General features: G+C 63.9%; 196 protein-coding genes, 4 tRNA genes, 2 pseudogenes and 2 riboswitches (2 of these 204 running past the window's edge). Of the genes and pseudogenes, 103 read left to right on the top strand and 99 right to left on the bottom strand.

The features are described from left to right. The 6 genes from fadA to ACPRTJ_RS18845 all read left to right on the top strand — a co-directional run. A protein-coding gene (fadA, locus tag ACPRTJ_RS18820) for an acetyl-CoA C-acyltransferase FadA (protein ID WP_043864569.1) crosses the window boundary here: on the top strand, positions 1–713 show its 3' portion. The gene continues 463 nt to the left of window position 1, outside the view; 713 of the gene's 1,176 nt are visible here — the last part of the coding sequence; the start codon falls outside the window, past its left edge; it ends in the stop codon at positions 711–713. Positions 714–792: 79 nt separating this feature from the next. Further along, positions 793–1,044 carry a DUF1653 domain-containing protein gene (locus ACPRTJ_RS18825; RefSeq protein ID WP_043864568.1) on the top strand — a complete coding sequence of 84 codons (252 nt, stop codon included), beginning with the start codon at positions 793–795 and terminating at the stop codon, positions 1,042–1,044. 100 nt (positions 1,045–1,144) lie between these two features. Next, a complete protein-coding gene (topA, locus tag ACPRTJ_RS18830) occupies positions 1,145–3,751 on the top strand; it encodes a type I DNA topoisomerase (protein WP_426427174.1) in 2,607 nt (868 codons plus the stop codon). A gap of 139 nt (positions 3,752–3,890) precedes the next feature. After that, positions 3,891–4,643 carry an HAD-IB family hydrolase gene (locus tag ACPRTJ_RS18835; protein ID WP_426429141.1) on the top strand — a complete coding sequence of 251 codons (753 nt, stop codon included), beginning with the start codon at positions 3,891–3,893 and terminating at the stop codon, positions 4,641–4,643. An 89-nt stretch (positions 4,644–4,732) separates the two neighbouring features. Next, entirely contained in the window at positions 4,733–5,254 is a 522-nt protein-coding gene (locus ACPRTJ_RS18840; protein ID WP_196932505.1) for a DUF6586 family protein, read from the top strand. Between the two features lie 50 nt (positions 5,255–5,304). After that, positions 5,305–5,541 carry a hypothetical protein gene (locus tag ACPRTJ_RS18845; protein ID WP_043864565.1) on the top strand — a complete coding sequence of 79 codons (237 nt, stop codon included), beginning with the start codon at positions 5,305–5,307 and terminating at the stop codon, positions 5,539–5,541. Positions 5,542–5,607: 66 nt separating this feature from the next. Here ACPRTJ_RS18845 and sulA read toward each other — a convergent pair whose 3' ends face one another. Both sulA and lexA read right to left on the bottom strand, forming a co-directional pair. Then, positions 5,608–6,090 (bottom strand): SOS-induced cell division inhibitor SulA, encoded by a 483-nt coding sequence (sulA, locus tag ACPRTJ_RS18850; protein WP_054916190.1) that lies wholly within the window; start codon positions 6,088–6,090, stop codon positions 5,608–5,610. 12 nt (positions 6,091–6,102) lie between these two features. Next, positions 6,103–6,711, bottom strand: coding sequence for a transcriptional repressor LexA (gene lexA, locus ACPRTJ_RS18855; RefSeq protein WP_043864563.1), 609 nt, complete (start codon positions 6,709–6,711; stop codon positions 6,103–6,105). A 228-nt stretch (positions 6,712–6,939) separates the two neighbouring features. On the opposite strand from lexA, the gene ACPRTJ_RS18860 reads away from it, so the two are divergent. The 3 genes from ACPRTJ_RS18860 to nagZ are packed head-to-tail and all read left to right on the top strand — an operon-like array spanning position 6,940 to position 9,244. Then, entirely contained in the window at positions 6,940–7,653 is a 714-nt protein-coding gene (locus ACPRTJ_RS18860; RefSeq protein WP_043864562.1) for a TetR/AcrR family transcriptional regulator, read from the top strand. Positions 7,654–7,698: 45 nt separating this feature from the next. After that, entirely contained in the window at positions 7,699–8,223 is a 525-nt protein-coding gene (locus tag ACPRTJ_RS18865) for a L,D-transpeptidase (protein WP_177333000.1), read from the top strand. 22 nt (positions 8,224–8,245) lie between these two features. Next, positions 8,246–9,244, top strand: a complete 999-nt coding sequence (gene nagZ, locus ACPRTJ_RS18870; protein WP_173925092.1) for a beta-N-acetylhexosaminidase — start codon at positions 8,246–8,248, stop codon at positions 9,242–9,244. A 73-nt stretch (positions 9,245–9,317) separates the two neighbouring features. Here nagZ and ACPRTJ_RS18875 read toward each other — a convergent pair whose 3' ends face one another. The 3 genes from ACPRTJ_RS18875 to mfd are packed head-to-tail and all read right to left on the bottom strand — an operon-like array spanning position 9,318 to position 16,009. After that, positions 9,318–11,972, bottom strand: a complete 2,655-nt coding sequence (locus ACPRTJ_RS18875; RefSeq protein WP_054916189.1) for a DEAD/DEAH box helicase — start codon at positions 11,970–11,972, stop codon at positions 9,318–9,320. A gap of 4 nt (positions 11,973–11,976) precedes the next feature. Next, positions 11,977–12,549 (bottom strand): CsiV family protein, encoded by a 573-nt coding sequence (locus tag ACPRTJ_RS18880; protein WP_043864559.1) that lies wholly within the window; start codon positions 12,547–12,549, stop codon positions 11,977–11,979. Positions 12,550–12,559: 10 nt separating this feature from the next. Then, the gene (gene mfd / locus ACPRTJ_RS18885; protein WP_043864558.1) at positions 12,560–16,009 is read right to left on the bottom strand and encodes a transcription-repair coupling factor; all 3,450 of its coding nucleotides are present in this window, start codon (positions 16,007–16,009) and stop codon (positions 12,560–12,562) included. Positions 16,010–16,189: 180 nt separating this feature from the next. On the opposite strand from mfd, the gene ACPRTJ_RS18890 reads away from it, so the two are divergent. From ACPRTJ_RS18890 to sthA, 3 genes are all read left to right on the top strand, one after another. Continuing rightward, positions 16,190–17,653 (top strand): glyceraldehyde-3-phosphate dehydrogenase, encoded by a 1,464-nt coding sequence (locus ACPRTJ_RS18890; RefSeq protein WP_043864557.1) that lies wholly within the window; start codon positions 16,190–16,192, stop codon positions 17,651–17,653. Positions 17,654–17,819: 166 nt separating this feature from the next. Then, the gene (locus ACPRTJ_RS18895) at positions 17,820–18,731 is read left to right on the top strand and encodes an FAD:protein FMN transferase (protein WP_116055418.1); all 912 of its coding nucleotides are present in this window, start codon (positions 17,820–17,822) and stop codon (positions 18,729–18,731) included. Between the two features lie 187 nt (positions 18,732–18,918). Then, a complete protein-coding gene (gene sthA, locus ACPRTJ_RS18900; RefSeq protein ID WP_043864555.1) occupies positions 18,919–20,313 on the top strand; it encodes a Si-specific NAD(P)(+) transhydrogenase in 1,395 nt (464 codons plus the stop codon). Between the two features lie 42 nt (positions 20,314–20,355). Here the strand turns inward: sthA and ACPRTJ_RS18905 are convergent, their stop codons facing one another. Further along, complete coding sequence (locus tag ACPRTJ_RS18905) at positions 20,356–21,078, bottom strand: glycerophosphodiester phosphodiesterase (protein WP_043864554.1); 723 nt, start codon at positions 21,076–21,078, stop codon at positions 20,356–20,358. Positions 21,079–21,105: 27 nt separating this feature from the next. Further along, on the bottom strand, positions 21,106–21,693 hold the full coding sequence (locus ACPRTJ_RS18910) for a PilZ domain-containing protein (protein WP_043864553.1): 588 nt from the start codon (positions 21,691–21,693) through the stop codon (positions 21,106–21,108). A 94-nt stretch (positions 21,694–21,787) separates the two neighbouring features. Between ACPRTJ_RS18910 and ACPRTJ_RS18915 the strand changes: the two genes are divergently transcribed. From ACPRTJ_RS18915 to ACPRTJ_RS18925, 3 genes are all read left to right on the top strand, one after another. After that, positions 21,788–23,038: a lipoprotein-releasing ABC transporter permease subunit gene (locus ACPRTJ_RS18915; protein ID WP_054916186.1), complete on the top strand. Its 1,251-nt coding sequence runs from the start codon at positions 21,788–21,790 to the stop codon at positions 23,036–23,038. Between the two features lie 7 nt (positions 23,039–23,045). Next, a complete protein-coding gene (gene lolD, locus ACPRTJ_RS18920; RefSeq protein ID WP_173925058.1) occupies positions 23,046–23,729 on the top strand; it encodes a lipoprotein-releasing ABC transporter ATP-binding protein LolD in 684 nt (227 codons plus the stop codon). 72 nt (positions 23,730–23,801) lie between these two features. Continuing rightward, positions 23,802–25,046: a lipoprotein-releasing ABC transporter permease subunit gene (locus ACPRTJ_RS18925; protein WP_043864660.1), complete on the top strand. Its 1,245-nt coding sequence runs from the start codon at positions 23,802–23,804 to the stop codon at positions 25,044–25,046. A gap of 102 nt (positions 25,047–25,148) precedes the next feature. On the opposite strand, the gene ACPRTJ_RS18930 is transcribed toward ACPRTJ_RS18925, so the two are convergent. Further along, complete coding sequence (locus tag ACPRTJ_RS18930) at positions 25,149–26,507, bottom strand: heavy metal sensor histidine kinase (RefSeq protein ID WP_078479607.1); 1,359 nt, start codon at positions 26,505–26,507, stop codon at positions 25,149–25,151. Beyond that, on the bottom strand, positions 26,504–27,184 hold the full coding sequence (locus tag ACPRTJ_RS18935) for a heavy metal response regulator transcription factor (RefSeq protein ID WP_043864549.1): 681 nt from the start codon (positions 27,182–27,184) through the stop codon (positions 26,504–26,506). Before ACPRTJ_RS18935 ends, ACPRTJ_RS18930 begins: the two co-directional genes overlap by 4 nt. A gap of 152 nt (positions 27,185–27,336) precedes the next feature. Here ACPRTJ_RS18935 and ACPRTJ_RS18940 point away from each other — a divergent pair, with 152 nt between their 5' ends. Together ACPRTJ_RS18940 and queF are read left to right on the top strand one after the other, a co-directional pair. Then, on the top strand, positions 27,337–27,858 hold the full coding sequence (locus ACPRTJ_RS18940) for a cupredoxin domain-containing protein (protein WP_043864548.1): 522 nt from the start codon (positions 27,337–27,339) through the stop codon (positions 27,856–27,858). A gap of 57 nt (positions 27,859–27,915) precedes the next feature. After that, positions 27,916–28,746, top strand: a complete 831-nt coding sequence (gene queF / locus ACPRTJ_RS18945) for an NADPH-dependent 7-cyano-7-deazaguanine reductase QueF (RefSeq protein ID WP_054916181.1) — start codon at positions 27,916–27,918, stop codon at positions 28,744–28,746. Positions 28,747–28,795: 49 nt separating this feature from the next. Here queF and ACPRTJ_RS18950 read toward each other — a convergent pair whose 3' ends face one another. Together ACPRTJ_RS18950 and ACPRTJ_RS18955 are read right to left on the bottom strand one after the other, a co-directional pair. Beyond that, a complete protein-coding gene (locus ACPRTJ_RS18950) occupies positions 28,796–29,059 on the bottom strand; it encodes a DUF4404 family protein (RefSeq protein ID WP_043864546.1) in 264 nt (87 codons plus the stop codon). Between the two features lie 124 nt (positions 29,060–29,183). Further along, entirely contained in the window at positions 29,184–29,771 is a 588-nt protein-coding gene (locus tag ACPRTJ_RS18955; RefSeq protein ID WP_054916180.1) for a hypothetical protein, read from the bottom strand. 206 nt (positions 29,772–29,977) lie between these two features. On the opposite strand from ACPRTJ_RS18955, the gene ACPRTJ_RS18960 reads away from it, so the two are divergent. Then, positions 29,978–30,682 (top strand): MlaA family lipoprotein, encoded by a 705-nt coding sequence (locus tag ACPRTJ_RS18960; RefSeq protein ID WP_043864544.1) that lies wholly within the window; start codon positions 29,978–29,980, stop codon positions 30,680–30,682. A 50-nt stretch (positions 30,683–30,732) separates the two neighbouring features. Here the strand turns inward: ACPRTJ_RS18960 and ACPRTJ_RS18965 are convergent, their stop codons facing one another. Then, the gene (locus ACPRTJ_RS18965; protein ID WP_043864543.1) at positions 30,733–31,032 is read right to left on the bottom strand and encodes a PilZ domain-containing protein; all 300 of its coding nucleotides are present in this window, start codon (positions 31,030–31,032) and stop codon (positions 30,733–30,735) included. Between the two features lie 270 nt (positions 31,033–31,302). Between ACPRTJ_RS18965 and rssB the strand changes: the two genes are divergently transcribed. Continuing rightward, entirely contained in the window at positions 31,303–32,487 is a 1,185-nt protein-coding gene (gene rssB / locus ACPRTJ_RS18970) for a two-component system response regulator RssB (RefSeq protein WP_043864542.1), read from the top strand. Continuing rightward, complete coding sequence (rssC, locus tag ACPRTJ_RS18975; RefSeq protein ID WP_043864541.1) at positions 32,484–32,966, top strand: anti-sigma factor antagonist RssC; 483 nt, start codon at positions 32,484–32,486, stop codon at positions 32,964–32,966. Before rssB ends, rssC begins: the two co-directional genes overlap by 4 nt. A 40-nt stretch (positions 32,967–33,006) precedes the next feature. Here rssC and ACPRTJ_RS18980 read toward each other — a convergent pair whose 3' ends face one another. The 3 genes from ACPRTJ_RS18980 to dusA form a co-directional block, all read right to left on the bottom strand. Then, the gene (locus tag ACPRTJ_RS18980) at positions 33,007–34,893 is read right to left on the bottom strand and encodes an alkaline phosphatase D family protein (protein ID WP_058541326.1); all 1,887 of its coding nucleotides are present in this window, start codon (positions 34,891–34,893) and stop codon (positions 33,007–33,009) included. Between the two features lie 174 nt (positions 34,894–35,067). Then, entirely contained in the window at positions 35,068–35,994 is a 927-nt protein-coding gene (gene tal, locus ACPRTJ_RS18985) for a transaldolase (RefSeq protein WP_043864539.1), read from the bottom strand. Between the two features lie 120 nt (positions 35,995–36,114). Further along, positions 36,115–37,125, bottom strand: coding sequence for a tRNA dihydrouridine(20/20a) synthase DusA (gene dusA / locus ACPRTJ_RS18990; protein ID WP_123752349.1), 1,011 nt, complete (start codon positions 37,123–37,125; stop codon positions 36,115–36,117). 259 nt (positions 37,126–37,384) lie between these two features. Here dusA and ACPRTJ_RS18995 point away from each other — a divergent pair, with 259 nt between their 5' ends. Next, the gene (locus tag ACPRTJ_RS18995; protein ID WP_426427175.1) at positions 37,385–37,624 is read left to right on the top strand and encodes a divalent metal cation transporter; all 240 of its coding nucleotides are present in this window, start codon (positions 37,385–37,387) and stop codon (positions 37,622–37,624) included. On the opposite strand, the gene ACPRTJ_RS19000 is transcribed toward ACPRTJ_RS18995, so the two are convergent. Beyond that, positions 37,621–38,262: an HD domain-containing protein gene (locus tag ACPRTJ_RS19000; RefSeq protein ID WP_043864536.1), complete on the bottom strand. Its 642-nt coding sequence runs from the start codon at positions 38,260–38,262 to the stop codon at positions 37,621–37,623. The genes ACPRTJ_RS18995 and ACPRTJ_RS19000 overlap by 4 nt on opposite strands. 127 nt (positions 38,263–38,389) lie before the next feature. On the opposite strand from ACPRTJ_RS19000, the gene ACPRTJ_RS19005 reads away from it, so the two are divergent. Continuing rightward, positions 38,390–39,355 (top strand): GlxA family transcriptional regulator, encoded by a 966-nt coding sequence (locus tag ACPRTJ_RS19005; RefSeq protein WP_100633170.1) that lies wholly within the window; start codon positions 38,390–38,392, stop codon positions 39,353–39,355. Positions 39,356–39,361: 6 nt separating this feature from the next. On the opposite strand, the gene ACPRTJ_RS19010 is transcribed toward ACPRTJ_RS19005, so the two are convergent. After that, positions 39,362–39,709 (bottom strand): hypothetical protein, encoded by a 348-nt coding sequence (locus ACPRTJ_RS19010; protein ID WP_058541323.1) that lies wholly within the window; start codon positions 39,707–39,709, stop codon positions 39,362–39,364. Positions 39,710–39,912: 203 nt separating this feature from the next. Between ACPRTJ_RS19010 and ACPRTJ_RS19015 the strand changes: the two genes are divergently transcribed. Beyond that, positions 39,913–41,583 (top strand): BCCT family transporter, encoded by a 1,671-nt coding sequence (locus ACPRTJ_RS19015; protein WP_054915306.1) that lies wholly within the window; start codon positions 39,913–39,915, stop codon positions 41,581–41,583. A 139-nt stretch (positions 41,584–41,722) separates the two neighbouring features. On the opposite strand, the gene ACPRTJ_RS19020 is transcribed toward ACPRTJ_RS19015, so the two are convergent. The 11 genes from ACPRTJ_RS19020 to ACPRTJ_RS19070 all read right to left on the bottom strand — a co-directional run bounded on the left by ACPRTJ_RS19020 (position 41,723) and on the right by ACPRTJ_RS19070 (position 53,588). Then, on the bottom strand, positions 41,723–42,433 hold the full coding sequence (locus tag ACPRTJ_RS19020) for a 3'-5' exonuclease (protein ID WP_043864532.1): 711 nt from the start codon (positions 42,431–42,433) through the stop codon (positions 41,723–41,725). Then, on the bottom strand, positions 42,430–44,307 hold the full coding sequence (locus ACPRTJ_RS19025) for a DUF294 nucleotidyltransferase-like domain-containing protein (protein WP_043864531.1): 1,878 nt from the start codon (positions 44,305–44,307) through the stop codon (positions 42,430–42,432). The genes ACPRTJ_RS19020 and ACPRTJ_RS19025 overlap by 4 nt, the downstream gene beginning before the upstream one ends. A 38-nt stretch (positions 44,308–44,345) precedes the next feature. Beyond that, positions 44,346–45,050: a hypothetical protein gene (locus tag ACPRTJ_RS19030; RefSeq protein WP_315405682.1), complete on the bottom strand. Its 705-nt coding sequence runs from the start codon at positions 45,048–45,050 to the stop codon at positions 44,346–44,348. A 37-nt stretch (positions 45,051–45,087) separates the two neighbouring features. Continuing rightward, positions 45,088–45,477 (bottom strand): helix-turn-helix domain-containing protein, encoded by a 390-nt coding sequence (locus ACPRTJ_RS19035; RefSeq protein ID WP_054915304.1) that lies wholly within the window; start codon positions 45,475–45,477, stop codon positions 45,088–45,090. 4 nt (positions 45,478–45,481) lie between these two features. After that, positions 45,482–45,784 (bottom strand): type II toxin-antitoxin system HigB family toxin, encoded by a 303-nt coding sequence (locus tag ACPRTJ_RS19040; protein ID WP_054915303.1) that lies wholly within the window; start codon positions 45,782–45,784, stop codon positions 45,482–45,484. A gap of 134 nt (positions 45,785–45,918) precedes the next feature. Further along, on the bottom strand, positions 45,919–47,187 hold the full coding sequence (locus tag ACPRTJ_RS19045; RefSeq protein ID WP_426427176.1) for an OprD family porin: 1,269 nt from the start codon (positions 47,185–47,187) through the stop codon (positions 45,919–45,921). Between the two features lie 84 nt (positions 47,188–47,271). Further along, entirely contained in the window at positions 47,272–48,930 is a 1,659-nt protein-coding gene (locus tag ACPRTJ_RS19050; RefSeq protein ID WP_058541320.1) for a cation acetate symporter, read from the bottom strand. Next, complete coding sequence (locus ACPRTJ_RS19055) at positions 48,927–49,253, bottom strand: DUF485 domain-containing protein (RefSeq protein ID WP_104572749.1); 327 nt, start codon at positions 49,251–49,253, stop codon at positions 48,927–48,929. Before ACPRTJ_RS19055 ends, ACPRTJ_RS19050 begins: the two co-directional genes overlap by 4 nt. Positions 49,254–49,731: 478 nt before the next feature. Continuing rightward, complete coding sequence (locus ACPRTJ_RS19060; protein WP_043864524.1) at positions 49,732–50,517, bottom strand: sulfite exporter TauE/SafE family protein; 786 nt, start codon at positions 50,515–50,517, stop codon at positions 49,732–49,734. A 155-nt stretch (positions 50,518–50,672) separates the two neighbouring features. Next, positions 50,673–52,553 carry a methyl-accepting chemotaxis protein gene (locus ACPRTJ_RS19065; protein WP_426427177.1) on the bottom strand — a complete coding sequence of 627 codons (1,881 nt, stop codon included), beginning with the start codon at positions 52,551–52,553 and terminating at the stop codon, positions 50,673–50,675. Positions 52,554–52,697: 144 nt separating this feature from the next. Further along, positions 52,698–53,588: a LysR family transcriptional regulator gene (locus ACPRTJ_RS19070; RefSeq protein WP_196932495.1), complete on the bottom strand. Its 891-nt coding sequence runs from the start codon at positions 53,586–53,588 to the stop codon at positions 52,698–52,700. Between the two features lie 99 nt (positions 53,589–53,687). On the opposite strand from ACPRTJ_RS19070, the gene ACPRTJ_RS19075 reads away from it, so the two are divergent. The 4 genes from ACPRTJ_RS19075 to ACPRTJ_RS19090 all read left to right on the top strand — a co-directional run bounded on the left by ACPRTJ_RS19075 (position 53,688) and on the right by ACPRTJ_RS19090 (position 58,246). After that, positions 53,688–54,128, top strand: coding sequence for a PACE efflux transporter (locus tag ACPRTJ_RS19075; RefSeq protein ID WP_426427178.1), 441 nt, complete (start codon positions 53,688–53,690; stop codon positions 54,126–54,128). A gap of 83 nt (positions 54,129–54,211) precedes the next feature. After that, positions 54,212–54,742, top strand: a complete 531-nt coding sequence (locus ACPRTJ_RS19080; protein WP_043864521.1) for a sigma-70 family RNA polymerase sigma factor — start codon at positions 54,212–54,214, stop codon at positions 54,740–54,742. Between the two features lie 4 nt (positions 54,743–54,746). Next, positions 54,747–55,721 carry a FecR domain-containing protein gene (locus ACPRTJ_RS19085; RefSeq protein ID WP_043864520.1) on the top strand — a complete coding sequence of 325 codons (975 nt, stop codon included), beginning with the start codon at positions 54,747–54,749 and terminating at the stop codon, positions 55,719–55,721. A gap of 98 nt (positions 55,722–55,819) precedes the next feature. After that, positions 55,820–58,246: a TonB-dependent siderophore receptor gene (locus ACPRTJ_RS19090; RefSeq protein WP_167400205.1), complete on the top strand. Its 2,427-nt coding sequence runs from the start codon at positions 55,820–55,822 to the stop codon at positions 58,244–58,246. 18 nt (positions 58,247–58,264) lie between these two features. On the opposite strand, the gene ACPRTJ_RS19095 is transcribed toward ACPRTJ_RS19090, so the two are convergent. The 5 genes from ACPRTJ_RS19095 to ACPRTJ_RS19115 form a co-directional block, all read right to left on the bottom strand. Further along, entirely contained in the window at positions 58,265–58,630 is a 366-nt protein-coding gene (locus ACPRTJ_RS19095; RefSeq protein WP_415378089.1) for a DUF7079 family protein, read from the bottom strand. Between the two features lie 146 nt (positions 58,631–58,776). Further along, positions 58,777–59,463 carry a GntR family transcriptional regulator gene (locus ACPRTJ_RS19100; RefSeq protein ID WP_043864518.1) on the bottom strand — a complete coding sequence of 229 codons (687 nt, stop codon included), beginning with the start codon at positions 59,461–59,463 and terminating at the stop codon, positions 58,777–58,779. A 14-nt stretch (positions 59,464–59,477) separates the two neighbouring features. Continuing rightward, positions 59,478–60,182 carry a FadR/GntR family transcriptional regulator gene (locus ACPRTJ_RS19105; protein ID WP_043864517.1) on the bottom strand — a complete coding sequence of 235 codons (705 nt, stop codon included), beginning with the start codon at positions 60,180–60,182 and terminating at the stop codon, positions 59,478–59,480. A 36-nt stretch (positions 60,183–60,218) separates the two neighbouring features. Further along, the gene (locus ACPRTJ_RS19110; protein WP_043864516.1) at positions 60,219–61,532 is read right to left on the bottom strand and encodes a C4-dicarboxylate transporter DctA; all 1,314 of its coding nucleotides are present in this window, start codon (positions 61,530–61,532) and stop codon (positions 60,219–60,221) included. A 251-nt stretch (positions 61,533–61,783) separates the two neighbouring features. Continuing rightward, a complete protein-coding gene (locus ACPRTJ_RS19115) occupies positions 61,784–62,098 on the bottom strand; it encodes a helix-turn-helix domain-containing protein (RefSeq protein ID WP_043864657.1) in 315 nt (104 codons plus the stop codon). A gap of 186 nt (positions 62,099–62,284) precedes the next feature. On the opposite strand from ACPRTJ_RS19115, the gene ACPRTJ_RS19120 reads away from it, so the two are divergent. Both ACPRTJ_RS19120 and ACPRTJ_RS19125 read left to right on the top strand, forming a co-directional pair. Then, positions 62,285–63,850: a methyl-accepting chemotaxis protein gene (locus ACPRTJ_RS19120; protein WP_043864515.1), complete on the top strand. Its 1,566-nt coding sequence runs from the start codon at positions 62,285–62,287 to the stop codon at positions 63,848–63,850. Positions 63,851–63,871: 21 nt separating this feature from the next. After that, positions 63,872–65,569 (top strand): putative bifunctional diguanylate cyclase/phosphodiesterase, encoded by a 1,698-nt coding sequence (locus tag ACPRTJ_RS19125; protein WP_043864514.1) that lies wholly within the window; start codon positions 63,872–63,874, stop codon positions 65,567–65,569. 49 nt (positions 65,570–65,618) lie between these two features. Here the strand turns inward: ACPRTJ_RS19125 and ACPRTJ_RS19130 are convergent, their stop codons facing one another. The 11 genes from ACPRTJ_RS19130 to folD all read right to left on the bottom strand — a co-directional run bounded on the left by ACPRTJ_RS19130 (position 65,619) and on the right by folD (position 76,270). Beyond that, positions 65,619–66,113: an Lrp/AsnC family transcriptional regulator gene (locus ACPRTJ_RS19130; protein ID WP_043864513.1), complete on the bottom strand. Its 495-nt coding sequence runs from the start codon at positions 66,111–66,113 to the stop codon at positions 65,619–65,621. A gap of 12 nt (positions 66,114–66,125) precedes the next feature. After that, positions 66,126–66,968, bottom strand: a complete 843-nt coding sequence (locus ACPRTJ_RS19135; RefSeq protein WP_229589384.1) for an ABC transporter ATP-binding protein — start codon at positions 66,966–66,968, stop codon at positions 66,126–66,128. 3 nt (positions 66,969–66,971) lie between these two features. Continuing rightward, the gene (locus ACPRTJ_RS19140; RefSeq protein ID WP_043864512.1) at positions 66,972–67,685 is read right to left on the bottom strand and encodes an ABC transporter permease; all 714 of its coding nucleotides are present in this window, start codon (positions 67,683–67,685) and stop codon (positions 66,972–66,974) included. Further along, positions 67,682–68,407, bottom strand: coding sequence for an ABC transporter permease (locus ACPRTJ_RS19145; protein WP_043864511.1), 726 nt, complete (start codon positions 68,405–68,407; stop codon positions 67,682–67,684). The genes ACPRTJ_RS19140 and ACPRTJ_RS19145 overlap by 4 nt, the downstream gene beginning before the upstream one ends. Before the next feature lie 74 nt (positions 68,408–68,481). Beyond that, positions 68,482–69,261, bottom strand: coding sequence for an ABC transporter substrate-binding protein (locus tag ACPRTJ_RS19150; protein ID WP_088515235.1), 780 nt, complete (start codon positions 69,259–69,261; stop codon positions 68,482–68,484). 274 nt (positions 69,262–69,535) lie between these two features. After that, positions 69,536–70,582 carry an ornithine cyclodeaminase gene (locus ACPRTJ_RS19155; RefSeq protein WP_043864509.1) on the bottom strand — a complete coding sequence of 349 codons (1,047 nt, stop codon included), beginning with the start codon at positions 70,580–70,582 and terminating at the stop codon, positions 69,536–69,538. Between the two features lie 23 nt (positions 70,583–70,605). After that, positions 70,606–71,523, bottom strand: coding sequence for a citrulline utilization hydrolase CtlX (gene ctlX, locus ACPRTJ_RS19160; RefSeq protein WP_426427179.1), 918 nt, complete (start codon positions 71,521–71,523; stop codon positions 70,606–70,608). Between the two features lie 133 nt (positions 71,524–71,656). After that, positions 71,657–72,583, bottom strand: a complete 927-nt coding sequence (locus ACPRTJ_RS19165) for an ABC transporter substrate-binding protein (RefSeq protein WP_088515234.1) — start codon at positions 72,581–72,583, stop codon at positions 71,657–71,659. Beyond that, complete coding sequence (locus ACPRTJ_RS19170; protein WP_043864507.1) at positions 72,580–72,921, bottom strand: (2Fe-2S) ferredoxin domain-containing protein; 342 nt, start codon at positions 72,919–72,921, stop codon at positions 72,580–72,582. The genes ACPRTJ_RS19165 and ACPRTJ_RS19170 overlap by 4 nt, the downstream gene beginning before the upstream one ends. A gap of 98 nt (positions 72,922–73,019) precedes the next feature. Further along, complete coding sequence (locus ACPRTJ_RS19175; RefSeq protein ID WP_054915293.1) at positions 73,020–74,954, bottom strand: TonB-dependent receptor plug domain-containing protein; 1,935 nt, start codon at positions 74,952–74,954, stop codon at positions 73,020–73,022. Between the two features lie 121 nt (positions 74,955–75,075). Next, positions 75,076–75,278, bottom strand: a riboswitch (cobalamin riboswitch). Between the two features lie 137 nt (positions 75,279–75,415). Further along, positions 75,416–76,270: a bifunctional methylenetetrahydrofolate dehydrogenase/methenyltetrahydrofolate cyclohydrolase FolD gene (gene folD / locus ACPRTJ_RS19180; RefSeq protein WP_054915292.1), complete on the bottom strand. Its 855-nt coding sequence runs from the start codon at positions 76,268–76,270 to the stop codon at positions 75,416–75,418. A 285-nt stretch (positions 76,271–76,555) separates the two neighbouring features. Between folD and ACPRTJ_RS19185 the strand changes: the two genes are divergently transcribed. The 3 genes from ACPRTJ_RS19185 (at position 76,556) to ACPRTJ_RS19195 (ending at position 76,887) form a co-directional block, all read left to right on the top strand. Beyond that, a tRNA-Arg gene (locus ACPRTJ_RS19185) sits at positions 76,556–76,632 on the top strand. Positions 76,633–76,673: 41 nt separating this feature from the next. Continuing rightward, positions 76,674–76,749, top strand: a tRNA-His gene (locus tag ACPRTJ_RS19190). 53 nt (positions 76,750–76,802) lie between these two features. Then, positions 76,803–76,887 (top strand) — tRNA-Leu (locus tag ACPRTJ_RS19195). A gap of 99 nt (positions 76,888–76,986) precedes the next feature. Here the strand turns inward: ACPRTJ_RS19195 and ACPRTJ_RS19200 are convergent. Both ACPRTJ_RS19200 and ACPRTJ_RS19205 read right to left on the bottom strand, forming a co-directional pair. Next, positions 76,987–77,379 carry a RidA family protein gene (locus tag ACPRTJ_RS19200; RefSeq protein WP_313326023.1) on the bottom strand — a complete coding sequence of 131 codons (393 nt, stop codon included), beginning with the start codon at positions 77,377–77,379 and terminating at the stop codon, positions 76,987–76,989. A gap of 100 nt (positions 77,380–77,479) precedes the next feature. Then, positions 77,480–77,665, bottom strand: a complete 186-nt coding sequence (locus ACPRTJ_RS19205; RefSeq protein ID WP_054915290.1) for a hypothetical protein — start codon at positions 77,663–77,665, stop codon at positions 77,480–77,482. 268 nt (positions 77,666–77,933) lie between these two features. Between ACPRTJ_RS19205 and ACPRTJ_RS19210 the strand changes: the two genes are divergently transcribed. The 6 genes from ACPRTJ_RS19210 to ACPRTJ_RS19235 are packed head-to-tail and all read left to right on the top strand — an operon-like array spanning position 77,934 to position 84,870. Then, positions 77,934–80,342 (top strand): TonB-dependent receptor domain-containing protein, encoded by a 2,409-nt coding sequence (locus ACPRTJ_RS19210; protein ID WP_426427180.1) that lies wholly within the window; start codon positions 77,934–77,936, stop codon positions 80,340–80,342. Positions 80,343–80,359: 17 nt separating this feature from the next. Continuing rightward, positions 80,360–81,292: a ChaN family lipoprotein gene (locus ACPRTJ_RS19215; RefSeq protein WP_054915289.1), complete on the top strand. Its 933-nt coding sequence runs from the start codon at positions 80,360–80,362 to the stop codon at positions 81,290–81,292. Positions 81,293–81,320: 28 nt separating this feature from the next. Further along, positions 81,321–82,265: a ChuX/HutX family heme-like substrate-binding protein gene (locus ACPRTJ_RS19220; protein ID WP_088515232.1), complete on the top strand. Its 945-nt coding sequence runs from the start codon at positions 81,321–81,323 to the stop codon at positions 82,263–82,265. A 50-nt stretch (positions 82,266–82,315) separates the two neighbouring features. After that, on the top strand, positions 82,316–83,098 hold the full coding sequence (locus ACPRTJ_RS19225) for a heme/hemin ABC transporter substrate-binding protein (RefSeq protein ID WP_054915287.1): 783 nt from the start codon (positions 82,316–82,318) through the stop codon (positions 83,096–83,098). Beyond that, on the top strand, positions 83,095–84,105 hold the full coding sequence (locus ACPRTJ_RS19230; RefSeq protein ID WP_054915286.1) for a FecCD family ABC transporter permease: 1,011 nt from the start codon (positions 83,095–83,097) through the stop codon (positions 84,103–84,105). The genes ACPRTJ_RS19225 and ACPRTJ_RS19230 overlap by 4 nt, the downstream gene beginning before the upstream one ends. Beyond that, complete coding sequence (locus ACPRTJ_RS19235) at positions 84,106–84,870, top strand: ATP-binding cassette domain-containing protein (protein ID WP_058541308.1); 765 nt, start codon at positions 84,106–84,108, stop codon at positions 84,868–84,870. Between the two features lie 13 nt (positions 84,871–84,883). On the opposite strand, the gene ACPRTJ_RS19240 is transcribed toward ACPRTJ_RS19235, so the two are convergent. From ACPRTJ_RS19240 to ACPRTJ_RS19250, 3 genes are all read right to left on the bottom strand, one after another. Continuing rightward, positions 84,884–85,831, bottom strand: a complete 948-nt coding sequence (locus ACPRTJ_RS19240; RefSeq protein ID WP_426427181.1) for a FecR domain-containing protein — start codon at positions 85,829–85,831, stop codon at positions 84,884–84,886. Then, entirely contained in the window at positions 85,828–86,346 is a 519-nt protein-coding gene (locus ACPRTJ_RS19245) for a sigma-70 family RNA polymerase sigma factor (RefSeq protein WP_426427182.1), read from the bottom strand. Before ACPRTJ_RS19245 ends, ACPRTJ_RS19240 begins: the two co-directional genes overlap by 4 nt. Before the next feature lie 143 nt (positions 86,347–86,489). Further along, complete coding sequence (locus tag ACPRTJ_RS19250; RefSeq protein WP_282361303.1) at positions 86,490–88,319, bottom strand: SLC13 family permease; 1,830 nt, start codon at positions 88,317–88,319, stop codon at positions 86,490–86,492. 226 nt (positions 88,320–88,545) lie between these two features. Between ACPRTJ_RS19250 and ACPRTJ_RS19255 the strand changes: the two genes are divergently transcribed. The 7 genes from ACPRTJ_RS19255 (at position 88,546) to ACPRTJ_RS19285 (ending at position 97,577) form a co-directional block, all read left to right on the top strand. Next, positions 88,546–88,851 (top strand): DUF6388 family protein, encoded by a 306-nt coding sequence (locus ACPRTJ_RS19255; protein WP_229589432.1) that lies wholly within the window; start codon positions 88,546–88,548, stop codon positions 88,849–88,851. A 263-nt stretch (positions 88,852–89,114) separates the two neighbouring features. Beyond that, the gene (gene tig / locus ACPRTJ_RS19260; protein ID WP_043864494.1) at positions 89,115–90,425 is read left to right on the top strand and encodes a trigger factor; all 1,311 of its coding nucleotides are present in this window, start codon (positions 89,115–89,117) and stop codon (positions 90,423–90,425) included. Between the two features lie 91 nt (positions 90,426–90,516). Then, a complete protein-coding gene (gene clpP / locus ACPRTJ_RS19265; protein WP_043864493.1) occupies positions 90,517–91,152 on the top strand; it encodes an ATP-dependent Clp endopeptidase proteolytic subunit ClpP in 636 nt (211 codons plus the stop codon). A gap of 105 nt (positions 91,153–91,257) precedes the next feature. Beyond that, positions 91,258–92,541, top strand: coding sequence for an ATP-dependent Clp protease ATP-binding subunit ClpX (clpX, locus tag ACPRTJ_RS19270; protein ID WP_043864492.1), 1,284 nt, complete (start codon positions 91,258–91,260; stop codon positions 92,539–92,541). 152 nt (positions 92,542–92,693) lie between these two features. Beyond that, on the top strand, positions 92,694–95,090 hold the full coding sequence (gene lon, locus ACPRTJ_RS19275) for an endopeptidase La (protein ID WP_043864491.1): 2,397 nt from the start codon (positions 92,694–92,696) through the stop codon (positions 95,088–95,090). 146 nt (positions 95,091–95,236) lie between these two features. Beyond that, complete coding sequence (locus ACPRTJ_RS19280) at positions 95,237–95,509, top strand: HU family DNA-binding protein (protein ID WP_003183171.1); 273 nt, start codon at positions 95,237–95,239, stop codon at positions 95,507–95,509. Positions 95,510–95,705: 196 nt separating this feature from the next. Then, complete coding sequence (locus tag ACPRTJ_RS19285; RefSeq protein WP_054915281.1) at positions 95,706–97,577, top strand: SurA N-terminal domain-containing protein; 1,872 nt, start codon at positions 95,706–95,708, stop codon at positions 97,575–97,577. 200 nt (positions 97,578–97,777) lie between these two features. Here ACPRTJ_RS19285 and fabI read toward each other — a convergent pair whose 3' ends face one another. From fabI to gloB, 8 genes are all read right to left on the bottom strand, one after another. Continuing rightward, the gene (fabI, locus tag ACPRTJ_RS19290) at positions 97,778–98,572 is read right to left on the bottom strand and encodes an enoyl-ACP reductase FabI (RefSeq protein WP_043864489.1); all 795 of its coding nucleotides are present in this window, start codon (positions 98,570–98,572) and stop codon (positions 97,778–97,780) included. Between the two features lie 18 nt (positions 98,573–98,590). Then, positions 98,591–100,201 carry an ABC transporter ATP-binding protein gene (locus ACPRTJ_RS19295; protein ID WP_043864488.1) on the bottom strand — a complete coding sequence of 537 codons (1,611 nt, stop codon included), beginning with the start codon at positions 100,199–100,201 and terminating at the stop codon, positions 98,591–98,593. A gap of 1 nt (position 100,202) precedes the next feature. Next, positions 100,203–101,222 carry an ABC transporter permease gene (locus ACPRTJ_RS19300; RefSeq protein WP_043864487.1) on the bottom strand — a complete coding sequence of 340 codons (1,020 nt, stop codon included), beginning with the start codon at positions 101,220–101,222 and terminating at the stop codon, positions 100,203–100,205. A 1-nt stretch (position 101,223) separates the two neighbouring features. Beyond that, positions 101,224–102,297 (bottom strand): microcin C ABC transporter permease YejB, encoded by a 1,074-nt coding sequence (locus ACPRTJ_RS19305; protein WP_043864486.1) that lies wholly within the window; start codon positions 102,295–102,297, stop codon positions 101,224–101,226. Between the two features lies 1 nt (position 102,298). Beyond that, positions 102,299–104,161, bottom strand: a complete 1,863-nt coding sequence (locus ACPRTJ_RS19310) for an extracellular solute-binding protein (protein ID WP_088515226.1) — start codon at positions 104,159–104,161, stop codon at positions 102,299–102,301. Beyond that, positions 104,158–105,990: an extracellular solute-binding protein gene (locus ACPRTJ_RS19315; RefSeq protein WP_426427183.1), complete on the bottom strand. Its 1,833-nt coding sequence runs from the start codon at positions 105,988–105,990 to the stop codon at positions 104,158–104,160. Before ACPRTJ_RS19315 ends, ACPRTJ_RS19310 begins: the two co-directional genes overlap by 4 nt. A gap of 119 nt (positions 105,991–106,109) precedes the next feature. Then, the gene (locus tag ACPRTJ_RS19320; RefSeq protein WP_210015100.1) at positions 106,110–107,531 is read right to left on the bottom strand and encodes a LysM peptidoglycan-binding domain-containing protein; all 1,422 of its coding nucleotides are present in this window, start codon (positions 107,529–107,531) and stop codon (positions 106,110–106,112) included. Between the two features lie 99 nt (positions 107,532–107,630). After that, the gene (gene gloB, locus ACPRTJ_RS19325; RefSeq protein ID WP_236176629.1) at positions 107,631–108,410 is read right to left on the bottom strand and encodes a hydroxyacylglutathione hydrolase; all 780 of its coding nucleotides are present in this window, start codon (positions 108,408–108,410) and stop codon (positions 107,631–107,633) included. Positions 108,411–108,490: 80 nt separating this feature from the next. On the opposite strand from gloB, the gene ACPRTJ_RS19330 reads away from it, so the two are divergent. The 4 genes from ACPRTJ_RS19330 (at position 108,491) to ACPRTJ_RS19345 (ending at position 112,910) form a co-directional block, all read left to right on the top strand. Next, positions 108,491–109,273 (top strand): class I SAM-dependent methyltransferase, encoded by a 783-nt coding sequence (locus ACPRTJ_RS19330; protein ID WP_043859727.1) that lies wholly within the window; start codon positions 108,491–108,493, stop codon positions 109,271–109,273. Between the two features lie 9 nt (positions 109,274–109,282). Next, positions 109,283–109,738, top strand: a complete 456-nt coding sequence (rnhA, locus tag ACPRTJ_RS19335) for a ribonuclease HI (protein WP_043859728.1) — start codon at positions 109,283–109,285, stop codon at positions 109,736–109,738. Positions 109,739–109,824: 86 nt separating this feature from the next. Beyond that, positions 109,825–110,577, top strand: coding sequence for a DNA polymerase III subunit epsilon (gene dnaQ, locus ACPRTJ_RS19340; protein WP_229589435.1), 753 nt, complete (start codon positions 109,825–109,827; stop codon positions 110,575–110,577). Positions 110,578–110,663: 86 nt separating this feature from the next. Next, positions 110,664–112,910 (top strand): Orn/Lys/Arg decarboxylase N-terminal domain-containing protein, encoded by a 2,247-nt coding sequence (locus ACPRTJ_RS19345; protein ID WP_043859729.1) that lies wholly within the window; start codon positions 110,664–110,666, stop codon positions 112,908–112,910. A gap of 46 nt (positions 112,911–112,956) precedes the next feature. Here the strand turns inward: ACPRTJ_RS19345 and ACPRTJ_RS19350 are convergent, their stop codons facing one another. Further along, entirely contained in the window at positions 112,957–113,421 is a 465-nt protein-coding gene (locus tag ACPRTJ_RS19350) for a cysteine hydrolase family protein (protein WP_043859730.1), read from the bottom strand. 93 nt (positions 113,422–113,514) lie between these two features. On the opposite strand from ACPRTJ_RS19350, the gene ACPRTJ_RS19355 reads away from it, so the two are divergent. Genes ACPRTJ_RS19355 through ACPRTJ_RS19365 form a run of 3 tightly spaced genes read left to right on the top strand, consistent with a single transcriptional unit; the run spans position 113,515 to position 115,093 of the window. Continuing rightward, entirely contained in the window at positions 113,515–114,084 is a 570-nt protein-coding gene (locus ACPRTJ_RS19355; RefSeq protein ID WP_054915273.1) for an SPOR domain-containing protein, read from the top strand. Positions 114,085–114,139: 55 nt separating this feature from the next. Beyond that, positions 114,140–114,655 (top strand): GNAT family N-acetyltransferase, encoded by a 516-nt coding sequence (locus tag ACPRTJ_RS19360; protein ID WP_043860822.1) that lies wholly within the window; start codon positions 114,140–114,142, stop codon positions 114,653–114,655. A 12-nt stretch (positions 114,656–114,667) separates the two neighbouring features. Beyond that, entirely contained in the window at positions 114,668–115,093 is a 426-nt protein-coding gene (locus ACPRTJ_RS19365) for an HD domain-containing protein (protein ID WP_043860821.1), read from the top strand. Here the strand turns inward: ACPRTJ_RS19365 and ACPRTJ_RS19370 are convergent. Beyond that, a complete protein-coding gene (locus tag ACPRTJ_RS19370; RefSeq protein WP_116054992.1) occupies positions 115,072–116,565 on the bottom strand; it encodes a PLP-dependent aminotransferase family protein in 1,494 nt (497 codons plus the stop codon). The genes ACPRTJ_RS19365 and ACPRTJ_RS19370 overlap by 22 nt on opposite strands. 98 nt (positions 116,566–116,663) lie before the next feature. Here ACPRTJ_RS19370 and ACPRTJ_RS19375 point away from each other — a divergent pair, with 98 nt between their 5' ends. Further along, the gene (locus ACPRTJ_RS19375; protein ID WP_116054990.1) at positions 116,664–117,332 is read left to right on the top strand and encodes an FMN-binding negative transcriptional regulator; all 669 of its coding nucleotides are present in this window, start codon (positions 116,664–116,666) and stop codon (positions 117,330–117,332) included. 145 nt (positions 117,333–117,477) lie between these two features. Continuing rightward, on the top strand, positions 117,478–118,443 hold the full coding sequence (locus ACPRTJ_RS19380) for a DUF559 domain-containing protein (RefSeq protein ID WP_116054988.1): 966 nt from the start codon (positions 117,478–117,480) through the stop codon (positions 118,441–118,443). A 43-nt stretch (positions 118,444–118,486) separates the two neighbouring features. On the opposite strand, the gene ACPRTJ_RS19385 is transcribed toward ACPRTJ_RS19380, so the two are convergent. The 3 genes from ACPRTJ_RS19385 to ACPRTJ_RS19395 form a co-directional block, all read right to left on the bottom strand. Continuing rightward, complete coding sequence (locus ACPRTJ_RS19385; RefSeq protein WP_054915269.1) at positions 118,487–119,554, bottom strand: endonuclease/exonuclease/phosphatase family protein; 1,068 nt, start codon at positions 119,552–119,554, stop codon at positions 118,487–118,489. Positions 119,555–119,641: 87 nt separating this feature from the next. Next, entirely contained in the window at positions 119,642–119,920 is a 279-nt protein-coding gene (locus tag ACPRTJ_RS19390; RefSeq protein WP_116054984.1) for a DUF1654 domain-containing protein, read from the bottom strand. Positions 119,921–120,083: 163 nt separating this feature from the next. After that, positions 120,084–121,172, bottom strand: a complete 1,089-nt coding sequence (locus ACPRTJ_RS19395) for an asparaginase (RefSeq protein WP_043860815.1) — start codon at positions 121,170–121,172, stop codon at positions 120,084–120,086. 335 nt (positions 121,173–121,507) lie between these two features. On the opposite strand from ACPRTJ_RS19395, the gene ACPRTJ_RS19400 reads away from it, so the two are divergent. Genes ACPRTJ_RS19400 through ACPRTJ_RS19430 form a run of 7 tightly spaced genes read left to right on the top strand, consistent with a single transcriptional unit; the run spans position 121,508 to position 128,466 of the window. Continuing rightward, positions 121,508–122,464, top strand: a complete 957-nt coding sequence (locus ACPRTJ_RS19400; RefSeq protein ID WP_043860814.1) for a sugar ABC transporter substrate-binding protein — start codon at positions 121,508–121,510, stop codon at positions 122,462–122,464. 46 nt (positions 122,465–122,510) lie between these two features. Then, on the top strand, positions 122,511–124,061 hold the full coding sequence (locus ACPRTJ_RS19405; RefSeq protein WP_088515220.1) for a sugar ABC transporter ATP-binding protein: 1,551 nt from the start codon (positions 122,511–122,513) through the stop codon (positions 124,059–124,061). Beyond that, positions 124,058–125,053: an ABC transporter permease gene (locus ACPRTJ_RS19410; protein ID WP_054915267.1), complete on the top strand. Its 996-nt coding sequence runs from the start codon at positions 124,058–124,060 to the stop codon at positions 125,051–125,053. The genes ACPRTJ_RS19405 and ACPRTJ_RS19410 overlap by 4 nt, the downstream gene beginning before the upstream one ends. Positions 125,054–125,056: 3 nt before the next feature. Beyond that, positions 125,057–126,079 carry a LacI family DNA-binding transcriptional regulator gene (locus ACPRTJ_RS19415; protein ID WP_043860811.1) on the top strand — a complete coding sequence of 341 codons (1,023 nt, stop codon included), beginning with the start codon at positions 125,057–125,059 and terminating at the stop codon, positions 126,077–126,079. A 12-nt stretch (positions 126,080–126,091) separates the two neighbouring features. Beyond that, positions 126,092–127,009: a ribokinase gene (rbsK, locus tag ACPRTJ_RS19420; RefSeq protein WP_054915266.1), complete on the top strand. Its 918-nt coding sequence runs from the start codon at positions 126,092–126,094 to the stop codon at positions 127,007–127,009. Then, on the top strand, positions 127,006–127,410 hold the full coding sequence (rbsD, locus tag ACPRTJ_RS19425; RefSeq protein WP_043860809.1) for a D-ribose pyranase: 405 nt from the start codon (positions 127,006–127,008) through the stop codon (positions 127,408–127,410). The genes rbsK and rbsD overlap by 4 nt, the downstream gene beginning before the upstream one ends. 30 nt (positions 127,411–127,440) lie before the next feature. Further along, a complete protein-coding gene (locus ACPRTJ_RS19430) occupies positions 127,441–128,466 on the top strand; it encodes a nucleoside hydrolase (protein ID WP_426427184.1) in 1,026 nt (341 codons plus the stop codon). On the opposite strand, the gene ACPRTJ_RS19435 is transcribed toward ACPRTJ_RS19430, so the two are convergent. Beyond that, a complete protein-coding gene (locus tag ACPRTJ_RS19435; RefSeq protein WP_043860807.1) occupies positions 128,438–128,668 on the bottom strand; it encodes a hypothetical protein in 231 nt (76 codons plus the stop codon). The genes ACPRTJ_RS19430 and ACPRTJ_RS19435 overlap by 29 nt on opposite strands. A gap of 324 nt (positions 128,669–128,992) precedes the next feature. On the opposite strand from ACPRTJ_RS19435, the gene ACPRTJ_RS19440 reads away from it, so the two are divergent. Together ACPRTJ_RS19440 and ACPRTJ_RS19445 are read left to right on the top strand one after the other, a co-directional pair. After that, complete coding sequence (locus tag ACPRTJ_RS19440; protein ID WP_054915264.1) at positions 128,993–129,295, top strand: hypothetical protein; 303 nt, start codon at positions 128,993–128,995, stop codon at positions 129,293–129,295. 140 nt (positions 129,296–129,435) lie between these two features. Beyond that, entirely contained in the window at positions 129,436–129,756 is a 321-nt protein-coding gene (locus tag ACPRTJ_RS19445; RefSeq protein WP_043860805.1) for an I78 family peptidase inhibitor, read from the top strand. Between the two features lie 81 nt (positions 129,757–129,837). Here ACPRTJ_RS19445 and ACPRTJ_RS19450 read toward each other — a convergent pair whose 3' ends face one another. Beyond that, entirely contained in the window at positions 129,838–130,050 is a 213-nt protein-coding gene (locus ACPRTJ_RS19450) for a cold-shock protein (protein WP_003179963.1), read from the bottom strand. A gap of 163 nt (positions 130,051–130,213) precedes the next feature. Beyond that, a complete protein-coding gene (locus ACPRTJ_RS19455) occupies positions 130,214–130,510 on the bottom strand; it encodes a hypothetical protein (RefSeq protein WP_043860804.1) in 297 nt (98 codons plus the stop codon). Between the two features lie 370 nt (positions 130,511–130,880). On the opposite strand from ACPRTJ_RS19455, the gene thrS reads away from it, so the two are divergent. The 9 genes from thrS (at position 130,881) to ACPRTJ_RS19500 (ending at position 138,356) form a co-directional block, all read left to right on the top strand. Next, on the top strand, positions 130,881–132,803 hold the full coding sequence (gene thrS, locus ACPRTJ_RS19460; RefSeq protein ID WP_043860803.1) for a threonine--tRNA ligase: 1,923 nt from the start codon (positions 130,881–130,883) through the stop codon (positions 132,801–132,803). After that, positions 132,803–133,354, top strand: coding sequence for a translation initiation factor IF-3 (infC, locus tag ACPRTJ_RS19465; protein ID WP_173925091.1), 552 nt, complete (start codon positions 132,803–132,805; stop codon positions 133,352–133,354). Before thrS ends, infC begins: the two co-directional genes overlap by 1 nt. 60 nt (positions 133,355–133,414) lie before the next feature. Then, a complete protein-coding gene (rpmI, locus tag ACPRTJ_RS19470; RefSeq protein ID WP_027620572.1) occupies positions 133,415–133,609 on the top strand; it encodes a 50S ribosomal protein L35 in 195 nt (64 codons plus the stop codon). Between the two features lie 29 nt (positions 133,610–133,638). After that, positions 133,639–133,995 carry a 50S ribosomal protein L20 gene (rplT, locus tag ACPRTJ_RS19475; protein ID WP_043860801.1) on the top strand — a complete coding sequence of 119 codons (357 nt, stop codon included), beginning with the start codon at positions 133,639–133,641 and terminating at the stop codon, positions 133,993–133,995. 107 nt (positions 133,996–134,102) lie between these two features. Further along, entirely contained in the window at positions 134,103–135,119 is a 1,017-nt protein-coding gene (gene pheS, locus ACPRTJ_RS19480) for a phenylalanine--tRNA ligase subunit alpha (protein WP_054915262.1), read from the top strand. Between the two features lie 35 nt (positions 135,120–135,154). Beyond that, on the top strand, positions 135,155–137,530 hold the full coding sequence (pheT, locus tag ACPRTJ_RS19485; RefSeq protein WP_078479649.1) for a phenylalanine--tRNA ligase subunit beta: 2,376 nt from the start codon (positions 135,155–135,157) through the stop codon (positions 137,528–137,530). A gap of 3 nt (positions 137,531–137,533) precedes the next feature. Next, entirely contained in the window at positions 137,534–137,836 is a 303-nt protein-coding gene (gene ihfA / locus ACPRTJ_RS19490) for an integration host factor subunit alpha (RefSeq protein WP_002553164.1), read from the top strand. After that, complete coding sequence (locus tag ACPRTJ_RS19495) at positions 137,817–138,173, top strand: MerR family transcriptional regulator (protein WP_043860798.1); 357 nt, start codon at positions 137,817–137,819, stop codon at positions 138,171–138,173. The genes ihfA and ACPRTJ_RS19495 overlap by 20 nt, the downstream gene beginning before the upstream one ends. Before the next feature lie 106 nt (positions 138,174–138,279). Beyond that, positions 138,280–138,356: transfer RNA gene (locus ACPRTJ_RS19500), tRNA-Pro, on the top strand. Positions 138,357–138,425: 69 nt separating this feature from the next. Here ACPRTJ_RS19500 and ACPRTJ_RS19505 read toward each other — a convergent pair. Together ACPRTJ_RS19505 and ACPRTJ_RS19510 are read right to left on the bottom strand one after the other, a co-directional pair. Next, positions 138,426–139,624: pseudogene (locus ACPRTJ_RS19505) on the bottom strand (tyrosine-type recombinase/integrase). 67 nt (positions 139,625–139,691) lie between these two features. Further along, positions 139,692–139,904 (bottom strand): hypothetical protein, encoded by a 213-nt coding sequence (locus tag ACPRTJ_RS19510; RefSeq protein WP_426427185.1) that lies wholly within the window; start codon positions 139,902–139,904, stop codon positions 139,692–139,694. Between the two features lie 1,625 nt (positions 139,905–141,529). On the opposite strand from ACPRTJ_RS19510, the gene ACPRTJ_RS19515 reads away from it, so the two are divergent. Genes ACPRTJ_RS19515 through ACPRTJ_RS19530 form a run of 4 tightly spaced genes read left to right on the top strand, consistent with a single transcriptional unit; the run spans position 141,530 to position 150,140 of the window. After that, the gene (locus ACPRTJ_RS19515; RefSeq protein ID WP_426427186.1) at positions 141,530–143,407 is read left to right on the top strand and encodes a UvrD-helicase domain-containing protein; all 1,878 of its coding nucleotides are present in this window, start codon (positions 141,530–141,532) and stop codon (positions 143,405–143,407) included. A 4-nt stretch (positions 143,408–143,411) separates the two neighbouring features. Beyond that, complete coding sequence (locus ACPRTJ_RS19520; RefSeq protein WP_426427187.1) at positions 143,412–146,603, top strand: helicase-related protein; 3,192 nt, start codon at positions 143,412–143,414, stop codon at positions 146,601–146,603. Then, positions 146,593–148,452 (top strand): DrmB family protein, encoded by a 1,860-nt coding sequence (gene drmB / locus ACPRTJ_RS19525; protein WP_426427188.1) that lies wholly within the window; start codon positions 146,593–146,595, stop codon positions 148,450–148,452. Before ACPRTJ_RS19520 ends, drmB begins: the two co-directional genes overlap by 11 nt. Continuing rightward, a complete protein-coding gene (locus tag ACPRTJ_RS19530; RefSeq protein WP_426427189.1) occupies positions 148,452–150,140 on the top strand; it encodes an NERD domain-containing protein in 1,689 nt (562 codons plus the stop codon). Before drmB ends, ACPRTJ_RS19530 begins: the two co-directional genes overlap by 1 nt. A gap of 63 nt (positions 150,141–150,203) precedes the next feature. Here ACPRTJ_RS19530 and ACPRTJ_RS19535 read toward each other — a convergent pair whose 3' ends face one another. Together ACPRTJ_RS19535 and ACPRTJ_RS19540 are read right to left on the bottom strand one after the other, a co-directional pair. Further along, positions 150,204–151,367, bottom strand: coding sequence for an IS3 family transposase (locus ACPRTJ_RS19535; RefSeq protein WP_426427190.1), 1,164 nt, complete (start codon positions 151,365–151,367; stop codon positions 150,204–150,206). Positions 151,368–151,443: 76 nt separating this feature from the next. Continuing rightward, entirely contained in the window at positions 151,444–151,902 is a 459-nt protein-coding gene (locus ACPRTJ_RS19540) for a very short patch repair endonuclease (RefSeq protein ID WP_426427191.1), read from the bottom strand. A 185-nt stretch (positions 151,903–152,087) separates the two neighbouring features. Between ACPRTJ_RS19540 and ACPRTJ_RS19545 the strand changes: the two genes are divergently transcribed. The 4 genes from ACPRTJ_RS19545 (at position 152,088) to ACPRTJ_RS19560 (ending at position 155,438) form a co-directional block, all read left to right on the top strand. Beyond that, positions 152,088–153,734, top strand: a complete 1,647-nt coding sequence (locus ACPRTJ_RS19545; RefSeq protein WP_426427192.1) for a DNA cytosine methyltransferase — start codon at positions 152,088–152,090, stop codon at positions 153,732–153,734. 270 nt (positions 153,735–154,004) lie between these two features. After that, the gene (locus tag ACPRTJ_RS19550) at positions 154,005–154,370 is read left to right on the top strand and encodes a DUF2388 domain-containing protein (RefSeq protein ID WP_302100203.1); all 366 of its coding nucleotides are present in this window, start codon (positions 154,005–154,007) and stop codon (positions 154,368–154,370) included. Between the two features lie 349 nt (positions 154,371–154,719). After that, positions 154,720–154,947 (top strand): hypothetical protein, encoded by a 228-nt coding sequence (locus tag ACPRTJ_RS19555; RefSeq protein WP_426427193.1) that lies wholly within the window; start codon positions 154,720–154,722, stop codon positions 154,945–154,947. Positions 154,948–155,147: 200 nt separating this feature from the next. After that, positions 155,148–155,438, top strand: coding sequence for a DUF3077 domain-containing protein (locus ACPRTJ_RS19560; RefSeq protein WP_052504224.1), 291 nt, complete (start codon positions 155,148–155,150; stop codon positions 155,436–155,438). On the opposite strand, the gene ACPRTJ_RS19565 is transcribed toward ACPRTJ_RS19560, so the two are convergent. The 10 genes from ACPRTJ_RS19565 to ACPRTJ_RS19610 form a co-directional block, all read right to left on the bottom strand. Continuing rightward, positions 155,435–156,232, bottom strand: a complete 798-nt coding sequence (locus ACPRTJ_RS19565; protein ID WP_426427194.1) for a thioesterase II family protein — start codon at positions 156,230–156,232, stop codon at positions 155,435–155,437. The genes ACPRTJ_RS19560 and ACPRTJ_RS19565 overlap by 4 nt on opposite strands. Continuing rightward, positions 156,219–157,949, bottom strand: coding sequence for a fatty acyl-AMP ligase (locus ACPRTJ_RS19570; protein ID WP_426427195.1), 1,731 nt, complete (start codon positions 157,947–157,949; stop codon positions 156,219–156,221). Before ACPRTJ_RS19570 ends, ACPRTJ_RS19565 begins: the two co-directional genes overlap by 14 nt. After that, the gene (locus ACPRTJ_RS19575; RefSeq protein WP_043860793.1) at positions 157,942–158,205 is read right to left on the bottom strand and encodes an acyl carrier protein; all 264 of its coding nucleotides are present in this window, start codon (positions 158,203–158,205) and stop codon (positions 157,942–157,944) included. Before ACPRTJ_RS19575 ends, ACPRTJ_RS19570 begins: the two co-directional genes overlap by 8 nt. Further along, positions 158,202–160,019, bottom strand: a complete 1,818-nt coding sequence (locus ACPRTJ_RS19580; protein WP_426427197.1) for an acyltransferase domain-containing protein — start codon at positions 160,017–160,019, stop codon at positions 158,202–158,204. Before ACPRTJ_RS19580 ends, ACPRTJ_RS19575 begins: the two co-directional genes overlap by 4 nt. After that, complete coding sequence (locus ACPRTJ_RS19585; RefSeq protein WP_426427199.1) at positions 160,016–162,676, bottom strand: beta-ketoacyl synthase N-terminal-like domain-containing protein; 2,661 nt, start codon at positions 162,674–162,676, stop codon at positions 160,016–160,018. The genes ACPRTJ_RS19580 and ACPRTJ_RS19585 overlap by 4 nt, the downstream gene beginning before the upstream one ends. Then, complete coding sequence (locus tag ACPRTJ_RS19590) at positions 162,664–164,154, bottom strand: flavin-containing monooxygenase (protein WP_426427200.1); 1,491 nt, start codon at positions 164,152–164,154, stop codon at positions 162,664–162,666. Before ACPRTJ_RS19590 ends, ACPRTJ_RS19585 begins: the two co-directional genes overlap by 13 nt. Further along, positions 164,151–167,687 carry an alpha/beta fold hydrolase gene (locus tag ACPRTJ_RS19595; RefSeq protein WP_210015254.1) on the bottom strand — a complete coding sequence of 1,179 codons (3,537 nt, stop codon included), beginning with the start codon at positions 167,685–167,687 and terminating at the stop codon, positions 164,151–164,153. Before ACPRTJ_RS19595 ends, ACPRTJ_RS19590 begins: the two co-directional genes overlap by 4 nt. A 28-nt stretch (positions 167,688–167,715) precedes the next feature. Next, the gene (locus ACPRTJ_RS19600) at positions 167,716–169,032 is read right to left on the bottom strand and encodes a flavin-containing monooxygenase (protein WP_088515204.1); all 1,317 of its coding nucleotides are present in this window, start codon (positions 169,030–169,032) and stop codon (positions 167,716–167,718) included. 34 nt (positions 169,033–169,066) lie between these two features. Next, complete coding sequence (locus ACPRTJ_RS19605; RefSeq protein ID WP_426427202.1) at positions 169,067–175,648, bottom strand: SDR family NAD(P)-dependent oxidoreductase; 6,582 nt, start codon at positions 175,646–175,648, stop codon at positions 169,067–169,069. Positions 175,649–175,741: 93 nt separating this feature from the next. After that, a complete protein-coding gene (locus ACPRTJ_RS19610; protein WP_043861149.1) occupies positions 175,742–176,146 on the bottom strand; it encodes a hypothetical protein in 405 nt (134 codons plus the stop codon). A 531-nt stretch (positions 176,147–176,677) separates the two neighbouring features. Here ACPRTJ_RS19610 and ACPRTJ_RS19615 point away from each other — a divergent pair. Continuing rightward, a complete protein-coding gene (locus ACPRTJ_RS19615; protein ID WP_043861150.1) occupies positions 176,678–178,057 on the top strand; it encodes an amino acid permease in 1,380 nt (459 codons plus the stop codon). Between the two features lie 106 nt (positions 178,058–178,163). Here ACPRTJ_RS19615 and ACPRTJ_RS19620 read toward each other — a convergent pair whose 3' ends face one another. The 3 genes and pseudogenes from ACPRTJ_RS19620 to ACPRTJ_RS19630 form a co-directional block, all read right to left on the bottom strand. Next, positions 178,164–179,315 (bottom strand): cysteine desulfurase family protein, encoded by a 1,152-nt coding sequence (locus ACPRTJ_RS19620; protein WP_088515202.1) that lies wholly within the window; start codon positions 179,313–179,315, stop codon positions 178,164–178,166. A gap of 198 nt (positions 179,316–179,513) precedes the next feature. After that, positions 179,514–180,269, bottom strand: coding sequence for a methyl-accepting chemotaxis protein (locus tag ACPRTJ_RS19625; RefSeq protein WP_370409154.1), 756 nt, complete (start codon positions 180,267–180,269; stop codon positions 179,514–179,516). Between the two features lie 150 nt (positions 180,270–180,419). Continuing rightward, a pseudogene (locus tag ACPRTJ_RS19630) lies at positions 180,420–181,703 on the bottom strand (chemotaxis protein); the annotation flags it as partial. A gap of 333 nt (positions 181,704–182,036) precedes the next feature. Here ACPRTJ_RS19630 and ACPRTJ_RS19635 point away from each other — a divergent pair. From ACPRTJ_RS19635 to ACPRTJ_RS19675, 9 genes are all read left to right on the top strand, one after another. Continuing rightward, positions 182,037–184,253, top strand: a complete 2,217-nt coding sequence (locus ACPRTJ_RS19635) for a TonB-dependent siderophore receptor (RefSeq protein ID WP_426427203.1) — start codon at positions 182,037–182,039, stop codon at positions 184,251–184,253. A gap of 105 nt (positions 184,254–184,358) precedes the next feature. After that, on the top strand, positions 184,359–185,069 hold the full coding sequence (locus tag ACPRTJ_RS19640) for a response regulator transcription factor (protein WP_043861154.1): 711 nt from the start codon (positions 184,359–184,361) through the stop codon (positions 185,067–185,069). Further along, complete coding sequence (locus ACPRTJ_RS19645; RefSeq protein ID WP_426427204.1) at positions 185,066–186,427, top strand: sensor histidine kinase; 1,362 nt, start codon at positions 185,066–185,068, stop codon at positions 186,425–186,427. Before ACPRTJ_RS19640 ends, ACPRTJ_RS19645 begins: the two co-directional genes overlap by 4 nt. Further along, positions 186,427–186,711: an iron transporter gene (locus ACPRTJ_RS19650; RefSeq protein ID WP_426427205.1), complete on the top strand. Its 285-nt coding sequence runs from the start codon at positions 186,427–186,429 to the stop codon at positions 186,709–186,711. Before ACPRTJ_RS19645 ends, ACPRTJ_RS19650 begins: the two co-directional genes overlap by 1 nt. A gap of 1 nt (position 186,712) precedes the next feature. Then, complete coding sequence (locus ACPRTJ_RS19655; RefSeq protein WP_426427207.1) at positions 186,713–188,236, top strand: PepSY-associated TM helix domain-containing protein; 1,524 nt, start codon at positions 186,713–186,715, stop codon at positions 188,234–188,236. A gap of 1 nt (position 188,237) precedes the next feature. Further along, positions 188,238–188,564: a DUF3325 domain-containing protein gene (locus ACPRTJ_RS19660; RefSeq protein ID WP_278929723.1), complete on the top strand. Its 327-nt coding sequence runs from the start codon at positions 188,238–188,240 to the stop codon at positions 188,562–188,564. A gap of 237 nt (positions 188,565–188,801) precedes the next feature. Further along, positions 188,802–189,749, top strand: a complete 948-nt coding sequence (locus ACPRTJ_RS19665; protein ID WP_235593703.1) for a LysR family transcriptional regulator — start codon at positions 188,802–188,804, stop codon at positions 189,747–189,749. Between the two features lie 158 nt (positions 189,750–189,907). Further along, positions 189,908–190,618: a sulfite exporter TauE/SafE family protein gene (locus tag ACPRTJ_RS19670; protein WP_426427209.1), complete on the top strand. Its 711-nt coding sequence runs from the start codon at positions 189,908–189,910 to the stop codon at positions 190,616–190,618. Positions 190,619–190,660: 42 nt separating this feature from the next. Next, a complete protein-coding gene (locus ACPRTJ_RS19675) occupies positions 190,661–190,912 on the top strand; it encodes a response regulator transcription factor (RefSeq protein WP_058541278.1) in 252 nt (83 codons plus the stop codon). 8 nt (positions 190,913–190,920) lie between these two features. Here the strand turns inward: ACPRTJ_RS19675 and ACPRTJ_RS19680 are convergent, their stop codons facing one another. Together ACPRTJ_RS19680 and ACPRTJ_RS19685 are read right to left on the bottom strand one after the other, a co-directional pair. Continuing rightward, on the bottom strand, positions 190,921–192,354 hold the full coding sequence (locus ACPRTJ_RS19680; protein ID WP_426427211.1) for an FAD/NAD(P)-binding protein: 1,434 nt from the start codon (positions 192,352–192,354) through the stop codon (positions 190,921–190,923). Between the two features lie 12 nt (positions 192,355–192,366). Beyond that, positions 192,367–195,534, bottom strand: coding sequence for a 3-keto-5-aminohexanoate cleavage protein (locus ACPRTJ_RS19685; protein ID WP_426427212.1), 3,168 nt, complete (start codon positions 195,532–195,534; stop codon positions 192,367–192,369). Positions 195,535–195,803: 269 nt separating this feature from the next. Here ACPRTJ_RS19685 and ACPRTJ_RS19690 point away from each other — a divergent pair, with 269 nt between their 5' ends. Then, positions 195,804–196,685: a LysR substrate-binding domain-containing protein gene (locus tag ACPRTJ_RS19690; RefSeq protein ID WP_426427213.1), complete on the top strand. Its 882-nt coding sequence runs from the start codon at positions 195,804–195,806 to the stop codon at positions 196,683–196,685. A gap of 66 nt (positions 196,686–196,751) precedes the next feature. On the opposite strand, the gene ACPRTJ_RS19695 is transcribed toward ACPRTJ_RS19690, so the two are convergent. Then, a complete protein-coding gene (locus tag ACPRTJ_RS19695; protein WP_043861160.1) occupies positions 196,752–197,588 on the bottom strand; it encodes a bifunctional allantoicase/(S)-ureidoglycine aminohydrolase in 837 nt (278 codons plus the stop codon). A gap of 364 nt (positions 197,589–197,952) precedes the next feature. On the opposite strand from ACPRTJ_RS19695, the gene ACPRTJ_RS19700 reads away from it, so the two are divergent. Both ACPRTJ_RS19700 and aldA read left to right on the top strand, forming a co-directional pair. Beyond that, positions 197,953–200,109, top strand: coding sequence for a PQQ-dependent dehydrogenase, methanol/ethanol family (locus ACPRTJ_RS19700; protein ID WP_426427214.1), 2,157 nt, complete (start codon positions 197,953–197,955; stop codon positions 200,107–200,109). A gap of 17 nt (positions 200,110–200,126) precedes the next feature. Then, the gene (gene aldA / locus ACPRTJ_RS19705) at positions 200,127–201,560 is read left to right on the top strand and encodes an aldehyde dehydrogenase (protein ID WP_426427215.1); all 1,434 of its coding nucleotides are present in this window, start codon (positions 200,127–200,129) and stop codon (positions 201,558–201,560) included. A 59-nt stretch (positions 201,561–201,619) separates the two neighbouring features. Here aldA and ACPRTJ_RS19710 read toward each other — a convergent pair whose 3' ends face one another. Together ACPRTJ_RS19710 and ACPRTJ_RS19715 are read right to left on the bottom strand one after the other, a co-directional pair. Continuing rightward, positions 201,620–203,515, bottom strand: coding sequence for a sigma-54-dependent Fis family transcriptional regulator (locus ACPRTJ_RS19710; protein WP_426427216.1), 1,896 nt, complete (start codon positions 203,513–203,515; stop codon positions 201,620–201,622). Positions 203,516–203,651: 136 nt separating this feature from the next. Continuing rightward, positions 203,652–204,365, bottom strand: a complete 714-nt coding sequence (locus ACPRTJ_RS19715) for a LuxR family transcriptional regulator (protein WP_043861163.1) — start codon at positions 204,363–204,365, stop codon at positions 203,652–203,654. A 222-nt stretch (positions 204,366–204,587) separates the two neighbouring features. Between ACPRTJ_RS19715 and ACPRTJ_RS19720 the strand changes: the two genes are divergently transcribed. Together ACPRTJ_RS19720 and ACPRTJ_RS19725 are read left to right on the top strand one after the other, a co-directional pair. After that, complete coding sequence (locus ACPRTJ_RS19720) at positions 204,588–205,172, top strand: acyl-homoserine-lactone synthase (RefSeq protein ID WP_043861164.1); 585 nt, start codon at positions 204,588–204,590, stop codon at positions 205,170–205,172. Positions 205,173–205,217: 45 nt separating this feature from the next. Continuing rightward, positions 205,218–205,904, top strand: a complete 687-nt coding sequence (locus ACPRTJ_RS19725; RefSeq protein WP_177332951.1) for a lysophospholipid acyltransferase family protein — start codon at positions 205,218–205,220, stop codon at positions 205,902–205,904. Between the two features lie 65 nt (positions 205,905–205,969). On the opposite strand, the gene ACPRTJ_RS19730 is transcribed toward ACPRTJ_RS19725, so the two are convergent. From ACPRTJ_RS19730 to glcD, 5 genes are read right to left on the bottom strand one after another with little or no spacing between them, the layout of a single operon-like run. Next, positions 205,970–208,147 carry a malate synthase G gene (locus ACPRTJ_RS19730; RefSeq protein ID WP_274096715.1) on the bottom strand — a complete coding sequence of 726 codons (2,178 nt, stop codon included), beginning with the start codon at positions 208,145–208,147 and terminating at the stop codon, positions 205,970–205,972. A 16-nt stretch (positions 208,148–208,163) separates the two neighbouring features. Further along, complete coding sequence (locus ACPRTJ_RS19735; protein WP_043861167.1) at positions 208,164–208,571, bottom strand: heme-binding protein; 408 nt, start codon at positions 208,569–208,571, stop codon at positions 208,164–208,166. Positions 208,572–208,575: 4 nt separating this feature from the next. Next, positions 208,576–209,802 (bottom strand): glycolate oxidase subunit GlcF, encoded by a 1,227-nt coding sequence (gene glcF / locus ACPRTJ_RS19740; RefSeq protein WP_043861168.1) that lies wholly within the window; start codon positions 209,800–209,802, stop codon positions 208,576–208,578. 13 nt (positions 209,803–209,815) lie between these two features. Continuing rightward, positions 209,816–210,895, bottom strand: a complete 1,080-nt coding sequence (gene glcE, locus ACPRTJ_RS19745) for a glycolate oxidase subunit GlcE (RefSeq protein WP_274096716.1) — start codon at positions 210,893–210,895, stop codon at positions 209,816–209,818. Beyond that, positions 210,895–212,394 (bottom strand): glycolate oxidase subunit GlcD, encoded by a 1,500-nt coding sequence (gene glcD, locus ACPRTJ_RS19750; protein ID WP_043861170.1) that lies wholly within the window; start codon positions 212,392–212,394, stop codon positions 210,895–210,897. Before glcD ends, glcE begins: the two co-directional genes overlap by 1 nt. A gap of 233 nt (positions 212,395–212,627) precedes the next feature. On the opposite strand from glcD, the gene glcC reads away from it, so the two are divergent. The 4 genes from glcC to ACPRTJ_RS19770 all read left to right on the top strand — a co-directional run bounded on the left by glcC (position 212,628) and on the right by ACPRTJ_RS19770 (position 216,748). After that, complete coding sequence (gene glcC, locus ACPRTJ_RS19755; protein WP_078481750.1) at positions 212,628–213,386, top strand: transcriptional regulator GlcC; 759 nt, start codon at positions 212,628–212,630, stop codon at positions 213,384–213,386. 147 nt (positions 213,387–213,533) lie between these two features. After that, positions 213,534–215,600: a maltose alpha-D-glucosyltransferase gene (gene treS / locus ACPRTJ_RS19760; RefSeq protein ID WP_043861177.1), complete on the top strand. Its 2,067-nt coding sequence runs from the start codon at positions 213,534–213,536 to the stop codon at positions 215,598–215,600. A gap of 187 nt (positions 215,601–215,787) precedes the next feature. Beyond that, entirely contained in the window at positions 215,788–216,249 is a 462-nt protein-coding gene (locus tag ACPRTJ_RS19765; protein WP_043861187.1) for an Lrp/AsnC family transcriptional regulator, read from the top strand. After that, positions 216,239–216,748 carry a GNAT family N-acetyltransferase gene (locus ACPRTJ_RS19770; RefSeq protein ID WP_043861188.1) on the top strand — a complete coding sequence of 170 codons (510 nt, stop codon included), beginning with the start codon at positions 216,239–216,241 and terminating at the stop codon, positions 216,746–216,748. The genes ACPRTJ_RS19765 and ACPRTJ_RS19770 overlap by 11 nt, the downstream gene beginning before the upstream one ends. A 3-nt stretch (positions 216,749–216,751) precedes the next feature. Here the strand turns inward: ACPRTJ_RS19770 and ACPRTJ_RS19775 are convergent, their stop codons facing one another. The 6 genes from ACPRTJ_RS19775 to ACPRTJ_RS19800 form a co-directional block, all read right to left on the bottom strand. Continuing rightward, positions 216,752–218,101 (bottom strand): OprD family porin, encoded by a 1,350-nt coding sequence (locus tag ACPRTJ_RS19775; RefSeq protein ID WP_058541266.1) that lies wholly within the window; start codon positions 218,099–218,101, stop codon positions 216,752–216,754. After that, positions 218,098–218,535: a pseudoazurin gene (locus ACPRTJ_RS19780; RefSeq protein ID WP_058541265.1), complete on the bottom strand. Its 438-nt coding sequence runs from the start codon at positions 218,533–218,535 to the stop codon at positions 218,098–218,100. Before ACPRTJ_RS19780 ends, ACPRTJ_RS19775 begins: the two co-directional genes overlap by 4 nt. Positions 218,536–218,556: 21 nt before the next feature. Continuing rightward, on the bottom strand, positions 218,557–219,348 hold the full coding sequence (locus ACPRTJ_RS19785) for an ABC transporter ATP-binding protein (RefSeq protein WP_058541264.1): 792 nt from the start codon (positions 219,346–219,348) through the stop codon (positions 218,557–218,559). Then, positions 219,345–220,361 carry a FecCD family ABC transporter permease gene (locus ACPRTJ_RS19790; protein ID WP_043861192.1) on the bottom strand — a complete coding sequence of 339 codons (1,017 nt, stop codon included), beginning with the start codon at positions 220,359–220,361 and terminating at the stop codon, positions 219,345–219,347. Before ACPRTJ_RS19790 ends, ACPRTJ_RS19785 begins: the two co-directional genes overlap by 4 nt. After that, positions 220,358–221,371 (bottom strand): ABC transporter substrate-binding protein, encoded by a 1,014-nt coding sequence (locus tag ACPRTJ_RS19795; RefSeq protein ID WP_043861193.1) that lies wholly within the window; start codon positions 221,369–221,371, stop codon positions 220,358–220,360. Before ACPRTJ_RS19795 ends, ACPRTJ_RS19790 begins: the two co-directional genes overlap by 4 nt. 146 nt (positions 221,372–221,517) lie before the next feature. Further along, positions 221,518–221,712, bottom strand: a riboswitch (cobalamin riboswitch). 40 nt (positions 221,713–221,752) lie between these two features. Further along, positions 221,753–222,925 carry a DUF1624 domain-containing protein gene (locus ACPRTJ_RS19800; RefSeq protein WP_043861194.1) on the bottom strand — a complete coding sequence of 391 codons (1,173 nt, stop codon included), beginning with the start codon at positions 222,923–222,925 and terminating at the stop codon, positions 221,753–221,755. Positions 222,926–223,153: 228 nt separating this feature from the next. On the opposite strand from ACPRTJ_RS19800, the gene ACPRTJ_RS19805 reads away from it, so the two are divergent. After that, positions 223,154–223,759: an SCO family protein gene (locus ACPRTJ_RS19805; RefSeq protein ID WP_054915148.1), complete on the top strand. Its 606-nt coding sequence runs from the start codon at positions 223,154–223,156 to the stop codon at positions 223,757–223,759. Beyond that, positions 223,759–224,253, top strand: coding sequence for a copper chaperone PCu(A)C (locus tag ACPRTJ_RS19810; RefSeq protein WP_058541260.1), 495 nt, complete (start codon positions 223,759–223,761; stop codon positions 224,251–224,253). The genes ACPRTJ_RS19805 and ACPRTJ_RS19810 overlap by 1 nt, the downstream gene beginning before the upstream one ends. Positions 224,254–224,321: 68 nt before the next feature. Here the strand turns inward: ACPRTJ_RS19810 and ACPRTJ_RS19815 are convergent, their stop codons facing one another. Beyond that, the gene (locus ACPRTJ_RS19815; RefSeq protein WP_104572655.1) at positions 224,322–224,744 is read right to left on the bottom strand and encodes an NUDIX hydrolase; all 423 of its coding nucleotides are present in this window, start codon (positions 224,742–224,744) and stop codon (positions 224,322–224,324) included. Between the two features lie 199 nt (positions 224,745–224,943). Here ACPRTJ_RS19815 and ACPRTJ_RS19820 point away from each other — a divergent pair, with 199 nt between their 5' ends. Together ACPRTJ_RS19820 and ACPRTJ_RS19825 are read left to right on the top strand one after the other, a co-directional pair. Next, entirely contained in the window at positions 224,944–225,828 is an 885-nt protein-coding gene (locus ACPRTJ_RS19820) for an EamA family transporter (RefSeq protein ID WP_054915147.1), read from the top strand. Between the two features lie 76 nt (positions 225,829–225,904). Continuing rightward, positions 225,905–227,576, top strand: the 5' portion of a protein-coding gene (locus tag ACPRTJ_RS19825; RefSeq protein ID WP_196932455.1) for an excinuclease ABC subunit UvrA. Its footprint extends 968 nt past the window's final position; 1,672 of the gene's 2,640 nt are visible here — the first part of the coding sequence; it begins with the start codon at positions 225,905–225,907; its stop codon lies beyond the right edge, outside the window.

The following is a 227,576-nucleotide window of genomic DNA, read 5'->3' on the forward strand; positions in this document are numbered from 1 at the left end:
CCGAGATGCTGGGCAAGATGCATGGCATCAGCCGTGAGCAGCAGGACGCCTTCGGTCTGCGTTCGCACCAGCTCGCCCACAAGGCGACGGTCGAAGGCAAGTTCAAGGACGAAATCATCCCGATGCAGGGCTATGACGAGAACGGCTTCCTCAAGGTCTTCGACTACGACGAAACCATTCGCCCGGACACCACCCTGGAAAGCCTGGCGGCTTTGAAGCCGGCGTTCAACCCCAAGGGCGGCACCGTGACAGCGGGTACCTCCTCGCAGATCACCGACGGCGCCTCGTGCATGATCGTGATGTCGGCCCAGCGTGCCCAGGACCTGGGCATCCAGCCGCTGGCGGTGATCCGCTCGATGGCGGTGGCCGGCGTGGACCCTGCGATCATGGGCTACGGCCCGGTGCCGGCAACCCAGAAAGCCCTCAAGCGTGCGGGCCTGAGCATTGCCGATATCGACTTCTTCGAGCTCAACGAAGCCTTCGCTGCACAGGCCCTGCCGGTGCTCAAGGATCTGAAAGTGCTCGACAAGATGGATGAGAAGGTTAACCTGCACGGCGGCGCAATCGCCCTGGGTCACCCTTTCGGTTGCTCCGGTGCGCGGATTTCCGGCACTCTGCTCAATGTCATGAAGCAGAATGGCGGTACCCTGGGTGTTTCGACCATGTGCGTCGGCCTTGGTCAGGGGATCACCACCGTCTTCGAACGCATCTAAGCGTTTCGTTGTCGGAAGCCGGGGCCTTGTGCCCCGGTTTTTTGCTTTTTGCAGATTTTTTTTCAAGAGGGTTGGCAGCATGCAGATACAACCAGGCGTATACCGGCATTACAAAGGGCCTGAGTATCGTGTATTCGGTGCCGCGCGCCATTCCGAGACCGAGGAGTGGGTGGTGTTCTACCAGGCCCTGTACGGCGATTTCGGCCTGTGGGTACGCCCGCTTTCGATGTTCACCGAGTCGGTCGAGGTTGACGGCGAGCACGTGCCGCGCTTTGCTTTGGTCGAGGCCGAACCCGAGCGGTTTTCGCGTGCCGATGCGCAAGTGGGCTAACCTTCGGCGCTTGACCTCACTCTGTTGCCACTATATATAGCGGTGCCACGTCAGGTACCTGCCGTGTTTTTATTTTCGTTATTCAGGAATTTTCCGATCCATGGGCAAATCGCTGGTCATTGTGGAATCCCCGGCTAAGGCCAAGACCATCAACAAGTACCTGGGCAACCAGTACGTGGTGAAGTCGAGTATCGGCCATATCCGAGACCTGCCCACCAGCGGTTCCGCCAGCAAGGAGCCTGCTGCCAAGCGCGGCAAGGCTGCTGCCGGCGAGGCACCCGCGCTGTCGCCGAAAGAAAAGGCGCGCAAGCAACTGGTGGCGCGCATGGGCGTCGACCCGGACCACGGCTGGAAGGCCAAGTACGAGATCCTTCCGGGCAAGGAAAAGGTCATCGAGGAGTTGCGCCGCCTGGCCAAGGATGCCGACACCATCTATCTCGCAACCGACTTGGATCGCGAGGGGGAAGCCATTGCCTGGCACCTGCGCGAAGCCATCGGTGGGGATGACAGCCGCTACAAGCGCGTGGTGTTCAACGAAATCACCAAGAAGGCCATCCAGGAGGCCTTCTCCCAGCCGGGCGAGCTGGACATCGACCGTGTCAATGCACAGCAGGCGCGTCGCTTCCTCGACCGCGTGGTGGGCTACATGGTCTCGCCACTGCTGTGGCAGAAGATCGCCCGTGGCCTGTCGGCCGGCCGGGTGCAGTCGGTGGCCGTGAAGCTGGTGGTGGAGCGTGAGCGCGAGATTCGCGCGTTCATCCCCGAAGAGTACTGGGAAGTGCACGCCGACCTGGGTACTGCCAAGGACGCCAAGGTGCGCTTCGAGGTGGCTCGCCAGAACGGCGAGGTCTTCAAGCCGCTCAACGAAGCCCAGGCCATGGCCGCGCTGGAGAAGCTCAAGGCTTCCAGCTACACCATTGCCAAGCGTGAAGACCGCCCGACCAGCAGCAAGCCCTCGGCGCCGTTCATCACCTCGACCCTGCAGCAGGCGGCGAGCAATCGCCTCGGCTTCGGCGTGAAGAAGACCATGATGATGGCCCAGCGTCTGTACGAAGCCGGCTACATCACCTACATGCGTACCGACTCGACCAACCTTTCGGTCGATGCGGTGGAAATGGCGCGCAGCTACATCGAAAGCGAGTTCGGCAAGAAGTACCTGCCAGAAGCGCCGATCGTCTACGGCAGCAAGGAAGGCGCACAGGAAGCGCACGAAGCGATCCGACCTTCGGACGTGGCCACGCACCCGACCAAGCTCAGCGGCATGGAGCGTGATGCCGAGCGCCTGTACGAGCTGATCTGGCGCCAGTTCCTGGCCTGCCAGATGCCGCCGGCGCAGTACCTGTCGACCACCGTCAGCGTCACGGCGGGCGAGTTCGAGTTGCGTGCCAAGGGCCGTATCCTCAAGTTCGACGGTTACACCCGTGTGTTGCCGCAGCAGAGCAAGCCGGGCGATGACGATGTACTGCCGGAAATGAACCAGGGCGAAGTGCTCAAGCTCATCAAGCTCGACCCGAGCCAGCACTTCACCAAGCCGCCGGCACGTTTCTCGGAAGCGAGCCTGGTCAAGGAAATGGAAAAACGCGGTATCGGTCGCCCATCGACCTACGCGGCGATCATCTCCACCATCCAGGACCGTGGCTATGTGACCCTGCACAACCGCCGCTTCTACTCCGAGAAGATGGGCGACATCGTGACCGAGCGTCTGTCCGAGAGCTTTTCCAACCTGATGGACTACGGCTTCACCGCCGGCATGGAAGAGAACCTCGACGATGTGGCCCAGGGCGAGCGCGACTGGAAAAACGTGCTGGACGAGTTCTACGGCGACTTCAGCAAGAAGCTGCAACTGGCTGAAGATGCCGAAAAGGGCATGCGTGCCAACCAGCCGACCCCGACCAACATTGCCTGCAAGGAATGCGGCAGGCACATGATGATCCGCACAGCCTCCACGGGCGTGTTCCTCGGTTGCTCGGGCTACAGCCTGCCGCCCAAAGAGCGTTGCAAGGCCACCGTGAACCTGGTGCCAGGTGACGAGATTGCCGCCGACGACGAGGGCGAGTCCGAGTCGCGCGTGCTGTTGGGCAAGCACCGCTGCCCGATCTGCGCCACGGCGATGGACGCCTACCTGCTCGATGAGAAACACAAGCTGCACATCTGCGGCAACAACCCCGATTGCACGGGTTACGAGATCGAGGAAGGCAGCTACCGCATCAAGGGCTACGAGGGCCCGAGCCTTGAGTGTGACAAGTGCGGTAGCGAGATGCAGCTCAAGACCGGTCGTTTCGGCAAGTTCTTCGGCTGTACCAACCCGGAGTGCAAGAACACCCGCAAGCTGCTCAAGAGCGGCGAGGCGGCGCCGCCGAAGATGGACGCGGTGAAGATGCCGGAGCTCAAGTGCGAGAAGGTCAACGACACCTATGTGCTGCGTGACGGGGCTTCGGGCCTGTTCCTGGCCGCCAGCCAGTTCCCGAAGAACCGCGAGACCCGCGCCCCCCTGGTGATGGAGATCGTGCCGCACAAGGACGAGATCGATCCGAAGTATCACTTCCTCTGTGAGGCGCCGAAGAAGGACCCGGACGGTCGCCCTACGGTGATCCGCTACAGCCGCAAGACCAAGGAGCAGTATGTGCAGACCGAGGTCGATGGCAAGCCGACCGGCTGGCGAGCGTTCTATGACGGCAAGGCGTGGAAGGTGGAAGACAAGCGCTAAGCGATAGAATCGGCTACAAGAGGCTGCATCTGGTGATCCTGGACGCAGCCTTTTTTTTAGTCAGGTCAGCGAACGGTTGTGAGGTTTGATCGGGACGTTTCTCCGCCAGGGCTGTACACCATCGAGCAGAGGCAAGCAGATGAGTCAGGAAATGTTGGAAGCAGGGCCGCAGTCGGCCAGAATCCTGTCGGTGTTCGATTTCGATGGCACGCTGACCCGCCGTGACAGCTTTGTACCTTTTTTGAGGTTCGCTTTCGGCAACGGCTTTTTTGCTCGCCGCATGCTGCGGATGATCTGGCCAAGCCTGCGCTATATGGGGCGGCGGATCAGCCGCGATGAACTCAAGGCCCAGTTGATCCAGACGTTTCTTGCGGGTGTGAAAGAGCAATGGGTCGCGCAGAAGGCGGTGGCGTTCAAGTCGCAGGCGTGGGCCCGGCTGATGCGCCCGCAGGGCGTGATTTCGGTGAAACAGGAACTGGCCTCTGGTGCTGAGGTGACGATCTGTTCGGCATCGCCGGCGCTGGTGCTCAAGCCCTTTGCCGAACAGTTGGGCATCAAGCTGATCGGCACCGAGCTGGAGGTGATCGATGGCGTGCTGACCGGCAGGATCAGTGGCGACAACTGCCGCTGCGAAGCCAAGGTTCTGCGCCTGGAGGCGGTTTACGGGGTGCTGACGCAGTACCGCATGCGCGCCTGGGGCGACACGCGGGGCGACCATGAGCTGCTGGCCGCGGCTCAGGACGCACACTGGCGGCACTTTCATCCCGCGTGGCAGCGTGGCCGCCTGCGCATCGAAAAGATCTACGGCCCGGTCACCCCGGCCACGTCGAAAAAGTCGGCTGCAACCACGGTTGGCGGTTTGCCGCGCAACGATGACCGCAAGGGCGGTTGAGCCTCACGCCTGCGGTGATTCAGCTTGCGTGCCTGCGATCCATCACAGAAACTGAGCCCCCGCCTCACACTCCCTCGGAGCGCGCCTCGATGGCCCAGGAACTCTATACCCGTACCAACCAGAAGATCTATTTCGCCGGTCTGGCCCTGGAGGCACTGGGCAAGGCGCAGGACAGTCGCGCCATGAACGCCCAGGCGCAGACCCAGGCCGAGCGGGAGTCTGCGCTGTTTCACCTGTATGGTGCGCTGTTGGGGCTGTGTCATGAGATCGGTGGCTATTATCGCTTGCCCCAGGCAACCGCGCTGCGTGCCGAGCAACTGCTGAGCCGTGAAGTACTGGCGACCATTGCCATTCCCGAGCTGGCTGAACTGGTCGAACTCGCCGAGCAGCCTGAAACCTGGCTGGCGCAACTGCTCAGGGCTTATGCCGATTTGTTCCGACCACCTGTCGCGACCAAGGCGCCCAAAGGTGATGTGACCCAACCGTTGATTCAGGCCGTGAGCCTGGATGAACCCGAGGCGCCAGCGCTGTCGCGCGAAGAACTGGAGAGCTGGCGGCAGAATCTCAAACGCCTCGTGGTGCGTTTTCGCGAAGGTCTGAGTGAGTGCTGATCCTGCCAGTGGCTGGTACAATGCCGGCCTTTCCTGGAGAACAGTCTTTTATGCCCACGTCCTTTCTAGAAATTGTAGAGTTGCCTGACGGTCGCATCGAGTTGCGCCGCGCCGAGGACGAGGGGTCGTTGGTAACCCTGGATTTTTCGGAAGATGCCAAGGCGTTCCTGCAGGGCCAACACGTCGAGGTGGCCAAGGCCATGCTCAGCGTTGGTGTGCAGATGGCCGGCAAGTTGGTTGAAGGCGAGATCGAACAGGAACATGCAGGCCCACGGGTTCTGCACTGACCGTCAGTATCCGGCTTCCTCGTCCTGAGGAAGCCTGCTGCATACCCTTCGAGCGTTCAGCGAGTATCAGCCCAGGCGGATATTCAGGCTTTGTGCGTCACCCGCACGGGCAGCATTGGTCAGTTGCAGGCGGGCGCCGTTGCTGACCGGATTGAACCAGGTGACCACCGTATGGCTGCGCCCCAGGCGCAGGGCGTCACAGGCCAGTTGCAGCGCACTCTGGTTGCCGCGAGGCTGCAGCAGCAGTATGCGTTCGCGGTTGAGCCCTGCGTCCCTCAGCCAGGCCTGGGTAAGGCTGCCGGGCGGGGCGATCAGGGTAAGCCAGCGGGCGTCATGCTCTTCACTCAGTTCGCTCAGGTCGCGTAGCACCGGTGCCAGCAGGCTTTGGCAGTGCTCCAGCGCGCCACGCAAGGACAGCTCGCTGAATGCCTGCGGCTTGTTGCTTTGCCGGGCGGGCTGCCTGGTTTTGACCCGCGGCAGTACCGGCTGGGCCAGGAATGCTTCGAACAAGGGCAACTGTGCTTGCTGTGGTACGTGGGGGAACTGCATGACGCCTCCTTATTAGCGGCGGATAACGCCGACGCTCAAGCCCTCGATGACCAGGTCCTGCTCTTTCAGGTTGACTTCGATAGGGGCGAATTCGGGGTTCTCGGCGATCAGCCAGACCTTGTTGCCTTCCCGTTTGAAGCGCTTGACCGTGACTTCGTCACCCAGGCGGGCTACGACGATCTGACCATTGCGCGCTTCGCGGCAGGTGTGTACGGCCAGCAGGTCGCCGTCGACGATGCCGACGTCCTTCATGCTCATGCCGTGCACACGCAGCAGGTAGTCGGCGCGGGGATGGAAGAAGGCCGGGTTGATGGCGCAGGATTCCTCGATGTGCTGCTGGGCGAGGATAGGGGCACCCGCGGCCACGCGGCCAATGATGGGTAGGGCGTTTTCATCGGGCTTGCTCTCGAGCCCCGGAATGCGGATGCCGCGCGAGGCACCAGGGGTCATCTCGATTGCACCCTTGCGGGCCAGTGCCTTCAGATGCTCTTCGGCGGCGTTGGGGGATTTGAACCCCAGTTCCTGGGCGATTTCCGCGCGGGTGGGCGGGAAGCCGTTGTCTTCGAGGCAGCGCTTGATGAAAGCCAGAATCTCAGCTTGGCGTGGCGTCAGTTTTAGCATGTCGATCGCTCTGTCTTTTTATACAGTGACTGGGATTATATACAGTGATAGCGGCAAGCTACAAGCGGCAAGCTCCAAGCGTGCCCGCAGTTGCCTGCCGCTTCCGGCTTGTGGCTTGTCGCTGCCTTCAATACCATGACCGGCCGGGCACAAAACGCCCGTGCGTACTTGACAGAACCCTGCCTTGAAACGTATGTTTCAAACAAGTGTTTGTCTCGCGGAGTAGTCATGGCCCAGTCGGAAACCGTTGAACGCATTCTCGATGCTGCCGAGCAGCTGTTCGCGGAAAAAGGTTTTGCCGAAACCTCATTGCGGCTGATCACCAGCAAGGCCGGCGTCAACCTGGCGGCGGTGAACTACCATTTCGGTTCGAAGAAGGCGCTCATCCAGGCGGTCTTCTCGCGTTTTCTAGGGCCGTTCTGCCAGAGCCTGGAGCGTGAGCTCGAGCGGCGCCAGGCGCGCCCCGAGCACAAGCCCAGCCTTGAAGAACTGCTGGAGATGCTGGTCGAGCAGGCGCTGGTGGTGCAGCCGCGCAGCGGCAATGACCTGTCGATCTTCATGCGCCTGCTGGGCCTGGCCTTCAGCCAGAGCCAGGGCCACCTGCGTCGTTACCTCGAAGACATGTACGGCAAGGTGTTCCGCCGCTACATGCTGCTGGTCAACGAGGCCGCGCCACAGATTCCTCCCCTTGAACTGTTCTGGCGCGTGCATTTCATGCTCGGCGCTGCAGCGTTCAGCATGTCGGGCATCAAGGCCCTGCGCGCGATTGCCGAGACCGATTTCGGGGTCAATACCTCGATCGAGCAGGTCATGCGCCTGATGGTGCCGTTCCTGGCCGCCGGCATGCGTGCCGACAGCGGGGTCACGGACGAGGCGATGGCGGCGGCGCAGTTGCGTCCGCGCAGCAAGACCAGCCACGCCCCGGTGCCGGCAAAGGCCTGATTCCCCGGCTGGGCGGCACAGCCGGCTTCGGCTAAGCTAGCGCCCATGCCTATTCTCGATTTGCTGCACATTTCCATCGCCGACCAGTGCCTTTATGGGTTCGCCCAGGGGCGACTGGCGGTGCGTCTTGCGGTGTCCACCGCACTCAATGGCCCGGGCGAGCACAACGGCTCCGGTTGTACACCGCGCGGGCTGCATCAGGTGCGTGCGAAGATCGGCGCGGGCTTGCCCCAGGGCGCGGTGCTGCGCGGGCGTCGCTGGACCGGCGAGGTCTGGACGCCCGACCTGCACGCGCAGTTCCCTGGGCGCGACTGGATTCTCTCGCGCATTCTCTGGCTCAGCGGCCGCGAGCCGGGGCGCAACCGCCTCGGGCCCGTGGATACGTTCCGCCGCTATATCTACCTGCACGGCACGCCCGACAGCGAACCCATGGGTGTGCCGTTGTCCCACGGCTGCATACGCCTGCGCAACGCCGACCTGGTAGCGCTGTTCGACCGGGTGCCTGTGCATTGCCCGGTACAGATCGAAGAAGCCGCCTGCCCCCAGTGGGCGAGCGCGCCCCTCAACTGAAGGATCATTTATGAGTACCTGCCTGCAAGGCTCCCTGATGGTCGACGTGGCCGGCACCTGGCTGACTGCCGAAGACCGCCACCTGCTGCGTCAGCCCGAAGTGGCCGGCCTGATCATCTTTGCCCGCAACATCGAATGCCCGCGCCAGGTGCGCGAACTGAGTGCGTCGATCCGTGCCGTGCGCCCGGACCTGATCCTGGCCGTGGACCAGGAGGGTGGTCGCGTACAGCGCCTGCGCCAGGGCTTCGTGCGCTTGCCCGCGATGCGTGCGATTGCCGACAACCCCAATGCCGAGCGCCTGGCCGAACACTGCGGCTGGCTGATGGCAACCGAAGTGCTGGCGGTAGGGCTCGACTTGAGCTTTGCCCCGGTGCTGGACCTTGACCACCAGCGCAGCGCGGTGGTTGGCAGTCGCGCCTTCGAGGGTGACCCGCAGCGCGCCACCTTGCTTGCCGGTGCCTTCATTCGCGGCATGAACGCGGCGGGCATGGCGGCCTGCGGCAAGCACTTCCCGGGGCATGGCTGGGCCGAGGCGGATTCGCATGTGGCGATACCCACCGACGAGCGCAGCCTGGAGCAGATCCGCGCAGCCGACCTGGTGCCGTTCACGCGCCTGAGCGGGCAGCTGGCGGCGGTTATGCCGGCGCATGTGATCTATCCACAGGTCGATAACCAGCCGGCCGGCTTCTCGCGGCGCTGGCTGCAGGAGATTCTGCGTGGCGAGCTGGGCTTTGACGGGGTGATCTTCAGCGATGACCTGTCGATGGCCGGTGCGCATGTGGTGGGGGACGCCGCCAGCCGTATCGAGGCGGCGCTGAGTGCCGGTTGCGACATGGGCCTGGTGTGCAATGATCGGGCGGCAGCCGAGCTTGCTTTGTCGGCGGCGCAGCGGTTGAGGGTGAGGCCGTCGCCGCGGATCGCGCAGATGCGCGGGCAGGGTTTTGCGCGTACCGACTACCGCCAGCAGCCCCGCTGGCTGGAGGCACTTGGCGCGCTGAAGGATGCGCAACTGATCGACTGAGGTCCTGCGCCGGCAAGGCTGGCTCCTGCAGGTGCTGCGATACCTGTAGGAGCCGGCCTTGCCGGCGAAAGGCTCAACTAATTTTCGCGGCCTGCCGCTTCCCGGGCAACGGCGCAAACAGCGCATCAATGTCTTCATCCGCCAGCTTCCAGTCCCCCGCCTGACGCCCCTCCAGCAAGCCTGCAGCCAGCGCTGCCTTCTCCTGTTGCAACTTCTGGATCTTCTCTTCCACCGTGCCCCGTGTAATCAGCTTGTAGACGAACACCGGCTTGTCCTGGCCGATGCGGTAGGCGCGGTCGGTGGCCTGGTTTTCGGTGGCCGGGTTCCACCACGGGTCATAGTGGATCACCGTGTCGGCCGCGGTGAGGTTGAGGCCGGTGCCGCCCGCTTTGAGGCTGATCAGAAACAGTGGCGTCTGCAGGCTCTGGAACTGCTGCACCGGGGTGCGCCGGTCGCGGGTTTCACCGGTCAGCAGGCTGTAGCGGACGCCACGCTTGTGCAGCTCCTGCTCGATCAGTTCGAGCATCGAGGTGAACTGCGAGAACAGCAGGATGCGTCGCCCTTCGCTGAGCAGTTCGTCGAGCATCTGCATCAGGCTGCCCAGCTTGCCCTTGTCCGAATGGGTGGTTCTTGGCGCAATGCTTTTGACCAGGCGCAGATCGCAGCACACCTGACGCAGCTTGAGCAACGCATCCAGAATCACGATCTGGCTGCGTGCCGCGCCGTTGCGGGTGATTTCCTCGCGGACCTTCCTGTCCATCGCCACCCGCACCGTTTCGTAGGTGTCGCGCTGCGCGTCGCTCAGCTCCACCCAATGCACGATCTCGGTCTTGGCCGGCAGTTCGCGGGCCACCTGTTCCTTGGTGCGGCGCAGCAGGAATGGCTTGATGCGCGCGGCAAGATGCGCCATGCGCTCGACGTCGCCATGGCGTTCGACAGGGGTGCGGTAATCGCGGCTGAAGGCCTTGCTGTCGCCCAGCCAGCCGGGTAGCAGGAAGTGGAAGATCGACCACAGTTCGCCCAGGTTGTTTTCCATCGGTGTGCCGGTCAGGCACAGGCGCTGGTTGGCCTGGATCTCGCGCGCCGCTTCGGCGGCCTTGCTGTTGGCGTTCTTGATGTTCTGCGCTTCATCCAGAATCAGCAGGTGCCAGGGCTGCGCGGTGAAGTGAGCCAGGTCGCGGGGCAGCAGGGCGTAGGTGGTCAGTACCAGGTCGTACTGGTCAAGGTCGGCGAAGTGTCGGGTGCGGCCGGGGCCATGCAGGGCCAGCACGCGCAGCTGCGGGGTGAAGTGCTGCGCTTCGTCGAGCCAGTTGGGGATCAGGCTGGTCGGCATCACGGCCAGGGCAGGGCGCTGCAGGCGCCCCGCGTTCTTTTCGGTGAGCAGGTGCGCCAGGGTCTGCAGGGTCTTGCCCAGGCCCATGTCGTCGCCCAGGATCCCGCCGACCTCCAGTTCGCGCAGGGTCTGCAACCAGTTCAGGCCTTCGAGCTGGTAGGGTCGCAGCGTGGCGTTCAGGCCCTCGGGGGCGGCGATGTCGGTACGCCTGGACTCGCGCAGGCGGCGGGCAAAGTCGCGTACCCGGTCGCCGCCGCGCCAGGTCAGCGCCATGTCGTCGATGCTGCTCAGGCGCGCGGCATCCGGCGCTGCCAGGCGCAGCGAAGGCCCGCTGTCATTGCCCAGGTACAGCTCGCCCAGGGTGGCCATCAGCGGCTTGATGCGTGCGTAGGGCAAGGCCACGCGCAGCGCCGGGCTGTCATGGCGGGCGCGGTTCAGGTCGATCAGCAGGTGCTCGTCGTCGCTGCGCCGGGCCAGTTCGCTGGGGCGCAGCAGTTCGGGGTTGCTGCGCAGCAGGTGCAGCACGATCGGCAGCAGGCTGTGGCGCTGGCCGTTGACCACGATGCCCAGCTCCAGGTCGAACCATTCGCGCCCCGGCGCTTCCTCGACATCGGCGTACCAGTCGTCGATGTCATGCAGGTTGAAGGCGAAGTCGGGCCTCACTTCCACCTCCCAGCCGGCTGCACGCAGGGTATCGATGCCGGTGCGGGCGAACTGCAGCCAGGCCTGGTCGTCGGCCATCTGCAGCATTTCGCCGGCGCTGTCGGGCAATGCCTTGCTCTGGCGCGTGGCAACGCTGAAGCCCATTTTCTTCAAGGTCTGGCGCAGCGCCTTTTCGGCGTCTGGCTGACGCTGGATACGCTGGCGGACGTTGCCGTCGATACGGATGACTTCGCTGCTGCTCTTGTCGCTGGTGCGCTGCCCGTCATAGGTGAACGCCAGTGCCGCACGGTGTTGCAACTGGCGCTGCATCTTGCCGGTCTTGGGCATGTAGGCGGTGAATTCGTAGCTGCCCAGGGTGAGGTGCGCAACAGCCGGTACATTTTCGATGACCTGGTTCTGGTAGGTCGCCGTGGCTGGAGGCGGCGGAAAGTCGTTGGCCGTCAGCCGCTCCGTCAGGGTGTACAGCGCCGCTGCGCAATGCTTGCAGTTCTGGCGGACAGGGCAGCTGCAGGTGGCGATCAGGAGGGGGTGAACGTCGCCTTCGATCAGCAGGGTCTGCCGGTAGAGGTTGCCGCCGGACCCGTGACACAGGGTGGTCGCGCCCTTGTCGTCAACCGAAACGAGCCTGACGCGCTTGTTGTCTGCATAGTCAAGCCCTCGGGTGAGGGTCTTGGGGCCGAATTGTTCGCGCCAGAGCTTGCTCTTGAGCGCGCGCTGCAGTGTGGTCGACATGGCTCTACTGTTCCATCATCTCCGCTTCAGCAGGAGAGGTGGTGCGTGTGCCGGCGGCGATCACTTTGAACAGGACCGCCAGGTGCCCGCCATCGAGGAAGGTCAGTTCGTTGTTCTTCACCGTGCTGTTGACCTGCCTGAGCTGTTCGCTCTGGATCACACTGCCATTGCCATCGAGCTGGTTGACCCAGAAGTTGGCCTGCACTTCGATGAAACGGCCCTGCCTGAGGCTGACATTGCCTTCGACCGGGAAGTGGCCGAACTGCTCCTGGCCCTCGCTGATGGCAACCCGCGACGGCTCGCTGCCTACCTGCTGCTGCCAGGCCTTGTGCAGCAGCACGGTGTAGTTGCTGTCGGCGGCCAGCTTTTCGGCCTGTGCGGTCAGCACCGGCTTGCGCACGTCGTAGTCGCTGGGGGCCTTGGCGCCCTGGCGCCAGTCTTCCGGGGCGAACTGGCTGGTGATCGCGGGCACCGCATTCTGGCGCAGCAGGAACATCTCGACCTGGTACTGGCTGTCGGCAAAGGCGGCCGGCGCAATCAGCGCCAGCAGCAGGGTCAAGCTACGAATTGCACGCATGGATCATCCTTCAAGCGGGTTTCGGGGCGAGTCGTTCGAACAGCGCCTCCACTGTAGTAAAGCGTTCATCGGCGCGTTCCATGGGCACCATGAACTTGAACATCGTCGCGCCTTCGAACTTGTAGCGCTTGGGCTGGCCCTGGATCAGCTTGATCAGCACCAGCGGGTCGACCGGGGTCTCGGCCTCGAATTCCACCCGTCCGCCTTGCGGGCCGGCGTCGACCTTCTTGATGCCCAGCTTCTCGGCCTGCAGCTTGAGCAGGGTCAGGCGCACCAGGTTCTTGGTCGGCTCGGGCAGCAGCCCGAAACGGTCGATCATCTCCACCTGCAGATCCTTCAGGCCATCTTCGTCCACCGCCGAGGCGATGCGCTTGTACAGGATCAGGCGCGCATGCACGTCGGGCAGGTAGTCCTCGGGGATCAGTGCCGGTACGCGCAGGTTGATCTCCGGGCCGCCGCCCAGGGGCTGGTCGAGGTTGGGCTGAGTGCCCTTGCGAATCGCCTTGACGGCGCGTTCGAGCATTTCCATGTAGAGGGTGAAGCCCACCGCCTGGATCTGCCCGCTCTGGCCTTCACCCAGCAGTTCGCCGGCGCCGCGGATCTCCAGGTCGTTGGTGGCCAGCACGAAGCCTGCGCCCAGGTCCTGGGTATTGGCGATGGCCTCCAGGCGCTTTTCGGCGTCGGGGGTGATCTGCTGGCGTGGGGGCGTCAGCAGGTAGGCATACGCCTGGTGGTGGCTGCGCCCCACGCGGCCGCGCAACTGGTGCAACTGGGCCAGGCCGAACTTGTCGGCACGCTCGATGATGATGGTGTTGGCGCTGGGCACGTCGATGCCGGTCTCGATGATGGTCGAGGCGATCAGCACGTTGAAGCGCTTGTGGTAGAAGTCGCTCATCACCTGTTCGAGTTCGCGTTCGCGCATCTGCCCGTGGCCGATACCGATGCGCGCCTCGGGTACCAGCTCGGCGAGGTCGGCGGCGCACTTCTCGATGCTCTTCACGTCGTTGTGCAGGTAGTACACCTGGCCGCCACGCAGCAGTTCGCGCAGCAGCGCCTCCTTGATGGTGCTCTTGTTCTGCTCCATCACGAAGGTGCGCACCGACAGCCGGCGTGCCGGCGGGGTGGCGATGATCGACAGGTCGCGCATGCCCGCCACCGCCATGTTCAGCGTGCGCGGGATCGGCGTGGCGGTCAGGGTCAGGATGTCGACTTCGCTGCGCAGCGCCTTGAGCTGCTCTTTCTGGCGCACGCCGAACCGGTGTTCCTCGTCGATGATGACCAGGCCCAGGTCCTTGAACTTGACGTCGTCCTGCAGCAGCTTGTGGGTGCCGATGACGATGTCGATCTTGCCTTCGGCGAGGTCCGCCACGGCGGCACCGACTTCCTTGGCCGACTTGAAGCGGCTCATCACTTCGACGGTTACCGGCCAGTCGGCAAAGCGGTCGCGGAAACTGTTGTAGTGCTGCTGGGCGAGCAGGGTGGTGGGCACCAGGATCGCTACCTGGCGCCCGCCGTGCACGGCGATGAAGGCGGCACGCATGGCCACTTCGGTCTTGCCGAAGCCGACATCGCCGCACACCAGGCGGTCCATCGGCTTGGCGGCGAGCATGTCCTCGCGTACCGCTTCGATGGCCGACTGCTGGTCCGGGGTTTCCTCGAACGGGAAGCCGGCACTGAAGGTGGCGTAGTCCACCGACGGGTCGGCAAACGCATAGCCCTTGCGCGCGGCGCGCCGGGCATAGATGTCGAGCAGCTCGGCAGCCACGTCGCGCACTTGTTCGGCTGCCTTGCGCTTGGCCTTCTGCCAGGTCTCGGAGCCCAGACGGTGCAGCGGTGCCAGCGCATCGTCGCTGCCGGTGTAGCGCGCGATCAGGTGCAGGTTGGCCACCGGCACGTACAGCTTGGCGCCTTCGGCGTATTCAAGGGTGAGAAACTCGGCGGCCTGGCCGTCGATCTCCAGTGTCGCCAGGCCCAGGTAGCGGCCCACGCCATGGTCGATATGCACCACCGGGGCGCCTTCGCGCAGCTCGGTAAGGTTCTTGATCACAGCGTCGTTGTTGACGTCGCTGCGCTTTTCGCGGCGCCGACGCTGCATCACGCGCTGGCCGAACAGCGGGCTCTCGGCAACCAGAGCCAGGGCCGGATCGTCCAGCAGCAGGCCGTCGTCCAGTGGTGCGATGGTGATTGCCAGGCGCTGCTTGCTGGCGACGAACTCGTGCCAGCCATCGACGGTTTGCGGGCGCAGTTTCAGGCGTTCGAGCAGTTCCAGCAGCACTTCGCGGCGCCCGGCCGATTCGGCGGTGAACAGCACGCGGCCGGGGAATTGCTCGAGAAACCCCGACAGCGCCGCCAGGGGCTGGTTGGCCTTGGCTTCGATGGCGAGGTTGGGCAGCGTCTGCGCGGCAAAGCGCTCGCGGCCGGGGCCGGCGTCGATGTCGTCCTGGCTGACCACCACCCGTGGCCAGCCCTTGAGCCGGGCGAAGCAGTCTTCCACCGGCATGAACAGCTCGGCAGGCGGCAGCAGAGGGCGGTTAGGGTCGATGCGCCGCTCTTCATAGCGGTTGCGTACATCGCTCCAGAAGTGCTCGGCGGCCTGTTCCACACCGGGCAGGGAGAACACCTGGGTGTTTTCCGGCAAGTAGTCGAACAGGGTCGAGGTTTCCTCGAAAAACAGCGGCAGGTAGTACTCGATGCCGGCCGGCACGATACCGCTGCTCAGGTCCTGGAAGATCGGGCTGCGGCGAAAATCCACGTCGAAGCGTTCGCGAAAGCGCGCTTTGAAGCGGGTGACTTCGTCTTTTTGCAGCGGGAACTCGCGGGCCGGCAGCAGGCGTACCGAGTCGACCTTGTCGATCGAGCGCTGGCTCTCCGGGTCGAAGGTGCGCAGGGTCTCGATCTCGTCATCGAACAGGTCGATGCGGTACGGCAGCTTGCTGCCCATCGGGAACAGGTCGATCAGGGCACCGCGCACGGCGAACTCGCCATGCTCGTACACGGTGTCGACGCAGCGGTAGCCGCTGGCCTCCAGGCGCGTGCGCATCTGTTCAACATCCAGCTTCTGGCCGATGTCCAGCACCAGGCTGCTGCCCAGCAGAAAGCGCGTGGGCGCCAGGCGGTGCAGTGCGGTGGTGATCGGCACCACGAGGATGCCGTGGTCCAGCTCCGGCAACCGGTACAGGCTGGCGATCCGCTGCGAAATGATGTCCTGGTGCGGCGAGAACAGGTCGTAGGGCAGGGTTTCCCAGTCGGGGAACGGCAGCACGGCCAGTTCCGGGGCGAAGAAACGCAGCTCCTGCTCCAGCCGGTCGGCGCTCTGGCTGTCGGCGGTCAGCAGCAGGGTGAAGCGCTTCGCGGCGCTGGCGGCCTCGGCGATGGCCAGGCTCAGGGCGGCACCGGGCAGGTTGCCCCAGGTGTGTTTGCCGGCACTGGCCGGCAGGTGAGGTAGACGCAGAACAGGCACGGGAGGTCGAGCTCCAAGCGTTGCGACAAAACGCCGATTGTACCGGGCGCGGGGCATTGCTGTCAGGTTTCAGCCGCCTGAATGTGGGGCCCGGATCATGCCGTGCGGCGCCGGCGACAGGCGCTCATTGCTCGAAGCGACGCGGGGCGTCATAATGTAGCCCCTTTTTTCTGTCCCTACATGTGGAAGGTTCCCGTGACTCAGAAGCCCGACCAGTGTCTTGGTGAGTGGATCGATCGTGAAGCGCTTGCAGAAGCGATGATCCCGCTTATCGGTCAGCTCTACCGCAATAATAATGTGGTGAGCTCGATCTATGGCCGTAGCCTGATCAACCGTTCGGTGATCGCGATCCTCAAAGCCCACCGCTTTGCCCGTCATCGCCAGACCGACGAAACCGAACTGTCTGTCCACGAGACATTCCCGCTGCTCAAGGCCATGAGCGAGCTCAAGCTGGGCGCCGCTTCGGTCGACCTGGGCAAGCTGGCCAACAAGTTCAAGCAAGAAGGCAACGGCCGCAGCGCCGAGCAGTTCGTGCGTGAAGAAATGGCCGACGTGGTTGGCCAGCAGAACGCCTCCGCACGCAAGGGCACCGACGTGGTCCTGTACGGCTTCGGTCGTATCGGCCGTCTGCTGGCGCGTATCCTGATCGAGAAGACCGGTGGTGGCGACGGCCTGCGCCTGCGTGCCATCGTTGTGCGCAAGGGCGCCGAGAACGACCTGATCAAGCGCGCCAGCCTGCTGCGTCGCGACTCGGTGCACGGTCCGTTCGATGGCACCATCACCATCGACGAAGAAAACAACACCATCACCGCCAACGGCAACCTGATCCAGGTTATCTACGCGAAGAACCCGAGCGAAGTCGACTATACCCAGTACGGTATCGAGAACGCCCTGGTGGTCGACAACACCGGCGTCTGGCGCGATGCCGACGGCCTGGGCCAGCACCTGGCCTGCCCGGGTGCCGCACGCGTTATCCTCACCGCACCGGGCAAGGGCGCGCTGAAGAACATCGTGCACGGCATCAACCACGCCGACATCAGCCCTGACGACAAGATCATCTCGGCGGCTTCCTGCACCACCAACGCCATCGTGCCGGTGCTCAAGGCAGTCAACGACAAGTTCGGCATCGTCAACGGTCACGTCGAAACCGTTCACTCGTACACCAACGACCAGAACCTGATCGACAACTTCCACAAGGGCAGCCGCCGTGGTCGTTCCGCTGCGCTGAACATGGTCATCACCGAGACCGGCGCCGCCACTGCCGCTGCCAAGGCGCTGCCAGTGCTCAAGGGCAAGCTGACCGGTAACGCGATCCGCGTTCCGACGCCGAACGTCTCGATGGCGATCCTGAACCTGAACCTGGAAAAGGCCACCAGCCGCGACGAGATCAACGAGTACCTGCGCCAGATGGCCATGCACTCGGACCTGCACAAGCAGATCGACTTCGTCAGCTCGCAGGAAGTGGTTTCCAGCGACTTCGTCGGCTCGCGTCACGCCGGTGTGGTCGATGCCGAGGCCACCATCTGCAACGACAACCGCGTTGTACTGTACGTTTGGTACGACAACGAGTTCGGTTACAGCTGTCAGGTAGTGCGCGTGATGGAAGACATGGCCGGGGTCAACCCGCCAGCGTTCCCACGCTAAGCATTACGTTGCGTTGAAAGAACGGGAGCCTGCGGGTTCCCGTTTTTTTTGGCTTCAGAAAAGGAGGCGTCGTGTGAAAAAGGGATGGGCTGCGCTGCCTGCCCTGGTGGCATTGCTGGCCGGTTGCGAGCACAGGGATTCGATCGAGCGCATCAGTGGCCCGACCATGGGCAGCAGCTACACCGTGCAGTACGTGCGCAAGGCCGGCGGCCCGACGCCTGGGCAGGTGCAGCAGGAGGTCGAGGCGATCCTGCAGGGCATCGACCAGCGCTTCTCCACCTACCGCAGCGATTCACTGGTGGGGCAGTTCAACCAGTTGCCCGCCAACCGCTGCCAGGCGATGCCGGCCGACGTGCTGCAGCTTGTGCGGGTAGGTGAGCAGCTCTCGCGCCAGAGTGACGGGGCCTTCGATCTCACGGTGGAGCCGCTGCTCGACCTGTGGGGCTTCGGGCCCCAGGCGCGTGAAGAGAAGGTGCCCGATGCCCGGCGGCTGGCGCAGGTGCGCGAGCGAGTGGGGTATACCCACTTGCGTATCGATGGCCAGCAACTGTGCAAGGACGCTGGCGTCGAGGTCGACTTCAACAGCATCGCCGCCGGGCATGCGGTCGACCTGATCGTGGCACGGATGCAAGCTCTGGGGGTCGAAAGCTTTCTGGTGGAAGCTACCGGTGAGCTCAAGGCAATGGGGCGCAAACCCGATGGCAGTGCCTGGCGCATTGCACTCGAACTGCCGCGCGACGATCTTCAGATAGCCCAGCAGGTGTTGCCGCTGGAGGGGTACGGGGTGTCCACGTCGGGTGACTACCGCAATTATTTCGAGGAGAATGGCCAGCGTTATTCGCATACCTTCGATGCGCGCCTGGGCACCCCGGTTGCCCATGCGTTGGCGGCGGTGACGGTGCTGGCGCCCACTGCGCTGATGGCTGACGGGTACTCGACCCTGTTGCTGATCCTGGGCCCGGAGCAGGGTTGGCGCTTCGCGGTCGAGCATCGGATTGCGGCAGTGTTCGTGAATCGGGTCGAGGGTGGGTTCGTTTCACGGGCCACGCCAGCATTCAACAGCATTGCGGGGAAATGAAAGGCTTCGCCAGCAAGGCGGCCTACATGTAGTGCAGAGAAAAATAGCCTACGACGCGACCAAGGGTTAATGTGCGCGGCGTTCAAGCTTGATTAGACTGCACCCGAATTTTTGCATGGCGCCGATGGCGGCATGATGTAGCCCCGGAGGTCAATCTGGCGTCCGGGCCTGTTCTGAAGGAGTACGCATGGCTGTCTACAACTACGACGTAGTGGTGCTGGGTTCCGGCCCGGCAGGAGAAGGGGCGGCAATGAACGCCGCCAAAGCAGGACGCAAGGTAGCGATGGTCGATAGCCGTCGCCAGGTCGGCGGTAACTGCACCCATCTGGGCACCATCCCGTCCAAGGCCCTGCGTCACTCGGTGCGCCAGATCATGCAGTTCAACACCAACCCGATGTTCCGGGCCATCGGTGAGCCGCGCTGGTTCTCCTTCCCCGACGTGCTCAAAAGCGCCGAGAAGGTCATCTCCAAGCAGGTCGCCTCGCGCACTGGCTACTACGCCCGCAACCGCGTTGACGTGTTCTTCGGCACCGGCAGCTTCGCCGACGAGCAGACCATCGAAGTGGTCTGCGCCAACGGTGTGGTCGAGAAGCTGGTAGCCAAGCACATCATCATCGCCACCGGTTCGCGCCCGTATCGCCCGGCCGATATCGATTTCCATCACCCGCGCATCTACGATAGCGACACCATCCTGAGCCTGGGCCACACCCCGCGCAAACTGATCGTGTACGGCGCCGGCGTCATCGGCTGCGAGTACGCCTCGATCTTCAGTGGCCTGGGTGTGCTGGTGGAACTGGTGGACAACCGCGGCCAGTTGCTGAGCTTCCTGGACTCGGAAATCTCCCAGGCCCTGAGCTATCACTTCAGCAACAACAACATCACCGTGCGCCACAACGAAGAGTACGAGCGCGTCGAAGGCCTGGACAACGGTGTGATCCTGCACCTGAAGTCGGGCAAGAAGATCAAGGCCGACGCCTTGCTGTGGTGCAACGGGCGTACCGGCAACACCGACCGCCTGGGCCTGGAAAACATCGGCGTGAAGGTCAACAGCCGTGGCCAGATCGAAGTGGACGAGGCCTACCGCACCTGCGTGCCGAACATCTATGGTGCCGGTGACGTGATCGGCTGGCCAAGCCTGGCCAGTGCCGCCCACGACCAGGGCCGCTCGGCCGCCGGCAGCATCGTCGACAATGGCAGCTGGCGCTTCGTCAACGACGTGCCGACCGGCATCTACACCATTCCGGAGATCAGCTCGATCGGCAAGAACGAGCAGGAGCTGACCCAGGCCAAGGTGCCGTACGAAGTGGGCAAGGCGTTCTTCAAGGGCATGGCCCGGGCGCAAATCGCCGGCGAGCCGCAAGGCATGCTCAAGATCCTGTTCCACCGCGAGACGCTGCAGATTCTCGGCGTGCACTGCTTCGGCTACCAGGCCTCGGAGATCGTGCACATCGGTCAGGCGATCATGGGCCAGCCGGGCGAGCAGAACACGTTGAAGTACTTCGTCAACACCACCTTCAATTACCCGACCATGGCCGAAGCCTATCGGGTTGCCGCCTACGACGGTCTCAACCGGCTTTTTTGAGCGGCTCCGGCCGGTGGCCTGAGCCGGCCGGGGAGACCGATTTCAGCGATTCTCGAGGGTGGCGCTGGCCAAACCGGGAAAGTCTGTAATCAGGCTGTCTACGCCGAAGTCGGCGAGTCGGAGCATCAGCGCCGGCTCGTTGACTGTCCACACCGACACATGCAACCCCTGGCGCTGGGCCTTGGCCAGGCGCTCGGGGGTGCAGTGCGTCCAGTTCAGCGCCAGCAGTTCGCAACCGTAGTTCTGCGCGACCTTCAACGGGTCGAGCCAGGTGTATTCCGCGACCAGCCCGCGGGACACGTCCGGGGTCAGCTCCAGGGCGGCGCCCAGCACCTCCCGCGAGCTTGAGGTGATGGTGACCTTGTCCAGCAGGCCGAAGCGCTGGGCCATTTCGCGAATCGCCAGCACCGTGGTGGCAGCGCGGGTGCGCGAGGCACTCTTGACCTCCAGCTGCCAGTGGTCGAAATCACATTTCTCGAACAGCTCTTCCAGGCGTGGAATCGGGCAGGGGTTGACCCAGCCCGGGCCGCCCTTGCGCGCATCGTAGGTCACCAGGTCGGCGGCGCTGTGCTCCACCACCTTGCCGCCACGGCCGGTGGTGCGCTTGAGGCTGGGGTCATGAATGACCATCAGCTCGTTGTCGGAGGACAGGTGCAGGTCCAGCTCGCAACGGCGAACGCCGTGGCTCAGGCATTGCTGGAAACTGGTCAGGGTATTCTCGGGGGCTTCGCCCTTGGCGCCGCGGTGGCCGTAAATCAGGGTCACGTTCGTTCCTTCAAGCAAGACGGAAAATCAGGAGGCAGGCGGGGTGTTCTGTTCCAGTGCCTGGCGGCGTTGCAGTGCCTGTTTCTGCAGGATATAGCGCGCCAGCAACTGGCGCTGGGCGTCGGTCATCTCGACGAATTCGGCGCCGATGTCGAACAGGCCATCAGCGGCCTTGTCGCAGTGGGTCACCTTGGCCCGCAGCAGCAGGCCCAGGGCCTGGGGCATCAGCACCATCTTCACCGAGACGCGGCTGCCGGCGGTGATGGCCTGGGCCTGGTGCACCTCGACGCCACCTTCGGAGAGAGTCACCGGGCGCGCCTCGCCGATCTGCCCCAGCAGGGTTTGCGCAACCACGGCGCTGAGCAGGTCGATGCGTTTGTTCTGGGCCTTGAGAAAAGCTGCCAGGGTGCGGTCCTTGTCACTGAGCTGGCGCAGCAGGTGCTGGGACTCGAACTCGCTCAGGTGCAGTTCGCTGAGCAGGTTGAAGAGTGGTGAAGCATCTTGCAACAACTCGCCGCCCAAGGCCTCGGCGGCGCTCAGAGGGGTAATTTCCAGTGCGATCCTGTCCTCGATACGGTAGTATTCGCGGCGATCTTCTTCATCTAATGTCGACATGGCGAACCCATGGTAGCGGCGGTGGTCTGAGTGTAAAGCTGCTATTCAAGCCCCGCCACAAGGACGTTCCTCTTTCCTCCGAACAAGCCCCGACATGTTCAGACCTCTTTTCGTATTTATCGGTACGCGTTACACCCGTGCCAAACGTCGCAATCACTTCGTCTCGTTCATTTCGCTGACCTCGATGATCGGCCTCGCCCTGGGCGTGGTGGTGATGATCGTGGTGCTGTCGGTGATGAATGGCTTCGATCATGAAATGCGTACCCGCGTATTGGGCATGGTGCCCCATGCCACCCTCGAGACCGGACAGCCGATCAGCGACTGGCCAGCCCTTGCCGATACAGTAAAGCAGAACCCGGCGGTGCTGGCGGTGGCGCCGTTCACCCAGATGCAGGGCCTGCTGACCCATGACGGCAAGGTACAGAAGGTGCTGCTCAACGGTATTGACCCGGCGCAAGAGCGCAAGGTGTCGATCATCGACGACTTCGTGCGCGAGGGTAAGCTCGACGCGCTGGCGCCGGGCAGCTTCGGCATCATGATCGGCGACAAGGCCGCAGCCAAGCTGGGCGTGGGCATCGGCGACAAGCTGACCTTCGTCGCCCCCGAGGTTACCGTGACCCCGGCCGGCATGTTCCCGCGCATGAAGCGCTTCACCGTGGTCGGCATCTTCCACGTGGGCGCCGGCGAGATCGACGGCTACCTGGGCCTGACCAACCTGTCGGACCTGTCGCGCCTGCACCGCTGGAAGGCCGACCAGGTGCAGGGCCTGCGCCTGAAGTTCGACGACCTGTTCCAGGCACCCCGCGAGGCCTGGAACATCGCCCAGAAGCTGGGCGAGCACGAGTTCTACGCCCGTGACTGGACCCGCAGCCACGGCAACCTGTACCAGGCCATCCGCATGGAAAAAGCCATGATCGGCCTGCTGTTGCTGCTGATTGTCGCGGTGGCGGCGTTCAACATCATTTCCACCCTGGTGATGGTGGTCAACGACAAGAAGGGCGACATCGCCATCCTGCGCACGCTGGGCTCCACGCCGGGTCAGATCATGGCCATCTTCATGGTGCAGGGCACCGTGATCGGCGTGGTCGGCACCCTGATCGGCGCCGTGGTCGGCATCGCTGCCGCGCTCAACGTGAGTGCAGCGATTGCAGGCCTCGAGCGGTTGATGGGGCACAAGTTCCTCAACGCCGACGTGTACTTCATCGACTACCTGCCGTCCCAGGTCATGGCCGAAGACGTGTGGATGGTCTGCGGTGCGGCGCTGGTCCTGAGTTTCCTCGCCACCCTGTATCCGGCCTGGCGTGCGGCGCGCACCCAGCCTGCGGAGGCGCTACGTTATGAGTGAGTTGGGCATGAGTGATAAAGCAGTGCTGAGTTGCCGCAACCTGGGCAAGTCCTACGAGGAAGGCCCGGAGTCGGTGCAAGTGTTGTCGGGCCTGCAGCTGGAGCTGCACCCGGGTGAGCGTGTGGCGATCGTCGGCAGTTCAGGGTCGGGCAAGAGTACCTTGCTCAACCTGCTGGGTGGCCTCGATACCCCGACCCAGGGCAGCGTATGGCTGGCCGGTGAAGAGCTGTCGGCGCTGGGCGAGCGTGCACGTGGCCTGCTGCGCAATCGCGCACTGGGCTTCGTCTACCAGTTCCACCACCTGCTGCCGGAGTTCACCGCGCTGGAGAACGTGTGCATGCCGCTGCTGATCGGCCGCACGCCGATCCCCGAGGCGCGCGAACGTGCCGAGGCGCTGCTCACGCGTGTCGGCCTGGGCCATCGCCTGACGCACAAGCCATCCGAGCTGTCCGGCGGCGAGCGTCAGCGCGTGGCGATTGCCCGGGCGCTGGTCAACCGGCCCGGGCTGGTGATGCTCGACGAGCCTACCGGCAACCTCGACCACCACACCGCACAGGGCATCCAGGACCTGATGCAGGAGCTGAGCAGCTCCTCGCAGACTGCGTTCCTGGTGGTGACCCACGACCTCAACCTGGCGCGGCAGATGGACCGTGTGCTGCGCCTGGAAGACGGGCGTCTGGTTTCGATTTGACCTGGCAGTACAGGTGGCCCGCCGTGCATGGCGGGCCCCTTGTCTCTTTTCTTTACCTGGGTGCTTCAGTTCATGTTCAGACCCTTGTCAATTTTCATCGGTGCGCGTTACACCCGTGCCAAGCGCCGCAACCATTTCATCTCGTTCATCTCGATGACCTCGATGATCGGCCTGTCCCTGGGCGTGCTGGCGATGATCGTGGTGCTGTCGGTGATGAACGGCTTCCAGCGTGAAATGAGTGCGCGGATCCTGGGCATGGTGCCGCATGCCGCCGTGCTGGGCGCCCAGCCGCTGGACAACTGGCAGGCGGTGGCCGATGCCGCGTTGAAGAACCCCGAAGTGCTGGCCGCTGCGCCGCTGACCGAGATGGAAGGCATGCTCTCCTACAAGGGCGCGATGCAGCCGATCCAGATCAGCGGCATCGACCCTGCGCAGGAAGGCAAGGTCTCGATCGTGGCCGACCACATCGTTCAGGGCCGGCTCGACGACCTAAAGCCGGGCGAGTTCGGCGTGGTGGTAGGCGAGATGACGGCGCGTCGGTTTGGCCTCAGGGTCGGTGACAAGCTGACCCTGATCGTGCCCGAGGTGAGCACCGCGCCCGGCGGCATCACCCCGCGCATGCAGCGCCTCAACGTGGTCGGCGTGTTCAAGGTGGGCGCCGAGCTGGATGGCTCCATGGGCCTGATCCACATGGCCGATGCGGCGAGTATGCAGCGCTGGGCGCCGAACCAGGTGCAGGGCGTGCGGCTCAAGGTCAAGGACCTGTATGCCGCGCCGCAGGTGTCCAGGGCGATAGTGGGCGAACTGGGCGAGCAGTACCGTGCCGATGACTGGACCCACACCCAGGGCAGCCTGTTCAGTGCCATGAAGATGGAAAAGACCATGATCGGCCTGCTGCTGATGATGATCATTGCGGTGGCGGCGTTCAACATCATCGCCACCCTGATCATGGTGGTGAACGACAAGGGCGCGGACATCGCCATCCTGCGTACCATCGGCGCGACGCCGGCGCAGATAATGGGCACGTTCATGGTGCAGGGCAGCCTGATCGGTGTGGTGGGCACCTTGATCGGTGGTGTGCTCGGCGTGATCGCGGCGCTCAATGTGAGCCAGATCGTCGGCTGGCTGGAGCGGGTCAGCGGGCAGCATATCTTTACCTCGGACGTGTACTTCATCAGTACGCTGCCATCGGAACTGCAATGGGGCGATGTGGCGTTGATCTGCACGGCGGGGTTGGTGATGAGCTTTCTGGCCACCCTGTATCCGGCGTGGCGTGCTTCGCAGGTCGAGCCGGCGTACGCCTTGCGGTACGAGTGATGCCACCGCTCTTGTAGGAGCCGGCGTTGCCGGCGAATCGGACACACTGCCTGGCCATGTTCAGGCATGCCGCATGCGCCGATTGGCCGGCAACGCCGGCTCCTACAGGGCTGCGTTGTGTTCCGGCAAGTCGATCAGGAACCGCGTCCACCCCTGCGCCGATTCGGCACTGATCACCCCACCGTGCGCCTGCACGATCGAACGGGTGATCGCCAGCCCCAGCCCCGCATGTTCGCTGCTGCCTTCCCGGCGTGCCGGGTCGGCCCGGTAGAACCGGTCGAACAGCCGCGGCAATAGCGCTGCATCGATCGGCGCCCCGCGATTGGCCACCACCAGGCGAACCCTGCCATCACCCTGCGCAATCTCGACCCGTATCTCGCCCTGTGCCGGGGTAAAGCGCAGCGCGTTGTCCAGCAGGTTGGACAGGGCCCGTCGCAGCATGTTGCGGTCTCCCGTCAGCTCGGCCAGCCCTTCGCGGCTCAGGCTGATCTGTGCATCCTCGGCCAATGGCGCGTAGTACTCGATCAAGGCATCGGCCTCCTGGTCCAGCGCCAGGGGCTCGCGATTGGGCATCAGCAGGCCATGGTCGGCCTTGGCCAGGTACAGCATGTCGTTGACCAGTTGCGCCATCCATTGCAGTTCCTCGAGGTTGCCGTGCAATGCCTCGCGATACTCCTCCAGGCTGCGCGGGCGGGTGAGGGTGACCTGGGTGTGGGTCAGCAGGTTGGACAGCGGCGTGCGCAGCTCGTGGGCAATGTCGGCCGAGAAGGCCGACAGGCGCTGGAAGGCATCGTCCAGACGTTCGAGCATGGCATTCATGGTGCCGGCCAGTTGCGCCAGCTCTGGCGGCATCTGGGCCTGGGGCAGGCGTGTGGTCAGCGAGCGTGCCGAAACGCCGGCTGCCACCTCGCCCATCCGGCGCAGCGGACGCAAGCCACGGCGCACGGCCCAGGCACCGAGCAGCGCGGTGGCCAGAGCCGAAAGGCCCATCGTCAGCCAGATCAGGCGCTGCATGCGTTGCAGAAAGTGCTGGTGGTGGGTGATATCCAGAAACAGGGTGAGCCGGCTGCCGCCTTCAAGCACCACGCACAGGCTGCGAAAATCCATGCCCTCGCTGCGCAGGGTGCTCAGGCCCGGTGTGTCGGGTGCGTCAGGCAGGCCGGGGCGGCTGGCAAACCACTGCGCCCCGTCGCTGCCACGAATGCGCAGTGCAAGGTCGGCCTGGTGGCTCAGCTCGCCGCGCAGCAGCGGTAGCCGCGCTGCCAGGCTCGGGCGGTCGTGCACGCCAACGAGCGCCTGGCGCAGTACCGACAGGCGACTGTCGAGCAACTGCTGATCGAGCTCGATGAAGTGGGCCTCGCTGGCCCGGCTGAACAGGAGCCCCGCCGTCAGTGACACCGCCGCCGTGCAGGCGGCGAACAACAGCGCCAGGCGTGCGCCCAGGGACAATCTGCGCATCACGCCGGGCGCTCCTCGAGCACGTAGCCCATGCCGCGCACGGTGTGGATCAGCTTGTTGTCGTGGCCATCGTCGACCTTCAGGCGCAGGCGCCGGATCGCCACTTCGATCACGTTGGTGTCGCTGTCGAAGTTCATGTCCCACACCTGCGAAGCGATCAGCGATTTGGGCAGCACCTCGCCCTGGCGGCGCAGCAACAGTTCGAGCAGGGCGAACTCCTTGGCGGTGAGGTCGATGCGTGCCCCGGCGCGTTCCACCCGGCGGCGAATCAGGTCCAGGCGCAGGTCGGCCAGGTTCAGGGTGGTTTCCTGGGGCGGGCTGGCGCCGCGGCGCAGCAGGGTGCGGACCCGCGCCAGCAGTTCGGAGAACGCAAAGGGTTTGATCAGGTAGTCGTCGGCGCCCAGTTCCAGGCCATGCACGCGGTCCTCTACCGCATCGCGGGCCGTGAGGAACAGCACCGGGGTGTCGAAGCCGGCCTCGCGCACGGCCTGCAGAATCTGCCAGCCGTCACGCCCGGGGAGCATCACGTCGAGAATCAGCAGGTCGTAGTCGCCGCTCAGGGCCAGGTGCTGACCGGTATCGCCGTCGGTGGCCAGTTCGGTGCTGAAGCCGGCTTCGTTGAGGCCCTGGCGTAGGTAGAGGCCGGTCTTGGGCTGGTCTTCGACGATCAACAGTTTCATGGGCTTCTCGGCAGCGTTGGGGGCTGGGTTTATACCCTGTGGCAGGGTGCGCGGGGCAAAGCTGACAAAGTTGTAATGTTTTCGTCAGGTGGTTGCCAGCGGCAGTTTTCTACAGTGCGGGGCATGAGCTTGCACATGATAGAGGATGCACGATGAAACGCTTGATGATCGCGAGCGCCCTGGCGCTGTGGAGCCTGCCGCTGCTGGCGGCACCCGGGCACGAGTACGCCTTCGGCAAGCCGGCTGCGGCGGCGCAGGCCACGCGCACGGTGGAGGTCGTGATGGGCGACATGTACTTCGAGCCGCGCGCGCTGCAGGTCAAGGCCGGCGAAACGGTGCGTTTCGTGCTGGTGAACAACGGCCAGGTGCCCCACGAGTTCAACCTGGGGGATGCGGCCATGCACGCCCGGCACCAGCAGGAGATGCTCGCCATGCAGGGGCAGATGGATCATTCGGCAATGGGACATGGCGGCATGAATCATGGCGGTGATGATCATGGTGCGATGGGTAGCGGCGGCATGCAGCATGACGACCCGAACATGGTGATGGTGGCGCCGGGCAAGCGCGCCGAACTGACCTGGACCTTCAGCCAGAGCACGCCGATCGAGTTCGCCTGCAACGTGCCGGGGCATTACCAGGCCGGCATGGTGGGCAAGCTGACTATCGCCAAATGACCAATGCAGCGCGCAAACCCGATAAACTAGACCAATTTCGTCCTTCAGGTTTGAGCCATGCATCCCGCCGCCGAACATTCGCCACTGGGCAAGTCCAGTGAATACATCAGCACCTACACGCCGTCGCTGCTGTTCCCCATCCCGCGTGCAGCCAAATGGGCCGAGCTTGGGGTCACCGCGCAAACGTTGCCGTGGTCGGGTGTGGATTACTGGAACTGCTTCGAGCTGTCCTGGCTGCTGCCTTCGGGCAAGCCGGTGGTGGCCATCGGCGAGTTCGCCATCCCGGCCGATTCGCCGGCCATCATCGAGTCCAAGTCGTTCAAGCTGTACCTGAACTCGCTGAACCAGACCGAGTTCGCCTCGGCGCAGGCGGTGCAGGCCTGTCTGGTCAAGGACCTGTCTGCGGCAGCCGGCAAGCCGGTAGGGGTGCGTATCCGCAGCCTGGCCGAGGTTCAGCGCGAGGGTGTGATGGCGCTGCCGGGCACCTGCATCGATGACCTGGAGGTCAGCATCAGCAACTACGAGCAGCCGCAACCGGAGCTGCTGCGCTGCGATGCCGAGCGTGTGGTGGAAGAGACCCTGCACAGCCATCTGCTCAAATCCAACTGCCCGGTGACCGGGCAGCCGGACTGGGGCAGCGTGACCGTCCATTACCGCGGCGCGGCGCTGGACCATGCCAGCCTGCTGACCTACCTGATCAGCTTCCGTCAGCATGCCGACTTCCACGAGCAATGTGTGGAACGTATCTACCTGGACCTCAAGCGCCTGCTCAACCCCGAAACCCTCACGGTGTATGCGCGCTACGTGCGCCGGGGCGGGCTGGACATCAACCCGTACCGCAGCACCGGGCCGGTCACCCTGAAGAACCTGCGCCTGGTTCGCCAGTAACGAAAAAGCCCCGTCCAGTGTGACGAGGCTTTCGTTTTTGCCGCGGGGTTCAGATGCCCATGCTTTGCAGGCTCTGAACGATGTTGCGCAGGGTGGCGGTCAGGCCCGGGTGCTCGACTTCGAAACGTTCGACGGCGAGGTTGACGCCGTCGACCAGGTTGTTGTCCGGGGTTACGGCCTCCAGTTCGATTTTTGCTTGGATCTGCGCCATCAGTTCGTGCAGCTCGACACGCTCCTGTTCCGAGAGCGGTGGGTTTTGCTCCAGTTGCTCGCGCAGGGCGTCGAGTTGCGCTTGAAGTTCGCGGGCAGGCATGGGTGTTCTCCCTCTATGAATAGGCTCAGACATGGACCCCGCGCGCGGGCGAAAGGTCCGTGCCTCGCTGTTCAGGTTAATCCACCCGGCGCCGCTTTGCATGACCCTGATCAATGTGCCTGTATCAGGGTTTTTCGCCCTTGAGGCGGCGCAGGCCGATATCGGCCAGGCAATCGGCCAGTTGTTCCAGCTGGTCGATCACCGAATGCACCCCCAGCCCGAACAGGTGAACGGTAGCCTTGCCTCGCTTGAGTTCGCGCTCGCGTTCCTCCAGTGCCTGCCAGGTAGCCTCGTCCAGCCCGCACAGCGAGCCGCACGAGGCCAGGCCCACGGTCCACAGCCCGGCGTTGAGCCCGGCCTGCAGCAGGCGCGGCTCGCCGCTGACCAGCACGCAGCCATCGAGCCGGTCGGCCTTGAGCTGCATCAGGGCGTGCCAGCAGGCATCCGGCGCGGGCCAGGGCGCGTGGCCGGTGGTATCCGGTCGGCGCACCCAGGCGGGCAGCGCCTGGCTCAGGTGCTGGCCCAGGGCAGCCGGCAGTTCGTCGAGCCAGGCACAGGGCACGCCGTGTTCCCGCAGCCAGTGCAGGGCGGGCAGGGCGCCTGGTGTAGGCCTGGCCGGTGCGTTGCCGGGCGCCTGGCATCGTGCGCCGAAGTCGACCAGGCAGCCGCGCAGGCCGAACAGCACGGCGGTGAAGGCGGGGGAATGGGGCATGGCAACGTCCCTGAAATAACCAGCAAGGCTAACGTCGGGGTGTGACCGTGGCGTGACGCTTTGATGACCTTCAGGCGGCTTTCACAAAATATCGACGCAGGTTGGAGGAAGCTGCCTAATCTGCCAGAGAGGCTTTATACTTGTTTCCTTTTGGCTGTCGACGGCCTGATGCCGGCGCAGTGCAATGTTTGCCTAGGAGAAATTTTATGCGTGGGATCGGTGCTGGCGTGATCGATCGTATGACCCGTGCCTGTGTCTGCGCGAGCCTGCTGCTGGCGCCGGTACTGGCCCAGGCGGCGACCGAGGAAGACCCGTGGGAGAGCATCAACCGGCCGATCTTCCGGTTCAACGACACGATCGATACCTACGCGCTCAAGCCGCTGGCCCAGGGCTACCAGTGGGTGACGCCGCAGTTTCTCGAGGACGGCATCCACAACATGTTCCGCAACCTTGGTGACGTGACCAACCTTGCCAACAACGTGTTGCAGCTCAAGCCCCACGCAGCCGGCGTGGATACCGCGCGGTTGATCGTCAACACCACCTTCGGCCTGGCCGGCTTCTTCGATGTGGGTACCAAGATGGGCCTGCAGCGCAGCGACGAGGACTTCGGCCAGACCCTCGGCTATTGGGGTGTAGGCAGTGGCCCGTACGTGATGCTGCCGCTGCTTGGGCCGAGCACCGTGCGCGATGCGATCGCCAAGTACCCGGATACCTACACCGAACCCTACCGTTACATGGACCATGTGCCCACCCGCAATACCGCAATCGCGGTGGACGTGGTGGACACCCGTGCCAGCCTGCTGTCGGCCGAGAAGATGATCCGTGGCGACAAGTACAGCTTCATCCGCAACGCCTACCTGCAGAACCGCGAGTTCAAGGTCAAGGACGGGGATGTAAAAGACGATTTCTGATCGTGATGCATGAAAAAGGCGGCCATGGCCGCCTTTTTCATGCCTGCTGTTCAGCTCATCGCAAGGATCTTGAGGCCCAGCTTCTGCTGGCCCTGGGGCTGATCGGCAATCCACACCACTTGCGTTGTGGCGTGCAGGCCCTTGAGTGAAGGGTGGTCCGAATCGATGCTGACGCTGAGGTTGTCTCCAACCTGAAAGGTTTTCGCTGCCTGTACCTGCATGCCGCTGCTCGAGAGGTCCAGGCACACCGCCGCAATCACTTGTTCGGCATGTATCAGGGTAACGTCGGTATCTACCCGCATCCTGATGAAATCACGCTTCTCGCTATAGTCGGCGTGGTTCTGGCTCATGCCTGCATCCTTCCATTGGGTTGCGATAGAAGGGGTTTTTATAACTCCCGGTGATTTGTGCTGTAAAGAGCACAGGCGACCATCGGTGCATGCTTGAAACCCCCGGCGGATGGGAGTACCGTCTGCGCCTTACAGGGCACCTCTGACATTTGCCGGGCAGGCCTTTTGTCCTACACCTGAAATGCAAGAGTGGCTAGAAGTGAATCCAGTAAGCGGGCCTCGTTTTGCCTGGCCGCCTACCCCAACCTATTTCTGGCGCCGTTTGCCCACATGCAGAAAAACAGTGCAACGCTGCTGATAATCGATGATGACGATGTAGTGCGTGCGAGCCTCGCCGCCTACCTGGAAGACAGCGGCTTCAGCGTCCTGCAGGCAAGCAACGGCCAGCAGGGTCTCCAGGTCTTCGAGCAGGAACAGCCTGATCTGGTGATCTGCGATCTGCGCATGCCGCAAATGGGCGGCCTGGAGCTGATTCGCCAGGTTACCGAGCGTGCCCCCGACCTGCCGGTGATCGTGGTGTCGGGCGCGGGCGTGATGAACGATGCCGTCGAAGCGTTGCGCCTGGGTGCTGCCGACTACCTGATCAAGCCCCTGGAAGACCTGGCAGTGCTGGAGCACTCGGTTCGCCGGGCGTTGGATCGGGCGCATCTGGTACTGGAAAACCAGCGTTACCGCGACAAGCTCGAAACCGCCAACCGTGAGCTGGAGGCCAGCCTGCACCTGCTGCAGGAAGACCAGACTGCCGGGCGCCAGGTGCAGATGAACATGCTGCCGGAGAACCCCTGGAAGGCCGGAGACCTGCGTTTCGAACACCAGATCATTCCGTCTCTGTACCTGTCTGGCGATTTCACCGATTACTTTCGTGTCGACGAGCGACGCGTGGCGTTCTACCTGGCCGACGTGTCCGGCCATGGTGCCTCCTCGGCGTTCGTGACTGTGCTGCTCAAGTTCATGACCACGCGCCTGCTGTTCGAATTCAAGCGCGCCGGCACCTTGCCCGAGTTCAAGCCGTCCGAGGTGCTCGGGCATATCAACCGCGGCCTGATCAATTGCAGGTTGGGCAAGCACGTGACCATGGTGGGCGGCGTGATCGACGAGCACACCGGCCTGATGACCTACAGCATCGGCGGCCATCTGCCGTTGCCGGTGCTGTACACCCCGGACGACACCCGCTACCTCGAAGGGCGCGGCCTGCCGGTGGGGCTGTTCGACGAGGCCACCTACCAGGATCACGTTCTGGAGTTGCCGCCGCAGTTCAGCCTCACATTGCTGTCTGATGGCATTCTGGACCTTTTGCCTGGCGACACACTCAAAGATAAGGAGGCTGCCTTGCCTGAAATCATCAAGGCAGCAGGTGGCAGCCTGGATGGGCTGCGCCAACGATTCGAATTGGCTACGCTTGGGGAGATGCCGGATGATATCGCCCTAATGGTGTTGAGCAGGAACCTTCAATGAGTACTGGAAGAATCCAGTTTGCCGAGCAGAATGGCACCTTTGTTCTGAAGTTCGTCGGTGAAGTGCGTCTGACCCTGTGTTCGGCGCTGGATGCAACGATTGAAAAGATCTTCACGGCGCTGAATTTCTCGGCGATCGTCATCGATCTTACCGAAACCAACAGTATCGACAGCACCACTCTGGGCCTGCTGGCCAAGTTGTCGATCCTGTCGCGGCAGAAGGTCGGCCTGCTGCCCACGGTGGTGACTACCCATGCCGATATCACCCGGCTTCTGCAGTCGATGGGCTTCGATCAGGTGTTCAACATCGTCGATCGTCCAATCCCGTGCCCTGAGTGCCTGACCGATCTGCCGTCCCAGGACCAGAACGAAGAGGTAGTGCGCGCCAAGGTGCTGGAAGCGCACAAGATCCTCATGGGCCTGAACGACTCCAACCGCGAAGCCTTCCACGACCTGGTCAACGCCCTGGAGCGGACCTGATCGATCCTGGCGCCCTGTAGCGGGCGCCGAACTCACCTTTTCATTCAGCCTCGCGGGGAAACTCCGTGGGCGGCGCGCCGTTGGCGTTGAGCTGGAAGATGCGCTCGGGCTGCCCCTGCGCGTTGAAGAACACCTGGCCCAGCCCGGCGCTGTTCCACAGGCGCTCGCCGGCCTTGCTGTGCGCGGGTGTACGCGGCACCACCTGCATCAGGCGGCGCTTGGTGAACCAGTTCAACGGTGATCGTGGGGCATAGAGCCAGCGATTGAGTCGGTCGAACACATCGAGCAGTCGGCGCGGGAATTCGTTCTTGATGCCGCTGCTGGTGATCTGCCACAGGTGCGGGGCGCCGCGTTTGTGACGAATCATTACCTCGTACACGAAGGAATAGTGCACGTCGCCCGAGAGGATCACGTAATGCCCTGGCGTGCGCGAGTGACGGAAGATATTCAGGATCACCTGCGCCGCCCCCCGGTGCGCCATCCAGTTCTCGGCGTCCACCAGCAGCGGATAGCCGCACCAACTGAACACGCGCTGGATGGTTTCGATCAGCTTCACTCCAAACAGCGGGGCGGGGGAGACGATGATGGCCGAGGGGTGGTCCAGCAAGGCCTGCTGTAGTTCGCACAGCGCTTCCCAGTCCAGCAGCCCGGAGGGCTTTTGCAGCTTGCTCTCGCTGCGCCAGCGACGTGTGCGGGTATCGAGTACCAGCAGCGCAGGCTGGGTGGGCAGCACGAAGTGCCATTCCTGAAAGCGCAGCAGCTGTTTGATCAGGCCATCTTGCGCAGCGCGGTCGAAATAGCCGTCGTCATCGGCGCTGTGGCTCAGGGCCTGGCAGCTTTGCAGCAGCTCGCCAAACACGTCCGGGTTGTTGCCCCAGCCCTGGCAGAGCATGTAGCCGATCAGCGCGTTGCCGATGATGCGCCGCGAGAAGGCGTGCCCGTAGGCGGTTTCTTCCCATTGGGCCGAGAGGTTCCAGTCGTCGGTGATGTCGTGGTCATCGAAGATCATCAGGCTGGGCAGGTGCGCCAGTACCCGCGCCACGCCATCCAGCCCTTCGACGAAGCCCTTCAGGCAGTGCTGTTCGCGCTGGTAGCGGGCCTGGCGCTGGGTGGTCAGGCCTGATGGCATGGGGGTGTCGACCAAGGTCCAGGGCACAGGCGACCAGACCAGCAGGTACATGGCCATGATCTCGGCCAGGGTTACCAGGTGGTTGTCGGCGTTGCTGCTGGTGAAGATGGGTTTGCGCGTGCCGCCGAAAAAGCGCTCGCGCAGGGTTTCGTTGCTCTCCAGGGCTGGCAGCAGGTCGGCACGGTGATAGTAGCTGGCCGGGTGGCGGTACAGCTCGGCGCTGTTCTGCACCACGGCGCCTTCCAGGTGCTCGTGGTACAGGCCCAGCCGTTCGATCAGCCCGTGGATGGCCCGCAGCATGGGGCCGGCGACATCGTCGGCGTACACCTGGTCGCCGCTCATCATCAGCAGCGCCGGGCGCTCGGCGGGTGCGTGGGGCGCGGCCAGCAGGCGGTCGGCGCACAACAGGCCATCGGCGGCGGGGTGGTGCGGCTTGCGGCACGAGCCATGCAACAACTGGTCGAGGCGCTCGCGTATCACGAAGTTGGGCAGGCGGGCGCCTTCATACAGCAGGTGTGGGGCCCAGGTGGCGATGCCCTGGCCGCCGACCAGCACGTCGTAGTCGATCTGCACGTCGGTGGGCAGTGGGGTGTGCAGCTGGATATCGAGCAGGTGCACGAAGGCGTGCTGGCCGATGGGGATGACCTGACAGCTCAGGGTGTATTCGGTGGAGTGTTGCAGGTGCAGTTCGGGCTGCAACGGCTGTGAGCCGACCAGCCACAGGACCATGCGCGCAGGCTCCAGGCGGCGCAGCAACGGGCCGGCCAGTACCAGGGGCAGCGGGGTGTTTTCGGGCATTGATTACTCGAAGATGGATGGGTGCGCCTTCGGCGCTTCGCCGGCAATGCCGGCTCCTACAGTATCGTGCAGCCCTGTAGGAGTCGGCGTTGCCGGCGAAGAGGTCTGCAAGATCCAGCGTGCAAAACCGTTAATGCTCCGCCTTCACACCTTGCCTGGCAAACCGTATTTGTATCAGGCCTTTGCAGCCAACAACGCCTCGAGTTTCTCCTGATCCCGCGCAAACTGGCGGATGCCCTCGGCGAGTTTCTCGGTGGCCATGGCATCTTCGTTGGAGAGCCAGCGGAACTGGCTTTCGTCGAGTGTCAGGCGTGGCTCGCCAGCCTTGCCCGGGGTGAGCTTGCGCGCCAGGGTGCCCTGGTCATCGCTGAGCTGCTGCAGCAACTCAGGGCTGATGGTCAGGCGGTCGCAGCCGGCCAACTGCTCGATCTGGCCGATGTTGCGGAAGCTGGCGCCCATGACCACGGTGTCGTAGCCGTTGGCCTTGTAGTAATCGTAAATACGCGTGACCGACTTCACGCCCGGGTCTTCGGCCCCGACATACTCCTTGCCGGTCGATTTCTTGTACCAGTCGTAGATACGGCCCACGAACGGCGAAATCAGGAACACCCCGGCATCGGCACAGGCAGCCGCCTGGGCGAAGGAAAACAGCAGGGTCAGGTTGGTCTGGATGCCTTCCTTTTCCAGCACCTCGGCGGCGCGGATGCCCTCCCAGGTGGAGGCCAGCTTGATCAGCACGCGGTCGCGGCCGATGCCGGCCTTGTCGTACAACTCGATCAATTGGCGCGCCTTGGACAGCAGGGCAGGTTGGTCGAAGGACAGTCGGGCGTCCACTTCCGTGGAAATACGGCCCGGGATCACCTTGAGAATTCCGCTGCCCACCGATACCGCGAATGCATCGCAGGCAAGGCCCAGGTCGCCCTTGCTGTGCTTGAGCGCGTCATCGAGCAGCTCGGCATAGCCGGGCATGGCGGCGGCCTTGAGCAACAGGGACGGGTTGGTGGTGGCGTCGACCGGCTTGAGCCGGCTGATCGCATCGATATCGCCGGTGTCGGCGACGACCGTGGTGAACTGCTTGAGTTGTTCCAGCTTGGAAGTCATGAGCGTGCTCTGTCCTGTGCGGTTGGACGACATTACCCGAGCGCTGCCGGCCGCTCAAGGGCTGTGCGGCAGGCTATCGGGGGAGGGTAACGATTGGAGTGTCCAGCCGCGCGCAGGTTCCTAGCGTCCTTCCAGCAGCAGCCCCGCCTGGTCGAGCAGGCCCAGGGGGTCGGTGCTCTTGTGGATGTCCACCGACAGTAGTTGGCGGAACTTGCGAGCGCCGGGGAAGCCCTGGCCCAGGCCGAGGATATGCCGGGTGACATGGTGCATGGCGCCGCCGTTCTGCAGGTGCTGGGCGATGTACGGGCGCAGCCTGGCCAGCGCTTCGCTGCGGCTGATCACCGGGGCGTCGCTGCCGAACAGCTGCTGGTCGACTTCGGCCAGTACATAAGGGTTGTGGTACGCCTCGCGGCCGAGCATCACGCCGTCGAAGGTCTGCAGGTGTTGCTGGCATTCGGCGAGGGTCTTGATGCCGCCATTGAGAATGAACTCCAGGTCCGGGAAGTCGGCCTTGAGCTGCGCGGCGACGTCATAGCGCAGTGGCGGGATCTCGCGGTTCTCCTTGGGCGAGAGGCCCTCGAGGATGGCGATGCGCGCGTGTACGGTGAAGCTGCGGCAGCCTGCGTCGCGTACCTGGCCGACGAAGTCGCAGAGCTCGGCGTAGCTGTCGCGGCCGTTGATGCCGATGCGGTGTTTGACCGTGACCGGGATCTGCACTGCGTCGAGCATGGCCTTGACACAATCGCCCACCAACCCCGGATGGCCCATCAGGCAGGCGCCGATCATGTTGTTCTGCACGCGGTCGCTGGGGCAGCCGACGTTGAGGTTCACTTCGTTGTAGCCGGCGTTTTGCGCGAGTACGGCGCAGGCGGCCAAGTCCGCCGGCACGCTGCCACCCAGTTGCAGGGCCAGCGGGTACTCGGCTTCGTCATGGCGCAGAAAACGCTCGGCGTCGCCATGCAGCAGGGCGCCGGTGGTGACCATTTCGGTGTAGAGCAAGGCATTGCGCGACAGCAGGCGCAGGAAGAAGCGGCAGTGGCGGTCGGTCCAGTCCATCATGGGTGCAACGCTGAACCGGCGGGACGGCTCGGGCCGCGTATCTACAGGAGTTGTAACAGGTTCTGAGAGCATGTTCGTCTACGTGTGGTGCAGCCAATTCGGGGTGTTTCGGGCGATGGGCGTTCTGCGCTGACACCGCGTCACACCGGCCAGCCCCAAAAACACAAGTGCGCCAGTTTACCAAGAGTCTGCAACCTTCGCCTGCAAGCCCGTCATGCCGGCGCCCAAACGGCCGTGGGCGGGCTAGTCTGTTGCTGTCCCCTGCGCAATGTTCGGCCCACCCCCGCAGGTGAATCGAGGCGCGGCCATGAAGCCTGTCAGGAAAATCGGATTGCGCCGCAGCCTGCGACGGCTTGGGCCCGGGTTGATCACCGGCGCCGCCGACGACGATCCGAGCGGTATCGCCACCTATTTTCAAGCCGGCGCACAGTTTGGTTTCTCCATGCTGTGGACCGTGGTGCTGACCCTGCCCCTGATGATCGCGATTCAACTGGTGAGCGCACGCATCGGCTACATCACCCGTCGCGGCCTGGCCGCCACTATCAAGCACCACGGGCCAGCAGGTGCCTAGCTCGCCCACTTCGAGCCGCGAATCACCGCACAGAAATTCCCGGGCTTGAAGGCGGGGTCCTTGTCGGCCAGCACATCCGCCTTGACGTTGCCGAATGTGGTCTGTGGCTTGTGGCGGATGCCGTCGTAGAAGGCCTGGATGATGTCTTCCTTGAAATGCTCGCCCCGCGGGTGGGCGCTGACGATGGCTTCGCGCTCGGCAGCGCCGTACTGGCCGTGGGTCAGCCCCAGCACGTCCATCTCGACCCCTGCCGTCACCAGCGCCACCACCGGGTGCATGTGCTCGGGTATGCCTGGGGTGGTGTGCAGAGCGATGGCGGTCCATACCGTATCGATGTCCTGCTGGGCGATGCCGTGGCCGCACAGGAAGTCGCGTGCGGCATTGGCGCCATCCACTTCGAAACGCTCGCAGGCGCTGCTGTGCTGATGGGTCAGGCCCATGTCGTGGAACATGCAGCCGCAGTACAGCAGCTCGGCGTCGAACTTCAGGCCGCGCTTCTGGCCCGCCAGGGCGGCGAAGTAGAACACGCGGCTGGAATGGTGGAACAGCAGGGGCGAGGCCGTATCGCGTACCACCTCGGTGATTTCGCGGGCGAGCTGGCTGTCGGGGATCTTGATGCCGTGGATGTCGAGTGTCATGGGGCAGGCTCCGGGTTGCGGTTCGCCTCCATTGTCAGCCTCGACACTGCTGTCCTCAAATGGCGTGATACGCCATATACTGCCATTTCACGTGAAATCACGACGCCTTGAGGTTCGCCCCTTCGCCATGACCAGAACCATTGCCGTACTCGCGCTGCCCGGTGTTCAACTGCTCGATGTGTCGGGCCCGCTGGATGTGTTCGCCCAGGCCAATGTCGAGGCGGGTCGGCAGGTCTACACGTTGCAGGTGGTGGCGTGCGAGGCAGGGCCCATTCACAGCTCGTCCGGTGCGCGGCTGTTGCCCGACCTAGTGGCAGGTGAGCCCGGGCAGCGCTTCGACACCTTGCTGGTGGCCGGGGCGCCGGATGCGGCGCGGATGCAACTGAACAACACGCTGCTGGCCTGGATCCGCGATTGCGCGGGCCAGTCGCGCCGCTTCGGCTCGGTGTGCACCGGCGCCTTCGCGCTGGCGGCCAGCGGGTTGCTGGATGGGCGGCGGGTGACCACGCACTGGGCCGCGGCACAGGCCCTGGCACAGCGTTACCCGAGCCTGAGCGTGGAAGAGGATGCGCTGTATGTGCGCGACGGCAAGCTGCGCACAGCCGCCGGGGTCACTGCCGGGCTGGACCTGGCGCTGATGCTGGTGGAGGAAGACCTGGGCCGTGAAATCGCGCTGCGGGTAGCGGCGCAACTGGTGATGTTCTTCAAGCGCCCGGGCGGGCAGTTGCAGTTCAGCCGCAAGGGCGAGGCGCAGCCAGCCGGGCGTTCGGTGTTGCAGCAAGTGCAGCGCTGGGTGGCCGCCAACCCGCAGCTGGCGCTGACAGTCGAGGCACTGGCCGAACATGCCGGCCTCAGCCCCCGGCATTTTGCCCGGCTGTTTCATGCCGAGGTGGGCGTCACGCCCGCAGCCTGGGTGGAGTCGGCGCGGGTGGCCGCTGCACGCGCCCTGCTGGAGGCCGGTGGTGATGCGCCCAAGCAGGTCGCCGCCAAATGCGGCTTCGCCAACGCCGACACCTTGCGCCGCGCGTTCTTCAAGCACGTGGGGGTGACACCTGCCGAGTACCGCAAGCGTTACGGGCACGGCGGGGCGTAGCAACGCTCAGTCGTGCTCCTGGCCCAGGTAGAGCAGCTCGCTTTCGAACAGGTTCTCCAGCATCTCACGCGTCAGCGGCTCCACCAGCGTGCCTGCATGGTGGGTGATGCGCAGGCTGGCGCCGGCCTGCTCCAGCGCATCGATGATTGCCAGCAGCGTTTGCTGCTGCGTCACCGTGCCTTGCTCGCTGGGCACCTCCAGGGCGAAGTCCGTGGTATCGAACAGCACGACCGGCGTTTGCGTGCCCACCTTGCGCATCAGCTCGCCGATGCTGTCGGCAGACCACTGGCGCAGCAGCTTGACGATCCCTGGCTTGTGGTCGGCGGCGGTGACGGCGATGGCGTATCGGGACATGGGGGCTCGCTTGAGTCGTGCAATAAAGGGCCGGCAAGGTGAATGCAAATAATGGCAAAAAGCCTTGAACCGATGACGGGTGCGGCGGTCCGACCTCAGGCCTGCTACCCTGTGGCCTTCACATTTCTCGTTTTGCCATAGGAACAGCGGGGCTATCAGATCACTGCACGTCGAAGCGTGCCAGCAATTCAAGGAGCTATTTCGTGGGAAGAACCCCCTCCAACGACACACCCGGGCATTCTCAGCCGCCGACCGTCGACGGCATTCCAGCTCCCAGCGGTGAAGTAAACCTGATCGATACCGACTACGTCGTCGGCCAGGACAATTTCAAGGGCGAGTTTTCCTTCTCGCTGGACATCCACGGCAAGGTGTTCCTCATCTCTGCCGCCACCATCTTCCTGTTCGTCATCCTCACCCTGGCCTTGCAGAACGAAGTCGAGCCGGTGTTCAGCGCCATGCGCAGCTGGTTGACCGCCAACCTGGCGTGGTTCTTCATGAGCACCGCGAACATCTTCGTACTGCTGTGCCTGGGCCTGATCGTCTCGCCGTTGGGCAAGGTGCGCCTGGGCGGGCGCGAAGCGGTGCCGGACCATTCCTATGTGGGCTGGTTCTCGATGCTGTTCGCCGCCGGCATGGGTATCGGCCTGATGTTCTATGGCGTGGCCGAACCGATGTCGCATTTCTCGGCCGCCATGGGCGGGGTCACCCTCGACGCCAACGGCGTGCGTACCGACTGGGCGCCGCTGGGCGGTGCAGGCGGTGATGCCAAGGTGGCGGCCGACATGGCGATGGCGGCCACCATCTATCACTGGGGCCTGCACCCGTGGGCGATCTACGCGATCGTTGCGTTGTCGCTGGCGCTGTTCACCTACAACAAGGGCTTGCCGCTGTCGATCCGCTCGGTGTTCTACCCGTTGCTGGGTGAGCGCGTGTGGGGCTGGCCGGGGCATGTGATCGATATCCTGGCGGTGTTCGCCACGCTGTTCGGCCTGGCCACTTCCCTCGGGATCGGTGCCGAGCAGGCGGCAGCCGGGCTCGAATACCTGTTCGCGATCCCCTCGACCAATGTCAGCAAGGTGCTGCTGATCATCGGCATCAGCATCATCGCACTGGGCTCGGTGCTGGCCGGCATGGACAAGGGCGTGAAGATGCTGTCCCAGGTGAACATGGGCCTGGCGTTGCTGCTGCTGGTGTTCATCATCGTGGTCGGGCCGACCCTGGCGATCTTCACCGGCTTCTTCAGAAACCTCACGGCCTACATCGAGTACCTGCCGGCGTTGTCCAACCCGGTGGGGCGCGAGGATGCCGAGTTCACCCAGGGCTGGACTGCGTTCTACTGGGCCTGGTGGATCAGCTGGTCGCCGTTCGTGGGCATGTTCATCGCCCGTGTCAGCCGTGGCCGCACGGTGCGCGAGTTTCTCATCGCCGTGTTGCTGGTGCCCTCGCTGGTGTCGGTGCTGTGGATGACCACTTTCGGCGGCACCGCCATCGATCAGACCGTGAACCAGCACTTTGCCGGCGTGACCGATGCGGTGCTGGAGCTCAAGCTGTTCGCGATGCTCAGCGGCCTGCCGCTCAAGGAGATCACCTCGTTCATCGGCATCGTGCTGGTGGCGGTGTTCTTCATCACCTCGTCCGACTCCGGCTCGCTGGTGATCGATACCATCACTGCCGGTGGCAAGGTGGATGCACCGGTGCCGCAGCGGGTGTTCTGGGCGGTGATGCAGGGCGTGATCGCGATTGCGCTGTTGCTCGGTGGCGGCTTGATTGCGCTGCAGGCGATGGCGGTGTCGACCGGCCTGCCGTTCGCCATCGTGTTGCTGCTCGGCTGTGTGTCGCTGGTCAAGGGACTGATGTCGGAGCCGCGCGGTTAAAGCCCGCCCGGCGCAGCAACTTTATTGTGGGGGCGTAGCAGCCGGCCTTGCCGGCGATGGCGTGCATGGCGCCCCTGGCCCGGCGTAGCCGGGCATCGCCAGCAAGGCTGGCTCCTGCACAAAGCCAGTTTGCTGGCGTTCAATCCCACAGCCGCCCGATTTCCATTCCCGCTTCGAACCGATGTGCCACCTGTGCCTGCAACAGCTCGGCCGTGGCCAACGCATCGGTCAGGGCATGGTGCGCGTGATAGGGCGGCAGGTGATAGCGCGCGCGGCTGTCGGCCAGGCGTATCGAGGCTGGCGGCCGACGCAGCAGGCGGTCCCGCCAACTGCGTTTGCCACGGTGCAGCAGCGCTTCCAGCTGCATGGTGTCGATCACCGGAAACTCCAGCCCCTCACCCAGGTGCCGTCGCACCGCATTGTCGAGAAACCCGCGTTCCAGGTTGCGGTAATGCACCACCATCACATGCCCGGCCATGGCTCCCAGCAACGCGTTGAGCACATGGGGCAGGGTGGGCGCATGGCGGATGTCGCTGTGGGTGATGTGGTGGAAGGTCACCGACTCGTCGCTCAGTTCGGTGCGCGGTTTCACCACCCAGTAGCGCGCCTCGGCGCAGCGGATGCGCTGCAGGGTGAAGGGCATCAGGCCAATGCTGACAATGGCATCCTTCTGCGCATCCAGCCCGGTGGTTTCCACATCCAGCGCCAGCAACGGCACCTGCTCCAGGGGAGTGCCAGCCGGCACCACGCCGGCGGCATAGAAGTTCTTCAGCAGCGGGTTGCGCGCCTGGGCTGCCAATGCCTGAAAGCGCGTTGCCCAGTCGATACGGTCGATACCACGCGGCTTCATCGCGAGTGCCGCACGATGCCAGGGTAGCGAAAGCGCAGGAACTTCTGCGCATGGCTCAGCACCTGGAACGCTTCCTTGAGGTTGTGTCGCTCGCTGCTGGAGAAGCGCTCGGGCTCGATGTAGTTGTCCGGCTGCTGGCCGTTTTCGAGGGCGTCCACCTGGTGCCGAATGCGCACCATCGACAGGAACTCCAGCGCATAACGCAGGTGCTCGATGGCCGCCGGCTGCATCAGCTTGGTGGCGCTGATGGCTTCCAGGCGCTCGACCGAGTTCTGCGCGGTACTGGCGCAGGCCAGGGCATGTACGCGAATCAGGTCGGTGAGCGGTGCGGTGCCGCGGCCCTTGAGGTTGATGATCTGTTTCTGGCGGCCGTCGGTTTCCATCACGAAGGTCCGGAAGAACCCCAGCGGCGGCGTACGGTTTAGTGCATTGCGCGCCATGGCGGTAAGAAAGGCGGGGCTGGCGCTGGACTTCTGCGCGCACAGGGTCTTGAGGGTTTCCACCAGTTCCAGCTGGCCATACACCCCGTCGAGGTCGAAGAAGATGCTGCTGTTGAGCAGGGTGGCCGCGTTGGGTTTGTCGATCCACTGGGTGAAGTAGCCCTTCCATACCCGCAGCGGCTGGCGCCACTGGTCGTTGGTGGCCATGATCCCGCCCTTGCAGTAGCTGTAGCCGCACGCGGCCAGGCCGTCGCTGACGAAGGTGGCGAGTTTGAGGAAGTAGGCGTCGTGCTGCACCGGGTCGAAGCTGTCGTCCAGCACCAGGGCGTTGTCCTGGTCGGTGACCAGCAACTGTTCGTCCCGCGCCATCGAGCCCAGCGCCATGAAGCAGTACGGCACCGGCGGCGGGCCCAGGTCGCGTTCGGCCAGTTCCAGCAGGCGCTGGGTGAAGGCGCGACCGATGCCGGAAATCGCGCTGCCGATCATGTGCGCGGTGGCGCCATCGCGCACCATGCGCACATAGGTGCCGCGCAGGTCGCGCAGCAGCGAGCGCAGGCCGGCCACGCTGTTCTGGTTGGAGATGCTGTTGACCAGGTGCAGGCTGCTCTGGGACTCGTGGCGGATGATGTCCGACAGGTTGATCAGCCCAAGCGTGCGGCCCTTGTGCACCACCGGCAGGTGGTGGATGTTGCGCCGCAGCATGCACAGCATGGCTTCGAACACCGAGTCGTTGGCCTGGATCACCACCGGATCGCTCGACATCACCGTGCTGATGGGCAGGCTGCTGCTGAGGTCGGCGGCCAGCACGCGGGTGCGCAGGTCCCGGTCGGTGACCAGCCCCAGCAGTTTGTCGGGGGCATCCGGTACCGGTTCGACCACTGCCACGCACGACACGCTTTCGGCGGCCATCAGGCGCGCCGCGTCCAGAATCGAAGTGTCCTGGCTCACCCACACCAGGCTGCGCGAGAGCAGGGTGCGTGCCTTGAGCTGGATCAGCTCGCTGGCGCGGCCCTGGCCTTCGACAGCGGACTTGAGGCGCGAATGCCCTTCGGCCTCGACGAACTCGGCAAAGCTGTCGTGCTGCTCGCACAGTTCGGCAAACAGGTCTGCCGGAATGAAGTAGATCAGGCTGTCTTCCAGCGCCTTGGCCGGAAAGCGCACCTTGTTGCTGCGCAGCAACCCGGCCTGGCCGAAGATGTCGCCTTCGCCCAGGCGGTTGTAGAGCTCGCCGTTGCGCCGGTAGATCTCCACCGCACCGCTGCGCACGTAGTGCAGGTCCTGGATGCTGGCGCCTGCTTCCAGGATGGTGCTGCCGGCCTTGAAATAGCTCACCTGGATACGTGGCGCAATGCCGTTGAGGGTTTCTTCGGGCAGGGCGTCGAAAGGGGCGAAACGGTGGAGGTGATCGCGAACCTCCAGAAGCTCGATCTGCATGCAACCTCGCTGAATGTGGGCGTGAAGTGGACCGGGGCTCAGGGCCGCATCAACGGCTCGACGCCGATCCAGGATTTTTTCGGGTGGTGGCACAGTTGCAGTGGCGCCACAGTAACCGACTGCCCGTCGATTTCCAACGTGCCCAGGTTGATCGTCCACTTGGCGTCGGCGTTGAAGTCCGGGGTGTTGAACGCGACGTAGACCGAGCCATAGCGGCTGTTGTTGGTGAGCTTGGGAATGCGCCGGTGCACCTCGTCACTGTTGATGTCGAACGGTGAGGGGCGCACGTAGTCCTTGCCCGAAAGCGGGAAGTCGTTGTTCAACGCGCCCAGGTAAAGGTCCGGGCGGGCCGCCAGGCGCTGGCCATTCTCGAAGGTCAGGTAGGCCTTGCGGCTGTCGTACAGCATGGGGATGGGCGCTTCGCCCGACCCTGCCTTGAGAGGCTGCTGGCGATTCTTGTTGAAGCCGATCACCTGCACGTAGAACTCGCGCTGTGGCGAGCCATGGGGCACGCTGAAGTAACCCTGCGTGTAGGGTCGATCTCTCCACATCAGCGCATGGTCGTAGAGGTAGGTGTACAGGTAGAAAGTCTTGACCCCGTGCGCGGTCGGCACCTCGAACACCTGGCGCGACTCGCACAGGTCGGCATAGGCCGGGCGCTCTCGCGGGTAGGGCACGCAGGCGACGAGCAGGGCGCTCAGGGCAAGGGCAAGAGAAAAACGGTGGAACAGAACGTGCAACATGCCGGGCCTCCCTGGCTCGATAGCGCTGCGCAAGCAGTCAACGTGTAGTGTCGACGCCCTGCACTTGTCGAGGTTTTATCAGGCTTTGCGCCGGAATTCCGAACATTTCGTGCAACCGCCATATCATCGGCAGTGTCAGCGCTCTCGTTCCATTGAGTACTTCGTAGACCCGGTTCTTCCGGCCGATTGCCGGTACCAGGTCGGCGGCGCTCAGGCCGGACTGCTCCATTCTGAAGCGAATAGCCTCGATGGGGTCGGGCAGGTCGAGCGGAAACTGCTTGGTCTCATACGCCTCTATCAGCGTGACCATGACATCGAAGTAATCACCTTCGGGCGTGCCGGGTTCCGGCTCGTTGTCGAACAGCTCGGACACTGCGTCCAACGCGGCCTTGTAGTCCTGCTCGGTATGAATTGGGTGAATGTTCACAGGATCACTCCATCTCAACGGTGTCGGCGTCAATGCCATCGTATTGTTCGTGAGTACCGACAAACTTGATGTAGATGGCTTCGAAGCGATAGGCCACGGCAGCCACGATCCGATAGTCATTGCCTTTGATATTGAACACCACTCTGCGACTTTTGAGGATGCTGGCATTGCCGAACTGCGCCTTGATATCCGCAGGCGTGGACCATCTTGCCTGCCTGGCTTCGTCAATCCATGAGAGCAAGGGTTGCTTGGATGCAGGATGCTTCTCGGAAAATGCTTTCAGGTGACTGATGGCAATGATTCTCATAAGGCCCCATTCTGGTCCCAAGGTGGGACTTTTTCAAGCGAGACTTCCAGTTGTTCGTCGCTTGATGACGTCAGACGTTGCCCTCTGGACCACGAGCAACGCCTGAGTGTTATCGGCGAATGGCCAATGTTCAATTACCAGAGTGCAACGGTGTACGACAGGATCAGCCGGTTCTCGTCCAGGTCGTTGCCGAAATGCGTGGAGCGTACCGTGGCGTTGCGCCACTTCACGCCGACGTTTTTCAGCGGGCCGCTTTGCACCACGTAGCCGATATCGGTGTCGCGCTCCCACTCCTTGCCATCAGGCCGCCCCGCACCCAGGTCGATGCCGTCGCCGCGCAGGTAGCGGGTCATTAAGGTCAGCCCCGGCAGGCCCACGCTGGCGAAGTTGAAGTCGTAGCGGGCCTGCCACGAGGTTTCGTCCTTGTTGGCGAAGTCGCCGATCTGCACGAAGTTCACCAGGTAGGCATCGGCGCCGTTGAGGTAGGCAAAGCCGGTGTCGCCGCGCATGCGCTGGTAGCCCACACCGAAGGCGTGGCCCTGTATGCCGTAGGTGAACATCGCCCCCAGCGCCTTGTTGTCGACGTTGCTGGCGCCGTCGTCGCTGGAGCGGGCGAACCGGATATCGCTTTTGAGCGACTGCCCCTCGCCCAGCGCCCAGGTGTGGTTCAGGCCCACGAAGTGCTGGCGGTAGAGGTTGTCGAGCGCACCGTAGCTGTAGCTGGTAGTCAGGCTGTCGGTCCACTTGTAGCTAAGGCTGGCGAAGTCGAAGCGATCGCTGTCGCTGCGCCGGGCCACGATGTTTTTTGCCGCGCCCGTGGTCACGCCCATGTCCTCGTAGTCGGTGGAGTCGCGCTGGTTGACCTGGCGCAGCCGGCCGATGTCGAGGTTCAGGTTCTCCAGCTCCTGCACGTTCAACTGCCCGCCGGAAAAGGTCTGCGGCAACAGGCGCGAGTCGTTGGGCATCAGCACCGGCAGCCTGGGTATCAGGGTGCCGACCTTCAACACGCTGTGACTGGCGCGCACCTTGGCGGTCAGGCCCAGCTCGCTGTACTCGCCCTGGGCACGGCGCGGTGCCTCGCGGTCACGCTGCAGCAGGCCGCTACCACTGCGTTCGGGGCTGGAATCGAGCTTGAGCCCGAGCAGGCCGATGGCGTCCACCCCAACGCCCAGGGTGCCCTCGGTAAAGCCGGACTCGTAGCGCAGCACAAAGCCCTGGGCCCATTCCTCGGCCTTGGACTGCGGGGCCTCGTGCTGGCGAAAGTCGCGGTTGAAGTAGAAGTTGCGCAGTTCCACGCTGGCCTTGCTGTCATCGACAAAGGCCGCGTTGGCCGTGCTGCAAACGCCGGCGAGTGTTGCCGTGGCCAGCAGGCCAAGGCTGAACGGTGGGAAAGTGCGGTGCATGGTAAATCCTCTTTTTTGTTTTTATGAGGTGCAGCGATGCCCGCACGGGCCGCCGTAGCGGCCCGTGACAGGGGTTGCAGTGGTTCAGTGGCTGACGGCGGTGGCGGCGCCCAGGCCAGTCTGTGCGCGCACGAACTGGTCGTCGAAGGCGGCACGTTCGCGGGCTGCGCGGGCGCTGCGGTCGAGCCTGGACACAATCACCGTGACCAGGAACGCCAGCGGCATGGAAAACAGTGCCGGATGGTCATAGGGGTAGATCGCCTGGGCGTTGCCCAGCACCGACACCCACACCGCCGGCGACAGGATCACCAGCCCCAGCGCGGTGATCAGCCCGGCAAAGCCGCCGGCCAGCGCGCCGCGGGTGGTCAGGCCTTTCCAGTACATGGCCATGATCAGCACCGGGAAGTTGGTGGAGGCGGCGATACCGAAGGTCAGGCCCACCAGGAAGGCCACGTTCTGCTTCTCGAACAGGATGCCCAGCAGAATCGCGATGATGCCCAGGCCGACGGTGGCGATACGGGTCACGCGCATCTCGTCCTTTTCGCTGGCGGTGCCCTTTTTCCACACGGTGGCGTAGAGGTCATGGGAGATGGCCGACGCACCGGCCAGTGCCAGGCCCGACACCACCGCAAGAATGGTGGCGAAGGCCACCGCCGACAGGAAGCCCAGGAACAGGTTGCCGCCCACTGCCTTTGCAAGGTGCATGGCGACCATGTTGCCGCCACCGATCAGCGCGCCCTTGAGGTCGCCGTCCACGTAGAACTGCGGGTCGGTGCCGACGATGACGATGGCCGCGTAGCCCAGCACCATCACCACCAGAAAGAAGAAACCGATGAAGCCGGTGGCGTAGAACACCGACTTGCGTGCTTCCTTGGCGTTGGGCACGGTGAAAAAGCGCATCAGGATATGCGGCAGCCCGGCGATGCCGAACACCAGCCCCAGCGACAGCGACGCGGCGTTGATCGGGTCGGCCAGCATCGAGCCGGGGCCCATGATGCTCCAGCCTGTGCTGTGTACGTTCACTGCGCGACTGGCCAGGGTTTCCAGGCTGAAGCCGAACTCGGCCATGGCCAGCAGCGCCAGGGTGGTGCCACCGGCCAGCAACAGCACGGCCTTGATGATCTGCACCCAGGTGGTGGCGATCATGCCGCCGAAGATCACGTACACCAGCATCAGGGCGCCCACCACCATCACGGCGGTGCTGTAGTCCAGGCCGAACAGCAGCTTGATCAGTTGCCCGGCACCCACCATTTGCACCACCAGGTAGCAGCACACCACGGTCAGCGAGCCGAAGGCGGCGAAGGTGCGGATGCGGGTCTGGTCCAGGCGGTACGACACGATGTCGGCAAAGGTGTAGCGCCCCAGGTTGCGCAGGCGCTCGGCCATCAGGAAGGTGATGATCGGCCAGCCGACGAAGAACGCCACGGTGTAGATGAAGCCGTCGTAGCCCTTGGCGAACACCAGGCTCGACAGGCCCAGCAGGGTGGCCGCCGACATGTAGTCGCCGGCAATCGCCAGGCCGTTCTGAAAACCGCTGATGCCGCCGCCGGCGGTGTAGAAGTCGGAGGTGGAGCGGGTCTGGCGCGCGGCCCACCAGGTGATCGCCAGGGTGCCCAGCACGAACACGAAGAACATCGCGATGGCGTGCAGGTTGACCGGTTGTTTGTCGGCCACCAGCGGCGCCGCGAAAGCCGCCGGGGTCAGCAGCAGGCTGCTCAGCACTAGCAGTGCGGTGCGGTTCATTTCGACTCCTCCAGTACCTGTGCGCTGAGGCTGTCGAAGCGGGTATTGGCGCTGCGCACGTACCAGCCGGTCAGCAGCCACGACAGCACGATCAGTGCCGAGGCCACGGGAATGCCGAGGGTCAGTTGGCGACCGTCCCCCAGCGGTGTGTGCAGCACCTGCGGGTAGAACGCCACCACCAGCATGAACAGGTAGTAGGCACCCAGCACTGCGGCGCTGAGCGACCAGGCCAGGCGCGATCGGGTGCGCACCAGTTGCTGGAATTTGGGGTTGGCGCGGATGCGGTCGCAACTCTGCGCGTGATCGGTTCGGGCGTGCGTCATGGGTGGGGCTCCTTTGTTGTTTTTATTGCCTGGGGCGGGCCATCGACTTTGTTGCGGGTGTGGGGCGTCAGGGCGGCGGGCAGGGCTCGCAGCCAGACGGTAAATGCTGTGGGGCAGGCGCCGGCGCGCCGCGATCAGGTCGCGGGGCGAGGTAACGTGCGCGGGGGTGAGCCGAGGTTGAGCAGGCTCGTACAGGCAGGGGCGAGGCCCTGGTGAGAATTCGACATGTGTGGCACCCGTTGGCTGATTGTTAGCTCTTGATGTCAGCTGCCCCCTTGTCGGTGGCGGCAGCGCAGATGGCTCCGGGCATCTTATATAACAATGTCGGGTTGTTATGGAAGTACTACCTGTGATGTATGGTATAAGTACTATACTTGGTTCCGCAAAAATCTTCGCCGGCAAGGCCGGCTCCTACATGATCACGGTAGGAGCCGGCCTTGCCGGCGAATGGCGTCGACGCGCTGTCGGAAAGATGCGCTCAGAACGCGAGCTTGTACCCGATCAGCAACAGCATCCCCGCCAGGCAAGGGCGCAGTACGTTGTCGGAAATGCGCCCGGTCAGGTGGCTGCCCAGGTAGATCCCCGGCAACGAGCCCAGCAGCAGGTAGCCCAGCAACGACCAGTCCATGTTGCCCATGCTCGCATGGCCCAGGCCGGCGACCAGGGTCAGAGGTACGGCGTGGGCGATCTCGGTGCCCACCAGGCGCCGGGTGACCAGGTACGGGTACAGCAGAAACAGCGCGACAGTGCCCAGGGCGCCCGCGCCAATCGAGGTCAGTGACACCATCACGCCCAGCACCACGCCAGTGACCACGGTAAGGGCGTTGAGGCTGCGTTCGCTGAGGTGGTAGCGGTCACCGGCGTGCTTGCTGGCAAACGCCTGCAACCGCGACTTGAACAGGATGGCCAGCGCCGTGAGGATCAGCACCACCGCCAGGCCCTGCTTGATCACGCCGTTGAGCGTCTGGGTGTCGGTATGCAGGGTGCTCAGAAACCACAGGGTCAAGGCCGCCGCTGGCACGCTGCCCATGGCCAGCAGCCCGGTGATCTTCCAGTCGATGTTCTTTTGCTTGCTGTGCACCCAGACGCCACTGGCCTTGGTGATGGCCGCATACAACAGGTCGGTGCCCACTGCAGTGGCCGGGTTGATGCCGAACCAGAGCAGGATCGGGGTCATCAACGAACCACCGCCAACGCCGGTCATGCCGACAATGAACCCAACAACCAGGCCTGCGATGGTGAAACCAAAAGAACCTACATCCATAAATACCTAAACACCCAGCGAGCCCGTGATCGGATGGCGCCAGCATAAAGGTTTTTTTATAGCCAAATAGACTTGTTCGTTATTAGTTTATAACCGTAACGCAGCAGGCGAGGGTGCCATCGACCGCCTGGGCGGCCGATGGGCGAGGGCGGGGGTCAGATCTTGAAGCTGTCTACCAGTTGCTTGAGGCGCCCGGCCTGACGCGCCAGGTCATCGCAGTGCTTGAGGGTGTCGTTGAGGTTGGCCACACCCTGCTGGTTGAGCACGTTGATCTGGGTGATGTCCAGGTTCAGGCTCTCGACCACGGCGGTCTGTTCCTCGGTGGCGGCTGCTACCGACTGGTTCATGCCGTCGATCTCGCCAATGCGCAGGGTCACGCTGGTCAGGCGTTCGCCGGCCTGGTTGGCGACCTGCACGCTCTGCTCGCTGGACACCTGGCTGGCGTTCATGTTGTGCACTGCCTCGCGCGACCCCACCTGCAGGGTGGTGATCATCTTGTGGATCTCTTCGGCCGATTCCTGGGTACGGTGCGCCAGGTTGCGCACTTCGTCGGCCACCACGGCAAAGCCGCGACCGGCTTCACCGGCCCGTGCTGCCTCGATGGCGGCGTTGAGTGCCAGCAGGTTGGTCTGCTGCGAGATGCCCTTGATCACGTCGAGGATCTGGCCGATGTCATCGGTGCTGGCGTTGAGGGTTTCGATCTGCTCGCACGACTCGCTGATCTTCTGCGACAGCGCCGTCATCGCGCTGATGGTCTCCTGCATCACCTGGCGACCATCGTTGGCCTGGTCGCTGGCACCGCTGGCATGTTGCGAGGCATCGGCGGCGTTGCGCGCGATCTCCTGGGTGGCGGCGCCCAGTTCGTTGATTGCAGCGGCCACGCTGTTGGTGCGCAGGCTCTGTTCCTCGGAGCCGATGATCGAGGCGTTGGAGGCGCTTATCACGCGTTCCGACAGGTCGTGCACCTGGCGGGTGGCCGAGGCCACTTCGGAAATCGATGCATGGATGCGCTCCACGAACTGGTTGAAGGCACCGGCCAGTTCGCCGAATTCATCCTTGTTTTCCACGGTCAGGCGCCGGGTCAGGTCGCCTTCGCCCTGGGCGATGTCCTGCATGGCGCGGCCCATGGTGGTGAGGGGGCGCATCAGCACCGGAATCAGCAGGCTCAGCAGGCCGGCGATGGCGGCCACGGCGATCAGCATGGCGATGATGGCCGAGGTGCGGAACTGGCTCAGCGGGGCGTAGGCCTTTGCCTTGTCGATGGACAGGCCGATGTACCAGTCGGCCGACGGCAGGCCGCTGACCGGGGCGAACGAGATGATCCGCTGTTCGCCGTTGAGGGTCACGTCGTGCAGGCCGGCGGCGACCTGCAGGTTGCTGCCGGGGTAGATGTCCTTGAGGTTCTTCATGGCCTGGTCGCTGTCCGGGCTGACGATCATCTGCCCGTCGCGGTCGACCAGGAAGGCGTGGCCGATACCGCCGAAGTCCACGGCATTGATGATGTCCACCAGGGTGGCCAGGCTCAGGTCGCCGCCCACCACGCCGACCAGTTCGCCGTTGCTCTTGACCGGCATCGCAATGGTCACCACCAGCCCGCCGACAGCCGCCAGGTAGGGTGGGGTGAGCATGGGTTTGCCGGCGGCGACAGCAGCTGTGTACCAGGGACGTTGGCGCGGGTCGTAGCCGTCGGGCATTTTCGCGTCCGGGCGCTGGGTGAACACGCCGTTGGTCTGGCCCACATAGGTGAACTGGAAGTTCGATGTGAAGGCGGGCTGGTCGACCAGCCCGGGGAAGTCGGCATTGGCGCCCTGGTGGGCGATGTTCTGGGCCAGGTTTTCCAGCACCAGGATGCGCCCGCTCATCCAGTTCTGCACACTGCTGGCTGTCAGCGCGCCGGCCTGGTTGACCGACGATTCGATGTTCTGGCGGATGGTGTTGCGTTGCAGGTAATCGTTGTAGAGGGTGAACAGTGCAAAGGCCAGCACGACGACTGCGCTGGCGCTGAGCAGGATCTTGTGGCGAAATTTCAGGTTCATGTTTCGAGACCTTTAGCCAGATAGGGGAAGTGACGGCGTCACGGGTCGGAGCCTTGTGAGCACCGCCATCGTGAATTGCACGCGACTGACCTTTCAGGTATCGGCTGAAACCACGAAATATTTACGTACCATTTTGACGCGGGGTCAGTCGGCCAGGGCTGCGGTCTGTCTCAGCAACCTCACCAGCTCCTGGGCAGCGCGTTGCAGCGGCTGCTGCTTGAGCCAGAAGGCATGCACCGGCAGGCGCAGTTCATTGCGGGTGTTGCGAAAATCCAGTTGCACCAGTCGCCCGGCCTTGAGCAGCGGGGCAATGCGCGACAGCGGGAAGTCGCCCCAGCCAAGCCCGGCCTCGACCATCTCGATGGCCATGCTCAGGCTGTCGGTGCGCCAGTGCGAGGCACCGATCAGCACGCGGGGGTCGAGCATCGGCAAATCGCGGCTGGCCACCACGATCTGGCGCACGTTGACCAGGTCTTCGAGGTAGCGCACCTGCTCGCCCAGCGCGGGGTGATGGGGCGAGAGGGTGGCGGTCAGCGACTCCATGCCGACCTGTTCGAAGCGCTGGCGCGGGTCGACCGTCAGCCCGGCAAACGCCAGGCACAGTTGCACGCGACCCTCGTGCAGCAGGTGCAGCGCATCTTCCTGCGGGGCGCTGAGCACCTCCACCTGCAGCAGCGGGTGGCGCTGGCTGATCTGGCCGATGGCCTGGAGCAGCGGCTGGTGATCGATGTCGGGCACCACGCCGATGGCCAGGGTGCTTTCCAGGCCCTGGGAAAGCTCGATGGCGTGCACCTGAAGCTGCGTCAGCTGGTCGGCGATCAGCCGGGCATGGGGCTCCAGCGCCAGGGCCAGCGGGGTGGGGCGGGTTTCACGGTGGGTACGCTCGAACAGGGCAAAGCCTAGCTCCGCCTCCAGGTTGGCGATGGCCATGCTGACTGCCGAGGGTACCCGCCCCAATACCCGGGCGGCAGCCGAGAACGAGCCGCGGTCGAGCACCGCAAGAAACAGTTCGATAGTGTCGCTGGAAAAATTCATCAGCCTCTCCTTTCAGTAGATCTGATAGCTGCTGACTTTTTCTGTCAAGAAAATTGACGCATCCTGCCGGCCGAATTTGATTTGCCGAGGGGTGAAAAGGTGCAAGGTCTGAAACGCAAGCTGGTGTATGTAACGGCCTATGAAGGTATCGGGCTGTGCCTGTCGACACTCGGGCTGGCGCTGCTGTCCGGCACCGCGCCCAGCAACACCGGGCCGCTGGCCGTGATGATCACCACCATCGCGATGGTGTGGAATTTCATCTACAACACCCTGTTCGAGTACTGGGAGAGCCGCCAGGCCACACGGGGGCGCAGCGTGGCCCGGCGCGCGGCGCACGCGATCGGGTTCCAGCTTACCCTGGTGGTGTACCTGATCCCGCTGATTGCCTGGTGGCTGGGGATTTCGCTGTGGGAGGCCTTCTTGGTGGACCTGGCGTTCATCATCCTGATCCCGTGCTACACGTTCCTCTACAACTGGCTGTTCGATCGGGTGTTCGGGCTGCCGAGTTCGGCATCGGCACAGGTATCGCCCGCCGTGTAGGGCGTGCAGGCCCGCGATGCTTTGCTTCTGAGCGTCGGCTAGGCATAGAATGATAGGAATTCTCATTCGTACCCCGGTCGCCCATGTCCACTCCCGATCCCGCGTTGCGCGAACAGGTCAGCCGTATCTATCAGGACCACCACCGCTGGTTACAGGGCTGGCTGCGTCCGCGGGTGGCCTGTCGGCACCTGGCGGCCGACCTGATGCAGGACGTGTTCGTGCGGGTGCTCAGCGCCCCGGACGCCAGCGACCGGCTAGGCGCGGTACGCGAGCCACGCGGCTACCTGGCCACCATCGCGCGGCGTTTGATGATCGACTACTTTCGCCGTGCCCGCCTCGAGCGGGCCTGGTTGCAGGCACTGGCCGAGCAGCCCGAAGCGGTGGAGATATCCGAGCAGGAGCGGCTGATCCTGCTGCAGACCCTGTGCGAGCTGGATGCCATGCTGGCGGGGCTCGGCCCGCGCATACGCCGGGCCTTTCTGCTGTCGCAGCTCGATGGCATGACCTACAGGCTGATCGGCGAGGAGCTGGGGGTTTCCGAGGTGACGGTCACCCGCTATATCGCCAAGGCCTTTCACCACTGTACGCTGTACAGCCTGCAAGCCGACTCGTGACCCCATGGCTACTCTCGACCCTCTCCAGCGCGCCGCGCTGGAACAGGCTGCGCTTTGGCGCGCCCGCCTCAATGCTGATGCCGTGGATGATACCGACCGGCAAGCGTGGCAGACCTGGCTGGACGCCCACGACCAGCATCGCTGGGCCTGGCAACAGGTCGTCCAGGTTCAGCAGCGGCTTGGCCAGCTATCTGGCGGGCTGGCCGGGCGTACCCTGGACATCGCCGGGCAGCCTGCCGCGATCCCGCGGCGCGGCGTGCTCAAGGGCATACTGGTGCTGGCCGGCACCAGCGGCCTGGGCTGGGCCGGCTACCGAGAGCTGAGCAGCGGGCCGTGGACGGCGGACTACCATACCCGCGTCGGCAAGCGTCAGGCATTGACCCTGGCCGATGGCACCCGGCTCGAACTCAACACCGACACTGCCCTGGATGTGCGCTACGACAACCAGCAGCGCCTGCTGGTACTGCGCCAGGGCGAGGTGATGATCACCAGCGCCGCCGACAAGGCCGGGCGCCCGTTGCGGGTGCAGACCGTCAACGGCACCGTCGAGGCGCTGGGCACGCGCTTTCTGGTGCGCCGCGACAGCGACGCCAGCAGCACGCAACTGGCGGTGTACCAGGGCCAGGTGGGCGTGATGCCGCGCGATGGCATGGGGGGGGCGGTGGTCGATGCCGGGGATCAGGTGCGGTTTTCACACCCCAAGTTCGTGCTTGGCTCGCCACTGGAGCCCGACCGCGATGCCTGGCGCAGGGGGCTGCTGATTGCCAACGACCAGATGCTGGGGGTATTCATCGCCGAGCTGCGGCGTTATCGCCCCGGTTGGCTCAACTGTGCCAACGAGGTTTCCAGCCTGCGTATCAGCGGTACCTTCAAGCTCGACGACACCGAGCAGATTCTGCGCGCCATCGGCAAGACCCTGCCGGTGCGGGTCGAGCGGCGCACAAAATACTGGGTAAGCATCGAACCCCTCACCACCTGAAAAATATTTTTCGTAAATGATAGGTATTCGCTCCTTCGTTCGACTTCTAGGCATGCAGGCGTGATGGCCTGACTGCCAACCAGAAGAGAAAAGAACCGATGAATACCCGATCACCGGTCGCGGCAAGGCTGCGTACCACGCTGTTGTGTTCCACCCTGCTGTGGCCGCTGGCGATGCCGGGCATGGCGCACGCCGACAGCACCACACCGACCGAATACAACCTCGACCAGGGCGACCTGGGTCAGGTTCTGAACCGCTTCGCCGCCCAGGCCGGCGTGGTGCTGTCGTTCGCACCGAGCCTGACCGCGGGCAAGACCAGCGCCGGCCTGCACGGGCGTTACAGTGTCGATCAGGGCCTGCAGGCGTTGCTCGAGGGCAATGGCCTGATGGCCGTGCGTGAAGACGACGGGCGCTACAGCCTGGCCCCGCTGCCGCAAACTGCCGGGGCGCTGAACCTGGGCGTGACCGAAGTCACCAGCAACCAGTTGGGTACCATCACCGAAGACAGCGGCTCCTACACGCCAGGCACCATCGCCACCGCCACACGGCTGGTGCTGACACCGCGCGAAACGCCACAGACCATCACCGTGGTCACCCGTCAGCACATGGACGATTTCGGGCTCAACAACATCGACGATGTGATGCGCCATACCCCGGGCATCACCGTGTCGGCCTTCGACAGCGACCGCACCAGCTACTATGCCCGCGGCTTCTCGATCAACAACTTCCAGTACGACGGCATCCCCTCGACGGCGCGCAACGTCGGCTATTCGGCCGGCAACACCTTGAGCGACATGGCCATCTATGACCGCGTGGAAGTGCTCAAGGGTGCTACCGGCCTGCTCACCGGCGCGGGGTCGCTGGGGGCCACGATCAACCTGGTGCGCAAGAAGCCGACTGCCGATTTCAAGGGGCATTTCACTCTGGGCGCCGGCAGCTGGGACAACTACCGCAGCGAACTCGACGTGGGCGGCCCGCTGACCGACAGCGGCAACGTGCGCGGCCGTGCGGTGGCGGCCTACCAGGACAAGCACTCGTTCATGGACCACTACCAGCGCAAGACCAACGTCTACTACGGCATCCTCGAATTCGACCTGAGCCCGGACACCCTGCTCACCGTGGGCGGTGACTACCAGGACAACAAGCCGGAAGGCTCGAGCTGGTCGGGCAGCATTCCGCTGTTCGATGCCCAGGGCAACCGCAACGACCTGCCACGCCACTTCAACAACGGCGCCAAGTGGAGCCACTGGAACCAGTACACCCGCACCGTGTTTGCCAGCCTGGAGCATCACCTGGCCAACGGCTGGGTTGCCAAGGCGCAGCTGGACCACAAGATCAACGGCTATGACGCGCCGCTGGGCTCGATCCAGGGTTACTACCCGCGCGCCGACGGCACCGCCAGCCTCTATTCGGCCAAATACACGGGCGAGACGGTGAGCAATTCGGCCGACCTCTACGCCAGCGGGCCGTTCGAGCTGCTGGGGCGTGAGCACGAACTGGTGATCGGTACCTCGTTTGCCCAGTCTCACTGGGAAGGCAAGGGCTGGTGGAGCGCCAGATACCCCAATGGCAACTCCGTCGACTACGGCAGCTGGAACGGCAACACCCCCGAACCGGACTGGGGGGAGCAGACCCAGACCGTGGATGACCGCGTGCGTCAGACCGGCACCTACGTGACCACCCGCCTGCACCCCACCGACGATCTGACGCTGCTGCTCGGTGCACGCCTGGCCAACTACCGCATCAACGGCGTGACCGCCAACGGCCGCGAGGACGATCGCCTGCTGCCCTACCTGGGGGCGGTGTACGACCTCAATGACTACCTGTCGCTGTATGCCAGCTACACCGATATCTTCATGCCGCAGGATGCCTGGTACCGCGACCGCAACAACCGCCTGCTCGACCCGGATGAAGGGCAGAACTACGAGGTGGGCCTGAAGGGTGAGTTCCTGGACGGGCGCCTGAATGCGAGCCTGGCGTATTTCGAGATTCACCAGAGCAGCCGGGGCGAAGAGGACCGGGCCTACAACGGCAACCCGACCAACCCGGCGGTCGAGTACGCCTACGAAGGCATCAAGGCCAAGACCAAGGGTTATGAGGCAGAGATCTCCGGCGAACTGGCCGAGGGCTGGCAACTGCAGGGGGGTTACACCCACAAGGTGATCCGCGATGACCAGGGCAAGAAGGTGTCGACCTGGGAGCCCGAGGACCAGGTCAGTTTCTACACCAGCTACAAGCTCAAGGGGGCGCTCGACCGCTTGACCATCGGTGGCGGTGCGCGTTGGCAGGGCAAGGGCTGGCAGGTGTTGTCGAACAACGTCAAGAAGCGCGACGAAGAGTTTGCCCAAGACCCTTACTGGCTGGTGGACCTGATGGCGCGTTACCAGATCAGCGAGCAGCTGTCGGCCACGCTGAACGTCAACAACGTGTTCGACAAGGCCTACTTCACCAATATCGGCTTCTACAACTCGGCCTCTTATGGCGACCCGCGCAACGTGATGGTGACCACTCGCTGGGACTTCTGAGGCCAGCGTGCCGAGGTATCAGGCCTGCCGTTGGGCGAGGCAGGCCTGGTGGATCGCGTCCCAGCATTCCTGGCTCCACAGGCGGATCCAGGTGGCGGCCCACAGGCGGTCCCAATGCCGGCGCAACGGGTTGCGTCGGCGCGCCTCCAGCAGCTCTTCGATTTCTTCGTTGAGCGATACCGGCTCGAAACCGGTCCATACCGGTGGTACCGGCGCCACGATGTTGTAGTAGCAGACCGGCGCGACTTCCTCGTAGAAGATGCGCTTGAGCTCGGCCAGGTCGAAGGGTTCGAGTTCGCGGGCGATCCAGGCGTAGTCCACCCAGCTGTCGACGAACGACTCGGAGAGCAGGGCGCGGACGTTGTGGCGTTGGTCTGGGGTCACGGGGCGGGCTCTTGTGGGGATGCCCGATGCTGCGCGGTTTGTCGTTGGCAGGTCAAGCGCAGCAAGACCCTTCGCCGGCAAGGTCGGCTCCTGCACAACACCTCCTGCAGGAGCCGGCCTTGCCGGCGAAAGGCGCACCGCCATTCTCAATCCAGGCTCAGCTTGGCCTCGATGCGGTCCAGGTGCTGGTGCATCAACTGCAGCGCCGCCTCGCTGTCGCCGTCCTCCAGTGCGTCCACCAGGGCTGCATGTTCCTGCCAGGCGCAGTGTTCGCAAGGCTGGGTCTCGTACTGGGCAATGATCAGCGACGTCATGGGCACCAGCCCGTTGAGAAACCGCGTCAACGGGGCATTGTCGGCCATCTCCGCCAGCTTCAGGTGAAACTCGCCCCCCAGACGAATCGCCGTGCACCGATGGCCCTGCTCGTGGTGCTTGCGCTCGCGGGCAATCAGCTCGCGCAACTGGCGGATGCGTGGGGCACTGGTGCGCCGCGCCGCCAGCCCGATCAGCGTGGTTTCAGCCAGGCGCCGGGCACTGAGCACCTGGCGCGCCTGCTGCGGGTCGGGTGCGGCCAGCCGGGCGGTGTGCGCCGGGCGTTGCACCACCACCTGCTGGTCGGACAGGCGCCCCAGCACGCGGCGGATCACCGTGCGGCTCACACCGAAGGCCTGGCCCAGCGCCTGCTCGGTCAGCGCGGTACCTGGCGCCAGGCGCTGTTCGAGGATCGCATCGAACAGTCGCGGGTAGATCTCGTCAGCGCTCAGGCGCTGCTCGCCGGCCGCCAGCAGCGCGGGCAGGGCGATCGCGGACGGGGTAGCAGGGCAGGCGTTCATGGTCGCTCTCCTGGTCAGTTGCCCGGGTGTTCATCCGGAATGGTCAATTCGATGCCCATGCGCAGGCCTTCCTGCAGAATGTGCCGGCGCATCTGCGCACTGGCCTGGGCGCTGTCCTTGTTGCGGATGGCGCGCACCACCGCCTCGTTCTCTTCCAGGCGCGCGGCCAGGTGCTCGGGCGAGTTGTGCAGCACCTGGGCGCTCTGCTTGAGGGCATTGCTGGTCTGCTGCACCACACTCTGGAAAATCGGGTTGGCGGTCAGTGCGAACAGCTCTTCGTGAAATGCCAGGTAGGCGCGCACCCCGGCTTCGCTGTCGCAGGCCTCCAGGGCCTCGCGCATGTCCATCAGGGTCAGGCGCAACTGGCCGATTTCCTTGCTGCTGACCGACTGCGCCACCAGCCCGACAATGAACGGCTCCAGCGTGTAACGCAGCTGCAGCACGTCCTCCAGGCTGGCTCCGGCCACGGCCGCGGGGGCCTGTACCAGCTCCTGGGTACCGGGGTCGAGCACCAGCACTCCCTTGCCTGGCATGGAACGCACCAGGCCGAGGGTCTCCAGCACCGTGACCGCCTCGCGCAGGCTTGGCCGGCTGATGCCCAGTTGCTCGGCCAGTTCTCGCTGACCCGGGAGCATCTCGCCCGAGCGCCACTGGCCACGGGCCAGTGCCTGGCGCAGTTTCTCCACTACCGCATTCACTACCGTCGATGAGGTAATCACTGTTTGCTCCCTGAAAACACATGCATACGTCGTTGCCTAGAATTCCTGTTGATGGGCAGGGGTGGGCAGCTTGCGCGTCTGGAAGCTGAAGCCCTGCTTGCCGTTGAGTACGTTGTTGGCGCGTTCCAGATCAATGTCCTTTTCCCAGCGGGCGATGGCCACGGTGGCCACGCAGTTGCCGATCAGGTTGGTCAGCGCGCGGCCGATGCCCATGAACCAGTCCACCGCCAGCACCAGCACCAGGCCCACTACCGGGATGGCCGGTACTGCCGTGAGGGTGGCGGCCAGAATCACCAGCGCCGACCCCGGAATGCCGTGGGCGCCCTTGGAGGTGATCAGCGACACCAGCAGGATGGTCAGCAGGTCGGTCATGGCCAGCGGTGTGCCGGTGGCGTTGGCGATGAACACGATGGCCAGGGTGAGGTAGATGGAGAAGCCGTCCAGGTTGAAGGAGTAGCCCGTGGGGATCACCAGGCCGACGGTGGAGCTGCCGATGCCCAGGTGTTCGAGCTTGCGCATGATCTGCGGCAGGACCGCATCGGACGAAGCAGTACCCAGCACGATGCCCAGTTCTTCGCGCATGTACTTGAGGAACGGGAACAGCTTCAGGCCCGAGACGCGCATCACTGTCCCCAGGATCACCAGCACGAAGCCTGCACAGGTCACGTAGAACAGCGCCACCAGGCCGCCCAGGTGTTGCAGCGAGTCCAGGCCGTACTGGCTGGTGGTGAAGGCGATGGCGCCGAACACGCCGATCGGCGCCAGGCGCACGATCATGCCCATGATGCGAAAGATCACATGGCTCAGTTCGTTTATCAGCCGGGTGATGCCCGACGCGGCCTCGCCCACCAGGTTCAGGGCGCTGCCGAACAGCACCGAGAACAGCAGCACCTGGAGGATGTTGTTGTCGGCGAAGGCGCCGAGCACCGAATTGGGTATCAGGCCCATGAGGAACGCTGCCGTGCCCTGGATATGCTGGCCACGCTCGGCCAGCGCGCCGGCATCGGCGGTCGACAACTGGTCGAGGTGGATGTTGGCACCGGTACCGATGCCTGAGGTGAATGCCAGTACCAGCCCCAGCACCAGCGCAATGGTGGTCAGCACTTCGAAGTAGATCACCGACTTGAGGCCGATACGGCCAACCTTCTTGAGGTCGCCGGCACCGGAAATGCCGCTGACCACCACGCAGAACACAATCAGCCCGATGAGCATCTTGATCAGCTTGATGAAGCCGTCACCGAGGGGTTTGAGTTGCAGGGAAACTTCAGGAAAGCTCAGGCCGCAGGCGATGCCGAGCATCAGGCCGAGCACCACTTGGAGGAAGATCGAACGCGAGCACCATTTGAGCATGGGGAGGGATCTCTGGTCGGTGTCCGTGCTTCTGGCAACAAGCGCCGAGCGACAGACTTAATTATTGTGGTCTTACCGGTATGTCCAGTGCAGGCGCAGTGTAGGCGGGGTTTTCGCGGGTTTGCAAGTATTTCGCGAATCCAGGGCATCAGATCGGTTTTACCGGTCTGACCAGTTGCAGTACTTATCGACGACAAAAGCGCTTCAAGCAACAGTGGCAGGCGCCTGTCACGCTTTTGCGAGGGCAGTGATCAAGGCTTGGAAAGGGCCAGGTCTACCGCTGCAATCAGCTTTCCCAGGTCCTTGGGTGGAGCTTTGTGAATAACACCGAACAAGTAGGCACGTTGCTCGTCCGCATCTTCCAGGTCGGCGAAAAAGGCATTGAGCTTGACGCCCAGCACGTCGGCAAAGGTGAACAGCGCTTCGACACTGGGGGTGTAGGTGCCGGTTTCAAAGCGGCTTATGGTTTTGGGGTCAAAACCGGTTTTTTCGCCAAGTTCAGCCTGAGTAAGCCCGGCTACCTTGCGATAGCGTCTGATGGCTGGACCCAAACTAGATAATTCCATCGCTCGATTCCCATTTAGAATCAAGAACTTAACGATAAATATTGGCATTGCACAACGCCACGTTTCATCACCTTTCCTTGCAAAATGTGATGTATTTCGTAGAATCGTTCACTTGGACCGACATTTACGCTGCAGGTTTCAGGGCCGCTGGACAAGGCTTTAGCGTGCGCTTCAGGGAGTTTTAACGTGCGTCTCAATCTGCCGGTCACGGCTGTCGAACAGACCTTTCCGGACCATCAGCGGCTGATTTCCGCCACCGATACCGACAGTAACATCACCTATTGCAATGCCGAATTCGCCGCCATGAGTGGCTTCAGCCAGGCGGAACTGATCGGCAGCACGCACAACCTGGTGCGCCACCCGGACATGCCGCCTGCCGTATTTGCCCTGATGTGGCAGTACCTCAAGGCCGGCCAGAGCTGGATGGGCATCGTCAAGAACCGCTGCAAGAACGGCAACTTCTACTGGGTCAGCGCCTACGTCACACCGGTGCTCGAGGACGGCCGCCTGGTCGGCTACGAATCGGTACGGGTCAAGCCCACTCGCGATCAGGTGCAGCGCGCCGAAGCGCTGTATGCCCGTCTGCGTGAAGGCAAGCCCCCCGTGCCCTTCGGGCGTCGCCTGGCCCTGCAGGGCCGCGTGCTTGCGCTGCCGTTGCTGGCAGCCGCTTTGGCCATGGGCGCCAACCGGCTGTTGCCGGGCTGGGGCGGGCAGGGCATCACGCTGGCGCTATTCGTGGCGGTGGGCCTGTGGGGGCACAATCGCCTGCGCCATGAAGTGCGCCAGATCGTGCGCAGCACCCCCAACACGTTCTCCGACCCGATCAGTGCGCTGGCCTACAGCGAAGCGCTGGGGCCGACCGCGCAACTGCAGATGGTGTTGATCAGTGAAGAGGCGCGCCTGAAAACCGCGCTGACGCGCCTGAGCGACCTGGCCAACCAGATGGCCGTGGCCGCCAGCGATTCCAGCCGGCTGTCCAATGCCACCGAGCTGGCGCTGCTCGACCAGCGCGCCGAAACCGACATGACCGCGGCGGCGATGACCGAGATGGCGGCATCTATCGCCGAAGTGGCGGTGCATGTACAGCAGACCGCCAGCGAGGCCGGCACCGCCAACCAGCTGGCCGAACAGGGCAGCCAGGTGGCCGGTACCTCGCGCGAGGCGATCCAGCTGCTGGCCAGCACCGTCACCCAGATCAACCAGGCGGTCGGCCACCTGGCCGGGCAGACCCAGGACATCATGCTGGCTGCCAGCGTGATCCAGGCGATTGCCGACCAGACCAACCTGCTGGCGCTCAACGCTGCCATCGAAGCGGCGCGTGCTGGCGAGCAGGGCCGCGGATTTGCCGTGGTGGCCGATGAGGTGCGCGCCCTGGCGGGCAAGACCCGCCAGTCGACCCAGCAGATCCAGGGCATCATCGAGACCCTGCGCAGCGGCGCCGATGACGCGGTGAGCATCGCCAACCTGGGCATCCAGGAGGCCGAGCAGGGCGTGGCGCAGGTGGTCGAGGCGCAGCGCGCACTGCAAGGCATTCGCGAGGCGGTGGCACGCATCACCGATATGACCCAGCAGATGGCGGCCGCCTCGCAGGAGCAGTCCTACGTGGCGGAGGACGTGTCGCAGCAGATCAATCGGGTAGCCGGCACGGTGCAGAAGACTGCCGACAACGCCAATGCCGCCGCCACCCGTGGTGGCGAGCTTGAGCATATTTCCAGCGGCCTGCGTGCCTTGGTTGAACGCTTCAACCGATAGCCGCCAGGCGAGTGAACGAGCATGGATGACAACTACCGCGCGGCCGTCGACGCGGCCGCGATCTTTTCCGAAACCGACCTCGCCGGACGCATCACCTACGTCAACCAGCAGTTCTGCAGCATCTCCGGCTACAGCCGTGAAGAGCTGCTGGGGGCCAACCACCGCATCCTCAATTCCGGCCTGCACGGCAGTGACTTCTTCGAGAGCATGTGGGCATCGCTGGTAGCCGGCAAGGTCTGGAAGGGCGAGATCTGCAACCGCGCCAAGAACGGCTCGTTGTACTGGGTCGACAGCACCATGGTGCCACTGCTGGACCCGGCCACCGGCAAGGTCCGCAAGTATGTGTCGATCCGCTTCGACGTCAGCGAGAAACGCCAGCTGGTGCACACCCTGCAATGGCGCGTGGGGCATGACGTGCTCACCGGGCTGCCCAACCGCGCATTCCTTTCGGACCTGCTGAACCAGGCCCTGGAATTCTCGCGCACCGAGCAGTTCCCGCTGGCGGTGTGCATGCTCGATCTGGACGGCTTCAAGGCGGTCAACGACGGCTATGGGCATGCCTGCGGCGACCTGCTGCTGGTCGAGGTGGCGGCGCGGCTCAAGGGCATACTGCGTGGCGGCGATGCGGTTGCGCGGTTGTCTGGTGACGAGTTCGTGCTGATTCTGCGCCATGTCGAGGGCCAGGCGCAGTTGCGCACGGTGCTGGGGCGGGTGCTGTCGGCGGTGGCGGCGCCGTATTCGATTCGCGGCCAGCAGATCAGTGTCAGCGCCAGTATCGGCGTGACCCTGTACCCGGCCGACAACGATGATGCCGACACCCTGCTGCGCCATGCCGACCAGGCGATGTACGTGGCCAAGCAGAGCGGACGCAACCGCTTCCACCTGTTCGACGTATCGCTGGACCAGGAAGTGAAGGCCACGCACCAGACGGTTGAGCGGGTCCGCCGCGCCATGAAGAATGGCGAGCTGCGCCTGTTCTACCAGCCCAAGGTGAACATGCGCAGTGGCGAGGTGCTGGGCTTCGAGGCCTTGCTGCGCTGGCAGCACCCGGTCAAGGGGCTGGTGCCGCCAGCGGAGTTCCTGCCGTTGATCGAGCAGACCGACCTGATCGTGGACATCGGCGAGTGGGTGATCGACCGCGCGATGGCGCAGATGCAGCATTGGCAGGACGCCGGGTATCGCTGGTCGGTGAGCGTGAACATCGCGGCGCGCCACTTTCAACGGTCTGACTTCGTCGAGCGCCTGCGCCTGTTGCTTGCGCGTCATGACGGGGTTGCGCCGCGCATGCTCGACCTTGAGATCGTCGAGTCGGTGGCAATCGAGAACATCAAGCGGGTCAGCGAATGCCTGGAGGCGTGTCAGCAGTTGGGGGTGCAGTTTTCACTGGATGACTTTGGCACCGGCTATTCGTCGCTGAGCTATCTCAAGCGCCTGCCCACCCAGGCGATCAAGATCGACAAGTCGTTCGTGCGCGACATCCTGCATGACCAGGATGACCTGGCCCTGACCCGCGCGGTGATCGGCCTGGCACGGGCCTTCGGGCGCCAGGTGATCGCCGAGGGGGTAGAGACGGTGGAGCATGGCGAGGTGCTGATGGGGCTTGGCTGCGATGTGGCGCAGGGCTACGGCATCGCCCGGCCGATGCCGGCGGCGGAGGTGGTGGGATGGGTGCGCGAGTATGTGCAGCCGCATGAGTGGGTGGTGTTGCGCCAGGCGTGATACCGCGTCGGGCCCTTGGCCGGCAAGGCCGGCTCCTGCAGGGCCGGCGCTACAACTGCGGCGCCGTGTTCTTCACCACCGCCAGTTCCGGGTGCGCCACCAGCTTGTCGATGTGCAGCTCGTCGTTGTTCATCCAGGTTTCGCTCAGCACCCGGTAATGCTCCATGTCCCGGCAGCGCATGCGCAGGCTGTAGTCGAAATGCCCGCTGATAAGCTGGCACTCGAACACCTGCGGGCAGGCCTTCATGCAGGCCTCGAAGGCCCGCTGGGCCGAGCGCCCGCTCTGGTTGGACAACGCCACCAGCACCAGCAGCGACAACCCTGGCGACACCCGCTGCACATCGATGATCGCGCCATAACCACGTATCACCCCGCGTCGCTCCAGCTTGCGCACCCGCTCCAGGCAAGGCCTGGGCGTCAGGTGCACCAGCGAAGACAGCTTTTCGTAGGTGATGCGCCCGTTGTGGCGCAGTACGTCGATGATCGCCTCGTCGATCCGATCCAGAGGCGGCGTGTCATGCAAGCGGTTGGCCTTGGTGTCCATGGTGGCGTCGGTTCACTTCAAACGGTTGGAAAGAAATTGCTGCAGGCGTTCGCTCTGCGGTTGGTCGAGCATCTGCGGGCCGCCCTGTTCCTCGACCCGGCCCTGGTGCAGGAACAGTACCTGGCTCGACACCTGGCGGGCAAAACCCATCTCGTGGGTGACCATCAGCATGGTACGGCCTTCCTCGGCCAGCGTCTGTATCACCTTGAGCACTTCGCCAACCAGTTCCGGGTCCAGTGCCGAGGTCGGTTCGTCGAACAGGATGATCTCCGGTTCCATCGCCAGCGCCCGCGCAATGGCCACGCGCTGCTGTTGCCCGCCAGACAGGAATGCCGGGTACTGATCGGCCGCGCGCCCTGGCAAGCCGACCTTGTCCAGGTAGGCGCGGGCGCGGGCCTCGGCCTCGCGCGGGCTCACCCCAAGCACGCGGCGCGGCGCCAGGCAGATGTTCTCCAGCACGGTCATGTGGCTCCACAGGTTGAAGTGCTGGAACACCATGGCCAGGCGCGTGCGCAGGTTCTGCAACTGGGCCGGGTTCGGCGCGCGGGTGCCGGCGCGGCCCTGATGCATCTCGATGCTCTGGTCGTCGAGGGTGATCACGCCCGAGTCCGGCTGTTCGAGAAAGTTGATGCACCGCAGCATGGTGCTCTTGCCCGAGCCGCTGGCGCCGATCAGGCTGATCACGTCGCCCTTGCGCGCCTGCAGCGAGACGCCCTTGAGTACCTGGTGATCGCCATAGCTCTTGTGCAGGGCATCCACGCTCAGTTTGATGGCGGCGCTGCTGACGCGCGGGGCGGTGGGGGTTTCGTACAGGGCCTGGCCATGGGCCGGCAGGGGGTGTGCGCAAAGGGTCATGGGTCAGCCTCGGGCAGGAACAAGGAAACGCATCCAGCGGCGTTCGGCCAGGCGAAACAGCCCGACCAGCGCGAAGGACAGCAGCATGTACAGAATGGCCGCGATGCCGAAGGCCTGGAACGTCAGAAAGGTCGCGGCGTTGGCGTCGCGGGCCACTTTGAGGACGTCGGCGACGGTGGCGGTGAACGCCAGCGAGGTGGCATGCAGCATCAGGATCAGCTCGTTGCTGTACACCGGCAGCGCACGGCGCAGGGCTGCCGGCAGCACCACGAACAGGTTCAGGCGCCAGCCATGCAGGCCGTAGGCCTGGGCGGCCTCGATCTCGCCATGGGGAATGTTGCGAATGGCCCCGGCGAAGATCTCCACGGTGTAGGCGCAGGTGTTGAGCACAAAGGCCAGCAGCGTGCAGTTGAGCGCATTGCGCAAGAACTGGTCGAGCAGCGCGTTGTCACGCACCACCTCCAGCCCGTACAGCCCGGTGTAGCAGATCAACAACTGGATATACAGCGGGGTGCCGCGAAACACGAAGGTGTACAGCTCTACCGGCCAGCGCAGCCAGCGCTTGCGCGACACCCGCGCCAGCGCCAGTGGCAACGACAGCACCAAACCCAGCACCATGGTCACGATGAACAGCCACAGCGTCATCGCCAGCCCCGACATGCCCGCGCCATCGCTGTACAGGTAGGCCCGGCCGTATTCCTGAAGCAGTTCGATCATGATGCCAACCCCTTGATGCCGGTGTTGTAGCGCCGTTCCAGCACCTTGAACAGGCGATTGGAAAGGGTGGTGATAAGCAGGTAGACCAGCCCCGCGAACAGCAGAAAGTACAACGGCTCATTGGTGGTCTTGCCGGCGTTCTGCGCAGCCTTTACCAGGTCGGAGAGGCCGATGATCGACACCAGCGCGGTGGACTTGAGCAGCACCAGCCAGTTGTTGCCCAGCCCCGGCAGGGCGAAGCGCATCAGTTGCGGGAACAGCACCAGCTGGAAGCGCTGCACGCGGCTCAGCCCGTAGGCGGTAGCCGCTTCCAGCTGGCCATGGGGCACGCTGAGGATCGCTGCGCGAAAGTTCTCGGTGAAGTAGGCGCCATAGATGAAGCCCAGGGTGATCACGCCGGCCATGAACGGGTTGATCTCGACGTAATCCCAGCCAAGCAGCTCGGTCAGGTCGTTGAGCCACAGCTGCAGGGTGTAGAAGATCAGCAGGATCAGCACCAGGTCGGGCACGCTGCGAATCAGCGTGGTGTAGAGGGTGGCGGGAATGCGCAGCAGGCGCAGCGAGGACAGCTTGGCGCTGGCGCCGATCAGGCCCAGCAGCAGGCTCAGGCCCAGTGACAGAAAGGCCAGTTGCAGGGTCATCCAGGTTCCTTGCAGCAACAGCGGGCCGAAGCCCTGCAGGCTCAGCGCCTGCAAGCCGGTGGAGGTGAGGAAGTCGTTCACGGGAAAACTCTCGGTAGGACCAAAGGCGGGTGCGACAGCGCACCGGGCCGTGCAGGCCCGGGCTCTGCAGGCGATTACTCGTTGTAGATATCGAGGTCGCCGACGTACTTCTGCTGGATCCTGGCGAAGGTGCCATCGGCCAGCACCGCGGCGATGCCCTTGTCGATCAGCGCCTTGAGCTCGGCGTCGTTCTTGCGCAGGCCCATGGCGATGTCCAGGGGCAGGGTGGGGTCCTTGATTGCCGGGCCGCTCTTGAAGTCGGCGCCTTCGGGGGTGTTGAGGAAGTTCAGCTGCGCTTCGAGCTTGTCGGTGAGGGTGGCGTCCAGGCGCCCGTTCATGAGGTCGGCATAGTTCTGGTTCTGGGCCTGGTAGGCTTTGACCCGGGCGCCCAGCGGCGCCAGCTTGGCGCGGGCGTAGGCCTCTTGCAGCGAGCCTTGCAACACGCCAACGGTCTTGCCCTCGAGCGATTCGGGGGTGTCGCCGAAGTCGGCGCCCTTGCGCACGATCACCGAGGTGGGGCTGAGGAACAGGCGATCGGAAAACTCGATCTGCTTCTGACGGGCCGGCGTCACCGCCATGGACGACATGATTGCGTCGAACTTGCGTGCACGCAGGGCCGGGATCATGCCGTCGAATTCGTTGTGCACCCAGGTGCACTTGACCTGCAGCTTTTCACAGATGGCATTGCCCAGCTCGATGTCGAGACCTTGCAGGCTGCCATCGGCGGCGACGGATTCGAAGGGCGGGTATTCGGGGAACACGCCGAAACGGATTTCTTTCCATTCCTGGGCCTGGACTGTGCTCGCGCACATGGGCAGGAGCAGCACGCTGAGCAGCTTTCGCAGCGAGGTCATAAAGGTATCCCTGTGTCTTGTAGTTGATGTAGGGCAGTGAACGCTTCGTTGGCCTGAGCCTTGGTCTGTGTGTGACTCTTCGGTCTGGCGTCAGAATGCGTGAAGGCAGCATTTTTTTTGTGTCGTTTGGGCCGGCGCTGGCTGCCGGATTCTGCTGTTGGCGATTCGGTGTCAGCCGAATCGGCTGCATGACCTCCTGTTTTGGCTTCGGGGCAGCTTGCTGTGTACGGCCGTGCAAGGTGCACGGCCGCCTGGATTGACGTGCAGGCCCGGTCTAGGCGCGTTTCTTGTGCACCGCCTGAACCTTGGGCAGCAGCCGTGCAAACAGGTCCTTGGGGTTTTCCAGGGCCGGCACCAGGTCGATTTCATGGCCGATATCCAGGGCCTTGGCCACATCCAGCACATAGCGCAGGGCCGAGTAGTCTTCGATGGCAAAGCCCACCGAGTCGAACAGGGTGACCTGGGTGTCGTTCTCGCGGCCGAGCACCTGGCCGTTGACCACTTGCCAGAACTCGGTGATCGGCGAGTCGGCTGGCATCTGCTGGATCTCGCCCTCGATGCGGCTCTGCGGTTCGTACTCGACGATCACCCGTGCGGCGTCGACGATGTCGCGGTGCAGCTCGGTCTTGCCCGGACAGTCGCCACCCACCGCGTTCAGGTGCATGCCCGGCTCGATCATGTCGGCGGTCAGGATGGTGGCGTAGGCCTTGTCGGCGGTGACCGTGGTGACGATGTCGGCGCCGCGTACCGCATCGGCCACGGAGCTGGCCAGTACCACCTTGATCGCCGGGAAGGCGCGAAGGTTCGCGGCCAGTTTGGCCGTGGCTTGTGGGTCCAGGTCGTACAGGCGGATTTCCTCGATGCCCACCAGCGCGTGGAAGGCGATGGCCTGGAACTCGCTCTGCGAACCGTTGCCGATCAGCGCCATGCTGCGGCTGTCGGGGCGCGCCAGGTAGCGTGCGGCCAGGGCCGAGGTGGCGGCGGTGCGGATCGCGGTGGTCAGGGTCATTTCGCTGAGCAGCAATGGCGCGCCGGTGTCGACATCGCCCAGCGCACCGAACGCCATCACGGTGAGCATGCCGCGCTGGGTGTTCTTCGGGTGGCCGTTGACGTACTTGAAGGCGTAGAGGTTGGCGTCGGAGGCCGGCATCAGCTCGATCACCCCGTCTGGCGAGTGGTTGGCCAGGCGCGCGCACTTTTCGAAGTCGTGCCAGCGCAGGTAGTCCTGGCGGATGTACTCGGCCATTTCTTCCAGGCAGGTGGTGAGGCCCTTGCGGGCGACCAGTTGGCTGAGGTCGTTGACGTCGATGTAACGGGTCATGGGGAGCTCCTTCTTGTGGTCGGTCAATTGCGCACCGGCAGGTGCACTTCGGCGAGCATGCAGCGCGCGCTGCCGCCGCCGATGCGTTCGATGTTGTCGATGTTCACCACCACCGGGTGGGTGTGCCGCTCGACCTGGCGGCGCTGCTCGGGGTGCAGCGAGCGCCAGGCACTGCGCGACATCACCAGCAGCGGCTGGCCTTGCTTGTCGTGCACTTCGAGCATGTTGCCGGCGAAGCCTTCGAGCTGGTCGAAGTCCAGGGCCAGGATGTCCTTGCCGGTGGCGCGCAGGCTGTGTTCCAGGGTACGGCGCTCGTCGGCATCGGGCAGTGCCTTGAGGCACACCACCGACAGCCCGCGGCCCACGCTCATCATCACGTTGCAGTGGTAGATGGGCGCCCGGTGCCGGTCGACGGCGTGAAACAGGCACAGGCGGTAGTCGAGCCTGTCGGCGAACTGGCGCAGTGCTTCGGTGTGGGTGCGCCCGGAGTGGCAGGCGTAGCTGATGCGGTGTTCGCGGTCGAGCACCATGCTGCCGGTGCCTTCCAGGAACATGCTCTGTTGCTCCAGCGGGCTCAGGTCGATGGTGTTGTTAATGCTGAAACGGTCGGCGAGCACCTGCAGCACGCCCTTGTCGCGTTCCAGCCGGCGGTTGTGGCCCTCCATCGGGTAGAGCACCAGGCTGCCGTCGGCGTGGCTGCTCCACCAGTTGTTGGGGAAGATCGAGTCGGGCGTGTGCGGGGCCGGCGTGTCCTGCACCACCAGCACCTCGACGCCATGCTGGCGCAGGGTGTCCACATAGCCGTCGAACTCTTCCAGCGCTTTATGCTGTGCCTGGTCGGGGTCCAGTGCAGGCTGCTGGAAGCGGTTGTTGAGTGCGGTGTCCGGGTTGAAGGCGAACCGCGCGGGGCGGATCATCAAGACTGTATTGGTGGTTTGCATCGAGGCACGCATCCGGGGTTGGCAGTGCGTCTATTGTCGATGCAGTGGCGCTGCAATCCCGGCTGAAGCGCGCGGGGCGCTCAGCGGGGAAAGCTGAAAAGCGGGGTATTGCAGCGTAATCGGCTGTGCCGGTTCAGGGCAGGTGCTCGGCCATGTCACGCAACTGGTTGGCCAGCGCGACGGCAGCACGGGCGCTGTGTTCGCCTGCCACCAGGTGCGTGAAGGGCAGGTCGATCAGCCGGCCCTCGCGCACCGCACGCAACTTCGAAAGGGCCGGGTGGTTGTGCAGGTACTCGCGCTTGCGCCGGGCCGGCGACCAGACGGCGTCGGCCAGGATGATCACGTCCGGGTCGCGTTGCAGCAGGGTTTCGGGGTCGACGGTCACGCGGTGCAGGTCGACGTCGGCGAACAGGTTGCGCCCACCGGCAACCTGGATCAGTTGGGTGATGAAGCCGCGGCTGCCCTCGCTGTCGAGGCCCTGGTGCTCGCTGTCCAGGTAGAACACCGAAAGCGGGGCATGCTGCGCGGCGAGCTGGCGGGCGCGGTCCAGGTCTGCTCGTTGCTGCGCGATCAGCCGAGCGGCCTGGGATTCGCGCTGCAGCAGCTTGCCCAGGCTGCGCAGGTCGTCTTCGATGGCCGCGAAACCGGAGGCCGGGCGCGGGTCGCAGGCGTTCTCCAGCAGATAGCTGCCGATGCCATTGCGGGTCAGGTGGGTACGGGCGCCCACGCCATCGCGAAAGGCGCTGGCGAAACCGCCGACCACCAGGTCGTAGCGCTGGGCATAGAACACCTCCGGCGAGGGATACAGCCGCGACAGCAGGGGCACGCCGCGGTAGCGCCGGGAGGCCAGCGCCTCGGGGTCGTCATCGATGTAGCTCACCGCAACCAGCGACGGGCCGACCTGCAGGGCCAGCAGCAGGTCGGCGGCATGCTGGTTGAGCGCCAGGATGCGCTGCGGCGGGGCGTGCGGCAGGGTCCAGTCCTGGCCGCAGTTACGGTAGGTCTGGGCGTGGGCCGTGGTGCCGAGCAGGCACAACAGCAGGCAGAGCAGGCGCGTCATGGGGTATCACCATTGAGCAGCAGTGCGCTGACCGGGGTACCTGCGACCAGGTGCTCGCGCACCAGGCGGCGGGCATCGTCGGCGCTGGCGATGCGGTACCAGCAGCGCTCGGGGTAGACGGTGGCGACCGGGCCCAGGTTGCACGGGAACTGGCAGTGGGTACGGGTCAGCAGCACGCCGTCGGCGGTTTCCATGCGCTGGGCGGCGAGCAGTTCGTTGCGCACCACTTTCCACACCTGCTGCGCGCCGCGCTGGGTGCAGCGCGGGCCGGTGCACAGCATCACGTGGCGGGCGTGGGCGGGAATGTGCGACCACTCGGGTTTGCTGGGGATGGGCATGGGCTTGTCCTTGAGTCCGTGGTGCGGCTTTCGCGGGTCAAGCCCGCTCCCACAGGTGACGGATGAGCCTGTGGGAGCGGGCTTGACCCGCGCTGCTTCTAGAAGCTGTAGGTGTAACGCACTTCGCTGGTGAACGGCCTTCCCAGGTTCTGCACCTTGCGTGCGCCGCTGTCCATGCTGGTGGTGTAGTCGCGGTCCAGCAGGTTCTCCAGCAGCAGGCTCAGGCGATGCTGGCGGGCGCCGTCCAGGTAGCGGTAGGCATCGGCGTCCACCACGGTGTAATGCCCGTAGTCCACATCCCGCGGGCTTTTTACCGTGCCGATGTAGCGCACCGCCGCGCCTGCGCCCCACATCCGGTCACCCGACTCGTACCCCAGCCGGCTGCGTGCAAAGAACCCGGGAATGTTGTTGAGGGTGGCGCCGTTGCGCGACTCGCTCAGGTTGCGCGTCATGTCTGCCGCCAGCTGCCAGCGGTCACTGAGCTGGAACTGCCCGTTGACCTCGACGCCGCGCACCTGGATCTCGCCATCGCCGTTGACCCATTGTGCATCCACGATGGTGATCAGGTCCTCGATGCGCCGGGTGAACAGCGTACCGCTCAGGCTGTAAGGCTGGCCCTGGATCAGGCCGGTGTAGTCCAGGCCCAGTTCGGCATTGCGGCTCTTCTCCGGCTTGAGGTTGGGGTTGCCCATCTCGTCGCCCGGTTCGTTGACGTACAGTTGCTCGGCGTTGGGCAGCTTGTAGGCGGTGCCGAACTGGCCGCGCAGCTTGAGCTGGTCGGTCAGGTCGTAGAGCGAGGTGAGCATGCCCACCGTGGCACTGTCACCGCCGCTCAGGTGCTCGCGGCGCACGCCGATGCTGGGGTGCCAGTCAGGCAGGGCGTCGATGACAGGGCGCAGCTGCACATACAGCGCATGGGCCTCGGCCTGGTTGTTATCGATCTTGAGCACGTCGTCCTTGCCCTTGAACCACTGGTTGTCGGTACCGAACACCAGGGTGTGCTCGCCGGGGAGCACGGCCTTGCCTTCGGCCTGCATGCCCCAGTCGCTGAAGCCCCAGTAGTCATCGTGGTTGAGGGTGCGGGTGCTGCCGTCGGTGTTGTTGTAGATGCGGGTGTAGCGCGTATCCCAATCGTTCATGTGGCCTTTGACGAAGTAGCTGAAGTCGGGGTTCAGGCGCTGCTCGAAGGTGGCCGTGGCGATCTGCTGCACGCGGTCGTTGGTGGTACGGCGGTTGGCGTCCGGGCGCAGGAAGTCCAGGTTGGCGGCGCTGTACTGGTAGAACAGCTCCAGGCGGCTGTCATCGCCCAGGCTTTGTGCGGCCTTGGCGCCGAAGGTGTTGACCTCGTAGCTGCGCTTCTTGTCGCTGACCGTCGAGGTGATCTGGCTGCTGTGGTAGGGCTGGTAGCCCTCGGACACGTTGTGGCTGACGTAGGCCAGCAGCCCCAGGTCGCCCAGGCCGTTGCTGAAGATGCGCTCGATACGGGCATCGCCGTTGCGCCCCATGAAGCTGTCGACGCCCAGGTTGACCTGGCCCGAGGGGTCGCGGCTATGGGCCGAACGGGTGACGATGTTGATGACCCCGGCCACGGCCTGGGTGCCGAACAGCAGGCTCTGGCCGCCCTTGAGTACCTCGATGCGCTCGATGGCGGCGGCGGGCAGGGTGTCTATATAGATGCCGCCGTAGAGGCGGTTGTTCAGGCGCACCCCGTCGAGCATGATCAGCGTGTCGTCGTTGCGCCCGCCCAGCAGCGAATAGGTGCCATAGTCGAACGGCCCCTGCTTGGGCGCCACATACAGGCCGGGGACGAACATCTGCAGCACGCGGGTGATGTCGGCGCTGGGGCCGGCGCGCTCGATCTGCTCGCGGTCCACGACCTCCACCTTGCTGCCATAGCGCGCCATCTCGGCCACCGTGGTGGACTCCACCGAGGGTGCGGAGACGATCTGCTGGTCGAGGGTCAGGGGTTCGCTGGCCGCCAGGGCCGGGCTGCCGATCAGGCAACCGATCAGGGTAAAACGACGTGTCTTCATCTACTTCTCGAAAAAGGATTTTTCGGGAAGCGCACAGGAGGGTTCCGGCGAACGCGCGCCAGAATACCGGCTCGTGCCCGCCCACCGCAGGTTTGCCAAAATGACTGAACGCATCCTTTCAACAGTCGTGGGTTTGCAGGCCGGTCTCCGGGCTTGCGAGGCTCGAAGTCATCCGCCTTCCCATGCGTTGCGCACAGTGGCCTGTTGGATGCTTCACTCGCTTACCGTTGCGGGGGCAGCGCCGGACTAGTCATGCAAGACGCACCGGCTTCCCGTTTCACCTGCTGCACGGCGGCAGCAGGCACCTGAAACTGGGCCGCATCTGACCATTGTCATGACCGTTCGTCAACCTGACGGCCTTTGCTGACGAGCGTGCGTTTGTTCCAGGCCAAAAAAAACGGCACCTTCTCAGGTGCCGTTCCTTTAGTGGCTAGCGCCGCTGGAACTTAAATCCAGCGGGGTCAACCGTGCAGCTCTTCGGCCGCATACAAGGTGTTCTCCAGCAGGCACGCCCGGGTCATCGGCCCGACGCCGCCTGGCACCGGAGTGATCCAGCCGGCGCGGGGCAGGGCGGTCTCGTAGACCACGTCGCCCACCAGCTTGCCGTCTTCCTGGCGGTTGATGCCCACGTCGATGACGATGGCGCCTTCCTTGATCCATTCACCCTTGACCAGCCCCGGCTTGCCGGCAGCCACCACCACCAGGTCGGCGCGGCCGACGTGGCCGGCCAGGTCCTTGGTGAAGCGGTGGGTCACGGTCACGGTGCAGCCGGCCAGCAGCAGCTCCATGGCCATGGGGCGGCCGACGATGTTCGAGGCGCCCACTACCACCGCATTCATGCCGTACAGGTCCTGGCCGGTGCTGTGCAGCAGGGTCATGATGCCTTTGGGGGTGCACGGGCGCAGCAGCGGGATGCGCTGGGCCAGGCGGCCTACGTTATAAGGGTGGAAACCGTCCACGTCCTTGTCGGGGCGAATGCGCTCGAGCAGCAGCGAGGCATCCAGGTGCGCCGGCAGTGGCAGCTGCAGCAGGATGCCGTCGATGTCGGCGTCTTCATTTAGGCGGTCGATCAGGTCGGTCAGCGCCTGCTGGGTGGTGTCGCTGGGCAGGTCATAGGCCTGGGAGTTGAAGCCGACCTCTTCACAGTCTTTACGCTTGTGCGAAACATAGACTTGGGAGGCGGGGTCGCTGCCTACCAGGATCACTGCCAGGCCGGGGGTGCGCAGGCCTTGCTCGCGACGTTGCGCGACACGTTGGGCGATCTGCTGGCGCAGGCTGGCGGCGATCGCCTTGCCGTCGATAAGTTGTGCAGTCATGACGCGTGATTAACCATCGAGAGGGAATAAAAAGAGCGCGCATTCTCGCATGACCGGGGCGCAGGGCAAAGGCGCTTGGTCTGGCAATTCCCCTAACCCCTTAAATAAAATGAATTTTTTTCAAAAAGGTGTTGACGACTTTGCCGCTCGTCTATAACATTCATCGCACTTGTCGGGCAGAGCCTAGCACTGGTTAGCAAGGTCAGGCAGAATAAGTGGTTTTGATAGCTTGTTCGGTATGACTAAAAGTTAATTTGTAATCCTAACAGAAAGCAGATTAAATATGCGCCCGTAGCTCAGCTGGATAGAGCATCCGCCTTCTAAGCGGATGGTCGCAGGTTCGAGTCCTGCCGGGTGCGCCAATACAGGCAGCTGGCACAAGTAAAAGCAGTAAAGCAATATGGTGGGCGTAGCTCAGTTGGTAGAGCACAGGATTGTGACTCCTGTTGTCGTGGGTTCGATCCCCATCGTCCACCCCATATTCTAAAAGGCGCCCGATGAAAATCCGGCGCCTTTGCTTTAAAAGCTTCACGCGGACGTGGTGAAATTGGTAGACACACTGGATTTAGGTTCCAGCGGCGCAAGCTGTAAGAGTTCGAGTCTCTTCGTCCGCACCATAGATGCTTTCACCGCCCTTCGCTGAAGTGCGTTGAAGCCCGGAACAAGCCGCCTTGAGCGGCTTTTTTCGTTTCTGGGCTTCTACTCCTTACCCGCACCTACCGCTGCACCGCAATGCACTTGATCTCCACCAGCAACCCTGGTCGGGCGAGTTCGCTGACGCCTATGCAGGTCCATGCACAGGTGCCCCTTGGAAAGACCTTGTCCTTCATGCTCCTGAACAGCGGCATATGGCGTTGCATGTCGATGTGATAGGTCGTCATTTCGACCACGTCGTCAAACCCGCAACCGCCCGCCGCGAGCACGAGGCGAAGGTTTTCCCAGGCCGCCAGAAACTGCTGCTCCGGGTCTTCAATCACCTCCAGCTCCGGCGTTCGACCCACCTGCCCGGCGCAGTACAGGGTTCTGCCCACCTTTACCGCGGGGGCATAACCAGCACGCTCGCAAAGCAATTTCATCTCGTCGGGGACGATAATCTGGCGATCAGTCATGGGGCAGGGTCCAGGGGAGTAGGGCTATCAAGCGACGCGCCACTCTATAGAACAGAAAAGCCACCTATCAAGGTGGCTTTCGCGTTTCAGTGCCCTCGCGTCAATGCCTGGTCGCTTTGGGCCCACCTACCGGTGACAGCTCAAGCTCCAGTCGAACGATGTTGAGGATTCTGGTGAGTGGAGCGGCTTGCTCCGCCTCCCCCAGGGCGAGGAGGTGATCGCGTTGTTCGCGAATTCTGCTGAGGCTCTCGTCGAGCTGCGCAGCGGCCAATCGGTATTTTTCCATGTGCGGTTCCTTTATCACGGCCTCCCTGCCACTCGAGTCGGCCGTTCCGTGTGTGGGTGCTGTGGCACCGTTCGTCAACGGAAGGCCCTGCAAGCATAGCGTCCTTTGCGCCGTAGGCGCGTGAACACCACGGGCAGAACTGTTCCAACATTTATCCGCGCGCATGCCGATGAATGATTTTAAAAATAATACTGATTTTCATTTCCCCTTTTGACTGCCTTACGTGACCTCTATTGCAAGACCATTGCAACGTTCCAGGGAGCTTCACGTGAAACGCATCGCGCCGACCGTAAATCCAGGCCAGCAGCCCGACAGGCACCGTGTTTTCAAGGCGGCGCAGGGCGCGCTTACTGTGCTGGCGCTTGCCGTCAGTGGTGCCAGCGTTGCAATGGCGGCGCCCATGGAGGCGCCCACCGCTCAGCACGCAGCTGTACGCAAGCATTACCAGATTGCGGCAGGCCCGCTGGCGCCCGCACTCAATCAGTTGGCGGGCGCCACCGGCGTGATGCTGACCTTTGCCCCGGAGCTGACCGACAAGCGCCAGACCCAGGGCCTGGATGGCGAGTACAACCGCAAGGAAGCCTTCGACCTGCTGCTGATGGGTACCGGGCTGCGCATCGTGCAGCTCAAGGACAAGAGCTTCGTGCTGCGCGCCGAGGAACAGAGCCGCAGCGCGCTGGAGGTGGGCCCCACGCTGGTCAACGCACTGGGCGAGCGCCCGGGCGTGATCCGCAGCAGCCGCGAAGTGCACGCCGAACGCCAGGACCTCAACAGCCTGGTGCGTTCCATGCCCGGTACCTACACCCTGCATTCGCGCAGCCAGCCCGGGGTTTCGGTGAACATCCGCGGGCTGTCGGGCCTGGGGCGGGTCAACACCATGATCGACGGCGTGACCCAGACCTTCCGCAACAACGCCGGTCACGGTTCAGGCGGGCCGATGGCCTTCGTCGACCCCAACCTGCTGGCCGGTGTCGATGTGCAGCGCGGCGCGGTGGACGGCGCCGAAGGTGCCAATACCCTGGGGGGCACCGCCAACTTCCGCACCTTCGATATCGACGACATCGTCAAGCCCGATCACCGCGTGGGTGTGCGCAGCACCTACCGCACCGGCAACAACGGTTACGGCAACACGCGCATGCTCGCCGCCGGCGCACGAACCCGTCCCGAGGATAGCGAAGGCGTGTACGGCATCGTCGCCGCCGCCAGTAGTTCGCAAACCGGCGAATACAAGACCAGCTCCGGCCAGGAAAACCACTACGACACCACCAAGCAGAGCCCGCGCTCGGGCCTGCTCAAGGTGCGCCTGCAGCCCAACGACCTGCACCGCCTGGACCTCAGCGGCGTGCAGTACCGCAACGAGTTCTACCACAACTACCCATGGGAACTGCGCAACGAAACCTACCGCGCCAAGTACGCCTACACGCCCTACAACGAATGGGTGAACCTGACGGTAAACGCCTACCAGAACAAGACCCAGCTCGATTACCCGCCGGTGGAGGAATCCACCTTCATCGGCCGCAAGACCCACGACGATGCCCACGGTTTCGACTTCACCAACCTCAGCCGTTTCAACTTCGGCCCGGTGGAAGCGAGCTGGAGCAACGGCATGCGCTACTACACCGACGACTTCGTTGCCGACACGCCGGAAAAACGCGGGGCCAACCCCGAAGGCAAGCAGCAGACCGAAAGCCTGTTCAGTACCCTTGAGCTGGACTACGACATCTATGCCATGACCCTGGGCATGCACTACGACGGCTACAAGGTCAGCGGCCACGTGCCCAAGTGCTCGATTTTGCGCGAGTGCACGGGTATCGGCGGGGGCGATGTGGACATCACCCGCCGCGAGCACAGCTTCAACCCGCGTATCGGCTTTGCCGTAAAGCCCTATGACTGGATGCAGCTCTACACCAGCTGGTCGCGCAGCTCGCGTGCACCGCGGGTGCAGGAGATGTTCTTCGAGAAGGTGCCGATGACCGCCGATGCCAGCGATGCCGACGGCGTGGGGGCCAACCCGTACCTGCGCCAGGAGCGCTCCACCAACTACGAGTTAGGCTTCAATCTCAGTCGCGCCGGGCTGTTCAGCAGCAACGACTACGCCCAGCTCAAGGTCAACCGCTTCATCAGCAAGATCGACGGCTATATCACCCCGCAGTCGTTCGACATCGTCGATGACGACGGCGAATACTCGGCCAAGGCCAACTGGGTCAACTGGCCCGAGCAGGTGCGCATGAGCGGCTACGAGATCGAGGGCCGCTACGACGCAGGCTTCGTCTACGCCAACCTCTCCTGGACCCGCGCCACCACCAAGGCGCCGACCACCTCGGGCATCGAACTCGAAGACATCAACAGCCAGCCCGACCGCTACTGGACCCTCGACCTGGGCACGCGCTGGTTCGACGAGCGCGTGGTGCTCGGCGCCCGCGGCGAGTACTCCGGCCCTGCCGAAGAAAGCTGGGACTGGTACGAAACCAGGAAAACACAGTCCACCGGCGTGATCTGGGACCTTTACGGCAGCTGGCAGGTGCAGCAGAACGTCAGCCTGTTCTTCAACGTCGAGAACGTGGAGAACAAGACCTACAGCTACAACGCCTCGGTGGACTCGATCATGTCCGCCTCACTGGACCGCGGTACCGGGCGTGGGCGTACCACCTCGTTCGGCGTCACGTTCGAATACTGACCCCACAGGACCCTCTCATGTACACGAACTGCCTGCTTGGGGCGTGCCTTGCCCTGCTCGTCGGCTGCGCCACGGTCAATGCGCCGCCGGCCCAGACCGCCTATGCCCGTGTCGAAGCCAACATCCCCGGCTGGGGCGCGATCGTTGATGTGCGCAGCGGCCAGCAGATCGATGCCGGGCAATTGCTCGACGTACTGGCGCAAGCCCCCACGGTGATGGTGGGGGAGACCCACGACAACGTGGCTCATCACCTGATCGAGCAGTGGCTGGCCACCGGCCTGGCCGAGCGGCGCCAGCAAGGCGCCGTGGTGCTCGAGATGCTCGATAGCGATCAGCAGCGCCCGGTTGGCGATGTGCAGGCGTGGCTGGGCGCAGGCAACCGCGTGCGGCTGGCGCGTCTGCGCAAGATCATGCAGTGGGATGAGCGCTGGAGCTGGGAGCAATACGGCCCGTTGATGCAGGCACTGATGCAGGCCCCGGCACCGGTGCTGGCCGGCAACCTGTCTCCCCGCGAACGCAAGCAGGTGGCAGCCGACGCGCCTGCGGATGCGGCCAGCCTGTTTCCGCAAGCGGCAATCGCCGAGGTGCAACGTCAGCGCATCGTGCAGATGCACTGTGGCGAGATCGACCTGCCGCGACTGAACGCCATGCTCGCCATTCAGCACGGTCGCGACCGGCGCATGGCCCAGGTGCTCGACGCCGCGCCGGCCCCGCGCCTGTTGTTCGCCGGTGTGCTGCACACCCTCAAGTCCCAGGGCGCGCCCCAGTACCTCAGGCATGGCGCGCGCGATCCCGGTTTGAAGGTGCTGGTGCTGGGGGAGGAGGGCCAGGCCCCAGCCGCTCAGGATGCCGACTTCGTGTGGCTGCTGCCCAGCCAGGACGGCGACGGCGTTGCGCTTGCCCCGGTGGCTGCCAGCTGCGACGCACCCTTGCAGCCACCCCTTCACTGAACCTTTTCTGCTCACAAGGAATCCCCACATGCCTGCTATTACTGCCAGCGACCTCCGCCAACGCCTTGGGCAAGACTGCCTCAGCCTCGCCCTGCCTGCCGCCGAAGTGGCGGCCCGGCTGTATCACCTTGGCCCGCTGAGGGTCATGACCCAGGCCAGTCATGCATTCCTCGACCAGGTGGGGCGCTTCCCACGGTCGGACGATGTTGCCCAGGTCGGTCTGGTGCTTGGCGAAGATGGCCTGGACCTGCGCCTGAACCTGCGCGCCTGGCACTGGCTGTGCCTCACCCGTGGCCAGGCCGCTGGTGATTTCGAGCTGAGGGTGTTCGACCGGCATGCCGCGCCGCTGTTGCGCCTGGCGTCGCTACCCGGCTCGAACCTGCAGGCGTGGGCCGAGCTGTATGCCCAGGGCAGCCTGGAGCAGCCGCACTTCACACCGCGCGAGGCGCTGGTCAAACAAGATGTACAGGTCGCCGGGCTGGTCGACGACTGGGCAGCGATGGGGGATGTGCATGACCACTTCGCGCTGCTCAAGCGTCATGGCCTGACCCGCTATCAGGGCAACCAGGGCGTGGCCCCGCAGTTTGCCCGGCGTATCGGCAGCGCGGGCACTGCGGCGCTGCTCGGGCAACTGGCCGACAGCGGGCTGGAACTGATGGTCTTCATCTATAGCCCCGGCTCCACGCAGATCTACACCGGCAAGCTCGACAGCGCCACGCGGCAGGGCGACAGCCTGGTGTTCGACATGCCGGGTGACGGTGACGCCGCACCAACCCGTTTCGGCATACGTGACACCGTCGAAGCCGAAGCCTGGCGCGTGTACAAACCCAATGCCGTAGGCGGGGTCAACAGCCTGGAGATCTTCGATGCCGAGCAGCGCCTGATCGTGCAACTGTTCGGGCGTCGCCCTGCCGGGCAGCCCGAACAGCCAGCCTGGCGCGAGTTGCTCGATCGGTTGGAGGCGGGGCAATGAGCGCTCGGCTGCTGAGTGTGTGCCTGCTTCTTTTAATAGGTACAGCGCCCGTGCATGCCGATCAGGCCGACACATTGGTCATCGGCAACGACCTGGCCGAGATTGCCGCGCAGTTGCAGGCCACTTCGCGGTTGGTGGGGCGTGACGATTCCAGTCACTACCCACCCGAAGTGGCTCGCCTGCCGTCGGTGGGCTATCTGCGCCAGTTGTCGTCCGAAGGCATCCTGAGCCTGCATCCGCGGCGGGTGGTGCTCAGCGATGCGGCGCGTCCGGCCGTGGTGCTGCGCCAGCTGGATACCGTGGGCGTCGAGGTCATCGAAGTGCCCAGGGGCAAGCGCATCGCCGATATCCCACGCAAGATAGAACAGGTGGCCAAGGCCTTCGACCGTGAAGCCCTGAGCCCGCCGCTGGTTGCAGAGCAGCAACGTCTGGCCGCCGAGCTGGCTGCACTGGCGCCGCTCAAGGGCCCCAGGGCGCTGTTCATCTTCAATCGAGCGGGCATGATCCCGCTGATCATGGGGCGCGGCACCGAAGCCCATGCCGCACTGGAGCAGGCGGGCATCGAGAACTGCGCGCCGTTCAGTGCCTACAAGCAGGTGGCGGCCGAAGCGATGGTGTCGCTTGCACCGGATTTCGTGATCATCAGCCGCGCCGGGTTGCAGGCCCTTGGCGGCGAGGACAACCTGTGGAAGCTCGGCGGCCTGGCGCTGACCCCGGCCGGTCAGCACCGGCGCCTGGTGCAGGTGGACGATCAGGCGCTGCTCAACCTGGGCCCACGCACCGTGGCGGCCATGCTGCAACTGCGCCGTGATGCCGGGGCGCTGTTCCCATGACGCGCTCGCACACCCGCTCATTGCCGACGCTGTTGCTGATGCTGGCCGGCCTGTGCGCCTTGCTGGCGCTGTGTTCGCTGGTGGGCAGCATCGGCCTGTCGCCGCGCATCCTGCTGGGCCATCTGCCCGCGCCGCTGGAATGGCAAGTGTGGAGCGAGGTACGCCTGCCGCGGCTGCTGCTGGCGGTGCTGGTGGGCTCGACCCTGGCAGCAGGCGGCACCGCCATGCAGGGGCTGTTTCGCAACCCGCTGGCCGACCCCACGCTGCTGGGCCAGGCCAGCGGTGCGGGGTTGGCGGTGTCGATCTGGATCGTGCTGTTCAATGGGCGTTTTGCCGGCCTGGAGCTGTATGGGCAGTTTCTGGCCGGGTTTGTCGGGGCGTTGCTGGTAACGCTGGTGATCTTCCGCATCGGGCGCGGCTACAAAGGTCGTGAATCGACCATCACCCTGCTGTTGGCCGGCCTGGTGATCAATACCCTGACCGGCGCGGTGGGCGGCATGCTGACCTTCATGGCCAGCGAAGAACAGTTGCGCCAATTGAGCCTGTGGGGCATGGGCAGCCTGGGCAGTGCCGAGTGGTCGACCCTGAGCGTAGCGCTGGTGGTGTTGCCGTTGACCTTGCTGGTGCTGGTGCGCAGCGCCGCCGACCTGGACCTGTTCCAGTTGGGTGAGGTGTCTGCCCATGCGGCGGGGCTCAATGCCGAGCGCCTGAAAAATCGCATTGTGCTGGCCTCCTCGCTGGGCGTGGGCCTGTGCGTCGCACTCACCGGCATCATCGGCTTCATCGGCCTGCTGGTGCCGCACTGCCTGCGCCTGTACTTCGGGCCGGGCCACCGTCTGCTGATTCCGGCCTCGATGCTGTGCGGGGCGATTCTGCTGCTGCTTGCCGACACCCTGGCGCGCAGCCTGGTCAGCCCTGCCGAGATTCCGGTCGGCCTGGTCACCAGCGTGATCGGCGGGCCGTACTTTCTCTGGTTGTTGCTGGGCCGCAAGGTCCGGGAGTTCTGAATGCTCGATCTTCTCGCTGTCGGCCTGCATCGGCCATTTGCCCTCAGCCCGGTCACCGAGGCCATACAGGGCGGCCAGCTACTGGGGCTGATCGGCCCCAACGGCGCAGGCAAAAGCACATTGTTGTCGCTGATCTCCGGCTATATCACGCCCGACTGCGGCGAAGTGCGGCTGCTCGATCAGCCGTTGAGCGCCTATTCGCCGCGCCAGCTGGCGCGCAACCGCGCCCTGGTCACCCAGCACATGGACAGTGCGTTCGACTGGCAGGTCGGCGAATTCATCCAGCTGGGCCAGGGGCATGCCGGGTTGCCGTGCGCCGGCATCGTCGAGGCCATGGACATCACTCATCTGCTCGACCGCGGCGTGCTGTCGCTGTCGGGCGGCGAGTTGCAGCGGGTGACCATCGCCCGCGCGCTGAACCAGTTGGCCATCAGCCCTGCGGGCCCCACCGAGGGCCAGGCGCCGCGCCTGCTGCTGCTCGACGAGCCCACCAGCGCGCTGGATATCGGCCAGCAGCAGAATCTGATGCGCCTGTTGCGCCGGCTGGCCCGCGTGCCACATATCGCGGTGGTGTGCGTGCTGCATGACCTCAACCTGGCGGCGCGCTACTGCGACCGGCTGTGGCTGATGGAAAAGGGCCGGTTGTGCGCCAGCGGGACCCCCGCACAGGTACTGAATGCACATACCATCGAGACGGTGTTCGGGGCTCAGGTCAGTGTAACGGCGGGGCCCGGCCACGCGGTGGGCATCGAGTTGGCGTGCTGAATGGCCAGTTCCCTCAGCGGGCGCTGACCGTGACCCAGTAGCGCGAGCGCCGGTTGATGCTGACCGGCAGCGACTGGGTCAGCGCGTCGAGTACCGCATCGCTGTCGGCCAGCGGGTAGACCCCCGAGATGCGCAAGTCGGCCACTTCACTGGCGCAGCGCAACAGGCCGGGGCGATAGCGCGACAGTTCGGCGATGAAGTGTCCCAGGCGCATGTCGTCGGCCTCCAGTGCACCTACGCCCCATGAAGGCTCGCGGCCCACCCGGGTGCTGTCGTCGATGCGCATGGCAGTAAAGCGTGTGCGCTCACCGGCACTGAGCCGCTGTGGCGTGGTGTGCAGCGGGCTGAGTTTCAGCGCGCCTTCGAACAGTTGCACATCGGTGCGCTCGGGCTGCACCTGCACCACGAACCGGGTGCCCAGCGCGAGGACGCTGCCCTGGGCGGTCTTCACGCTGAAGGGGCGTTGCGCGTCATCATGCCCGGTACTGATCAGCAGCCGCCCACTGCGCAGGTGCAGGGTGCGCTGGGTGGGGGTGAAGTCCACCTCCACCGTGCTGTCGGCATCCAGGGTCAGTTGGCTGCCATCGGCCAGGGTGATGTGTCGAGGGGCGCTGGCGCCATTGTGGTAGGCCAGGGCCGCACCGCTGCGCCAGGGCTCGCGGTAGGCCAGGCCGCCGGTGCCGCCGGCCAGGGCAAGCAGCAGCAATGCCTTGACCACCCGCCGACGACTGCTGCCGCCGTGACTGAGGCTGCGGTAGCCGGCGGTGGGCTCCAGCCCGGCCAGGCGACCGCGCAGGCTTTCTATATGCAGCCAGGCGCGTTCGTTGTCCGGGTCGGCGGCGCGCCAGCGTGCAAAGGCCTGGGCCTGCTCGGGCGGCAGGTCGCCGTCCATCCACAGGGTCAGCCAGTGGGCAGCCTCACGGGTGGTGCGGGGCTTGAAGGCCGGTTGCGGTGTGCTCATGGCAGTTGCGCAAAAAAACAGTGCTGGTTGGCGCGCACCAGGTACAGCTTCACCGAGCGAGTGCTGACTTGCAGGCGCTCGGCGATCTCGGCGATTTTCAGACCCTGCAGGTGCGACAGCAGAAACGCTTCGCGGACCTTGGCCGGCAGTTCGTCGAGCAGCCTGTCCAGCAGGGTCAGGGCTTCAAGGGCCAGGGTGCGCACCTCGGGCGAGGGCTCCACGGCTTCGGGCAGGTTGGCCAGCGCTTCGAGATAGGCCTGCTCCACCAGTCGGCGCCGGTGTACGTTCGCCATCAGGCGCCGCGCCACGGTGGACAGGAACGAGCGCGGCTCGCGGATGCTGAACAGGTCCTTGGAGGCCAGGATGCTCAGGAACGTGTCCTGGGCCAGGTCAGCCGCCGACTCCGGGCAACCCGTACGGTTGCGCAGCCATTGGCGTAGCCAGCGATGGTGATCGGTGTACAGCGTCTGCAGGTACGCATGGGCGCTGGCAGGGGCGTGTGGGCTGGATTCCATCGAGTGCGATCGGTGCAGGGCTGATGAGGCTGCGGAGTATAACGAGATTATTTCTCAAATGATAATTGTTATTGTTAGTGGGTTGTGGCCGCCAAACCGGCTCCTGCAGGAGCCGGCATGGCCGGCGAAGGCAGCACCGCCGTCTACAGAGCAAAAATCCACGGCACCATCACCACGCTCACAATCATCACCAGGATCGTGAACGGTACCCCCACCTTCACAAAGTCGGCGAAGCGATACTGCCCCGGCCCCAGCACCAGGGTGTTCACCGGCGACGACACCGGCGTCATGAACGCGGCGGATGCGGCCAGCGCCACGATCATGGCGAACGGGTAGGGCGATGCGCCCAGTTGCTGTGCGGTGGTGATCGCAACCGGCGCCATCAGTACCGCTGTTGCGGTGTTGGAAATGAACAGCCCGATCAGCGCCGTGATCGCAAACAGCGTGGCGAGGATCACGTAGGGCCCGGCACCGCCCAGCACGCCCACCAGGCCGTCCACCGCCAGGGCGATGCCTCCGGTTTTCTGCAACGCCAGGGCAAAGGGCAGCATGCCCACGATCAGTATCAGGCTCTGCCAGTGGATCGCCCGGTAGGCGCTCTCCATGTCGATGCAGCGGCTGGCGCCCATCAGCAGGCAGCCGATCAGCGCGGCGATCACGTTGGGCACCAGGCCGCTGATCATCAGGCCCACCATCACCGCCAGGCTGATCAGCGCATAAGGCGCCTGATTCAGGGCCGGGGCCACGTTGTCCACTTCCGCCGGCAGGCTCAGCACCAGAAAGTCCCGCGGTTGCGTCTGCAGCTGGCGAATCGCCTTCCAGGTGCCGATCACCAGCAGGGTGTCGCCCAGCTTGAGCTTTTCTTCCACCAGTTGCTCGTCGATGGCCGCCTGGTCGCGACGCAGGCCCACCACGTTCAGCCCCCAGCGGCTGCGGAACGTCAGCTCCAGCAGGTTCTTGCCGATCAACTGCGAGCCCGGTGGCAGCGCCACTTCGGCCATGCCCACTTCGCGCGACTGGTCGATGAAGTAGGCGGCCTTGAAGTGCAGAGGCTCCAGGCGCATGGTCTGGCACAGGTTGCGCAGGTCGTCCTTGGGCGAGAACAGGTCAAGCAGCAGCACGTCGCCCTCGTGCACCAGGGTACTGGAGTCGGGGCTGATCACGCGGGTGCTGAACTTGTGCTGGCGCTCGATGCCGACCACGTTGGCACCGTGCTCGGTGCGCAGCTTCAGCTCGCTCAGGCTGTGGCCGATCAGCGGCGAATGGGGCCTGACCCGCAGGCGTCGTTCACGCCCGGCCAGCTTGTAGTCGATGATCAGGTCGAGCAGGGTGCGGCGGGTTTCGGTGCTGCCGTCCTTGCGCGTCGCGCTGCCCAGCCAGTTGCGCGTCAGCAGCATGTAGCCCACCCCCAGCACCAGGATCACCAGGCCGAAAGGGGTGAAGCTGAAAAAGCTGAAACCGGTTTCACCGTGGCGTACCAGCTCGCTGTGCACCACCACGTTGGGAGGCGTGGCCACCAGGCTGAGCATGCCGCTGATCAGCCCGGCGAAGGCCAGTGGCATCATCAGGCGGCTGGGCGACACCTTCATGCGTGCGGCGATGCTCAGCACTACCGGGATGAAGATCGCCACCACGCCGGTCGAACTCATCACCGAGCCCAGGCCTGCCACCGACACCATCAGCAGCACGATCAGGCGAGTTTCGCTGTTGCCGGCGCGTTCGGCCATCCACTCGCCGATGCGGTAGGCGATACCGGTGCGCACCAGCCCTTCGCCGATCACGAACAGCGCGGCAATCAGCACCACGTTGGGGTCGCTGAAGCCGGCCAGGGCTTCCTGCACGCTCAGGATGCCGAGCAGGGGCAGGGCGACGATCACCAGCAGCGCCACCACGTCCATGCGCGGGCGATTGATGACAAACAGCGCGACGGCGCTGAACAGCAGGCCAAGGACCCAGAACAATTCGTGATTCATGCAGGTATCCGAAAAGAAGACGCCGGTGAGTCTGGCAGAAACCGGGCGGCCGTTTGTTGATTTGCTGCAGCGCTTGGGTGGCACAGGGCCAGATGTTAAGGTGCGCGGCATTCTGCTGTTCACCTGTCGCCGATGTCACCCTGGCTAGTGACAAATAAGCCAAAGCTGATAGATTTCAGGCGGTTGAAGCAGTGGCCGGGTTATCGGCCGCAGGAAGGAATGCACCATGATTGCAAAAGAATCACGCCAGGCGGTCGCGCTAGAGCGGTTTGCCCAGGCAAACCCGCAGTTGCTCGAAGAGATAGCCGGGCTCAATGCCCACGAGCAACAGCAGCAGATCCAGTGGGCGTTCGATGACCAGGCGCAGGAGCGTGGCCTTCAATCCTGGGAATTGACCCTGGAGTTGATTGCCGAGTCGCCCGAACAACTGCGCGAGATGCGTCTTGAAGTGCACCGCGAAGTGGCCGAGACATTGGGCCTGAGCTGGCAGGAATACTGCGAGTTCAACGAAATTGAAGATGCTGCGCCCTGAGGCGCGGTAGTGTGTTGAAAAGTTTCTGTTCCATAGCCTCCTCTGGGCATCGGGATGCCCGCCGGTCAGGCCGCAACGCCTTCAACGGCGGGTTCCGGCGCCCAGGTAAGAGGCTTCGGGGCAGTTGTGCGAAATTCAAATGTGCCGCGGCCTGTTCTCCTTGATTTGAACGGGGTGACTTCTGGTGTTTGAGTCACTAGAATGCTTGCCCTTGATTCTGGAGTCGGTATCGCCGGCTAACGTCTGTGCAACGAGGAATATCCATGCAAGTTTCTGTTGAAAATACTTCCGCTCTCGAGCGCCGCATGAGCGTCACCGTGCCGGCTGAGCGTATCGAGAGCCAGGTCAACAAGCGTCTGCAGCAGACCGCCCAAAAGGCCAAGATCGCTGGCTTCCGTCCAGGCAAAGTTCCAATGAGCGAAATCAAGCGCCGTTTCGGTGCTGACGCTCGCCAGGAAGCAGTAGGCGATGTGATCCAGTCCTCCTTCTACGAAGCCGTGGTCGAGCAGAAGCTGAACCCGGCCGGTTCGCCGTCGATCGAGCCGAAGTCGCTCGAAGCGGGCAAGGACCTGGAATACGTTGCCGTCTTCGAAGTGTTCCCTGAGTTCACCGTTGCCGGTTTCGAGTCGATCAACGTCGAGCGCCTGAGCGCCGAAGTGGCTGACGCCGACCTGGACAACATGCTGGAAGTGCTGCGCAAGCAGAACGTTCGCTTTGAAGCGACCGACCGTGCTGCCCAGAACGAAGACCAGCTGAACATCGATTTCGTCGGCAAGGTCGACGGTGAAGTGTTCGCCGGTGGTTCGGCCCAGGGCACCCAGCTGGTGCTGGGGTCCGGCCGCATGATCCCAGGCTTCGAAGAAGGTCTGGTCGGCGCCAAGGCCGGTGAAGAGCGCGTTCTGAACCTGACCTTCCCCGAGGACTATCAGAACCTGGACCTGGCTGGCAAAGCCGCCGAGTTCACCGTTACCGTCAACAGCGTTTCCGAGCCAAAACTGCCTGAGCTGACCGAAGAGTTCTTCGCCCAGTTCGGCATCAAGGAAACCGGCATCGAAGGCTTCCGCACCGAAGTTCGCAAGAACATGGAGCGTGAACTGCGCCAGGCCATCAAGACCAAGGTCAAGAACCAGGTAATGGACGGCCTGCTGGCTGCCAACCCGATCGAAGTGCCAAAGGCCCTGCTGGAAAACGAAGTGAACCGTCTGCGCGTGCAGGCCGTTCAGCAGTTCGGTGGCAACATCAAGCCTGAGCAACTGCCGGCCGAGCTGTTCGAAGAGCAAGCCAAGCGCCGCGTCGTGCTGGGCCTGATCGTCGCCGAAGTGGTCAAGCAGTTCGACCTCAAGCCAGACGAAGACCGCGTTCGCGAAATGATCCAGGAAATGGCCTCGGCCTACCAGGAGCCTGAGCAAGTCGTGGCGTGGTACTACAAGAACGACCAGCAGCTGAACGAAGTCCGTTCGGTTGTGCTGGAAGAACAAGTTGTGGATACTGTTCTGCAGAAAGCGACTGTGACCGACAAATCGGTCTCTTACGAAGAAGCTGTCAAGCCGGTGCAGGCACCTGCCGCTGACTGATTTCCTTCTCTTGTAGGAAAACACCACAAGCCAGCCTTCGAGCTGGCTTGTGCGTATTCAAGACATGACTATTTGGGAGTGAGTGCAGGACATGTCCCGCAATTCTTATTATCAGCAGAGCTCTGACATCCAGGCCGCAGGCGGCCTGGTCCCGATGGTTATCGAGCAATCCGCTCGTGGCGAACGCGCCTATGACATCTACTCGCGCCTGTTGAAGGAGCGGGTGATCTTTCTGGTCGGCCCGGTAGAGGACTACATGGCCAACCTGATCGCAGCGCAATTGCTGTTCCTTGAAGCGGAAAACCCGGACAAGGACATCCATCTCTACATCAACTCGCCGGGTGGTTCGGTGACAGCAGGCATGTCGATCTACGACACCATGCAGTTCATCAAGCCCGACGTTTCCACCACCTGCATCGGCCAGGCGTGCTCCATGGGCGCGTTCCTGCTGGCTGCCGGTGCCCATGGCAAGCGTTTCTGCCTGCCGAACTCGCGGGTGATGATTCACCAGCCGCTGGGTGGCTTCCAGGGTCAGGCCTCGGATATCGAGATCCACGCCAAGGAAATCCTGCAGATCCGTTCGCGTCTGAACGAGCTGCTGGCCCATCACACCGGGCAGGACCTCGAAACCATCGAGCGTGACACCAACCGCGACAACTTCATGAGCGCCGAGCGTGCTGCCGAATACGGCCTGATCGACTCGGTGCTCCACAAGCGGCCTGTTTGATAGGCAGCCAAGCGGGTGGGCGGGCCCTCCCGCCACCTGTGGACTTGAAAAAGCCCGCAATTGCCTTCATCTTGTGTTGCAAGCCTACCGGATTGGATCGATCGAATGACTGACACCCGTAACGGCGAGGACAACGGCAAATTGCTCTATTGCTCCTTCTGCGGCAAAAGCCAGCATGAAGTACGCAAGTTGATTGCCGGCCCCTCGGTCTTTATCTGCGACGAGTGCGTCGACCTGTGCAACGACATCATCCGTGAGGAGGTGCAGGAAGCCCAGGCCGAGAGCAGCGCGCATAAATTGCCTTCGCCGAAAGAAATCAGCGGCATCCTGGACCAGTACGTCATTGGTCAGGAGCGCGCGAAAAAAGTCTTGGCCGTAGCGGTGTACAACCACTACAAGCGCCTGAACCAACGTGACAAGAAGAACGACGATGTCGAGCTCGGCAAGAGCAACATCCTGCTGATCGGACCGACGGGCTCGGGTAAGACCCTGCTCGCCGAAACCCTCGCGCGTCTGTTGAATGTGCCGTTCACCATTGCCGATGCCACCACGCTGACCGAAGCGGGTTATGTCGGTGAAGATGTCGAGAACATCATTCAGAAACTGCTGCAGAAGTGCGACTACGACGTGGAAAAGGCCCAGATGGGCATTGTCTACATCGACGAAATCGACAAGATCTCGCGCAAGTCGGACAACCCGTCCATCACCCGTGACGTTTCGGGCGAAGGCGTGCAGCAGGCATTGCTCAAGCTGATCGAGGGCACGGTTGCCTCGGTACCGCCGCAAGGTGGCCGCAAGCACCCGCAGCAGGAGTTCCTGCAGGTCGATACGCGCAACATCCTGTTCATTTGCGGCGGTGCGTTCTCGGGCCTCGAAAAGGTCATCCAGAACCGTTCCACCCGCGGTGGCATCGGCTTTGGTGCGGAAGTTCGCAGCAAGGAAGAAGGCAAGAAGGTTGGCGAGTCGCTGCGTGAAGTCGAGCCGGACGATCTGGTCAAGTTTGGCCTGATTCCCGAGTTCGTCGGCCGCCTGCCGGTACTGGCAACCCTCGACGAGCTCGACGAGGCTGCACTGATGCAGATCCTCACCGAGCCGAAGAACGCCTTGACCAAGCAATACGGCAAGCTGTTCGAGATGGAAGGCGTCGACCTGGAGTTCCGCAGCGATGCGCTCAAGTCGGTGGCCCGCAAGGCACTGGAGCGCAAGACCGGTGCCCGTGGCCTGCGTTCGATTCTCGAAGGCATCCTGCTCGACACCATGTACGAGATTCCTTCGCAGAAGGATGTCAGCAAGGTGGTGATCGACGAGAGCGTCATCGATGGCTCGTCCAAGCCGCTGTTGATCTACGAGAACAGCGAGCCGCAAGCCAAGGCTGCACCCGACGCCTGAGTCGGGTGACGGCAGCAAACCAGCAAGGGGCCTACGGGCCCCTTTGCTTTTCCTGTCGCAGAGCTTGTTTTTTTGCGGGCCTGCCCCCACATTAACTCCATGCTCAAATTTCCATCGGATTACGGCCATAAGGCCGCTGTAGAGGCGAAATCATGAAGACAACCCTCGACTTGCCTCTTTTGCCATTGCGCGATGTCGTCGTTTACCCGCACATGGTCATCCCGCTGTTCGTGGGGCGTGAAAAGTCCATCGAGGCCCTCGAGGCCGCGATGACGGGCGAGAAGCAGATCCTCCTGCTGGCCCAGAAGAATCCAGCTGATGACGATCCAGGTGAAGATGCCCTGTACCGTGTCGGCACCATCGCAACCGTACTGCAACTGCTCAAACTGCCCGATGGCACCGTCAAGGTGCTGGTCGAGGGCGAGCAGCGCGGTGCGGTTGAGCGCTTTGTCGAAGTCGACGGGCATATTCGCGCCGATGTGGCGCTGATCGACGAAGTCGAGGCCGCCGATCGCGAGTCCGAAGTCTTCGTGCGCAGCCTGCTGTCGCAATTCGAACAGTATGTGCAGCTGGGCAAGAAGGTCCCCGCTGAAGTCCTCTCGTCGCTCAACAGCATCGACGAGCCGGGGCGCCTGGTCGACACCATGGCCGCCCACATGGCCCTGAAGATCGAGCAGAAGCAGGAAATTCTCGAAATCATCGACCTGGGCGCCCGGGTCGAGCACGTCCTGGCCTTGCTGGATGCCGAAATCGACCTGTTGCAGGTCGAGAAGCGCATCCGTGGTCGGGTCAAGAAGCAGATGGAGCGCAGCCAGCGCGAGTACTACCTGAATGAGCAGATGAAGGCCATTCAGAAAGAGCTCGGCGACAGCGACGAAGGCCACAACGAAGTCGAAGAGCTGAAAAAGCGCCTCGACGCTGCCGGCCTGCCCAAGGATGCCTACGCCAAGGCCCAGGCCGAGCTGAACAAGCTCAAGCAGATGTCGCCGATGTCGGCTGAAGCCACCGTGGTGCGCTCGTACCTCGACTGGCTGGTGCAGGTGCCGTGGAAGGCGCAGAGCAAGGTGCGCCTTGACCTGGCCAAGGCCGAAGAGATCCTGGATGCCGACCACTATGGCCTGGACGAGGTCAAGGAACGCATCCTCGAATACCTCGCCGTGCAAAAGCGCGTGAAGAAGATCCGCGGCCCGGTACTGTGCCTGGTCGGCCCGCCGGGTGTGGGCAAGACCTCCCTGGCCGAATCCATTGCCAGCGCCACCAATCGCAAGTTCGTGCGCATGGCCCTGGGTGGCGTGCGTGACGAGGCAGAAATTCGCGGTCACCGCCGTACCTACATCGGTTCGATGCCAGGTCGCCTGATCCAGAAGATGACCAAGGTGGGTGTGCGCAACCCGCTGTTCCTGCTCGATGAAATCGACAAGATGGGCAGCGACATGCGTGGCGACCCGGCCTCGGCACTGCTCGAAGTGCTCGACCCCGAGCAGAACCACAACTTCAACGATCACTATCTGGAGGTCGATTACGACCTGTCGGACGTGATGTTCCTGTGCACCTCCAACTCGATGAATATCCCGCCGGCGCTGCTCGACCGGATGGAAGTGATTCGTCTGCCGGGGTACACCGAAGACGAGAAGATCAACATTGCGGTCAAGTACCTCTCGCCCAAGCAGATCAAGGCCAACGGCCTGAAGAAGGGCGAGCTGGAGATCGACACTGCCGCCATCCGCGACATCATCCGCTACTACACTCGCGAAGCCGGTGTGCGGGGCCTGGAGCGCCAGATCGCCAAGATCTGCCGCAAGGTCGTCAAGGAACATGCCGGGCTCAAGCAGGTGGCCGTCAAGGTCGATGGTGACAACCTCGAGCATTACCTGGGCGTTCGCAAGTTCCGCTACGGCCTGGCCGAGCAGCAGGACCAGGTAGGGCAGGTAACCGGCCTGGCGTGGACCCAGGTGGGCGGCGAGCTGCTGACCATCGAGGCCGCGGTGATTCCGGGCAAGGGTCAACTGATCAAGACCGGTTCGCTGGGCGATGTGATGGTCGAGTCGATCACTGCCGCGCAGACCGTGGTGCGCAGCCGTGCACGCAGCCTGGGGATCCCGGCCGACTTCCACGAGAAGCGCGACACCCACATTCACATGCCGGAAGGGGCTACCCCCAAGGACGGCCCGAGCGCTGGCATCGGCATGTGCACTGCACTGGTGTCGGCCCTGACCGGGATTCCGGTGCGCGCCGATGTGGCCATGACCGGGGAAATCACCCTGCGTGGCCAGGTGCTGGCCATTGGCGGTTTGAAGGAAAAACTGCTGGCAGCACACCGCGGCGGGATCAAGACCGTGATCATTCCAGAAGAGAATGTGCGCGACCTGAAGGAAATTCCTGACAATATTAAACAGGATCTTCAGATTAAACCTGTCAAATGGATTGACGAAGTCCTCCAAATTGCGCTGCAATACGCCCCGGAGCCCTTGCCAGATGTGGCTCCCGAGATTGTCGCCAAGGATGAAAAGCGCGACAGCGATTCCAAGGAACGAATCAGTACCCATTAGTACGTATTTGGCTGGGGGGCCTCCACGACGTTAATTCGGGCCCTTGTTATAAAGCGGCGCCCACTTGTCGGTGGGCCACCCGGCAATCGTTTTGCTTTTCATTACATACTTAGAAACAAACTCAAATAGAGATAAGGGGACTTAGAGTGAACAAGTCGGAACTGATTGACGCTATTGCCGCATCTGCTGATATCCCGAAAGCTGCTGCCGGCCGTGCGCTGGACGCAGTCATCGAATCCGTCACCGGCGCCCTGAAAGCCGGTGATTCCGTGGTGCTGGTCGGTTTCGGTACCTTCTCGGTAACCGATCGTCCTGCCCGTACCGGTCGCAACCCGCAAACCGGCAAGACTCTGGAAATTCCTGCTGCCAAGAAGCCAGGCTTCAAGGCCGGCAAAGCACTGAAAGAAGCCGTCAACTAAGGCGTCTCTTTCAGGCTTCGCCTAACCGGGTCGGGTTTCGCCTGGCCTGGTAGCGCAGCACGGGGAATCGCAAAAACAGATTCCCGTGTGCTTCGCCAGTTACGAGAAGGCGCATCCTCGGATGCGCCTTTCTTCTATCAGGACTCTACCCACGCTCCGCGGTTGTTTATTTAGTACGGCCGTTTCTGGGGGACGCATGCTTCAAAATATCAGGGACAATTCACAAGGTTGGATTGCCAAGACCATCATCGGTGTCATCGTGGCCTTGATGGCGCTGACCGGCTTCGATGCCATCTTCCAGGCCACCACCCATAGCCAGGACGCTGCCAAGGTCAATGGCGACACCATCAGCCAGAATGAGCTGAGCCAGGCTGTCGACATGCAACGTCGGCAACTGATGCAACAGCTGGGCAAGGATTTCGACGCCTCCCTGCTGGATGAAAAAATGCTGCGTGAAGCAGCACTCAAGGGCCTCATCGAGCGCAAGCTGCTGCTCCAGGGCGCCAAGGATGCCAAGTTCAGCTTCTCCGAAGCCGCGCTTGACCAGGTCATCCTGCAAACGCCGGAGTTCCAGGTTGACGGCAAGTTCAGCCCCGAGCGTTTCGACCAGGTGATTCGTCAGCTGGGCTACGGTCGCCTGCAGTTCCGCGACATGCTGGCGCAGGAAATGCTGATCGGCCAACTGCGTGCTGGCCTGGCCGGCAGCGGTTTTGTTACCGATTCGCAGGTCGAGGCATTTGCCCGCCTGGAGAAGCAGACCCGTGATTTCGCTTCGCTGACCTTCAAGGCCGACCCGGCCGCGGTCAAGGTCACCGACGAAGAGATCAAGGCGCACTACGACGAGCACGCCAAGGAGTTCATGAGCCCCGATCAGGTGGTCATCGACTACATTGAGCTGAAGAAGGCCGCGTTCTTCGACCAGGTCAAGGTCGACGACGAGGCGCTCCAGGCGCTGTACCAGAAGGAAATCGCCAACCTGGCCGAGCAGCGTCATGCCGCGCACATCCTTATCGAAGTCAACGACAAGCTTGACGATGCCCAGGCCAAGGCCCGCATCGAAGAGATCAAGCAGCGTCTGGACAAAGGCGAAGACTTTGCCAAGCTGGCCAAGGAGTTCTCCCAGGACCCGGGCTCTGCCGCCACGGGTGGTGACCTGGGCTATGCCGGCCAGGGCGTCTACGACCCGGCCTTCGAAGAGGCGCTGTATGCGCTGAACAAGGGCCAGGTATCGGCGCCGGTGCGTACCGACTTCGGTTGGCACCTGATCAAGCTGCTGGATGTGCAGGCACCTGAAGTGCCGACCTTCGCCAGCCTGAAAGACAAGCTGACCCGCGAGCTCAAGACCCAGCAGGTCGAACAGCGCTTCGTCGAAGTGACCAAGCAGCTGGAGGACTCGGCGTTCGAAGCCTCCGACCTGGCCCAGCCGGCCCAGGAGCTTGGCCTGAAGCTGAACACTTCGGCGCCGTTCGGCCGTGAAGGTGGCGATGGCATCACGGCCAACCGTGCGGTGATCCAGGCGGCGTTCAGCCCGGAAGTGCTGGAAGAGGGTGCCAACAGCACCGCCATCGAGCTGGACCCGGAGACGGTCGTGGTCATCCGTGTCAAGGAGCACCGCAAGCCTGAGCAACTGCCGCTGGAAGTGGTGAGCGACAGCATTCGCAAGCACCTGGCCAGGGAGCACGCCAGTGCGGCGGCCAAGGCCAAGGGCGAGGCGCTGATCGCCGGCCTGCGCGACGGCAAGGTCGAACTGGCAGCCAGCCAGGAAGGGCAGAGCTGGAAGGTCCAGGAAGCGGTCACACGCAACCAGGAGGCCATCGACCCGGCCGAGCTGCAGGCGGTGTTCCGCATGAGCAAGCCGCAAGCCAAGGACAAGCCGACCTTCGGTAGCGTCACCTTGAACGACGGCAGCTTTGTGGTCCTGCGCCTGAACGGCGTCAACGAAGGTGCTGCGGCAAGTGACGAAGAGAAGGCGGCCTACCGTCGCTTCCTGGCGTCGCGTGCTGGCCAGCAGGACTTCGCTGCGTACCGCAAGCAGTTGGAAGAGAAGGCGGACATCACCCGTTACTGAGTGATGCTGCTGTAAACGGAAAGGGCCGCTGATGCGGCCCTTTCTGTTTTTGTGTTGGTTGTACGGGGGGGGGGCGTTCGCCGGCAAGGCCGGCTGCTACAGGGATCGCAACCTCTTCAGGAGCCGGCCTTGCCGGCGAATAGCCAGATCCCGGACAAAAGAAAAGGCCGCATCAGCGGCCTTTTCCCATCCTGCCAACCTTATTCGGTAAGGTCGCCCATGGCGGTAGTGTTGAAGCCACCGTCCACGTACATGATTTCACCGCTCACGCCCGACGCCAGGTCCGAGCAGAGGAACGCGCCGGCGTTGCCGACTTCGTCGATGGTGACGTTGCGACGCAGCGGGGTCTGCGCTTCGTTGGCGTCCAGCATCTTGCGGAAGTTCTTGATACCCGAGGCTGCCAGGGTACGGATCGGGCCGGCCGAAACGGCGTTCACACGAGTGCCTTCCGGGCCCAGGCTGCGCGCCAGGTAGCGCACGCCGGCTTCCAGGCTGGCCTTGGCCATGCCCATCACGTTGTAGTTGGGCATGGTGCGCTCGGCGCCCAGGTACGACAGGGTCAGCAGGCTGCCATTGCGGCCCTTCATCATGTCGCGACCGGCCTTGGCCAGGGCCACGAAGCTGTAGGCGCTGATGTCGTGGGCAATGCGGAAGCCATCACGGGTGGTGGCCTGGGTGAAGTCGCCGTCGAGCTGGTCGCCCGGCGCGAAGCCTACGGAGTGCACGATGCAGTCCAGGCCGTCCCACTTCTTGCTCAGTTCTTCGAAGACCTTGGCGATTTCTTCATCGCTGGCAACGTCACAGGGGAAGCACAGCTCAGGGCTGGAGCCCCAGCCAGCGGCAAACTCTTCGACGCGGCCCTTGAGCTTTTCGTTCTGGTAGGTGAAGGCAAGTTCTGCACCCTCGCGATGCATGGCGGCAGCGATGCCGGATGCGATGGACAGTTTGCTTGCGACACCGACGATCAGTACGCGCTTACCGGCGAGAAAACCCATGTGTTGTTCCTCTTCAGGTTAATCGACAGCTGTGGGGGCCAAAAAGGCGGCTTCCAGCAGCTGCTGTGTATAGGGATGTTGCGGGGCGCTGAAAATACCCGTAGCCGGACCTTGTTCCACCACCTTGCCCTGCTTGACCACCATCAACTGGTGGCTGAGCGCCTTGACCACCGCCAGGTCATGGCTGATGAACAAGTAGGTCAGGTTGTACTTGGTCTGCAGCGTACGCAGCAGTTCCACCACCTGGCGCTGAACGGTCCGGTCGAGCGCCGAAGTGGGCTCGTCCAGCAGTATCAGCGCCGGTTTCAATACCAGTGCCCGGGCAATGGCAATACGTTGTCGCTGGCCACCGGAGAACTCGTGAGGGTAGCGGTGCCGGGTTTGCGGATCCAGTCCTACTTCCTCTAGCGCCTCCATGATCGCCTGTTCCTGCTCTGCCTCCGTGCCAATCCGATGAATGCGCAGGCCCTCTCCGACGATATCGCTCACGCTCATGCGCGGGCTCAGGCTGCCGAAGGGGTCCTGGAACACCACCTGCATCTGGCGGCGCAACGGCCGCACCTGTTGCTGGGTCAGGCCGTCCAGCGCCTGGCCTTCAAAGCGTATCGCGCCCTGGCTGCCGATCAACCGCAGGATCGCCAGGCCCAGGGTAGACTTGCCGGAACCACTCTCGCCCACGATGCCCAGGGTCTGGCCCTGGGGCAGGCTGAAGTTGATGCCGTCCACCGCCTTGACGTGGTCCACGGTCTTGCGCAGCAGGCCCTTCTTGATCGGGAACCACACGCGCAGGTCCTCGACCTCGAGCAGCGGCGGGCCCACCGGGTTGTCGGCAGGCTTGCCGCTGGGCTCGGCACCGAGCAGCATTTGCGTGTACGGATGCTGCGGGGCACGGAACAATTCGTCACACGACGCCTGTTCGACGATGCAACCGCGCTGCATGACACATACGCGGTGGGCAATTCTTTTCACCAGGTTCAAATCGTGACTGATCAGTAGCAGCGCCATGCCCAGGCGCGCCTGCAGATCCTTGAGCAATTCGAGGATTTTCAGCTGCACGGTGACGTCCAGCGCGGTGGTCGGTTCGTCGGCGATCAGCAGCTCCGGCTCGTTGGCCAGGGCCATGGCGATCATCACCCGCTGGCGTTGACCGCCCGACAGCTCGTGGGGCAGGGCCTTGAGGCGCTTGACCGGGTCGGGAATGCCCACCAGTTCCAGCAGCTCCAGGGTGCGCTCGGTGGCCGCCTTCCCGCGCAGGCCCTTGTGCAGCATGAGAATCTCGTTGATCTGCTTCTCGATGTTGTGCAGCGGGTTGAGCGAGGTCATCGGCTCCTGGAAGATCATCGCGATGCGGTTGCCGCGAATGCGCCGCATCTGTTTTTCTTCCAGCTTGAGCAGGTCCTGGCCTTCGTAGGTGATGCTGCCGCTGGGGTGGCGGGCCAGCGGGTAGGGCAGCAGGCGCAGGATGGAGTGCGCGGTCACCGACTTGCCCGAGCCGCTTTCGCCCACCAGTGCCAATGTCTCGCCACGACGGATGTCGAAGCTGATGCCTTCGACCACGCGTTGCTGCTGCGCCCCGGTGACGAACTCCACCGACAGGTCGCGCACTTCGATCAAGGTGTCGTTGCTCATCTCATTTCCTCGGGTCGAAGGCATCGCGGGCGGACTCGCCGATGAACACCAGCAGGCTGAGCATCAGTGCCAGTACCGCGAAGGCGCTCATGCCCAGCCACGGCGCCTGCAGGTTGGACTTGCCCTGGGCCACCAGCTCGCCCAGCGACGGCGCGCCCGGTGGCAGGCCGAAGCCGAGAAAATCCAGCGCCGTGAGGGTGCCGATGGCGCCGGTCAGGATGAACGGCAAAAAGGTCATGGTCGAGACCATCGCGTTGGGCAGGATGTGCCGGTACATGATCGCGCCGTTCTGCATGCCCAGCGCCCGCGCAGCGCGCACGTATTCCAGGTTGCGCCCGCGCAGGAACTCGGCGCGCACCACGTCCACCAGGCTCATCCACGAGAACAGCAGCATGATGCCCAGCAGCCACCAGAAGTTGGGCTGCACGAAACTGGCCAGGATGATCAGCAGGTACAGCACCGGCAACCCCGACCAGATCTCCAGAAAGCGCTGCCCGGCCAGGTCGACCCAGCCGCCATAGAAGCCCTGCAGGGCGCCTGCGATCACCCCGATGATGGAGCTGAACACCGTCAGCGTCAGGGCGAACAGCACCGAGATGCGAAAACCGTAGATCACCCGCGCCAGCACGTCGCGGCCCTGGTCGTCGGTGCCCAGCAGGTTCTGCGCCGAGGGCGGAGCCGGGGCGGGCACCTTCAGGTCGTAGTTGATGCTCTGGTAGCTGAACGGGATCGGTGCCCACAGCACCCAGCTGTCCTTGGCTGCCAGCAACTCGCGGATGTACGGGCTCTTGTAGTTGGCCTCCAGCGGGAACTCGCCGCCGAAGGTGGTCTCGGGGTAGCGCTTGAGGGCGGGGAAGTACCATTCGCCGTCGTAACGCACCGCCAGCGGCTTGTCGTTGGCGATCAGCTCGGCGCCCAGGCTCAGCCCGAACAGGATCAGGAACAGCCACAGCGACCACCAGCCACGGCGGTTGGCCTTGAAGCGTTCGAAGCGGCGGCGGTTGAGAGGGGATAGGGTCATCTCAGTGCTCCCGGCTGTCGAAGTCGATCCGCGGATCGACCAGGGTGTAGGTCAGGTCACCGATCAGCTTCACCACCAGGCCCAGCAGGGTGAAGATGAACAGCGTGCCGAACACCACCGGGTAGTCGCGGTTGATGGCCGCCTCGAAGCTCATCAGGCCCAGGCCGTCGAGGGAGAAGATCACCTCCACCAGCAGCGAGCCGGTGAAGAAGATGCCGATGAATGCCGAGGGGAAGCCCGCGATCACCAGCAGCATCGCGTTGCGAAACACGTGCCCGTAGAGCACCCGGTTGGGGCTCAGGCCCTTGGCCTTGGCGGTGATCACATACTGCTTGTTGATCTCGTCGAGGAAGCTGTTCTTGGTCAGCAGGGTCATGGTGGCGAAGTTGCCGATCACCAGCGCGGTCACCGGCAGGGTCAGGTGCCAGAAGTAATCGAGGATCTTGCCCGTGGTGCTCAGTTCATCGAAGTTGTTCGAGGTGAGCCCGCGCAAGGGGAACCAGTCCAGGTAGCTGCCGCCGGCAAACAGCACGATCAGCAGAATGGCGAACAGGAATGCCGGGATCGCATAGCCGACGATGATGGCCGAGCTGGTCCACACGTCGAAGTGGCTGCCGTGCCGGGTAGCCTTGGCGATGCCCAGGGGGATCGACACCAGGTACATGATCAGCGTGCTCCACAGCCCCAGCGAGATCGACACCGGCATCTTCTCGGCAATCAGGTCGATGACCTTGGCGTCGCGGAAGAAGCTGTCGCCGAAATCCAGCCGGGCGTAGTTCTTGATCATGATCCACAGGCGTTCCGGCGCCGGCTTGTCGAAGCCGTACATGCGCTCGATTTCCTTGACCAGGGCAGGGTCCAGGCCCTGGGCGCCACGGTAGTTGGAGCCGGCCACGGATACTTCCGAGCCGCCACCGGCGATGCGGCTGGTGGCGCCGTCGAAGCCCTCGAGCTTGGCGATCATCTGTTCCACCGGGCCGCCGGGCGCGGCCTGGATGATCACGAAGTTGATGATCAGGATACCCAGCAGGGTGGGGATGATCAGCAACAGGCGGCGAAAGATATAGGCCAGCATGTCAAGGTGCCTCGCCCGCTGGGGCAGCATCGGCTGGGGCGGCGTCTGCGGCCCCCGGCACCACCGGTTTCACGTCCGGCTTGATCCACCAGGTGTTGATGCCGATGTCGTACTTGGGCGGCGTGGCCGGGTGGCCGATATGGTTCCAGTACGCCACGCGCCAGGTCTTGATGTGCCAGTTGGGCACCACGTAGTAGCCCCATTGCAGCACGCGGTCCAGGGCACGGGTGTGTTCGATCAGGCTCTGGCGCGAGTCGGCATTGATCAGGCCGTCCACCAGGGTGTCCACGGCCGGGTCCTTGAGGCCCATGAAATTGCGGCTGCCGGGCTTGTCGGCGCTGGCGCTCTGCCAGAACTCGCGTTGCTCGTTGCCCGGCGAGTTGGATTGCGGGAAGCCGCCCACGATCATGTCGAAGTCGCGCGAGCGCAGGCGGTTGATGTACTCCGATACGTCCACCCGGCGAATGTTCAGCTCGATGCCCAGGTCGGCCAGGTTGCGCTTGTAGGGCAGCAGGATGCGCTCGAACTCGGTCTGGGCGAGCAGAAACTCGATCACCACCGGCTTGCCCTGGGCATCCACCATCTTGTCGTCCTGGATGCGCCAGCCGGCTTCCTGCAGCAGCTTGTAGGCCTGGCGTTGCTGCTCGCGGATCATGCCGCTGCCATCGGTGACCGGGTTCTTGAACGCTTCGGTGAACACCTTGTCGGGGATCTGCCCGCGCAGCGGTTCCAGCAGTTTCAGTTCGGCCGCATCCGGCAGGCCGCTGGCCGCCATGTCGGAGTTTTCGAAGTAGCTGGTGGTGCGGGTGTAGGCGCCATTGAACAGCTGCTTGTTGGTCCACTCGAAGTCCAGCAGCAGGCTCAGTGCCTCACGCACGCGCACGTCCTGGAAGATCGGGCGGCGCAGGTTGAACACGAAGCCCTGCATGCCGGTCGGGTTGCCGTTGGCGATCTCTTCGCGGATCAGGCGGTTCTGGCGAACTGCCGGGATGTTGTAGGCGGTGGCCCAGTTCTTGGCGCTGACCTCCAGCCAGTAGTCGAACTGGCCGGCCTTGAGCGCCTCGAGCGCCACGGTATTGTCGCGGTAGTAGTCGACGCGAATAGTGTCGAAGTTGTAGAAGCCGCGGTTGATCGGCAGGTCCTTGCCCCAGTAGTCGGGGTCGCGCACGTAGCGGACCGAGCGCCCGGCCTTGACCTCGGCGACCTTGTACGGCCCGCTGCCCAGGGGGATCTCCAGGTTGCCTTTGGTGAAGTCGCGGTTGGCCCACCAGTGCTTGGGCAGCACCGGCAACTGGCCGAGGATCAGAGGCAGTTCACGGTTGCCCTTGTGCTTGAACTTGAACAGCACACGCAGCGGGTCTTCGGCGATCACTTCGTCGACGTCGGCATAGTAGGCGCGGTAAAGCGGTGCGCCGCTGGTGACCAGGGTGTTGAAGGTGAACACGACGTCTTCGGCACGAACCGGATGGCCATCCTGAAAGCGCGCCTCGGGGCGCAGGTAGAAGCGCACCCAGCTGTTGTCGGGGGCTTTTTCGATCTGCCTGGCCAGCAGCCCGTATTCGGTGAATGGCTCATCGAGGCTGTTGCGCGCCAGGGTGTCGTATACCAGATCGATGTTGTCGGCCGGCACGCCCTTGTTGATGAAGGGGTTGAGGCTGTCGAAGCTGCCGGAGCCGTTGACGCGAAAGGTGCCGCCCTTGGGCGCGTCGGGGTTCACATAGTCGAAATGCTTGAAGTTGGCCGGGTACTTGGGCGCTTCGTCGTAGAGGGTCACTGCATGTTGCGGGGCGGCCAGGGCCTGAAGGCTCAGGCTGGCCAGCAGCAGGCCGCCTGCGATCAGGCGCAGGCACGGCAATGGCATCATTGGGCGTTCTCCGTGGGCTTGAGCCACCAGCTGTTCAGCCCCAGGGTGTAGGGCGGCGTGGCGACAAAGGCAAACCGGTTGCGGTAGGCCAGGCGGTGATAGTCGAGATACCAGTTGGGAACCATGTAGTGCTGCCATAGCAGCACTCGATCGAGGGCGCGCGCCGCAGCCACCTGGTCGTCGCGGCTCTGTGCATTGAGCAGGGACTCTAGCAGGTGGTCGACCACCGGGTTCTTCACGCCCGCGTAATTCTTGCTGCCTTTGGTGGCGGCCTGGCTGGAATGAAAATACAGCCACTGCTCAAGGCCCGGGCTCAGGGTCTGGTTCAGGGTCATCAGAATCATGTCGAAATCAAATTGGTCCAGCCGTTGTTTGTACTGGGCCCGGTCTACCGTGCGCAAGCGCGCGTCGATACCGATGCTGGCAAGATTTTCGACATAAGGTTGCAGGATCCGCTCCAGGTTCGGGTTCACCAGCAGAATTTCCAGCTTCAGCGGCTGCCCGTTGCTGTTGAGCAGGCGCTGGCCGCTGAGCTTCCAGCCTGCCTGGCCGAGCAGGCTGAGGGCCTGGCGCAGGGTATCGCGGTCGATACCGCGCCCGTTGGTCTTGCCCACGCTGTAGGGCTGGGTGAACAGGGCGGCAGGCAGTTGGTCGCGGTACGGCGCCAGCAGCAGCCACTCCTTGCCCACCGGCAGGCCGGTGGCGCTGAACTCGCTGTTGGGGTAGTAGCTGCTGGCGCGCTTATAGGCGCTGCTGAACAGGGTGCGGTTGGTCCATTCGAAGTCCAGCATCAGGCCCAGCGCCTGGCGCACGCGGTCGTCGCTGAAGGCGGCGCGCCGGCTGTTCATGAACAACCCCTGGGTCTGGGTCGGGATCTGGTGGGCGATCTGCGCCTGGATCACCTGGCCACGACGCACAGCGGGGAAGTTGTAGCCGGTGGCCCAGTTCTTGGCCTGGTGCTCGATGTAGACATCGAATTCACCCGCCTTGAATGCCTCGAAGGCCACATCGCTGTCGCGGTAGAACTCGAACTCGACGCGGTCGAAGTTGTACTTGCCGCGGTTGACTGCCAGGTCCTTGCCCCAGTAGTCCTTGACCCGCTCGAACACCAGGCTTCGACCTGGCTGTACCTGGGTGATGCGGTACGGGCCGCTGCCCAGTGGCGGTTCGAAGGTAGTGGCCTTGAAGTCGCGGCCTTTCCAGTAATGCTGGGGCAGCACCGGCATTTCGCCCAGGCGCAAGATCAGCAGCGGGTTGCCGGCACGCTTGAACACGAAGCGGATGCGCTTGGGGTTGAGGATGTCGACCCGCTGCACTTCCTGCAGGTTGGTGCGGTAGAGCGGGTGGCCTTCCTTGAGCAGGGTGCGGTAGGAGAACGCCACGTCGGCGGCGGTGATCGGCCGGCCATCGTGAAAGCGTGCCTCGGGACGCAGGTTGAACACCACCCAGCTGCGGTCTTCGCTGTACTCCACCGAACGGGCGATCAGCCCGTAGCTGGAGGTGGCTTCATCGCCCGAGGGGTCGCGCTGGCCGGTGCCCACCATCAGGGTCTCGTTCAGCTCGTTCACCCCGTACTGCAGGAAGTTGGGCGTGGTGACCGGGCTTGAGCCCTTGAAGGTATAGGGGTTGAGGGTATCGAACGTGCCGAATGCCATGGCGCGCAAGGTGCCGCCTTTGGGCGCTTGCGGGTTTACCCAATCGAAATGGGTGAATTTGGCTGGGTACTTGAGCGTGCCGAACTGGGCGTAACCGTGACTTTCGCTGATGGTCGCGCCCGCGGGAAAGCTCAAGGCCAGGCTGAATGACAGCAACAGGAGGGGACGTATCAAGTCGGCGATCCGATCCGGGCTTGGGCTTTATTGCGGCTACAGTAACAGCTTGTATCGGCAGGAAAAAGAGCAGCCCCGGAGATCGCCGGGGCCGCGGCCAGGCAGGCCTGGCCCGGGTCTCAGTGCGGCAGGTAGACGGTGAGGGTCTGGCCGGGCTTGAGGGCGTGGCCGCTGCGCGGATTCCAGCGCTTGAGATGCTGCATTTCAACGTTGAAACGCTTGGCCACCATGTACAGCGAATCGCCTTTGCGCACCTTGTACTGGGTAGGCTTCTTCTGGTTGGCGGCCGCGCTGGCAGGCTGCGCACCTTGCATCACCAGGGTCTGGCCGACCTTGAGGTTGTTGCCGCGCAGCTTGTTCCAGCGCTGCAGGTCCTTGACGCTGACCTTGTTGGCCCGGGCGATGCTGCCCAGGTTGTCGCCACGCTTGACCCGGTAGCGGCTGTTGCGCACCGGCGTCGAGGCTTCGGCCAGGGCTGCCTCGAATACCGCCTTTTTCGGCTGCAGGCTGAGCAGCTCTTCGGGCTTCATGTTCGACAGGCTGGTGGTCAGCAGTTGCGCCTTGGCGGTGGGTACCAGCAATTGCTGCGGGCCGTCCACGGTCATGCGTTTCTTGAAGGCCGGGTTGAGCTGGAACAGTTCGTCTTCGTCGATCTCGGCCAGTGCGGCGACCCGCGACAGGTCGAGCCGGTCCTTGATCGCCACGGCTTCGAAGTAGGGTTCGTTGGCAATCGGGTTGAGGTTCACGCCATACGCCTGCGGGGTCAGCACCACCTGCGACAGGGCCAGCAGCTTTGGCACGTAGTCGCGGGTTTCCTTGGGCAGCGGCAGGTTCCAGTAGTCGGTTGGCAGGCCGAGCTTCTCGTTGCGCTCGATGGCGCGGCTGACCGTGCCTTCACCGGCGTTGTAGGCCGCCAGGGCCAGCAGCCAGTCGCCGTTGAACATGTCGTGCAGGCGGGTCAGGTAGTCCAGCGCCGCGTTGGTCGAGGCGGTGATGTCGCGACGGCCATCGTAGAAGCGCGTCTGGCGCAGGTTGAAGTATCGCCCGGTCGACGGGATGAACTGCCACAGGCCCACCGCGTGAGCGCGGGAATAGGCCATCGGGTTGTAGGCACTTTCGATTGCCGGCAGCAGGGCCAGCTCCAGCGGCATGTCGCGCTCTTCAAGACGCTCGACGATGTAGTGGATGTACAGGCTGCCGCGGTCGCCGGCGCCTTCCAGGAACGAAGGGTTGCTGGCGAACCACAGGCGCTGCTGCTCGATGCGCGGGTTCACCGCAATGCCGTCCTGCAACTGGAAGCCCTGGCGCATGCGTTCCCAGACGTCCTGGGCCACGGCTGGCTCGACCGGCTTCTTGTCATGCACGAAGATCGGTTTCTGCTTGATCCGCGCCTGGAAGTTGTGCGCGCGAACGCTATCGGATTCATCGACCTGGCGCGTGCTCTGGCAGCCCACGAGGGTGGCGGCCAGGGCCAGCGCACTGGCTTGGGCCAGGCGCGTCAGGGCAACGGAATTGAAGGTTCTGCGGCTAGGGGACGACATTGGCTGGGGGAAAGTTCCGGGCAAAAATGTCGGGCGATTCTAGAAAGGCACCCCCCATCGGTCAACCTTTGAGAATTTTCCGACCTTCACAGCGCCTGTTTAGAACGTGTCTTTCCAGGCCCGCAACCCCGCAAAAACAGCACTGGGCGTAGGGTTTATGCGGCCCACCCGTTCGTCTATTTTTTGTTTAACGGATGTTTCTGCTACCCGCAAAAACGGGTTGGTCAGCTTCTCCAGCGCGATGGTGGAGGGCAAAGTGATGCGATCTTGCGCGCGCAGTGCGGTAACGTCTTCGAAGCGTTGGATAACGTGCGGGTTCTGCGGCTCGACCGCACAGGCAAAGCGCAGGTTGCTCAGGGTGTATTCGTGGGCGCAATACACCTGGGTGGCCGCCGGCAGCGCTGCCAGGCACTCCAGCGAGTGGTGCATCTGCTCCGGCGTGCCCTCGAACAGGCGCCCGCAGCCGGCGGCGAACAGCGTGTCGCCACAGAACAGCATCGGCAACTGCGGCTGGGCACAGTAATAGGCGATGTGCCCCAGGGTGTGGCCGGGTACGGCGAACACCTGGAACTCAAGCCCCAGCACCTCGAGGCGGTCATTGTCGTTCAGGGCCTGGTCGCGGGCGGGTATGCGTTCGTTGGCCGGGCCGCTGACGCGGGCGCCGGTGTGCGCCTTGAGCTGCTCAACGCCACCCACATGGTCGTGGTGGTGATGGGTGATCAGAATGTCGGTCAGTTGCCAGTCGGCATGCGCCTGCAGCCAGGCCAGCACGGGGGCTGCATCGCCCGGGTCGACCACCGCACAGCGCTGGTTCACGGCATCTTGTAACAACCAGATGTAGTTATCACTGAAAGCGGGCAGGGCCTGTATCTGTATCATCGTGCGATTCGCCAAACGGTGGACATGGGTGCATCTTAGTAGCTATGTGCGTTGTCGAGAACCTTCCAAGGGAGACAGCAATGACCGATCAAGCCTTTGCCCAGGCCGACCCGCAGTGGCTCGAGCTGATCAGCCAGGCGCGCGAGTGGTTCGCCGGCCCGCTGGGCCAGCAGCTGCTCGCCGGGGAGCAGCGCCTGCTCGAAGAGGAGCTGGGGCGCTTCTTCGGTGGCTACCTGGTGCATTACGGCCCCTGCGCCGAGGCACCGCCCAATGCCCCGCAGGTGCAACGCAACGTGCGCCTGGGGGCGCCGCTGCCGGGCGTCGAGATCGTGTGCGAAGAGCAGGCCTGGCCCCTGAGCGAGCACGCCGCCGACGTGGTGGTGCTGCAGCACGGGCTGGACTTCAGCCTCTCGCCCCACGGCCTGCTGCGCGAGGCGGCCAGCAGCGTGCGCCCTGGCGGGCACCTGCTGATCGTCGGGATCAACCCCTGGAGCACCTGGGGCCTGCGCCGGGTGTTTGCCCATGATGCGTTGCGCAAGGCGCGCTGCATCTCGCCGTCGCGGGTGGGCGACTGGCTCAACCTGCTGGGCTTCGCGCTGGAGAAACGCCGCTTCGGGTGCTATCGTCCGCCGCTTGCCTCGCCGGCCTGGCAGGCACGGTTGTCTGGCTGGGAGCGTGCTGCCGGGCGCTGGCAGATATCCGGTGGCGGTGTGTACGTGCTGGTGGCGCGCAAGATGGTGGTGGGCCTGCGCCCGCTGCGCCAGGTGCGCCGCGAGCCGATGGGCAAGCTGCTGCCGTTGCCGATGGCCAAGGTCAACCGGCGCACGCCTCACCCCGAGGGCCGCACCTTCAATGATGAATAAAGGCTGTACATGAGCGAAAGCGTCGAAAGCGTCGAGATCTACACCGATGGTGCCTGCAAGGGCAATCCTGGCCTGGGCGGCTGGGGCGCGCTGCTGGTCTGCAAGGGCGTCGAAAAGGAGCTGTGGGGCGGCGAGCGCGAAACCACCAACAACCGCATGGAACTGATGGCCGCCATCAAGGGCCTCGAGGCGCTCAAGCGCCAGTGTGATGTGCTGCTGGTGACCGACTCGCAGTACGTGATGAAAGGCATCACCGAGTGGATGGTCAACTGGAAGAAGCGTGGCTGGAAGACCGCCGCCAAGGAGCCGGTCAAGAACGCCGACCTGTGGCAGCAGCTCGACGAACAGGTCAACCGCCACAACGTGAAATGGCAGTGGGTGCGCGGGCACGTCGGCCACGCCGGCAACGAGCGTGCCGACCAGTTGGCCAACCGTGGCGTCGACGATCTGCGCAAGCAACGCTGAACCCTCCCTTTAGCGAATTCGCCACATCCTGCCCTGGGTGAGGTAAAATTCGCCGCTTTCAATATTCAGGCAGTACGCGGCAGGAGATGACCGACGTGGAGATGCAGAACAACAGGTCGGTAGTGCTCGACACCGAAACCACCGGTATGCCGGTGGCCGATGGTCACCGCATCATCGAGATCGGCTGTATCGAGCTGGTCGGCCGGCGCATGACCGGACGCAATTTCCACGTGTACCTGCAGCCCGACCGCGAAAGCGACGAGGGTGCGATCGGGGTGCACGGCATCACCGACGAATTCCTGGTGGGCAAGCCGCGTTTCGCCGAAATCGCCGACGAGTTCTTCGAGTACATCAAGGGCGCGCGGCTGATCATCCACAACGCGGCGTTCGACGTTGGTTTCATCAACAACGAATTCGCCATGCTCGGCCAGCACGATCGCGCCGATATCGCACAGCACTGCGAGGTGCTCGACACCCTGCTGATGGCCCGCGAGCGTCACCCGGGCCAGCGCAACAGCCTCGATGCCTTGTGCAAACGCTATGGCGTAGACAACTCCGGCCGCGAACTGCACGGCGCGTTGCTCGACTCCGAGTTGCTGGCGGACGTGTTCCTGGCCATGACCGGCGGCCAGACCAGCCTGTCACTGGCCGGCAGCGACAGCGAGGGCGAAGGCCAGTCCAGCCAGGGCAGCGAGATCCGTCGGCTGGTGGGGCGTCAGCCGGGGCGCATCATCCCGGCCACCGAGGCAGAGCTGCAAGCGCACATGGCGCGCCTTGAAGCAGTGGCAAAATCCACCGGTGGCCCGGCCTTGTGGCAGCAACTGCTCGAGGCCCGCTGAAGCAAATCCCGCCGCGTACCTGGCGCCGACCTTCTACCCTGAAATGAACGGCCTCACGGCCTGTCGCTCAGAAGGTGCCGGCGCCCATGTACAAGGACCTCAAGTTTCCGATACTCATCGTGCACCGCGATATCAAGGCCGACAGTGTGGCCGGTGATCGCGTGCGCGGCATTGCCCAGGAACTGGCCCAGGACGGCTTTACCATTCTGCCGGCGGTGGACTACGCCGAGGGCCGCCTGGTAGCGGCCACCCACCACGGCCTGGCCTGCATGCTGATTGCGGCCGAAGGCGCGGGGGAAAACACCCACCTGCTGCAGAACATGGTCGAGCTGATCCGCCTGGCGCGGGTGCGCGCACCGCACTTGCCGATCTTCGCACTGGGCGAGCAAGTGACCCTGGAGAACGCCCCGGCCGACGCCATGAGCGAACTGAACCAGTTGCGCGGCATCCTTTACCTGTTCGAAGACACCGTGCCGTTTCTGGCCCGGCAAGTGGCGCGGGCGGCGCACAACTACCTGGACGGCCTGCTGCCGCCGTTCTTCAAGGCCCTGGTGCAGCACACCGCGCAATCGAACTACTCCTGGCACACGCCGGGCCATGGCGGTGGCGTGGCGTATCGCAAGAGCCCGGTGGGCCAGGCGTTTCACCAGTTCTTCGGCGAGAACACCCTGCGTTCGGACCTGTCGGTGTCGGTGCCGGAGCTGGGGTCGCTGCTCGACCATACCGGCCCCCTGGCGGCGGCCGAAGCGCGTGCGGCGCGCAACTTCGGCGCCGACCACACCTTCTTCGTGATCAACGGCACCTCCACCGCCAACAAGATCGTCTGGCACTCGATGGTCGGGCGTGACGACCTGGTGCTGGTGGATCGCAACTGTCACAAGTCGGTGTTGCACGCAATCATCATGACCGGCGCAATCCCCCTGTACCTGTGTCCGGAGCGCAACGAGCTGGGCATCATCGGCCCCATCCCGCTGAGCGAGTTCAGCCGCGAGGCGATCCAGGCCAAGATCGAAGCCAACCCGCTGGCCGCAGGGCGCGAGCCGCGGGTGAAGATGGCGGTGGTGACCAACTCCACCTATGACGGGCTGTGCTACAACGCCGAGATGATCAAGCAGGTGCTGGGCAACAGTGTCGAGGTGCTGCATTTCGACGAGGCCTGGTACGCCTACGCGGCGTTTCACGAATTCTTTGCCGGGCGTTACGCCATGGGTACTTCGCGCAGTGCCGACAGCCCGTTGGTGTTCAGCACCCACTCCACCCACAAGCTGCTGGCCGCGTTCAGCCAGGCCTCGATGATCCACGTGCAGGACGGCGGTGCACGCCAGCTCGACCGTGATCGATTCAACGAGGCGTTCATGATGCATATCTCCACCTCGCCGCAGTACAGCATCCTGGCCTCGCTGGACGTGTCGTCGGCGATGATGGAAGGCCCGGCTGGGCGCTCGCTGCTGCAGGAAATGTTCGACGAGGCGCTGAGCTTCCGGCGTGCGCTGGCCAACCTGCGCGAGCACCTGGCCGACGACGACTGGTGGTTCAGTATCTGGCAACCGCCGCAGGTGGGTGGCATTCACCGCGTGGCGACCGAGGACTGGCTGCTGCAACCCCAGGCCGAATGGCACGGCTTTGGCGATGTGAGCGAAGACTACGTGCTGCTCGACCCGATCAAGGTCACGCTGGTGATGCCGGGGCTGGATGCGGGCGGCAGCCTGGGTGAGCATGGTATTCCTGCGGCAGTGGTCAGCAAGTTCCTGTGGGAGCGCGGGCTGGTGGTGGAGAAGACCGGCCTGTATTCGTTTCTGGTGCTGTTCTCGATGGGGATCACCAAGGGCAAGTGGAGCACCTTGCTCACCGAACTGCTGGAGTTCAAGCGCAACTACGACGCCAATACCGCGCTGCTGCAGAGCCTGCCGTGCGTGGCGCAACTGGACCCGTTGCGCTACCACGGCATGGGCCTGCGCGACCTGTGCGAGCAGTTGCACGAATGCTACCGCGCCAACGCCACGGCCAAGCAGCTCAAGCGCTTGTACACGCGTTTGCCCGAGGTGGTGATGAAGCCGGGGGATGCGTATGACAAGCTGGTGCGCGGCGAGGTCGAGGCGGTGCCGATCGAGCGCCTGATCGGGCGGGTGGCGGCGGTGATGCTGGTGCCGTACCCGCCGGGGATTCCGTTGATCATGCCCGGGGAGCGCTTTACCGAGTCGACGCGCTCGATCATCGACTACCTGGGCTTTGCACGGGCGTTCGACCGTGGGTTCCCCGGGTTTGTGGCCGATGTGCACGGGCTGCAGCATGAGGTGGGGGACGTGTATACGGTGGATTGCATCCGCGAATGAGGGATCGCTTGTGCTGGCCGCTTCGCCGCCAATGCCGGCGAAGCCTTCACCGCAACTGTTGCGTGCTCACCACGTGCCCGAAATGATGCCGCCACAGGCTCACCCCCAACTGCCCCGACCGATCCAGCGACGACCCTACCGTGAGGTCGCTGATCAGGGTCGGCTGCAGCCCCGCATCAAACAGCGCGAACCCCGCCGCCAGCACGCAGGTGTCGGTCTGTATGCCGCACACCAGCACGCGCTCGGGGTTCAATTGCCTGAGGTAATCCAGCATCTCGGCCGTCGGGGCGTAGCCATGCTTGATGAAGATACGATCTGCCGCCACCAGGCTCTGGTCGTGCGCCGCCGGTTGCCAGCCCAGCTGACGTTGAAACGGGGTCACCGATTCATCATGGCGCTCCACGCTCGCCACCGACGGCATGCGGCCGATCAGTGATGCTATGCCGTCTACCAGCCATTGCGGCGGGTTGAACGAGGGTTGTACGTCGATAATCAGCAGTACCTGGCGCATGGAATGCCCTATGGAAGTTCAAGGCCGGGCGATTGTAACCCCCGGCCTTGCACAGATGCTAAAATCCGCCGCTTGAAACCTGGAGATAGACGCGTGCGCAAAGTGGCGGTGGTAATGGCAGTGCTGGCCCTGGCCGGCTGTGACAACGATGCCGAACGGGTACACAAGCAGGTTGCCGAGCATCTGGATAACCCGAAGACGGCCAAGTTCGCCAACGTGCGATTCAACAAGCAGGGCGATATCTGCGGCCAGTTCCGTGGCAAGGACGCGGCCGGTGTGTTCCAGCCTTACCGCAGCTACGTGGCCATCAAGCAGGGCGACGACTACCAGATCATCATCGACGAAACCGGCGGCGACCTGCGCATCCGCGAAATCTGCGGTGGTGCCGACCTGCAGCGCCGTGCCGATGCCCTGGCCGACCAGCCCGCGCCCGAAGGCTGGGACGTCGAGATCATCCAGGGCCCGAACATGGGCGCCCTCAGCGACATGACCGCGCGCCTGATCGAAAAACAGATTCCATCCTCGGTGGTGTACCGCGACGGCAAGCCGGTGGTACTGCTGGGCCCTTACCCGACCAAAGAGGAGGCCCTGGCCAGCAAGAACGATGTGATGGCGCGCCTGGGTACCGATTCGGTGGTCATCCAGCACGGCGCCGAGCGCTAGCCAGCACGCGGCGGCGCCTCTTACACTCACGGCTTGTCTTCAAGGATGAGCCGTCATGAGTGATTCGCCCTTCGCCATTACCCTTCAACGTTGTACCGAACAGCACGTCGAGGGGCTCACGGCCCTGTACAACCACCCGCAGGTGGCGCGGCAGGTGCTGCAGATGCCGTATCAGAGCGCCGACCTGTGGCGCAAACGCATCGCCACCGACAACGAACGAATGGTGTTTCTGGTGGCCTTACATCAAGGCGAGGTGATCGGCAGCTGTACGCTCGAGCAGTTCATTCGTGTACGTCGCGGTCATTGCGGCGGCATCGGCATGGGTGTCGCCCCGGCCTGGCAAGGGCAGGGGGTGGGCACACGGCTGTTGTCGGCGGTGCTCGAGGTGGCGGACAACTGGATGGGCCTGCAGCGCGTCGAACTCACTGTTTACGCCGATAACCAGCCGGCACTGGCGCTGTACCGGCGCCACGGCTTCGAGGTGGAAGGGCATTTGCGCGACTATGCTTTACGTGACGGTGTGTTCACCGATGCCTGCAGCATGGCGCGCCTGCGACGGCGCGAGGGTTAGAGGAGGGGGCTTATGTCCACACTGGAGCGAGCCATTGCGGTTGCCGCCAGGGCCCATGAAGGGCAGCAGGACAAGGGCGGCACTGCGTATATCCTGCACCCGTTGCGGGTGATGCTGAGGGTGCAGACCACCGAGCAGCGCATCGTCGCGGTGCTGCACGACGTGCTCGAAGATACCAGCATGAGCTTGTCGGACCTGGCCCGCGAAGGCTTCGCCCTGAAGATACTGGCGGCGGTGCAGGCGCTGAGCCGGCGCGATGACGAAAGCTACGAGGCCTTCGTCGCGCGGCTGGGCAGCGACCCGCTGGCACGGGTGGTAAAGCTTGCCGACCTTGCCGACAACAGCGACCTTTCGCGCATCGCCATGCCCGGCCCCGAAGACATCGCACGCCTGCAGCGCTATCAACAGGCCAGCGCCTACCTGCAGGCGCTAGCCTGAACGCTGGCGCTTTCGATCACCCGTGCCAGGCGCTGCATCGCCGCATCGATGGCTTCGCCACTGAACCCACCCAGGCCGAGCACCAGCCCGGGCCTGCCGTGCGGCCCCGCATACATGGGGGATACCGCGCGCACCACCACGCCGGCCTCTGCGGCCTGGTCCGCTACCTGCCTGTCGTCGATACCGGCTGCCAGCCACAGCACCAGGTGCATGCCCTGGTCGGTCGGTTGCAGCCAGGCCAGCTCAGGCTCCAGCCAGCGCGCCACCGCTTCGTTCACCTGGCGGTGGATGGTGGCGTACACACCGCGGATGCGGCGGATGTGCCGGTCCAGATGGCCTTCGTTGATGAAGGCCGCCAGTACCTGCTGGTCGGCGTTGGCCGGATGACGGTCCATCAGCACGCGGGCACCGCAGAAGGCGTCTACCAGGTCCGGCGGCACGATCGCATAGCCCAGGCGCAGTGACGGGAACAGGATCTTGCTGAAGGTGCCCAGGTAGATCACCCGTTCAGGGCCCAGCCCCTGCAACGAGGGGAACGGGTGCCCTGCATAGCGCAACTCGCCGTCGTAGTCGTCCTCGATCACCCATGCATTGTGGGTTCTGGCCCAGCTCAGCAGTGCCTCGCGCCGGGTCATGCTCATCGGCATGCCCAGCGGGTACTGGTGCGAAGAGGTGACGAAGGCGGCGCGGGCGTGGGGGCAGGTGGCGACGGCGTGTTCCACGTCCATGCCCTCGGCGTCCACCGGCACGCGCACCATCTGCCCGCTGTGCCCGGCGCTTTCGAGAATGGCGGTGATACCGCGGTAGGCCGGGTCTTCGACCCAGGCGAAGTCGCCGATGTCCAGCAGCACCTGGCAGGCCAGATACAGGCCCTGCTGGGTGCCGGAGGTGATGATCACCTGGCTGGCCTCGCAGCGTACCGAGCGGGATTTGCGCACATAGTCCACCACCGCCTCGCGCAGCTCGATTTCCCCCAGCGGGTCGCCATAGCCGGCAGGGGCACCCGGGCCGCGGGCGCGCACCCGGTTGCCAAGGCGCCGCCAGATATCATCCGGTGCGGCCTTGCCCAGCGGTACCGAGACGGCGAACGGTACCTGGGGTACCTCGCCGAAGCGGCGGGCAAGTTGTGCAAAGCGTTCGATGCGTGCCGAGCTGGCGGCGGGCCGCGCCACACCTGTCGTGTGCGCGGCAGGTGGCTCTTCAAGGCTGTGCGCGACCCGCGTGCCGGCACGGCCGCGGGACTCCAGAAACCCCTCGGCCGTCAGTTGCTCGAACGCCTCGATGGCCGTGCCCCGCGCGATCATCAGCGATCTGGCCAGCATGCGGGTCGAGGGCAGCGCCTCGCCGGGCTTGAGGTCGCCGCGCCGGATCGCCGCACGCAGCGCCTGGGCCAGTTGGCGCCCCAGTTGGCCGCTGCTGCGGTCCAGCGTGCCCAGCGAAGGAATATCCACCACGTTGGCTTTGCGCGCCATGTTTTCTGGTCCAGTCATTTTGTTCGATAGTGGATCTATACCATGGGCCAGTTGCGCCACACAATTTGCCATCGCCCTGTGCCGGATGGATGCAAACCATGTACGTACCGCAGTATTTCAACGAGTCGCGCCCCGAGGTGCTGCATCAGCTGATCATGCAGAACCCGCTGGGTGTATTGGTCAGCCACGGCGAGGGTGGGCTGGATGCCAACCATCTGCCGTTCCACTTCAAGCCGCAGGAGGGCAAGCAGGGGGTGCTGCATGCTCACGTATCGCGGGCCAACCCGCTGTGGCGCGAACTCAAGGATGGCGATGAAGTGCTGGTGATCTTTCGCGGCGCCGATGCCTACATCTCGCCCAACTGGTATCCCAGCAAGCACGAGACCCACAAACAGGTGCCCACCTGGAACTATCAGGTGGTGCACGCCCATGGCCGCGTGACCTTGCACGATGACGAGCACTACGTGCGTGGCCTGGTGGCCCTGCTCACGCGCACCCACGAAGCATCCCAGCCCGTGCCGTGGAAGATGTCCGACGCGCCGAAGGACTACATCCGCGACATGCTCAAGGCCATCGTCGGGCTCGAGATCGAGATCACCCGTCTGGTCGGCAAGTTCAAGCTGGGCCAGAACAAGGAGGCGCGGGATATCCAGGGCGCCGCCCAGGGGTTGAAGGCGTCGGGCAAACCAGCAGTGGGCGAAGCCATGTTGAGCGCCATCGGTCACCCGCTGCACGGGCCGGCCTTGCCGGCGAAGTTGCCCGAATGACCACCGCCTTATCCCACCTGAAAATCGACTTTTCCTACAGAGTCGGCCAGAATCGGCGGCTCGGCTGCGTTATGGCTTTTTGACTGCATCGGTCGAGAGTGGGTGCTTTTGCACCGGCCCGACTTTCCAGCGCAGACGACAGGACATGACCCAGGACGAGTGGTTGAAGGCCAATGCGGCGCGGTTCGGCAGTGACTACGAACGATTGTTCGCCAGCAACGTGCTCAGCCTCGTGGCGGGCATCCGTTACGAGTCGCTGAGTGCGCAATACCCCTTCAAGGACAATGACGGCAAGCAACGCTACTGCGACCTTGTCATCAATGAAGAGGGAGACGTGCGCATCGCCATCGAAATCGATGGCTATGACAAAAGCGGTACGGGTACCGGAATGTCGCACCCCGAGTTCATCGACTGGCAGCGGCGACAGTCTGCACTCACTTCCCAGGGCTGGCGGGTGCTGCGCTTTGCCAACCGCGACGTCAGGGATCATCCGCAGCGTTGTGCTCGGGATATCAGCGTACTGCTCGATGCCGAGCGAAAAAAAGCCCACGACCTGCTGTCGAGCACGCGCCAGAGCGCCAGCGTGCAGCAGTTGGCGCAGGCGCAGGGCAGCCGGATCAAAGGGCTCAACAAGGAGGTTTCGGTCATGAAGTACACGATCATGTCATTCACTGCGCTGATCGGGGTTCTGATCGTGGTGTTTGCGTTCAAGGGCACCGAGTCGGTTGCAGGCTCGGTCGTGGTCAGCCAGGCAGTGGCGGCGCCGGCGTCACCCGCCACCTTGCAGGGCGCCACCTGCGACAACCCGCTGGACTGGCGTCAGGCCGCCGACCATATCGGGCAGAGCGCTGCGGTGCTGGGCCCGATCATGAAGGTGACCTACAAACCGTCGTCCAGGGGCCAGCCGACCTGGATCGACCTGGGTGCCAGCTTCCCCAGCAAGCGACGGTTGGGGCTGGTGGTATGGGGCGAGCATCGCCCGGCGTTCGCCTCGTTGCTGGCGCAGCCGCTGGAGGGGCGCACGGTGTGCGTGATAGGGCGTATCGAGCAGTACAAGGGCGTGCCGCGTCTGGAGTTGCAGGGCGCCAGTCAGTTCCAGCTGGTCAAGTGACCTTCAGGTGCAGCCTTGGCGTCAAGGCTGCACCGTTATCCCCTCAGCCGGCCTTCTGGCAGTTGCCGGCGATGCTGTAGCCCTCTGCCTGGGCGGCAGATTCGCTGCTGAACTCGACCCGATTCTTTTCGGCAATGCTGTTGTACGACGGGCAGTCCGGGCGGTGGTAGCGCTTCTTGGCCCGGTTGCCGCGCACTTGCCCGGTGGCGTCGGCCACGGTTGCAGCCTTGGTTTTTGCGGGTGCAGCGGGCCTTGCCGGTGACGCGGCGGTCGTGGCCGTGCCCTTGCCTTGCCCAAGCTCTGCACGCAGGAATATCGGCGCGTGATCGGAGATGTTCGCCCGGCCTTGCTGGTGAGTCATGCCCAGGTGTTTCGGGTAGTCGTACACGCCCACGCTGTTGACCTTCAGCGGCGAGGAATGGCTGACGAAGATATTGTCGTAAAGGTTGGCGAATTTGCCGTCGGTTGTTGACAGCGTGCTGGCGCCTGCGACCACCAGTGGTCTGGCGGCGGCATTGAGCGACTTCCAGGCAGGTGAAGTGGGTGGCATGTTGAAGTCGCCCATCAGCAGGATGTGATTGTTGCCGGGGTAGACTTCCTTCAGCCAGGTCCAGTAGCTCGACAGCGCATCGATTTCCGCGACCCGGTCAGACGGCTTTTTCCCGTACACGATATGCACCGTGGCCACCACGAAATAGGCATTGTCGGTGAGTGACTTGAAGCGCGCGGAGTAGGGCTCGCGCTCGAAGATCTTCTTGCGGTCCAGGTAGGACACCGCACCGTCTTCATAGGCGACCTTGCTGTCCTTCCACACGAAACCATACATTTCCTTGTACGAAGACCTGCCTACCGCATCGGAGGCCATGTGGCTCCAGGGCTCGCCGCTCTGGCGGCTGAGTTCCCTGGCCAGCTTGTCCAGGGCCGCTTCGCTCATCAGCTCCTGCACAGCCAGAAAATCCACATTTTTGGCGACCTTGGCAATGGCCTTGAAGTCCTTGTTGGGGCGGTCGCTCAGGTGTTCCAGGTTCCAGGTGCCGATACGCGTTTCAGCAAACACCTGGCCACACAACAACATCAGCAGCATCACTGCAGCTGCAAGATTCTTGAACATCATTACTTCCAGATTCTACGGATAACACCATCGCCCAGAAGGGCGACAAGTCGGAGCAGGGTGGGCGGGCAGCGCCTGGCGACGGCTTCAGTCTTCCTTGGGCACAACCCAGAAAATCTGCACGCCGCCGTCATCCCGGTAGGCCAGGGTGACGTTGTCGTTTTCGGCGATTTCCTCGAGCAGGGTCTCCCAGTCGGCAGGCGACTCGTGCTCCAGGCGAAAGATCAGCGCCGCGCGGGACTTCTGCGCGGTTGGCGAGTTGATGATTTTCTGAATGCGGATGCCCAGTTGCTCGTAGCTGCTGACGGGCTTGGCGGCAGAGGAGGTGGCCACAGGTACAGGTTCCTTTTTTTGCTGTATGCGCATACAGTATTTTACTGTAAGGCTTTTCGCAACTGCGTGTCGCTCAAAGAACCCATGTGACCACACGGCGCAGGCTTTGCTGCACCGTGGGCAAAATAAAAATGGCGAGGTTACAAGAGGTTAGGCCGCCCCGCTGTAGGAAGGGCGGCCTGCCGGGCTACTGCACTCAGTATTCCCAGAAGATGCGCTGCAGCTCTTTGCTGTCCTGGGTCTTGGTCAGGGCGACCATAGCCAGGATGCGCGCTTTTTGCGGGTTCAGGTCGTGCGCCACTACCCAGTCGTTCTTGTCGTCAGGCTGCTCGGCGTTGCGCAGCACGAACCCGCCCTGGTTGACGTGGGACGAACGGATGATCTGCACGCCGTTCTTGCGCAGTTCCTGCAGGGCCGGCACTACGCGCGAGGACACCGAACCGTTGCCGGTACCGGCATGGATGATGGCCTTGGCGCCATTTTGCGCCAGGGCCTTGTAGGCGGTGTCGCTGACGTTGCCGTAGCTGTAGGCGATGTCCACGGCAGGCAGGCTGCTGATGGTCTTGATGTCGAATTCCGAATCCATCGTGTGGCGCTTGGCCGGCAGGCGGAACCAGTACGACTTGCCTTCCACGACCATGCCCATCGGGCCCCAGGCGCTCTTGAACGCTTCGGTCTTGATGTTGATCGACTTGCTCACGTCGCGACCGGACTGGATCTCGTCGTTCATGGTCACCAGCACGCCCTTGCCGCGCGATTGCTTGTCGCTGGCCACGGCCACGGCGTTGTACAGGTTGAGCATGCCGTCGGCCGACATTGCGGTACCGGGGCGCATGGAGCCCACGACCACGATCGGCTTGTCGGTCTTTTCCACCAGGTTGAGGAAGTAGGCGGTCTCTTCGAGGGTGTCGGTACCGTGGGTGATCACGATGCCGTCCACGTCCTTGCTGTCGGCCAGCTCGGCAACGCGCTTGCCCAGTTGCAGCAGGTTTTCGTTGGTGATGCTTTCGGAGGCGATCTGCATCACCTGCTCGCCGCGCACGTTGGCCAGGTTGGCCAGCTCCGGAACACCGGCAATCAGCTTGTCGACGCCCACCTTGGCGGCTTGATAGGTAGCGCTGTTGGCGGCGCTGGCACCAGCACCGGCAATGGTGCCGCCGGTGGCGAGGATAACCACGTTGGCGAGTTTCTGTTGGGTTTCGGCTTCCTTGGCGTAGGCGCCAGCAGGGAAGAACATGAACAGGGCCAGGGCGGCCGGAGCGAAGGAGTGAAGCGCAGCTTTCATCGTTATTGTTCCTTATGAGTGAAATTGCTGTGTTGCCCACACAAGTTCAGCAGAAAGCGTACCAGTTGCCCAATTAACTGACCGTTTACGTCAATTCATTGATTTATAAGAAATTTATTTAGGTTTATGCCCCGTGCTGCCCGGCACTGTTTTCGGAAACCCGAATTATTGCGGTGCCGGATGTTCGGTTTTCCGAAGATTTTAAGGATAATTCCCGGCACTATTGGGGCCATGAAGGGCGGTCGGCAGATTTGACAAAACCCGGTAGCGTTTCCATAGTTGTTAACCGCAAACGTTTGCGACCCGACAAAAATCATAAGATTCGGAGTGAACCCATGACGCTGCCCTTCGCTGGACGCCTGCTGGCCGTTGCCATGCTGGCCACCCTCGCCACCGCCGTACCCTTCAGCCACGCCCATGCCGACACCGCCAAGCCCAAGGTGGCCCTGGTGATGAAGTCGCTGGCCAACGAGTTCTTCCTCACCATGGAAGACGGCGCCAAGGCCTACCAGAGAGACCACGCAGGCGAGTTCGACCTGGTGTCCAATGGCATCAAGGACGAGTCCGATACCAGCAACCAGATCCGCATCGTCGAGCAGATGATCGTCTCCGGCGTCAACGCGCTGGTGATTGCCCCGGCCGATTCCAAGGCCCTGGTGCCAGTGGTCAAGAAGGCCATGGACGCGGGGATTACCGTGGTCAACATCGACAACCGCCTCGACCCGGATGTACTCAAGAGCAAGAACCTCAGCGTGCCCTTCGTGGGCCCCGACAACCGCAAGGGCGCGCGCCTGGTGGGCGAGTACCTGGCCACGCGCCTGAGCGTGGGCGATCAGGTCGGCATCATCGAGGGCGTGCCGACCACCACCAACGCCCAGCAGCGTACTGCCGGTTTCAAGGACGCCATGGAGGCAGCCAAGATCAAGATCGTCTCGGTGCAATCGGGCAACTGGGAGATCGACAAGGGCAATGCCGTGGCCTCGGCCATGCTCAACGAATACCCCGACCTCAAGGCGCTGCTGGCCGGCAACGACAGCATGGCGCTCGGCGCGGTGTCGGCGGTGCGCGCGGCAGGCAAGGTCGGCGCGGTGCAGGTGGTGGGCTACGACAACATCAAGGCGATCCAGCCGATGCTGCGCGACGGTCGCGTGCTGGCCACGGCCGATCAATACGCCGCCAAACAGGCGGTGTTCGGTATTGAGGCGGCCCTGAAGATGCTGCGCGGCGAGAAGCCGGACGTGGATGCCGACAACGTCATCCAGACCCCGGTCGAGCTGGTCAAGCAGCCCTAGCCCGCTGACGGTGCCTGCCGTGGTGCGGGCGCCAGGAGAACACCTTATGTCGGCGACTGCGGATGTCGTGTTGTCGGTCAGTGCAATCGGCAAGACCTACGCCCAGCCCGTGCTGGGCGATATCGAACTGTCCCTGCTGCGCGGCGAAGTGCTGGCCCTGACTGGCGAGAACGGTGCGGGCAAGAGCACCCTGTCGAAGATCATCGGCGGGCTCGAAACCCCCACCACCGGGCAGATGTTCTACCAGGGCCAGGTGTATCAGCCCGCCAGCCGCACCGCGGCCGAGCGCCAGGGCGTGCGCATGGTGATGCAGGAGCTCAACCTGCTGCCCACCCTGAGCGTGGCCGAGAACCTGTTTCTGCACAACCTGCCCAGCCGCGCCGGCTGGGTCAATCGCACGCGCCTGCGCCAACTGGCGACCGCGGCAATGGCGCAGGTGGGGCTCGAAGCGATCGACCCCGATACGCTGGTCGGCGAGCTGGGCATCGGCCATCAGCAGATGGTGGAGATCGCCCGCAACCTGATCGGCGACTGCCATGTGCTGATTCTCGACGAGCCCACCGCGATGCTCACCGCACGCGAGGTGGAGCTGCTGTTCCGCCAGATCGAGCGCCTGCAGCAACGGGGTGTGTCGATCATCTACATTTCCCACCGCCTCGAAGAGCTCAAGCGCATCGCCCAGCGCATTGCCGTGCTGCGCGACGGCAAGCTGGTGTGCGTGGAACCGATGCAGCGCTACAGCAGCGAGCAACTGGTCAACCTGATGGTGGGGCGCGAGCTGGGCGAGCATATCGACCTGGGGCGCCGCACGATCGGCGAGCCGGTACTGCGTGTCAGCGGCCTGGGCCGGGGCGACAAGGTGCAGGACGTCTCGTTCGAGGTGCGCAGCGGCGAAATCTTCGGCATCTCCGGGCTTATCGGTGCCGGGCGTACCGAGCTGCTGCGCCTGATCTTCGGTGCAGACACGGCCGACAGTGGCAGCATCGAGCTGGGCAGCCCGCTGCGCCCGGTGCACATCGACTCGCCCATGGCTGCAGTGCGCCACGGCGTGGCCCTGATTACCGAAGACCGCAAGGGCGAAGGCCTGCTGTTGTCGCAGTCGGTCAGTGCCAACCTGGCGTTGGGCAACATGCCGGCGATCTCACGCGCGGGCCTGGTGGATGGTGCTGCCGAGCGTGCTCTGGCCGAGCGCCAGATCCAAGCCATGCGCATCCGCAGCGCCGGGCCCGCACAAACAGTGGGCGAGCTGTCGGGTGGCAACCAGCAGAAGGTGGTGATCGGCCGCTGGCTGGAGCGCGACTGCGCCGTGCTGCTGTTCGACGAGCCCACGCGCGGTATCGATGTGGGCGCCAAGTTCGACATCTATGGGCTGCTCGCCGAGCTGACCCGCCAGGGCAAGGCGCTGGTGGTGGTGTCCAGCGACCTGCGCGAACTGATGCTGATCTGCGATCGCATCGGCGTGCTTTCGGCAGGGCGCCTGATTGAAACCTTCGAGCGTGAGCACTGGAGCCAGGACCAGCTACTGGCCGCTGCCTTTGCCGGCTATCAGAAACGTGACGCGCTGCTGCAAGACGCAGTGCCCAGGAACCCCGCATGAACACCTCCCCGATAGACACACCGCCTGGCCCACCGGCCCGGCGCAGCGGTACCTACCTCGGCCTGGGGACCTACCTGGGCCTGGCCGGTGCGCTGCTGGCGATGGTGGTGCTGTTCTCGTTGCTGAGCAGCCACTTTCTGTCGTACGGCACCTTCAGCACCCTGGCCAACCAGATCCCCGACCTGATGGTGCTGGCGGTGGGCATGACCTTCGTACTGATCATCGGCGGCATCGACCTGTCGGTGGGATCGGTACTGGCCCTGGCCGCGTCGGCGGTCAGTGTGGCGATTCTGGGCTGGGGCTGGAGCGTGCTGCCGGCGGCACTGCTCGGCATGGGGTGCGCGGCACTGGCCGGGACCCTTACCGGCTCGATCACCGTGGCCTGGCGCATCCCTTCGTTCATCGTCTCGCTGGGTGTGCTGGAAATGGCGCGTGGCGTGGCCTACCAGCTCACCGACTCGCGCACCGCGTACATCGGTGATGCCTTTGCCTGGCTGTCGGAGCCGGTGGCCTTCGGCATTTCGCCGGCCTTCATCATCGCCTTGCTGGTGATTGTGGTGGCGCAACTGGTACTGACCCGCACCGTGTTCGGCCGTTACCTGATCGGCATCGGCACCAACGAAGAGGCCGTGCGCCTGGCCGGCATCGATCCGCGCCCGTACAAGATTCTGGTGTTCTCGCTGATGGGCCTGCTGGCCGGCCTGGCGGCGCTGTTCCAGATCTCGCGGCTGGAGGCCGCCGACCCCAATGCCGGCTCCGGGTTGGAGCTGCAGGTGATTGCCGCCGTGGTGATCGGCGGCACCAGCCTGATGGGCGGTCGCGGTTCGGTCATCAGCACCTTCTTCGGTGTGCTGATCATTTCGGTGCTGGCCGCAGGGCTGGCGCAGATCGGCGCCAGCGAGCCGACCAAACGCATCATCACCGGGGCGGTCATCGTGATCGCCGTGGTTCTCGACACTTACCGCAGCCGGCGCGCGCGCCGGCGGACCTGAACAATGGCAACCATCAAAGATGTAGCGGCGCTGGCGGGTATTTCCTATACCACCGTTTCCCACGTGCTGAACAAGACCCGCCCGGTGAGCGAACCGGTGCGGCGCAAGGTAGAAGCGGCGATTGCCGAGCTGGACTACGTGCCCAGTGCGGTGGCGCGCTCGCTCAAGGCGCGCTGCACGGCCACCATCGGCCTGCTGGTGCCCAACAGCGTCAACCCGTATTTCGCCGAACTGGCGCGGGGCATCGAGGATGGCTGCGAGCGCAATGGCTACTGCGTGATCCTGTGCAACTCCGACGACGACCCGCGCAAGCAGCGCAGCTACCTGCGCGTGCTGCTGGAGAAACGCATCGACGGTCTGATCGTGGCCTCGGTGGGCGAGGAGGCCGACCTGCTCGACAGCCTGGCCAGCGTGCGCACGCCCATGGTGATCGTCGACCGCGCGCTGGCGGGCGTCGACGCCGACCTGGTGCGCATCGACCACGAGCAGGGGGCCTACCTGGCCACCCGACACCTGCTGGAGCTGGGGCACCAGGACATCGCCTGCATCAACGGCCCGGCACACACCAGCGTGGCCAAGATGCGCCTGGCCGGCTTTCACCGGGCACTGGCCCAGGCCGGGGTGCCCCTGCGCGAGGGCCGCGTGGTGGACAGCGACTTCACCAGCCTGGGCGGCTATGGCGCCGCAGCGCAACTGCTGGGCCACGACCGCCCGACCGCGATCTTCGCGGCCAACGACATGATCGGCATGGGCGTGCTGCGTGCCGCGGCCGAGCGCAACATCTGCGTGCCGAGCGAACTGTCGGTGATCGGTTTCGACGATATCCAGATGAGCCAGTACGTCTACCCTGCGCTGACCACGGTAGGGCAGTCGATCCGCGAGCTGGGCGAGATGGCGTCCGAACTGTTGCTGCGGCGTATCGGTGAGCCGCAGCGCAGTGGGGTAGAGCAGCGCATCGTCGCGCCGAGCATCGTGCTGCGCGAGTCCACCGGGCCGCGTCCCGACCTCTTCAATGATTACCGCTAGGACCGACATGCCATGCAAGCGAATGTAGTGGTGGTAGGCAGCCTGAACATGGACCTGGTGACCCGCGCCGAGCGCCTGCCGCAGGCGGGGGAAACCCTGGCCGGCGAGTGGTTCGGCACCGTGCCGGGCGGCAAGGGCGCCAACCAGGCGGTAGCAGCTGCGCGGTTGGGGGCGGCGGTGGCGATGATCGGCTGTGTGGGGGAGGACGCCTACGGTGCGCAGTTGCGTCAGGCGCTGCTCGACGAGGGCATCGATTGCCAGGGCGTGGACACGGCGGCGGGTGTTTCCAGTGGTGTGGCACTGATTGTGGTGGATGCCAGCAGCCAGAACGCCATCGTCATCGTGGCCGGTGGCAATGGGCACTTGCTGCCGGCATCGGTACAGCGCCTGGACCGCCTGCTGCAGGCTGCCGATGTGATCATCTGCCAGCTCGAAGTACCGCAGGCCACCGTGGCACATACCCTGGCCCGTGGCCGGGCGCTGGGCAAGACCGTGATCCTCAACCCGGCACCGGCCACCGGGCCGCTGCCGGCTGACTGGTTTGCCAACATCGACTACCTGATCCCCAACGAGAGCGAGGCCAGCGCTCTGACCGGGCTGCCGGTGGCTTCGCTGCAGGAGGCGCAGGCAGCCGCCAGCCGACTGCTGGCGTTGGGGGTGGGCAAGGTGATCGTCACCCTGGGCGCGCAAGGCGCTCTGTTCGCCGATGGCCAGGGTTTTGCGCATTTTCCGGCGACGCGGGTGCAGCCACTGGACACCACGGCGGCCGGGGATACCTTCGTCGGTGGCTTTGCCGCTGCGTTGGCCGCTGGCAGGTCGGAGCGCGAGGCCATTGCCTTTGGCCAGCAGGCCGCCGCCATTTCGGTCACCCGCGCCGGTGCCCAGCCCTCCATTCCGTATCTGAGTGAACTGCAGGGGAGCACGCCATGAAGAAGACTCCGTTGCTCAATATCGCCCTGTCGCGCCTGATCGCGTCGCTGGGGCATGGCGATGTGGTGCTGATCGGCGACGCCGGCCTGCCCGTGCCTGCCGGTGTCGAGCTGATCGACCTTGCACTGACGCCCGGCATACCGGATTTCATCAGTACCTTGCACACGGTGCTGGCCGAAATGCAGGTCGAAAGCCACGTGCTGGCCGACGAGACCCTGCAACACAGGCCGCCGGCCCTGGCAGGCATCGAGCTGCTGCATGCCCGCGGCGAGCTGGGCGCGCGCCATTTGATGAGCCATGCGGCGTTCAAGCAGCTCGGTGCGCAGGCCAGGGCCATCGTACGCACCGGCGAATGCCAGCCCTATACCAACATCGCGCTGGTGGCGGGCGTGACCTTTTGACTGTTGTCCCCTGAGCACAAGGAGTGCCCAATGCCTGAACGTGTCCAAAAAGCCAAACGTTTGCTACGAGGTTTAGTGCTTATGTCTGCCCTGTCGAGTACTGCCGTGCTGGCCGCGCCCCGCGACCTGATCATCGATACCGACCCCGGCGCGGATGACGTGGTGGCGTTGTTGTTCGCCCTGGCGTCGCCAGAGGAACTGAAGGTGCGCGCCATTACCACCGTGGCCGGTAATGTGCGACTCGACAAGGCCTCGCGCAACGCACGGCTGGCCCGGGAGTGGGCGGGGCGCGAAGAGGTGCCGGTGTACGCCGGCGCGCCCACGCCGCTGGTGCGCACGCCGATCTATGCCGAGAACATCCATGGCGAGGAGGGCTTGCCTGGCGTGGCGGTGCACGAGCCGAAAAAGGGCCTGGCCCAGGGCAGCGCGGTGCAGTACCTGATCGACACCCTCGGTGGCGCTGAACCCAACAGCATCACCCTTGCCATGCTCGGCCCGCAGACCAACCTGGCACTGGCGCTGATTCAGGCCCCGCAGATCGTCAAGGGCATCAAGGAAGTGGTGGTGATGGGCGGTGCCCACTTCAATGGCGGCAATATCACCCCGGTGGCCGAGTTCAACCTGTACGCCGACCCACAGGCGGCAGAGGTCGTGTTGCGCAGCGGGGTCAAGCTCACCTACCTGCCGCTGGACGTGACCCACAAGGTACTCACCAGCGAGGCGCGCCTGAAGCAGATTCGCGGGTTGAACAACCACGCCAGCAAGCTGGTGGGCGATATTCTGGATGCTTACGTCAAGGGGGACATGGCGCACTACGGCCTGCCGGGTGGGCCGGTGCACGATGCCAGCGTGATTGCCTACTTGCTCAAGCCCGAGCTGTTCAGTGGCCGGCAGATTCACATGAGCGTGGATAGCCGCGAAGGCCCGACCTTTGGTCAGACCATTGCGGACTGGTACGGCACGCTCGAGCTACCGGCCAATGTGATGTGGATCGAGAGCGGCGATGCCCAGGGCTTTTTCGATTTGCTCAGCGAGCGTCTTGCTCGATTGCAGTAATGGGTGTGGGCTGGTGTTCGGTCGCGGGCCAGTGGCGTTCGAACACCTGGTCGACGAAGGTGCGGGCAGCTTCGTGGCCGAGGTCTTGAAGCAGCAGGTCGGCGGCGATGATGAACAGCTCTTCGGTGGTGCCGGGGCTGTAGGAACGATGGCCGTCAGGCCATGTGACCTTGATGTTGGTGTCCAGGGTGGGGCTATTCATGGGGGTCTCGATCGAAAATACGCGTGCTGTTTGGTGCAGATGCCGGGCCCTGGCGTCTACAGCGGGGGCATGATTGCGCTCCGCCAACAGGTACAAGTTAAACATGTTGCAACAGGGCCGGCACTGCTACTTATGCATAAGCAGCGGGGCTAGGCAAACTAATTGGTGGTTGGGTTCGCCTATTCGTGACGTCTGTACCGATTCGTCGTTGGCGCTTGGGTCGGCGCGGTAGCCGTGGAGCTGGCTTGCCTGCGAAGAGGGCGTACAGAGTCCGCCTGATGTACCCTGCACCCCACAGCCACCGCGCACGCCCGAGGACACCCCGTGCAGATCGACTTGAACACCCCCGAGCAGCTCACCCCCCAGCAGGTGCGCCAGCTGCTGGCCGAAGGCAACGACCGAATCCACAACCAGTTGCGCGTCACCCGCGGCGGCATTGCCTACCTGTCGCAGATTACCGGCGGGCGCGAGCTCGATGGCCTGCTGTTTCGCCTCGAGACCTGGGCCGCCGGCTCGGGCTGCGTGGGCCCTGTTGCCGCCGACGACGAACGCTGGGTCATGCAGGTGTACAACGTGCTGGCCAGCAACTGGCCCAAGCCCGCCAGCGACTACATCGATATCTACTGAACCGCTGCGCTCAGGCAAAATCCGGTCACGATTGAGGTTTCCCTGACGAGCACGTCTCAGGCAGACTGGGACGTTTTTGCAACCAAAAGTGCTTAAAACTGTCGTATCAGACAGCATTCCAGTATTTGAAAGGAGGATTCATGTTCCGCACGCGTGCAACATTGGCGAGCCTGTTGGCAGCCGTGGTTCTGGCAGGTTGCAGTACCGATGGCTCATCGTCCAAGGCGCCAGAGGTAGCGGCAGCACCGAACCTCGATGGTCGCTGCGATGCCAGCAACGCCGCATTCACCGTCGGCAAGCCGGCAACCCCCGAGCTGCTGGAGCAGGCGCGCAAGGCGAGCGGGGCGCAGATCGCCCGCGTGCTCAAGCCGACCGACATGATCACCCTGGAGTACCGTTCCGAGCGCTTGAACCTCAACGCCGACGACAAGGGCGTGGTCACCCGGGTCAACTGCGGCTGATTCCGCCCCGGGCCTGCCGTTGCATAAACGGCAGGCACAAAAAAACCCGTCCAAGGACGGGTTTTTTTAATTCGTCAGAACTTACTCTGGACGAACTTGTGCAGCCTGCATGCCCTTCTGGCCTTTTTCGGCAACGAAGGAGACGGTCTGGCCTTCTTTCAGGCTCTTGAAGCCGTCAGACTCGATGGCCTTGAAGTGTACGAACAGGTCGTCGCCGCCACCTTGTGGAGTGATGAAGCCGAAGCCTTTTTCATCGTTGAACCATTTGACGGTGCCGGTTTGGCGATTGGACATGGGTGTATCTCCAGGAAACATGATGTTTTTCAGTAGTGCGGTGTCGCCGAGGCCAACAAGGTGCACAGAGGCATCATAGTCTAATTTTGCGCTTGTGGTGACTTTTACGTGTGCCGAATGCTGATCTGGCGCAAATTAACTGAGTTTTGTATGGCCTGCGCCCTTATTTCTGGGGCTTGCAGGCCTTCGTAACCAGCTGGGTTGCCTTGTCTATGAGCTTCTGGTCTACGCCGTCAGTGCTGTTGAGCTCTTTGATCTCTGCGTCCGAAAAGTTTTTTTCGATCACATTCACGCTGCAGCTGCAGTGCTTTTCGGCGGATTGTTTCGTCATGCCCGGCTGGGCAGAGGCGGTGGCCACGCAGGACGTCAGGTAGCCTGGTGGAACAGTGCCTGCGTTGGCGCCAAGCGGCAGCAGCAGGGCACCAGTGGCCGCCAAGGCCAGAAGAGAATGAAGTCGCATACCGGTCACTCCTTTATTAGGTCGGGTGTATCTAGAGTAGGTCGCTTCCTAATCTCTGAGCGGAAAAAAACCGCTCAAGTTCACCGCATCGGTCTAATTTCAGAATATTTCTGCATATCCCTGGCCCATGGCCCTACGCGCCGAAAGCTTTGTGCTAGCATGCCTGGCTCAGGATTTGGCCGATTCGTCTTGCCGCTCAAATCTTTCTATATATATGTATCCAGTCACTCTGGTTCGTACCCTGGCAGGCCCTTGGGCTTCTGCCACTGTGAGGCAGGCTTTGCATTGCAAAGACAGGGTCGAATCGCGTACTGGCTCATCCCAACCCACGTGACCTTTGGTAGGGGTCACCACTAGGAGAGGAGGCGCCATGCCCACTATTACTCTTCCCGATGGCAGTCAACGTTCGTTCGACAAGGCCGTAACCGTAGCCGAGGTCGCCGCATCCATTGGTGCAGGCCTGGCCAAGGCCACCGTGGCCGGCAAGGTCGACGGCAAGCTGGTCGACGCGTGCGACCTGATCGAGCAGGACGCCAGCCTGCAAATCATCACGCCCAAGGACGAAGAGGGGCTGGAGATCATCCGTCACTCCTGCGCTCACCTGGTCGGTCATGCCGTCAAGCAGCTGTACCCGACCGCCAAGATGGTGATCGGCCCGGTCATCGACGAGGGCTTCTACTACGACATCGCGTATGAGCGTCCCTTCACCCCGGAAGACCTGGCGGCGATCGAGCAGCGCATGCAGCAGCTGATCGAGAAGGACTACGACGTCATCAAGAAGGTCACCCCGCGCGCCGAGGTGATCGAGCTGTTCAAGGCCCGTGGCGAAGACTACAAGCTGCGCCTGGTCGAAGACATGCCGAACGAACAGGCCATGGGCCTGTACTTCCATGAAGAATACGTCGACATGTGCCGCGGCCCGCACGTGCCCAATACGCGCTTTCTCAAGTCGTTCAAGCTGACCAAGCTGTCCGGTGCCTACTGGCGCGGCGACGCCAAGAACGAGCAACTGCAACGTGTGTACGGCACGGCCTGGGCTGACAAGAAGCAGCTGGCCGCCTACATCCAGCGCATCGAAGAGGCCGAGAAACGCGACCACCGCAAGATCGGCAAGCGCCTGAACCTGTTCCACCTCCAGGAAGAAGCGCCGGGCATGGTGTTCTGGCACCCCAATGGCTGGACCCTGTACCAGGTGCTCGAGCAGTACATGCGCAAGGTGCAGCGCGACAACGGCTACCTGGAAATCAAGACCCCGCAAGTGGTCGACCGCACGCTGTGGGAGAAGTCCGGGCACTGGGCCAACTACGGTGACAACATGTTCACCACCCAGTCCGAGAACCGCGACTACGCCATCAAGCCGATGAACTGCCCGTGCCACGTACAGGTGTTCAACCAGGGCCTGAAGAGCTACCGCGAGCTGCCGCTGCGTCTGGCCGAGTTCGGCGCTTGCCATCGCAACGAGCCTTCGGGCGCCCTGCACGGCATCATGCGTGTGCGCGGCTTCGTGCAGGACGATGCGCACATCTTCTGCACCGAAGAACAGATGCAGTCCGAGTCCGCCGCGTTCATCAAGCTGACCCTGGATGTGTACAAGGACTTCGGCTTCAAGGACATCGAGCTCAAGCTCTCGACGCGCCCTGAAAAGCGCGTGGGTTCCGACGACCTGTGGGACCGTGCCGAAGGCGCACTGGCCGCCGCGCTCGACAGCGCCGGCCTGCCGTACGACCTGCAGCCGGGTGAAGGGGCGTTCTACGGCCCGAAAATCGAATTCTCGCTGAAGGATTGCCTTGGCCGTGTGTGGCAGTGTGGTACCCTGCAGCTCGACTTCAACCTGCCGATCCGTCTGGGCGCCGAATACGTCTCCGAAGACAACGGCCGCAAGCATCCGGTGATGCTGCACCGTGCCATCCTCGGTTCGTTCGAGCGTTTCGTCGGAATTCTCATCGAGCACTACGAAGGTGCATTCCCAGCCTGGCTGGCGCCTACGCAGGCGGTGATCATGAATATCACCGACAAACAAGCGGATTTCGCCCAGAAAGTGGAAAAAACTCTGGCCGAAAGCGGCTTCCGTGCCAAGTCCGACTTGAGAAATGAGAAAATCGGCTTTAAAATCCGCGAGCATACCTTGCTCAAGGTTCCCTATCTCCTGGTTATCGGGGATCGGGAAGTCGAAACGCAAACTGTCGCTGTGCGTACCCGCGAAGGTGCTGACCTGGGCTCCATGCCCGTCGCCCAATTTGCGGACCTGCTCGCGCAAGCGGTTTCCCGGCGTGGTCGCCAAGATTCGGAGTAATTACTATTAAGCGTGATATGAGACAAGATAAACGAGCTGCACCGAAAGCCCCGATCAACGAGAATATCTCGGCACGTGAGGTTCGGTTAATTGGCGCTGACGGCGAGCAGTTGGGCATCGTCTCGATTGAAGAAGCGCTTCGTATCGCTGAAGAAGCGAAACTGGACCTGGTAGAAATTTCTGCTGACGCCGTTCCGCCTGTCTGCAAAGTCCTCGACTACGGCAAAAGCCTGTTCGAGAAGAAAAAGCAGCAGGCTGCGGCGAAGAAGAACCAGAAGATCATCCAGATCAAAGAAATCAAGTTTCGTCCAGGGACGGAGGAAGGGGATTACCAGGTAAAACTACGCAACCTGGTACGTTTCCTTACTGATGGGGACAAGACCAAAATCTCTCTGAGATTCCGTGGTCGTGAGATGGCCCACCAGGAGCTGGGTATGGAACTGTTGAAGCGGATCGAAGCTGATCTTGCCGAATACGGGACCGTCGAACAGCATCCTAAGATGGAAGGACGCCAGCTTTTGATGGTCATCGCCCCCAAGAAAAAGAAATAACCACCAGGGCACGGCAGGCCTTGCGGTTATGTTTATCAACTGAATGCGGAGTATCCGAACATGCCAAAAATGAAAACCAAAAGCGGTGCAGCCAAGCGTTTCTTGAAAACGGCTAACGGCATCAAGCACAAACACGCTTTCAAGAGCCACATCCTGACCAAAATGTCGACCAAGCGTAAGCGTCAACTTCGCGGTAGCAGCCTGCTGCACGCGTCGGACGTTGCAAAAGTCGAGCGCATGCTGCGCCTTCGTTAATTTTTGGTTATAGATAGAGGAAATTACTCATGGCTCGTGTAAAGCGTGGCGTCATCGCTCGTAAGCGTCACAAGAAAATTCTGAAACTGGCTAAAGGTTACTACGGCGCTCGCTCGCGCGTATTCCGTGTTGCCAAGCAAGCGGTCATCAAGGCAGGCCAATACGCCTACCGCGACCGTCGCCAGAAAAAACGTCAGTTCCGCGCTCTGTGGATCGCTCGTATCAACGCTGGTGCTCGCGTCAACGGTCTGTCCTACAGCCGCCTGATCGCTGGCCTGAAAAAAGCGTCGATCGAAATCGACCGCAAAGTTCTGGCTGATCTGGCAGTGAACGAAAAAGCGGCGTTTGCTGCGATTGTCGAAAAGGCTAAAGCCGTTCTGGCTTAAGTACCCACGACAATCATTCGCCGTCGATGTCGGCGGCGGATGTTAAACGTCATAGATAGGGGAAGAGCCTGTAAGCTCTTCCCCTATTTTGTATCTGGAGTCTGTACATGGAAAACCTGGATGCGTTGGTCTCCCAAGCCCTCGAGGCTGTGGAGCGCGCTGAAGACATCAATGCCCTGGAGCAGATCCGGGTTCAATTCCTTGGCAAGAAAGGCGAACTGACTCAGGTGATGAAGACCCTGGGCAACCTGCCGGCTGAAGAGCGGCCCAAAGTCGGCGCGCTGATCAACGAAGCCAAGGAACGCGTTACCGAGGTGCTCAACGCCCGCAAAGCCGCCTATGAAGAAGCCGAGCTCAGCGCTCGCCTGGCTGCCGAGTGCATTGACGTCACCTTGCCTGGCCGTGGCCAGACCTCCGGTGGTTTGCACCCTGTCACCCGTACCCTCGAACGCATCGAGCAGTTCTTCACCCATATCGGCTACGGCATCGCCGAAGGCCCGGAAGTCGAAGACGACTACCACAACTTCGAAGCGCTCAACATTCCCGGCCACCACCCGGCCCGGGCAATGCATGACACCTTCTACTTCAATGCCAACATGCTGCTGCGCACCCACACCTCGCCGGTGCAAGTGCGGACCATGGAGTCCACCCAGCCGCCGATTCGCATTGTCTGCCCGGGTCGCGTGTACCGCAACGACTCGGATATTACCCACTCGCCGATGTTTCACCAGGTCGAAGGCCTGCTGATCGATCGCGACATCAATTTTGCCGACCTCAAAGGCACCATCGAAGAATTCCTGCGCGTGTTCTTCGAAAAAGAGCTGGCGGTACGTTTCCGTCCGTCGTTCTTCCCCTTCACCGAGCCTTCGGCTGAAGTCGATATCCAGTGCGTGATGTGCAGCGGCAAGGGCTGCCGTGTGTGCAAGCAGACCGGTTGGCTCGAAGTCATGGGCTGCGGCATGGTGCACCCGAACGTGCTGCGCATGTCCGGTATCGACCCCGAAGAGTTCTCGGGCTTTGCATTTGGCATGGGGGCCGAGCGCCTGGCCATGCTGCGTTACGGCGTCAACGATTTGCGCCTGTTCTTCGACAACGACTTGCGGTTCCTTGCGCAATTTCGCTAGGTCGCGCACCCGTAACGAATCTTTAGGAGAGCAGGATGAAATTCAGTGAAAAGTGGCTGCGCGGTTGGGTCAACCCGCAGGTATCCCGTGACGAGCTGGTGGCACGTCTGTCCATGGCCGGTCTTGAGGTCGACAGCGTAACCCCGGCCGCCGGTCAATTCAGCGGCATCGTGGTGGGCGAGGTGCTGAGCACCGAGCAGCACCCCGACGCCGACAAGCTGCGTGTGTGCCAGGTCAGCAATGGCAGCGAGACCTTCCAGGTAGTGTGCGGCGCGCCGAATGTGCGCCCTGGCCTGAAGATCCCGTTCGCCATGATCGGCGCCGAACTGCCAGGCGACTTCAAGATCAAGAAGGCCAAGCTGCGTGGCGTCGAGTCCAACGGCATGCTGTGCTCGGCCGCCGAGCTGCAGATCAGCGAAGAGAACGACGGCCTGCTGGAACTGGCGGCAGACGCCCCGGTTGGCCAGGACATTCGCGGGTATCTGGACCTGGACGATGCCAGCATCGAGGTCGACCTGACCCCGAACCGCGGCGACTGCCTGTCCCTGGCCGGCCTCGCCCGTGAAGTCGGTGCCCTGTACGGCGCCCCGGTCACCCGCCCGACCGTGCCGGCCATTGCGCCAGGCATCGACGACGTGCGCCCGGTAGACGTGCTGGCGCCGGCCGCGTGCCCGCGTTACCTGGGCCGCGTTATCCGTAACGTCGACCTGTCACGCCCGACCCCGCTGTGGATGGTCGAGCGTCTGCGCCGCAGTGACGTGCGCAGCATCGATGCTGCCGTCGACATCACCAACTACGTGATGATCGAGCTGGGCCAGCCGCTGCACGCCTTCGACCTGGCTGAAATCAACGGTGGCATCCGGGTGCGCATGGCCGAGGAGGGCGAGAAGCTCGTCCTGCTCGATGGCCAGGAAGTTGCCCTGCGTGCCGACACGCTGGTCATCGCCGACCACGATCGCGCCCTGGCCATTGCCGGCGTGATGGGTGGCGAGCACAGCGGCGTTGCGGCCACCACCAAGGATATCTTCCTTGAAAGCGCCTTCTTCGAGCCGATCTCGGTGGCTGGCAAGGCCCGTTCCTACGGCCTGCACACCGATGCCTCGCACCGCTACGAGCGTGGCGTCGACTCGCAACTGGCCCGCGAAGCCATGGAGCGCGCCACTGGCCTGCTGCTGGATATCGTAGGCGGCGAAGCCGGCCCGATCATCGAGACCGTCAGCCCAGAGCACCTGCCCAACATCGCCCCGGTCACCCTGCGTGCCGAGCGCATCACCCAGATGCTGGGCATGGAGATGGACAGCGCCGAAGTCGAGCAACTGCTCAACGGCCTGGGCCTGAAAACCAGCGGTGAGGCCGGGCAGTGGCAGGTCGAAGTGCCCAGCCATCGCTTCGACATCAGCCTGGAAGTGGACCTGATCGAAGAGCTGGCCCGTCTGTACGGCTACAACCGCCTGCCGGTCCGTTACCCGCAAGCGCGCCTGGCCCCGCAGGCCAGGTCTGAAGTGCGTGGCGAACTGCCTGCGCTGCGTCGCCTGCTGGTTGCCCGTGGCTACCAGGAAGCGATCACCTACAGCTTCATCGACCCCAAGCAGTTCGAGCTGTTCAACCCTGGCGTAGAGCCGCTGCTGCTGGCCAACCCGATTTCCAGCGACATGGCGGCCATGCGCGTCAGCCTGTGGCCGGGCCTGGTCAAGGCACTGCAGCACAACCTCAACCGCCAGCAAGACCGCGTGCGCCTGTTCGAGAGCGGCCAGCGCTTCGTCGGCCAGCTGGGCGACCTCAAGCAACAGCCGATGCTGGCTGGTGTGGTCTGCGGCAGCCGCCTGCCGGAAGGCTGGGCCAACGGCCGCGACACCATCGACTTCTTCGATGTGAAGGCCGACGTTGAAGCGGTACTGGGCTTCTCCGGTTCGCTCGACGACTTCACCTTCGTGCCCGGCAAACACCCGGCGCTGCACCCAGGCCAGACCGCGCGCATCGAGCGTGACGGCGTCGAAGTCGGCTACCTGGGCGCCTTGCACCCCGAGCTGGTCAAGACCCTGGGCCTGGACCGCACCGTGTATGTGTTCGAGCTGGTGCTGGCGGATGTAGTGGAAGGGCGCCTGCCGAAGTTCCACGAACTGTCGCGCTTCCCCGAAGTACGCCGTGACCTGGCGTTGATCGCAGGGCGTGATGTGGCGGCCAGCGCGGTGCTGGATGTAATCCGTGAAAACGCAGGCGAGTGGCTCACCGACCTCAGGCTGTTTGATGTGTATCAGGGTAAAGGTATTGATCCTGATAGAAAAAGCCTGGCCGTCGGCTTGACCTGGCAGCATCCATCGCGCACTCTTAACGACGATGAGGTGAACGCCACCACGCAAAACATTCTCACCTCGCTTGAACAAAGGTTGAACACCACGTTAAGGAAATAGCGTATGGGTGCTCTGACGAAAGCTGAGATGGCCGAACGGCTGTACGAGGAGCTGGGCCTGAACAAGCGCGAGGCCAAGGAATTGGTCGAGCTGTTTTTTGAAGAGATCAGGCACGCTCTTGAAGACAACGAGCAGGTCAAATTGTCGGGTTTCGGCAACTTTGACTTGCGTGACAAGCGCCAGCGGCCGGGCCGCAACCCGAAAACGGGTGAAGAGATCCCGATCACGGCGCGTCGAGTCGTCACCTTTCGTCCAGGGCAGAAGTTGAAAGCCCGAGTTGAGGCCTATGCTGGAACCAAGTCATAACGACGAGCTTCCGCCGATTCCAGGCAAACGCTACTTCACCATTGGTGAAGTGAGCGAGCTTTGTGCGGTAAAACCGCACGTGCTCCGTTACTGGGAGCAGGAGTTTCCCCAGCTTAACCCGGTGAAGCGCCGCGGTAACCGCCGGTATTATCAGCGCCAGGACGTGCTGATGATCCGGCAGATCCGGGCGCTGTTGTACGACCAGGGCTTCACCATCGGCGGTGCGCGGTTGCGCCTGTCGGGGGATGAAGCCAAGGATGACACGACCCAGTACAAACAGATGATTCGGCAGATGATTGTCGAGTTGGAGGATGTGCTGGTGGTGTTGAAGAAGTGACCGAAGCCGTTTCACGAATTTTGGAAAAAAAGCTTCCATAATTCAAAAGGTTAAGGTAAATTCTTCATCGTTCTCAGCAACAAGGGGAACAAGCTTCAAGCCCAGTCGGGGCGTAGCGCAGCCCGGTAGCGCACTTGCATGGGGTGCAAGGGGTCGAGTGTTCGAATCACTCCGTCCCGACCATATATTTCAATGACTTAGCCACCTTCGGGTGGCTTTTTCGTTTTTGCATGTGGGGAGTTTTTCGGGACTTCATCCGATTTTCCTCTTCAAGATCGTCAACACCGGCCCGCGAGAGTCAGTTGTTGATACCATGTTCGCAGCCTCAATCAGCTTGCCCAGCTCAGCGCCGGAGTAGTGACTGGTGATACTGCCGTTCTTGTGGCCCAGCAGGGCCCGCTGGTCTTCCTCGGTGACACTTGCTACTCGAAGCCTTCTCCCGAAGGTGTGTTTCAGGTAGTGAATGCGGATCGAGGCAAATCCCTCCGGCGCCGGACGCAGGAAGCGTTCTTTGTCCTTCTTCGCCGCCCGGATCCGGGCCTTCTTCCAGGCGGAATCGTTGATCCGGTGAGCCGGTGTCGCCTTGCCATTCCTGTTGGGCATCCCATACGGAAATACCCAAACCGGATCCAGGCCACGCTGCCCTCGATGACCGATTTGGCCACCGTATTTAGCACGACCAGCCGCTCCTCTCCGTTCTTCACCCCCGATCCCTTGTCCCTGCCTCCAAAATCCGAAGAAGTCAGAAACACGCTGGTGTCGAGCTCCGGGACCGGGATCTCCCAGTCCCACCTCAGCTTGACCACTTCCTGTTCCCGAGAGCCGCAGTTGACCTTGTAGAACGCCATTCGCTGCAGGTGGTCCGGCAGTTCCGAGAACAGCAGCGACTGCTCTTCCCGCGAAAGCGGGTAGGGCGTTCGCCTCGATCGCTTCTCGTCCAGCTTGCTGATCATCGGTACCGTGTCCAGCCAGGGTCGTTTCTCTTCGTCACGCCATTTCCGGGCGCACAGGTTGAGAGTGCGGATGACCTTCTCCAGGGCGATATTCACCGTCCTTGGGGTTACTCCAGGCTTCACCTTGCCGATCGACGTCCTACCGGGCATCTGCTTGTCCTTGATGTAGGGGGCAAGCGACTCGTCATCGACATGCGTGAGCGGTAGGTCGCCGATGTAGGGATCCAACTGGTCGAGGTAGATGGGGGCCAAGCTGATCGACGGCATGTCCTTGTACTCCATCAGGTAGCGGGTCGCGGCTTCGCGCCAGCTCCTGACTCGGCGAATACCGTAGACCTTCTCCTGTCTGAGCTTCTCGAGCCGGTGTATCAGGTACTGTTCTGCTTCCTCCCGGTTGCTTGTGCCAGTGCTTTCTTGAAGTCGCTGAATTCTGACGACCTTGTCGATGTGCCAGATTCCGTTTCTCTCGTAGAGGCCAGTTATAGTTTTTCGCGCCATGGTTTTTCTCCTTGACGCTCGCTGCGGAATTAATCTTGTTCCTGTGCACTGTTCTTTCAATAACCGCTCATTCGATGTAGTCGTCTGCCCAAGCGTCCAGCTCCTCGCGATCAAAGCCGATGCCTTGCCGGCCTATGCGAAATTCGCGGACATAGGGACGGACGGTCTTGGTGAACTCATCCCGGTACATCCCGAGATAAGCGGGCGTCGCTCCGGCCCGGATCACGCGTGATGGGCAAGAAAGCCGGTTGGGCAGGGGTTGCCTGCTAGCGTCTAACATGGCATCTGCCTCCTGGCATGACGGTGTCATGTTCGAGGCAGACCAGATGAAGGGGCAGCCCGCTGCGGCGGGCTGTTGCGTGCCTAGGCAAAGGTACAGTCTCATGCGTCCAGTCGGCGCGCGCGTTGTCGGCATGAAAATATGGAGTTACAGGAGGATGGTGGGTGAATTCAGTTCCGTCGGAAGCTACGGATCGCGACGATCCGCCCGGGCAGGTGTCCTGGGAGGCGCTCTACGATGAGGTATGGCGTCAGCCGATGCTCAGGGTGGTCGAGTGCTATGGGGTTTCGCCGTGCTTCATGGCGAGGGTCTGCACTTCCATGAGCGTGCCGCGCCCGCCGCGCGGCCACTGGGCCAAGCTCGAGCATGGCAAGCCAAGTCCCCAGGTACCCTTGCCGGATGCGCGCCCGGGTGACCATTTGATATGGCGAAGAGGCCCCCAGGGCTAGCCAGGAATCCGCTTCCCAAGGCACCGGAGCGCCAGGTTGCCCGTCCACGGTCACGTATTTCGCGCTCAACCCGCCATCTCTTGGTCAGCGGTGTACGTGACCTTTTTAGCAAGGGAAAGGTGATCGGCAGTGGCTACCTGAGGCCGTCGCAGAGGCGCCTGGTTGATGTGGTGGTGTCGGAGCCGATGCTCGACGATGCGCTGGATATGGCCAATGCCCTGTTCCTCAGACTGGAGGCCGCTGGATATCGGGTCATGCTTGCGCCGAGCGATTGCACCTATTCCCGCGCCTCTGTTGAGGAGAGAGACCCGGGAAGATAGCCAGCCATCGTTATCCGAGCCTTTGGCATCCCTCCAAGGCGACTGTAGTCTTCGTGGGCTCCGTCGCCATCGGCCTGGCGCTTTTCGAGATGCCCGAGGAGCTGGAAGCGTGGTACGTCGACGGGGAATACATCCCTCTTGGCAAGCTGCCAGTTACCGAGCGGCGTCGGCCGATGCCCAGTTGGAGCTGGACCACGCACAAGCACTTTGCTACCGGGCGTCTGCGCCTCCAGGCATTCAGTCCTTATCCAGTTGCGGATTGGGTGCATCGCTGGCCGGAGACTAAGGCGCGCGAACTTCGGGGGTAACTGGACGAAATAGTCGACTACCTGGCAAAGGCGGCGGCCACTATTGCTGGTCTGGTCGAGGAGGGTTAGCGCCAGGAAAAGGCCAGGGCCGAAGCCCGGCAAGAGCTGTTTGAGGCCATCCGTGCTTGGGATGACGTGCGGCGGATACAGGCATTCTTTCGCGAGGCGGAAGACGAAGACTTGTCGCGAACGAGCGAGGAGAGGGAGGTGCTGTTGAAGCGTCTGGCGATCGCCAGAGAGCTTGTCGGAGAGGTGGATACGCTCGGTATGTTGATGAAATGGCGGGGGCCAGAAGAACGATGATCACGTGAGGGCTCGTGCGTCCTGCCAGTGCGTTTTATAGCTTTAGCTTGGTTTTCTCTCAAGCGCTATCCATAAGCATTATTCTGATGCAGGCTTTTTGCCTGCATATGCCATAAGATATTACTTCCAAGGCCGTTGTGAGCTGATCTCGCAGCGGCCAAAAAAATTGAGTGCTGCTGGAGCGTAAGAGGCTGCTCTTGCTCCTCGCAACAAGAGATTTGGCTGAATAAAGGAATTTCTTAGCCATGGATACTGCTGGAAATACTTTGCTGGAGTCTGGCTGGGATGCAGATCAACTCCGAGTGATCGAGGAGGATGCAAATTCACGGCTGATCGTTGAGGCAGGCCCAGGAACCGGAAAGACGGCCGTCGCGTGCGCCCGCCTGGCCTATCTGATCAATGAAGAGGACATCGAGCCCAGCAATACATGGATGATCAGTTTCACGAGGACCGCAGTAGCAGAAATCCGTGCACGACTACATTCGTACGTCGGTGATGCATCTTTTGCTATCCGGATTGCGACCATCGATTCGCATGCATGGTCCATCCACTCCGGGCATGATCCGAATGCCAGTCTGACCGGCTCGTACGAAGAGAATATTACGCGAGTCATTGAGCTGTTGAAGAACGACGAGGATGTAGCAGATGAGCTGCTGCAGATCGAGCACATCGTTATTGATGAAGCGCAGGATCTCGTCGGACAGCGAGCGGGCCTGATCGAGGCTCTAGTGGAGCGGCTGCCGTCGGACTGTGGTATCACGGTGTTCGCCGATGAGGCCCAGGCAATCTATGGCTTCTCTGACAACAGTATCGGGTGTCGCAGAAAAGAGGAAGGATGCAAATCTGATTTGCCCTTGCTTGATCGTTTGCAGGCTGGAGAAAAATGGGGGTTCACTACGCTGGCCCTGAAGGAGATCTATCGCACGTCCTCTCCCGGTCTTAAGAAGATCTTTTCGGAGTTGCGGCAGGACATTCTCGACAAACAAAAGCACGGCAGCGGATTGCACGCCGAGACAGCGCAAAGAGTTCGAGAGCTGGCCGACGAGAGCGGATTGAAATGGACTGACATGAAGGTTGCTAACTTTACCAGCGACGACCTTCTGCTTTTCAGAACACGTGCCGAAGTGCTCATGGCGTCTCAGTTCTGTGATCTTCCCCATCGGTTGCGCGTGTCAGGGTATGGCGCAACACTGCCCGCATGGCTGGCGATCTGTTTCTCGGACTTTGTCGAACCCTTCCTCGTAGCGCGGCACTTTTTCGACCTCTGGGCGGCGCGTATAGAAAACAAGGTTTCGCCCCCGTATGGGCCTGCTGAGGCTTGGCAGCATCTCATGCGTGTTGCAGGGCGCCAGGATGGTTCCATCGATATGCAGAGGCTCAGGCGGCGGTTGGGTCAGACTCGCCCCCCGGTCGAGCTGACTCTCCCAGAATATGGTCTGAATGGACCGATAGTTGGGACTATTCACGCGAGCAAAGGACGCGAGGCGAGCAACGTTGTTCTCATCCTGCCGAGCGTTTCGGAATTCGAGAGCGTCGAGGATGAGATTGAAGAGGCTCGCGTACTCTTTGTCGGCGCCACGCGCGCACGCGCATCTCTAATCGTCGGAGAGCGTAGCCCCTTTAGAGCATCAACCTTGGCATCAGGTCGGGCTCATCGCTCAACCAAGAAAGGCCAATCAACGATGGTCGAGATTGGTCGTAGCGGTGATATCACAGCACGTGGTCTTGTAGGTCAAAGCGAGTTTCGCGAAGCCGATGCTTTGGCAGGACAGGCTTTTCTGACAAAAGTCGTCGATGTAGTCACCACCTACAAGCTGGAAGCCGATCCCGACTTGGATTGGCGCTACAGGATATATACCGGCAACGAGAGGCTCTGCGTTGGTGTGCTATCGCGCAAACTCACGTACGACCTCTGGGAGATACTCGAGAACAAGAACCAGAAGCGCAGCCACAAGCCTCCAACCTACGTGAATCATGTGAGAGGTCAGGGGTGTGCAACGATCGTACTAAGCCCGGATGACAATGAGCTTGAGACACTTAATGAGCCCTGGGCTTCTTCCGGTTTCGTCCTGTCACCTAGAGTTGCGGCGTTCCCTCCCTTCACCTTTTTCGGCCGGAGATAGTCTCATGCAGGATAAATCACTCGAGAGGGATATCGTCGCCTGTCGGCTCTTTGAGGACCTAATCGGACCACGTGTAGAGAATGAGGAGCTGACCGCGCGCCCATCCGATGTCTATCTCACCGGCATCCTTTGGCCCCAGCGTATGGTGATGGCGGGGGAGGACGATGATCGCCTCGGAACCGCGGGGGCGAGTTCGGTAGAGGGCAGCGACAGTGAGAGCGATGCAGTCAGAACCGGATCGATCCAGAAACCGTCTGTAGCAGGCATATCGTTCAGTGCTACATCCTCCGCCGTACCGCAAGTACAGGTTGTCTGCAGCTTTGCTACGTACCGGATGGAACAACGTGACGGTTGCGACATCTGGATTCGCCAGCCGCACAGAATAGAAATCCCGGTCCTTGACCTGTCAGTCGGACCGCCTCGCCAGATTGCGCTTGCGGTACACGGTAAAGGACTCCCCAACGTTTCACTTAGTGTCCGATGCATCAATGCTGGCGGGGCCGTGCTGGTCACTCTTTCGCTCGTGAATTCGATAGTTCCAGAGCAGAGCCGAAACGAGATTGAGGCCGCGTCGCTTTTCCAGACATCGCTTCGCGTCCAGCCTTGCAAAGGCACATTGCTGGTTCCGAAACCTCCCCGCCGTGGGTTGTCGAGACACCAAGATGAAGCCAATGGGAGCGCCACGATCAGCGATGAGGAAAGCGGGGCACTGCTGTATAGAAATGTGGCAGAGTTTGCTGTTGGGCATGTCTGCTCCGCCGAATGGGAATCCTCCGAACAGGTGGCAGGGGCTCTCTCCACTGCGCGTTGGGTCGGGATGACATGGCTGCCATCAGCCATTGTTGAGGGCGTTGACCCGAATGGTCATGTTTTTTTCTCTGAGCTGGGCAATGAGAGCGGCGCGCTCGATCCTCTATCGGCTGAGGCATTGGCCTTGGCCGATACAGCGTCTCTCCAACAGGCACTGCAGCTTTTCTGCGACGCCTACGATCGCTGGGTACAGTTGCAGCTGAAGCGGCTTGATGACATGGCAGACGTGAGCCGTGAGCTTAAGTACATTGCTGAGATGCACCTGGTCCGCTGCGAAGAGGCGCTCGGACGTATGCGGACATCAGTCCTTGAGCTTCCCACGAATCCGCGGCTCCGGCGTGCCTTTCAGCTGGCGAACTTCGCCATGCACCTGCAGCACTCATGGGACAGTTCCAAGAGCCGCCACGGTCCTCTGCGTTGGAGACCGTTCCAACTGGGATTCCTGCTGCTGAGCGCTCCGTCATCAGTGGCGCGTGACCACGAGCATAGAGAGGTCATGGACCTCCTATGGTTCCCCACTGGTGGAGGCAAGACCGAAGCATACCTTGCGCTGATCGCATGCATCGCCGTCTATCGCCGCCTCTCCGATGATCCGAATGATCACGGGGGGGTCTGCGCCTTGATGCGTTACACACTTCGCTTGCTGACCACCCAGCAATTTGCGCGGTCTGCCGCAATGATAGTGGCCTTGGAAGCGATGCGCTCCGGGAGAGTATCTTCTCCCGCTGGCCTGCCGTTGCAAGGGGATGAGCCGTTTTCGATCGGGCTGTGGGTGGGCGGAGACGCTACACCGAACAAGCGTGCAGTTGCCTTCGCCTCACTTCAAGGGGCTTTGGAGGTTTCATCTCCGAAGCAGCTCTCCCGGTGCCCGGTCTGTGGCGAGAAACTGAAATGGTCGATGGCGAGCGCGATCTCACCTGTTGATGTTGAATGCACGAACAGTTCATGCAAGATGTGCGGGGTTTTGCCCGTCTTCACTGTCGATGAGGATGTCTATGACAACCGGCCGACCCTGCTTATAGGGACGGCTGACAAGTTTGCCCAGGTCATCCGCGAGAAAAGAACCAACAGCCTATTTGGTGTTTGGGATGGCGCTCCGCCTGATCTTATCATCCAAGATGAGCTGCACCTCATCTCGGGGCCCTTGGGGACAATCGCTGGAACCTATGAAGCGGCATTTGACCTGATGTTCGCCGCGCGCGGGCATCGGGCAAAGATTATCGGTTCGACAGCGACGATCCGCAGAGCGTCGGAGCAGGTGTTGGCTCTTTTTGACCGCGAAGCGTTCCAGTTCCCTCCGCCAGCGATCGATCACGACGACTCTGGTTTCGCGGTCCGTGATCGTCGACCGAAGGCAGTGGGAAGGCGATATCTTGGTGTCACGACGGCGGGTCGATCGGCAAAGTTTACCCTGCAGGCCGTCGCAGGTTCCCTGCTGCAAACTGCTTTTGGGGCATTCAGCGATGATGTTCGTCGGGACGCCTACTGGACGCTCGTTGGGTACTTCAACTCCCTTCGCGAGCTTGGCGGAGCGCTCGTCCTCATGCAGGACGACGTCACCGACAGTATTGCACTCTACGCTGATGCTCGCTCCGAAGAAAGAAGGCCTCTCAGCAACGTTGAGGAGCTCACATCCCGGAGAACACAGGAAGAAATCCGCGGGATGCTCGACCTTCTCGACATCAAAGTCGGGCTTCCGGGGGCTGTCGACGCTGTTCTTGCGACAAATATGGTCAGCGTCGGTGTGGACATTTCCCGACTGGGTCTCATGTTGGTCAATGGGCAACCCAAGACTATCGCCGAGTACATCCAGTCGACTAGTCGGGTCGGGCGGGGAGATGTTAGCGGACTCGTTGTCCCGGTCCTCAACAACGCCAAGGCTCGGGATCGTTCGCATTTCGAAACGTTCTGCAGCTGGCACCGCACCCTTTACAGGGACGTGGAGGCGACTAGCGTTACTCCCTTCGCATCACGGGCTCGCGACCGGGCGCTGCATGCGGCGCTGGTGGCTGCAGTACGTCATCTCGTACCAGGCATGCTCGACTCTCCGCAAATGGATGACGACGCAGAGGATCTGGCGATGGATCTCATCGACCGGATCGTCGAGCGTGCAGATCGGATCGATCCAGAAGAGATAGCTGTTCGGGAAGAGCTTGAACGTCGTCTCGACACATGGAGGGCAAGATCCCCTACTGTCTACTGGAGCGACTACAAGGGAGGGAAATCCCTTCTTCAGAGCGCCGAGCGTGCAGCCGCTCGCCGAGCTGCTGGCCGCGATACCGGCGCAGCTTGGCCGACCCCCAACTCCATGCGGACTGTAGAGGCCGGAACCCCTTTCAGGATGGCCCCTGCCCTCAGGGTAAAGGATGATACACATGAAGAATGACCTTCAGGATCTGCGGCGTAGTGCAGTTGTTTCGACATTTGGTCCTGGCTCGGTAGTTGACTTTCGGGCGGGAGGCGGAGCTGTCTCTGGAATCGCTGCGGGACTTGAGGAATGGGATCGCTCCTTTCCTCCTGCTGGTTTGGCCCACCCACAGGTCATACGAGAGACGCGCTTGCAGAAGAAGCTTGGTGTGAAGGGCTTCAGAACGCCCCCTGTTACGCTGGAGCGTAGGAAGGATGATGATCCGGACAATCGACGTCTCGTTGCTGTGCGCTTCCCTAAATGGCTGCAATGCCCTAGCTGCGACGTCATCAAGCCGGAACGGCGTTGGAAGAACGATCCGGGCCATGCTTATCGTTACTGTCCGACATGCACGGAAAAAGCCCATGGCAACAGCAAGGTTTTCGTCATCCCCGTCCGTTTCGTCATGGCCTGTAAGCATGGACACGTAGACGAATTTCCCTGGGACTGGTGGGTGGGGCACAAACCTGAGTGCCGGGTGGCGCAGCGTGACAACGTAGACCGTCACCCTGGGCTGATGCTGCAATCCGAGAGTCCCGGTCTCGCAGGGCTTATCCTCAGTTGCCCGAAATGCGATGCACGCCGGTCAATGGACGGTGTTTTCTCAAAGAAGACCTGGGAGCATGGACCGAAATGCCGGGGGCATCGACCATGGCTGGCCGACGGCGATGAAGTCTGTGGTAAGGAACAGAACGCGGTCCAGCGCGGCGCGTCCAACCTGTACTTTGCGGTGACAGAGTCAGCACTCAGCATCCCGCCGTGGTCCGACCGTCTTCAGGAAGTATTGGGCGATTGGTGGAGCTCTCTCACGAATCTCGATGATTTAGCAAGGTTGGAGGACTACATCGGCTTTCTTGCGAAAGGTGATTTGGAAAACATTTTGAAGGATCTGGAAATGTCGCCAGCGGATCTGGCAGAGGCGATCAGAAACCGCCTTGCATCGTATGGGCAGCTCCGAACCGACGATTTGCGCCCGGCAGAATATCGACAGTTCGTCACCGAACCAGGTCGTAGTCGGACTCCAGACATCGACTTCGAAACTCGAAGAGAAATCGTATCTCCGGAAATCGCTCCATGGATCTTTCGAGTTGTACGAGCGGTCCGTCTTCGGGAAGTTCGCGCCATCAAAGGATTCACCCGGATCAATCCGCCTGGTGATCCCGACTCGCCCGAGGTAGCGCCGCTTTCAAAGGAACCACTTGAATGGCTCCCTGCCATCGACGTCCGCGGCGAGGGCATCTTTCTCGCTTTAAACGAAGAGCGGCTATCAATATGGGAAAACCGTCCTGATGTCATTGCACGTGCCTCCGAGTGTGAGGTTCGGCATCAGGCGGACTGGAAGGAACGGTACGGCGGCGACACCAAGCCGTTGCAGGTGATCACCCCTCGATACATGCTCTGCCACACGCTTGCGCATGCACTCATGCGCCAACTTACGCTGGAATGTGGATACTCCTCAGCGTCCCTTCAAGAGAGGATCTATGCCGGGAGTGGCGATGAGCAGATGGCCGGGCTTCTGATTTATACGGCGACACCGGATTCGGACGGAACGCTTGGCGGACTTCAGCGGCAGGGAAAGACAGGGTGCATAGAGGGCATTCTTCAGCGCGCGATTGACGCGATCGAGTGGTGTTCATCCGACCCGCTTTGCATCACGGACATGATGGAAGCGATCAACAGTTACTCGCACTCAGTGTGCCATGCTTGCTGTCTTGCTCCAGAGACTTCATGCGAGGCTTTCAACAGCTTCTTGGACCGTGCCTTTTTGATCGGTGACGGTACAGGCTCGGGACTCGGATATTTCGAAGACATGCTTAGGAGAGACTGATGGCAGTACTCTGGCCAAGGAAACTGCCACGATCGGTACTGGATGATCCGAGGCGCCGCGCTGAGGTTCGCGTATATAACCGCCTGGCAGAGGTTCTCAATGATGCCTTTCATGTCTTCTACTCAAGTCCCTGGCTGGGTACCGACAGGCTGGGGAACGAGAAAGATGGCGAATGCGATTTTCTCGTTGCACATCCTGATCACGGTATCCTTGCGATTGAGGTCAAAGGGGGGAAGGAGATTACCTTCGATCCAAAGGACTCTCAGTGGCGCAGCACTGATCACGGCAATTTTGTCCACAAGATCAAGGATCCAGTAGCGCAGGCGCGAGGTGCTAAGCATGAGATCCTCAGCCGTCTTAATAGATCAGCCAGATGGCCAAAGCGTTTCATACATGCCGCTCATGGTGTGATCTTCCCGAGCACGGCTTCTCCCCGAGGCGACCTCGGAGCTGATCGCCCGGCCTGGGTGTTCTGCTGCTCGTTTCAGTTTGAGCAGAGGCTGGGCGAATGGATCGCCGACCGGTTGAAGGCGGGACATCGGCCTAACAACTGTCAACCGCTTGGTCGTGACGGCATCGCTGCGCTGGAAAGGCTACTGGCGCACCCCTTCACCCTTAGTTTCCGGATCGGCGCTGCTCTAGCGGACGCCGATACGGAGTTTCGCGTCCTTGAACCGTCCCAGTACCATGTATTGGATATCATCCGTGATATACCGAGAGCTCTAATCCGGGGTGGGGCAGGGACTGGCAAGACTGTGGTGGCGATCGAGGAAGCGCTTAGATCCGCCGCAGCAGGTCGCAGGACTCTACTGACTTGTCATAGTCGCCCGTTGGCAACAAACCTTGAGCGAAAATTGAAAGACGTTGAAAACCTAACAGTTGCTGGATTTCATGCGCTGTGCGGGCGCATCTCGCGTCAGGTGGGGGTCCCGACACCGTCCGATACCTGTGAGCAGGATCTCTACGACAGCGCCCTACCAAACGCGCTCTATTGTGCGATGGAGATCCAGCCTGCTCTAAAGTGGGACACCATTATTGTCGATGAAGGCCAGGATTTCCGTGCTGAATGGTGGGTCGCTATCGAAGCCTGTCTCACTAGCAGTGGAAGTCTTCGCGTTTTCTTGGATAGCAATCAGAAAATTTACGACAGCGCCGGGAATGGTGTTCATGATCTGAGCGTGGTTCCGGTTAGGCTTTCTCGAAATCTTCGCAACACGAAGAACATCCACCAAGCCGCTTCGACACATTATTCAGGCCCCGAGATAATCGCCGATGGGCCCGATGGTCTTGAGGTCTCTTGGCTCAACGCTGATAGTCCTGATTCGAAAATCGCGGCTGCCTACAGAGAGCTTCGACGACTCGTACACAAAGAGGAAGTAGCTCCTGGTGACATTGCAGTCCTTGTCAATGGGCCTCTGACTCGGACAAGCTTTCTCGAAAAAAGTAGTGGAACAAATATTCCGTTTACAAATGCCGAATCCATGGTACTCGAAGACGTGGTCGTAGATACCGTACGGCGGTTCAAGGGGCTGGAGCGGTCGGCAGTAATTCTCATCGTCAGCGGCGAGGAAATGGAGCAGCGTGAGCTTGCCTATGTCGCGCTTTCAAGAGCTCGGGCCTACTTGTGTATTGTGTGTGCCGAAGATGATGAGCGATGGCTTTCAGGCAAGGATAATCGCGACGCTTGACGCGTTCCCAATCCACTATCGTGGGTGATAGTGCGGAACAGCCCCACTTCCCTTGTGTAGTGGTCAACTGATCCCGGACACTGAATTGAGTTTTTCCTCTGCGACCGCAGGCGGTAGCCCTTCGTTGAATTGATGCGGTCGCCGCCAGTTGTACCGCTCCATCAAAAACCGAATGATATCTTGCTGTGCCAGCACAGCGCTCATGTAGCCCACCGTCGGTATCCATTCAGTCTTCAGGCTGCGAAATAGCCGCTCCATCGGCGCGTTGTCGTGGCAGTTGCCGCGCCGACTCATGCTCTGCGTGAAGCGGTATCTCCATAGTCTCTGGCGGAAACTCCGGCTGCCGTATTGGCTGCCCTGGTCGCTGTGAAACAGCACATTCTGAGGCCGGCCACGCTGCTCATAGGCCATATCCAATGCCTTGATCACCAGGTCGGCATCAGGCTTGGCTGAGAACGCCCAACCTACAACACGCCGGGCACAAAGGTCGATGACAGCCGCCAGATAGTGCCATTGGCCTTCAGCCCAGACGTACGTAATGTCACCGCACCAGACTTTGTTCGGGGATGCCACGCTGAACCCGCGATCAAGCACGTTCGGGATATCAGGCCGCTCCACGGTAGCCTTTTTGTAGGCATGGGAGCCCGGCTGTTTGCTGATCAAGTTCAGCTCGCGCATCAACCTACGTACCTTGAATCGCCCGATCTGCATGCCGTCCTCTTTCATCATCAGCATGATGCTCCGGCTGCCCGCAGCGCTTCGGCTTTGCGTAAACAACTCGTTCACGCGGCTACGCAAGACTACTCGTTCGGCATCCGCATACCGACGTTTCCGGCAGTACGCGTAGTAGCAAGATCGGTTGACATCAAATACCGAGCACAACAGATCAACAGGCTCTTGAGCCCGCAGTTGATCGATTAACGCGAACGCTCGTGTTCCTCGGCCATCAAGAGCGCTGTGGCCTTTTTTAAGATCGATTTTTCCCGTTCTAGCCGATTGATACGGGCTTCGAGTTTCCTGGATTTTTTGCTGCTCAGGTGTCAGAGCCTTGCTGGTGGGAGTAACACCGCTACGTTCTTGCTGAAGCTGGCTCACCCATCGACGAAGCGCCGATTCGACCAATCCGAGCGAACGGGCGGCTTCGATATGGCTGTAGCCTTGGTCGAGCACCAGGCACGCAGCCTCGCGCTTGAACTCAGGGGTAAAGGTACGACGTTGCTTGGTCATCAGACACCTCTCTATGGCGAGCATTCTCGCCTAAATGGGTGCCCGGAATCATTAAACCACTACATAGGTACTACGGTCAGCTGGAGTGAGCGACAAGGAAAACGGGCCAGGAAGTATATTGTTGGTTCAAATCCTGCACTGCATCCAGGAGCCAGTTCATTTCCAAGTCTCGCTTGCGAATTCCACATTCCCAAAGCTCGAATACGCGCCAACCCAGATCTAGAAGTTCGTTTCTTTTTTTTACATCCCGCTTCACGTTCTGTTCGAACTTGGAGTACCAGAATTCTTTGCGAGAACTGGGCGTGGTCGTGTACCTGCATCCGGGGTGTCTGTGCCAGAAGCAGCCATGAATGAATATGCAGAGGTGGTAACGAGGCAATACAATATCTGGACGACCAGGCAGCTCTCTAGGGTGCAATCGAAACCTGAAGCCATGCCTATGCAAAAATTTTCTGACCTTCATCTCCGGGATTGTGTTGCTACCCCGGATGTTCGACATCATGCGAGATCTGGTTTCTTTACTGACTATGTCCATGATTGATCCCCTAAGTGTGCCTCGAGGAGCTGCCGCGACGATTACTGACCACTCCACAGCGTGAGCGGAGGGGATTTGATTGCCACGAGCGCGGTTGCAGCTGCGCTGGTGCCTCAATCCTGGTAGAGTATCGCGGCTCGGCTGCGTACGCTGTTGCCATTCCTGATTCTTGAAAAATGATGCCCATGACCCATTACCAGAACCTCCTTTTTCCGCCGAAGGTGATCGCCGAGCCAGCTGCTGCAGTTGAGGGCGCTATCCAGATCGTTGACCTTTTCGCAGGTCCTGGCGGGATGGGTGAAGGTTTTTCATCCTCCGGTGATGGCAAGCACTTCGATATCATCGTTTCTGCCGAAATGGATCCTGTCGCGAGAAGAACGCTCAGACTCCGTGCTTTCTACCGTTTGCTCAAGCGCGAGTACCGAGACGGTCTGCAGGATTATTATCGGTACTGCAATGGAGAGGCAACAACGCCCAGTAGTCCAGAAACAGCAGAATTCTGGAACCGGGCCGAGGAGGAGGCAAGGCAGATAACCTTGGGTTCGATAGAGGGTGACGAGGAGCTGAATGAACTCATCAAAGCCAGATTGATTAAGGATGGTCGCCCGTGGGTCCTGATTGGTGGCCCTCCATGCCAAGCGTACTCGATCGTTGGTAGAGCCAGAAACCAAGCCAAGCAGGGTTACGTACCTGAGAATGATCATCGTCATTTTCTTTACAAAGATTATCTTCGCATCATCAAGGATTACTGCCCCACTGTTTTTGTCATGGAAAACGTTAAAGGGATCTTGTCTTCCAAGGTCGGGGGTAAGGGGATTTTTTCGCAGATCTTGAATGATTTGGTTGATCCTACCAAAGCATTGGATGGGGTAGAAGGTGGGCAGAAATACAAGATTTGCTCTTTGGTCTCCGAGGAATCGTTCAGTTCTTCAGATAGTATAGATGGAGTTAACCCAAAGTCCTTCATCATCGAGGCTGAAAAGTACGGAATTCCGCAAGCTCGTCATCGTGTGATTCTTTTGGGAATAGCGGTCGATGAGCAGGGTAATGTTCCGACTCATGAGCTCTTGCATACAGTGGACCCCGTGTCGGTCAGGCAAGCTATTGGTGGGCTGCCAAAACTTAGAAGCAAACTTTCACGGCGGTCGGATTCTCGGGAAGAATGGTATCGAACCGTTGCCGATGAAGTGGATGATTTGCTGCGTTGCGCAGAGCTCGAAGATGGCGAACTCATTGAACCCCTGCGAGCTACTCGAAATGCACTTTTCGATGCGCCAAGCAGCTCAGGTAGTGAGCGAGTTCTAAAGCAGCAAGGTGAAGGTAGTACCGGTATCCAATCGCTAGATGCTTGGTATCAGGACCCCAATATCAAATATTGGATGAGTCATAATTCCCGTGGTCATATGCAGTCGGATCTTCGGCGATACGCTTTTGCAAGTACGTTTGCTGAGCATAATAAATATTCACCCAAAGGCCATCAACAATTCTCACTTCCTGGCCTCGCTCCCGCTCACAAAAATTGGGAAAGTGGTAAATTCAGTGACCGCTTCAGGGTACAGCTTGCCGAGTTACCGGCAACTACTATCACCAGCCATATCTCAAAAGATGGGCACTACTTTATTCATTACGACCCAGCGCAATGTCGTAGCCTGACTGTTCGCGAAGCCGCGCGACTTCAGACATTTCCGGACAACTACTATTTCGAAGGAAATCGAACCCAGCAGTACCACCAAGTGGGTAATGCAGTACCGCCTTTACTGGCCAACAAGATCGCTAAAATCGTGTATGACTTAGTATGTCGGCGGGCTGCCGAAAGTCGAGATAATATGTAGATCCGAGCTGCGCAGGATGCAGCACTTTAGCACCTGATCAAGCGGCCGATTGTACATTGGATAAAAATATAGCTGAGTCAGCCGAACGCACTATACATGCGTAAGAGCTTTATAATTATGACCCGGTTAATATTGAATTTGCGAAGACTAAAAACTTACTGGGCACGATGGTATCGCTCTTTTCCGGATGGTCGAATTGGTCGGGAAATATACGTCAAATGGCTTGTATGTTTTGCTTTGGGTGATCGGTCTACCGCATGGAGCGACTAAGTGCGTCATTTACTAGCGGCAATAGTGCTCGGTTTTTCCTGCTCTCTGCCCGCCTTGGCGGGGGATGGCCGCGCCGTAGAACCCACGTTCCTCGGAGTAATCGTTACCTCGTCTCTGGCCGTGACGCTGTTTCCCGTGACCCTGACCGAGGACGCGGAAGCCAGCAGCCGTAATAGCAGCAAAAACCAGGATAAAAAAATCGTAGACGCCCGCAATGACGCGGCGGCCTACGTGGCAAGCGACGGCGCCATTCTGGGCGTGGAGCTGCAAGCTGCCTTGTCAGCGCTGCGGCCCGCAAGCACGGTAATTACTGAGGACGAGATGCAACTGGCGAGGGCGATCCTGGCCTATCAACCAGCGAACTAAAGTCCTGCTAAAGCGCATTTCTCACAACGGATTTGCAATCCGTTACATCCAAACCTCAGCCTTTCCCTATTCCCTGTAGTCTCTTTCCCAATCATACTCCCGCCGCACGCCAGCCATTGCGCCGGCCCTGTCAGCGCTCTAGTCTCCTCAGCGTCGTTGCTCATCAACGACCGGCTTTGACAGGCCGTCCCTGACTCTTGGCGCACGTGCACCCTTTATGGCGGCTGTACGTGGGGCACACTCGTGTGCGCCGAGTTCTAGAGTCCTCGGTCTGTCAACCCGCGTACCGCTGCCACCTTCTTGTTTGACAGCAGGTCTGTAGCAGCCTCATCGACTCTAGAGGTTCATCATGCTCAAAATCGTCCCAGACCCACCCCACCACACCTCCCAGACCCTCGAAGACATCCTCATCCAACTCTCCGAATACCTGCTCTGCGCACAGACCGTGTCGCAGCACGCGGTGCTACTTCATTCCCAAGCCCCCCAGCAGATGCTCAGCCTGGCGGCCGTGCATGAGATAGAGCACGCGCGGGGGTTGGTGGAGGTGGCGTTGAGCCGGGTTCAGGCTGTTCACTGATGGGGTAGTAGGGGGCTTGGGTGCTATGCGACCGTGTTGCGGTCGTTCGCGGGTCAAGCCCGCTCCTACAGGGTTTTGTGGTGTGCATTCGGCTACGGCGGTGTCTGCATTCGCTGGCAAGGCCAGCTCCTACAAGGTTATGCGGCGCCTGTAGAGCCCCCACACCTCCTGAAATTGGCAACGCTGCAGGAGCATTTTGGATGGACAAGGATTCGATTGCACCCGCCACAAACGCGGTCAAAACCATCGGCGTCGGCACCTTCGGCGAAGGCGAAGCAGCCTCCAACGCCGACCGGCTGTTCCGCGTGCAACCCGGCCACAATGCGCAGTTCGCGCTGGAGCAAGCCGCCGCGCTGATGAGCTGCGTGTACAAGCTCACCCTGCAAGCCGGCACCCAACAGGACGCCTCGCTGATCTGGGCCGCACACTGCCTCAGCGGCATGTCAAAAGCCCTGGTCGAGGACGTGGCTCACGCCATGCTCACCGACTAGTCACCTCCGCATAGCAGCGGGCGAGGGCGCCGATGCTGCCCCTCGGTCGCTGCAAGGCCGTCACCGATCACCCGCACCCGCGCCATCACCACCTGCGGCTGCTGCATCACCGCAAAGTGCCCGCCCTCGATCATGCGCAAGCTGAAACCACCCTCGGTCACGCGCTGCCAACAAGCCAGCGATTCAAAACGCACCTGCTCGTCACCCATACCGCCAAACGCATCCACCGGGATGTCCAGGCCGCGCACATGCGTGTGGCGATACCCCAGAATCAACTCCAGGTCGGCCTGCAGTATCGGCACCGCCAGGTCCATCATCGCCTGGTTCGCCAGCACCTCCCGTGGCGTGCCGGCAAGGTTCGCCAGGTAATCGCGCAAGGCCTGGTCATTGAGTGCTGGCAGGCCAGCGCACACGGGCAGCCAGTCCGGGCTCTGGCGAGAAGACACCAGCAGGTGCACGGGCTTGCGCACCCCCTGCGCCAGCAACACCCGCGCAGTCTCGTAGGCGAGCAGGGCGCCCAGGCTGTGCCCGAACAGCACCAGCGGCTTGTCGGGCAACGCCTGGCACTGCTCGGCAAACGCCGCGGCCACCTCCGTTACCGAGCGGGCGAACGGCTCGCGCAAGCGTCGGCTGCGCCCCGGCAGTTCCACGGCGTACAACTCGCACACCCCAGCCGCCGCCTGCTTCCACGCAAAGAAGCTCTGCGCGCTGCCGCCTGCGCAGTGAAAGCAGACCAGGCTGACCGGCGCTTCGGCGTCTGCCAGCCACTGCACCAGCGGCTCAGCGGGTTTCATCGAACAGGTCCAGCTCGCTCGCCAGGTACAGCTGGCGCATCTTCGCGCGCTGGATCTTGCCGCTGGTGGTCTTGTGCATGCTGGTGGGCTGCACGAACACGATGCGGTTGAGGGTGATGCCGTGCTGGTCCACCACTGCGCTGCGTACCACCGCCTTGAGCTGACGCGGGTTGTCCTGAAGCCAGCGCTTGATCTCGCGGTTCAGTTCGATGGCCGCCACCAGGGTCTGGCGCTGCTGCTCGTTGTCGTGGCTGAACACCGCGCAACTCTGCGGGCGCACCTCGTCCAGGGCTTCGATCACGGTGTACTCGATGTCTTCGGGGTGCAGGTTGCGGCCCTCGCAGATGATCAGGTCCTTGAGCCGACCACACACGTACAGCTGGCGGTCGTCGGGGCCGACAAAACCCAGGTCGCCGGTGCGCAGGTAATCCAGGGGGCTGCCATCGTCGATCCGCGCTTTGAAACCCGCCTCGGTCGCCGCCGGGTTCTGCCAATAGCCCTGTGCAATGCTCGGCCCGCGTAGCCAGATTTCGCCGATGTGCCCAGGCGTGCAGCGCTGTCGGCTGGCCGGGTCGACGATTGCGATTTCCACCTCCCACGAAGGCTCGCCACACCCCACCAGCTCCTGCGATGCCCCCGCATCCACGGGCACCACCACCGAGCACACCGGCCGCCCCTGCGGCCCGCCGCTCACGAACAGCGTTGCCTCCGCCAGCCCATAGCACGGCACAAACGCGCTGGCCCTGAAGCCATGCCCCGCATACTGCTGCGCAAAGCGCGCAAGGCTTGCCGGGCGTACCACGTCGGCGCCGTTGAGGGCGTGGGTCCAGTGGGACAGGTCCAGGCCCTGCAGGCGTTCGGCGTCGTAACGCTCCACCGCCAGGTTGTAGGCAAAGTTCGGCCCCCCGGCCAACCGCACCTTGTACCGCGCAATGGCCTGCAGCCAGATCAGCGGCTGACGCACGAAGGTCGCCGGCGCCATGATCACCGTGTGGTTGCCCAACACGATGGGCAGCAGCTGCCCGAGTATCAGGCCCATGTCATGGTGGTGCGGCTGCCAGGTGACGAAGTCGCTGGTGTGGTCCAGCGCCCAGCTGTCGCGCATCATGCGCAGGTTGGCAGTGATGTTGGCGTGGCTCACCCTCACGCCCTTGGGCGCCGAGGTGGAGCCGGAGGTGTACTGCAAGAAGGCGACGCGCTGTGGGTCACGCTCCGCAGGCCGGGCGAACGTCAACGGTGCGTCGCAATCGTCAGTAGGGCTCAGCATCGCCAGCGCCGCCGCCGGGGTGCCGGCAAATGCCTGCTGCAGCATTGCCTGTTCGCTTGCGGCCACCAGCAGCAGGCAGCTGCCGCTGTCATGCAGAATGCTCAGGCAACGCTCCACCCGGCGCCGGTTCGGCAGGTTGACGGGGACGGCGATGCGGTCGGCGATCAGGCAGGCCAGAAAGCTTGCGATAAAGTCCAGGCCCTGCGGGAAGAACAGCGCCACGCGATCACCCGGCTCACTCACGGCCTGCAACTGGCGGGCGATGGCGTTGGCCCGCCCCAGCAACTGCTGGTAGCTGACCTGCTGCTGTTCTTCCCCCTGGTCGTCGAGCAGGGTGAACAGCACCTTGTGCGGGTGCACCCAGGCGCGCAGCGCCAGGCTATCGTGCACCGCCAGCAGGCCGGTGGCACTGGCCAGTTCCTGTGGGCTCAGGCAGCTCTTGTCAAACATGCGCGGCCTCCCCACGGGCGGCAATCGCCGCGATGGCGAGGGCCAATTCGGCGATGGTCGGGTGCTCGAACACCAGGGTCGGCGACAGGCGCAAGCCAAACTGCTGCTCCAGGCTGCCGATCAGTTTCATGCCCGCCAGCGAGCCGAGCCCGAACGCACCCAGGGGCGTATCCAGGTCGATGTCCTCGGGTGGCAGGTCCATTTCACAGCAGATGAATTCGCTGATGCGCGTTTGCAGCGTCTCGACCAGGGTCATGGCGTTGTCCTTGAAGGGCAGAGGGGAGGGCAGAGCAGGTTGAGCAATTGCTCCGTGGGCATGGGAATGGGCAGCTCGGGCCGGCAGCGCTGGCGCCAGTGATTGAACAGCCACAGCGAGGCATCGCCCGGCTGTTGCCATTGGTTGAGGCCGGCGAGCATGTGGGCCTGCAGTGCGCGGCGTGCGCAGGTGGCTTGGGTCGCGGGGTTGGCAGCGTCGCCAAGGCGGTCGCGCAGGGCGGCCTGATCGCCGCCGCTGTCGCTGAGGTAGAAGGCCTGCATCGCCTCGGCCTGTTCGTTGCGCAACCTGTCGAGCACATAGCCGGGCGTGCGGCTGGCGAACTCGGGGTAGCGCCAGTCCGTCAACGGGCGATGCTCGGCCTGTGTCATGCCGGCAAGCTGCTGCTGACGCTCGACGGGCAGGCCGGCCTCGCTGCCCAGCAGAAACACGCTGCCGCACACCACGAAATCCACCCCCATATCGAACATCGCCTGGGCGCTGGCAGGGCTGCCGATCAGGCCGCTGGCGCCGATCTTCGGCCCGCAAGGCTTGCGCCGGGCCAGCGCTGCCAGCAGCAGGGGCAGGTGTGTATCGGCAGCAATCACCAGCGCATCGGCGTCAGCCTCCAGCTCATCGATGCACTCGACCCGCACCTGCCAACGCACCCCAGGGCAGCGCTCACGCAGGGGCTGCCAGTGGGCCGGCACCTCGATGCAGGTCAGTGTCTGGTCCGCCAGCCAATCAATCAGTGCCGGATCAGCGCGGCCATGCAGGCGGATACCGAAACGGCCGCCCACCTGCGGCTCGGCATTCAGGCGCAGCACACGGGCCTTCAACTGTTTTTGGTCCAGGCCGTGACTGTCGATCAGCCCCATGGCCCCGTGGCGTGCCAGTTCGCTCAGCAGCGCGGGGGCGTCAGGCGCAATCACCAGCACAGGGCGCGCAGGGGCATTCGACCGCTCAACGGCAGGCTGCTCACGAATAGCCTTGAGCATCCCACCCAGAATCGCAGGCTGGCCGATCTCGACAAAATCCTCGACGCCCTCGGCCAGCATCCGCTCGATCACCTGCTGCCATTGCACCGGGTGGGTCAGGTGTGTGGACAGTGCCTCCACCAGCCCGTCGCGGGTATGCGGGCGCGCGTGCACGTTGGCGATCACCGGGAATGCCGGTTCGCGAAACGCTCCGCTCATGCGTTGCAGAAAGTCCCGAAACGGTTGCTCCACAGCGGCCATGTGCGCGGTATGGAAGGGCCCGCTCACCTTCAGCGCAATGGCCCGAATCCCCCGCGCTGTGCAGTGCTCCAGCAACTGTTCAAGGGCTGCCAGCGTGCCCCCTACGATGATCTGTGTGGGGCTGTTGATATTGGCGATGGCCAGGCCTGCATCCGGCCGTTCGTCCAGCAGTGCCTGAACCCGCTGCCGATCCTGGCCCAGCACCGCCACCAGCCCGCCGCCCTGCACCTGGGCCATCAACCGCGCCCGCTCGATGACGATGCGCAGGCCCAGGCTGAAGTCCAGCGCGCCGGCAGCGGTCAGCGCCGCGTACTCACCCACGCTGTGCCCGGCCGCAACGCTGGCAACGGCGCCATCCTCACGTGCCGCCAGGTAGCCAAGCCACGACACCACATAGATGGCCGGCTGGGTGAAGGTGGTGAGGTTCAACTGCTGCTCGGGGTCTTCCAGGCACAGACGCTCGATCGAGTAACCCAGCACCGCATCGGCTTCGGCCACCAGCGCCGGAAAACGCGCGAACAACGCCGCGCCCATGCCCTTGCGCTGGCTGCCCTGGCCCTGGAACAACCACGCCTTCATGCGCTCACCTGCTGGCGCACAAGGTCGAAGGCGCGCATCTGCATGCCCGCCAGGCGCAGTGCGCAGCGGCCATCGGCCGTGCACAGGGCCACATCGAAGGTCATGCCCTGGCGCTCGACAATCAGCTGCCGCGCGTCTCGCAACGCCTGGGGATCAAGCGTCAGCGTGCGAATGCGATAGGGCAGGCTGGTGCCCGCCGCCGTGCTCAGGTGGGTCAACAGCGCAGCCCACAGCCGGTAGCCGTCCAGGCCCTGAGGCAGTGTCGCCCGCACACCCTCTGCCGTGACGGGCAACGCCTGCAATACCGGCGCGGCAGCAACCGCAGCCGCGGTCTCGACCTGCAGCAGCACCTGCCTGTTCACACTCACCTGCCAATGCCGTGGGGCGCGGGTAAAGTGCAGCGTGTCGCTTGCCGCAAGGGCAACCGGCGGGCCAAAACACACATCGTTCCAGTGCAGCACGCTGCTTGGCTGGGCCACATGGCCCACCAGGGCGGCCAGCGCCATGCATGAACCCGGCAGCGCCGCGCCAGGCGCCCAGCAGTCGAGCCACGCCTGTACCGGCGTGGCCGGCGCAGGTGCTGCGACGGCTGCGCTGTACCACACCCGCTCCAGCCGCCAAGGGTAGGCCGGCAAGGGATACTTGTGTGGTCGCGGTTCGTCGCCATACAGCGTGGCCCAGCCTGGGCTCGGTACTTTGCCGGCCACCCAATGCGCAGCCCATTGCTCGAGCAGTGCACGGTCGGCCCGGCCACTGCCTGCCTCCGGCGCCGGTTTGGCGGTCAGCCCATCAGCGCTGTGCCACCGGGTATCCGAGGGGCAATCAGACGACCCCAGATACGCCCGCAGCTGTTCGAACAACGCCTCGCGACTATCGACCACCACCGCCAGCCGCCGCACCATCGCATCGCGCCCCTCCTGCAGGCTGCGGGCGATGGCCGCAAGGCTGGCCGACAGGTCGCCCGGCAACGCATTCAAGCTCTCCAGCCGTGCCGCCTCTTCAGGCTGCACCGCCGCTTCGCCCACCAGCCGCTCGACCACCTCTTCAAGGCTTACCGCACCGCGCCATGCATCGATGGGTACGTCCAGTTGCAGGGCGTCCAGCGCCTGCTCCAGGCAACCTACAAAATCCTCGGCGTCCATCTTCAGTTCGGCAAGCCGGGTGGCCACACCGTTGCCTGGCATCAGCCCCAGCAGGTCGCGCAGACGTTCGTCCAGCGCCTGGCGCAGCGCGCCGCCGGCATCGGGCAAGGGCTCGCCAAAGGCCGCCAGCAACTGCCGCGCACGGGCGCGCAGGCCGTCTTCATCCTTGGCCGACAGCAGCACCAGATACGCCTGGCCGTCGGGCACGCCAGGGCTGTCGCTCCCCCTGTCGGCAGCCTTGAGCACCACATGCGCATTCACCCCGCCAAACCCGAACGCACTCACCCCGGCCAGCAGCGGTGCATCCTGTTCGCCCATGGAATGCGTGGCATCGGGCAGATAGAACGGGCTGCCCGCCAGCTCGATCTGCGGGTTGAGCGCGTCATGGTGCAGGTTGCCCACCACCTGGCGATGCTGCAGGCACAGCAGGCTCTTGATCACCGAGGCAATCCCGGCCGCGGCTTCCAGGTGGCCGATCTGGCTCTTGAGCGCGCCCAGTGCGATGGGCGTGCCGGCCTCGGTCATGGGCAGGGCGTTCTTCAGCGCGTTGATTTCAATCGGGTCACCCAGCGGCGTGCCGGTGCCGTGGGTCTCGATCATCCGCGCCTGGCTGGGGCAATGGCCGCTCTGCTGCCAGGCCCGGGTGATCACCTCGGTCTGCGCCTTGGGGTTGGGCGCGGTAAAGCTGTGGGCACGGCCGCCGTGGTTCTGCGCGCTGGCGCACACCTGGCCGTAGATGAAGTCGCCGTTGGCCTGGGCTGCCGCCAGCGGCGCAAGCACCAGCGCGGCCACCCCTTCGCCGCGCACATAGCCGTCGGCACTGGCAGCGAAGGTCTGGCAATGTCCGGCATGGCTGAGCATGCCGGCCTTGCCGAAGGCGATGAACAGCTCCGGCCCCAGCAGCAGGTTGACCCCGCCCACGATCGCCAGCTCGCATTCACCGTCCTGCAGTGCCTGCCGGGCACGGTGCAGTGCCACCAGCGAGCTGGAGCAGGCGGTGTCGATGGCCTCGCTGGGGCCGTGCAGGTCCAGGCAGTACGACACCCGGTTGGCGATGGCTGTCAGCGCAATGCCGGTGCCGCGCCAGGCATCACTGGGCACGCCGTCGCGGCGCATCAGCGTGGGGTAGTCGGCATGGCCCACGCCCACGAACACCCCCACCCGCCGTTTGGCCAGCTGGCTTGGCGCATAGCCGGCATCTTCCAGCGCCGCCCAGGCCGCCTGCAAGAACAGCCGTTGCTGCGGGTCCATGCCTTGCGCTTCGCGGGGCAGAATGCCGAAGAAGCGCCCGTCGAAGCGGTCGACCCAGGGCATGAAGCCGCCGCGCTGGCAGTAGGTGGTCTCTTCCCCGGGGTTCAGCGTGCTGTCGTGGTCGCGCCAGTTCCAGCGCTCGGCCGGCACCTGGCCGACCGCATCGCGGCCTTCGCGCAACAGCTGCCAGAACGCGCGCAGGTCTGGCGCCCCCGGCAGGCGAGCGCTCATGCCGACCACGGCGACCGGCGTCACGACGGGCATGAGACCGGCTCCCACTCTTGGACGTGGTGTGCGGCGCTGCTGGCGTCATAGGTGTGGGCGATGCTCAGCAACGGGCTCTGGCGATTGCCGGCCTGGGCCCGCTCGCGGCCCTGGCGCAGCTCCTTGGCCAGGTAGTGCAGGTAGGTGGGGCCGTGCATCTCGTAGTTGTTGCGTGGGGTGGCCAGGAACTCGCGCTCGATCACCTTGCGCTCGGCGGCAATGTGCGCGCGCTCGGCCTCGGCACCGGGGCGCTGGTACGCACCGGAAAAGTAGTCGGCGGCCACCTCGGCCTGGCGCTCCATCATGTCCAGAAAGCCCCAGGTCACGGCCTGGAACACGCCGATGAAGGCAAGGTTCGGCACCTCGGGCAAAAAGATCCGCTGGTACAGCGGAATGCGGTTTTCCTCGATCTGCAACAGGCTCTGGGGCAAGAACGGGAAGTCGGTGTGATAGCCCGTGGCGTAGATCACCGCGTCCACTTCCAGGCTGCTGCCATCCACGAAGTGCACGGTGTTGCCGTCGATGCGCTGCACCTGCGGCACCACCTTGAGCTTGCCGTCGCCCACGCGGTTGGCGAAGTTCTCCGACAGCGTCGGCAGGCTCGACATCATCAGGTGGTCGGGCTTGGGCATGCCCAGTTGCTTGCGCTTGGCGATCAGCAGCTTGTACAGGCCGGTGAACATCAGCCCGGTCAGCGGGTAGGGCAGAAGCTTCTTCACCCACCAGTCGTTGAGTGGGCCCATCACCTTGTCCACGCGAATGCCGAACAGGTAGTGCGGCAGCACGTACACCCCACGGCGCAGCGACAGGTAGGTCATGCGTGCATCGTGGCTCACGTCCACGGCAATCTGCGCGCCGCTGTTGCCCACGCCCACCACCATCACGGTCTTGTCCTGGTAGGGGTGGCGATAGCGGTAGTGCTTGGAGTGGATGCTGTCGATCCGGGCAGTGGCTGCGTAGTCCGGCAGGTTGGGCGTGTTGTGGTGCCCGTTGGCGACCACCAGCGCGTCGTAGTGACGTACTTCGCCCGAGCCCAGGGTCACCCGCCAGGTGCCGTCGGCCAGGCGCTCGGTGTGCTGCACCGGGCACTCCAGGTGAATGCTGTCGCGCAGCGCGAAGTGCTCGACGAAGCTGTCCAGGTACGCATGCACCTGGCGGTGCGAGGGGAAGTCCGGGTAATGCGACGGCATGGGGAAGTCGCTGAACTGGTACAGGCCCTTGGGCGTGTTCATGTTCATGCTGTGCCACACCGAGGTGTGCTCGCCCGTGTGGTCGAAGGCCCAGATACCGCCGATGCGGTCGCGCTTGTCGAAGCAGTCGAAGGCAATGTGCTTGCGCTTGAGCGCGCGGGCCATCGACAGGCCGCCGACCCCGGCGCCGACGATGCACACCCTGGGGCCTGGCCCGGTCAGCGGGCGAATGGCGGCCACACCCGGTGCGGCGTGGCTTGGCGAGTTGACGCGAGTGTGCTCAGTCACAGGTTGGGTCCTTTTTTTTTAGGGTGGGTGAGGCTCGACAGAAACTGCGCAGTGCGCGTATCGCCCAGGTGCCGGTTGTGTTCGGCGCAGTCCTGCAGCACGCCGTCCACGCCCCGGGCCAGGGCCCGGCGCAGGTTGGCGACCATCAGGTCGATGCTGTCGCGGTCGATGTTCAGCGGCGGCAGGTAGCGCAGGCAGTGGTTGTGGATCGGGCACACGGCTGCCGCCACCCCGCCTTCGGGGTCGCGCAGCAGGCTGCCCCACAGCAGGTAGCCGAAGCTGCGCTCGACAAACGCCGGGGTGCCGGCCAGCTCCAGCTCCACCGTCAGCAGCAGGCCCTCGGCGCGCACTGCGCGAATCAGCGGGAACGCCCGTTGCAGCTCCAGCAGGCGCTGGTGGAAGTACTCCCCCTGCGTTCGCGCATGGGCCAGCGCACCCTCGCGCTCCAGTGCCTGCAGGCAGTTCAGCGCCAGGTGCGCGCTCAGCTGGCTGATGCCGCGCCCCTGCAGGTCGGCCACGCGCTGCGGTTGTCGCTGGGCGCCCGCGTGGGTCACGGCCTCGCTGCACAGCACCACGCCCATCGGCAGCAGGCTGTCGCACAGCGCGCTGCCCAGTGCCACGATATCCGGCTGCGGCACCTGTGCCTGGCTGTGCAGAAAGCGCCCGGTCATCAGGTTGGTCTGGGTTTCGTCGATGCCCACCAGGTAGCCGCCGGCGTCGCGATGGCGCTCGATCATCGCGATCAGGTGGGGCGGCACCGGGCGCGAGGCATTGGCATCGACCTGGATCGTCTCGAACCACACCAGGGCGATTTCTCCGCTCAGCAGGTGGCCCTGCAACTGCGCCTCGGCGTCTTCGGCCAGCGGGTCGATGAACACTGTATGCGCATGCAGTGGCTCGAACGGCGCGCGGAAGATATCGAAGCCCAGCGTGTGCGAGGCCGCGGCGCTGAGCATCGAGAACCCCAGCCCGCCGCTCAAGCACAGCAGTTTGTGACGTTCGCCCCTGGCCGCCAGCAGGCCGAGGGTCAGCGCGGCCTCCACGGCGGTGACGTTGCTGGAGGCCGGCAGCGCCATCGGCAGGCCGGTGTTGTGCTGCAGCAGGCCTTGCAGCTCGCCCCAGTAGTCGCGCCGGGTGTCGTGCTGGCGCGCGACCTGCTCGATCACATCCAGCGGGTTGAGGCCGCGCGGGCAGGTGCCCACGTTGACGAAGCAGTCGATGATTTCCCGCGAGGGTTCGCCATCGTGCATCAGCCGTGAGCGCACCCCGCGAGCCTCGTGGAAGCGCCCATCGAAGCCGTGCATGCGGGCGATCTTCGCGTAACCGCGGTTGCCGTAGCACAGGTGCGCCTGGTAGGTCGCTTCGCTGCTGCTGGCGATGCGGCGCAGTTCGCGTTGTTCATCCACGCTCAGCCCGGCGGCGAACTGCGCCATCAGGTGTTCGAAGGCCAGCTTGAACGGCAGGCCGAAGTTGCTCATCACATGGCGCACATAGCTTTCGTTGGGCGTCATCAGCCACGGGTTCTTCACCCGTTCATGTACCAGGCAGGCGCCCAGCGGCGCCTGGAACCCGCTCAGGCCCTCGCCCAGCACGATCAGGTCGGGGCTTTCGCACAACGCCAGCAACGGCCAGTGCCCGGCCTGCCGGGCAGGCTCCACCACCAGGCTGAGAATGCCGCTGCCGGCCAGCTCGCGCAGCCAGGCATCGCAGGCCTCGGCGTTGGCGTCGGCGGCCTGGATGCAGGCCACCGCCGCCAGTTGCTCGGGCCCATGCTGGCGCTGGTAGGCCAGCGCCTGGGCAAGGCTCGCCACCACCCGGATGCCGGGTACCAGCGCACTGGCATCGGCGCGCTGCAGCGGGTTGAAGTAGCGCGCCCAGTAGCCGCTGTCGTCGATCAGCAGCAGTTCGCCCTGGCCGTCGGGGGTGCGGTTGCGTGCATGGTGGCGGGCCAGGCGCAGGGCCGCATCCAAGGCTTCCTCCAGCGAAGTCATGAAGTAGCTGCGGTAATCGGCAGGCTCGCGCTTGCCGCGCTTGGCCAGGTGATTGAGCAGCAGGGCGGTCTGCGCGGCGGGCGCCGACAGGATCGCGCAGTGGCCCTGTTCGCCCTGGCGCACGTAGTCTTCCAGCGTCTGCAGGGTGTGCGCGGTGGCCGGCTGAAACACCGGGGGCACGGGGCGCCGGGCCGGGCCTTCGGGGGTTGGCAGGTTGTGCAGGAACTCCAGCAGCAACTGGTTGTAGCGTTGGTGATGGGTAAAGCCCAGCAGGTGCCCGGCGCCCTGCACCTCGATCAGTTCGGCATGCGGCACGGCGTTGGCGATCAGCGCCGAGTAGGCCGGCGGCTGATAGGCATCGTCGCTGGCGCAGATGATCCTGCACGGGCAGTGCAGGTTGCCCAACTGCGGGCGCAGGTCGAAGTCGCCGATCACCTGCTGGTAGGCCGGCAGCGCTGCCATGTTCCAGCCGCGGTTGAGGGTCATGAAGCGCGGGCTTTTCTGCAGCTCGCCCATCAGTACCGGGAAGTTCGACGCGCCTTCGCTGAACGGCGAACTGACGCTGATGCACAGCCCTGCGCAGCGGTGCGGGTGGGCCAGGGCAAAGGCCTGGGCCAGCACGCCGCCGAACGAATAGCCGATCACCGGCAGCGGCTGGTCGATACCCAGCTGATCCAGCAGCACCACGATATCGGCCACCAGGTGCGCAATGTCGAACGCGGGCGGCAGCTCGGCCTCGCCGCAGCCGGGCAGGTGCAGCATGATCAACCGGTGCCCGCGCCCCAGCGCCTGCAGTTGCAGGCGCCACATCACGTCGTACTGCATCACCAGCCCGCCCAGCATCAGCACCGGCGTGCCGCTGCCATAGGTCGCGCATTCCAGGCGCGGCGCGCCGGGTCGGTGGATCTGCACCCGCGTGGCCTGCTGGCACAGGCTGAACTGTTCGTCGAGCAGGGCCTGGCTGGGCTCGTACTCGTTGCTCACTCGCGTGCCCTGGACCACCGCCGGGGCAGCGGGGGCGAGGTGCTCATAGCGTTGCCACAGCGCCTCGATGCTCAAGGGGCCTTGCGTAGCGGGTGTGGCCACTGCGCCGGCAGCCACGGGCGCAACCACCTGCGCCATCGGTGGCGCCGCAGCCACAACCGGTGCGGGGGCGGGCAAGGGCGCACTGTCACCGTAATGCTCGAGCAACTGCCCGTGATGGTTGGCCAGCAGGTAGCCGCAGAAACTCTGCAGGTTCTGGAACTCGAAGAACACCGTCGGTGGCACGCTGATGCCGAAGCGCTGGGTGAACAGCGTGCCGATTTCGGTGGAGGCGATGGAGTCCAGGCCATAGTCCATCAATGCACGCGTGGGCGAAAAGTCCGCCGGGTCGATCTTCAGCACGCCCAGCAGCAGATCGCGCAGGTCCTCCAGCAGGCGCTGCTCCAGCGGCGGCGCGGCGCCGGCATCCAGGCTGTCGAGCAGCAGCAGCGCCTGGCGCGCACTCAGCGCGCCGGCATCCGGGTCGCCCGTCAGGGGCAGGTGGGTCGGTTGGTTCATGGTCGGTTCCCCGGCGTGTCGTCGATGGTCAGGCGCTACGCGCCAAGGGTGGCGAGGGCTGCAGCCGCGCGGTCAGAAAGTTCACGGCCCGGATGAACTTCCACAGGTCCACTTCGTGGGCGTGGCGCTGGGTCTGCATGAAGCGCTGCTGGCCCAGGTCGAGCAGCTGCGGCTGACGCTTGATCTGCTGCACGGTGTGCCAGGCCGGGCTGCGCAAGGCACGGGCCTGCAGGTAGGCGGCCACGAAGCGCCCGGTCATGTTGGCCAGGTTGCCGATGCCCGACGGCGTGTTGAGGTAGCCGACGAACACCAGGTCGTCGTGCTCGGCCGGCAGCATGCGCAAAAACAGCGAGTCGAAATCGCGCTGCCAGTCGAAGGTCTGCAGCGGCAGAAACGGCAGGTCGATGCCGTAGCCGGTGGCCCATACGATCAGGTCGATGGTGGCTACGCTGGCGTCGCAAAAGTGCACCTGCTGGCCGTCGAAATGGCTGATGTCGGGCTTGGCCTGCACATCGCCATGGCCGATGTAGTAGAGAATCTGCGAGTTGAGAATGGGGTGGCATTCGCGAATGCCGTGGTCCGGTGCGGGCAGGCCATAGTCGCGCCCGTCGTAGCCGGCGAACTTGAAGCTGCGCTCCACGTGCGCCCAGTATTCGTCCTCGTCGGCAAATTTCGGCGCCTGATCCATCAGCCATTCCTGGGTCGGCTGGCCATCGATGAACTTGGGCATGTAGTGGTAGCCGCGCCGGGTCGAGTGCAGCGCCAGGCTGGCGGTTTGCGCGGCGTCCACGGCAATGTCGCAACCGGAGTTGCCGCCACCCACCACCAGCACGCGCTTGCCGCGAAACTGTGCCGAGCTGCGGTACGCGCTGGCATGCAGGGCCTGCCCGCTGAAGGTGCCGGGGTACTGCGGCACCTTGGGCGTGCCGAGCAGGCCGTTGCATACCACCACCGCCTCGTAGCGGGCCTGGCGCCCGTCGTCGAAGCTCAGCAGCCAGCCGTCGGCGGTCTTGTGCATGTGGGTGACGCGGGTGTTGAAGCGGGTGTGCTGCTGCAGCTGGCAATGCTCGGCCAGTTGCGTCAGGTAGTCGAACACCTGGGTGTGCCGCGGGTAGTCCGGGTAGTGCTCGGGCATCGGGAAGTCGGCGAACTGGGTGTTGCGCTTGGAGCTGATCAGGTGCACCGCTTCATACATTTTCGAGGCCGGGCCGTCGGGCTGCCAGTTGCCGCCGAAACGCGCGGTGGCCTCGATGATCTCGAAGGCCAGGCCCACTTCGCCGAGGGCCTTTGCCACGCCCAGGCCACTGGCCCCGGCGCCGATGATGGCGATAGTCGGCTGCTGCATTGCATCACTCCCTTGAAGGTGGAAACAGGCGAATTCAGAGCATCGAACGCAGCAGGTCGCGGGCCTGTTGCTGGCTGATTTCCCGGCGGGCCAGGCGGTCGAGAATGTCTTGTGGCGTCACCGCGGGCGCAGCGTGCGGTGGCGCCGGCAGCGGTGGGCTGCTCACTGTGGGCGGCGTACTGATCCAGTAGCGACGACGCAAGAATTCATAGCCGGGCAGCGGCACCTTTCGCCACGCCTGGGTCGCCGCTGGCGGCGTCGCGGGCAGGTGCGCATCGAGCCAGGTGCGGGCCAGGGCCGCACACTCGGGCGCAGGGGCCGGGCCACTGAGCAGCACCCGTGCGTCGTCGGCCGGCGGGCTCATCAACCATTCGCTCAACTGCCGGCGCAGCGCGTCGAAGTCGTCGGCCACCACGGCCAACCGTGCTTGCTCGAACGCCTGGCGCCCGTGCAGCAGGGTGCTGGCGACATCCCGCGTGGTGAAGCAGCGCAGGCCCAGGTAGTGCTCGGGGTGCTGCGGTGCCAGGGCGTGTTCATGCTCCAGGCAGTCGACAAAGCGCTGCAGGTAGCTGCGCAGTTGCCCGGCGCTGTGCGCGCTGAATACAAAGGCCTGGGGGCCGGTGGGCGCGGGTGGCGCTTGCAGCAGGGCGTCCTCGATCAGCACATGGGCATTGGCGCCGCCGGCCCCGAACGAACTGATGGCGGCCACCCGTGGCAGGCCATCCGCAGGGTCCGGCCAGTCGGCCAGGCGCTGCTGCACCACGAAGGGCGTGTTGCTGAAATCGATGTTCGGGTTCAGCGGCTGGGCATGGATGGACGGCGCCAGTTGCCGGTGCTTGAACTGCAGCAGCACCTTGGTCAACGCGGCCATGCCGGCGGCCGATTCCAGGTGGCCGATATTGGCCTTGATCGAGCCGATGGGGCAGCGCCACTCGCTGGGTACCTGGGCGGCCAGGGCCTTGCCCAGGCCACGGATCTCGATCGGGTCGCCCAGGCTGGTGCCGGTGCCGTGGGCCTCGATATAGCCCAGCCTGGCGGCGGGCAGGCCCGAGCGCTGCAGGGCGCGGCCGATCACCTGGGCCTGCGATTCGGCGTTGGGCACGGTATAGCCCGAGGTGCGCCCGCCATGGTTGAGCTCGCTGCCACGGATCACCCCGTACACGTGGTCGCCGTCGCGCAGGGCCTGGGCCAGCGGCTTGAGCAGCACCACGCCCACGCCTTCACCCGGCACGTAGCCGTCGCCGCCGGCGCCGAAGCTGCGGCACTGGCCCTGGGTGGAGGCGAAGTTCAGCTCGCACAGCATGCGGTACTTGTACGGGTGCAGCGACAGGTTCACCCCGCCGGCCAGGGCCAGCTCGCAACTGCCGCTGCGAATCAGGTCGCAGGCCAGGTGCAGGCTGGTGAGCGACGACGAACACATGCTGTCGACGGCGAACGAGGGGCCTTCCAGGTCCAGGCAGAACGACACGCGGTTGGCGATCGAGGCATACGAGGAGTTGGTCAGGGTCGCCGGCCGCGCGGGCCAGCTCGACGCACCATAGAACTGGTACTCGCCGTACATCACCCCCGCGACCACCCCCACGCGGCGTCGCTCCACGCCCGGCTGGCGCGGCCCGCACAGGCTCTGCGGGGTGTAGCCGGCGTCTTCCACGGCATGCCAGGCGGTTTGCAGAAACAGGCGCTCCTGCGGGTCCATGCGCTCGGCGTCGCGCGGCGAGATGCCGAAGAACAGCGGGTCGAAACAGTCGAAATCATCCACCAGGCCGCCCCAGCGCGCATACAGCTGGTCGTCGCCGCCCGGTTGCTCCCAGCGCGAGGTCACTTCGCTGATCAGGTCATCGCCGGCCGCCAGGTGCTGCCACAGCGCCTGGGCATCGCGTGCGCCGGGGTAGCGCCCGGCCAGGCCGATGATCGCGATGTCCTGGCGTTGGGTGTCGGCAGTGCCCTGCGTGACCACCGACAGCGCGGGTACTGGCGGCTCGACCACCACGGGGCCCGGTGCCAGCCGGGCGACTTCGGCCGGGTGCTCGTTGCCGAGCAGGGCGGCCAGCTCGCGCAGGCTGCGCACTTCGAACAGCACGGTCTTCGACAGGGTGGGGAAGTGCTGTTCAAGCCGGCCGTTGAGTTCCATCACCAGGATCGAGTCCAGGCCGAATACCTCCAGCGAGGTGTCGGGGTCGACCTTGTCCAGCGGTGTGGCCGTCACCTCGGCCAGTTGACGGGTGAGGTAGTCGAGCAGGCAGGGCGCGTCGCTGGCCGCCTGCGGTGCGACCTGCACAGGCGGGGCAGGCGGCGCCTCGATGCCGAACAACCGTGCAACCGCGTCGCGCTTGCCGCACACCGGGATCAACACCGCTTGCGCCAAGGCGAGGCAGCGCAGGAACGTGGCTACCCCCTGATCGCTCGGCAACAGGGCCAGGCCATGGCGAGCCAGCCATTGGCGCACCGGCGCCGGGGCCTGCATGCCGTTGTCGGTCTGCCACAGTGGCCAGGCAATCGACAGCGAGCGGCCCTGGCGCTGGCCGCTGGCACAGCGCTGCTGGCGGGCCTGCACGAAGCGGTCGAGCCAGGCGTTGGCCAGCGCGTAGGCGCTCTGCCCGACATTGCCATACACCCCGGCCAGCGACGAGCACACCATGAACAGTTTCAGCGGGTCATCGGCGGTGGCTGCATCCAGATGGCGGGCGGCCAGGGTCTTGCCCTGGAGTACGCTGGCGCGCTCCTGGGCAGGTTGCCGCAGGAAGAACCCGTCCTGCAGAACCCCGGCACAGTGAATCACCCCGTGGCAGGCGCCATAGCGCTGGCGAATGCTGGCCAGGGCAGTGTGCAACGAGTCGGCATCGGCGCAGTCGGCCTGCCAGTAGGCGGCATCGTCGGCGCCCAGGTGCGTGAGGCGCTCCAGCCATCGGGCAGCGTCTGCATCGAGGGCGCGACGGCCCAGCACGGCCAGGCGCAGGCCGCCGAGGCTCGCCAGCGCTTCACCCAGTGCACGGCCGACGGCCCCCAGCCCGCCGCTGATCACCAGCACATCGCCGGCGCTCAGTTGCGTCGGCGCTGTGCCGGCACCCGGGGTGACAAAGCGCAGGCTCGCCACGCGGCGTTGCCCTTCGCACAGCGATACCCGGTTGACACCGGGCTGCGCAGCCGCAAGCAGTTCGTGCGCCAGCGCTTCACGCTCTGCGCTGCCGGGCTGGTGGCTGGTTTCGATCAGGTTGGCGCTCAGGCTGGGGATCTCCTGTACCACCGAGCGCAGCAGCCCTTCAAGGGCACTGACAGGGCCGGGGTGCAGCACGATCCGGGTATGCAGCGCGGGGGTGCTCTGGCCCTGGCACAGGTGGCGCAGCAGGTCTGCGGTGGCCAGGGCGGCGTCCAGCCCTTCGCCCAGGCCGGCGTCCTGGCTGCCGGTGCTGCGCAGGTCGATCAACAGGCGTGCGGGTACCTGCTGCTGGCTGGTCAGCAGGCGCAGCAACAGGTCGATGTGGCGCGCATCGCCCAGGTCGGCCTCGACGGTGCGTGGTGAGGTGTAGTGGAACTGCTGCGCGGGTACCAGTCGCCAGGCGGCGTCACGCAGTTGCGAGGGTAACTGGGCGAAGGCTTGCGGGTCGTCGCACAGCAGCAGTGTGGTGGGCATCGGCCCGGGCGCGACCGGGGCGGCGGGCTGGTGCTGCCAGTAGGGTTCGAGCAGGTGCACGGCATGCTCGGGGTCGACGCGGTACTCGCGAAAGGCAAAGGCCTCGATGTCCATCAGCACCTGGCCGTCTGCATCGAACACCCGGAAGTCGTACAGGCGCATCTGGCTGCCCTGGGCAGCACGCGGGCGCACGTGCACGAAGCAGCGCTCGGTCAAGGGCCGGTAGCCGTGCAGGGCCTGGCAGGCGTAGGGCACGAAGGTGGTGTCGATCTGTGCATTGCCCTGGGCGGCGGTGACGAAGGCGCTTTGCAGCACCGCATCGAGCAACGCCGGGTCCAGCGTGCTCAGCGGTTCGCCCTGGCGCTGCTCGGGGCGCCAGTGCAGTTCGGTCAGCGCCTGTTGCTCGCCCAGCCACGCGCCGGCAATGCAGCGCAGGGTGGGGCCGTAGGCGATGCCCAGGCGCTCGAGGGTGGGGTACAGCGCGTCGAGGGCCAGCGGCCGGGTGCACTCGCTGCGCACCTGCGCCAGGCTTGGCAGGCTGTCGGCGGGCACCTGCACGGCGCGGCACTCGCCACGAAAACTGGGGGTGGGGTCACTGGCCGGCAGCGGCTGGAACGCCAGGCGCACACCGTCGTGGGTGCGCTCGCTGCGGCATTCGATGCTGCGCTGCTGGCCGGGCTCGACGCGGATCGGGCTGGCCCAGGTCAGCTTGTGCAGGGTCAGCGGCAGGTCCAGGCCGTGGCGGCGCGCCTGGTTGCAGCACAAGTCGATGTAGGCGGCGGCGGGCAGCACCGGCTGGCCCTGCACCACATGGTCGCGCAGAAAGAACTGGCCGGCATCCAGGTGCAGCTGGGTGCTGGCGTGGGGCGCGGCCGACGCCACACGCGGCACCCAGTAGCGGTCCCTGGCAAAGGGGTAGAGCGGCGCGGCCAGTGGGCTGGGCGGCTGCGGCCAGAAGCGGCCCCAGCGTGCGAGCGTGCCGTCTACCCAGGCCGCTGCCAGTTCATCGGGGGCGCTGGCGCTCAGCTCGCGCGTTGGTGTGCCGGGCAGCAGCCGGCCCTGATAGCCCCCCGGCATCGATTGCACGAAGCGCTCCAGGCCAGCCTGCAACTGCGTCAAGTCGGCAGCTACCAGCGCGAAGCGATGGTCGAACGCCGGGCGGCAGCATTGCAGGGTGTAGGCGAGCTGGTTGGCCGATGCGTCGGGGTGGCGTTGCAACCAGGCCAGCAGGGCGGTGGCCTGTTCGCGCACTTGCGCTTGGCTGCGCGCCGACAGCGGGTACACCGCCGGGCCCGTGCTGGCGCTCGACGGTGTGGGTTCGGGGGCCTGTTCGACAATCACATGGGCATTGGCGCCGCCAGCGCCGAACGAGCTGATGCCGGCGCGGCGCGGGCCGTTGTCGCTGGTCCAATCGCGCGTGTCACGCACGATCTGCAGGTGGCTGTGCTCGAGCCCGGCGTCGGGGTTCAGCACCCTGGCATGCAGCGACGGCGCCAGGCGCCGGTGCTGCAACTGGAGCACCACCTTGCTCAGCCCGGCCATGCCGGCGGCCGCTTCCAGGTGGCCGAAATTGGCCTTGATCGAGCCGACATGGCAGGTCGCCGAGTGTTGCCCGCCCAGTGCCTGCCTGAGCCCTTGCAACTCGATGGGGTCGCCCAGGCGCGTGCCGGTGCCGTGGGCTTCGATGTAGCTGATGCTGGCGGCCGGTACCCTGGCATCGGCCAGCGCCCGCTCGATCAGCGCGGCCTGGGCACCGGCGCTGGGCACGGTGTAGCCGTTGGTGCGCCCGCTGTGGTTGATCGCACTGCCCTTGATCACTGCCAGTATCCGGTCGCCGTCGCGCCGGGCCACCTCGAGCGGCTTGAGCACCACGGCCGCAACCCCTTCACCGGGCACGAAGCCGTCCGCCTCGCTGCCGAACGCATGGCAACGTCCGGTGGGCGAGAGCATGTGCTGCTGGCACAACTGCACGTACTTGGCGGGGTGGGTGTAGAGGTTGACCGCACCTACCAGCGCTGCCCGGCACTCGCCCTTGCGCAGGCTGTCGATGGCGCTGTGCAATGCCGTGAGCGATGACGAGCAGGCGGTGTCGATGGCCAGGCTCGGCCCGCACAAGTCCAGGGCGAACGACACCCGGTTGGCCACCGACCACGGCAGGCCACTGGGGATCGCCGGTTGCCCGGCCTGCCACAGGGCAGGGCCGAGCAGGGGGTAGGTGTTGCTGGTGATCCCGACGAACACGCCGACATCCAGCGCACCCTGGGCGCCGCGCAGCAACTGGCCGCGCTCGCCCAGGTGGCCGCTGTCTTCCAGGGCATGCCAGGCGCATTCGAGAAACAGCCGCTCCTGCGGGTCGAGGCAGGCGGCTTCACGCGGGGCGATGGCGAAGAACTGCGCATCGAACCGATCGATATCGGGTAGAAAACCGCCCCATTTGGCATAGCTCAGGCCGCTGCTGCGGGCGTCGGTGCCCGCGGCGAAAAAACCGTCCAGCGGCCAGCGCTCGGCGGGTATCTCGCTCACCGAGTCGACACCCGCCAGCAGGTTGCGCCACAGCGCATCCAGGTCGTCGGCACCGGGGAAGCGGCCATGCAGGCCGACAATGGCGATATCGCCAGCGGGCTCCTCGTTGCACGGCGCCAGGGGGGCAATCGAGGGCCAGGCCTCGACGCCTGCGGCTGGTGGGGGCGGGCTGGGCGGGCGGCCCTGCAGGTAGCTGGCGCTGGCCTGCGGATGCTCGCGCAGCAGGTGCGTGGCAACGTCGCGGATGCAGCGGCAGTCGAACAGCAGGGTCTTGTTCAGGTCGGCGAAGAGGGGCTGGATCAGCTCGTTGAAATTCAGGATGGCCAGCGACGTGAGGCCGATCTCGTGGAAGGGCGCATCGTTGTACAGGGTGTGGGCCTCGACACCGGTCGCCTGCTCCAGCAGTTGACGCACCAGATCCATCAAGGCGGCGTGCGAACGGGCTTCCTCGGTATCGAGCATCTTCAATTCCTGAATAAAAGTTGACAGGCGACGGGCAGGCACACAGAGGCCGACGCCGCGGTGGCGTCAGCCTTCAAGTGGCTGGGTCAGGTATTAAAGGGTAATGCTGGTGGTGGGGTAGAACAGCATGTTCAATACGAACAGAATCATCCAGAAGCCGATTTCCAGTGTTTCGGTAATAGGCTGAATACGTTTTATCGCGCCATAGACATGCACCACAAACATCAGGGTGAATACCACGAAGAGTATGTCGAAGGCATAACTGAAACTGGTGCCGGTGGTGGCCGAGCGCAACATGGCCACTTCAACCACCAGAATGAACGCGCCCAGGCAGCGGCCGAAATAGATGGCCAGGTGGGTATGTTCCGGGATGGTCCATTGCATCAGGCGCGCCCAGGTGAGTGGCGCAATGAAGATCGGCAGGGCGAAGAACAGCGTGGTCACGATCATCAGGGTGGTGATGTACACACTACTGTATTGCGCATAGTAGCCAAGCATCGGCGAACTCCTTGTTCAATTGTTATTGTTGTTATTCATCGTGGGGTTTTGCTGGGGGCAAGCATTGCGAGGGCGGTACTTGTGTGTCAAGCAAGCCGCGGTGGGGGAATACCAAAGAAGGGGAGCCGGGTCGAGAGTCGTACTACTTAGGGCGCGAGACTTAAAACGTTATCAACCGCTTCACGGCAGGTGAAGTTATCAAGTAATAACCGGGTGAATAAAGTTTTATTTATCCGATAGTTGCGAGCCCTGCCGGCACATGACCGTCAGGGCCCACTCGCTCGCCGCCTACCACAAACCCGCTGCAGCCCCTCAGGAAAAAAATGCAGGATGTTGTGCGCAGAAATCGCTTGAGGTAGCCGGCCTTGCCGTCCAAGGTGCCACCCTGATAGCCATTGCCTGAAAAAGGCTGAAGCGTGCGGCGCAGGCACATGACGATGCCTGCGTGAGGAGCGGCCTTCTGCAAGCGTGACGCGTCATCTCGCTGCAGAACGTTGCCGTCTTCTCCCAATAATAAGAGAGGTAAAGGAAATGCAATCCAACAGTCTCAAGCAGAGCCTGAAGCAACGTCACATCACCATGATCGCGCTGGGGGGCGTGATCGGGGCCGGGCTTTTCATGGGCTCCGGCTCGCTGATCGCGTCGGCCGGCCCCGCCGCGATCCTGTCGTATTTCATCGGCGGCATCGTGGTCACCCTGGTGATGTTCATGCTTGGCGAGATGGCCTGCCGCACCCCCGATGCGGGGTCGTTCTCCACCTACGCCAACATGTACCTGGGCGAGTGGGCCGGCTTTACCGTCGGCTGGCTGTACTGGTTCAAGTCGATGATGACGATCACCCTGGAGGCCGTGCTGCTGGGCGCCATCCTGCATGATTTTCTGCCCTGGCTGCCGATCTGGGCGGGCGCGTTCATCATGCTGGTGACCCTGATGGCGAGCAACGCCTACTCGGTGAAGTCGTTCGCCGAAGTGGAGTACTGGCTGGCCGCGCTGAAGGTTGCCACCATCCTCATCTTCATGCTGCTGGGCGTGTCGATACTGCTCGGCCTGCACAGCGACATCCCGTCCCCTGGCCTGGTGAACCTGACCGCGCACGACGGCTTCATGCCCAATGGCCTGTCGCCGGTGATGGCGGGGGTGATCGTGGTGATCTTCTCGCTGGGCGGCAGTGAAATCGCCGCCGTGGCGGCTGGCGAGTCCGAGAACCCGCGCCGCAACGTGATCCGCGCGATCAAGAGCGTGATCCTGCGCGTGATGCTGTTCTACGTGGGCTCGGTGTCGATCCTGATCCTGTGCCTGCCGTGGACCGACAAGGCCAACCTGGCGTCGCCCTATGTGTCGCTGTTCACCCTGGCCGGGTTCGGCGGCGCGGCGGTGGCGATGAAGATCGTGCTGTTCGTCTCGTTCATGTCGGTGATGAACTCGTTCATGTTCTCCAACTCGCGCATGCTGTTCTCCCTGAGCCAGCGTGGGCATGCGCCCAAGCTGTTCTCGCACACCACGGCCAAGGGCGTGCCGCTCAATGCCTTGCTGCTCAGCCTGTGCATCTGCCTGACGATTCTGACCGTGCACTTTCTCAGCGGCGGCGACCTGTTCATGACCCTGGCCAAGAGCAGCGGCACCTTCGTGATGATCGTGTGGATCTTCATCATCATTGCCCACCTGGCCATGCGCCTGAAAACCCGTCACGAACCGGTCGACCCCAAGGCCTTCCGCGCCTGGTTCTTCCCTTATGCCAACGTCGTGGCACTGCTTGCGCTGCTCGCCGTGATCGGCAGCCAGGCCATCGACCCGGCATCGCGCCTGCAACTGTGGTTCATCGCGGCCACCACGGTGCTGGTGGTGGTGGCCTATTTCGTGAAGCGCAACCGGGTGGCCGACAAACCGGCGGCTTACGTGCAAGCCGAGTAAGCCGTGGCAAGGGTGTAGGAGCCAGCCTTGCTGGCGATGCCCGGCCATGCCGGGCCAGGGGTGCTGTACGCACCATCGCCGGCAAGGCCGGCTCCTGCAGGCCGCTTTACCAGAACCCTGCCGGCGCCTGCAGCGCAGCCCTGAACACCTCGATTGCCCGCTCCACATCTGCCATCTCGGTGTACCGCCCCACGCTCACCCGCACACTGCTCAGCGCCTGGCCGGCATCCAGCCCCAGTGCCAGCAGCACATGCGAAGGGGCCTGGGTGGCCGAGCTGCACGCGGAGGTCGACGACAGCGCCAGGCTGCCGGCCACCTGCGCGCTGTTGAACCCGCTGCGGCTGATGCAAAGGTTCAAGGTGTGCGGGACACGCTGCTGCGCGCACCCATTCAGGGTCACGCCCGGCAGGGCCAGCAAGCCTTCACGCAGGCGCTGGCTCAGTTGCTCGATGCGCATGCTTTGCGCATCACCTTGCACGCCCGCCAGCTCGAACGCCGCGCCCATGCCCACAATCTGATGCGTGGCCAGCGTACCCGAGCGCATACCGCCCTCGTGCCCGCCGCCATGCATCTGCGCCTGCAGCACGGGGCGCGCACGCGGGCCGACGTAGAGCGCACCGATGCCTTTGGGCCCATAGACCTTGTGCGCCGAAAACGACATCAGGTCGACCGCCAGCGTGCCCAGGTCGATGGCCACCTTGCCCACCGCCTGCGCCGCGTCCACGTGCAGCAGTGCGCCGTGTTCGCGCACGATGTCGCCGATGCGGGCAATGTCGGTGAGGGTGCCGAGTTCGTTGTTCACCCACATCAACGACACCAGTGCGGTGTCCTCGCGCAAGGCCGCCTGCACGGCCTCGGGCTGGATCAGCCCCTGTGCATCGGGCTTGAGCCAGGTGACCGTGTGGCCCTGGCGCTCCAGTTCATGGGCGGTGTCGATCACCGCCTTGTGCTCCAGGCAACTGGTGATCAGGTGACGGCGCCCAGGCTGGCCCTGGGCAATGCCTTTGAGGGCCAGGTTGTTGGACTCGGTGGCGCCCGAGGTCCATACAAGGGCGTCTGCGGTAGCGCCAACCCGGTCGGCCACTTGCTGGCGCGCGTGGTCCACGGCCTGTCGGGCGGCCTGGCCATAGCCGTGGCCAGTGGAGGCGGGGTTGCCGAAATTGCCCTGGCGGCCGAGGCAGGCCAGCATGGCTTCGATCACCCGGTCATCGACCGGAGTAGTAGCGGCGTAGTCGAGGTACAGCGGTAGTTCTGGCATGGTCATCGTCTTTTTGTGCACGTGAAGGGCAGGTAGGTAGCCTACCGACGATGACGGAGAAAATTTTTGACTGTTGTTCGGTTTGTTTGGTGTTTGTAGAAAAAATCTTCTATTTGAATCCAAAGAGTTAGTATTTTTTTCGTTATGGCGCGCCGCCGACCGTATTCATGCCTAAACCGTTGCGCCTCGCCAACCGCATCACACCCTGAACATCGCCATCAGCCCCTGCTGATGATTGGCCAGCCGGTTGAGTGTCTGGCTGATCTGCGCCGATTCCTCGGCTTGCCCGGACAACGATTCGGTCACGTCGCGAATGCTCGCCACGTTGCGGTTCACTTCCTCGGCCACGGCACTCTGTTCCTCCGCCGCCGAAGCGATCTGCAGGTTCATGTCGGTGATCACCGCCACCGCATCGCCAATGCGCTGCAGGGCCGGCAATGCCTGCTCCACACGCGCCGCGCTGTCCTGCGCCTGGCGGTGGCTGTTGTGCATGGCCTCCACCACCTCGCGGGTGCCTTGCTGCAACCCTTCTATATCGACGCGAATCTCGTCCACCGAGTCCTGGGTGCGCTTGGCCAGGTTGCGCACTTCATCGGCCACCACCGCAAAGCCGCGCCCGGCTTCCCCCGCCCGCGCTGCCTCGATGGCGGCATTCAATGCCAGCAGGTTGGTCTGCCCGGCAATCGAACGGATCACGTCCAGCACCGAGCCGATCTGCTCGCTGCGCGTGGCCAGGTGTTCCACCTCCTGCATGCTGGTGGTCATCTCGCCGGCCAGTTGTTCGATGGCGCGGGTGGTGTCGCCAATAAGCTCCAGGCCTTCGCGGCTGGCATGGTCGGCGCCGCGCGCAGCCTCGGCGGCCTGCGCGGCGTTGCGCGCCACATCCTGCGCAGTCGCGCTCATCTCGTGCGACGCCGTCGCCACCTGGTCCACCTCGCGGTACTGCTGATGCATGCCGGCGCTGGTCTGGCTGGCCAGTGCCGCCGACTGGTCGGCGGTGCCGCGTGCGTCGTGCACCGAGGCCTTCACGTCGGCAATCACCGGCTGCAGCTTGTCGAGAAACCGGTTGAACCAGCCCGCCAGCTCACCCAGCTCGTCCTTGCCCGCATACTCCAGGCGCCGGGTCAGGTCGCCCTCGCCACTGGCGATGTCCTTGAGCATCGCCGCCACGTCCAGTATCGGGCGGGTCACGCCGCGCGCGGTCAGCCAGATCACCAGCAACCCCACCACCGCGGCCACCAGTGCCATCAACAGGCTGCCGAGGTTGGCGCTGGCATTGTAGGTGTCCAGGCGATTGTTGAGTTCCACGGCCGGCGCACGCAGCACCCGCTCGGGCACCTCCAGCAGCACGCTCCACGGCTGGGCACCGGGCACCGGGGCGAACGACTGGCTCACCTGTAGCAGGCCGTTGTCGTTGAATTCGGCCGCCTTGCCGGCACGCATCTGTTCGGCCAGGGCCCTGGAGTCGGTGCCGAACACCTGCTCGAAGTGCTTGCTCAACTGGCCGCTGTCCTCGCTGTGCCCGGCCAGCAGGCCGGTCGCGCTGACGATGCTCACCTGCCCGTTGCCGTCGAACAGGTCCTTGCGCCCCTCCAGGCTCAGCAGCTGCAGGTTGTCCAGGCTGATGTCCACACCCAGCACGCCGATCAGCTTGCCGTTGTGCTTGAGCGGGATGGAGATGCTGGTGGTCAGCGGGGTGCGGTCGCCCACGGTGTCGAAGTAGGGCTCCACCATGCAGGTGTCACCGCTCTCCAGGGTGCAGGTCAGCCAGCGGTTGGAGACCGAGCCATTGGCCGACACGCTGGTGTCGGCGAGCATCGATTCAGGCATCGCCTCGCGCTCCAGGGTGCCGGGGCTGGGCTGCGACCAGTACAACGAGAACCGTCCGGCCTCGTTGCTGCCCGCGCCGGCCTGGTTGACGAAGGCCGCGTCCTTGCCGTCCAGCGCATCGGGCAGGAACACCAGGTACAGCCCGAGCAGTTCGGGGTTGTTGCCCAGCGCCCGTTCGGTTTCGCGGGTCAGGGCCTGGCGCAGGTCGCCATTGCCCTGGGCGCGCAGGTACATCACCAGGTCTGCAAAACCGTTGCCGTACAGGTAGGCGCTCTGGAAGTAGCGCTGGATCTGCGCCGCCTGCAGCTGCGCGTAGGTGTGCAGGCGCAGGCGCGCGTTCTGGTCGAGCATCTGGGTGCTGGCGCTGCTCACCAGCGTGGCGCTGCGCGAGGACTGCACCCGTGTCGCCACCATCAGCACCACCACGACGGCCAGCAGGCACAGGCCCGCCAGCAAGGTGATCTTCCATTGAATTCGCAGGCGACGCAGCAACATGATCAGGTCCTTGATTTCACGGTGTCGAGCAGCAACGGCCCGCTCTGGATCGCGGGTGGGCATCGTTGGGCGGTACTCGGCACGGGTGGCGCAGTGATGGCATACAGGAGGCACGGACCATAAGAAAATTGACAGACAAGTGTCAATTAATATTTCCACTTTGATGCGGGGTGCTCGCAGATAAAACGCAAAATTGCCGATGTTTCCGTTTTTTCGTGGGTGATGAGTGATGGTTTGTTTATTAAATTAGACAGATTGGTTATCAGCCCAGGCGAAACCATATGTAAATTTCGTAAATAAGATTTAAACCCATTTGAGAATCATTATATTTGGCGTCTCTTTGTGGCAACCCTGCCGTGCAGGCTGCCCTTGTGCTTGATGTGACGGAGACGTGAAATGCAGTCCAGAAGTACCCCCAACAGCCTGGCCTGGGCCTTTGTCGCCCTGTCATCGCCGGCCCTGATTGCCACCTCGGCCCAGGCCGATGACGAGCAGAACGGCGAGAACACCCTGGTGATCCAGAACACCATGGTCACCGCCGAACAGGAAGCCAAGCAGGCACTGGGCTCTTCGATCATCACCGCCGAGGACATCAAGCGTCACCCGCCCGCCAACGACCTGTCCGACATCATCCGTCGCGAACCGGGGGTCAACCTCACCGGCAACAGCGCCAGCGGCGCGCGCGGCAACAACCGCCAGATCGACCTGCGCGGCATGGGCCCGGAAAACACCCTGATCCTGATCGACGGCAAGCCCTCCAGCGCCCGCAACGCAGTGCGCTACGGCTGGAACGGCGACCGCGACACCCGTGGCGAAACCAACTGGGTACCGGCCGAGGCGGTAGAGCGCATCGAGATCCTGCGCGGCCCGGCTGCTGCACGCTATGGCTCCGGCGCCATGGGCGGGGTGGTCAACATCATCACCAAGCGCCCCACCCAGGAGCTGCAGGGCAACGTCAGCCTGTTCACCACGCTGCCCGAAGACCACGCCGAAGGCGCCAGCAAGCGCACCAACTTCAGCCTCAGCGGCGGCCTCACCGACGACCTGGCGTTCCGTGTGTATGGCGGCCTGGCCAAGACCGACGCCGATGACCTGGACATCAACGCCAAGAGCGCCAACAGCGCGCTGGTGGCCGGCCGCGAAGGCGTGCGAAACAAGGACATCAACGGCCTGCTCAGCTGGCGCCTGAACGATGAGCACCGCCTGGAGCTGGGCAGCGGCTACAGCCGCCAGGGCAACATCTACGCCGGCGACACCATGAACAGCAACGGCGGCGGTGACGTGGAGCGCATCTCCAGCCTGTACGGCCACGAAACCAACGTGATGCAACGCAGCACCTACGACCTCACGCACCTGGGCGACTTCCAGTGGGGCTCGACCAAGTCGTCGCTGTCGTATGAATACGTGCGCAACTGGCGCCTCAACGAAGGCCTGGCCGGTGGCCCGGAAGGCTCGATCAACGACACCGGTGCCGACATGTCGCGCCTGCGCAACACGCGCCTGTCCAGCGAAGTGAACCTGCCGTTCAGCCTCGACAGCAGCGAACATGTGCTGACCCTGGGTGGCGAGTACTTGTACGAAGTGCTCAATGACAAGGGCTCGCTGCGCCCGCAAAGCTTCGACCCCAGCGGTGGTGCCGGCAATGAAATCGCAGGCTTCGATCGCAGCGACTCGAAGATGTCGGCCAAGAGCTTCGCCCTGTTCGCCGAAGACAACATCGTGATCGGCGACACCACCATCACCCCGGGCCTGCGCCTGGATCACCACGAAGAGTTCGGCGACAACTACAGCCCGAGCCTGAACGTGGCGCACAAGCTCACCGACGACCTCACCGTCAAGGGCGGTATCGCACGGGCCTACAAGACCCCGAACCTGTACCAGGCCAACCCCAACTACCTGCTCTACAGCCGGGGCAACGGTTGCAGCACCCAGCAGACCAACAACGGTGGCTGCTACCTGCAGGGCAACCCCAACCTCGACCCCGAAACCAGCGTCAACAAGGAAATCGGCCTGCTCTACGACCGTGGCACCTGGCGCACCAGCGCGACGTACTTTCGCAACGACTACAAGAACAAGATCATCGGTGGCACCGACGTGATCTACGACATCAACAGCGGTCGCCGCGTGACCCAGTGGGAAAACGCCGGCAAGGCACTGGTGGAAGGGGTGGAAGGCAACTTCTTCGTCGAGCTGACCCCGTCGCTGGACTGGAACACCAACCTCACCCTGATGCTCAACAACGACAACCGCGACACCGGCGAGCCGCTGAGCGTGATTCCCAAGTACACGGTCAACAGCACCCTGGACTGGCGTGCCACCGACAAGCTGTCGTTCCAGGTCGCCGGTACCTACTTCGGCAAGCAGAAGTCGCCGACCTACAACTACCGCACCCAGCAGAACTACGACCTGGATGCCCAGCAGGACGTCGAAGCCTACGGCCTGGTCGATGTGAGCACCGGCTACAAGATCACCAAGAACTACGACGTGCGCTTTGGCGTGAACAACGTGTTCGACAAGCAGATCCACCGGGGTGGCAACGCCAGCAGTTCGGGCGCCAACACCTACAACCAGCCGGGCCGGGCGCTGTTCGCGGCACTGAACATCTCGTTCTGAGCCGCCATTGCCTACAGGCTGCCCCGGGTCGATCGCGCATCGATCGGCCCGGGGCGGCTTTTTGTGTTTTCAGGCCCTCTACACCCGTACTACCCAAGGTGAAGCGTGAGTTATCTATCAGCACAACCTGCCACGAAGATTCTGGCCGTCGAGGACGATCCGCTGCTGGCGGCCCATCTGGAACAGCACCTGCGTCGCCGCGGTTTCGATGTGAGCGTCAGTCATGGCGTGGACGACAGCACCGACCTGCAGGCCTGGACGGCCTTCGACCTGATCCTCATGGACATCCTCCTGCCCGGTCGCGACGGCCTGCAACTGCTGGGTGAATTGCGCGAGCGGTTCATGGTGCCGGTGATCCTGATGTCGGCACTGGGTGCCGAGCAGGACCGCATCGTCGGCTTCAGCCAGGGCGCCGACGACTACCTGCCCAAGCCGTTCAGCATGAACGAGATGGACGTGCGCATCGATGCGGTACTGCGCCGGGTCGCCTATGAGCGGGCCGCGCCGGAAGGCGCGCAGGGCGAGCCGGCGGCGCTGCGCAAGGACATGCGCCAGGACATGCAGCTGGGCACCGCGGTGGCCAGCTTCACCCCCATCGAGTACCGCCTGATGCAAGTGCTGCTGGCGCACCCCGAGGAAGTGCTGAGCAAGCCGTTCCTCTACCAGCAGGTGCTGCACAGGCCGTTCTCCCAGCAGGACCGCGTGCTGGACATGCACGTCAGCCACGTGCGCCGCAAGCTGGCCGCCATCGGCTATGCCGGCCGCCTGGCCACGGTATGGGGCAAGGGCTACGTGCTGACACAGGTGCCGGCATGAGCTTGCCCGGACGTCACTCGCTGCTGTGGAAACTGTGCGCGCTGCTGGTGGTGCTGTGCCTGTCGATCATCTGGTTCAGCCGCTCGGGCGGTGCGCACCTGGAGCGCAGGAGCTATCACCTGAGCGAGGAGGCGCGCCAGGTGCTCAAGGGCTACGCCGTGGAGGCCCACGCGGCGTGGCGCAGCGGCGGTACGCCAGGCGTCGACCGGTGGCTGGCCGACCTGAAGATCCGCGAGCCGGGCTGGGCGCTGGTGATGGGCAGCGACCTGCGCTCGTTGAGCAGCCAGACGCTGACCGATGAGCAGCAGAAGTACGTGACGTTCATGCGCGAGCTCGACTGGCCCATGAGCAAGCGCTCCCCCGAGCTGCCGGCGATCAGCGTGCCGTTCCCCGAGGCGCCCCAGGCCGGCAGGCTGGTGATCCAGTTGCCCGAGCGCTTCATGCCGTCGATGCGTCCGCTGCTGGTGCAACTGCTGATCCACGGGCTGCTGCCGGCGCTGTTGGCACTGCTGGCGGGTTTTCTGCTGTATCGCGTGCTGATCGGCCCGCTGGCGCACCTGCGCGCCCAGGCCAATGCCCTGCGTGCCGACCGTCTGGACACCCGGGTCGACCCGGCGATTTCCCGGCGTAGCGACGAACTGGGCGATCTGGGGCGGGCCTTCGACCACATGGCCGAGCGCCTCGAAAAGACCGTGTCGCTGCAGCAGCGCCTGCTCGCCGACCTGTCCCACGAGTTGCGCACGCCGTTGACGCGCCTGCACATGGCCGCCGAAAACGAGCCCGACGATGACGTGTTGCGCGAGCGCCTGACCCGCGAGGTGCAGTGCATGCGCCAGCTGGTCGACGACACCCTGGAGCTGGTGTGGCTCGGCACCGAGCGCCCGCAACTGGCGCTGGACACGGTCGAGGTGCAGACCCTGTGGGAGGTGGTACGCGAGAACGCCTGTTTCGAGTCCGGCTGGCGCGAGGGGCAACTGCCCATGGCGCTCACCGAAGACTGCCTGGTGCGCGGCCACCTCAACGGCCTGGCCCAGGCGATGGAAAACATCGTGCGCAATGCCATCCGCCATTCGCCTGCCAACGGGCAGGTGCGCCTGGGCGGCCGGCGCGATGGCGATTGCTGGCACCTGTGGATCGACGACCAGGGCCCCGGCGTGGCCGAGGCTGCGCTGGAGACCATCTTCCAACCTTTTACCCGACTCGACGCCGCACGCCCGGGCGGCGACGGCTTCGGCCTGGGCCTGACGATCGCCCGTTGCCGGGTGCAGTTGCAGGGCGGCCAGGTATGGGCACAGAACCTCAAGCCGGGCCTGCGCGTGAACCTGCGCCTGCCAGCGGCAGCACAAGGAGAAACCTGATGAGCAACACCCGACCGGTCTGGTTGTTGATTGTGTCGCGCGTGGCAGCCGCCATGCTGGGCGGCTATGCATTCAGCTATGCGGCCACGGCTTTTCTGGCCCGTGTGCTGCCAATGCCTGCGGTGGATGCGGTGATCGTGGCCAGCCTGCCGTCCTTTGCGTTCTACACCTGCGCGTTCCTGTGGGCCTTCGCCAGTCGCGATGCCCTGCGTGCGTGGTGGCCGGCGGCGCTGGCGGTGCCGTTGGCGGCGGTCGGCTTCTGGCCGCAGTTGTGGAGCCTGTGAGATGAAAAATACCTTCACCCAATCCATGGCGTGGCTGCACACCTGGGCCGGCTTGATCTTCGGCTGGCTGCTGTTCGCGATATTCGCCACCGGTACGCTGGCGGTGTTCGACAGCGAAATCGACAACTGGATGCGCCCCGAGGTGCGCAGCCACGACCTCACCCAGTTGCAGGCCGCGCAACGCGGGCTGGCCTACCTGACCCAGCATGCACCGGGCGCCAGCAACTGGAACATCAGCCTGCCGGATGCGCGTTCGCCCGGTTTGCAGGTAGCGTCCGGCGAGCGTCGACGCGGTGGCGGCACCCCGCTCGACCCGCATACCGGCGAGCCGATCGAGGTGCGCGAAACGGCCGGCGGCAGCTTCTTCTTCCGCTTTCACTTCACCCTGAACCTGCCGCGCAACTGGGGCATCTTCGTGGTCGGCGCCCTGGCGATCGTGATGCTGGTGGGGCTGGTCAGCGGCATCGTGATCCACAAGAAGATCTTCAAGGAGTTCTTCACCTTCCGCCCCGGCAAGGGCCAGCGCTCGTGGCTGGATTTTCACAACGCCAGCGCGGTGCTGCTGTTGCCGTTTCACCTGATGATCACCTACACCGGGCTGGTGATTTTTTTGCTGATCTACATGCCGGCGGCGGTGGATGCGCTGTTCGAGGGTGACAACCAGGCGTACTACAAGGCCCAGGGCGAGCAGCGTCTGCTCACGCAGCGCGCGGCGCTCAAGCAGCCAGCCGCGCTGGTGGACCTGGCCCCGGTATTGGCCAGCGCGCAAGAGCGGCTGGGCGCCATCAGCAGTATCGGTATCTCCAACCCCGGTACGGCGGCCGCGCGGATCGAGGTGCGCCCGACCCTGGGCTATCGCATCGCCCTGAGCAAGGGGCAGGCCATGGTGTTCGACGGCGTCAGCGGCGAGCTGCTGCGCGATGTGCCCGACATGCGGCCTGCCGTGCTCACCCAGCGGGTGATGGCGGGGCTGCACTTCGCGCAGTTCGGCGGCTATCCGATGCGCTGGCTGTACTTCGTGTGTGCGTTGGTCAGCACCGCGATGATCGGCACCGGGCTGGTGCTGTTCTGCGTCAAGCGCCGGCGCAAGTACGCCAGTGCCTCGGTGTCGGCGCAGCGTTGGTACAAGGTGGCCGAGAGCTTCAACGTGGCGTTCGTCGCCGGCCTGATGCTGGCCTGCGCAGGCTTGCTGTGGGCCAACCGCCTGCTGCCGGTGGAGCTGGCGCAGCGGGCCAACTGGGAGGTCAAGGCGTTCTTCGCGGTGTGGTTGCTGTCGCTGCTGCATGCCGGTTTGCGCCCGGCGCAGCGCGCCTGGGCCGAGCAGCTGGGGCTGGCCGCGGTACTGTGCATCGGCCTGCCGGTGCTGGGCGCGTTGACCGCGCAGCACGACCCGGCGCACCGCGTGCTGGAGGCCACCAGCGTGGTGCTGGGTGGGTTGCTGGCGTATGCGGCATGGCGCTGCGTGGCGCCGCGTGAAGAAAAACCTGCGCGCAAGCGTGCGACGGTAGCGGTGGAGGGACAATGACATGCTGATGATCGGCGCGGTGGTGTTTGCCTATGTGGGCATGTTGGCGTTGTGCCTGGGGCTGGAGCGGCACTACAAGCAGGTGTGGGGCAGGGCACCTGCACCCTGGTTGAGGGTGGCCCTGCGGTCGGCGGGCTGGTCGGCGCTGGCCATCAGCCTGTGGGTCAGTGGCGTGGCCTGGGGCTGGGCGATGGGGCCGGTAGCCTGGTTTGGCGGTATTTCACTGGCCGGGTTCGGGGTGGCGATGCTGTTGCCGTACTGGCCGCGTCTGGCGGTGTGGTTGCTGGGCGTTTTACCGATATGGGGGGTAGGGGTAGTGTTGGCTTGACGGTTTTTTGTGGCGAACTTATACCTGCAAACAGTGTCGGGAAGTGTGCAATTTAAATAATTGGGAAGTTTTAATTGCGGCCAATCATTGCGCGTGTTTCGTACTAACCTCATACGGGCGTGTACGTTCTGCATAGAACGGATAATAACTTTCTTATGATGGAATTGTATGAAAACCGAAAGGACTCGCTTACCCTTTGAAACCTCATTGTCACGACGACTTGCCAGCCGCCTGAAAATGAAACACCTGCTGGTGCTTCAGGCCATTCAGGCGCATGGCTCGCTGACCCAGGTTGCGCTGCGGCTGTCCACCAGCCAACCGGCGATCACTCAGATCCTCGCCGACCTCGAAAGCCTGTTCAGCGCCCCCCTTTTTGTACGCTCACCGCGCGGCATGCTGCCCACTGAACTGGGCAACCTGATCGTCGCCCGCTCCAGGGGGATGCTGGCCGACCTCGATCACTGGGCGATGGACATCGAAGCCATGACCCAGGGTCGCGCAGCACACTTGAACGTGGGCGTCATACCGTTTCTACCCGGGCGCCTGCTGGCCACCGCCATCAACCAGACCCGCTCCTGCGGCAAGCGCATATCGGTGACCTTGCACGAGGGCTCCAGCGCCCACCTGCTGGAGCGCCTGCAGGCCCACGAACTCGACTGCGTGATCGGCCGCACGTCCGCGCTGCCGGACGTGCCCGATCTGCAACACGAGGTGCTGTATCACCAGGAACCCCGGCTGATTGCCCACGAACGCCTGGCGATGCACCTCAACCAGCGGCCACTCGACCTGCAGGCACTGGCTCGCCTGGACTGGGTACTCGGCCCACGCCAGACGCCGATCCGCGAGCAACTCATCGACTTCTTCCTCAATGCCGGCATCACCCCCCCTTCACCCATGGTCGAGAGCTTGTCGTCCAGGTTCATCGGTGAGCTGGTGGCAACCAACGAGCAGGCCGTGGCCATCGTGCCGGCAGATGTTGCCGAAGAGCTCGTGCGTTTGTGCAATGTCGGCAGGGTGCGCCATCGCCTTGGCTGGCGGCTGTCACCCATGAGCCTGTTTCAGCGTATCAATGGTGCCAATGCGGTCGAACAGGCGCTCTTTGCACGGGCACTCAAACGCGCCGCAAAAGTTGCTGTTTTATCGACGTCACCGGTCAATGAACAGTGGCTGGTCACGACAGATTGAAGTGTCGCAATAACATTGTTTTATAGGCTGATACAGGATTCAAATTTCCAACTTTACAGACCCGGTACCATACTTCCCGCCAGGCGCACCATGAGGGTGTGCCAGGGAAAGGGGGATATCAGGTGCTTACGGTTTATTTGATTGTAACGGTCGGAGCAATGGTGGCCGGCTTTGTTCAGGGGCTCTCGGGTTTTGCATTCGGCCTGGTGGCCATGTCGTTCTGGGCCTGGGTACTCGACCCGAAGCTGGCTGCCACACTGGCGGTGTTCGGGGCGCTGACCGGCCAGGTGGTGGCGGCCATTTCGGTACGCCGGGGCTTCAACATGCAGCGCCTGCTGCCCTTCGTGCTTGGCGGCCTGGCCGGCATCCCACTCGGCGTCGCGCTGCTGCCCAGCTTGGACATGAACTGGTTCAAGGCCATTCTGGGCACCCTGCTGGTAAGTTGGTGCCCAGCCATGCTGTTTGCCAAGAACCTGCCGAAAATCACTGCCGAGGGCAAGATCGCCGACGGTGTGATCGGCATGGCCGGCGGCATCATGGGCGGGCTGGGCGGTTTCACCGGCACTGTGCCGACCCTGTGGTGCACCCTCAAGGGGTACGACCGCGACGTGCAGCGCTCGATTATCCAGAACTTCAACCTGTCCATGCTGCTGGTCACCATGGGCACCTACCTCAGTACCGGCATTGCCACGCGCGAGATGCTGCCGTACTTCGCCATTGTCGCGCCGGCGATGCTGATTCCGACGTTCCTCGGCACACGCCTGTATATCGGCATCAGCGACGTGCAGTTTCGCCGCGTCGTGCTGAGCCTGCTCACGGTCTCCGGCATTTCGCTGCTGATTTCCTCGGTACCCAACCTCATCGGCTGAATAGCACTGCTGATGCACTTACTCTTTAAGGAAGAATGAGTCATGTCGCATACCCCGCTGGACAGTGATCACCTCGACCCCTCTGCAAGCCCTGGCGACGACAGGCTGACCGCACGCGAGCGCGAGGCCTTGAAGCACTATGCCGCCGGCAAGAACTGCAAGGAGGTGGCGCTGGCGCTGAGCATTTCGGTCAACACCGTCAAGTTCCACACCAAGAATGCGGTGGCCAAGCTCGGCGGCAAGAACCGCACGGCAGCGGTGGCCCGCGCGTTCGCGCTGGGCCTGCTGTCGTGAGCAGATGCCTATTGCTGCAGGCTCGACAACGACGGTTGCACGCGGCTGTTGTTGGTCATCAGGTGAGTGACCAGGTTGCGCGCGTGCACCGCCAGGCGTTCGATCGCTGACACATAGAACAGCGAGCCCTGGGTCAATGGCCCGATCGCATACACCCCCCGCTGCCCATCGATCAGGTGGGTGGTAGGGTTGATCGCGATGCCGCCGTGGCTGTTCTGCCGGATCAGGCCGCGGTCGAGCAGGTTTTCTATCAGCGGTGAGTCCAGCCGCGCCAGGTTGCCGGCAAAACCGGTGGCGTCGATGGCGTAGTCGACGCTCAGGGTCTGCCCGCTGAGGTCGATCAGGATGTTGCCTTGCGCATCCGCGCGGGTGGCTTTGTAGCCGCGGTGAATGGATACCCGGCCTGCCTTGATCAGCGCTTCGAGCTTGAGTGCATTGTCCAGCGGCATGGGGTGGCGATAGGACATCCACAGGCCCTGGTACTTGCGCTGGAAGCGACGCTTCTGCACGTTGTCCAGCCGTGTCCAGAACTCGTCGATCCAGGTCTTGGTGGCGTCCAGCCAGATCTGCCAGTCACGCACATGGGCCGCCGCCTGGATCTCCCGCTGCAGGCGTTCCAGCGGTTCCAGCGGTGCAAACAGGCCCTTGTACTCGGCGCTGAAGCTGCGCATGCGGCGAAAGCTGTTCAGGAAGCCACTGATCGAGACGCGCTCTGGCAAGCGTCGCTGCGTGCCCACCGGGTTGTCGAGCACGGCCCCGCGCACCAGCGGGATACGCCCCGAATTGGAGTAGATCGCGACATGTCCGGCGCCCAGCCCGCTGAGCATGAGGGCCATGTCCACTGCGGTCAGCTTGGTGCCCAGGATGCCGACGGTGGCCCCCGGTCTGACCTGCGTCTTCAGGCGCTCCAGATCGTGATAGGGGTTGGCGTAGTAGTGCGCCAGGTCGGGGTAGGGCGTCTGCTTCTTCAAGTGCCCGACCGCTAGCACCACGTTGTCGAAGCGTTCATCGCCCTGTGCGGTGGTCACGGTGTAACCGGGGTGCTCGGCCTTCACGTCGATGACGGTTTGCGCGAGGGTTCGCAATCGGATGTTGAACCGGGCCAGGGTGTGACGGGCAAGCTCCAGCTCCTTGACCAGGTACTGGCCCATCTGCCGGCGGCTGACATAGTCGTTCAGGTCGGTGGTTTCGCAACCAGGCTGGGCCTTGAGCCATTTCAGGAACCCATAGGCATGTTCGACGTCCGTGCCCAGGGTGGAAGTGGCCATGTTCAGAATGAACTCCGGTGTCGTGGTGGCCTGGCCGTAGGGTAGCCCCGGGCCGAAGTGGCCGGTGGTTTCGTACACGGTGATTTCCGACACCGCTGCGTCATGCCCCTGGCGTGCCAGTTCCTTGCAGAGCAGAACGGCGCTGCATCCAGCGCCCACAATTGCGATTTTCATTCAGGCATCCCTTCAGTGACGGGTGGTCTGTTGAGTGGCGTAGAACTCGCGCATGAGCATGTCGGCGCGGATGTTCAACGGCGCCTCGAGGAACATATTCAACAGGTCGTGCAAGGTGGCCGGTGCACCCTCCAGGTAACGTCGGATCGAGTGACCGTCATGGGCCCGTACCGGGTCGTGGCGCAGCACCACATCCTTGAGGCGCAGCAATTTGCGTCCCTTGCCTTCCTTGTAGAACGCCCAGCTGGCCTGATCGTAGCGGTGCTGTGCAGCCACGCCGCCGTGAAGCTGCGCGATGGTCGCGGTGTTGGCGCAGGCCTTGGCCGGGATGTAGTCGTGCGTGGTGGTACCGGCCAGGCTGCGTATATCGTTGTAGGCGGTGATATCGATGACCGGCGTGCCTTGCAGGGTGGTGTCGATGTCGGTGGCGGAGCCGAACGAAATGGCCACCGCACGGTTGAATATTTCCTCCTGTTCCAGAACGGAGTAGCCCAGGCGCTGCATGTCCTCGCGCATGGCATTGTCCAGTTGCTGCAATGTGGCGGCGCCAGAGCTGTGGGCACAGAAGTGCAGGCGCTGAAGGTCTTCGATGCCCTGGAAGGAAAGCCGGGTGGCGGGGCGTCCGGCGTGGTCCAGTGGCAACCCGTTGTCATCGCGGGCCACCAGGCCATCGGGGCAGAACCTGAGGGCGTTGGGTTGCGCAATGATGCGGGGCAGTATCACCTGCTCATAGATCAGGCGTGCCGAGTGGCTGACGACCTGGCTGTGCCACTGCGTGCCGAGGATGAACCGGTTGTGCAGCATGGCCGATTCGATGATCGGGTTGTCCTGGGCATCAAGGCCCGAATGCACAATGCCCAGCAGCGCCACCGACGATTGCCCGATGTCTTGCAGGAAACTCGAGAAGGTCGAAGCCAGGCCCTTGCCCAGGGCAATGCCTTGCGGGTAATTGGTGGTGGGTGTGCTGGGCAGTACGGCCCATTGGTAGTGGCGTATCGGGTTGGGCAGGGCAGTTGCGTGCACATCCTGCACGTCCTGCGCCTGCACGTGGTAAAGCCGCGTGCCGTGTGCCTTGCGTTCGGCAGACGAATCGCCGCGCAGGCGCGAGGTCAGTTGGTGAATGCCTTCGAACAGCAGGGCCATGGTCATGCTGTAGTCGGGGTCGGTGCGCAGTACAGTGTTGACCACCAGGGTTCTGCTGCTGTTGTAGCGACACGGTAGCGACGCCAGGTATTCAAGAAAGCGCAGGTCCTGGCCCTTGTACTGGTGCGGTACGATTCGATAGCTGTCGCGGGGTAACTGGTCCTGCGTCGCCAGGGTGTCCAGAGCCTGGTCCCAGGCAAGGTTCGTCACGCCGTGTTCGTCGTTCAACTCACGAATGAAGTTGAGCGCCTGCACGGCATACAGGCGCTTGCCGAACTGGTTCAGCGGCAGGCGGTAACGGTCACGCTCTTCGATGAAGTAGCGCACGTACAGGCCGCTGTCGAAAATGGTCTCGATCGCCACCTCGGCCAGGCGTTCTGCGCTGACGGGTGCCTGCCCGGCCAGGGTTTCGGCGAGGCGTGCCGATACATGTCCGATGAACGCCGCCTCACGTTCCAGGTAGCGCTGCTGCAGGGGTTGGAGCGCATCGAGCAGTGCCCGGGCGATGGGGCGTGGCGCCGTGGGGGGGCCTTCCAGTTCCAGGCTTTTCAGCGTTGCCGCTGCCTCGCGAAACAGTCTCACCTGGTCCAGCGGCATGTTCAGCCGGTCGCGGGTCTGCTCGGCGTCTTGCAGGCTCACGCCCAGTGCTTCGAGCCGCTTGCGCACGTAGCGCACCTGATCGGCGGTGGTGGCCTTGCGCGAGCCGCCGGGCGCCAGCGTATCCGGTACATGCAACGCATCTTCCAGGCCGACTCGTACACCGTCCAGGCGCAGGCTCAGCGCCACCTCCGCCAGTATCCTCAGCATCGGCCCGGGTGCCAGGATTGAAATGACCGCGTCGGGCACTTCACGGCGGATGCGTTGCACAAACGGCTGCAAGCGCGACGACGCCAGTTCGATGGCGTGCGCCAGAGACGCCGGGGTGTCCTGCTTGATCAGCCCATAGACTGCTTCCCGGTCGGCTACCGGAATCAGCGAATCGTCGCTGACACTGCCGTCTTCGGCTCGGCGGAACTGATCCACGCCGGCGACCAGCATGAACAGTATCGGGTTGCCTGCCTGGGACAGCCCGCGCAGGTTCGGGCCGAGTGCATTATCAAGTATCGAACTGTTGAACACTTCAACTTCCGGGCGAATGGCGCAGGTGTTCAAGTGTTCAAGTTGCTGTTCAAGAAACTGGGGTGAGTTTTCATAACCGCCACCGGCCTGGAATATAACCGGGCCGGGGCTGAATGAACTTACATCTGGCCCGCGTTTATTCAGGCCATAGTGATGCAAGTGCGCCCGGCGTATCGGGCTTTCGAAGTTGCGACCGCCGCGTACACTGGTCGAGAGGTTGATGATGGCCGAAGGAATACGTTGATGCAGTGCCGGTACTATCTGGTTGTACTGGTCGACATCGATATGGTTTTGCTGGGCCCCCAGGGTGATGGTCTGCGTGTTGCCGGGGATCGACAGGGTGTGGCTGTCGGACAGGTCGCGGGTGTGCAGGTGGAGGATCGCCGCGCCTTCGGCGGCGGCGTGCACGCTGGCTTCGATAATGGCGTCCGGGGTAATGGGAAGGTACGGTGACGCGGCCCGCATGGGGTTCCAGTAACCGGCTGCGCAGACCTCCCAGCCCTGTGAAATCAAGGTTTCATAGGCTGCGGGGGAGTCGCTGCGCAGCGCTTCGACCAGGCTTGGCGGCAGGTAGCCCTGGTGCAGGGGATCATGCTGAACCAGCGCGCCGTCGTTATCCAGCTGCCAGCCGCTGCCGGTCAGAGTGAACACGATGTCCTGCTGGGTCTTCCTTGATTCGAGCCATTCGAGGGTTGTTGCACTGACAGCCACAAGCGCCCGGGTACCGGCGCCGGGGTTGACGCGGGTGCGCAGGCCGCCCGCCGCAACGCGTTTCCAACCTGCATTCAACAATACACTTTCAAGTGAGTCGTCCTGGGCGGCGAGTTCCGAGTTATCGAGAAACTTCGGCTCTTTCGGTGAGACGAAACGAGACACTGCACCCACCGGTGCGGCGGTGATAAACATGCGGGTCGACATAAACACTCCGTGTTCAACAGGTTCAATGTGCGTTGGGCCCTCCACGCACATGAATTAGATCCCACTGGCGCGCACTGCGTAACTACCTGATCGGGTAGTAATCGGTTTAACGTTTGGATGTATTTAAACTATTCAATCAACAGTTGGTTCTATCGACGATAGACGGCCACTTCGCCGACAGGGCCGGTGCCTGCGGGTTCATGTCACTGGTTGCCGCGCCGGGGGGCGCATGGTAGAACCCTTGCACCATTCATGAATCGAATCTACGCATGACCCTCAGTCTGAAACCGAATAGGTCTCTGTTCGACCTCGACCTGCTGCGCGCCATCGTGGTGGTGGCCGACTGCGGCAGTTTCACCACAGCGGCCACGCGCCTGCATTCCACCCAGTCGACCATCAGCCAGAAGGTCCGGCGCCTCGAGGAGATGGTCGGTCACCGCCTGCTCGAGCGCGGCAATCGCGAGGTGCTGCCCACCGACGCCGGCCAGACCCTGCTCGGCTATGCCCGCCACATGCTCGCCCTCAACGACCAGATGCTCGAAGCCCTGGCCGGCGCCACGGTCGGCGTGACCCTGCGCCTGGGCGTCCCGGAAGACTTCGTTGGCGGGCGCACCACCAACGCGCTGTCGGCGTTCAACCGCAAGCACCCGCAGGTCAAGCTCGAAGTCACCAGCGGCCTGTGCCGCGACCTCAGCCAGAGCTACGACAACGGCGAGCTCGACCTGGTGCTGCTCAAGCAGCGGCGCAACGGTCGCGAAGGGGTGGCCAGCTGGCCGGAGCAATTGCGCTGGATCGACAGCGCACACAACCCGGCCCTGGCGCTGGACCCGATCCCGCTGGTGACCTTTCCGCCACGCGGGCTGTACCGCGACGAAATCATCAGCTCAGTAGAGAGCCTGGGCCGGCGCTGGCGCATCGCGTTCACCAGCTCCAGCCTCAGCGGCATTCAGGCCGCCGTGGCCGACGGCATGGGCATCAGCCTGCTGCCGCCACGCGCCGTCACCGCCGAGCACCGGGTGCTCGGCGAGGCGGATGGCCTGCCGGTGATCGACAGCTACGAGATTCTGATTCTGCATCGCCAGACGGCCGACCCGATGGTACGAGCGCTGGCGGGCGTGTTGACCGGCCTGCTCGAAGCACAGGCGGTGTGAGCCTGCGGGTCACTTCCCCACAAAAAAGCCCGCCAGTCACGGCGGGCTTTCTGCATCGCTACCTGCTTAACGCTTTGGGTTCAGCGTCAGGTTCACGTTGCGGTTCACATCCTTGTACAGCAGGTAGCGGAACGGGCCAGGGCCACCCGAGTAGCAGGCCTGCGGGCAGAAGGCGCGCAGCCACATGAAGTCGCCGGCTTCCACTTCGACCCAGTCCTGGTTCAGGCGGTACACCGCCTTGCCTTCCAGCACGTACAGGCCGTGCTCCATCACGTGGGTTTCAGCGAACGGGATGGTGCCGCCCGGCTGGAAGGTCACGATGTTGACGTGCATGTCGTGGCGCATGTCGGCCATGTCGACGAAGCGGGTGGTGACCCAGGCGCCATCGGTGCCCGGCATCGGGATCGGGGTAACGTCCTGTTCGTTGGTGACGAACGCTTCCGGGTGCGCCAGGCCTTCGACTTCCTGGTAGTGCTTGCGGATCCAGTGGAAGGTCACGTTGGCCGCGCTGTTGTTGCGCAGGCTCCAGTCGGCGCCCGGCGGAATGAACGCGTAGCCGCCTGGCTTGAGGGTGTACGGCTTGCCTTGCAGGGTGATGTCTACTTCACCTTCGACCACGAACAGAACCGCCTCGGCGTTCTTGTCCTGCTCCGGGCGCTCGCTGCCGCCTTCAGGGGCAACTTCGACGATGTACTGCGAGAAGGTCTCGGCGAAACCCGACAGCGGGCGGGCGATGACCCACATGCGCATCTTGTCCCAGAAGGGCAGGTGGCTGGTGACGATGTCACGCATCACGCCCTTGGGGATCACCGCGTAGGCTTCGGTGAACATGGCACGGTCTGTCAGCAGCTCGGTCTGAGCCGGGTGCCCGCCGTGGGGGGCGAAGTAAGTGGTTCTGGACATGGACAGTCTCGATGTTTGTTGTTGTGTCCCCCGGGCCAGCCTGCGGCGGGCGGCCCCGTTCAGGGATTGCACCGCTACGTTATGACCATCTTTAGCTATCCACAAATTAAATGTTGAAATCCCTGCCATTCGATTTGTGAATGCGGCGTGCGCCGGGCCAGCACTGCGCTACAGGTGTGCGTCCTGTGTAGCGGGTGATGCAACACCTGTAGCGTTGATTGCAGCGCGGGCGGCATCGGTGCGGCGCGCGCAAAGCCGCGTGCCAGAGCGGTTGTGGCGGTTCATGTCACAGCTGGCATGGCGGTTGCGATGAGCTGATGGCGCAGCGCGAAGACTGCGCCACTAATAAGAACAGGACACTCCCATGAGACAGACTGGCCTCGCCTCGCTTCCCCTCAAATCCCTTGCCGTTGCCGTGCTGCTGAGCCTGGCGGGTACACCGGCGCTGGCTGCGGACATCCCGGCCAACGTCGATGGCGCGCGCATCATCGCCGCCGACAAGGAGCCCGGTAACTGGATGAGCACCGGGCGCACCTACGACGAACAGCGCTACAGCCCGCTCAAGCAGATCAGCGACCAGAACGTCGGCCGGCTGGGCCTGGCCTGGAGCTACAAGCTGGACCTGGACCGTGGCGTGGAAGCCACCCCCATCGTGGTCGACGGGGTGATGTACACCACCGGGCCGTTCTCGGTGGTGTACGCGCTGGATGCGCGCGACGGCAGGCTGATCTGGAAGTACGACCCGCAATCGGACCGCCACCGCGCCGGCGAAGCCTGTTGCGACGCGGTCAACCGTGGCGTGGCGGTGTGGAAGGGCAAGGTCTACGTGGGCGTGCTCGACGGGCGCCTGGAGGCCATCGACGCCAAGACCGGCCAGCGCGCCTGGTCGGTCGACACCCGCGCCGACCACAAGCGCAGCTACACCATCACCGGCGCCCCTCGGGTGGTCAACGGCAAGGTGGTGATCGGCAACGGCGGCGCCGAGTTCGGCGTGCGGGGCTATGTCACCGCCTACGACGCCGAAACCGGCAAGGAGGCGTGGCGCTTCTACACCGTGCCGGGCGACCCCAAGCTGCCGCCCGAGGGCAAGGGCATGGAGATCGCCGCCAAGACCTGGTTCGGCGATGCCTATGTGGAGCAGGGCGGTGGCGGCACCGCCTGGGACTCGTTCGCCTACGACCCGGAGCTGAACCTGCTGTACATCGGCGTGGGCAACGGCTCGCTGTGGGACCCCAAATGGCGTAGCCAGGCCAAGGGCGACAACCTGTTCCTGTCGTCCATCGTGGCGGTCAATGCCGACACCGGCGAATACGTGTGGCACTACCAGACCACCCCGGGCGATGCCTGGGACTACACCGCCACCCAGCACATGATCCTGGCCGAGCTGCCCATCGACGGCAAGCCGCGCAAGGTGCTGATGCAGGCGCCGAAAAACGGCTTCTTCTATGTGATCGACCGCGCCACCGGCGAGCTGCTGTCGGCCAAGGGCATCGTGCCGCAGAGCTGGACCAAGGGCATGGACATGAAGACCGGGCGGCCGATCCTGGACGAAGAGAACGCCGCCTACTGGAAGAACGGCAAGCGCAACCTGGTGACCCCGGCGTTCTGGGGCGCGCATGACTGGCAGCCGATGTCGTACAACCCCGACACCGGGCTGGTGTACATCCCGGCGCACATCATGTCGGCCTACTACGAGCACATCCCCGAGGCGCCCAAGCGCAACCCGTTCAAGAGCATGTACCAGCTGGGCCTGCGCACCGGGATGATGCCCGAAGGCGCCGAAGGCCTGCTGGAGATGGCCAAGAGCTGGTCGGGCAAGCTGATCGCCTGGGACCCGGTCAAGCAGCAGGCCGCCTGGGAAGTGCCCTACGTGACCATCTTCAACGGCGGCACCTTGAGTACTGCGGGCAACCTGGTGTTCGAGGGCAGCGCCGACGGGCGGGTGATCGCCTATGCCGCCGACACCGGCGAAAAACTCTGGGAGCAACCGGCTGCCAGCGGCGTGATGGCCGCGCCCGTCACCTATAGCGTGGATGGCGAGCAGTACGTGACCTTCATGGCCGGCTGGGGCGGCGCGTTCTCCACCTTTGCCGGGGCCCTGTCGCTGCGGGCCGGCGTGCAGCCGTACGCCCAGGTGCTGACCTACAAGCTGGGCGGCACCGCCAAGCTGCAAGAGCCGGCGCCACGCCCGGACACCCCCAAACCACCCGCGTTGAGCAACGACACCGCATCGATCGAGGCGGGCGCCAAGCTGTACGACGGTTACTGCTCGCAGTGCCACGGTATCCACGCGGTCAGCGGCGGCGTGCTGCCCGACCTGCGCAAGCTCACCCCGGAAAAGCACCAGATGTTCCTCGGCATCCTCTTCGGTGGCCGCGTGCCGGATGGCATGCCGTCGTTCGCCGACGCCTTCACCCCCGAGCAGGTCGACCAGATCCACCAGTACCTGATCAAGCGCGCCCACGACCTTCATCAGGAAGGCGATACCTGGAAGCAGTTCAGCGCCAAGTCATCCCATTGAAAAGGAGCCATTGACCCATGAGTGACGTCATCTACCAGAACTACATCGCCAATGCGTTCGTCGACAGCGACGCGCAGATCGAGGTGCACAACCCGGCCAATGGACGACTGCTGGGGCGCGTGCCCCAGGCCAGTGACGCGCAGGTGGAGCAGGCCATTGCCGCCGCGCGCAAGGCCCAGAAGGGCTGGGCCACGCGCCCGGCCATTGAGCGCGCCGGCTACCTGCGCAAGATCGCCAGCAAGGTGCGCGACAACGCCGAGCGCCTGGCGCGCATCATCACCGCCGAGCAGGGCAAGGTGCTCGGCCTGGCCCTGGTCGAAGTCAACTTCACCGCCGACTACCTGGACTACATGGCCGAGTGGGCGCGACGCCTGGAAGGCGAGGTGCTCACCAGCGACCGCGCCGGTGAAAGCATCTTTCTGCTGCGCAAGCCGCTGGGTGTGGTGGCCGGGATTCTGCCGTGGAACTTCCCGTTCTTTCTGATCGCCCGCAAGATGGCGCCGGCCCTGCTCACGGGCAACACCATCGTGATCAAGCCCAGCGAAGAAACACCGATCAACTGCTTCGAGTTCGCCCGCCTGGTGGCCGAGACCGACCTGCCCAGCGGCGTGTTCAACGTGGTGTGCGGTACCGGGGCGACCGTGGGCCAGCGCCTGACCAGCCACGCCGGCATCGACCTGATCAGCTTCACCGGCAGCGTGGGCACCGGCTCGCGGATCATGGCCGCGGCGGCGCCGAACATCACCAAGCTCAACCTGGAGCTGGGCGGCAAGGCGCCGGCCATCGTGCTGGCTGATGCGGACCTGGAGCTGGCGGTCAAGTCGATCACCGCGTCGCGGGTGATCAACACCGGGCAGGTGTGCAACTGCGCCGAGCGGGTTTACGTGCAGCGCGAGGTGGCGGATGAGTTCACCGACAAACTGGCCAGCGCCATGGCCGCCACCCGTTATGGTGACCCGCTGGCCGAGGCGGACCTGGACATGGGCCCGCTGATCAACCAGGCCGCCCTGGACAAGGTCGGGCAGATGGTGCGCACCGCCACCGGGCAGGGCGCGCAGCTGGTGACCGGGGGCGCGGTGGCCGATCGCGGGCAGGGCTTCCACTACCAGCCGACGGTGCTGGCCGGCTGCTCGGCCGACATGGAGATCATGCGCAAGGAGATCTTCGGGCCGGTGTTGCCGATCCAGATCGTGGAGAGCCTGGACGAGGCGATTGCGCTGGCCAACGACAGTGAATACGGGCTGACCTCATCGCTGTACACGCGCAGCCTGAGTGCAGCGATGCATGCCAGCAACGCGCTGGATTTCGGCGAGACCTACATCAACCGCGAGAACTTCGAAGCCATGCAGGGCTTCCATGCCGGCACGCGCAAGTCGGGGATCGGTGGGGCCGATGGCAAGCATGGGTTGTATGAGTACACGCATACCCATGTGGTCTACATCCAGATCTGATTGACCGCTTCGCCGGCAAGGCCGGCTCCTACAGGAGCCGGCCTTGCCGGCGAACGGGTTCACAACCGATCATTGGGCTGCACCACCCCGTACTTCTTCATCTGCCGATACAGCGTCGAGCGCGCCACCCCCAGTTCAGCCGCCACCGCACTGATGTTCCAGCGATGGCGCCGCAACCTTTGCAGCAACTCGCTGGCCGGGTCCTGGCTGTCGATGCGCAGCGGCTCGCCGCGCACCACCTGCACCACTTCCGCCGGCAGGCAATCCACGTCGATCACCCCGTCCTCGGCCAACGCCACCGCGTAGCGCAACGCATTGAGCAACTGACGAATGTTGCCCGGCCACGCATGGGCATGCAGGCACTGGCGGGCCTGTTCGGTCAACCGCACGCCGCTGCTCTGCGCCGCCAGTAACTGCTCGATCAACGCGCCCCGGTCACTGCGTTCGCGCAAGGCCGGCAACGCCAGGCTCATGCCGCCCAGGCGGTAGTAGAGGTCCTCGCGAAAGCGCTTGTCGCCAATCATCCCGTGCAGGTCCTGGTGGGTCGCCGACACCACCTGCACGTCCAGCGCCACCGGCGCCTGGGCGCCGATCGGGAAGATCTCGCGCTCGGCCAGCACCCGCAGCAAACGGGTTTGCAGGTGCGCCGGCATGTCGCCGATCTCGTCCAGAAACAGCGTGCCGCCGGCGGCCAGTTCCAGCTTGCCCTTCATGCCCTTCTTGTCGGCCCCGGTGAAGCTGCCGCCGCGGTAGCCGAACAGCTCGCTCTCGATCAGCGTCTCGGCAATCGCCGCGCAATTGAGCGCGATGAACGGCCCGGCGCGCCGCGCACTGGCCTGGTGGATGGCGCGGGCGAATGCCTCCTTGCCGGTGCCGGTCTCGCCGGTGATCAGTATCGGCAGGTCCTTGTCGAGCACCTTGCGCACCCGCTGCACCGCCTGTTGCAGGCGCGCATCGCCGCCGGCCAGCTGCTGCAGGTCGGGGTGGCTGCTGCGCACCGGCGGTCTGGCCGGGGCAGGGCGGTGGCGCTGCGACGGTATGCGCAGGCCCACATCCAGCAAGGCGTCGTCCTGCTGCCCGCGCAGGCGCACGCTGCGTGCACCGCCCTGGGTCAGGTGCAGCAGTTCATCCATCGAGGTTGGCAGCAGGCTGTCGATGCGCGCACCCAGCAGCGGCGCCGCATCGCGCTGGTGGGCAACGAAGGTGGCGCGGTTGGCGCCGATGATGCGGCCGTTGTCGTCCAGCGCCAGCAACTGCTCGTTGGCCAGGTCGGCTATGTCGTCGATGGGCTTGAGCGACAGGGTGAGGCGGTCGCGGTAGCACTCGCGAAAGTGCGCGTTCTCGATCAGCCGCGCATACAGGATCACCAGTTGCAGGGTCAGGTACTGCGCCTCCTTGGGCCCGTTGCTGTTCAGGCAGGTGGCGTTCAGGCAGCCGCGCAGCAGGCCCTGGGCGTCGAAGATCGGCGCCACCGAGCAGCTCAGGCGAAAGTTGGAGGCCAGAAAGTGCTCTTCGCGGTGGATGATCAGCGGCTGCGCGGCGGCCAGGGTGGTGCCGATGCCGTTGGTGCCGGCAATCGACTCGTCCCAGCGCGCGCCCACCACCAGCCCGGCCTGGGTATAGATGTGGCTGGCTTCGGGCAGGCGGGTGTCGAGGGTGATGCCGTGTTCGTCGCTGAGCAGCACCGCGAACCCGGCCGGCACCACGCGCCTGGCCAGGCCGCTGACGCCCTGGCTGGCGATGGCCAGGTATTGCTGGTGCTGCTGTTGATGCTGGCGGATGGCGTCGGCGCCCAGCACATGGGTACGCCCGGCGGCGCCGGGGTCGAGGCGATGCTCGACCACGCTGCGGTACCAGGACTGCGCAATGACAGGGTCGGGGCGGATGCCGCGCTCGGGGAAGTGATCGTCGACGAAGGCCGCGAGATCGCTCGGGCTGGTCTGGGTATGCTGCATGCTGGGCTCCCGTCGACCGTGGCGCGCGCAGGGGCGGCTCACCGTCATCTTGTTGTCTCGGGCCAGGGGCGGGCACCGATCTGTGCCTACCTTAGTCGCTGTGTCGGGAATTTTCAGCTATTGATGCAGCCCTGGCCTAGAAAAGCATCCCCAGCAGAATCGCCTTCACCGTCGCCTCGGCCTTGTTGCTGGCCTGCAGCTTGCGCATGGCGTTGACCAGGTGGAACTTCACCGTGCGGCTGTCGATGGTGAGGATGATGCTGATCTCGCTGTAGGTCTTGCCCACGGCGGTCCATTTGAGCACTTCTTTCTCCCGTGCGGTCAGGGCCTTCTGGGCCTCGGGCAGGTGGGTCTGGGCAAAGAAGCCGGTCATGGCACTGTGCGCCAGTTGCGACAGCCAGATGAGCTTGGCTTCCTTGGCGTCCAGTTCAAGTGTGGAGATCGGGTCATCCGGCCGGGACAGGGACAGCAGGCCGATGGTGCCGTAGTCGCCCTGCACCGACAGGCACCAGCCGTGGTCCAGGCTGTAGTGCCGCGCCTCTTCCCAGAATGCCTGCTGGTGCTGCTGTTGCGCGGCGGCCCACTGCAGGGGCGTGGTGCGGGTCAGCCCGTGGGCCACCGTCGGGTCGCAGGAAAAATAGTCCTCGGCCACGTACCTGGCTTCCCAGGCGCTGGGGTAGTTGGAGCGCAGGATGAACTGCGGGGCGGCGATCGGCAGCGGATTCTTCAGCCCATAGGAACAGAACTCGAAGTCCAGCTCGCGGGTAAGACGGGTCAGCTCGCTGAACAGCTCGCCTTCGTTGCGGCACCCCGTCACCACGGCAATGAAGTGCTCGCGCCAGTCATTCACGCAATGTGCCTTTCATGGGTGGAATGTGCTCGGCCAATGGAGAGTGCAAACAGGCCGGAATTATACCGTACGGTACAGTTTTCGCGGAAAACTTCTGTAGCAAATGGCCATCAGTGCGCTGGTATTTCAGGTTTTTCCTACGAATAAACCTGCCCTTTCGGGCAGCTATATAGGCCCCGGAGGGTTTGTTGTACTCCCAGCTCTTTGAGTTGGGGCGTTTTCATGTTCACTGCTGTAACCGGGACCATCAAAGACTTTCCGCGCACCATGGCGAGCGCACTGGCCGAGTACCGCTACCAGGTGTTTGTAAGGGAGCTGGGCTGGCCATTGCAGTGTCCCGAGGGCCAGGAGTGGGATGAGTTCGACCGCCCCGATACGCTGTATGTGCTGGCATGCGACAAGCAACAGAATATTTTCGGTTGTGCCCGCCTGATCCCCACCCATCGCCCGTACTTGCTGGCAGAAGTGTTTCCGCACCTGGTTGGCGATGCGCCGCTCCCCTATCAGCAGGACATATGGGAGCTCTCGCGCTTCGCCATGAGTTCGCCCAAAGGCCAATACCTGTCGGCTGAACAGGCTTGGCAGAATACCGTGGCGATGGTCGGCAAGGTGATCGATGTGGCGCGTGCCCAGGGGGCGCGCAGGCTGATTGCCTTTACTGCAATGGGTAACGAGCGGTTGCTCAAGCGCATGGGCGTGACCACGCGAAGAATCGCGCGTCCGCAGATGATTGACGACAAGCCGGTGCTGGCCTTCTGGATCGAAATCGATGACCAGACGACCCGCGCACTGCAACTGGCAGCGTGACGGGTGAACATGTCGAGGGAAGGTGGTAAAGCAATGATTGCGTGTGTGCGTTGGCTGTTGGTCGTGCTGTTCGTGGTGGTGACGTTTCCGTTCCTGTGCCTGGTGCTGCTGCTCAATCCGCGCAAGCAGGACAACCTCTACCTGGCCTGCAAGGTCTACAGGGCCATCAACTGGATCTTTGGCGTGCGCGTCGAGGTCGGTGGTTTCGACGCCATCGCGCCCGACCGCTCCTACATCTATGTGGCCAACCACCAGAGCAACCACGATGCATTTGTCGTGGCCCAGGCGCTGCGCCCAGGCACGGTGATCGTGGGCAAGCAGTCGTTGCGCTGGCTGCCGTTGGCCGGGCAGCTGTACTGGCTGACCGGCAGCCTGTTCATCGACCGCAGCAACCCGCGCGCGTCGATCACCAGCCTGCGGCGCATCGCCACCCGCGTGGCCGACAGCAATACATCGCTCTGGATCTTCCCCGAGGGCACGCGCAACACCGGGCAGGGCGTGCTGCCGTTCAAGACCGGTGCATTTCGCATCGCCAAGGAAATGGGCATCGGCATCATCCCCGTGACCATCAGCCCGGCAGTGCGCCGGATCCGCCACAACGCCCTGGGCTGCACCGATGTGAGTATCGTGGCGCACCGGCCCATCGAGGCCGACCTGGTGGCCAGCATGGATGCCAAGCAGCTGGCGTCGTATACGCGGGAAGTGGTCAACAATGGGTTGCCCATCGTGTAGTTGCCGGGGCCTTCGCCCGCAAGGCTGGTTCCTGCAGGAGCCAGCCTTGCGGGCGAAGAGGCCCGTCAGTTCGCCGCCTTGAACCTCAAGCGCCACGCATGCAGCAGCGGCTCGGTATACCCGCTCGGCTGCTCACGCCCCTTGAACACCAGGTCGCTGGCGGCCTGGAACGCCATCGAGGTGGCGAAGTCCGGCGCCATCGGGCGGTATGCCGCATCCCCGGCATTCTGCCGGTCGACCACCACCGCCATGCGTTCGAGCACCTCGCGTACCTTGGCCTCGCTCACCGTGCCATGCAGCAGCCAGTTGGCAATGTGCTGGCTGGATATACGCAAGGTCGCACGGTCTTCCATCAGGCCGACGTTGTGGATGTCCGGCACCTTGGAGCACCCGACCCCTTGCTCCACCCAGCGCACCACGTAACCGAGAATGCCCTGGCAGTTGTTCTCCAGCTCCTGCAGTTTTTCCGCATCGCTCCAGTTCGGACGCGGCGATACCGGAATGGTCAGCAGGTCGTTGAGCAGGCTGTCACGCTCGCCGGCCAGGTCGATGCGCTGCAATTCGCTCTGCACCCCCTGCACGTCCACCTGGTGGTAGTGCAGCGCATGCAGCGTGGCGGCCGTGGGCGAGGGCACCCATGCGGTGGTGGCACCGGCCTTGGGGTGGCCGATCTTCTGCACCAGCATGTCGGCCATCAGGTCGGGCATGGCCCACATGCCCTTGCCGATCTGCGCGCGCCCCTTGAGCCCGCAGGCCAGCCCCACCAGCACGTTGTTGCGCTCGTAGGCGGTGATCCACGGCGTGGACTTCATGTCGCCCTTGCGCAGCATCGGGCCGGCTTCCATGGCGCTGTGCATCTCGTCGCCGGTACGGTCGAGAAAGCCCGTGTTGATGAACACCACCCGCTCGTGCGCTGCGCCGATGCACGCCTTGAGGTTCACCGAGGTGCGCCGCTCCTCGTCCATGATGCCCATCTTCAGGGTGTTGCGCGGCAGCGCCAGCAGGTCTTCGACACGCCCGAACAGTTCGGCGGCAAACGCCACTTCGGCAGGGCCGTGCATCTTCGGCTTGACGATGTACACGCTGCCGCTGCGCGAGTTGCCGCGCCGCTGCAGGTCGTGGATGGCGATCAGGCCGGTGAGCACCGCGTCCATGATGCCCTCGGGAATCTCGGCGCCATCGCCATCGAGAATCGCCGGGTTGGTCATCAGGTGGCCGACGTTGCGCACGAACAGCAGCGAACGGCCATGCAGGGTCAGCGTTGCGCCATCGGCTGCGGTGTAGACGCGGTCCGGGTTGAGGCGGCGCACGCGGGTCTTGCCGCCCTTGCTGATCGCTTCGCTCAGGTCGCCTTTCATCAGGCCCAGCAGGTTGCGGTAGATCAGGGTCTTGTCTTCGGCATCCACCGCGGCCACCGAGTCCTCGCAGTCGAGGATGGTGCTCAGGGCGGCTTCGACCAGCACGTCCTTGACCCCGGCCGCATCGGTCTGGCCGATGGCGCTGGTGGGGTCGATCTGGATCTCCAGGTGCAGGCCGTTGTTCTTCAGCAGCACCGCGTTCGGCTGGGCGGCATCGCCCTGGAAACCGACGAACTTGGCGGGGTCTTTGAGTGTGGTGGTCATGCCGCTGATGAGCTCGACGCGCAGTTGCCCGCCCTCGATGCGGTAGGCCTTGGCCTCGGCGTGCGAGCCGCCGGCCAGCGGTGCAGCCTGGTCCAGGGCCTTGCGTGCAAAGGCGATGACCTTCTGGCCACGGCGCGGGTTGTAGCCCTCGCCAGCCTCGGCGCCGTCGGCGTCGCTGATCGCGTCGGTGCCATACAGCGCGTCATACAGCGAGCCCCAGCGTGCGTTCGCGGCGTTGAGCGCATAGCGCGCGTTCATCACCGGCACCACCAGCTGCGGGCCGGCCTGTTCGCACAGCTCGCTGTCGACGTTGGAGGTGCTCACCGCCACCTGTTCAGGCACCGGCACCAGGTAGCCGATCTCGCTCAGGAAGGCGCGGTAGGCCGGCATGTCGGCCACCGGGCCCGGGTGGGCGCGGTGCCAGGTGTCCAGCGCGGCCTGCAGGCGGTCGCGTTCGGCGAGCAGGGCGCGGTTCTTCGGCGCCAGGTCGTGCACCAGGGCGTCGAAGCCTTGCCAGAAGTTGGCCTCCGGCACACCGGTGCCGGGCAGGGCCTCGGTTTCGATGAAGTGCTGCAGGGCGCTCGCGACCTGCAGGCGTTGACGCTGAATACGGTCGTTCATGTTCGGTTGCTCCTGATCAGTCTTTAACGGCGGCAACGCCGGCCTTGGCCACCTGGGCGTCCTGTTCGGACTTGACCCCCGACACACCCACCGCGCCGACCACCTGGCCGTCGACGATCACCGGCACGCCGCCTTCGAGCGTGCCGCTGATCACCGGCACCGACAGGAACGCCGTGCGCCCGCCATTGATCATGTCTTCGTACAGCTTGGTTTCACGTCGGCCCAGCGCCGCGCTGCGGGCCTTTTCGGTGGCGATGTAGGCACTCACCGGCGCGCAGCCGTCCAGGCGCTCGAAGCCCAGCGGGTGGCCGCCGTCGTCGACCACGGCAATGCTCACGGCCCACTGGTTGGCCTGGGCCTCGGCACGGGCGGCGGCGAGAATCTGCTGCACGTCGCTCAGGGTCATTACGGGTTTGCTTTGCATGAAATCAGGCTCCTGGGTTGAGGGCTTGGTCAACGAGTTCGATCCAGTGCCGCACGGGGGTTCGCCCGGCACCGTCGAGGTGGGTCTGGCAGCCGATGTTGGCCGTGGCGATCACGTCGGGGTGGCCACTTTCCAGCGCATCGAGCTTGTTGTCGCGCAGTTGCCTGGACAGCACCGGCTGGGTCAGCGAATAGGTGCCGGCCGAACCGCAGCACAGGTGGCTGTCGGGTACCTCGGTAAGGTTGAAGCCCAGGCGTTTGAGTACGGCTTCAACTGCGCCGCCAAGTTTTTGTGCGTGCTGCAGGGTACACGGGCAGTGGAAGGCCAGGGTCTGGTCGCAGCACGCCTCGAAGCGCTCCAGCGGTTCGGCGCGGATCACTTCGACGATGTCCCGCGCCAGGGCGCTGATGCGCTCGGCCTTGGCCGCGTAGGCCGGGTCGTCGCGCAGCAGGTAGGCGTATTCCTTGACGAAGGCGCCGCAGCCGCTGGCGGTCTGCACGATGGCTTCGGCGCCGGCTTCCACGGCTGGCCACCAGGCATCGATGTTGCGCCGCGCACGTTCAAGCCCGGTGTCCTGCGCGTTGAGGTGATAGTCCACCGCGCCGCAGCAGCCGGCCTGGGCAATCGGCGTGATGCTGATGCCCAGGCGGTCGAGCACGCGCGCGGTGGCGGCGTTGGTGTTGGGCGACAGGCTGCGCTGCACGCAGCCTTCGAGCATCAGCACGCGCCGTGCATGGGTGGCCTGGGGGCGTTGCCGGGCCGGTGCCACGCTGCGTGGCAGGTGGGTCCTGAATGCCTCGGGCAGCACTGGGCGCAGCAGCTCGCCGGTACTCACCAGCGCCTGGAACAGGGCCGGGCGCGGCACCACGGCGCGCAGGCCGCTGCGCAGCAGGCGCTGGCCCAGCGGGCGGGGCACACGGGCCTCGATGGCGTCGCGACCGATGTCCAGCAGCTTGTGGTACTCCACCCCCGACGGGCAGGTGGTTTCGCAGTTGCGGCAGGTCAGGCAGCGGTCCAGGTGCTGCTGGGTCTTCTCGCTGACGGTGTCCTGCTCGAGGAATTGCTTGATCAGGTAGATGCGTCCGCGCGGGCCGTCCAGCTCGTCGCCCAGTTCCTGGTAGGTGGGGCAGGTGGCATTGCAGAAGCCGCAGTGCACGCAACTGCGCAGGATGCGTTCGGCTTCGTCGGCGTGGGGCAGGCGCTTGGCCGCTTCGCTCAGGTTGGTCTGCATGGTGGCTCCTGGGTCAGACGTCGGCGTACTGGCGGCCGGGGTTGAAGATGCCCTGAGGGTCCAGGTTGCGCTTGAGCGTCTGGTGAAACCGCAGGATCGGTGCGGCCAGCGGCTGGAACGGGCTGTCCACCACGCCCGGGGTGAAGCAGGTGGCGTGCCCGTTGGCGGCGGCGGCGAGCTGGCGGATGCTGTCGGCATCGGCGCTGCTCTTGAGCCAGCGTTGCGCGCCGCCCCAGTCGACGAGTTGCTCGCCCTCGATCGCCAGCGGCGCCGTCAGTGCCGGCACCGACAGGCGCCACAGCGGGCGCGGGTCGTCGAAGAACGCCAGGCGCTGTTCGCGCAGGTCGTCCCAGTAGCTGTCATCCAGCGCATCGCCGCCCAGGCGTTCAGCGGCGGCGCGTACCGAACCCTCGTTGCCTTCCAGGCGCAGGTACAGGGTGCTGCCGTCATGGCTGGCGGCGGTCAGCGGGATCGGCTGCTGGCCCCATTCGCCGAGCTTGTCCAGGGCCATCTGCAGCGGCATGGCCTGGCGCAGGCTGACCCGGCAGCGGTACTTGGGCAGCACCTTGAACGAGGCTTCGGTGATCACCCCCAGGCACCCCAGGCTGCCGGCCAGCAGGCGCGACAGGTCGTAGCCGGCGACGTTCTTCATCACCTCGCCGCCAAAGCGCAGGTGCGTGCCCAGGCCGCTGATCATGCGCGTGCCCAGTACGAAGTCGCGTACCGAACCCGCCCATGGGCGACGCGGGCCCGACAGGCCTGCAGCGAGCATGCCGCCGACCGTGGCGTTGTCGCCAAAGCACGGCACTTCGCAGGCAAGCATCTGCCCGCCACGCTCCAGCGCGGCCTGCAGCTCGCGCAGGGGCGTGCCGGCACGGGCGGTGATCACCAGTTCGGTGGGGTCGTAGGAGACGATGCCGGTGTGCCCGGCGAGGTCCAGTGGCTGGGCGTCGACGGGGCGCCCGTAGAAGGTCTTGCTGGCACCGCCGCGGATGAACAGCGGGGTGCGCTCGGCGATGGCCTGCTGCACGCGGGCCAGCAGGTCGGCGCTGCGGTCGCTGCCGTGGGCCGGGTCGAACAGTACGGTGCTCATCAGAAGCGCTCCAGGTCCGGGAAGGGCAGTTGGCCGTGGTGCACGTGCATGGCGCCGAATTCGGCGCAGCGGTGCAGGGTGGGGATGTTCTTGCCCGGGTTGAGCAGGCCCAGCGGGTCGAACGCAGCCTTTACCGCATGGAACAGGCTCAGCTCGTCGCTGTTGAACTGGGCGCACATCTGGTTGATCTTCTCGCGGCCTACGCCGTGCTCGCCGGTGATGCTGCCGCCGACCTTCACGCACAGCTCGAGGATCTTGCCGCCGAACGCCTCGGCGCGTTCCAGCTCGCCGGGGGTGTTGGCATCGAACAGGATCAGCGGGTGCATGTTGCCGTCGCCGGCATGGAACACGTTGGCCACGCGCAGGTTGTACTCGGCCGAGAGGTCGGCGATGGCCCCCAGCACGTGGGGCAGTTCGCGCCGGGGTATGGTGCCGTCCATGCAGTAGTAGTCGGGCGACAGCCTGCCCACGGCGGGGAAGGCGTTCTTGCGCCCGGCCCAGAAGCGCACGCGCTCGGCTTCGTCGCGGGCCAGGCGCACTTCGGTGGCACCGGCCTGTTCGAGCAGCACGCGCACGCGCTCGCAGTCGTCGTGCACGTCGGCCTCGACGCCGTCCAGTTCACACAGCAGGATGGCCTCGGCCTCTACCGGGTAGCCGGCGTGGATGAAGTCTTCGGCGGCGCGAATCGCCAGGTTGTCCATCATCTCCAGGCCGCCGGGGATGATGCCGGCGGCGATGATGTCGCCCACGGCGCGGCCGGCCTTTTCCACCGAGTCGAAGGCGGCCAGCAGCACCTTGGCCACCTGCGGCTTGGGCAGCAGCTTGACGGTGACTTCGGTGATGATGCCGAGCATGCCCTCGGAACCTGTGAACAGCGCCAGCAGGTCGAAGCCGGGGGCGTCCAGGGCATCACTGCCCAGGGTCATGCGTTCGCCCTCGACGCTGAGCATCTCGACCTTGAGCACGTTGTGCACGGTCAGGCCGTACTTGAGGCAGTGCACGCCACCGGCGTTCTCGGCGACGTTGCCGCCGATCGAGCAGGCGATCTGCGAGGAGGGGTCGGGTGCGTAGTACAGCCCATGCGGCGCGGCAGCCTGGGAAATCGCCAGGTTGCGTACGCCGGGCTGCACGCGGGCAAAGCGCCCGGCCGGGTCGATTTCAAGAATCTTGTTGAAGCGCGCCATTACCAGCAGCACGCCCTTTTCCAGCGGCAGCGCGCCGCCGGACAAACCTGTGCCGGCGCCACGTGCCACCACCGGCACCTTGCGCTCGTGGCACAGGCGCAACACGCTCTGCACCTCTTCCAGATGGCGCGGCAGCACCACCAGCATCGGCGTGGTGCGGTAGGCCGAGAGGCCGTCGCACTCGTAGGGCTTGAGGTCTTCGGCGGCGTGCAGGATATCCAGGTCGGGCAGGCGGCTCTGCAGGGTGTGCAGGAACTCGGCCCGGTCGACGCTGTGCAGCGCACCATCGACGCGTTCGTCGTAGAGAATATTCATGGGCAGGCTAACGACCCTTGTCTTGTTGTTATGGAAGCTCGATGGAACACGGCTCACTTGCATCATTGGCCGGCGGCGGCTTAGTGTCTATCGCTCAAATCACTGGTCGAACCAGTTTGTTGCTGCGGTTTTTCCGGCTTTTTCATGAATATTCAATAAATACAGTTAGTTATGTATTGATCTGGCAAGGGTAATAAAGCCCACGGTGTCTGGTCATACCAGTTGGAGGAACGATGGGCGAACCGCTTTCAATGCAGGTGGCAGACGTGGTGTGCGAGCGCATCGAGCGGCTGATCGTCGATGGCGTGCTCAAGGTCGGCCAGGCGCTGCCGTCGGAGCGGCGCCTGACCGAAAAGCTCGGCGTGTCGCGCACGGCCCTGCGCGAAGGGCTCAAGCTGCTGCGCGCCAAAGGCATCATCGAGACTGCGCATGGCAAGGGTTCATATGTCGCGCAGTTGTCGGGGCAGGGCAGCACCTCGGCATTGATGCACCTGTTCAGTTCGCAGCCGCGCACCCTGTACGACCTGTTCGAGGTGCGCAGCCTGCTGGAAGGGGAGTCGGCACGCCTGGCGGCGCTGCGCGGCACCGAGGCGGACTTCGTGCTCATACGGCGCAGCTACGAGGCGTTGCTGGCGGCCCATGAGCAGCCACTGACGGCCTCGGAGCATGCGCACCTGGACCATGCGTTTCACCTGGCGATCTGCGAGGCCTCGCACAACCCGGTGCTGGTGCAGACGCTGCGCTCGCTGACCGACCTGCTGTTGAACTCGGTGTTCGCCTCGGTGAACAACCTGTACCACCGCGATGTGCAGAAGCGCCAGATCGACCGCCAGCATGCGCGGCTGTACAACGCCGTGACCGGGCGAATGCCGGAGCAGGCGCGCAAGGCGGCGATTGCGCATATCCAGGGCATCTGCGCGAACCTCAAGGAGATCGAGGAGGAGGAGCAGCGGCTGGTACGCGCGACGTTGCGGCTGGAGGGGTGGGTTTGAGGGCGTGTGGGCCGGGGTAGGCGCGCCGTGCGGCGGAGCTCTGCCACATCTGCCCGCTGGTCGCAGCAAAAAATGCGAACGATTGCAGTCAAACCCACTCACACCTTGAGGGCACGACCCCACGCCCCCCGTCGAAGGAGCAAGCGTATGACCCAGCGAGGCCAGGACACCATCGAATGGCTGCAAGGCCAGTCCATGCTGCAAGCCGCCCGCGACCGCGCCCGGCTGTATGCAGGGCAGGCGCGCATGTGGCTGCACCCTTACGCCGAGGCCCGCGCCCGCGACGCCAGTGCCATCGCCTCGGTGTGGCTGACGGTGTACCCGGCCTCGATCATCGTCGAGGAGGGCGGTTCGGTGTTGCAGGCGCTGGCCCATGAGCAGCTGTGGCAGGCGCTGTCGGAGCTGGGCATCCAGGGCGTGCACACCGGGCCGTTGAAGCGCTCGGGCGGCATCACCCAGCGCGAGTTCACCCCCAGCGTGGACGGCAACTTCGACCGCATCAGCTTCGACATCGACCCGCGCTACGGCAGCGAGGCCGAGCTGGTGCACCTGAGCAAGGTGGCCTCGGCGCACAACGCGGTGACCATCGACGACTCGATCCCGGCGCACACCGGCAAGGGCGCCGATTTTCGCCTGGCCGAGATGGCCTACGGCGACTATCCCGGGCTGTACCACATGATCGAGATCCGCGAAGCCGACTGGGGCCTGCTGCCCGAGGTGCCGGCCGGGCGCGATGCGGCCAACCTCACGCCGGCCATGTGCGACGAGCTCAAGGCCCGCCACTACATCGTTGGCCAGTTGCAGCGGGTGATCTTCTTCGAACCCGGCATCAAGGAAACCGACTGGAGCGCCACGCCGCCGGTACTCGGGGTCGACGGCAAGCTGCGACGCTGGGTGTACCTGCACTACTTCAAGGAGGGCCAGCCATCGCTGAACTGGCTGGACCCAAGCTTTGCCGCGCAGCAGCTGATCATCGGCGACGCCCTGCACGCCATCGACGTGCTCGGCGCCCGTGGCCTGCGTCTGGATGCCAATGGCTTTCTCGGCGTGGAGCGGCGCGCCGAAGGGCCGGCCTGGTCGGAGAGCCACCCGCTGTCGGTCACCGGCAACCAGTTGCTGGGCGGCATGATCCGCAAGGCCGGCGGTTTCAGCTTCCAGGAACTGAACCTGACCCTGGACGACATCGCCAACATGTCCCACGGCGGCGCCGACCTGTCCTACGACTTCGTCACGCGCCCGGCCTACCAGCACGCGCTGCTGACCGGCGACACCGAGTTTTTGCGCCTGATGCTGCACCAGATGCATGCGTTCAAGATCGACCCGGCCTCGTTGATCCATGCCCTGCAGAACCACGATGAACTGACCCTGGAGCTGGTGCACTTCTGGACCCTGCACGCCAACGACAGCTACCTGTACAAGGGCCAGACCTTCCCCGGCAACATCCTGCGCGAGCATATCCGCAGCGAGATGTACGAGGGCCTGGCGGGCGAGCACGCACCGTACAACCTCAAGTTCGTGACCAATGGCGTGTCGTGCACCACGGTCAGCATCATCACTGCCGCGCTGGGCATTCGCGACCTGGGCAGCATCGACGCCGAGCAGCTGGCGCTGATCCAGAAGGTGCACCTGCTGCTGGCCATGTACAACGCCATGCAGCCGGGGGTGTTTGCGCTGTCGGGCTGGGACCTGGTCGGCGCCTTGCCGCTGGAGCCCGAGCAGGTGGAGGGGCTGATGGGTGACGGCGACACCCGCTGGATTCATCGCGGCGCCTATGACCTGGCCGACCTGGACGTGGAGGCGCAGCTCTCGGCCGAGGGCCTGCCGCGTGCGCGTTCGCTGTATGGCAGCCTGGCCAGCCAGTTGCAGCAGCCCGACAGTTTTGCCAGCAGCCTGAAACGCATGCTCGCTGTGCGCCAGGCCTATGCGATTGCGGCGAGCCGGCAGATCCTGATCCCCGAGGTGGCCAACCCGGCCTTGCTGCTGATGGTGCACGAGCTGCCGGCAGGCAAGGGCATCCAGATCACCGCACTCAACTTCGGTGCCGAGCCACTGAGCGAAACCCTGCATCTGCCGGATGTAAGCCCCGGCGCGGTGGTGGACATGATCAACGAACGGCTGGAGGGCGAGCTGAGCGAAGCGGGGGAGATGACCATCAATCTGGATGGCTATGAGGGCCTTTCGCTGCGCATCGTGAGCAGTGTGGCGACGCTGTAGGCGTTTGCATGCGGTAACGTTTTTACAGGCCCGGGGTTTCGTGTCTGACGGTTCCCCGGCCCCTTCGCTGGCAAGGCCAGCTCCTGCAAGGGGCCGCCACCGTCACCGCACTGCTGCCTGCCCCGTGACACACCCCGCCCACCTGATGGAAAATGCCCGACGCCTCTCCCCACCAAAAGGCTTCTGCATGGACAAGCTGGACCGGGCAATACTCGACCTTCTGCAAACCGACTGCACCCGCGCGGTGGGCGATATCGCCGAGCAGATCGGCCTGGGCACCACCGCCTGCTGGCGGCGCATCCAGAAGCTCGAAGAGGCCGGCATCATCCGCGGCCGCGTGGCCCTGCTCGACGGCAAGAAGCTCAATGTCGGCGTGGTGGTGTTCGTCTCGATCAAGACCACCCAGCACAACGCCGACTGGCTGGCCGGCTTTCATGCCGCCGTGGCCGGTATCGACGAAGTGCTGGAGGTGTACCGCATGGCCGGCGACACCGACTACCTGCTGCGCGTGGTGGTGCCGGACGTGGCCGCCTACGACGCGGTGTACAAGCAGTTGATCCGCATTCCGGGCCTGTCCGACATCAGCTCCAGCTTCTCCATGGAGCAGATCAAGTACTCCACCCGCCTGCCGCTGCGCTATGCGCCCTGAGCCGATCACGCTGCACCAGGCCGGCGCCGACGACAGGCAGGCTGCCGTAGCATTCGTGATGCAGGCCCGCGCCGCGCTGTTCCCCAAGCTCGCCGCCACCGGGATGCCGGCAGACCTGCAGCAGTTCGAACAGGTCTACCTGCACGGCGCGGGGCGTTTCCTGCTGGCCCGCTGCAATGGCCAGATCGTCGCGGCCATCGGCTACCTGCCTTACGACCACCGCTTCCGCCAGCTCGACTACCGTGGGCAGAAGGTGGTGGAAGTGGTGCGCCTGTTCGTGTTGCCGGCCTATCGCCGCAGCGGGCTGGCCGGTGAGTTGTACCGCGCGTTGCGTGAGCTGGCGCTGCAGGACCAGGTGCAGGTGCTGTACCTGCACACCCATCCGTTTCTGCCAGGCGCCATTGGTTTCTGGCAAAAACATGGCTTCGAGATCATCGATGTGGAAGCCGACCCGGTGTGGCAGACCACCCACATGCAATGTCGCCTGCCCGCCGGCTGAACCTCAGAAGCGCCCGTTGAGCGGGTATTCCACCGCCAATCGGATCTGGTCGGCATCCAGCTCGGCCTGGGCAGTGTTGCCCCGGTGCACGTTGTGCCGCAGCGACACGGTGGTGCCCTTGGCCACGCCGCCCTGCACCACGTAGCGCGCCTCCAGGTCGCGCTCCCAGTGCTTGCCGCCTTCGCCGTAGCCCAGGTACGCATAGCCGCCACGCGGGTCGACGTGGCTGCCATCGATGCGGCTGCCGCGCACATACGCCGCACTCAGCACCAGCCCGGGCAGGCCCCACGGGGTCATCGCCAGGTCGTAGCGGGCCTGCCACGACTGCTCGTTGGGGGCGTTGAAGTCCGACAATTGCACGGCGTTGCTGATGAAGATCGCGCCACGGGTCACATAGTCGAACGGTGTGTCGCCATCGACCTTCTGGTAGCCCAGGCTGAAGCTGTGCGGCCCTTGTGCGTAGGTCGAGAGCAGGCTCCAGGTGGTGTTGTCGATCTGCCCGGACAACGCCTTGCCGGTGTCGGTGGTGCGGTAAAGGTTGAGGTTGAAGGTGAGCGAGCGGTTGGCGTCCAGTGCATGGCTGAAGGTGCCGCCCAGGTAGTGCTGGTTCCAGGTATCTTCGTAGCGCGAGGTGTACAGGCTGGCGCTGAGGCTCGGGCTTGCGCTGTAGACCACCCCGGCCAGGTCGAAGGCATCGCCCTTTGCTGCGTTGGAGTAGTTCACCACGAACCCCTGGTCATGGCTGCTGGCGTTGCGGTCGGTGCTCTCGGTGAAGTGCCCGCCTACCAGTTTCACCCCTTCGAACTCGTTGCTGGTGACCAGCACCCCGGTGGCGGTTTCGGGCAGCAGGCGGCTGTCGGACGAGCTGAACACCGGGGTCTTGACCCGCTGTTCGCCATACGACAGCACGGTGGAGGAGGCCCGAAGCTTGACCGCCGCGCCGCCGCGGCTGAATTCGTTCTTGGGGTGGCCGTGGTTGTCCAGCCCCAGCAGGCGCGCCTTGCCGGCGCGTCCGCCGCCGCTGTCCAGTTGCACGCCGAGGTAGGCATGGGCATCCACGCCCACGCCGATCAGGCCCTGGGTGAAGCCCGACTGCAACGTGCCCATCAGGCCATAGGCCCATTCCTCGGCATAACCGTTGCGCTCGGCACGGGGCTTGTAGGCATTGCGTGCGCCGCTGTTGCGCGCGCCGTGGCGGTATTCGCGGTTGTCGTACACGCTGCGGTTGAGCAGGCTCCAGGTGCTGTCTTCGATAAGGCCGTTGGCCTGCTCCTGGGCCGATTCGGCCAGCACCAGGGGCGCCGGCCCGGCCAATGCCAGCAGCAGGGCCGAACGGGTGCGCAGTGCGATCATTGTGCGGCCTCGCGTTGCAGCAGGGCGGCAAGACGATCTGCTGCACGCCTGGGCAAGGTGCTCGGCAGGCTTGGTGGCGTGGCGGCGGGCTCACCGACCTGGATCAGCATCACCATGCCCATCGACAGGTGCGGGATGCACTGGATGCCGTACAGGCCCGGCACGTTGAAGGTCTGCTCGATTTGCTGGTTGATCCTGCCCTTGAACGCCTCGGCGCCTTCGGGCAGCAGGCCGGGCAGCGAGGCGGCATTGTGCCCGCTCTGGGTGGCGATGAACTTCACCGAATCGCCGGGGGCGATGCGCAGGTAGTCCGGCTCGTACACCATGCTGCCGGTCGCACCACGGTTGAGCATTTTCACTTCGTGCACCTCGGCCGATACCGAAGGGGCGAGCAGGGCGCTGGCGAGCAGCAGGGGCAAGGCGGCAAGGCGCATGGGCGGGCTATCCATTTCAGGTCAAGGGGAACGAACGCGCAGGATCTGCGCGCCGTCGAAGGGGTCGGTCAGGTAGTGCGCCTGCACCCCGAAGGTGGCCTGCAGGCGTTGCGGGGTCAGCACCTGCAACGGCGGGCCGACATCCACCAGGCGGCCGCGCTCGAGCACGGCCAGGCGATCGCAGGTGAGGGCCTGGTTGAGGTCGTGCAGGGCGATCAGGGTGGTCACCGGCAGCGCCTGAACCAGGCGCAGAATGCCCAGCTGGTGCTGGATGTCGAGGTGGTTGGTCGGCTCGTCGAGCAACAGTAGCTGCGGGCGTTGCGCCAGGGCCCGGGCGATGTGCACGCGCTGGCGCTCGCCACCGGAGAGGCTGCGCCAGCTGCGTGTTGCCAGGTGGGTGGCATCCACGTCGGCCAGGGCCTGCTGCACGATGGCGTGATCGTCTGCCGACCACGGGCGCAACGCCGACAACCACGGCGTGCGGCCCAGGGCCACGGCATCGAACACGTTGATCGCATCGCTGGTGTCGGCCTGTTGCTCGACCACTGCCAACCGCCGCGCCACCTCGCGGCGTGGCAGCTGCCTGAGCGCGTTGCTGCCCAGCTGCACCTCGCCGCAGGTGGGCGTGCGCAGCCCGGCCAGCAGCTTGAGCAGGGTGGACTTGCCCGAGCCGTTGGGGCCGACGATACCCAGGGTCTCGCCACGGCGCACCTCAAGGTCGACCGCGTCCAGCAGCACGGCATCGCGCACCTTCAAACCCAGCCCGGTGCAGCGCAGTGCAGCTTCATCCAGCGGGTGGGTGACAGCGTTCATCGGGCGCTCCTGCGGCCAATCAGTATCAATGCGAACACCGGTGCGCCGACCAGCGCCGTGATCACCCCCACCGGAATCACCTGGCCCTTGATCAGGGTGCGCGAGAGCACGTCGGCGGCAATCAGGAACAGCGCGCCACCCAGCGCGCTGGCCGGCAGCAGGCGCGCATGGGGGGTACCGAACAGCAGCCGCATCGCATGCGGAATCACCAGCCCGACAAAGCCGATGGCGCCCACGATCGACACCATCACTGCCGTCACCAGTGCCGCGCAGCTGATCAGCAGCACCTGCACGCGGCGTACCGGGATGCCCAGCGAGGCAGCCGAGTCGCTGCCGAAGGTGAAGGCGTCCAGCGCCCGCCGATGCCACACGCACACCGCAAGGCCGGCCAGCGCCACCGGCACCGCCAGCCACACCGACGGCCAGCGCACGCCACTGAGGTTGCCCAGCAGCCAGAACAGGATGCCGCGCGCCTGCTCGGCACTGGCCGACCGGGTGATCAGAAAGGCGGTGAGCGCGTTGAACAGCTGCGAGCCGGCGATCCCGGCGAGGATGATCTGCCCCGTGCTGTTGGACGGCCCGCTGGCACGGGCCAGCAGCGCCACCAGCGCGAAGGCCGCGATGGCCCCGACGAAGGCGCCCAGCGACAGCGTGATCGCCCCCGCGCCCAGCCCCAGCAGCGCCACCAGCACCGCGCCGGTGGAGGCGCCGGCCGAGATGCCGAGCAGGTACGGGTCGGCCAGCGGGTTGCGCAGCAGCGACTGCAGTACCACCCCGCAGGTGGCCAACCCCGCGCCGCAGGCGGCGGCCACCAGCGCACGGGTCAGGCGGTAGTTCCACACGATGCCTTCATCGATCGGGTCCAGCAGGTGCCCGGCGGCCCATAGCTTGTTGGCCAGCACCTGCAGCACCACCGAGGGGGCGATCGGCGTTTCGCCAATCGCCACCCCTGCCAGTATCGCCAGCAGCAGGGCCAGGCACGCGAGCAGGCCGCGCACAACGCTGCCTGTCATGGCGCCAGGTCGAAGCCGTTGATGGCCGAGGCCAGGGTCTCCATGCCGCTGAACAGGCGCGTGCTGGCCTGCATGGCATGTGCATCGAGAATCACGATGCGGTTGTGTCTGACCGCGTCCATGTTGCGCGTGACCGGGTCGCTGCGCAGGAATTCGAGTTTCTTCTGGTAGTCATCGGCCGGGAAGCGACGACGGTCCATGCGCGCGATCACCAGGAAGGTGGGGTTGGCCTTGGCGATGGTTTCCCAGCCCACGGTCGGCCATTCCTCATCGGACTGCACCACGTTGCGCACGCCCAGGGTCTGCAGCATGTAGTCGGGGATACCCTTGCGCCCGGCCACGTACGGGTCGATGTCCAGGTCTGCGCTGGAGAACCAGAACAGGGCGCTGGTGTCCTTCAGATCCTTGCCCTTCACGGTGGCGGCAGCCTTGGCCAGGCGTGCCTTGAGCTCGCTGTTCAACCGCTCGCCACGCGCCTGCACGTCGAAGATCTCGGCCAGCTGGCTGATGCTGTTGTAGATGCTGTCGATGCGAAACGGCTCCAGGCGGGTGCCGTCGGCGCCGACCAGGTTGTCCTTGCCCTCGCAGTCGGACGGCATCAGGTAGGTGGGGATGTTCAGCTCATGGAACTGCTCGCGGGTGCCGACCACGCCCTGCGGGCCGACCATCCACTCCAGCTGCACCGCCACCAGTTGCGGGCGCTTGCCGATCACCGCCTCGAAGCTGGGGTCGTTGTCGGCCAGGCGCTCGACCTTGTCGTTCTGCACCTTGTACTGCGCCAGCACATCGTTGAACCACAGCGAGGTGCCGACCAGCCTGTCGCCCAGGCCCAGTGCGTAGAACATCTCGGTGCCGGCCTGGCCGATGGTCACGGCGCGGTCGGGCGCGTGCTGGAAGGTCAGCGGCATGCCGCAGTTCTGCAGCGTGAGCGGGTAGTGGGTCGGGGCGGCCTGGGCCAGGGTCGACAGACCCAGTCCCGCGAGCAGGGTGACAAGGCGGGGCAACTGCATGATGCGATCTCCATTCGAACCGTACACGGGCAGGGGTGTACAACCTGGAAACACATCGACAGGCGCTGCCGCGAGGGCAGGGCAAGGCCGTTCGGCGCGCGGGGCGCTCGCGGCACAGATGTACTCCCCGGACACCCCGCCGGTTAGTGATTGTTGCTGTGCCGGCAGGTCTCCTGACTGGTGCGTCGTCACCTGGCTCCGGCCTTCCCGGGGGTCACCCAGTGGCATTTCAGGAGCAGGCTCGGCACTTACAGTTGCGGGGGCAGTTCCGTTTGACGCCATGCAGTGGCGTCTCGGATTCCCTATTGATTCCGTGTGGAAACCGGCGGGCGGCATGGTAGTCGATCACGCCGCCCGCAGGGAAACAAAACCCCGCCAGCCTCAGAGGTACTTGAGCCAGGCAATGTCGCGACGGCGGGCCTTGAACGCGGCAAACCAGCGCACCGGCGGGAACAGCGCCACGGCCAGCAGCACGGCGGTCAGCCACACCGCCCAGATACCATCGAAGCCGAAGTAATTGCCCTGGTTCAGGCCCAGCAGTGCAACGCAGGCCAGGTACGCCACTTTCAGCACATACAGGTGCAGCAGGTAGAAGAACATCGGTGCGGCGCCGAACACCGCCAGGGTGCTGATCCACCGACGCTGCCCGGCGCGCTCCAGGCCCAGCAGCAACAGCAGGCCAGCCCCCAGGGTCAGGGCCAGGAACAGCAGCGAGGGCGGGTACTTGGTGATGTTGAAGAAGCTCATCAGGGTGTGCGCGGTGTCGGCCTGAACCGTCCAAGGCGCCTCGCCGTAGCCGTTGAGCAGGCGCAGGGCGACAAAGCCGAGCAGGGTTGCCAGGCCTGCCAGCAGCAGACGGCGCTGGCGCGTGGCGGCCGGCATCGAGTGGGCGAACCAGGGGCCCAGGCCGTAGCCCAGCGCGATCACGCCGACCCACGGCAGCACCGGGTACGAGGTACGCAGGCGCAGGCTGTCGGAGAACTCGAGCCAGCCGCGGTCATGCAGGATCGCCCACGGCACGTGCAGCGCAGAGCCCTGCGCAAAGTGCAGGCCGTCGAGCAGGTTGTGACCGGCCACGATCGCGGCGCCCAGCACCAGCAACAGCGGGCGCGGCAACCACACCAGGGCCGCCAGGGCGATCATGCTGATGCCGATGGCCCAGATCACCTGCAGGTAGATCACGCTGGGCGGCAGCTGGAAGGTCCAGGCGACGTTCACCAGGGTGAACTCCAGCACCACCAGAAACAGCCCGCGCTTGAACAGAAAGGCCGACACATCGCCCCGGCCCTGGTGCTTCTGGCCATAAAGCCAGGCCGACAGACCGGTCAGCAGCACGAACACCGGGGCGCACAGGTGGGCCAGCGTACGGCTGACGAACAGCGCAGGTTCGGTACTGTCGATGGCCATCGGATCGCTCACCTGGCGGTGCAGGAAGAAGGTTTCGCGCACGTGGTCCAGCAGCATGAACAGGATCACCAGGCCCCTGAGGGCATCGATGGACAGCAGGCGTTGGCTCGGTTTGCTGGCGGCGGGGAGGGCAGTAGCGCTAGTCATTGAAAGGTCGCAGGCAGAGGGGGCGAATTGAATGGTTACTGTATAACATTTCTATTCGCTCGGTAAATCTTCCTTACAATCTTGACTGCCATGCTGCGACATCAGACCGCACCCATCTGGCGCTGCGCGCTGGAACCCGTCGACCCTGCGTGACAAAATGCCGCCTCGCAAAACCCTTGCACAAGGCTCCCGCTCTCGGGGCCGGCACCTTCCCAAAAGGATGGTTACATGAACGATTTACTGACCCGGCGCACGGTGATCGCCGGGCTCGGCCTGCTCGGCCTCGGTGCCCTGGCAGGTTGCAACAACTCCGGCGCGCTGGACTTCAAATACGGCAAGGACCTGAGCAACAAGATCCTCGGCCGCACCTTCAAGCTCAAGGATCCGCAAGGCAACGTGATGACCCTGTCGAGCTTCCAGGGCTCGATGCCGATGGTGTTCTTCGGCTTCACCCAATGCCCGGCGGTGTGCCCCACCACCCTGGCCCGCGCGGTGCAGATCAAGAAGCTGATGGGCCGCGACGCCGACTTCCTGCAGGTGGTGTTCATCAGCCTGGACCCCGAGCGCGACACCCCCGAAGTGCTGGACGCCTACGTCAAGGCCTTCGATCCCTCGTTCGTGGCGCTGTCCGGTACCCTGGAAGAGACGGCCGCAGTGGCCAAGGAATTCGGCGTGTTCTACGAGAAGGTGCCGGCCGGCGACACCTATACCATTTCCCACAGCTCGACCAGCTACGTGTTCGACTCGCGTGGCGTGCTGCGCCTTGGCCTCTCGCACTCCCTCAATGCCAGGGAATGCACCGAAGACCTGCTTACCGTAATGGAGGTTTGTTAATGCGTTCTCCCGTGAAACACGCGCTTGGCGCGATGGCGTTGCTGTCCCTGTTCGGTGCGGCGCTGCCCGCCGTTGCCCAGACCACCGTGGGCGAGCCCTGGGTGCGCGCCAGCGTGCCGCAGCAGCAGTCGACCGGTGCGTTCATGATCCTCACTGCCAGCACCGACAGCAAGCTGGTGGGTGTCGAGTCGCCGGTGGCCAAGACCGTGCAGGTGCACCAGATGCAGATGCACAACGACGTGATGAGCATGAGTGAAGTCAAGGCGCTGGACCTGCCCGCCGGCAAGCCGGTGGTGCTCGACACCAATGGCTACCACGTGATGCTGATGGGCCTGGTCAAGCAGGTGAAGGAAGGCGACACGGTGCCGTTGACCCTGATCGTCGAAGACGCCAAGGGCCAGAAGGAGTCGATCAAGGTCGACGCCCCGGTGCGTTCGCTGACCGCCACCGACGGTCACGGCGAGCACTCGATGCACGACCACAGCCACATGTAAGTACCCGCCGCGCCGGCCCTTGCGCCGGCGCAATCCGTTCCTGCCGGGTGGATCGCCACCCAACGGGTTCAACTGGCCTGCGCCAGATAGTCCCGCAGCCGATCCTGCAGATACCACACACCTTCAGCGTGTTTCAGGTAATCGCTGATCGGCATCATCTGCCAGTACTGGCCTTCGTCGCCAAATTCGATGGCATCGATTTCCCCCTGCGTGATGTGCCCCACCAGAAACCAGGACTCCCAGCCGGGTCTGGCCAGGCTGGGGTAGTTGCGGCGCCATTCGATGCGTTCGGGGGGCAGGCGCAGGGCGAACTCTTCGTCCAGCTCGCGCAGCGCGCATTCCACCGGGGTCTCATCACCTTCGCGCCCCCCGCCGGCAAAGTCCCAGCAGCCGGGGAAGGGGATGGTGCTTTTCACGTCGCGCCTGTAGGTGAGCAGGTGGTCGTGGAACAGCAGGGCGAGTTTGGCACCGCAGAAGGGTTTGAGGGGCATGGATACTGGCCTCTGGCAGGACGGGGCGTTAGGCACCGGGCCGATATTTATACGACGGTTCTGCAGGTTGCGCGGCGTTTTTTGTGGTGTGGGCTGCCGGGCAGCTGCTGGTCACACAGGCATGCGCCGCCGACGGGTATAACTGAACCCGGGAATAAGGATATGCTGTTTCGAAATATTACAAATTGGTGAGGGCAGAATGCCGTTAAAGGACCTGTTGCTGGCGCTGGTGGTGATCGTCGCCTGGGGCCTGAATTTCGTGGTGATCAAGGTCGGCCTCGACGGCCTGCCGCCCATGCTGCTGGGTGGCCTGCGCTTCGTGCTGGTGCTGTTTCCGGCGATCTTCTTCATCAAGCGCCCGCAACTGCCGTGGCGCTGGTTGCTGGCCTACGGCACCACCATCTCGCTGGGCCAGTTCGCCTTTCTGTTCGAGGCCATGGGCAACGGCATGCCGCCGGGCCTGGCGTCGCTGGTGCTGCAGTCGCAGGCCTTCTTCACGCTGTTCTTTGCCGCGATGTTTCTCGGTGAGCGGCTGCGCGCCGCCAGCCTGCTGGGGCTGCTGGTGGCCGCCGGGGGCCTGGCGCTGATCGGCAGCGAGAACGGCAGCCACGTGCCATTTTTGGCGCTGGTGCTGACCCTGTGCGCCGCCGCATGCTGGGCCATGGGCAACATCATCACGCGCCGCTTCGGCAACATCGACCTGGTGGCGCTGGTGATCTGGGGCGCGCTGATCCCGCCGTTGCCATTCTTCGCCCTGTCGTGGTGGCTCGAAGGGCCGGCGCTGATCGAAAGCTCGCTGCGCGGCATCGGCCTGAACTCGATCCTGGCCCTGGCGTACCTGGCCTTCATCGCCACCATGCTCGGCTACAGCCTGTGGAGCGGCCTGCTGTCGCGCTACCCGGCGGGCAAGGTCGCACCGTTTTCGCTGCTGGTGCCAGTGGTGGGGCTGAGCTCCTCGGCGTTGCTGCTGGGTGAGCGCCTGAGTACCCTGCAATGCTGGGGTGGGGTGCTGGTGATGGTGGGGTTGCTGATCAACGTGTTCGGCTCGCGCCTGCGTCAACGTCTGCGGGCCGCGCTGAGCTGAGGCCCCAGGGCGGCGGTGGAACGATCCGCCGCGCACGCCGCTCCAATTCCAGACCCTCGCCGACCAAGGTCCGACCATGAATTCACCTCGATCCACCACGCCCCATGCCGGCCCGGCCGGCATGGTCAAGGTGCGCGGCGCGCGCGAACACAACCTGAAGAACGTGGATGTGGACATCCCCCGCGATGCGCTGGTGGTGTTCACCGGCGTGTCCGGCTCGGGCAAGTCGTCGCTGGCGTTCTCGACCCTGTATGCCGAGGCCCAGCGCCGCTATTTCGAGTCGGTGGCGCCCTATGCGCGACGCCTGATCGACCAGGTCGGGGTGCCGGATGTGGACGCCATCGAAGGCCTGCCGCCGGCGGTGGCCCTGCAACAGCAGCGCGGCACCCCCAGCGCGCGCTCCTCGGTGGGCAGCGTGACCACGCTGTCGAGCCTGATTCGCATGCTCTATTCGCGTGCCGGCAGTTACCCGGACGGCCAGCCGATGCTGTATGCCGAGGACTTCTCGCCCAATACGCCCCAGGGCGCATGCCCCGAGTGCCACGGCCTGGGCCGGGTCTACGAGGTGGACGAGGCCTCGATGGTGCCCGACCCGTCGCTGACCATCCGCGAGCGTGCGGTGGCCTCGTGGCCGCTGGCGTGGCAGGGCCAGAACCAGCGCGACATCCTCGTGACCCTGGGCTATGACGTCGACATTCCGTGGCGCGACCTGCCCCAGGAGCAGCGCGACTGGATCCTGTTCACCGAGGAAACCCCCACTGTGCCGGTGTATGCCGGCATGACCCCGGCCCAGACCCGCGACGCCCTCAAGCGCAAGCTCGAACCCAGCTATCAGGGCACCTTCAGCGGCGCGCGGCGCTATGTGCTGCACACCTTCACCCATTCGCAGAGCGCGCTGATGCGCAAGCGCGTCAGCCAGTTCATGCGGGCCAGCGCCTGCCCGTTGTGCGCGGGCAAGCGGCTCAAGCGCGAGGCCCTGACCGTGACCTTCGCCGGGCTGGACATTGCCGAGCTGGCGCAGTTGCCCTTGCTGCAGCTGGCCGAGGTGCTCAAGCCGGTGGCCAGCGCCACCTATGTCGAGCATGGCGACGAGCAGGGTGCGGTGCTGACCCACGCGCAAACCCGTGACGCCCGCCAGCAGCGCGCGGCCAGGGGCGACAACGCCCATGCCGGCGGCCCGGACGTGCGCCACACACCCAACCTCTCGCTGGAAAAACGCCTGGCCGCGCAGCGCATCGCCCAGGACCTGCTCGAACGGGTGGCCACCCTGATCGACCTGGGCCTGGGTTACCTGGCCCTGGAGCGCAGCACGCCGACCCTGTCCTCGGGCGAGCTGCAGCGCCTGCGCCTGGCCACCCAGCTCAACTCGCAGCTGTTCGGGGTGATCTATGTACTGGACGAACCCTCGGCCGGCCTGCACCCGGCCGATGGCGAGGCGCTGTACGAGGCCCTGCTGCGCCTCAAGGCCGCGGGCAATTCGGTGTTCGTGGTCGAGCACGACCTGGACACCATGCGCCGCGCCGACTGGCTGGTGGACGTGGGCCCGGCGGCGGGCGAGCAGGGCGGCCAGGTGCTGTACAGCGGGCCCCCGGCCGGGTTGGCCGAGGTCGAGGCCTCGCAGACCCGCAACTACCTGTTCGGCGCCCAGGCCGCCGAGCCGCGCACCCCGCGTGAACCCGGCGGCTGGCTGCGCCTGGAGGGCGTGACGCGCAACAACCTGCACAACCTCGATGCGGCCTTCCCCCTTG

The sequence above is a fragment of the Pseudomonas palmensis genome (genome assembly GCF_049942755.1).
GTDB classification, from domain to species: Bacteria; Pseudomonadota; Gammaproteobacteria; order Pseudomonadales; family Pseudomonadaceae; genus Aquipseudomonas; species Aquipseudomonas palmensis.

Excerpts from the sequence above, each read along its gene's own strand:
- ACPRTJ_RS18825 (WP_043864568.1), top strand. The coding sequence starts at position 793 with ATGCAGATACAACCAGGCGTATACCGGCATTACAAAGGGCCTGAGTAT.
- topA (WP_426427174.1), top strand. The coding sequence starts at position 1,145 with ATGGGCAAATCGCTGGTCATTGTGGAATCCCCGGCTAAGGCCAAGACC.
- ACPRTJ_RS18835 (WP_426429141.1), top strand. The coding sequence starts at position 3,891 with ATGAGTCAGGAAATGTTGGAAGCAGGGCCGCAGTCGGCCAGAATCCTG.
- ACPRTJ_RS18840 (WP_196932505.1), top strand. The coding sequence starts at position 4,733 with ATGGCCCAGGAACTCTATACCCGTACCAACCAGAAGATCTATTTCGCC.
- ACPRTJ_RS18845 (WP_043864565.1), top strand. The coding sequence starts at position 5,305 with ATGCCCACGTCCTTTCTAGAAATTGTAGAGTTGCCTGACGGTCGCATC.
- sulA (WP_054916190.1), bottom strand. The coding sequence starts at position 6,090 with ATGCAGTTCCCCCACGTACCACAGCAAGCACAGTTGCCCTTGTTCGAA.
- lexA (WP_043864563.1), bottom strand. The coding sequence starts at position 6,711 with ATGCTAAAACTGACGCCACGCCAAGCTGAGATTCTGGCTTTCATCAAG.
- ACPRTJ_RS18860 (WP_043864562.1), top strand. The coding sequence starts at position 6,940 with ATGGCCCAGTCGGAAACCGTTGAACGCATTCTCGATGCTGCCGAGCAG.
- ACPRTJ_RS18865 (WP_177333000.1), top strand. The coding sequence starts at position 7,699 with ATGCCTATTCTCGATTTGCTGCACATTTCCATCGCCGACCAGTGCCTT.
- ACPRTJ_RS18875 (WP_054916189.1), bottom strand. The coding sequence starts at position 11,972 with ATGTCGACCACACTGCAGCGCGCGCTCAAGAGCAAGCTCTGGCGCGAA.
- ACPRTJ_RS18880 (WP_043864559.1), bottom strand. The coding sequence starts at position 12,549 with ATGCGTGCAATTCGTAGCTTGACCCTGCTGCTGGCGCTGATTGCGCCG.
- ACPRTJ_RS18890 (WP_043864557.1), top strand. The coding sequence starts at position 16,190 with ATGTGGAAGGTTCCCGTGACTCAGAAGCCCGACCAGTGTCTTGGTGAG.
- ACPRTJ_RS18895 (WP_116055418.1), top strand. The coding sequence starts at position 17,820 with ATGGGCAGCAGCTACACCGTGCAGTACGTGCGCAAGGCCGGCGGCCCG.
- sthA (WP_043864555.1), top strand. The coding sequence starts at position 18,919 with ATGGCTGTCTACAACTACGACGTAGTGGTGCTGGGTTCCGGCCCGGCA.
- ACPRTJ_RS18910 (WP_043864553.1), bottom strand. The coding sequence starts at position 21,693 with ATGTCGACATTAGATGAAGAAGATCGCCGCGAATACTACCGTATCGAG.
- ACPRTJ_RS18915 (WP_054916186.1), top strand. The coding sequence starts at position 21,788 with ATGTTCAGACCTCTTTTCGTATTTATCGGTACGCGTTACACCCGTGCC.
- lolD (WP_173925058.1), top strand. The coding sequence starts at position 23,046 with ATGAGTGATAAAGCAGTGCTGAGTTGCCGCAACCTGGGCAAGTCCTAC.
- ACPRTJ_RS18925 (WP_043864660.1), top strand. The coding sequence starts at position 23,802 with ATGTTCAGACCCTTGTCAATTTTCATCGGTGCGCGTTACACCCGTGCC.
- ACPRTJ_RS18935 (WP_043864549.1), bottom strand. The coding sequence starts at position 27,184 with ATGAAACTGTTGATCGTCGAAGACCAGCCCAAGACCGGCCTCTACCTA.
- ACPRTJ_RS18940 (WP_043864548.1), top strand. The coding sequence starts at position 27,337 with ATGAAACGCTTGATGATCGCGAGCGCCCTGGCGCTGTGGAGCCTGCCG.
- queF (WP_054916181.1), top strand. The coding sequence starts at position 27,916 with ATGCATCCCGCCGCCGAACATTCGCCACTGGGCAAGTCCAGTGAATAC.
- ACPRTJ_RS18950 (WP_043864546.1), bottom strand. The coding sequence starts at position 29,059 with ATGCCTGCCCGCGAACTTCAAGCGCAACTCGACGCCCTGCGCGAGCAA.
- ACPRTJ_RS18955 (WP_054916180.1), bottom strand. The coding sequence starts at position 29,771 with ATGCCCCATTCCCCCGCCTTCACCGCCGTGCTGTTCGGCCTGCGCGGC.
- ACPRTJ_RS18960 (WP_043864544.1), top strand. The coding sequence starts at position 29,978 with ATGCGTGGGATCGGTGCTGGCGTGATCGATCGTATGACCCGTGCCTGT.
- ACPRTJ_RS18965 (WP_043864543.1), bottom strand. The coding sequence starts at position 31,032 with ATGAGCCAGAACCACGCCGACTATAGCGAGAAGCGTGATTTCATCAGG.
- rssB (WP_043864542.1), top strand. The coding sequence starts at position 31,303 with ATGCAGAAAAACAGTGCAACGCTGCTGATAATCGATGATGACGATGTA.
- rssC (WP_043864541.1), top strand. The coding sequence starts at position 32,484 with ATGAGTACTGGAAGAATCCAGTTTGCCGAGCAGAATGGCACCTTTGTT.
- ACPRTJ_RS18980 (WP_058541326.1), bottom strand. The coding sequence starts at position 34,893 with ATGCCCGAAAACACCCCGCTGCCCCTGGTACTGGCCGGCCCGTTGCTG.
- tal (WP_043864539.1), bottom strand. The coding sequence starts at position 35,994 with ATGACTTCCAAGCTGGAACAACTCAAGCAGTTCACCACGGTCGTCGCC.
- dusA (WP_123752349.1), bottom strand. The coding sequence starts at position 37,125 with ATGCTCTCAGAACCTGTTACAACTCCTGTAGATACGCGGCCCGAGCCG.
- ACPRTJ_RS19000 (WP_043864536.1), bottom strand. The coding sequence starts at position 38,262 with ATGACACTCGACATCCACGGCATCAAGATCCCCGACAGCCAGCTCGCC.
- ACPRTJ_RS19005 (WP_100633170.1), top strand. The coding sequence starts at position 38,390 with ATGACCAGAACCATTGCCGTACTCGCGCTGCCCGGTGTTCAACTGCTC.
- ACPRTJ_RS19010 (WP_058541323.1), bottom strand. The coding sequence starts at position 39,709 with ATGTCCCGATACGCCATCGCCGTCACCGCCGCCGACCACAAGCCAGGG.
- ACPRTJ_RS19020 (WP_043864532.1), bottom strand. The coding sequence starts at position 42,433 with ATGAAGCCGCGTGGTATCGACCGTATCGACTGGGCAACGCGCTTTCAG.
- ACPRTJ_RS19025 (WP_043864531.1), bottom strand. The coding sequence starts at position 44,307 with ATGCAGATCGAGCTTCTGGAGGTTCGCGATCACCTCCACCGTTTCGCC.
- ACPRTJ_RS19030 (WP_315405682.1), bottom strand. The coding sequence starts at position 45,050 with ATGTTGCACGTTCTGTTCCACCGTTTTTCTCTTGCCCTTGCCCTGAGC.
- ACPRTJ_RS19040 (WP_054915303.1), bottom strand. The coding sequence starts at position 45,784 with ATGAGAATCATTGCCATCAGTCACCTGAAAGCATTTTCCGAGAAGCAT.
- ACPRTJ_RS19045 (WP_426427176.1), bottom strand. The coding sequence starts at position 47,187 with ATGCACCGCACTTTCCCACCGTTCAGCCTTGGCCTGCTGGCCACGGCA.
- ACPRTJ_RS19050 (WP_058541320.1), bottom strand. The coding sequence starts at position 48,930 with ATGAACCGCACCGCACTGCTAGTGCTGAGCAGCCTGCTGCTGACCCCG.
- ACPRTJ_RS19055 (WP_104572749.1), bottom strand. The coding sequence starts at position 49,253 with ATGACGCACGCCCGAACCGATCACGCGCAGAGTTGCGACCGCATCCGC.
- ACPRTJ_RS19060 (WP_043864524.1), bottom strand. The coding sequence starts at position 50,517 with ATGGATGTAGGTTCTTTTGGTTTCACCATCGCAGGCCTGGTTGTTGGG.
- ACPRTJ_RS19065 (WP_426427177.1), bottom strand. The coding sequence starts at position 52,553 with ATGAACCTGAAATTTCGCCACAAGATCCTGCTCAGCGCCAGCGCAGTC.
- ACPRTJ_RS19070 (WP_196932495.1), bottom strand. The coding sequence starts at position 53,588 with ATGAATTTTTCCAGCGACACTATCGAACTGTTTCTTGCGGTGCTCGAC.
- ACPRTJ_RS19080 (WP_043864521.1), top strand. The coding sequence starts at position 54,212 with ATGTCCACTCCCGATCCCGCGTTGCGCGAACAGGTCAGCCGTATCTAT.
- ACPRTJ_RS19085 (WP_043864520.1), top strand. The coding sequence starts at position 54,747 with ATGGCTACTCTCGACCCTCTCCAGCGCGCCGCGCTGGAACAGGCTGCG.
- ACPRTJ_RS19090 (WP_167400205.1), top strand. The coding sequence starts at position 55,820 with ATGAATACCCGATCACCGGTCGCGGCAAGGCTGCGTACCACGCTGTTG.
- ACPRTJ_RS19100 (WP_043864518.1), bottom strand. The coding sequence starts at position 59,463 with ATGAACGCCTGCCCTGCTACCCCGTCCGCGATCGCCCTGCCCGCGCTG.
- ACPRTJ_RS19110 (WP_043864516.1), bottom strand. The coding sequence starts at position 61,532 with ATGCTCAAATGGTGCTCGCGTTCGATCTTCCTCCAAGTGGTGCTCGGC.
- ACPRTJ_RS19115 (WP_043864657.1), bottom strand. The coding sequence starts at position 62,098 with ATGGAATTATCTAGTTTGGGTCCAGCCATCAGACGCTATCGCAAGGTA.
- ACPRTJ_RS19125 (WP_043864514.1), top strand. The coding sequence starts at position 63,872 with ATGGATGACAACTACCGCGCGGCCGTCGACGCGGCCGCGATCTTTTCC.
- ACPRTJ_RS19130 (WP_043864513.1), bottom strand. The coding sequence starts at position 66,113 with ATGGACACCAAGGCCAACCGCTTGCATGACACGCCGCCTCTGGATCGG.
- ACPRTJ_RS19135 (WP_229589384.1), bottom strand. The coding sequence starts at position 66,968 with ATGACCCTTTGCGCACACCCCCTGCCGGCCCATGGCCAGGCCCTGTAC.
- ACPRTJ_RS19140 (WP_043864512.1), bottom strand. The coding sequence starts at position 67,685 with ATGATCGAACTGCTTCAGGAATACGGCCGGGCCTACCTGTACAGCGAT.
- ACPRTJ_RS19150 (WP_088515235.1), bottom strand. The coding sequence starts at position 69,261 with ATGACCTCGCTGCGAAAGCTGCTCAGCGTGCTGCTCCTGCCCATGTGC.
- ACPRTJ_RS19155 (WP_043864509.1), bottom strand. The coding sequence starts at position 70,582 with ATGACCCGTTACATCGACGTCAACGACCTCAGCCAACTGGTCGCCCGC.
- ctlX (WP_426427179.1), bottom strand. The coding sequence starts at position 71,523 with ATGCAAACCACCAATACAGTCTTGATGATCCGCCCCGCGCGGTTCGCC.
- ACPRTJ_RS19165 (WP_088515234.1), bottom strand. The coding sequence starts at position 72,583 with ATGACGCGCCTGCTCTGCCTGCTGTTGTGCCTGCTCGGCACCACGGCC.
- ACPRTJ_RS19170 (WP_043864507.1), bottom strand. The coding sequence starts at position 72,921 with ATGCCCATCCCCAGCAAACCCGAGTGGTCGCACATTCCCGCCCACGCC.
- ACPRTJ_RS19175 (WP_054915293.1), bottom strand. The coding sequence starts at position 74,954 with ATGAAGACACGTCGTTTTACCCTGATCGGTTGCCTGATCGGCAGCCCG.
- folD (WP_054915292.1), bottom strand. The coding sequence starts at position 76,270 with ATGACTGCACAACTTATCGACGGCAAGGCGATCGCCGCCAGCCTGCGC.
- ACPRTJ_RS19200 (WP_313326023.1), bottom strand. The coding sequence starts at position 77,379 with ATGACTGATCGCCAGATTATCGTCCCCGACGAGATGAAATTGCTTTGC.
- ACPRTJ_RS19205 (WP_054915290.1), bottom strand. The coding sequence starts at position 77,665 with ATGGAAAAATACCGATTGGCCGCTGCGCAGCTCGACGAGAGCCTCAGC.
- ACPRTJ_RS19215 (WP_054915289.1), top strand. The coding sequence starts at position 80,360 with ATGTACACGAACTGCCTGCTTGGGGCGTGCCTTGCCCTGCTCGTCGGC.
- ACPRTJ_RS19220 (WP_088515232.1), top strand. The coding sequence starts at position 81,321 with ATGCCTGCTATTACTGCCAGCGACCTCCGCCAACGCCTTGGGCAAGAC.
- ACPRTJ_RS19230 (WP_054915286.1), top strand. The coding sequence starts at position 83,095 with ATGACGCGCTCGCACACCCGCTCATTGCCGACGCTGTTGCTGATGCTG.
- ACPRTJ_RS19235 (WP_058541308.1), top strand. The coding sequence starts at position 84,106 with ATGCTCGATCTTCTCGCTGTCGGCCTGCATCGGCCATTTGCCCTCAGC.
- ACPRTJ_RS19240 (WP_426427181.1), bottom strand. The coding sequence starts at position 85,831 with ATGAGCACACCGCAACCGGCCTTCAAGCCCCGCACCACCCGTGAGGCT.
- ACPRTJ_RS19245 (WP_426427182.1), bottom strand. The coding sequence starts at position 86,346 with ATGGAATCCAGCCCACACGCCCCTGCCAGCGCCCATGCGTACCTGCAG.
- ACPRTJ_RS19250 (WP_282361303.1), bottom strand. The coding sequence starts at position 88,319 with ATGAATCACGAATTGTTCTGGGTCCTTGGCCTGCTGTTCAGCGCCGTC.
- ACPRTJ_RS19255 (WP_229589432.1), top strand. The coding sequence starts at position 88,546 with ATGATTGCAAAAGAATCACGCCAGGCGGTCGCGCTAGAGCGGTTTGCC.
- tig (WP_043864494.1), top strand. The coding sequence starts at position 89,115 with ATGCAAGTTTCTGTTGAAAATACTTCCGCTCTCGAGCGCCGCATGAGC.
- clpP (WP_043864493.1), top strand. The coding sequence starts at position 90,517 with ATGTCCCGCAATTCTTATTATCAGCAGAGCTCTGACATCCAGGCCGCA.
- clpX (WP_043864492.1), top strand. The coding sequence starts at position 91,258 with ATGACTGACACCCGTAACGGCGAGGACAACGGCAAATTGCTCTATTGC.
- lon (WP_043864491.1), top strand. The coding sequence starts at position 92,694 with ATGAAGACAACCCTCGACTTGCCTCTTTTGCCATTGCGCGATGTCGTC.
- ACPRTJ_RS19285 (WP_054915281.1), top strand. The coding sequence starts at position 95,706 with ATGCTTCAAAATATCAGGGACAATTCACAAGGTTGGATTGCCAAGACC.
- fabI (WP_043864489.1), bottom strand. The coding sequence starts at position 98,572 with ATGGGTTTTCTCGCCGGTAAGCGCGTACTGATCGTCGGTGTCGCAAGC.
- ACPRTJ_RS19295 (WP_043864488.1), bottom strand. The coding sequence starts at position 100,201 with ATGAGCAACGACACCTTGATCGAAGTGCGCGACCTGTCGGTGGAGTTC.
- ACPRTJ_RS19300 (WP_043864487.1), bottom strand. The coding sequence starts at position 101,222 with ATGACCCTATCCCCTCTCAACCGCCGCCGCTTCGAACGCTTCAAGGCC.
- ACPRTJ_RS19305 (WP_043864486.1), bottom strand. The coding sequence starts at position 102,297 with ATGCTGGCCTATATCTTTCGCCGCCTGTTGCTGATCATCCCCACCCTG.
- ACPRTJ_RS19310 (WP_088515226.1), bottom strand. The coding sequence starts at position 104,161 with ATGATGCCATTGCCGTGCCTGCGCCTGATCGCAGGCGGCCTGCTGCTG.
- ACPRTJ_RS19320 (WP_210015100.1), bottom strand. The coding sequence starts at position 107,531 with ATGTCGTCCCCTAGCCGCAGAACCTTCAATTCCGTTGCCCTGACGCGC.
- gloB (WP_236176629.1), bottom strand. The coding sequence starts at position 108,410 with ATGATACAGATACAGGCCCTGCCCGCTTTCAGTGATAACTACATCTGG.
- ACPRTJ_RS19330 (WP_043859727.1), top strand. The coding sequence starts at position 108,491 with ATGACCGATCAAGCCTTTGCCCAGGCCGACCCGCAGTGGCTCGAGCTG.
- rnhA (WP_043859728.1), top strand. The coding sequence starts at position 109,283 with ATGAGCGAAAGCGTCGAAAGCGTCGAGATCTACACCGATGGTGCCTGC.
- dnaQ (WP_229589435.1), top strand. The coding sequence starts at position 109,825 with ATGACCGACGTGGAGATGCAGAACAACAGGTCGGTAGTGCTCGACACC.
- ACPRTJ_RS19345 (WP_043859729.1), top strand. The coding sequence starts at position 110,664 with ATGTACAAGGACCTCAAGTTTCCGATACTCATCGTGCACCGCGATATC.
- ACPRTJ_RS19350 (WP_043859730.1), bottom strand. The coding sequence starts at position 113,421 with ATGCGCCAGGTACTGCTGATTATCGACGTACAACCCTCGTTCAACCCG.
- ACPRTJ_RS19360 (WP_043860822.1), top strand. The coding sequence starts at position 114,140 with ATGAGTGATTCGCCCTTCGCCATTACCCTTCAACGTTGTACCGAACAG.
- ACPRTJ_RS19365 (WP_043860821.1), top strand. The coding sequence starts at position 114,668 with ATGTCCACACTGGAGCGAGCCATTGCGGTTGCCGCCAGGGCCCATGAA.
- ACPRTJ_RS19370 (WP_116054992.1), bottom strand. The coding sequence starts at position 116,565 with ATGGCGCGCAAAGCCAACGTGGTGGATATTCCTTCGCTGGGCACGCTG.
- ACPRTJ_RS19375 (WP_116054990.1), top strand. The coding sequence starts at position 116,664 with ATGTACGTACCGCAGTATTTCAACGAGTCGCGCCCCGAGGTGCTGCAT.
- ACPRTJ_RS19380 (WP_116054988.1), top strand. The coding sequence starts at position 117,478 with ATGACCCAGGACGAGTGGTTGAAGGCCAATGCGGCGCGGTTCGGCAGT.
- ACPRTJ_RS19385 (WP_054915269.1), bottom strand. The coding sequence starts at position 119,554 with ATGTTCAAGAATCTTGCAGCTGCAGTGATGCTGCTGATGTTGTTGTGT.
- ACPRTJ_RS19390 (WP_116054984.1), bottom strand. The coding sequence starts at position 119,920 with ATGCGCATACAGCAAAAAAAGGAACCTGTACCTGTGGCCACCTCCTCT.
- ACPRTJ_RS19395 (WP_043860815.1), bottom strand. The coding sequence starts at position 121,172 with ATGAAAGCTGCGCTTCACTCCTTCGCTCCGGCCGCCCTGGCCCTGTTC.
- ACPRTJ_RS19400 (WP_043860814.1), top strand. The coding sequence starts at position 121,508 with ATGACGCTGCCCTTCGCTGGACGCCTGCTGGCCGTTGCCATGCTGGCC.
- ACPRTJ_RS19405 (WP_088515220.1), top strand. The coding sequence starts at position 122,511 with ATGTCGGCGACTGCGGATGTCGTGTTGTCGGTCAGTGCAATCGGCAAG.
- ACPRTJ_RS19410 (WP_054915267.1), top strand. The coding sequence starts at position 124,058 with ATGAACACCTCCCCGATAGACACACCGCCTGGCCCACCGGCCCGGCGC.
- ACPRTJ_RS19415 (WP_043860811.1), top strand. The coding sequence starts at position 125,057 with ATGGCAACCATCAAAGATGTAGCGGCGCTGGCGGGTATTTCCTATACC.
- rbsK (WP_054915266.1), top strand. The coding sequence starts at position 126,092 with ATGCAAGCGAATGTAGTGGTGGTAGGCAGCCTGAACATGGACCTGGTG.
- rbsD (WP_043860809.1), top strand. The coding sequence starts at position 127,006 with ATGAAGAAGACTCCGTTGCTCAATATCGCCCTGTCGCGCCTGATCGCG.
- ACPRTJ_RS19430 (WP_426427184.1), top strand. The coding sequence starts at position 127,441 with ATGCCTGAACGTGTCCAAAAAGCCAAACGTTTGCTACGAGGTTTAGTG.
- ACPRTJ_RS19435 (WP_043860807.1), bottom strand. The coding sequence starts at position 128,668 with ATGAATAGCCCCACCCTGGACACCAACATCAAGGTCACATGGCCTGAC.
- ACPRTJ_RS19445 (WP_043860805.1), top strand. The coding sequence starts at position 129,436 with ATGTTCCGCACGCGTGCAACATTGGCGAGCCTGTTGGCAGCCGTGGTT.
- ACPRTJ_RS19450 (WP_003179963.1), bottom strand. The coding sequence starts at position 130,050 with ATGTCCAATCGCCAAACCGGCACCGTCAAATGGTTCAACGATGAAAAA.
- ACPRTJ_RS19455 (WP_043860804.1), bottom strand. The coding sequence starts at position 130,510 with ATGCGACTTCATTCTCTTCTGGCCTTGGCGGCCACTGGTGCCCTGCTG.
- thrS (WP_043860803.1), top strand. The coding sequence starts at position 130,881 with ATGCCCACTATTACTCTTCCCGATGGCAGTCAACGTTCGTTCGACAAG.
- rpmI (WP_027620572.1), top strand. The coding sequence starts at position 133,415 with ATGCCAAAAATGAAAACCAAAAGCGGTGCAGCCAAGCGTTTCTTGAAA.
- rplT (WP_043860801.1), top strand. The coding sequence starts at position 133,639 with ATGGCTCGTGTAAAGCGTGGCGTCATCGCTCGTAAGCGTCACAAGAAA.
- pheS (WP_054915262.1), top strand. The coding sequence starts at position 134,103 with ATGGAAAACCTGGATGCGTTGGTCTCCCAAGCCCTCGAGGCTGTGGAG.
- pheT (WP_078479649.1), top strand. The coding sequence starts at position 135,155 with ATGAAATTCAGTGAAAAGTGGCTGCGCGGTTGGGTCAACCCGCAGGTA.
- ihfA (WP_002553164.1), top strand. The coding sequence starts at position 137,534 with ATGGGTGCTCTGACGAAAGCTGAGATGGCCGAACGGCTGTACGAGGAG.
- ACPRTJ_RS19495 (WP_043860798.1), top strand. The coding sequence starts at position 137,817 with ATGCTGGAACCAAGTCATAACGACGAGCTTCCGCCGATTCCAGGCAAA.
- ACPRTJ_RS19510 (WP_426427185.1), bottom strand. The coding sequence starts at position 139,904 with ATGTTAGACGCTAGCAGGCAACCCCTGCCCAACCGGCTTTCTTGCCCA.
- ACPRTJ_RS19515 (WP_426427186.1), top strand. The coding sequence starts at position 141,530 with ATGGATACTGCTGGAAATACTTTGCTGGAGTCTGGCTGGGATGCAGAT.
- ACPRTJ_RS19520 (WP_426427187.1), top strand. The coding sequence starts at position 143,412 with ATGCAGGATAAATCACTCGAGAGGGATATCGTCGCCTGTCGGCTCTTT.
- drmB (WP_426427188.1), top strand. The coding sequence starts at position 146,593 with ATGAAGAATGACCTTCAGGATCTGCGGCGTAGTGCAGTTGTTTCGACA.
- ACPRTJ_RS19530 (WP_426427189.1), top strand. The coding sequence starts at position 148,452 with ATGGCAGTACTCTGGCCAAGGAAACTGCCACGATCGGTACTGGATGAT.
- ACPRTJ_RS19535 (WP_426427190.1), bottom strand. The coding sequence starts at position 151,367 with ATGACCAAGCAACGTCGTACCTTTACCCCTGAGTTCAAGCGCGAGGCT.
- ACPRTJ_RS19540 (WP_426427191.1), bottom strand. The coding sequence starts at position 151,902 with ATGGACATAGTCAGTAAAGAAACCAGATCTCGCATGATGTCGAACATC.
- ACPRTJ_RS19545 (WP_426427192.1), top strand. The coding sequence starts at position 152,088 with ATGACCCATTACCAGAACCTCCTTTTTCCGCCGAAGGTGATCGCCGAG.
- ACPRTJ_RS19555 (WP_426427193.1), top strand. The coding sequence starts at position 154,720 with ATGCTCAAAATCGTCCCAGACCCACCCCACCACACCTCCCAGACCCTC.
- ACPRTJ_RS19560 (WP_052504224.1), top strand. The coding sequence starts at position 155,148 with ATGGACAAGGATTCGATTGCACCCGCCACAAACGCGGTCAAAACCATC.
- ACPRTJ_RS19565 (WP_426427194.1), bottom strand. The coding sequence starts at position 156,232 with ATGAAACCCGCTGAGCCGCTGGTGCAGTGGCTGGCAGACGCCGAAGCG.
- ACPRTJ_RS19570 (WP_426427195.1), bottom strand. The coding sequence starts at position 157,949 with ATGTTTGACAAGAGCTGCCTGAGCCCACAGGAACTGGCCAGTGCCACC.
- ACPRTJ_RS19575 (WP_043860793.1), bottom strand. The coding sequence starts at position 158,205 with ATGACCCTGGTCGAGACGCTGCAAACGCGCATCAGCGAATTCATCTGC.
- ACPRTJ_RS19580 (WP_426427197.1), bottom strand. The coding sequence starts at position 160,019 with ATGAAGGCGTGGTTGTTCCAGGGCCAGGGCAGCCAGCGCAAGGGCATG.
- ACPRTJ_RS19585 (WP_426427199.1), bottom strand. The coding sequence starts at position 162,676 with ATGCCCGTCGTGACGCCGGTCGCCGTGGTCGGCATGAGCGCTCGCCTG.
- ACPRTJ_RS19595 (WP_210015254.1), bottom strand. The coding sequence starts at position 167,687 with ATGAACCAACCGACCCACCTGCCCCTGACGGGCGACCCGGATGCCGGC.
- ACPRTJ_RS19600 (WP_088515204.1), bottom strand. The coding sequence starts at position 169,032 with ATGCAGCAGCCGACTATCGCCATCATCGGCGCCGGGGCCAGTGGCCTG.
- ACPRTJ_RS19605 (WP_426427202.1), bottom strand. The coding sequence starts at position 175,648 with ATGCTCGATACCGAGGAAGCCCGTTCGCACGCCGCCTTGATGGATCTG.
- ACPRTJ_RS19610 (WP_043861149.1), bottom strand. The coding sequence starts at position 176,146 with ATGCTTGGCTACTATGCGCAATACAGTAGTGTGTACATCACCACCCTG.
- ACPRTJ_RS19615 (WP_043861150.1), top strand. The coding sequence starts at position 176,678 with ATGCAATCCAACAGTCTCAAGCAGAGCCTGAAGCAACGTCACATCACC.
- ACPRTJ_RS19620 (WP_088515202.1), bottom strand. The coding sequence starts at position 179,315 with ATGCCAGAACTACCGCTGTACCTCGACTACGCCGCTACTACTCCGGTC.
- ACPRTJ_RS19625 (WP_370409154.1), bottom strand. The coding sequence starts at position 180,269 with ATGCATCAGCAGTACCGCGAGGTGGACCAGGTGGCGACGGCGTCGCAC.
- ACPRTJ_RS19635 (WP_426427203.1), top strand. The coding sequence starts at position 182,037 with ATGCAGTCCAGAAGTACCCCCAACAGCCTGGCCTGGGCCTTTGTCGCC.
- ACPRTJ_RS19645 (WP_426427204.1), top strand. The coding sequence starts at position 185,066 with ATGAGCTTGCCCGGACGTCACTCGCTGCTGTGGAAACTGTGCGCGCTG.
- ACPRTJ_RS19650 (WP_426427205.1), top strand. The coding sequence starts at position 186,427 with ATGAGCAACACCCGACCGGTCTGGTTGTTGATTGTGTCGCGCGTGGCA.
- ACPRTJ_RS19655 (WP_426427207.1), top strand. The coding sequence starts at position 186,713 with ATGAAAAATACCTTCACCCAATCCATGGCGTGGCTGCACACCTGGGCC.
- ACPRTJ_RS19660 (WP_278929723.1), top strand. The coding sequence starts at position 188,238 with ATGCTGATGATCGGCGCGGTGGTGTTTGCCTATGTGGGCATGTTGGCG.
- ACPRTJ_RS19665 (WP_235593703.1), top strand. The coding sequence starts at position 188,802 with ATGAAACACCTGCTGGTGCTTCAGGCCATTCAGGCGCATGGCTCGCTG.
- ACPRTJ_RS19670 (WP_426427209.1), top strand. The coding sequence starts at position 189,908 with ATGGTGGCCGGCTTTGTTCAGGGGCTCTCGGGTTTTGCATTCGGCCTG.
- ACPRTJ_RS19675 (WP_058541278.1), top strand. The coding sequence starts at position 190,661 with ATGTCGCATACCCCGCTGGACAGTGATCACCTCGACCCCTCTGCAAGC.
- ACPRTJ_RS19680 (WP_426427211.1), bottom strand. The coding sequence starts at position 192,354 with ATGAAAATCGCAATTGTGGGCGCTGGATGCAGCGCCGTTCTGCTCTGC.
- ACPRTJ_RS19685 (WP_426427212.1), bottom strand. The coding sequence starts at position 195,534 with ATGTCGACCCGCATGTTTATCACCGCCGCACCGGTGGGTGCAGTGTCT.
- ACPRTJ_RS19690 (WP_426427213.1), top strand. The coding sequence starts at position 195,804 with ATGACCCTCAGTCTGAAACCGAATAGGTCTCTGTTCGACCTCGACCTG.
- ACPRTJ_RS19695 (WP_043861160.1), bottom strand. The coding sequence starts at position 197,588 with ATGTCCAGAACCACTTACTTCGCCCCCCACGGCGGGCACCCGGCTCAG.
- ACPRTJ_RS19700 (WP_426427214.1), top strand. The coding sequence starts at position 197,953 with ATGAGACAGACTGGCCTCGCCTCGCTTCCCCTCAAATCCCTTGCCGTT.
- aldA (WP_426427215.1), top strand. The coding sequence starts at position 200,127 with ATGAGTGACGTCATCTACCAGAACTACATCGCCAATGCGTTCGTCGAC.
- ACPRTJ_RS19710 (WP_426427216.1), bottom strand. The coding sequence starts at position 203,515 with ATGCAGCATACCCAGACCAGCCCGAGCGATCTCGCGGCCTTCGTCGAC.
- ACPRTJ_RS19720 (WP_043861164.1), top strand. The coding sequence starts at position 204,588 with ATGTTCACTGCTGTAACCGGGACCATCAAAGACTTTCCGCGCACCATG.
- ACPRTJ_RS19730 (WP_274096715.1), bottom strand. The coding sequence starts at position 208,147 with ATGAACGACCGTATTCAGCGTCAACGCCTGCAGGTCGCGAGCGCCCTG.
- ACPRTJ_RS19735 (WP_043861167.1), bottom strand. The coding sequence starts at position 208,571 with ATGCAAAGCAAACCCGTAATGACCCTGAGCGACGTGCAGCAGATTCTC.
- glcF (WP_043861168.1), bottom strand. The coding sequence starts at position 209,802 with ATGCAGACCAACCTGAGCGAAGCGGCCAAGCGCCTGCCCCACGCCGAC.
- glcE (WP_274096716.1), bottom strand. The coding sequence starts at position 210,895 with ATGAGCACCGTACTGTTCGACCCGGCCCACGGCAGCGACCGCAGCGCC.
- glcD (WP_043861170.1), bottom strand. The coding sequence starts at position 212,394 with ATGAATATTCTCTACGACGAACGCGTCGATGGTGCGCTGCACAGCGTC.
- glcC (WP_078481750.1), top strand. The coding sequence starts at position 212,628 with ATGGGCGAACCGCTTTCAATGCAGGTGGCAGACGTGGTGTGCGAGCGC.
- treS (WP_043861177.1), top strand. The coding sequence starts at position 213,534 with ATGACCCAGCGAGGCCAGGACACCATCGAATGGCTGCAAGGCCAGTCC.
- ACPRTJ_RS19765 (WP_043861187.1), top strand. The coding sequence starts at position 215,788 with ATGGACAAGCTGGACCGGGCAATACTCGACCTTCTGCAAACCGACTGC.
- ACPRTJ_RS19770 (WP_043861188.1), top strand. The coding sequence starts at position 216,239 with ATGCGCCCTGAGCCGATCACGCTGCACCAGGCCGGCGCCGACGACAGG.
- ACPRTJ_RS19775 (WP_058541266.1), bottom strand. The coding sequence starts at position 218,101 with ATGATCGCACTGCGCACCCGTTCGGCCCTGCTGCTGGCATTGGCCGGG.
- ACPRTJ_RS19780 (WP_058541265.1), bottom strand. The coding sequence starts at position 218,535 with ATGCGCCTTGCCGCCTTGCCCCTGCTGCTCGCCAGCGCCCTGCTCGCC.
- ACPRTJ_RS19785 (WP_058541264.1), bottom strand. The coding sequence starts at position 219,348 with ATGAACGCTGTCACCCACCCGCTGGATGAAGCTGCACTGCGCTGCACC.
- ACPRTJ_RS19790 (WP_043861192.1), bottom strand. The coding sequence starts at position 220,361 with ATGACAGGCAGCGTTGTGCGCGGCCTGCTCGCGTGCCTGGCCCTGCTG.
- ACPRTJ_RS19795 (WP_043861193.1), bottom strand. The coding sequence starts at position 221,371 with ATGCAGTTGCCCCGCCTTGTCACCCTGCTCGCGGGACTGGGTCTGTCG.
- ACPRTJ_RS19800 (WP_043861194.1), bottom strand. The coding sequence starts at position 222,925 with ATGACTAGCGCTACTGCCCTCCCCGCCGCCAGCAAACCGAGCCAACGC.
- ACPRTJ_RS19805 (WP_054915148.1), top strand. The coding sequence starts at position 223,154 with ATGAACGATTTACTGACCCGGCGCACGGTGATCGCCGGGCTCGGCCTG.
- ACPRTJ_RS19810 (WP_058541260.1), top strand. The coding sequence starts at position 223,759 with ATGCGTTCTCCCGTGAAACACGCGCTTGGCGCGATGGCGTTGCTGTCC.
- ACPRTJ_RS19815 (WP_104572655.1), bottom strand. The coding sequence starts at position 224,744 with ATGCCCCTCAAACCCTTCTGCGGTGCCAAACTCGCCCTGCTGTTCCAC.
- ACPRTJ_RS19820 (WP_054915147.1), top strand. The coding sequence starts at position 224,944 with ATGCCGTTAAAGGACCTGTTGCTGGCGCTGGTGGTGATCGTCGCCTGG.